The sequence below is a fragment of the Frigoribacterium sp. AC512 genome, assembly GCF_979258295.1.
This window is the reverse complement of the sequence record NZ_OZ409850.1, coordinates 3,180,202-3,359,566: the sequence shown is the minus strand read 5'-3', so window position 1 is coordinate 3,359,566 and position 179,365 is coordinate 3,180,202. Positions and strand designations below refer to the sequence as shown.

At 73.2% G+C, this 179,365-nt stretch carries 165 protein-coding genes and 1 pseudogene; 78 read left to right on the top strand and 88 right to left on the bottom strand.

Annotated elements, in window-relative coordinates; translation table 11 throughout:
- Positions 1–141 precede the first annotated feature (141 nt).
- From ACZZ97_RS15520 to ACZZ97_RS15500, 5 genes are all read right to left on the bottom strand, one after another.
- A complete protein-coding gene (locus ACZZ97_RS15520) occupies positions 142–1,161 on the bottom strand; it encodes a YeiH family protein (RefSeq protein WP_463473734.1) in 1,020 nt (339 codons plus the stop codon).
- Between the two features lie 9 nt (positions 1,162–1,170).
- Complete coding sequence (locus ACZZ97_RS15515) at positions 1,171–1,941, bottom strand: fumarylacetoacetate hydrolase family protein (protein ID WP_314104179.1); 771 nt, start codon at positions 1,939–1,941, stop codon at positions 1,171–1,173.
- Complete coding sequence (locus tag ACZZ97_RS15510; RefSeq protein ID WP_463473733.1) at positions 1,938–3,083, bottom strand: branched-chain amino acid aminotransferase; 1,146 nt, start codon at positions 3,081–3,083, stop codon at positions 1,938–1,940. The genes ACZZ97_RS15515 and ACZZ97_RS15510 overlap by 4 nt, the downstream gene beginning before the upstream one ends.
- The gene (locus ACZZ97_RS15505; protein ID WP_314104175.1) at positions 3,080–4,162 is read right to left on the bottom strand and encodes a 3-isopropylmalate dehydrogenase; all 1,083 of its coding nucleotides are present in this window, start codon (positions 4,160–4,162) and stop codon (positions 3,080–3,082) included. Before ACZZ97_RS15505 ends, ACZZ97_RS15510 begins: the two co-directional genes overlap by 4 nt.
- Positions 4,163–4,328: 166 nt before the next feature.
- A complete protein-coding gene (locus tag ACZZ97_RS15500; protein ID WP_463473732.1) occupies positions 4,329–5,918 on the bottom strand; it encodes an MFS transporter in 1,590 nt (529 codons plus the stop codon).
- Positions 5,919–6,006: 88 nt separating this feature from the next.
- On the opposite strand from ACZZ97_RS15500, the gene ACZZ97_RS15495 reads away from it, so the two are divergent.
- On the top strand, positions 6,007–6,591 hold the full coding sequence (locus tag ACZZ97_RS15495) for a TetR/AcrR family transcriptional regulator (protein WP_463473731.1): 585 nt from the start codon (positions 6,007–6,009) through the stop codon (positions 6,589–6,591).
- Positions 6,592–6,779: 188 nt separating this feature from the next.
- Here the strand turns inward: ACZZ97_RS15495 and ACZZ97_RS15490 are convergent, their stop codons facing one another.
- The 4 genes from ACZZ97_RS15490 to ACZZ97_RS15475 form a co-directional block, all read right to left on the bottom strand.
- Positions 6,780–7,910: a lactonase family protein gene (locus ACZZ97_RS15490; RefSeq protein WP_463473730.1), complete on the bottom strand. Its 1,131-nt coding sequence runs from the start codon at positions 7,908–7,910 to the stop codon at positions 6,780–6,782.
- The gene (locus tag ACZZ97_RS15485; RefSeq protein WP_314102812.1) at positions 7,907–8,272 is read right to left on the bottom strand and encodes a chorismate mutase; all 366 of its coding nucleotides are present in this window, start codon (positions 8,270–8,272) and stop codon (positions 7,907–7,909) included. The genes ACZZ97_RS15490 and ACZZ97_RS15485 overlap by 4 nt, the downstream gene beginning before the upstream one ends.
- Positions 8,273–8,416: 144 nt before the next feature.
- A complete protein-coding gene (locus ACZZ97_RS15480; protein WP_314102819.1) occupies positions 8,417–8,836 on the bottom strand; it encodes an organic hydroperoxide resistance protein in 420 nt (139 codons plus the stop codon).
- A gap of 25 nt (positions 8,837–8,861) precedes the next feature.
- Complete coding sequence (locus tag ACZZ97_RS15475; RefSeq protein WP_463473729.1) at positions 8,862–9,494, bottom strand: GNAT family N-acetyltransferase; 633 nt, start codon at positions 9,492–9,494, stop codon at positions 8,862–8,864.
- A gap of 36 nt (positions 9,495–9,530) precedes the next feature.
- Between ACZZ97_RS15475 and ACZZ97_RS15470 the strand changes: the two genes are divergently transcribed.
- Entirely contained in the window at positions 9,531–10,139 is a 609-nt protein-coding gene (locus tag ACZZ97_RS15470; protein ID WP_192043020.1) for a maleylpyruvate isomerase family mycothiol-dependent enzyme, read from the top strand.
- 237 nt (positions 10,140–10,376) lie between these two features.
- Here ACZZ97_RS15470 and ACZZ97_RS15465 read toward each other — a convergent pair whose 3' ends face one another.
- Positions 10,377–11,663 (bottom strand): adenylosuccinate synthase, encoded by a 1,287-nt coding sequence (locus ACZZ97_RS15465; RefSeq protein WP_314102806.1) that lies wholly within the window; start codon positions 11,661–11,663, stop codon positions 10,377–10,379.
- A 146-nt stretch (positions 11,664–11,809) separates the two neighbouring features.
- Here ACZZ97_RS15465 and ACZZ97_RS15460 point away from each other — a divergent pair, with 146 nt between their 5' ends.
- Together ACZZ97_RS15460 and ACZZ97_RS15455 are read left to right on the top strand one after the other, a co-directional pair.
- Positions 11,810–13,282: an FGGY family carbohydrate kinase gene (locus ACZZ97_RS15460; RefSeq protein WP_463473728.1), complete on the top strand. Its 1,473-nt coding sequence runs from the start codon at positions 11,810–11,812 to the stop codon at positions 13,280–13,282.
- 237 nt (positions 13,283–13,519) lie between these two features.
- Positions 13,520–14,239: a metal-dependent transcriptional regulator gene (locus ACZZ97_RS15455; protein ID WP_463473727.1), complete on the top strand. Its 720-nt coding sequence runs from the start codon at positions 13,520–13,522 to the stop codon at positions 14,237–14,239.
- 223 nt (positions 14,240–14,462) lie between these two features.
- Here the strand turns inward: ACZZ97_RS15455 and ACZZ97_RS15450 are convergent, their stop codons facing one another.
- The 6 genes from ACZZ97_RS15450 to ACZZ97_RS15425 all read right to left on the bottom strand — a co-directional run bounded on the left by ACZZ97_RS15450 (position 14,463) and on the right by ACZZ97_RS15425 (position 20,926).
- Positions 14,463–15,683, bottom strand: coding sequence for an ROK family transcriptional regulator (locus ACZZ97_RS15450; protein WP_463473726.1), 1,221 nt, complete (start codon positions 15,681–15,683; stop codon positions 14,463–14,465).
- 219 nt (positions 15,684–15,902) lie between these two features.
- Positions 15,903–16,988, bottom strand: coding sequence for a Gfo/Idh/MocA family protein (locus ACZZ97_RS15445; RefSeq protein ID WP_463473819.1), 1,086 nt, complete (start codon positions 16,986–16,988; stop codon positions 15,903–15,905).
- A 113-nt stretch (positions 16,989–17,101) separates the two neighbouring features.
- Entirely contained in the window at positions 17,102–17,794 is a 693-nt protein-coding gene (locus ACZZ97_RS15440; RefSeq protein WP_463473725.1) for a ThuA domain-containing protein, read from the bottom strand.
- Positions 17,791–18,981 (bottom strand): Gfo/Idh/MocA family protein, encoded by a 1,191-nt coding sequence (locus ACZZ97_RS15435; protein ID WP_463473724.1) that lies wholly within the window; start codon positions 18,979–18,981, stop codon positions 17,791–17,793. The genes ACZZ97_RS15440 and ACZZ97_RS15435 overlap by 4 nt, the downstream gene beginning before the upstream one ends.
- A complete protein-coding gene (locus tag ACZZ97_RS15430; RefSeq protein ID WP_463473723.1) occupies positions 18,978–19,751 on the bottom strand; it encodes a ThuA domain-containing protein in 774 nt (257 codons plus the stop codon). Before ACZZ97_RS15430 ends, ACZZ97_RS15435 begins: the two co-directional genes overlap by 4 nt.
- A 29-nt stretch (positions 19,752–19,780) precedes the next feature.
- The gene (locus ACZZ97_RS15425) at positions 19,781–20,926 is read right to left on the bottom strand and encodes a Gfo/Idh/MocA family protein (protein WP_463473818.1); all 1,146 of its coding nucleotides are present in this window, start codon (positions 20,924–20,926) and stop codon (positions 19,781–19,783) included.
- A 282-nt stretch (positions 20,927–21,208) separates the two neighbouring features.
- Here ACZZ97_RS15425 and xylA point away from each other — a divergent pair, with 282 nt between their 5' ends.
- Positions 21,209–22,402 carry a xylose isomerase gene (gene xylA, locus ACZZ97_RS15420; RefSeq protein ID WP_123548555.1) on the top strand — a complete coding sequence of 398 codons (1,194 nt, stop codon included), beginning with the start codon at positions 21,209–21,211 and terminating at the stop codon, positions 22,400–22,402.
- Between the two features lie 390 nt (positions 22,403–22,792).
- Here xylA and ACZZ97_RS15415 read toward each other — a convergent pair whose 3' ends face one another.
- On the bottom strand, positions 22,793–23,734 hold the full coding sequence (locus ACZZ97_RS15415) for a transposase (protein ID WP_463473722.1): 942 nt from the start codon (positions 23,732–23,734) through the stop codon (positions 22,793–22,795).
- A gap of 84 nt (positions 23,735–23,818) precedes the next feature.
- On the opposite strand from ACZZ97_RS15415, the gene ACZZ97_RS15410 reads away from it, so the two are divergent.
- The 3 genes from ACZZ97_RS15410 to ACZZ97_RS15400 are packed head-to-tail and all read left to right on the top strand — an operon-like array spanning position 23,819 to position 27,266.
- Positions 23,819–24,478: a TetR/AcrR family transcriptional regulator gene (locus tag ACZZ97_RS15410; RefSeq protein WP_463473721.1), complete on the top strand. Its 660-nt coding sequence runs from the start codon at positions 23,819–23,821 to the stop codon at positions 24,476–24,478.
- A complete protein-coding gene (locus ACZZ97_RS15405; protein ID WP_463473720.1) occupies positions 24,475–25,176 on the top strand; it encodes a hypothetical protein in 702 nt (233 codons plus the stop codon). The genes ACZZ97_RS15410 and ACZZ97_RS15405 overlap by 4 nt, the downstream gene beginning before the upstream one ends.
- Positions 25,177–25,178: 2 nt before the next feature.
- Positions 25,179–27,266: a YhgE/Pip family protein gene (locus tag ACZZ97_RS15400; RefSeq protein WP_463473719.1), complete on the top strand. Its 2,088-nt coding sequence runs from the start codon at positions 25,179–25,181 to the stop codon at positions 27,264–27,266.
- A 31-nt stretch (positions 27,267–27,297) separates the two neighbouring features.
- Here the strand turns inward: ACZZ97_RS15400 and ACZZ97_RS15395 are convergent, their stop codons facing one another.
- Positions 27,298–27,723: a DUF3151 domain-containing protein gene (locus tag ACZZ97_RS15395; RefSeq protein WP_463473718.1), complete on the bottom strand. Its 426-nt coding sequence runs from the start codon at positions 27,721–27,723 to the stop codon at positions 27,298–27,300.
- 110 nt (positions 27,724–27,833) lie between these two features.
- On the opposite strand from ACZZ97_RS15395, the gene ACZZ97_RS15390 reads away from it, so the two are divergent.
- Together ACZZ97_RS15390 and ACZZ97_RS15385 are read left to right on the top strand one after the other, a co-directional pair.
- The gene (locus ACZZ97_RS15390; protein ID WP_463473717.1) at positions 27,834–29,003 is read left to right on the top strand and encodes a glycosyltransferase; all 1,170 of its coding nucleotides are present in this window, start codon (positions 27,834–27,836) and stop codon (positions 29,001–29,003) included.
- Between the two features lie 160 nt (positions 29,004–29,163).
- Positions 29,164–29,778, top strand: a complete 615-nt coding sequence (locus ACZZ97_RS15385; protein WP_463473716.1) for an arsenate reductase/protein-tyrosine-phosphatase family protein — start codon at positions 29,164–29,166, stop codon at positions 29,776–29,778.
- 7 nt (positions 29,779–29,785) lie between these two features.
- On the opposite strand, the gene ACZZ97_RS15380 is transcribed toward ACZZ97_RS15385, so the two are convergent.
- Positions 29,786–30,430 carry a TrmH family RNA methyltransferase gene (locus tag ACZZ97_RS15380; protein ID WP_463473715.1) on the bottom strand — a complete coding sequence of 215 codons (645 nt, stop codon included), beginning with the start codon at positions 30,428–30,430 and terminating at the stop codon, positions 29,786–29,788.
- Between the two features lie 106 nt (positions 30,431–30,536).
- Between ACZZ97_RS15380 and ACZZ97_RS15375 the strand changes: the two genes are divergently transcribed.
- Complete coding sequence (locus ACZZ97_RS15375; protein ID WP_463473714.1) at positions 30,537–31,349, top strand: HAD-IIA family hydrolase; 813 nt, start codon at positions 30,537–30,539, stop codon at positions 31,347–31,349.
- On the opposite strand, the gene ACZZ97_RS15370 is transcribed toward ACZZ97_RS15375, so the two are convergent.
- Positions 31,346–34,168, bottom strand: coding sequence for a septum formation family protein (locus ACZZ97_RS15370; RefSeq protein ID WP_463473713.1), 2,823 nt, complete (start codon positions 34,166–34,168; stop codon positions 31,346–31,348). The genes ACZZ97_RS15375 and ACZZ97_RS15370 overlap by 4 nt on opposite strands.
- Positions 34,165–34,716, bottom strand: a complete 552-nt coding sequence (gene pyrE / locus ACZZ97_RS15365) for an orotate phosphoribosyltransferase (RefSeq protein ID WP_463473712.1) — start codon at positions 34,714–34,716, stop codon at positions 34,165–34,167. The genes ACZZ97_RS15370 and pyrE overlap by 4 nt, the downstream gene beginning before the upstream one ends.
- A 68-nt stretch (positions 34,717–34,784) precedes the next feature.
- On the opposite strand from pyrE, the gene ACZZ97_RS15360 reads away from it, so the two are divergent.
- Positions 34,785–35,621, top strand: a complete 837-nt coding sequence (locus ACZZ97_RS15360) for an exodeoxyribonuclease III (protein ID WP_123548606.1) — start codon at positions 34,785–34,787, stop codon at positions 35,619–35,621.
- A gap of 28 nt (positions 35,622–35,649) precedes the next feature.
- On the opposite strand, the gene ACZZ97_RS15355 is transcribed toward ACZZ97_RS15360, so the two are convergent.
- Positions 35,650–36,570: an AEC family transporter gene (locus ACZZ97_RS15355; protein ID WP_314103992.1), complete on the bottom strand. Its 921-nt coding sequence runs from the start codon at positions 36,568–36,570 to the stop codon at positions 35,650–35,652.
- Between the two features lie 62 nt (positions 36,571–36,632).
- Between ACZZ97_RS15355 and ACZZ97_RS15350 the strand changes: the two genes are divergently transcribed.
- On the top strand, positions 36,633–37,685 hold the full coding sequence (locus ACZZ97_RS15350) for a threonine aldolase family protein (protein ID WP_463473711.1): 1,053 nt from the start codon (positions 36,633–36,635) through the stop codon (positions 37,683–37,685).
- Between the two features lie 43 nt (positions 37,686–37,728).
- On the opposite strand, the gene ACZZ97_RS15345 is transcribed toward ACZZ97_RS15350, so the two are convergent.
- The 3 genes from ACZZ97_RS15345 to ACZZ97_RS15335 are packed head-to-tail and all read right to left on the bottom strand — an operon-like array spanning position 37,729 to position 40,990.
- Positions 37,729–38,358: a phosphoribosylanthranilate isomerase gene (locus tag ACZZ97_RS15345; protein WP_463473710.1), complete on the bottom strand. Its 630-nt coding sequence runs from the start codon at positions 38,356–38,358 to the stop codon at positions 37,729–37,731.
- The gene (locus ACZZ97_RS15340; protein WP_463473709.1) at positions 38,355–39,665 is read right to left on the bottom strand and encodes a lipopolysaccharide biosynthesis protein; all 1,311 of its coding nucleotides are present in this window, start codon (positions 39,663–39,665) and stop codon (positions 38,355–38,357) included. The genes ACZZ97_RS15345 and ACZZ97_RS15340 overlap by 4 nt, the downstream gene beginning before the upstream one ends.
- Positions 39,662–40,990, bottom strand: a complete 1,329-nt coding sequence (locus ACZZ97_RS15335; RefSeq protein WP_463473817.1) for a nucleotide sugar dehydrogenase — start codon at positions 40,988–40,990, stop codon at positions 39,662–39,664. The genes ACZZ97_RS15340 and ACZZ97_RS15335 overlap by 4 nt, the downstream gene beginning before the upstream one ends.
- Positions 40,991–41,312: 322 nt before the next feature.
- Here ACZZ97_RS15335 and ACZZ97_RS15330 point away from each other — a divergent pair, with 322 nt between their 5' ends.
- The 4 genes and pseudogenes from ACZZ97_RS15330 to ACZZ97_RS15315 form a co-directional block, all read left to right on the top strand.
- Positions 41,313–42,458: a DegT/DnrJ/EryC1/StrS family aminotransferase gene (locus tag ACZZ97_RS15330; RefSeq protein ID WP_314102295.1), complete on the top strand. Its 1,146-nt coding sequence runs from the start codon at positions 41,313–41,315 to the stop codon at positions 42,456–42,458.
- 10 nt (positions 42,459–42,468) lie between these two features.
- The gene (locus ACZZ97_RS15325; protein ID WP_463473708.1) at positions 42,469–43,155 is read left to right on the top strand and encodes a sugar transferase; all 687 of its coding nucleotides are present in this window, start codon (positions 42,469–42,471) and stop codon (positions 43,153–43,155) included.
- Positions 43,152–43,775 carry a NeuD/PglB/VioB family sugar acetyltransferase gene (locus ACZZ97_RS15320; protein WP_463473707.1) on the top strand — a complete coding sequence of 208 codons (624 nt, stop codon included), beginning with the start codon at positions 43,152–43,154 and terminating at the stop codon, positions 43,773–43,775. Before ACZZ97_RS15325 ends, ACZZ97_RS15320 begins: the two co-directional genes overlap by 4 nt.
- Positions 43,772–44,839, top strand: a pseudogene (locus ACZZ97_RS15315) (glycosyltransferase family 4 protein); the annotation flags it as partial. The gene ACZZ97_RS15320 and the pseudogene ACZZ97_RS15315, both read left to right, overlap by 4 nt.
- Here the strand turns inward: ACZZ97_RS15315 and ACZZ97_RS15310 are convergent.
- The gene (locus tag ACZZ97_RS15310; RefSeq protein ID WP_463473706.1) at positions 44,734–44,964 is read right to left on the bottom strand and encodes a hypothetical protein; all 231 of its coding nucleotides are present in this window, start codon (positions 44,962–44,964) and stop codon (positions 44,734–44,736) included. The pseudogene ACZZ97_RS15315 and the gene ACZZ97_RS15310 sit on opposite strands and share 106 nt — an antisense overlap.
- 104 nt (positions 44,965–45,068) lie before the next feature.
- Between ACZZ97_RS15310 and ACZZ97_RS15305 the strand changes: the two genes are divergently transcribed.
- Positions 45,069–46,562, top strand: a complete 1,494-nt coding sequence (locus ACZZ97_RS15305) for a hypothetical protein (protein ID WP_463473705.1) — start codon at positions 45,069–45,071, stop codon at positions 46,560–46,562.
- A 135-nt stretch (positions 46,563–46,697) separates the two neighbouring features.
- On the opposite strand, the gene ACZZ97_RS15300 is transcribed toward ACZZ97_RS15305, so the two are convergent.
- Positions 46,698–47,831 carry a glycosyltransferase gene (locus tag ACZZ97_RS15300; RefSeq protein WP_463473704.1) on the bottom strand — a complete coding sequence of 378 codons (1,134 nt, stop codon included), beginning with the start codon at positions 47,829–47,831 and terminating at the stop codon, positions 46,698–46,700.
- A gap of 191 nt (positions 47,832–48,022) precedes the next feature.
- Positions 48,023–50,215, bottom strand: coding sequence for an ATP-dependent Clp protease ATP-binding subunit (locus tag ACZZ97_RS15295; protein WP_314102289.1), 2,193 nt, complete (start codon positions 50,213–50,215; stop codon positions 48,023–48,025).
- Positions 50,216–50,378: 163 nt separating this feature from the next.
- On the opposite strand from ACZZ97_RS15295, the gene ACZZ97_RS15290 reads away from it, so the two are divergent.
- The 5 genes from ACZZ97_RS15290 (at position 50,379) to ACZZ97_RS15270 (ending at position 57,775) form a co-directional block, all read left to right on the top strand.
- Complete coding sequence (locus tag ACZZ97_RS15290) at positions 50,379–52,910, top strand: RHS repeat domain-containing protein (RefSeq protein WP_463473703.1); 2,532 nt, start codon at positions 50,379–50,381, stop codon at positions 52,908–52,910.
- A 141-nt stretch (positions 52,911–53,051) separates the two neighbouring features.
- On the top strand, positions 53,052–54,626 hold the full coding sequence (locus ACZZ97_RS15285; protein WP_463473702.1) for a hypothetical protein: 1,575 nt from the start codon (positions 53,052–53,054) through the stop codon (positions 54,624–54,626).
- Positions 54,627–54,776: 150 nt separating this feature from the next.
- Entirely contained in the window at positions 54,777–55,187 is a 411-nt protein-coding gene (locus tag ACZZ97_RS15280; RefSeq protein ID WP_463473701.1) for a DUF3060 domain-containing protein, read from the top strand.
- Positions 55,188–55,219: 32 nt separating this feature from the next.
- Positions 55,220–56,278, top strand: a complete 1,059-nt coding sequence (gene wecB / locus ACZZ97_RS15275) for a non-hydrolyzing UDP-N-acetylglucosamine 2-epimerase (RefSeq protein WP_314103421.1) — start codon at positions 55,220–55,222, stop codon at positions 56,276–56,278.
- A gap of 75 nt (positions 56,279–56,353) precedes the next feature.
- Positions 56,354–57,775 carry a tyrosine-protein kinase domain-containing protein gene (locus tag ACZZ97_RS15270; RefSeq protein WP_463473700.1) on the top strand — a complete coding sequence of 474 codons (1,422 nt, stop codon included), beginning with the start codon at positions 56,354–56,356 and terminating at the stop codon, positions 57,773–57,775.
- Positions 57,776–57,876: 101 nt separating this feature from the next.
- On the opposite strand, the gene ACZZ97_RS15265 is transcribed toward ACZZ97_RS15270, so the two are convergent.
- Positions 57,877–59,295 (bottom strand): right-handed parallel beta-helix repeat-containing protein, encoded by a 1,419-nt coding sequence (locus ACZZ97_RS15265; protein ID WP_463473699.1) that lies wholly within the window; start codon positions 59,293–59,295, stop codon positions 57,877–57,879.
- Positions 59,296–59,387: 92 nt separating this feature from the next.
- Here ACZZ97_RS15265 and ACZZ97_RS15260 point away from each other — a divergent pair, with 92 nt between their 5' ends.
- Positions 59,388–59,879 (top strand): pilus assembly protein CpaE, encoded by a 492-nt coding sequence (locus ACZZ97_RS15260; protein ID WP_314103413.1) that lies wholly within the window; start codon positions 59,388–59,390, stop codon positions 59,877–59,879.
- On the opposite strand, the gene ACZZ97_RS15255 is transcribed toward ACZZ97_RS15260, so the two are convergent.
- From ACZZ97_RS15255 to dnaK, 5 genes are all read right to left on the bottom strand, one after another.
- A complete protein-coding gene (locus tag ACZZ97_RS15255; protein ID WP_463473698.1) occupies positions 59,857–61,005 on the bottom strand; it encodes a class I SAM-dependent methyltransferase in 1,149 nt (382 codons plus the stop codon). The two genes, ACZZ97_RS15260 and ACZZ97_RS15255, sit on opposite strands and share 23 nt — an antisense overlap.
- 111 nt (positions 61,006–61,116) lie before the next feature.
- Positions 61,117–61,527 carry a heat shock protein transcriptional repressor HspR gene (locus ACZZ97_RS15250; protein ID WP_463473697.1) on the bottom strand — a complete coding sequence of 137 codons (411 nt, stop codon included), beginning with the start codon at positions 61,525–61,527 and terminating at the stop codon, positions 61,117–61,119.
- A gap of 5 nt (positions 61,528–61,532) precedes the next feature.
- Positions 61,533–62,549 carry a DnaJ C-terminal domain-containing protein gene (locus ACZZ97_RS15245; protein ID WP_463473696.1) on the bottom strand — a complete coding sequence of 339 codons (1,017 nt, stop codon included), beginning with the start codon at positions 62,547–62,549 and terminating at the stop codon, positions 61,533–61,535.
- Between the two features lie 121 nt (positions 62,550–62,670).
- Positions 62,671–63,387: a nucleotide exchange factor GrpE gene (locus ACZZ97_RS15240; protein ID WP_463473695.1), complete on the bottom strand. Its 717-nt coding sequence runs from the start codon at positions 63,385–63,387 to the stop codon at positions 62,671–62,673.
- Between the two features lie 12 nt (positions 63,388–63,399).
- Positions 63,400–65,280 carry a molecular chaperone DnaK gene (dnaK, locus tag ACZZ97_RS15235; RefSeq protein ID WP_192043057.1) on the bottom strand — a complete coding sequence of 627 codons (1,881 nt, stop codon included), beginning with the start codon at positions 65,278–65,280 and terminating at the stop codon, positions 63,400–63,402.
- A gap of 279 nt (positions 65,281–65,559) precedes the next feature.
- On the opposite strand from dnaK, the gene ACZZ97_RS15230 reads away from it, so the two are divergent.
- On the top strand, positions 65,560–66,942 hold the full coding sequence (locus ACZZ97_RS15230; RefSeq protein ID WP_314104005.1) for an MFS transporter: 1,383 nt from the start codon (positions 65,560–65,562) through the stop codon (positions 66,940–66,942).
- A 43-nt stretch (positions 66,943–66,985) separates the two neighbouring features.
- Positions 66,986–68,269: a GNAT family N-acetyltransferase gene (locus tag ACZZ97_RS15225; RefSeq protein ID WP_463473694.1), complete on the top strand. Its 1,284-nt coding sequence runs from the start codon at positions 66,986–66,988 to the stop codon at positions 68,267–68,269.
- Positions 68,270–68,359: 90 nt separating this feature from the next.
- On the opposite strand, the gene ACZZ97_RS15220 is transcribed toward ACZZ97_RS15225, so the two are convergent.
- The 7 genes from ACZZ97_RS15220 to ACZZ97_RS15190 form a co-directional block, all read right to left on the bottom strand.
- Positions 68,360–69,544, bottom strand: coding sequence for a glycoside hydrolase family 1 protein (locus ACZZ97_RS15220; protein ID WP_463473693.1), 1,185 nt, complete (start codon positions 69,542–69,544; stop codon positions 68,360–68,362).
- 35 nt (positions 69,545–69,579) lie between these two features.
- The gene (locus tag ACZZ97_RS15215; protein ID WP_314103446.1) at positions 69,580–71,349 is read right to left on the bottom strand and encodes an ABC transporter ATP-binding protein; all 1,770 of its coding nucleotides are present in this window, start codon (positions 71,347–71,349) and stop codon (positions 69,580–69,582) included.
- Positions 71,346–72,392 carry an ABC transporter permease gene (locus tag ACZZ97_RS15210; RefSeq protein ID WP_314103444.1) on the bottom strand — a complete coding sequence of 349 codons (1,047 nt, stop codon included), beginning with the start codon at positions 72,390–72,392 and terminating at the stop codon, positions 71,346–71,348. Before ACZZ97_RS15210 ends, ACZZ97_RS15215 begins: the two co-directional genes overlap by 4 nt.
- Positions 72,389–73,369 (bottom strand): ABC transporter permease, encoded by a 981-nt coding sequence (locus tag ACZZ97_RS15205; protein ID WP_314103442.1) that lies wholly within the window; start codon positions 73,367–73,369, stop codon positions 72,389–72,391. Before ACZZ97_RS15205 ends, ACZZ97_RS15210 begins: the two co-directional genes overlap by 4 nt.
- Positions 73,366–75,045: an ABC transporter substrate-binding protein gene (locus tag ACZZ97_RS15200; protein ID WP_463473692.1), complete on the bottom strand. Its 1,680-nt coding sequence runs from the start codon at positions 75,043–75,045 to the stop codon at positions 73,366–73,368. Before ACZZ97_RS15200 ends, ACZZ97_RS15205 begins: the two co-directional genes overlap by 4 nt.
- Before the next feature lie 175 nt (positions 75,046–75,220).
- Positions 75,221–76,504, bottom strand: a complete 1,284-nt coding sequence (locus ACZZ97_RS15195; RefSeq protein ID WP_463473691.1) for a LacI family DNA-binding transcriptional regulator — start codon at positions 76,502–76,504, stop codon at positions 75,221–75,223.
- A 142-nt stretch (positions 76,505–76,646) separates the two neighbouring features.
- A complete protein-coding gene (locus tag ACZZ97_RS15190) occupies positions 76,647–79,157 on the bottom strand; it encodes a S8 family peptidase (RefSeq protein WP_463473690.1) in 2,511 nt (836 codons plus the stop codon).
- 362 nt (positions 79,158–79,519) lie between these two features.
- On the opposite strand from ACZZ97_RS15190, the gene ACZZ97_RS15185 reads away from it, so the two are divergent.
- The 6 genes from ACZZ97_RS15185 to ACZZ97_RS15160 all read left to right on the top strand — a co-directional run bounded on the left by ACZZ97_RS15185 (position 79,520) and on the right by ACZZ97_RS15160 (position 85,919).
- Positions 79,520–80,464, top strand: coding sequence for a hypothetical protein (locus ACZZ97_RS15185; protein ID WP_463473689.1), 945 nt, complete (start codon positions 79,520–79,522; stop codon positions 80,462–80,464).
- Positions 80,465–80,545: 81 nt separating this feature from the next.
- Entirely contained in the window at positions 80,546–80,719 is a 174-nt protein-coding gene (locus ACZZ97_RS15180) for a hypothetical protein (protein ID WP_463473688.1), read from the top strand.
- Complete coding sequence (gene acs / locus ACZZ97_RS15175; protein WP_463473687.1) at positions 80,719–82,809, top strand: acetate--CoA ligase; 2,091 nt, start codon at positions 80,719–80,721, stop codon at positions 82,807–82,809. The genes ACZZ97_RS15180 and acs overlap by 1 nt, the downstream gene beginning before the upstream one ends.
- Before the next feature lie 211 nt (positions 82,810–83,020).
- Positions 83,021–83,629: a nitroreductase family protein gene (locus ACZZ97_RS15170; protein ID WP_463473686.1), complete on the top strand. Its 609-nt coding sequence runs from the start codon at positions 83,021–83,023 to the stop codon at positions 83,627–83,629.
- Positions 83,630–83,905: 276 nt separating this feature from the next.
- Positions 83,906–85,033, top strand: a complete 1,128-nt coding sequence (locus ACZZ97_RS15165; RefSeq protein ID WP_463473685.1) for a DUF4190 domain-containing protein — start codon at positions 83,906–83,908, stop codon at positions 85,031–85,033.
- Between the two features lie 88 nt (positions 85,034–85,121).
- A complete protein-coding gene (locus ACZZ97_RS15160; protein ID WP_463473684.1) occupies positions 85,122–85,919 on the top strand; it encodes an isocitrate lyase/PEP mutase family protein in 798 nt (265 codons plus the stop codon).
- Between the two features lie 167 nt (positions 85,920–86,086).
- On the opposite strand, the gene ACZZ97_RS15155 is transcribed toward ACZZ97_RS15160, so the two are convergent.
- From ACZZ97_RS15155 to ACZZ97_RS15135, 5 genes are all read right to left on the bottom strand, one after another.
- Positions 86,087–87,331 carry a YihY/virulence factor BrkB family protein gene (locus ACZZ97_RS15155; RefSeq protein ID WP_314104459.1) on the bottom strand — a complete coding sequence of 415 codons (1,245 nt, stop codon included), beginning with the start codon at positions 87,329–87,331 and terminating at the stop codon, positions 86,087–86,089.
- 172 nt (positions 87,332–87,503) lie between these two features.
- On the bottom strand, positions 87,504–87,779 hold the full coding sequence (locus tag ACZZ97_RS15150) for a DUF3618 domain-containing protein (protein ID WP_314104457.1): 276 nt from the start codon (positions 87,777–87,779) through the stop codon (positions 87,504–87,506).
- Positions 87,779–88,219: a phage holin family protein gene (locus ACZZ97_RS15145; RefSeq protein ID WP_314104456.1), complete on the bottom strand. Its 441-nt coding sequence runs from the start codon at positions 88,217–88,219 to the stop codon at positions 87,779–87,781. Before ACZZ97_RS15145 ends, ACZZ97_RS15150 begins: the two co-directional genes overlap by 1 nt.
- On the bottom strand, positions 88,212–88,553 hold the full coding sequence (locus tag ACZZ97_RS15140; RefSeq protein ID WP_314104454.1) for a YtxH domain-containing protein: 342 nt from the start codon (positions 88,551–88,553) through the stop codon (positions 88,212–88,214). The genes ACZZ97_RS15145 and ACZZ97_RS15140 overlap by 8 nt, the downstream gene beginning before the upstream one ends.
- Positions 88,554–88,678: 125 nt before the next feature.
- Positions 88,679–90,205, bottom strand: coding sequence for a glycosyltransferase 87 family protein (locus ACZZ97_RS15135; RefSeq protein ID WP_463473683.1), 1,527 nt, complete (start codon positions 90,203–90,205; stop codon positions 88,679–88,681).
- A gap of 61 nt (positions 90,206–90,266) precedes the next feature.
- Here ACZZ97_RS15135 and ACZZ97_RS15130 point away from each other — a divergent pair, with 61 nt between their 5' ends.
- Entirely contained in the window at positions 90,267–90,794 is a 528-nt protein-coding gene (locus tag ACZZ97_RS15130; RefSeq protein ID WP_463473682.1) for a MarR family winged helix-turn-helix transcriptional regulator, read from the top strand.
- Positions 90,795–90,806: 12 nt separating this feature from the next.
- Here the strand turns inward: ACZZ97_RS15130 and ACZZ97_RS15125 are convergent, their stop codons facing one another.
- From ACZZ97_RS15125 to ACZZ97_RS15100, 6 genes are read right to left on the bottom strand one after another with little or no spacing between them, the layout of a single operon-like run.
- Positions 90,807–91,802, bottom strand: coding sequence for a prenyltransferase (locus ACZZ97_RS15125; RefSeq protein WP_463473681.1), 996 nt, complete (start codon positions 91,800–91,802; stop codon positions 90,807–90,809).
- Positions 91,799–92,245: a lycopene cyclase gene (locus tag ACZZ97_RS15120; protein WP_463473680.1), complete on the bottom strand. Its 447-nt coding sequence runs from the start codon at positions 92,243–92,245 to the stop codon at positions 91,799–91,801. The genes ACZZ97_RS15125 and ACZZ97_RS15120 overlap by 4 nt, the downstream gene beginning before the upstream one ends.
- Positions 92,242–92,607: a lycopene cyclase domain-containing protein gene (locus ACZZ97_RS15115; protein WP_314103325.1), complete on the bottom strand. Its 366-nt coding sequence runs from the start codon at positions 92,605–92,607 to the stop codon at positions 92,242–92,244. The genes ACZZ97_RS15120 and ACZZ97_RS15115 overlap by 4 nt, the downstream gene beginning before the upstream one ends.
- Positions 92,607–94,301: a phytoene desaturase family protein gene (crtI, locus tag ACZZ97_RS15110; protein ID WP_463473679.1), complete on the bottom strand. Its 1,695-nt coding sequence runs from the start codon at positions 94,299–94,301 to the stop codon at positions 92,607–92,609. The genes ACZZ97_RS15115 and crtI overlap by 1 nt, the downstream gene beginning before the upstream one ends.
- Entirely contained in the window at positions 94,298–95,200 is a 903-nt protein-coding gene (locus tag ACZZ97_RS15105) for a phytoene/squalene synthase family protein (protein WP_314103329.1), read from the bottom strand. The genes crtI and ACZZ97_RS15105 overlap by 4 nt, the downstream gene beginning before the upstream one ends.
- On the bottom strand, positions 95,197–96,312 hold the full coding sequence (locus tag ACZZ97_RS15100; RefSeq protein WP_463473678.1) for a polyprenyl synthetase family protein: 1,116 nt from the start codon (positions 96,310–96,312) through the stop codon (positions 95,197–95,199). Before ACZZ97_RS15100 ends, ACZZ97_RS15105 begins: the two co-directional genes overlap by 4 nt.
- Positions 96,313–96,330: 18 nt before the next feature.
- On the opposite strand from ACZZ97_RS15100, the gene idi reads away from it, so the two are divergent.
- Positions 96,331–96,909, top strand: a complete 579-nt coding sequence (gene idi, locus ACZZ97_RS15095) for an isopentenyl-diphosphate Delta-isomerase (RefSeq protein ID WP_463473677.1) — start codon at positions 96,331–96,333, stop codon at positions 96,907–96,909.
- Between the two features lie 75 nt (positions 96,910–96,984).
- Here idi and ACZZ97_RS15090 read toward each other — a convergent pair whose 3' ends face one another.
- The gene (locus tag ACZZ97_RS15090; RefSeq protein WP_314104537.1) at positions 96,985–98,100 is read right to left on the bottom strand and encodes a fatty acid desaturase family protein; all 1,116 of its coding nucleotides are present in this window, start codon (positions 98,098–98,100) and stop codon (positions 96,985–96,987) included.
- A 283-nt stretch (positions 98,101–98,383) separates the two neighbouring features.
- Between ACZZ97_RS15090 and ACZZ97_RS15085 the strand changes: the two genes are divergently transcribed.
- Complete coding sequence (locus tag ACZZ97_RS15085) at positions 98,384–99,181, top strand: DUF308 domain-containing protein (RefSeq protein WP_463473676.1); 798 nt, start codon at positions 98,384–98,386, stop codon at positions 99,179–99,181.
- Entirely contained in the window at positions 99,178–99,423 is a 246-nt protein-coding gene (locus tag ACZZ97_RS15080) for a hypothetical protein (RefSeq protein ID WP_314104542.1), read from the top strand. The genes ACZZ97_RS15085 and ACZZ97_RS15080 overlap by 4 nt, the downstream gene beginning before the upstream one ends.
- Positions 99,424–99,852: 429 nt before the next feature.
- Here ACZZ97_RS15080 and purB read toward each other — a convergent pair whose 3' ends face one another.
- Genes purB through ACZZ97_RS15065 form a run of 3 tightly spaced genes read right to left on the bottom strand, consistent with a single transcriptional unit; the run spans position 99,853 to position 102,136 of the window.
- Positions 99,853–101,235 carry an adenylosuccinate lyase gene (gene purB / locus ACZZ97_RS15075; RefSeq protein ID WP_463473675.1) on the bottom strand — a complete coding sequence of 461 codons (1,383 nt, stop codon included), beginning with the start codon at positions 101,233–101,235 and terminating at the stop codon, positions 99,853–99,855.
- Complete coding sequence (locus ACZZ97_RS15070; RefSeq protein ID WP_146905901.1) at positions 101,232–101,681, bottom strand: low molecular weight protein-tyrosine-phosphatase; 450 nt, start codon at positions 101,679–101,681, stop codon at positions 101,232–101,234. Before ACZZ97_RS15070 ends, purB begins: the two co-directional genes overlap by 4 nt.
- A 50-nt stretch (positions 101,682–101,731) precedes the next feature.
- Positions 101,732–102,136, bottom strand: a complete 405-nt coding sequence (locus ACZZ97_RS15065; RefSeq protein ID WP_463473674.1) for a phage holin family protein — start codon at positions 102,134–102,136, stop codon at positions 101,732–101,734.
- Between the two features lie 30 nt (positions 102,137–102,166).
- Between ACZZ97_RS15065 and ACZZ97_RS15060 the strand changes: the two genes are divergently transcribed.
- The 14 genes from ACZZ97_RS15060 to ACZZ97_RS14995 all read left to right on the top strand — a co-directional run bounded on the left by ACZZ97_RS15060 (position 102,167) and on the right by ACZZ97_RS14995 (position 114,627).
- Entirely contained in the window at positions 102,167–103,237 is a 1,071-nt protein-coding gene (locus ACZZ97_RS15060; RefSeq protein ID WP_314103701.1) for a histidinol-phosphate transaminase, read from the top strand.
- A gap of 30 nt (positions 103,238–103,267) precedes the next feature.
- On the top strand, positions 103,268–104,425 hold the full coding sequence (locus ACZZ97_RS15055) for a thiamine pyrophosphate-dependent dehydrogenase E1 component subunit alpha (RefSeq protein WP_463473673.1): 1,158 nt from the start codon (positions 103,268–103,270) through the stop codon (positions 104,423–104,425).
- Positions 104,426–104,520: 95 nt separating this feature from the next.
- Positions 104,521–105,486, top strand: a complete 966-nt coding sequence (locus ACZZ97_RS15050; RefSeq protein ID WP_244638810.1) for an alpha-ketoacid dehydrogenase subunit beta — start codon at positions 104,521–104,523, stop codon at positions 105,484–105,486.
- Between the two features lie 13 nt (positions 105,487–105,499).
- On the top strand, positions 105,500–107,029 hold the full coding sequence (locus tag ACZZ97_RS15045) for a dihydrolipoamide acetyltransferase family protein (RefSeq protein ID WP_463473672.1): 1,530 nt from the start codon (positions 105,500–105,502) through the stop codon (positions 107,027–107,029).
- Between the two features lie 75 nt (positions 107,030–107,104).
- Entirely contained in the window at positions 107,105–108,109 is a 1,005-nt protein-coding gene (locus ACZZ97_RS15040) for a metal ABC transporter solute-binding protein, Zn/Mn family (protein ID WP_463473671.1), read from the top strand.
- A gap of 74 nt (positions 108,110–108,183) precedes the next feature.
- Positions 108,184–108,987, top strand: coding sequence for a metal ABC transporter ATP-binding protein (locus ACZZ97_RS15035; RefSeq protein ID WP_463473816.1), 804 nt, complete (start codon positions 108,184–108,186; stop codon positions 108,985–108,987).
- A complete protein-coding gene (locus tag ACZZ97_RS15030; RefSeq protein WP_314103719.1) occupies positions 108,984–109,925 on the top strand; it encodes a metal ABC transporter permease in 942 nt (313 codons plus the stop codon). Before ACZZ97_RS15035 ends, ACZZ97_RS15030 begins: the two co-directional genes overlap by 4 nt.
- A 39-nt stretch (positions 109,926–109,964) precedes the next feature.
- A complete protein-coding gene (locus tag ACZZ97_RS15025) occupies positions 109,965–110,402 on the top strand; it encodes a Fur family transcriptional regulator (protein ID WP_133738809.1) in 438 nt (145 codons plus the stop codon).
- A 288-nt stretch (positions 110,403–110,690) separates the two neighbouring features.
- Positions 110,691–110,927, top strand: a complete 237-nt coding sequence (gene rpmB, locus ACZZ97_RS15020; protein WP_123548488.1) for a 50S ribosomal protein L28 — start codon at positions 110,691–110,693, stop codon at positions 110,925–110,927.
- Positions 110,927–111,094, top strand: coding sequence for a 50S ribosomal protein L33 (gene rpmG, locus ACZZ97_RS15015; protein WP_043595944.1), 168 nt, complete (start codon positions 110,927–110,929; stop codon positions 111,092–111,094). The genes rpmB and rpmG overlap by 1 nt, the downstream gene beginning before the upstream one ends.
- Before the next feature lie 2 nt (positions 111,095–111,096).
- Positions 111,097–111,402, top strand: a complete 306-nt coding sequence (gene rpsN, locus ACZZ97_RS15010) for a 30S ribosomal protein S14 (RefSeq protein ID WP_056058637.1) — start codon at positions 111,097–111,099, stop codon at positions 111,400–111,402.
- A 172-nt stretch (positions 111,403–111,574) separates the two neighbouring features.
- On the top strand, positions 111,575–111,862 hold the full coding sequence (locus tag ACZZ97_RS15005) for an HU family DNA-binding protein (protein WP_043595940.1): 288 nt from the start codon (positions 111,575–111,577) through the stop codon (positions 111,860–111,862).
- Positions 111,863–112,148: 286 nt separating this feature from the next.
- Positions 112,149–114,128: a cytochrome c oxidase assembly protein gene (locus ACZZ97_RS15000; protein ID WP_463473670.1), complete on the top strand. Its 1,980-nt coding sequence runs from the start codon at positions 112,149–112,151 to the stop codon at positions 114,126–114,128.
- A gap of 322 nt (positions 114,129–114,450) precedes the next feature.
- A complete protein-coding gene (locus ACZZ97_RS14995) occupies positions 114,451–114,627 on the top strand; it encodes a hypothetical protein (RefSeq protein ID WP_463473669.1) in 177 nt (58 codons plus the stop codon).
- A 194-nt stretch (positions 114,628–114,821) separates the two neighbouring features.
- Here the strand turns inward: ACZZ97_RS14995 and ACZZ97_RS14990 are convergent, their stop codons facing one another.
- The gene (locus tag ACZZ97_RS14990) at positions 114,822–115,514 is read right to left on the bottom strand and encodes an SDR family NAD(P)-dependent oxidoreductase (protein WP_463473668.1); all 693 of its coding nucleotides are present in this window, start codon (positions 115,512–115,514) and stop codon (positions 114,822–114,824) included.
- A 101-nt stretch (positions 115,515–115,615) separates the two neighbouring features.
- Here ACZZ97_RS14990 and ACZZ97_RS14985 point away from each other — a divergent pair, with 101 nt between their 5' ends.
- Positions 115,616–116,596 carry a helix-turn-helix transcriptional regulator gene (locus tag ACZZ97_RS14985; protein WP_463473667.1) on the top strand — a complete coding sequence of 327 codons (981 nt, stop codon included), beginning with the start codon at positions 115,616–115,618 and terminating at the stop codon, positions 116,594–116,596.
- 210 nt (positions 116,597–116,806) lie between these two features.
- Here ACZZ97_RS14985 and ACZZ97_RS14980 read toward each other — a convergent pair whose 3' ends face one another.
- Positions 116,807–117,856: an LLM class flavin-dependent oxidoreductase gene (locus ACZZ97_RS14980; RefSeq protein WP_314103850.1), complete on the bottom strand. Its 1,050-nt coding sequence runs from the start codon at positions 117,854–117,856 to the stop codon at positions 116,807–116,809.
- 181 nt (positions 117,857–118,037) lie between these two features.
- Positions 118,038–118,787 carry an HD domain-containing protein gene (locus tag ACZZ97_RS14975; protein WP_463473666.1) on the bottom strand — a complete coding sequence of 250 codons (750 nt, stop codon included), beginning with the start codon at positions 118,785–118,787 and terminating at the stop codon, positions 118,038–118,040.
- 97 nt (positions 118,788–118,884) lie between these two features.
- Here ACZZ97_RS14975 and ACZZ97_RS14970 point away from each other — a divergent pair, with 97 nt between their 5' ends.
- Entirely contained in the window at positions 118,885–119,853 is a 969-nt protein-coding gene (locus tag ACZZ97_RS14970; RefSeq protein WP_314103846.1) for a GlxA family transcriptional regulator, read from the top strand.
- Between the two features lie 172 nt (positions 119,854–120,025).
- Here ACZZ97_RS14970 and ACZZ97_RS14965 read toward each other — a convergent pair whose 3' ends face one another.
- The 6 genes from ACZZ97_RS14965 to ACZZ97_RS14940 all read right to left on the bottom strand — a co-directional run bounded on the left by ACZZ97_RS14965 (position 120,026) and on the right by ACZZ97_RS14940 (position 124,708).
- Positions 120,026–120,265 (bottom strand): hypothetical protein, encoded by a 240-nt coding sequence (locus tag ACZZ97_RS14965; protein WP_463473665.1) that lies wholly within the window; start codon positions 120,263–120,265, stop codon positions 120,026–120,028.
- Positions 120,266–120,267: 2 nt separating this feature from the next.
- Positions 120,268–121,431 carry an anion permease gene (locus tag ACZZ97_RS14960; protein ID WP_463473664.1) on the bottom strand — a complete coding sequence of 388 codons (1,164 nt, stop codon included), beginning with the start codon at positions 121,429–121,431 and terminating at the stop codon, positions 120,268–120,270.
- Positions 121,432–121,751: 320 nt separating this feature from the next.
- A complete protein-coding gene (locus tag ACZZ97_RS14955) occupies positions 121,752–122,057 on the bottom strand; it encodes a hypothetical protein (RefSeq protein ID WP_463473663.1) in 306 nt (101 codons plus the stop codon).
- The gene (locus ACZZ97_RS14950; RefSeq protein ID WP_463473662.1) at positions 122,027–122,926 is read right to left on the bottom strand and encodes a hypothetical protein; all 900 of its coding nucleotides are present in this window, start codon (positions 122,924–122,926) and stop codon (positions 122,027–122,029) included. Before ACZZ97_RS14950 ends, ACZZ97_RS14955 begins: the two co-directional genes overlap by 31 nt.
- A 38-nt stretch (positions 122,927–122,964) precedes the next feature.
- Complete coding sequence (locus ACZZ97_RS14945) at positions 122,965–123,192, bottom strand: hypothetical protein (protein WP_314104011.1); 228 nt, start codon at positions 123,190–123,192, stop codon at positions 122,965–122,967.
- Between the two features lie 175 nt (positions 123,193–123,367).
- Positions 123,368–124,708 (bottom strand): acyl-CoA dehydrogenase family protein, encoded by a 1,341-nt coding sequence (locus ACZZ97_RS14940; RefSeq protein ID WP_463473661.1) that lies wholly within the window; start codon positions 124,706–124,708, stop codon positions 123,368–123,370.
- 206 nt (positions 124,709–124,914) lie between these two features.
- Between ACZZ97_RS14940 and ACZZ97_RS14935 the strand changes: the two genes are divergently transcribed.
- From ACZZ97_RS14935 to ACZZ97_RS14925, 3 genes are read left to right on the top strand one after another with little or no spacing between them, the layout of a single operon-like run.
- The gene (locus ACZZ97_RS14935) at positions 124,915–125,955 is read left to right on the top strand and encodes a MetQ/NlpA family ABC transporter substrate-binding protein (protein ID WP_463473660.1); all 1,041 of its coding nucleotides are present in this window, start codon (positions 124,915–124,917) and stop codon (positions 125,953–125,955) included.
- Positions 125,952–126,989, top strand: coding sequence for a methionine ABC transporter ATP-binding protein (locus ACZZ97_RS14930; protein WP_463473659.1), 1,038 nt, complete (start codon positions 125,952–125,954; stop codon positions 126,987–126,989). The genes ACZZ97_RS14935 and ACZZ97_RS14930 overlap by 4 nt, the downstream gene beginning before the upstream one ends.
- Entirely contained in the window at positions 126,982–127,659 is a 678-nt protein-coding gene (locus ACZZ97_RS14925) for a methionine ABC transporter permease (RefSeq protein ID WP_463473658.1), read from the top strand. Before ACZZ97_RS14930 ends, ACZZ97_RS14925 begins: the two co-directional genes overlap by 8 nt.
- A 22-nt stretch (positions 127,660–127,681) precedes the next feature.
- On the opposite strand, the gene ACZZ97_RS14920 is transcribed toward ACZZ97_RS14925, so the two are convergent.
- Positions 127,682–129,382 (bottom strand): ABC1 kinase family protein, encoded by a 1,701-nt coding sequence (locus tag ACZZ97_RS14920; protein WP_463473815.1) that lies wholly within the window; start codon positions 129,380–129,382, stop codon positions 127,682–127,684.
- 80 nt (positions 129,383–129,462) lie between these two features.
- Positions 129,463–129,996: a PadR family transcriptional regulator gene (locus ACZZ97_RS14915; protein ID WP_228506932.1), complete on the bottom strand. Its 534-nt coding sequence runs from the start codon at positions 129,994–129,996 to the stop codon at positions 129,463–129,465.
- A gap of 552 nt (positions 129,997–130,548) precedes the next feature.
- Here ACZZ97_RS14915 and ACZZ97_RS14910 point away from each other — a divergent pair.
- The 6 genes from ACZZ97_RS14910 to ACZZ97_RS14885 all read left to right on the top strand — a co-directional run bounded on the left by ACZZ97_RS14910 (position 130,549) and on the right by ACZZ97_RS14885 (position 141,722).
- Complete coding sequence (locus ACZZ97_RS14910; RefSeq protein ID WP_123548473.1) at positions 130,549–132,249, top strand: ribonuclease J; 1,701 nt, start codon at positions 130,549–130,551, stop codon at positions 132,247–132,249.
- A 192-nt stretch (positions 132,250–132,441) separates the two neighbouring features.
- Positions 132,442–132,801 carry a GntR family transcriptional regulator gene (locus tag ACZZ97_RS14905; protein WP_314102594.1) on the top strand — a complete coding sequence of 120 codons (360 nt, stop codon included), beginning with the start codon at positions 132,442–132,444 and terminating at the stop codon, positions 132,799–132,801.
- Positions 132,798–133,760, top strand: a complete 963-nt coding sequence (locus ACZZ97_RS14900; RefSeq protein ID WP_463473657.1) for an ABC transporter ATP-binding protein — start codon at positions 132,798–132,800, stop codon at positions 133,758–133,760. The genes ACZZ97_RS14905 and ACZZ97_RS14900 overlap by 4 nt, the downstream gene beginning before the upstream one ends.
- Positions 133,757–134,518 (top strand): hypothetical protein, encoded by a 762-nt coding sequence (locus tag ACZZ97_RS14895; protein WP_463473656.1) that lies wholly within the window; start codon positions 133,757–133,759, stop codon positions 134,516–134,518. The genes ACZZ97_RS14900 and ACZZ97_RS14895 overlap by 4 nt, the downstream gene beginning before the upstream one ends.
- Positions 134,519–134,598: 80 nt before the next feature.
- Positions 134,599–135,504, top strand: a complete 906-nt coding sequence (locus ACZZ97_RS14890) for an NmrA family NAD(P)-binding protein (RefSeq protein WP_463473654.1) — start codon at positions 134,599–134,601, stop codon at positions 135,502–135,504.
- 398 nt (positions 135,505–135,902) lie between these two features.
- Positions 135,903–141,722: a GH92 family glycosyl hydrolase gene (locus ACZZ97_RS14885; RefSeq protein ID WP_463473653.1), complete on the top strand. Its 5,820-nt coding sequence runs from the start codon at positions 135,903–135,905 to the stop codon at positions 141,720–141,722.
- A 204-nt stretch (positions 141,723–141,926) separates the two neighbouring features.
- On the opposite strand, the gene ACZZ97_RS14880 is transcribed toward ACZZ97_RS14885, so the two are convergent.
- Positions 141,927–142,925, bottom strand: a complete 999-nt coding sequence (locus tag ACZZ97_RS14880; protein ID WP_314104603.1) for a hypothetical protein — start codon at positions 142,923–142,925, stop codon at positions 141,927–141,929.
- A 148-nt stretch (positions 142,926–143,073) separates the two neighbouring features.
- Here ACZZ97_RS14880 and ACZZ97_RS14875 point away from each other — a divergent pair, with 148 nt between their 5' ends.
- The 3 genes from ACZZ97_RS14875 (at position 143,074) to ACZZ97_RS14865 (ending at position 146,459) form a co-directional block, all read left to right on the top strand.
- A complete protein-coding gene (locus ACZZ97_RS14875; protein WP_463473652.1) occupies positions 143,074–144,441 on the top strand; it encodes an ATP-dependent DNA helicase in 1,368 nt (455 codons plus the stop codon).
- A 198-nt stretch (positions 144,442–144,639) separates the two neighbouring features.
- The gene (locus tag ACZZ97_RS14870; protein WP_463473651.1) at positions 144,640–145,068 is read left to right on the top strand and encodes a DUF4383 domain-containing protein; all 429 of its coding nucleotides are present in this window, start codon (positions 144,640–144,642) and stop codon (positions 145,066–145,068) included.
- A 461-nt stretch (positions 145,069–145,529) separates the two neighbouring features.
- Positions 145,530–146,459 (top strand): diacylglycerol/lipid kinase family protein, encoded by a 930-nt coding sequence (locus tag ACZZ97_RS14865; protein WP_463473650.1) that lies wholly within the window; start codon positions 145,530–145,532, stop codon positions 146,457–146,459.
- Between the two features lie 274 nt (positions 146,460–146,733).
- Here the strand turns inward: ACZZ97_RS14865 and ACZZ97_RS14860 are convergent, their stop codons facing one another.
- From ACZZ97_RS14860 to ACZZ97_RS14850, 3 genes are all read right to left on the bottom strand, one after another.
- The gene (locus ACZZ97_RS14860; protein ID WP_463473649.1) at positions 146,734–148,893 is read right to left on the bottom strand and encodes a choice-of-anchor I family protein; all 2,160 of its coding nucleotides are present in this window, start codon (positions 148,891–148,893) and stop codon (positions 146,734–146,736) included.
- A gap of 116 nt (positions 148,894–149,009) precedes the next feature.
- Positions 149,010–149,456 (bottom strand): hypothetical protein, encoded by a 447-nt coding sequence (locus tag ACZZ97_RS14855; RefSeq protein ID WP_463473648.1) that lies wholly within the window; start codon positions 149,454–149,456, stop codon positions 149,010–149,012.
- Positions 149,457–149,584: 128 nt separating this feature from the next.
- Positions 149,585–150,547 carry an AraC family transcriptional regulator gene (locus tag ACZZ97_RS14850; RefSeq protein ID WP_314102789.1) on the bottom strand — a complete coding sequence of 321 codons (963 nt, stop codon included), beginning with the start codon at positions 150,545–150,547 and terminating at the stop codon, positions 149,585–149,587.
- 119 nt (positions 150,548–150,666) lie between these two features.
- Between ACZZ97_RS14850 and ACZZ97_RS14845 the strand changes: the two genes are divergently transcribed.
- Positions 150,667–151,158, top strand: coding sequence for a glutathione peroxidase (locus ACZZ97_RS14845; RefSeq protein ID WP_463473647.1), 492 nt, complete (start codon positions 150,667–150,669; stop codon positions 151,156–151,158).
- A gap of 71 nt (positions 151,159–151,229) precedes the next feature.
- On the opposite strand, the gene ACZZ97_RS14840 is transcribed toward ACZZ97_RS14845, so the two are convergent.
- Genes ACZZ97_RS14840 through ACZZ97_RS14825 form a run of 4 tightly spaced genes read right to left on the bottom strand, consistent with a single transcriptional unit; the run spans position 151,230 to position 154,745 of the window.
- On the bottom strand, positions 151,230–152,435 hold the full coding sequence (locus ACZZ97_RS14840) for an ABC transporter permease (protein WP_463473646.1): 1,206 nt from the start codon (positions 152,433–152,435) through the stop codon (positions 151,230–151,232).
- A complete protein-coding gene (locus ACZZ97_RS14835) occupies positions 152,432–153,163 on the bottom strand; it encodes an ABC transporter ATP-binding protein (protein WP_314102796.1) in 732 nt (243 codons plus the stop codon). Before ACZZ97_RS14835 ends, ACZZ97_RS14840 begins: the two co-directional genes overlap by 4 nt.
- A complete protein-coding gene (locus ACZZ97_RS14830) occupies positions 153,160–154,224 on the bottom strand; it encodes a peptidoglycan-binding protein (protein ID WP_463473645.1) in 1,065 nt (354 codons plus the stop codon). Before ACZZ97_RS14830 ends, ACZZ97_RS14835 begins: the two co-directional genes overlap by 4 nt.
- On the bottom strand, positions 154,221–154,745 hold the full coding sequence (locus ACZZ97_RS14825; protein ID WP_463473644.1) for a hypothetical protein: 525 nt from the start codon (positions 154,743–154,745) through the stop codon (positions 154,221–154,223). Before ACZZ97_RS14825 ends, ACZZ97_RS14830 begins: the two co-directional genes overlap by 4 nt.
- A 181-nt stretch (positions 154,746–154,926) precedes the next feature.
- Between ACZZ97_RS14825 and ACZZ97_RS14820 the strand changes: the two genes are divergently transcribed.
- Both ACZZ97_RS14820 and ACZZ97_RS14815 read left to right on the top strand, forming a co-directional pair.
- Positions 154,927–155,604 (top strand): response regulator transcription factor, encoded by a 678-nt coding sequence (locus ACZZ97_RS14820; RefSeq protein WP_314102802.1) that lies wholly within the window; start codon positions 154,927–154,929, stop codon positions 155,602–155,604.
- Entirely contained in the window at positions 155,601–156,917 is a 1,317-nt protein-coding gene (locus ACZZ97_RS14815) for a sensor histidine kinase (protein ID WP_463473643.1), read from the top strand. The genes ACZZ97_RS14820 and ACZZ97_RS14815 overlap by 4 nt, the downstream gene beginning before the upstream one ends.
- A 144-nt stretch (positions 156,918–157,061) precedes the next feature.
- On the opposite strand, the gene ACZZ97_RS14810 is transcribed toward ACZZ97_RS14815, so the two are convergent.
- From ACZZ97_RS14810 to ACZZ97_RS14790, 5 genes are all read right to left on the bottom strand, one after another.
- Positions 157,062–157,904 (bottom strand): glycosyltransferase, encoded by an 843-nt coding sequence (locus ACZZ97_RS14810; protein ID WP_463473642.1) that lies wholly within the window; start codon positions 157,902–157,904, stop codon positions 157,062–157,064.
- Positions 157,901–159,514, bottom strand: coding sequence for a PIG-L family deacetylase (locus ACZZ97_RS14805; RefSeq protein ID WP_463473814.1), 1,614 nt, complete (start codon positions 159,512–159,514; stop codon positions 157,901–157,903). Before ACZZ97_RS14805 ends, ACZZ97_RS14810 begins: the two co-directional genes overlap by 4 nt.
- Positions 159,511–160,791, bottom strand: a complete 1,281-nt coding sequence (locus ACZZ97_RS14800) for an acyl-CoA dehydrogenase (RefSeq protein ID WP_463473641.1) — start codon at positions 160,789–160,791, stop codon at positions 159,511–159,513. Before ACZZ97_RS14800 ends, ACZZ97_RS14805 begins: the two co-directional genes overlap by 4 nt.
- 91 nt (positions 160,792–160,882) lie before the next feature.
- Positions 160,883–161,596 carry a GAF and ANTAR domain-containing protein gene (locus tag ACZZ97_RS14795; RefSeq protein ID WP_463473640.1) on the bottom strand — a complete coding sequence of 238 codons (714 nt, stop codon included), beginning with the start codon at positions 161,594–161,596 and terminating at the stop codon, positions 160,883–160,885.
- Positions 161,593–162,294, bottom strand: a complete 702-nt coding sequence (locus tag ACZZ97_RS14790; protein ID WP_463473639.1) for an ANTAR domain-containing protein — start codon at positions 162,292–162,294, stop codon at positions 161,593–161,595. Before ACZZ97_RS14790 ends, ACZZ97_RS14795 begins: the two co-directional genes overlap by 4 nt.
- A gap of 140 nt (positions 162,295–162,434) precedes the next feature.
- Between ACZZ97_RS14790 and ACZZ97_RS14785 the strand changes: the two genes are divergently transcribed.
- Positions 162,435–162,701, top strand: a complete 267-nt coding sequence (locus ACZZ97_RS14785) for a hypothetical protein (protein ID WP_463473638.1) — start codon at positions 162,435–162,437, stop codon at positions 162,699–162,701.
- 51 nt (positions 162,702–162,752) lie between these two features.
- Here the strand turns inward: ACZZ97_RS14785 and ACZZ97_RS14780 are convergent, their stop codons facing one another.
- Both ACZZ97_RS14780 and ACZZ97_RS14775 read right to left on the bottom strand, forming a co-directional pair.
- Positions 162,753–163,694: a hypothetical protein gene (locus ACZZ97_RS14780; RefSeq protein WP_463473637.1), complete on the bottom strand. Its 942-nt coding sequence runs from the start codon at positions 163,692–163,694 to the stop codon at positions 162,753–162,755.
- A 104-nt stretch (positions 163,695–163,798) separates the two neighbouring features.
- A complete protein-coding gene (locus ACZZ97_RS14775; RefSeq protein WP_463473636.1) occupies positions 163,799–164,329 on the bottom strand; it encodes an Lrp/AsnC family transcriptional regulator in 531 nt (176 codons plus the stop codon).
- A gap of 122 nt (positions 164,330–164,451) precedes the next feature.
- Here ACZZ97_RS14775 and ald point away from each other — a divergent pair, with 122 nt between their 5' ends.
- Together ald and ACZZ97_RS14765 are read left to right on the top strand one after the other, a co-directional pair.
- A complete protein-coding gene (ald, locus tag ACZZ97_RS14770) occupies positions 164,452–165,564 on the top strand; it encodes an alanine dehydrogenase (RefSeq protein WP_463473635.1) in 1,113 nt (370 codons plus the stop codon).
- Between the two features lie 238 nt (positions 165,565–165,802).
- On the top strand, positions 165,803–166,075 hold the full coding sequence (locus tag ACZZ97_RS14765; protein WP_123548591.1) for a hypothetical protein: 273 nt from the start codon (positions 165,803–165,805) through the stop codon (positions 166,073–166,075).
- Between the two features lie 47 nt (positions 166,076–166,122).
- On the opposite strand, the gene ACZZ97_RS14760 is transcribed toward ACZZ97_RS14765, so the two are convergent.
- Complete coding sequence (locus tag ACZZ97_RS14760) at positions 166,123–166,554, bottom strand: PLDc N-terminal domain-containing protein (protein ID WP_463473634.1); 432 nt, start codon at positions 166,552–166,554, stop codon at positions 166,123–166,125.
- Positions 166,555–167,093: 539 nt separating this feature from the next.
- On the opposite strand from ACZZ97_RS14760, the gene ACZZ97_RS14755 reads away from it, so the two are divergent.
- Positions 167,094–167,726: a TetR/AcrR family transcriptional regulator gene (locus ACZZ97_RS14755; protein WP_314103631.1), complete on the top strand. Its 633-nt coding sequence runs from the start codon at positions 167,094–167,096 to the stop codon at positions 167,724–167,726.
- Positions 167,727–168,132: 406 nt separating this feature from the next.
- Here ACZZ97_RS14755 and ACZZ97_RS14750 read toward each other — a convergent pair whose 3' ends face one another.
- Positions 168,133–169,632 carry an SLC13 family permease gene (locus tag ACZZ97_RS14750; RefSeq protein ID WP_463473633.1) on the bottom strand — a complete coding sequence of 500 codons (1,500 nt, stop codon included), beginning with the start codon at positions 169,630–169,632 and terminating at the stop codon, positions 168,133–168,135.
- Between the two features lie 120 nt (positions 169,633–169,752).
- Entirely contained in the window at positions 169,753–171,129 is a 1,377-nt protein-coding gene (locus ACZZ97_RS14745) for a homoserine dehydrogenase (protein ID WP_463473632.1), read from the bottom strand.
- Positions 171,130–171,307: 178 nt separating this feature from the next.
- Between ACZZ97_RS14745 and otnK the strand changes: the two genes are divergently transcribed.
- The 6 genes from otnK to ACZZ97_RS14715 all read left to right on the top strand — a co-directional run bounded on the left by otnK (position 171,308) and on the right by ACZZ97_RS14715 (position 177,298).
- The gene (gene otnK / locus ACZZ97_RS14740; protein ID WP_463473631.1) at positions 171,308–172,594 is read left to right on the top strand and encodes a 3-oxo-tetronate kinase; all 1,287 of its coding nucleotides are present in this window, start codon (positions 171,308–171,310) and stop codon (positions 172,592–172,594) included.
- Positions 172,591–173,388, top strand: coding sequence for a class II aldolase/adducin family protein (locus tag ACZZ97_RS14735; protein WP_463473630.1), 798 nt, complete (start codon positions 172,591–172,593; stop codon positions 173,386–173,388). Before otnK ends, ACZZ97_RS14735 begins: the two co-directional genes overlap by 4 nt.
- A gap of 10 nt (positions 173,389–173,398) precedes the next feature.
- On the top strand, positions 173,399–174,178 hold the full coding sequence (locus tag ACZZ97_RS14730) for a DeoR/GlpR family DNA-binding transcription regulator (RefSeq protein ID WP_314104633.1): 780 nt from the start codon (positions 173,399–173,401) through the stop codon (positions 174,176–174,178).
- A 129-nt stretch (positions 174,179–174,307) separates the two neighbouring features.
- Positions 174,308–174,478: a hypothetical protein gene (locus tag ACZZ97_RS14725; RefSeq protein WP_191330470.1), complete on the top strand. Its 171-nt coding sequence runs from the start codon at positions 174,308–174,310 to the stop codon at positions 174,476–174,478.
- A gap of 73 nt (positions 174,479–174,551) precedes the next feature.
- On the top strand, positions 174,552–175,880 hold the full coding sequence (gene nhaA, locus ACZZ97_RS14720; RefSeq protein ID WP_463473629.1) for a Na+/H+ antiporter NhaA: 1,329 nt from the start codon (positions 174,552–174,554) through the stop codon (positions 175,878–175,880).
- A 212-nt stretch (positions 175,881–176,092) separates the two neighbouring features.
- Positions 176,093–177,298 carry a multidrug effflux MFS transporter gene (locus ACZZ97_RS14715; RefSeq protein WP_463473628.1) on the top strand — a complete coding sequence of 402 codons (1,206 nt, stop codon included), beginning with the start codon at positions 176,093–176,095 and terminating at the stop codon, positions 177,296–177,298.
- Positions 177,299–177,316: 18 nt separating this feature from the next.
- Here the strand turns inward: ACZZ97_RS14715 and ACZZ97_RS14710 are convergent, their stop codons facing one another.
- The gene (locus ACZZ97_RS14710; RefSeq protein ID WP_166644817.1) at positions 177,317–177,487 is read right to left on the bottom strand and encodes a hypothetical protein; all 171 of its coding nucleotides are present in this window, start codon (positions 177,485–177,487) and stop codon (positions 177,317–177,319) included.
- A gap of 221 nt (positions 177,488–177,708) precedes the next feature.
- On the opposite strand from ACZZ97_RS14710, the gene ACZZ97_RS14705 reads away from it, so the two are divergent.
- The gene (locus ACZZ97_RS14705; protein ID WP_314103751.1) at positions 177,709–178,524 is read left to right on the top strand and encodes a ZIP family metal transporter; all 816 of its coding nucleotides are present in this window, start codon (positions 177,709–177,711) and stop codon (positions 178,522–178,524) included.
- On the opposite strand, the gene ACZZ97_RS14700 is transcribed toward ACZZ97_RS14705, so the two are convergent.
- Together ACZZ97_RS14700 and ACZZ97_RS14695 are read right to left on the bottom strand one after the other, a co-directional pair.
- Entirely contained in the window at positions 178,521–178,874 is a 354-nt protein-coding gene (locus ACZZ97_RS14700; RefSeq protein WP_314103748.1) for a DUF7882 family protein, read from the bottom strand. The genes ACZZ97_RS14705 and ACZZ97_RS14700 overlap by 4 nt on opposite strands.
- Positions 178,875–179,048: 174 nt before the next feature.
- Complete coding sequence (locus ACZZ97_RS14695) at positions 179,049–179,297, bottom strand: hypothetical protein (protein WP_463473627.1); 249 nt, start codon at positions 179,295–179,297, stop codon at positions 179,049–179,051.
- Between the last annotated feature and the right edge of the window lie 68 nt (positions 179,298–179,365).

Sequence of the window (179,365 nt, the reverse complement as noted above, 5' to 3'; positions counted from 1 at the left end):
TGAGCCCTGATCGGCCGTCTGGGCCCGGCACAGGGCGTCCCAGGGCATGCTGACGATCGCGACCGACCGGCCCGATCGACCCGATCGCTCCCCCTCGCCGAGGGGCGAGGGGCGAGGGGCGAGGGCGAGGGGGCAGGGTCGTCAGCCGAGCGGCAACGCGAGGACGACGAGCAGCGAGAGCCCCGCGACGAAGACCCAGGAGCCGAGGCCGACGAGGACGGCCCGCCCCCCGGTGCGGGCGAGACGCTCGAGCCGGACGCTCGACCCGAGCCCGACGAGGGCCAGGCCGAGCAGGACGGTCTGGACGGTGTCGGCTCCCGTGACCGCCGCCTCCGGCAGGTCCACCAGGGTGCGCAGCACGACCGCGGCGAGGAACCCGACGACGAACAGGGGCACCAGGGGAGGTCGGGTGCCAGCGTCGCCTCCCCCGCGTCGGACCACCGCAGACGTGATCGCGACCACGGGGGCGAGCATGACCACCCGTGTGAGCTTGACCACCACGGCGATCGCGAGCGCCGAGGCGCCGGCGGTCTGCGCGGTCGCGACCACCTGGCCGACGTCGTGCACGCTGGCCCCGGTCCACGCGCCGAACTGCACCGGCGTCAGGCCGAGCGCCGTGCCGAGCGCGGGGAGGACCGCGATCGCCGCGGTGCCGCACAGGGTGACCAAGGCCACCGGGGTCGCGGCGTCCTTGCCGCGGTCGCGGGTCACCGCCGACATCGCGCCGATGGCCGACGCCCCGCAGATCGAGAAGCCGGCAGCCAGCAGGAGGGGCTGGTCACCGGGGAGGCGCGCCCACCTCCCGAGCAGCCAGGTCACGAAGAACGTGGCGACCAGGATCCCGACGACGCTGAGCACCGTGGCCCAGCCGAGCCCGGCCACGTCGACCAGGCTGAGCTTCAGCCCGAGCAGCACGACCCCGATGCGGAGGAGGCGCTTGGCCGAGAGCGTCAGCCCGGGTGCGAGCACGCCGTCAAGTGCCGGACGGAACGCCGGCACCTGGCCGAGGGCGATGCCGAGGAGGACGCAGCCGGTCAGGATCGGGACCGCCGGCACCACCAGGTGCACCAGCCAGGCGACCCCGAGCACCGCCGCCGCGAGGCCGACCCCGGGGACGACCCGTCGCCGCGGAGGCGCGGCGAACGGTGCCGGGGTCGTCACCGACGGTGCCTAGACGCGGTTCTTGGCGGGGTTGATCAGCGAGCCGATGCCCGAGATCGCGACCTCGACGGTCTCGCCGGCGGTGAACGGGCCGATGCCGGCCGGGGTGCCGGTGAGGATGACGTCGCCGGGCAGGAGCGTGAACACGTCGGTCACGTACTCGATCAGCTCGGGGATCTTGTGGATCATCTGCATCGTCGACTCGCGCTGCTTGACCTCGCCGTCGACGCGGGTCTCGATGGTCGCGTCGCTCCAGTCGAACTCGTTCTCGATGTACGGGCCGAGCGGCAGGAACGTGTCGTAGCCCTTGGCCCGGGTCCACTGGCCGTCGGCAGTCTGCACGTCGCGAGCGGTGACGTCGTTCGCGATCGTGTAGCCGAAGACCACGTCCTGGTAGTCCTCGGCCTTGACGCGCTTGGCGATCGAGCCGATCACGATGGCCAGCTCGCCCTCGAAGTCGACCTGCCCGACGTCGGGCGGCAGCTGGATCGAGTCGCCGAACCCGATGACCGTCGTGTTCGGCTTCAGGAACAGCAGGGGCGCCTCCGGTGGGGTCTGCCCCAGCTCGTCGGCGTGGTCGTGGTAGTTCAGGCCCACTCCCACGACCTTCGAGCGCGGGATCACCGGCGCGAGCAGCTTGGCCGAGCGGAGCGAGACGCGCTCGCCCGTGGTCTCGTAGCCGCTGTACATCGGGTCGCCGGCGAGCACGATCAGCTCGCGCTCGTCGACGATGCCGTAGCGGGGGTCTTCTCCGGGGGTCGCGAACCGTGCGATCTTCATGCGTCGAGCCTCGTCATCCATCCGTGGACGTCTTCTCGACGCCCGTACTGGATGTCGGTGAGCTCTTCGCGCAGCGACATCGTGAGGGGTCCGCCCTCGGCGGCGGGCGAGCCGATGTGGAGGCCCTCGCCCTTGAGCTCGGCGATCGGGACGACCACGGCGGCGGTGCCGCAGGCGAAGACCTCGACGATGTCGCCGTTCTCGACGCCGTCACGCCACTCGTCGAGCGACACCCGACGGCGCTCGACCCGGTGGCCGCGTGCCTCGGCGAGCTCGAGGATCGAGTCGCGGGTGATGCCCTCGAGGATCGAGTCGCTGTCGGGGGTGACCAGGGTGCCGTCGGCGTAGACCAGCACGACGTTCATGCCGCCGAGCTCTTCGATGTAGGTGCTCTCGGACGAGTCGAGGAACAGCACCTGCTGGCAGCCGTTCTCGTAGGCCTCCTGCTGCGGCAGCAGCGACGAGGCGTAGTTGCCGCCCGTCTTGGCGGCACCCGTGCCGCCCTTGCCCGCGCGGGCGTAGTTCGTGGTGAGCCAGATCGAGACCGGGGCCACGCCTCCGGTGAAGTAGGCACCTGCAGGGCTCGCGATGACGTGGTAGTCGACCTGCTGGGCCGCCCGCACGCCGAGGAAGCTCTCGCTCGCGATCATGAACGGCCGCAGGTAGAGGCTCGTCTCGGGCGCGCTCGGCACCCACGAGCTGTCGACCTGCACCAGCTGCTTGACGCTCTCGACGAAGTCGTCGGTCGAGAGCTCGGGCAGCGCGAGACGCCGCGCCGAGCGCTGGAGGCGCCTGCCGTTGGCGTCGGGGCGGAAGGACCAGATCGAGCCGTCCGCGTGGCGGTAGGCCTTCATCCCCTCGAAGATCTCTTGCGCGTAGTGCAGCACCGACGCCGCCGGGTCGAGCTGGAGCGGCCCGTACGGGTGGACGCGGGCGGCGTGCCAGCCCTCGTCGAGGGTCCAGCGGATGGAGACCATGTGGTCGGTGAAGTGCTTGCCGAAGCCCGGGTCGCTGAGGATCACCTCGCGCTCGGCGCTGTCGCGGACCGACTCGGACGGGGTCAGCTCGAAGCTGAGGCCGAACTCGGCGGTGTCGTCGGGCGTGGCGGCGTCGGCGGTCGTGGTGGCGTCGGTCTGGCTCATGATGCGGCCTCCTGGCTGGTGAGGGCGGCGACGCGGTCGGCGATCGCCGTGCCGATCTCGGACGTGCTGCGGCGGGTGCCCGCGGACTGCTGACGGGCGGCGATGTCGGCCTCGACGGCCTCGCGGACCCGCGCCGCCGCCTCCTGCAGGCCCAGGTGGTCGAGGAGGAGCGCGACGGACAGGACCGCGGCGGTCGGGTCGGCCAGCTGCTGGCCGGCGATGTCGGGCGCCGAGCCGTGCACGGGCTCGAACATGCTCGGGAACGCCCCGCTCGGGTTGAGGTTGCCCGACGCCGCGAGCCCGATGCCGCCGCTGATCGCCCCGGCGAGGTCGGTGAGGATGTCGCCGAACAGGTTGTCCGTGACGATCACGTCGAAGCGTGCCGGGTCGACGACCAGGTGGATGGTCGCCGCGTCGACGTGCTGGTACTCGACCTCGACGTCGGGGTACTCGGCCGCGACCGCGTCGACGATCCGCTGCCAGAGGCCGCCCGCGAAGACGAGCACGTTGGTCTTGTGCACGAGGGTCAGGCGGCCCCGACGGCTGCGCGCCTTCTCGAAGGCGAAGCGGACCACCCGCTCGACGCCGTGCGCGGTGTTGACGCTCACCTCGTTGGCGATCTCGTGCGGCGTGCCGGCACGGAGGACGCCGCCGTTGCCGACGTACGGCCCCTCGGTGCCTTCACGGACGACGACGAAGTCGACCTCGCCGGGATCGGCCAGCGGCGACGGGACCCCCGGGTAGACGGTGGTGGGGCGCAGGTTGACGTAGTGGTCGAAGGCGAAACGGAGCTTCAACAGCAGGCCCCGCTCGATGATGCCGCCCCTGAGGCGCGGGTCGCGCGGGTCGCCGCCGACCGCGCCGAGCAGGATCGCGTCGTGCGAGGCGAGCGCCGCCAGGTCGTCGTCGGTGAGGATGTCGCCCGTCTCGAGGTAGCGCGTCGCGCCGAGCTCGAACGGCGTCACCTCGAAGGAGGCGTCGTCGCCTGCCGCGACCTCGAGCACCTTGAGCGCCTCGGCGACGACCTCGGGGCCGATGCCGTCGCCGGGGACGGCGGCGAGGCGGACGGTGCGCGACATGGGACTCCTGGGGTCGGCGAAGCGGGTGACCCTTCACTGTACCTGCGCGGGGAGGGGCGCCGCGCCGCCCGAAGGGGGTCGCGGGCGGCCGTCGGGGACGGGTGCCGCGCCTCCTGGGGGACCGGTCGGGCGCCTCCTGCAGGACGGGCGCCGCGCCTCCTGCGGGTCAGTCGTGCGCGGAGGCCCGGCGGAGGGCCACGAGGGCGACCACGACGGCGAGCACCATCACGCCGGCGCCGACCGCGGCGGTCGCGACGAGCCCGGTGTCGAAGGCGTGCGTCGCGGCGTCGAGGAGCGCGGTGGCGAGCGACGGCTCGAGGGGCTCGGCCGCGGCCACGGCGCCGCCGAGGGTCTCGCGGGCGGCCGCCGCGGCGTCGGCGGGAACCGTGCCGGGCACCACGAGCGCCCCGCGGTAGATCGCCGTGAGCATGCTGCCGAGCACGGCCGTGCCCAGCACCGCCCCGACCTCGTAGGCGGTCTCGGAGACGGCGGAGGCGGCTCCTGCGCGGTCGGCGGGGACCGCGGCGATGATCAGGTCGTTCGAGATCGTCTCGGCCGCTCCCACCCCGAGGCCGACGAGGGCGAAGCTGACGACGAACACCCACACCGGGGCGTCGGCGCCGGACAGCCACACGGCTCCGTAGGCGACGGCCGCGGCGCCCAGGCCGACCGCGACGATGCTGCGCGGCGCGACCCGGCGGACGAGCGGCACGACCGCCAGCCCGGACAGCACCATGACGACGAGGCCGGGCAGCAGGGTGAGCGCCGCGTGCAGCGGGCGGAGGCCCACGACGAGCTGCAGGTGCTGCGTCGTGAAGAAGAGGAAGCCCACCAGGGAGGTGATGGCCAGCAGGTTCACGACGATCGAGCCCGCGAAGACCGGGTTCGTGAAGAGCCGCACGTCGAGCAGCGGGCGCGGACGCCGCAGCTGACGACGGACGAACAGCCAGCCCGCCGTGAGCCCGACGACGGCGAGGGCGAGCACGTCGAGGCCGGGGCCGTGCGTCGCGAGCTGCTTGATCGCCGCGACGACCGGCGCCATCGCGAGCAGGGAGAGCAGGACGGAGACGAGGTCGAAGGGGCCCGGGGCCGGGTCGCGGCTCTCGACGACGAGGATCGGCGCGGCCACGAGCAGGGGCAGCAGCACCGGGACGGCGATGAGGAAGATCGAGCCCCAGGCGAAGTGCTCGAGAAGCACTCCCCCGACGATCGGGCCGAGGGCGGAGCCGGCCGCGAAGCCGCTCGCCCAGATCGCGATGGCGAGGCGGCGCTGGTCGCGGTCGGTGAAGGTGCTGCGCAGCAGCGAGAGCGTGGCGGGCATGATCATCGCGCCGAAGAAGCCGAGCACGGCGCGGGCGGCGATCAGCGCCTCGGCGGTGGGGGCGAAGGCGGCGACGACCGAGACGGCGGCGAAGCCGCTGGCCCCGATCAGGAGGAGGCGCCTGCGGCCGAAGCGGTCGCCGAGCGAGCCCATCGCGACGAGCAGGCCGGCGAGGACGAGGGAGTAGACGTCGACGATCCAGAGCTGCGCGGCCGCAGAGGGCTGCAGCGCGGTCGAGATCTCGGGGAGCGCGAAGCTGAGCACCGTGTTGTCGACGGAGACGAGGAGGACCGGCAGCATCAGGACGACGAGGGCGGCCCACTGACGGGCGCCGGCCCGGGCGGGCGCGGGGGTGCGTGTCGTCGTGGGGGTCGTCGGGGCGTTCTTCGTCGGGGGCGTCGTGGCGGGGGTGCGGCGGTCGTCGCGGGTGCTCATGGGTCTCTCGATGGTCGTGGTGGGCGTACGGAGCGTGCTGTACCGTCCGGACGGTACAGCTTGACCGTCCAGACGGTACAGTAACAGGATGAGCCCGCGTCCGTCAGCCCGAGAGAAGATGCTCGACTCCTTCGAGCACCTCGTCGTCGAGACCGGCGAGCGGAGTGCCACCTTCGACGCCGTCGCCGCCGCCGCTGACGTCTCGAAGGGCGGGCTGCTCTACCACTTCCCCTCGCGCGAAGCGCTGGTCGACGGGCTCGTCGCCCGCCTCGAGGCGCTGCTCGACGACGACGTCGCCCGCATGACCTCGGCTTCCGACGGGGTCGTCGACTACTTCATCCGCACCTCCTCGCGGTCGGCCATCCCTGAGGACGATCCGCTCGACCGGTGCATCACCGCCGTCGCCGGCCTCGGCGCGAGCGGACGCTGGCCGCAGGCCGTCTCCGCGCTCACGGCCATGCAGGACCGCTGGTACCGCGTCGTGCTCGACGAGGTCGGCGACCCCGCCGTCGCCAGCCTCGTGTGCCTCGTCTCGGACGGGCTCTACTTCACGCCCGCACAGTTCGAGGAGGCGTCGGTCGCGTCGGGTGCGCCGGGCGCCTCGGACGCGTCACGTCGCGGGCGGGCCTCGGTCGACGAGGTCGTCGCGCTGCTGCGCAGCCTCGCGCGCTGAGGAGCGTCCGCGCAGCTGCACCCTGGCGCCCGCGGTGCGTGCGTGGCCGCACATGCCGACCGGCGGGGCTGCTGTAGCGGGATATCCGGGTACTGAGGGGGCCGAACTGCGCCGGCGGTCGGCATTTGCGGACGCGACGGGGCAGGCGCGGGCGAGCGGGGCGGGTCAGGCGGGGCGAGCGGGGCCGGTCAGGCGGGGAGGATGCAGGCGGGGCTGCCGAGCGTGAAGACGTCGAGGGGCTCGCCGGGGACGCCCGTCTCGGGGTCGAGCGGCAGCACGGCGACCGTGTCCGAGCCCTGGTTCGCGACGTACAGGACACCGGGCGTGATCGCGAAGTGCCGCGGCCAGGTGCCGCCGCAGGGAGCCTCGCCGACGAGCTCGAGGCGGCCGTCGCCGCCGGGCGCGAGGACGCTGATGCTGTCCCGCCCGCGGGTGGCGACGTAGACGCGGCCGCCGTCCACGTCGAGGTGCGAGGGGAAGACCCCGGACGCCGAGGACGAGCCCTCGAAGACCTCGACCGAGTGGTCGACGACCAGCTTCTCGCCGACGCGCCGGAGCACGTGCAGCCGGGCGTCCAGCTCACCGGCGACGACGAGGCGATCGCCCAGCCACGCGACGTGACGCGGGCCGGCCCCGGCGGGCAGCAGGTGCACGCCGACGATCTCGGGCACGAGGGTGACGGGGTCGACGACGACCTCGACCAGACGGTCGGTCCCGAGGTCGCTGACCAGCAGCGTGCCCCACGGGGTGGTCGAGGCCTGGTGGGCGTGCGGGCGCTCCTGGCGCTCCTGCACCGGGCCGTGCCCGACGGGCAGCGCGACGGTGTGCGCGACCCGGCTCGTGAGCGAGGGGTCGCCGGAGAGGACGGAGACCGTCCCGCCGACGTAGTTCGTGACGACCAGCGCACCGGACGCGGGGTCGAACAGCACGTGGCACGGTGCGGCCCCGCCCGAGGCGGCGCTCGACGCGGCCACCAGGCGACCGGCGGAGACCGTGTAGGACAGGACCCGCCCCTCCGTCGTCTCGGACACCGCGTGCAGCGCGCCCTCGGTCGCGACCAGGAACGAGGGGTCGTCGGCCTCGACGGTCTGCACCGACTGCCAGGGCTGACCCGGCGCGGTGCGCTCGAGCACGGTGATGCCGGCCCCGGAGCCGCCGCTGGAGGCGGTGTACGAGCCGACGTAGAGGCGCTGGGGCGAGCCCGCGTCGACGGTGGGGAACTCGGCCGCGGGCGCGGGGTCGTGCCCGGCTGGCCCGTCGTGCCCGGCGGGCGAATCGCAGGCGGCCGCCGCCTCGAGCCCGGCTGCCGCGTCGGTCACGCCCGACCCTCGGACGAGGACCCGGCGGCGTCGTTCGCGATGCGCTGGTGGTGCTGGATGACCTCGCCGACGATGAACCCGAGGAACTTCTCGGCGAAGGCCGGGTCGAGGCGCGACTCCTCTGCGAGCTGCCGGAGGCGCTGGATCTGCACGCGCTCGCGCTCGGGGTCGCTGGCGGGCATGCCCGCCGCCGCCTTGAGGTGCCCCACCGACTGCGTGAACTTGAAGCGCTCGGCGAGCAGGTGCACGAGCGCCGCGTCGATGTTGTCGATGCTCTGACGGATGCTCGAGAGCTCGTCGATCGCCTCGCGGTCGTCGGTCGTGAGGGGGCTGTCCGCGCCGAGGGGACTGTCGAGTGCCATGTCCCGACCCTATCGGGGCACCCCGGAGCCGGGCCGGGGCGGCGCGGCGGCGGGGAGGACGAAGGAGGCGCGTCCCGCGATCGCGGGACGCGCCTCCTTCGCTGCTGCTGTGCTGCTGTGCTGCTGTGCTGCTGTGCTGCTGCGTCAGTCGACGAGGGTCAGCGTGACCTCGACGTTGCCGCGGGTGGCGTTCGAGTACGGGCACACGTGGTGCGCGGCGTCGGCGAGCTCCTGGCGACGGTCGGCCGGGACGTTCGGCGTGTAGATGTCGAGCTCGACGGCGAGGCCGAAGCCGCCCTCGCCGTTGCCGCCGATGCCGACGCTCGCACTGACCGAGCTGTCGCTCGTGTCGACGTCGAGCTTCTTGGCGATGCTGTGCATCGCGCTGAGGAAGCAGGCCGCGTAGCCCGCGGCGAAGAGCTGCTCGGGGTTGGTGCCCTCGCCGGAGCCGCCGAGCTCCTTGGGCGGACGGGTGTCGAAGTCGAGACGGTCGTCCTCGCTGCGGACGTGGCCGTCACGGCCCCCGCCGGTGGCGTGGGCGATGGCGGTGTAAGCGATCTCCAAAGTCATGAGAGCAACAGTCGACCCCTCATCTGGACGGTTGCTGAACAGTCTCCAGACGCCGCATGAGACCATCCCGGACGCTCGGCCACTCGTCGGCGAGGACGGAGTAGACGGCCGTGTCGCGCCACGAGCCGTCGGCCCGCGGCTGCGTGCGGCGGTGGACGCCCTCGAAGGTCGCGCCGAGCCGCGTGATCGCCGCCCGAGACCGCTCGTTCAGGGCGTCGGCCTGGATCTGGACACGCCCGAGACCGTGGTCGAAGAGCGACCCCAGCACGAGCAGCTTCGTCTCGACGTTGACGCCGGTGCCCCACACCTCGGGGGCGTAGGCGGTCCAGCCGACGTGGGCGCTCTCGCAGCGGAGGTCGACGAGGCCGACGGTGGTGGTGCCGACGAGCTCGCCGGGCCCCTCGCCGGTCGGGACCGTGCGGCGGACGCCCCAGACGAGACCCTCGTCCCAGGGCAGGTAGCCGCGCAGGAACTCGGCCCACTCGTCGTAGTCGTCGCGGTAGGCCGCCGCGCCGCCGCCCCAGCCCCCGGCAAAGACCTCGGGCCTGCCGATCGCGCCGTGGAGCTCGGGCAGGTCGTCGTGACGGAGCGGGACGACCGTGACGAGACGGCCGACGAGGGGGGCGAAGGGCAACGGTCCGAGCACGGTCATGCGTCGATCCTCGCAGCGGCGGAGCAAGATGTCAGCGTGACCACACCCCGTACCTTCGGCCAGTCGGCCGAGTCGTTCGTCGACCTCCTGTCGCGAGTCCGCCCCGAGCAGTGGGACGCGCCCGGCCTCGGGCGCTGGACCGTCCGCGACCTGGCGGGCCACACCTCCCGGGCGGTGCTCACGGTGTCGACCTACCTCGGCCTGGACGAGCCGAGCGACGTGACCATCCCGTCGGCCGAGGCCTGGTACTCGGCGTACGCCTCGCAGTTCACCGACGCGGACGGCGTGCACGCCCGAGGCGTCGAGGCCGGCCGGTGGCTCGGCGACGACCCGGCCGCCCGGGTCGCCGAGGCGCTCGTCGAGTCGCGCGGCGCCCTCGACCGGGCCCCCTCGAACCGGATCGTGTCGCTCGGCGGCATGGGCATCCCGCTCGGCGAGTACCTGCGGACCCGCGTGTTCGAGCTCGTCGTGCACACGATCGACCTGTCACGGGCGACCGGGCTGGCCCACACGCTGCCGACTGCCGCGGTCGCCGACACCGCGGCGCTCGCCGCCCGGACCGCGACGATGCAGGGGCACGGCGAGGAGGTGCTGCTCGCGCTGACGGGACGCGGCCGCCTCGGGGACGGGTTCAGCGTCGTCTGAGGCGGGCGGCGCCTCCTCGGGTGCCTCCGGTCGAGTCGCGGGCCCGGCTGCGTGATCCAGGAACATGCGCGTGCGGGTTCCTGAAACGTGCACCGGGCAGGAGCGGGAGTCCTGAGTTGTGCGAACTCAGGACTCACGTTCCTGAATGAGGAGAGCGCGAGCCGGAACCGGGCCCGGAACCGGAGCCGGGGCCGGGGCCGGGGCGGATCAGGTGAGGAGGTCGTGCCGGACGGCGGGTCAGGCGAGGAGGTCGTGGCGGACGACGACGGCCTCGCGGCCGGGGCCGACCCCGATCGCCGAGATGCGGGCGCCGCTCATGGCCTCGACGGCGAGGACGTAGTCCTGTGCGGCCGCCGGGAGGTCGCCGAACTCGCGGGCCCCGGTGATGTCCTCGGTCCAGCCGGGGAACTCCTCGTAGATCGGCACGGCGTGGTGGAAGTCGCTCTGCGACACCGGCACCTCGTCGTGACGCACCCCGTCGACGTCGTAGGCGACGCAGACCGGGATCGTCTCGAGGCCCGTGAGCACGTCGAGCTTCGTGAGCACGAAGTCGGTCACGCCGTTGATGCGCGCCGAGTAGCGGGCGATCGGGGCGTCGTACCAGCCGCAGCGACGCGGACGGCCCGTGGTCGTGCCGAACTCGAAGCCGTTGGCGCGGAGGAACTCGCCGGAGGCGTCGAACAGCTCGGTCGGGAACGGACCTGCCCCGACACGGGTCGTGTACGCCTTGACGATGCCGATGACGCGCTGGATGCGGCCGGGGCCGATGCCGGAGCCGGTGGAGGCGCCTCCTGCGGTCGCGGACGACGACGTGACGAACGGGTACGTGCCGTGGTCGACGTCGAGCATGGTCGCCTGGCCGGCCTCGAAGAGGACGGTCTTGTCGGCCTCGAGGGCCTGGTGGATCTCGAGCGCCGTGTCGGCCACCATCGGCTTCAGCCGCTCGGCGTACGAGAGCAGCGACTCGACGATCTCGTCGGCCTCGATCGCGCGGCGGTTGTAGATCTTGACGAGCAGGTGGTTCTTCTGGTCGAGGGCCGCCTCGACCTTCTGGCGAAGGATGCCCTCGTCGAAGATGTCCTGCACGCGGATGCCGACGCGGTTGATCTTGTCGGCGTAGGTCGGGCCGATGCCGCGACCGGTCGTGCCGATCTGGCGCTTGCCGAGGAACCGCTCGGTCACCTTGTCGAGGGTGCGGTGGTAGTGCGTGATGACGTGCGCGTTGGCGCTGACCTTGAGCTTCGAGACGTCGACGCCGCGGGCGATCAGCGCGTCGAGCTCGTCGAAGAGCACCTCGATGTCGATGACGACGCCGTTGCCGATGACCGGCGTGACGCCGGGCGACAGGATGCCCGAGGGCAGCAGGTGCAGGGCGTACTTCTGGTCGCCGATGACGACCGTGTGGCCCGCGTTGTTGCCGCCGTTGAACTTGACGACGTAGTCGATGCGGCTGCCGAGCAGGTCGGTGGCCTTGCCCTTGCCTTCGTCGCCCCACTGGGCTCCGATGATGACTACTGCGGGCATGGTCGTCTCCTCGCGGTCGGCGATCGCACCTGGGTGAGGCACGCGTGCACCGTGTCAGGTGCACTTGAGTCTACCGACGAGGAGGCGCGGCACGCCCGTCACGCACCGCTCTAGGAATTCGTTGCGCGATACGACAAACTACGGCCATGAGTCTCGTCGCCGGGGTCGACTCCTCGACCCAGAGTTGCAAGGTCGTGATCCGCGACACCGTCACCGGAGAACTGGTGCGCCAGGGCACCGCCCGGCACCCGGAGGGCACCGAGGTGCCGCCCGACGCCTGGTGGGACGCCCTGGTCGAGGCGATCGACGCGGCCGGCGGCCTCGACGACGTCGCCGCGATCTCGGTCGCCGGGCAGCAGCACGGGATGGTCGTTCTCGACTCCGACGGCGCGGTCGTGCGCGACGCCCTGCTCTGGAACGACACCCGCAGCGCCGGGGCGGCTCGCGAGCTGACCGCCGAGCTCGGGGCCGAGGAGTGGGCGCGACGGACGGGCTCGGTGCCCGTCGCCTCCTTCACGGCCACCAAGCTGCGCTGGCTGCGCGACGCCGAGCCCGAGGCCGCGGCACGCGTCGCGGCGGTCGCGCTGCCGCACGACTGGCTGACCTGGCGCCTGCTCGGGTACGGGACCCACGCCTCCTCTCCCCTGGGACCCGACCTCGACGAGCTCGTCACCGACCGCAGCGACGCCAGCGGCACCTCGTACTGGAGCCCCGGCGACGAGGCGTACGACCTCGAGATCTTCGAGCGGGCGCTCGGCCGCCCGGGTCGCGTCGCCGGCGGCGACGGGGACGACGCCTCGGCCGTCGTGCTGCCGCGCGTGCTGGGGACCTCGGAGGCGGCAGGCACCACGGTCGCGCACGGTCCCGTCCCTGAGGGGATCGTCGTCGGGGCGGGTGCCGGCGACAACGCCGGGGCCGCCCTCGGGCTCGACGCCGGGGTCGGCGACCTCGTCATCAGCATCGGCACCAGCGGGACGGCCTTCGCGGTGACGGACGCCCCCACCGCCGACGGCAGCGGCACGGTCGCCGGCTTCGCCGACGCCGCCGGCGGGTTCCTGCCGCTCGTCGCCACCCTCAACGCGGCCCGCGTGCTGTCGTCGATCGGCACGCTGCTCGGCGTCGACCACGACGAGTTCGCGCGGCTGGCGCTCGCCGCGGAGCCGGGCTCCGGCGGGGTCTCGCTCGTACCGTACTTCGAGGGCGAGCGGACGCCCGACCAGCCCGACGCGACGGCCACGCTCTCGGGGCTGACGCTCGCCTCGACCACCCGCGAGAACCTCGCCCGCGCCGCCGTCGAGGGGATGCTGTCGGCGCTCGCCGACGGCGCCGCCGCCGTGCGCGACCAGGGGGTGGAGGTGCGGCGCGTGCTGCTGATCGGCGGCGCCGCGCTGAACCCGGCCGTGCAGGCCGTCGCGGCCCAGGTGCTCGACGTGCCGGTCACGGTGCCCGCGCCGGGCGAGTACGTCGCCGACGGGGCGGCACGGCAGGCGGCCTGGGCCCTCTCGGGGACACGACCGGGGTGGGCGGTGTCGACCCGCGCCTCCTCGGAGCCGGACCTCGTGCCCGCGATCGGCGAGCGGTACCGCGCGGCGCAGGCGCTGGGGTCGCTGCCGCGCTGAGTTGGCTGGCGCGCTGAGCTTGCTGGCGCGCTGAGCTTGCTGGCGCGCTGAGCGCTCAGCGCTGCGATCGGCCGAGGGCGGGTCGGCGTGGCTGAGGGCGGGTCAGCGTGGCCGAGGGCGGGTCGGCGTGGCCGACGGCGGGTCAGCGGCGACCCGCCCTCGAGCGCGATGACCCGCCCTCGACGGACGGGACGCGCACGAGAGGGGGCGCAGGAGGCGGGACCTAGGATCGGGGGCATGCCACCGGAACCGGGACCCACCCGCTCGACGATGACCGAGGACTACCTCAAGGTCATCTGGAAGGCCGAGGAATGGGCGGCCGAGGGCTCCCCCGGCATCACGACCAACGAGATCGCGGCGACGCTCGGGGTGGGCGCGTCGACGGTGTCGGGCAACCTCCGCAAGCTCGAGCGCGACGGGTTCATCGACTACACGCCGTACCGCAGCATCGCGCTGAGCGAGCTCGGCCGGAACGTGGCCGTCGGCATGGTGCGCCGCCACCGCCTGATCGAGACGTACCTCGTCGAGCGGCTCGGCTACGCGTGGGACGAGGTGCACGACGAGGCCGAGGTGCTCGAGCACGCCGTCAGCGAGCGTCTGCTCGAGGCGTTCGACGTCGAGCTGGGGCGGCCGACAGCCGACCCGCACGGCGACCCGATCCCCCGGGCCGACGGCACCGTCGTGCGGCCCGAGGCCCACACCCTGCAGGAGTTCGTCGAGGGCGAGTGCGGCCACGTCGTCCGCGTCTCGGACGACGAGCCCGAGCTGCTGCGGTACCTGGGGTCGCTGCAGCTGCGGGTCGGCGCGCACGTCCGGGTAGCCGAGCGCCGCGACTACGCGGGGTCGCTGAGGGTCGAGCTCGACGACGGCACGGTCGACCTCGCCGGGCCCGCCGCGGTCGCCGTGTGGGCGACGCGGGACGAGCACGGGCACGCGGCAGCCGCCACCGCCTCCTGAGTCCTCGGCGCACGTGCGCCATGTCGCCGCACCGTCGAGCACCGCCGGGTGAAGCGGACACCGCCCACCAGCGCGGTGTTCCGTTCACTCGGCGGTGTCGCGAGCCGGGTCAGGAGGCGCGGGCCGGGTCAGGACGCGCGGGCCGGGTCAGGACGCGCGGGCCGGGTCAGGAGGCGCGGGCCGGGTCAGGAGGCGCAGGCCGGGTCAGGAGGCGCGAGCCGGGTCAGGAGGCGCGGGCCGGGTCGGCGAGGAGGTCGGCGAACGCCAGCTCGGCGGCGCCGATCATCAGCCGGTCGGCGCCGAGCGCGGCCCGCCGCAGCTGCACGCCGTCGCGCGGCCCGGGAAGCGCCTGCGCGGTGACGCGGTCGAGCAGCCGGTCGGGCGCAGCGGCCTGCAGCGACCCGAGGAATCCGCCGAGCACGATCACCGACGGGTTGAAGGCGTTGAGCACGTTGCGGAGCGCCACCGCCACGTAGTCCACCTGGCGCTCGACCTCGCGGCGCACGTCGGCGTCGCCCTCGGCGAGCGCCGTCGCCAGCGCGGCGTCGAGCTCGTCCGCCTGGGCGCGGGACAGGCCGGTGACGGCCAGCAGCTCCGCCTGGCCGACCTCGGTCTCGAGGCAGCCGACGGCGCCGCAGTGGCAGAGCCGTCCGGCCGACTCGACGAGCGTGTGGCCGATCTCGCCCGCGAAGCCGTCGCGGCCGCGGAGGGGACGGCCGTCGACGACCACTCCCCCGCCGACGCCGCTCGCGCCGCCGTTGAGGAAGACGAGGTCGCTCGCCCCGGCGCCGGCGCCGAAGAGGCCCTCGGCGACGACGGCGGTGCTCGCGTCGTTGGCGGCCCGGGCGGGCAGGCCGGTGGCATCGGACAGGAGTCGGGCGAACGGCTCGTCGACCCAGCCGAGGTGCGGCGCGAGCCGGACGAGGCCGCCGTCCGCGTGCACGAGGCCCGGCACGGCGGCGCCCAGGCCGACGACCCGGGCGGCGGGCACCTCGTCGACGAGCTCCCGGACGAGGCGGGCCGCGATCTCCGCCGCCTCGACCGCGGTGGGGACGCCGTCCGTCTCGTGGCGGACGCGGCGCTGCACGACGCCGTCGAGGCCGACCCGGCCGACGGTCACGGCGTCGATCTCGGGGTTGACCGCGAAGGCGACGACGTCGGGCGAGGGGCTGACCACCGGGCTGGGGCGGCCGACGCGGTTGGCCGCGACGGGCTCCGACTCGACGACGAGGCCGCGCTCGACGAGCTCGCCGACGAGGGCGGCGATGGTGGAGCGGTTCAGGCCGGTCAGGCGCGTCAGCTCGCTGCGCGAGGTCGGGCCGTCGCCGTGCACGATGCCGAGCACGGAGGAGAGGTTCGAGCCGCGAGGGCGGTCGAGGAGGGGGCGGACGCGACCGGCGCGAGGGGCGCCTCCTGCGGAGTCCTGCTCTGCGTCGACAGGCACCGCAGCGGGCCCACCCGGCGTCGCCGAGGGCGTCGTCGGCAGCGTCGCCGGCTCGCCCTGGGCCTCACTCGTCTGGTCTCGCACCGCGGCCTCCCTGGTCCACGAGGGTACCGGTCGACCGGTCGGGTCCGTCGACGGCGAGAAGGGACACGGCGCCCGTGGGCCCACGCCTGCGGCGTCCCTTCTCGCTGCGATCGGCCGCGCCCGCGCGAGCGGCGGTCACGCCTGGTGCGGCTCGGCGCCGAGCGGCACCAGCGGCGGCACGTCCGGGCGGGTGACCAGCGTCACGACCGAGCCGGACGCGCTCGACGCGGCCACCGCCTCCGTGATCTCGAGCACGTGCAGGGCGACGTCGCCGGAGGCGCGGTGCGGCTTCCCCGCCGCGACCGCCCGGGCGAGGTCGGCCAGGCCGTACCCGCGACCGGCGGCGACGTAGCCCGCCGTCGCCGGGACCTCGCGCCAGGTGCGGTCGTCGGCGGTGAGCAGCTCGACGGGGTCGCCGAACATGTTCGCGTCGGGGACGGCGATCGTGCCGAGCGTGCCGAAGAACTCGGTGATCGGCGCCCGGGAACCCCACACCTCGAAGCTCACCGTCACGGTCGACGTCGCTCCCGAGGCGTGCCGCAGCAGCGCGCTCGCGTGCGTGTCGACGTCGACCTCGAGCTGCTCGCCGGCGCGGGGGCCGGTGCCGATCGTCCGCCGCCGGGCCGAGCGCGAGACCAGGCCGGACACCGAGACGACCGGCCCGAGCAGGTGCACGAGCGTCGTCAGGTAGTAGGGGCCCATGTCGAACAGCGGGCCGCCTCCTGCCCTGTAGTAGAAGTCGGGCGCGGGGTGCCAGGCCTCGTGCCCGGACGCCGTCCACGAGACGGCGGCGCCGACGGGGTCGCCGACCGCTCCCGAGGCGACGATCTGCGCCGCGGTCTGGATGCCGGTGCCGAGCACCGTGTCGGGTGCCGAGCCGACTCGCACGCCTGCCGCACGGGCCGCCTCGAGCACCGCGGCGCCGTCGGCGACCGTGAGCGCGAGCGGCTTCTCGCCGTAGACGTGCTTGCCGGCGGCGATCGCCCGGAGCGCGATCTCGGTGTGCGCCGCAGGGATCGTGAGGTTCAGCACCACGTCGACCCTGTCGTCGGCCAGCAGCTCGTCGACGGTCAGTGCCCGGACGCCGAGGCGCGCGGCCACGGAGGCGGCCCGCACCTGGTCGAGGTCGGCCACGGCCTCGAAGACGAGGCCGGGCAGCCGCTCGAACGAGGCGAAGTACTGCTCGCTGATGACCCCGACGCCGACGACGCCGACGCGCATCGGAGCCGTGGCCGTGCCGCCGGTCGTGTTCTCGCCGGTCGTGCCGTCGCCGCTCGTGCCCACGCCGGTCGTGCCGTCGCCGCTCGTGCCCGCGCCGACCGTGCCCGCGCCGCTCATCGCGAGGCCCACAGCAGGCCGCGCTCGACGAGCGTGCGGACGGTCGGGTGGTCGAGCACGGCCTGCGAGTGCCCCGGGGTGACCACGGCGATGCGGCCGAGGCCCCACTGGCGGGTCCAGACGGCGGGGGAGGTCACCGGGCGCGTCCAGGGGTCGCCGGCCCGCGCCTCCTGCGTGGTCGTCGCGAGCACGTCGAGGTAGTCGTCGTGCAGCAGCCAGTACTGCTCGCTCTCGACCTCGAAGTCGTCGAGGCCCTCGGTGACCGGGTGCGTCGCCGCCGCCTCGGTGAAGCGGATCACGTGCCTCACGAAGCCGTCCGTCTCGTCGCCCACCCGGTCGGCCGCGGCCTTGCCGGGGTGCGCGGCGAACTGCCCGCCGATCAGGTGCAGGTAGTCGGCGTCGCCGCGGAACGAGTCCGCGATGCCGCCGTGCCAGCCGGCCAGGCCCGTGCCCGCCTCGACGGCCGCGCGGAGCCCTGCCGTCTGCGGACCCTCGATCGTCGACATGGTCACGTTCTGCAGCACGAGGTCGGCGTCGCGCATCACGTCGGCGTCGGCGTAGACCGCCGGGCCGTCGTGCAGGCTGACCTCGAAGCCGGACTGCTCGAGGAACGGCACGAACGAGTCGGTCGTGCCGGTCGGGTCGTGGCCCTCCCAGCCGCCGCGGACGACGAGCGCGCGGCGGGTCACGAGGTCGCCCCTGCCTTGGCCGCCGCTGCCGCTGCCGTCGTCGCGGGCGTCGTCGGCACCGCCTGCAGCGCCGCTCTGACCGAGGTCCACGACTCGAGCCGGGCGCGCACGTCGTCGCGCGCCTCCCGCTCGATCGCCGTCGCGAGCGCCCGCTCGAGCAGGTCGTCGATCACGACCCGCTGCCCGGTGCGCGTCGACTCGATGGCCGCCTCGACCATGGCGAGGCTCATCACGTTCTCGTGCACCTCGCCGTGCGGCACGGCTCCGGTGCGCAGGGCGCCGACGAACGCGGCGAGCGAGCCCTCGATCCCGTCGCCGACGGTCGGCAGCTGCGGCAGCGAGGGCGACGAGGAGGCGCCCGTCTCGTCCGCGAGGGAGAGCACGGGAGCCTCGTCGCCGTCCCACAGCGCGGTGCCGGCCGAGCCGCTGACGCGCCACGACCCGTTCCACGAGGTCTCGGCCCCCGGGCTGCACCAGCTGCCCGAGTAGGCGTACCGGATGCCGCCCTCGAACTCGAAGACGGCGTTCGCGGCGGCGTCGCCGCGGTACCAGCTCCACGACGGGCTGAACGAGTCGCACCAGACCGACACCGGATCGGCGTCGAGCAGCCAGCGCACCGAGTCGAACGGGTGCACCGCCATGTCGAGCAGCAGGACGTCGTCCATCTGCTCGCGGAAGCCGCCGAAGTGCGGCGCCTTGAAGAACTCGGTCGTGACGACGCCGACCGTCTCGAGCTGCCCGATCTGCTGCCTGAGGGCCACCAGGTGGTCGTCGTAGCGGCGCGACTGGCTGACCATGAAGAGCTCGCCCGTCACCTCGGCGGCGGCCGCGAGCGAGAGGCCCTCGGCGACGTCGAGCGCGACCGGCTTCTCGCCGAGGACCGGCAGGCCGGCGAACAGCGACTGCGTCGTCACGGGGTGGTGCGCCACCGGCACCGTCACGTCGACCACCGCGTCGGGCGCGAGGTCGGCGATCAGCGCGCCGAGGTCGGTCGAGACGGGCAGCGACGCGTCTCCGTGGTGCTCGGCACCTGCCCGGGCGGCGTCGAGGTCGAGGTCGACGACGCCGACCAGCTCGACGTCGGCGCTGTCGGCGAGCGCGCGGAGCCAGGCCCGCCCCATGCCTCCCGCACCGACCTGGACGACGCGGAGGGCGCCTCCTCGGCTGTCGACCGTGCGGAACGTCATCGCTCCAGCGCCCCTTCGTACTCGGCGCCCTGGAAGTACTGGCCGGTCTCGTAGCGCAGCAGCGTCGGCGTCTCGCGCTCGCGCTCGGGGCGCGCCCACTCCACGCCGTTGGCGATCACGCGGCGGACGTCGCGGTGGTGGTAGACGGGGAAGTCCTGGTCGCCGGGGCTGAAGAAGAAGACTTTGCCGAAGCCGCGCCGGTAGGTCATGCCGCTGCGGAACACCTCGCCGCCCGTGAAGCCCGAGATGAAGACCAGCTCGTCGGGGGTCGGCACGTCGAAGTACTCGCCGTACATCTCTTGTTCGGGGATCACGATCGGGTTCGGCACGCCGCGCGTGATCGGGTGCTGCGGGTTGACGGTCCAGACGAGCTCCTGGTCGTGCTCGCTGCGCCAGCGGAGGGTGCAGGTCGTGCCCATCAGCTTCGTGAAGATCTTCGACCAGTGACCGGAGTGCAGCACGATCAGGCCCATGCCGGCGAGGACGTGGCGGTGCACCCGCTCGACGACCTCGTCGCTCACCTCGTCGTGCGCCGCGTGGCCCCACCAGGTGAGCACGTCGGTCTGCTCGAGCGCCTCCTCGCTGAGGCCGTGCTCGGGCAGGTCCATCGTCGCGACGGTGATCTGCGCGTCGGGCAAGTTCTCGCTGACGCCCTCGGCGATCGCGCCGTGCATGCCCGTCGGGTAGCGCTCGGCGACGTGCGCCTCGAGCTGCTCGTGGCGGTTCTCGCCCCAGACGGTGACGCGGAGCGGGGTGGTGGGGGTGGTCATGGGTCTTCTTCCTGGGTCGTCGGGTTCGGTCAGGGGGCGGTCGCGAGCCAGCGGCTGCCGTCGGCGGCGCTGCGCTCGACGGCGTCGAGCACCCGCTGCACCTGGAGCCCCTCGGCGAAGGAGGGGGTCGGCTGCTCCCCCGCCGCGATCGCCGTGACGAGATCGCGGGCCTGGTGGCTGAAGGCGTGCTCGTAGCCGAGGCCGTGGCCCGTCGGCCACCACGAGCCCGCGTAGGGGTGCTCCGGCTCGGTCACGAGCACGCGCCGGAAACCGAGCTGGTCGACAGGGGCGCCGGCGTCGTAGACCTCGAGCTCGTTCATCCGCTCGAGGTCGAAGGCGATCGCGCCGCCCGTGCCGCTGAACTCGAGCCGCAGCGCGTTCTTGCGGCCGGTCGCGACGCGGGTGGCCTCGAAGGTCGCGAGGGCGCCTCCTGCGATCTTCGCCGTGAAGAGGGCCGCGTCGTCGACCGTCACTTGCCCGCGCTCGGAGGAGGCGGTGCCGCCGAGGCCGCGGACCTCGCCGAGCAGGGGGCGCTCGGTCGTGAAGGTGTGCAGCAGGCCGCTGACGTCGGTGAGGGCCCGGCCCGTGACGAACTGCACGGCGTCGACGAGGTGGGCCCCGATGTCGCCGAGCGAGCCGGAGCCGGCGACGCCCTTGTCGAGGCGCCAGGTCATCGGGCCCTCGGGGTCGACCAGCCAGTCCTGCAGGTAGAGGGCACGCACCTGGCGCAGCTCGCCGATCGCGCCCCGGGCGACGAGGTCGCGGGCGAAGGTGATCGCGGGCACGCGGCGGTAGCTGAAGCCGACCATCGCGAGGACGCCCCGTGCGGCGGCCCGCTCGGCCGCCTCAGCCATCAGCTCGGCCTCGGCGACGGTGTTGGCGAGCGGCTTCTCGCAGAGGACGTGCTTACCTGCCTCGAGCGCGGCGACCGCGATCTCGACGTGCGTCGAGCCGGGCGAGCAGATGTCGACGAGCTGGACGTCGTCGCTCTCGACCACGCGCCTCCAGTCGGACTCGGCGCGCTGCCAGCCCCAACGGGCGGCAGCGGCGCGGGTCGCGTCGGCGTCGCGGCCGACGATCGCCGTCATCCGCGGCGCGAGCGGGAGGTCGAAGAACGCGGGCGCCGTGCGCCACGCCTGCGAGTGGGCGGCGCCCATGAAGCCGTGGCCGACCATGGCGACCCCGAGGTCGGGGCGGGCGTCGTCGGCGCTGGTCTCGTCGGCACTGGTGTCGTCGGGGGACATCTGACTCCTTCGTCGCGCGTCACCACGTTCGTTGTGGCCAACAACAAAGTACGGGCGACGTCGAGGGCACGCAACCTCCCCGCCCGACGACGGGGGACGCGCTGGCGCAGGGCCCGCCCTGGGGAGGAGCCGTGACGACGCCCTTGTGATCGATGCCTCGAGCGCATATGTTGGAGACGACAACAAACGCTCTCGACGACGAGGACCCCGGACATGACGACCACTCCCACCCGCGACGACAAGTTCTCCTTCGGACTCTGGACGATCGGCTACACCGGCGCCGACCCGTTCGGCGGACCGACCCGACCCGACCTCGACGTGGTCGAGGCCGTCGAGAACCTCGACCGCCTGGGCGCCTACGGCCTGACCTTCCACGACGACGACCTCTTCGCGTTCGGCTCGACCGACGCGGAGCGCCAGAAGCAGATCGACCGCCTCAAGGGCGCGCTCGACGCGACCGGCATCGTCGTGCCGATGGTGACGACCAACCTCTTCAGCGCGCCCGTCTTCAAGGACGGCGGCTTCACCTCCAACGACCGCGGCGTCCGCCGCTTCGCGCTCCGCAAGGTGCTCCGCAACATCGACCTCGCCGCCGAGCTGGGCGCCAAGACCTTCGTCATGTGGGGCGGCCGCGAGGGCGCCGAGTACGACTCCGCGAAGGACGTGCAGGCCGCGCTGTCGCGCTACAAGGAGGGCGTCGACATGCTCTCGCAGTACGTTCTCGACAAGGGCTACGACCTGCGCTTCGCGATCGAGCCCAAGCCCAACGAGCCCCGCGGCGACATCCTGCTGCCGACCCTCGGCCACGCGATCGCGTTCATCGAGACGCTCGAGCACCCCGAGATGGCGGGCGTGAACCCCGAGGTCGGCCACGAGCAGATGGCGGGCCTCAACTTCACGGCCGGCATCGCCCAGGCGCTCTACCAGGGCAAGCTCTTCCACATCGACCTCAACGGCCAGCGCGGCATCAAGTACGACCAGGACCTGGTCTTCGGCCACGGCGACCTGCAGAACGCGTTCTCGCTCGTCGACCTGCTCGAGCACGGCTCGCCCCAGGGCGGCCCGACCTACGACGGCCCGCGCCACTTCGACTACAAGCCGTCGCGCACCGAGGACATCTCGGGCGTCTGGGACTCCGCCGCCGCCAACATGCGCATGTACCTGCTGCTGAAGGAGCGCGCCCAGGCGTTCCGTGCCGACCCCGACGTGCAGGAGGCGCTGGCCGCCTCCCAGGTCGCGGAGCTGTCGACGCCGACGCTCGGCGAGGGCGAGGGCTACGAGCAGCTGCTCGCCGACCGCGCCTCGTACGAGGACTACGACGCGGGGCAGCACTTCGGCGGTCACGGGTACGGGTTCGTCCGCCTGCAGCAGCTCGCGCTCGAGCACCTGATGGGCGCAAGAAACTAAGGGCGGACGCGCCAGCGTTCGCGTTTCTTGCGCCGACGCGCTCTAGCGCGTCGGGGGAACTAGGGCGGACGCGCCAGCGTCCGCGCCGCGAGCGCCGACGCGCTCTGGCGCGTCGGGCGGCTAGGAGCGAACGCGCCAGCGTTCGAGCCGCGAGCCTGATCGGCACGGAACCTCGTTCCGTTCACAGAACCCCGTTGCACGGCGGTTCTCCGAACGGAACGAGGTTCTTCGTCGTCACGGGGAAATCGCCGGCGACGTGAACCGCGTTCCGAACCATGAACCGGGATACAACGCGGTTCATGGTTCGGAACGCGGTGCATCGCGAGCAGGACGGCAACGCGGCGACGGGCGGGCGGGCGAGCGAGCGGGGTCAGTCGCGGACAGGCGGGGTCAGCCGAGGGCGGCTCGGGCTCGATCGGCAGTCTGTCGGGCGGCGGCCGCGTCGGCGGCGGCCCGCCGGCGCTCGCGGGTGAGGAACTTCTCGCGGTCGTCGAGCTCGGCGCTGCGGCGCTCGGCGGCGGCGAACTCGTCCCGGAGTCGGCGCAGCTGCTCGAGGACGGCGTCCCGGTCGTGAGCCAGCCGGGTCGCGCGGTCGTCGACCTCGGCGAGCGCCGCCTCCGCGTCGTCGGCCTCGTGCTCGGCGTGCGCGGCCGCCTGCTCGGCTGCCCGTCGGGCAGCCTCGGCAGCTGCCTGCCGAGCCGCCTCCCGGTCACGTGTCCGTGATCCGCCGCCGGAGGCCGATCCCGGCGCTCCTCCGCCCTCTGCGTCGTGGTCGTCACCGGCGGGGGCAGCGGCGGCTCGCAGCCGCTCCGGGGCGACGCCCTCGGGGGCCGGGCCAGCGACGGCGTCCGTCAGGTCCGCCTCCTCGAGGCCGTCGGCGGCGAGAGCCCGCACGAGGCGGCCGCTGTGCGCGGCGGCCGCAGCGGTCGTGTCGGCCACGGCGGCGCGGAGGGTCTGGTCCACCTCGGCGAGCGCCGCGGCCGAAAGCGGGTGGCCCGCATCGGACGCGAGGAGGCGGGCGCGGGCGACGAGGCCGGCCAGCGCCTCCTTCCGCTCACGGGTCAGGGCGGAGAGGGCAGAGCGGTCGCCGTCGGCCTGGGCCGTGCGGAACCGGTCGCCGAGGGCCGCGAGGGCGACGAGGTCGTCCGGGGCGTCACGGGCGAGGAGGTCGACGGCCCAGGCGGACGCGGAGGCGCGGCGCAGCGAGCGCACGGAGGTCGCCAGGGCGGCGTCGCCGGCCGCCTTCGCCTCGGCGGCCAGGGCGTCGCGGGCGGCGGTGAACTGCTGCGGCGGCAGGACGTAGAGCTGCCGCGCCGCCTCCTCGAGGGTCATCGCCTGACCCTACCGACGCCTCCTCGTCCTCTCCCACGCCATACGATCTTGCACACCATTGTGCAAGATCGTATGATCGGGGACGTGCACTCCCCGTCTTCCCCCTCCTCCCCCACCCGGGCGCCGCGACGCGACGCCGCCGCGAACCGCGAGGCCCTGATGGCGGCCGCAGTGCGCCTCCTCAACGTCGACCCGGCCGTCCCGCTCGAGGCGATCGCCGCCGAGGCGGGGCTCTCCCGGCGCAGCGTCTACGGGCACTTCGCGACCCGCGACGACCTCGTGCGCGAGGTGACCCTTCGCGGTGCCGCCCGCATCGGCGCCGCCGCGGTGCCGGCGCCCTCCGACGACCCGGTCGTCCAGCTCGCCGAGCTCGGCGCGCGCCTGTGGGCCGAGGTCGAGCACGTCCGCGTCATGGCTCAGCTCACCGTGCGCGGGCCGCTGATGCACGACGTGGGCACGGCGCTCGCGCCGCTCCGCGCGTTCCTGCTCGAGACCGTCCGCCGCGGCGTCGCCGACGGCCGGATGCGCGCCGACGTCGACGTCGAGACCCTCGCGCACCTCGTGGAGGGGTCGGCGCTGGCCGTGCTCGACGAGGCGACGGTGCGCGACCTCGACCGCGCCGAGGGCCACCGCCTCGTGATGCTCGCCGTGCTCGGCATGGTCGGGCTCGGCTGGCAGGAGGCGGGCGAGCTCGTCCGCAGCACGCCGGCCCTCGCGCTGCGCACCCCGGAGGACCGCTCGTGAGGCTCGAGCTCGACCACGTCGCCGTCGGCGAGGGGCCCGGGGCGCCGCTGCCCGAGCTGACCGTCGTCGCCGACCGCGGCCTCCCTGGGTTCGTCGCCGTCGAGACGGTCGACGCCCCCGTGCTCGCGTCGCTGATCGCCGGCGGGCGCATGGCCCCGACGCAGGGGCAGGTGACCCTCGACGGGAGCGACGACGCGGCCGCGATCCGCGCCTCCTTCGCCCTGGTCGACACCCCGTCGGTGGCCGAGCCCTTCGCCTCGCTGACCGTCGCACAGGTCGCCCGGGAGGAGCTCGCGCTCGCCGGGCTCCGCAGCGACCGCGCCTCGACCGCGCTGCTGCTCGACGAGATCGGCCTCGCCGAGCACCGCCGCACCCGCCTGCAGGCGCTGCCGACGGAGCTGCGTGTGCGCCTGCTCTGCGAGCTCGCCGTGCTGCGCGAGGGCGTGCGGGGCCTCGTGCTCACCTCGCCCGAGCGGCACGGCGGCGACGTCGCCGCCTGGCTCGCCGTCGTGCACGACCTCGTCGCCCGCGGCGTCACCGTGCTGACGATCACCGGGGCCGCGGCGCTGGCCGCCGTCGAGGCGCTGCCGGTTCCCGACTTCGCGGACCTCGACGACACCAGCGACACCGACACCGACACCGAGACCGACACCCCACCCGACGACAGCGCGGTCGCCCCGACACGAGAGGACCGCTGACCGTGAAGATCATCGCCATCGTCCGAGCCGAGCTGCAGCGGCTGACCTCCACCGGGCTCGCACGCCTCGCCCTCGTCGCCCTGATGACCGTGCCGCTGCTCTACGGCGGCCTCTACCTCTGGGCCAACCAGGACCCGTACGCGAACCTCGACCAGGTGCCCGCGGCGCTCGTCAACGAGGACCAGGGCTCCGTCGTCGACGGCACCGCGACGAACTACGGCGACCAGGTGACCGACGAGGTCGTCGACGGCGGGGACTTCGACTGGCAGACGGTCTCGTCGGCCGACGCGGCGGCCGGGCTGCGCGACGGCACCTACGACTTCACCTTCACGATCCCCCGCGACTTCAGCGCCGACCTGACCTCGGCCAGCTCGGACGACCCGCGGCGCGCGCAGATCGTCCTCGCGACGAACGACACGAACAGCTACCTGGCGACGACGATCGCGGGGCAGGCCGGCAAGACGATCCGCGCGTCGGTGGCCGAGAAGGTCGGCAAGGAGGCGGCGTCCACCTTGCTCGTCGGCCTCGCCGACATCCGGACGGACCTCGGCAGCGCCGCCGACGGGGCGTCGCAGCTCGTCAGCGGCGCGGACTCCGCCGTGTCGGGCGCCGACCAGCTCGTGGCCGGGGCGGCCGACGCGTCGTCGGGAGCCGACCAGCTGTCGACGGGCGCGACCACCGCGGCGACGGGCGCGCGCTCGCTCGCGACCGGCACCTCCCAGCTGGCGACCGGCGCGTCGACCCTCTCGACCGGGCTCGACGAGCTGCGCGACCAGACGACCGGCCTGCCCGCCAGCACGCAGCAGCTCGCGGACGGCGCGGCGCAGGTCGCCGACGGCAACCGGCAGCTCGCGACGGCCGTCGGGCAGGCCGCGACGGCCAGCCAGACGGCCGCCGACGCCGCCCCCGAGACCCAGGCCGCGATCGGACGACAGCTGGTCGCGCTCTTCGTCTCCCAGGGCCAGACGCAGGAGGAGGCGGTCGCCTCGGCGACCGAGGTCGCCTCGTACTTCGCTCCCGTCACCGACGGGCTGGCCGACGCGAACACGCAGGTGCAGCAGCTTAACGGCCAGGTCGGGGCGCTCGCGACGGGCGCCGACCAGGTCTCCGCCGGCGCGGCGGCGCTGGCCGCGGCGACCCCGGCCCTGACGAGCGGCATCTCCGACGCGGCCGCCGGGGCCGACACGCTGGCGACGGGAGCGCAGGGCGCTGCCTCGGGCGCCTCCTCGTTGTCGTCGGGCCTCGGCACGCTCGAGACGGGGGCGGCCTCGCTGTCGACCGGGCTGGGCACGCTCAGCACCGGCACGGTCAGCCTGCGCGACGGGCTCGTGACGCTCGACGACGGCGCCGTGCAGCTGCGCGACGGGCTGCAGAGCGGCCTCGGCGAGATCCCCGCCAGCACCGAGCAGAGCCGCGACGACCAGGCCTCCGCGATCAGCGACCCCGTGAGGGTCGACGACCAGCCGCTCACGAGCGCCGGCACCTACGGCGCGGGGCTCGCCCCGTTCTTCATCAGCCTCGCGGCGTGGATCGGCATCTACGCGCTCTTCTTGATCGTGAAGCCCGTGTCGAAGCGGGCCATCACCGCGGTGAAGGCGCCCGTGCGGGTCGTCGCGGCCGGCTGGCTGACGCCCGCGCTGCTCGGCGTGCTGCAGATGGTCGCCCTGTTCGCGATCGTGCGCGGGGCGCTCGGCTTCGAGGTCGTGCACACCTGGGGGATGCTCGGCCTCATGGCGCTCGCGAGCGTCACCTTCGCGGCGATCATCATGATGCTCAACGTGCTGCTCGGCAGCGTCGGGCAGTTCCTGGGGCTGGTGCTCATGGTCGTGCAGCTCGTGACCGCCGGCGGGACGTTCCCGTGGCAGACGCTGCCCGGGCCGCTCGCCGCGCTGCACTTCGTGCTGCCGATGAGCTACGCGACCGACGGGCTGCGCCAGCTGATGTACGGCGGCAGCACGGCGACGGCGTGGACCGACGCGGGCGTGCTCGCGCTCTGGATGCTCGGCGCGCTGCTCGTGTCGCTGCTCGCGACGGCGCGGATGACGCGGCAGCGGACGCTGCGCGACCTGCGGCCGTCGCTGATCGGCTGAGGCGCGGGGCCGGGAGGCGCAGGGGGCGCCGTCAGCGCCGGCCCGCCTCCTCGGCCTCCATCGCCGGGGCAGCTGCGGGGTCGGCGTCGGCCAGGAACGTGCCGAGCCGCTCGACCTCGGCGGTCTCGCCGATCGCGGCGGCTCCGCGACGCAGGGCGAAGAGCGAGCGCAGCACCCCGCGGTTCGGCTCGTGCGACCACGGGACCGGCCCCTGTCCGCGCCAGCCTGCTCCGCGCAGCGCGTCGAGGCCGCGGTGGTAGCCGACCCGCGCGTAGGCGTAGGCCTCGAGGTCGGCGCCCCGCGCGGAGGCCTCGTCGCTGAGCAGGGCCCAGGCGAGCGACGACGTCGGGTGGGCGACCACGACGTCGGCGAGCGAGAGCGTCTCGAGGTCGGCCGTCACGGCGGGGTCGGCGGGCAGGAGGGTCTCGGGAACGCCGAGGAGGTTCGTGGAGGGCATGTCCCCATCCTCTCGCGCCCGGGCAGCGACGCGGGCAGCCTCGCGGACAGCCGGCGGGCGGCGCTGCGGTACCGTGGTGCGCCGCGCGCCCCCTCTCGGAACGGACGTCCATGTCGCCTCGCCCTCGCCCCTCCTCCGGTGCCCTCGACGGTGCGGCCCCCGACGGCCGCAGGCCCTCCGTGGCCGTGATCGGCACGCGCGGCTACCCGAGCTACTACGGCGGCTTCGAGACGGCCGTGCGGCGCATCGCGCCCGCCCTCGTCGACGCCGGCTGGGACGTCACGGTCTACGGCCGCCACGGCGCCCTGCGGGACGACGACCCGACGCGCGACCGGCGTGTGACGTCGCGGCTCACCCGCGGCGTCGAGAGCAAGTCGTTCAGCACCCTCAGCTACGGCCTCACCGCCGTGCTCGACGCCGTCCGCCGCCGGCCTGACGCCGCCCTCGTGATGAACGTCGCGAACGGCTTCTGGCTGCCGCTGCTCCGGCTGCGCGGCATCCCGGTGCTGATCAACGTCGACGGGATCGAGTGGGAGCGGGCCAAGTGGGGCACGGCGGCCAAGACCGTCTTCAAGCTCGGAGCCCGCGCCTCCGCACGGTTCGGCACGACGATCGTCTGCGACGCGGTCGAGATCGTGCGCCGCTGGCGCGAGGAGTTCCGCGTCGAGGGAACGTTCATCCCCTACGGCGGCGACCCCGTGCGCGAGCTGCCCGTCGAGCCCGGGCTGACGCACGGCAGCTACGCCCTCGTCGTCGCGCGGTTCGTGCCCGAGAACTCGATCGTCGAGTTCGTCGAGGCCGCCCGCCGCATCGCCGAGCGCCACGACGTCGTGATCGTCGGGTCGACGGGCTACGGCGGCGAGCTCGACGACCTCGTGCGGGACCTCGCGGCCGAGAACGACCGCGTGCGCTGGCTCGGCCACGTCAGCGACGACGACCGCCTGTTCGCGCTCTGGCAGCACGCCGGCGCGTACTTCCACGGCCACAGCGTGGGCGGCACGAACCCGGCCCTGGTGCAGGCGATGTTCACCGGGGCACCCGTCGTGGCGCGCGACACCGTCTACAACCGCGAGGTGCTCGCCGACTCGGGCCTCTTCGTGCCGCCGGAGTCCGACGCCATCGCCGACGCGATGGTCGCCCTGCTCGACGACCCGGCCGAGCAGCAGCGACTGCGGGAGGCGGCGCTGCGGCGCGCCGAGGAGTCGTACAGCTGGCAGTCGGTGTGCGACGCCTACGAGGAGGCGCTGCGCCGGTCCCTGCCCACGCACCGGGGGCGGTGAGGGCCGACGGACGTCGCGGCGGGCCCGGGGCGCGTACCGATCGAGTCCCCCCTCGGCTCGGACGTGACATGTTAGGTTCGAACGGCACCCGGTGGGCGGGCTCTCCGAGACCGTCGCACCGACTGTCGTGCCAGGCGCCAGCACCCCCGAGATGAGGACCATGCAGCTCTCCGACTCCGCCCAGGCCGATGTCATCGAGATCATCACGGTCTGCACCGGCAACATCTGCCGTTCGCCCCTCGCCGAGATCCTGCTGCGAGATCGGCTCGCCGATCTCCCGGTCGTCGTCTCCAGCGCCGGCACGCGGGCGGTCGTCGGAGCAGCGCTGCCGGCGCAGATGACCCTCGGCGCGACCGCGCGGGGGCTCGACCCGACGCACGCGGCGCGCCAGCTCGGCGGCGAGATGCTCCGCGCGCCCGACCTCGTGCTCGGTCTCGCGCGCGAGCACCGCGCCGCCGCCGCCGCCCTCGTGCCCCGCAGCGGCCGGAAGGCGATGACCCTGCTGCAGTTCGCGCGCGTCATCGAGCAGCGCGGCTCCGACCTGGCAGCCGAGGCGAACGCCGCAGCAGCCGACCCTGTCGGCCGCCTGCGGACGGCGATCGGGTTCGCCCTCGCCGAGCGCGGCTCCGTCGTTCCGCCCCGGTCCCCCGACGACGACGACGTCGCCGACCCCTACGGCCGCGACGACAAGGCGTACGCGACGGCGATCGCACAGATCACCGTCGCCGTCGACACGGTCGCCGGTTACCTGCACCGGGCCGCCGGTCCGCGCTGACCCCCGCTCAGAAGCGGTGCTGACGGATCCACTCGTGCATCACGATCGCCCCGGCAGCCGACGCGTTGATGCTGCGCGTCGAGCCGAACTGCGAGATCTCGACCACCACGTCGGCCGCCTCCAGCGACTCCGGGCTCAGCCCGGGCCCCTCCTGCCCGAACAGGAGCACGCACCGTTCCGGCAACGCGAGCGTCTCGAGCGGCACCGATCCCTCGACGTTGTCCACCGCGACCACGAGGAGGCGCTGTTCACGGGCCCACGCCACGAACGTCGCGACGTCGGGGTGGTGCAGCACGTGCTGGTAGCGATCGGTGACCATCGCGCCCCGCTTGTTCCACCGCCTCCTGCCGACGATGTGCACGGTGTCGGCGGCGAACGCGTTGGCGCTGCGCACGATCGACCCGATGTTCATGTCGTGCTGCCAGTTCTCGATGGCGACGTGGAACGGGTTCCGTTGCTGGTCGAGATCGGCGACGATCGCCTCGAGGGTCCAGTAGCGGTAGCGGTCGACGACGTTGCGGCGGTCGCCGTCGCGGAGCAGCTCGTGATCCCAGCGGTCGCCGTCGGGCCAGGAGGCCTCTCCGCCCGGCCACGGGCCGACCCCGTGGGTCGGGGGCTCGGCGGTCGCGTCGGGCTGGTCGTCGTGGGGCACGACCGCCAGCGTAGGGCGAAGGCGCTGCCCGACCGCGCCTCCTGGTGTCGGGTGGCCCGACGACCCGCACCTCCGGATGTCCGCGGACGCTCAGTAAGCTGCCCGCATGGGAACTCGCGACGACGTCGAATGCTGGTTGACCGACATGGACGGCGTGCTGGTGCACGAGAACCAGGCCCTGCCCGGCGCCGCGGCGCTGATCCAGCAGTGGCAGGACGAGGGCACCCCGTACCTCGTGCTCACGAACAACTCGATCTTCACGCCGCGTGACCTGAGCGCGCGGCTCCGCGCCTCGGGCCTGCACGTGCCCGAGGAGCGCATCTGGACGAGCGCACTCGCCACGGCCGACTTCTGCCGCTCGCAGATGCCGGGCGGCTCGGCGTTCGTGATCGGCGAGGCCGGGATGACGACGGCCCTGCACGAGGCCGGCTTCATCATGACCGAGACCGACCCCGACTACGTCGTCGTCGGCGAGACCCGCAACTACTCGTTCGACGCGATCACGAAGGCGGTACGGCTGATCCTCGGCGGAGCGCGCTTCATCGTCACCAACCCCGACACGACCGGGCCGAGCGCGGACGGCCCCATGCCGGCCACCGGCGCCATCGCCGCGATGATCACGGCGGCGACCAACAAGCAGCCCTACGTCGTCGGCAAGCCGAACCCGATGATGTTCCGCTCGGCGATGAACCGCATCGGCGCGCACAGCGAGAACACCGCGATGATCGGCGACCGGATGGACACCGACGTGGTCGCCGGCATCGAGGCGGGACTGCACACGATCTTGGTCATGACGGGGATCAGCGACCAGGCCGAGATCGACCGCTACCCGTTCCGCCCCAACGAGGTGCTCAGCGGCGTGCACGAGCTGGTCCGCGCCGAGCCGCTCGAGACCGACGTGGTGCCGAGCGAGCTCTAGGCCGCGGCCGGCGCGACGCTGGTCGTCATCGGCTCGCCGCTCGCGCGGTCGACGAAGCACCAGTACGAGCGGACCCCGGCGGCCCACTCCGCGTCGGTCGACGGCCAACTCGCGCTGAACTGCGCGTCGGCCCAGGTCGAGGCGGCGGCGAGGTCGAGCGCGCTCGCCCCGGTGCAGAGCACGGACATCTGCGACTGCAGCGCATCGCTGCCCGGGTACGCCGCGGCCGGGTCCGCGTCGAGCGCCCCGATCGAGGCCAGCTGGGCGACGTGCGGCTGCCCGCAGTCGACGACCTCGTAGTCCTGCTGCCACGCGTTCTCGAAGGCCGAGAAGCACTCGCCGCCCTGCAGGTCGCTCCACGGGTGCGTGCCCGTCGAGAGCGGGCCGGCCGCCGCCTCCTGCGGGAGCTCCGCGGGCGCGGCGGTCACGGTCCGGGCGGCCACGGCCGCGGCGGGGGCCTCGCTCGGCTGCGGCGCCCCGGAGAAGAGCGACCTGCTGAGCACGAACAACGCGACGAGCGCGAGCACGATCACGAGCGCCGCGGCGACGCCGAGCAGCACCTTGCGGCCACGGGACCACGACGCGATGCCGCCCCCGGGTCCTTCCGCGGACGACGCCGCCACAGCTCTGGACGGCGCCGACGGAGCGGACGGGCCACCGCGCGGGACGAGGGGCGAGGAGCCCGAGGAGGAGGAGGCCGGCGCGGACCGCGACCCTGCCTCGACGCTCAGCCCGGGCAGGTCGGCGTCGGTGTGCGGCACCGAGCGAGGGCGCTCCCCGGCGGCGGTCGGCGGGGTCACGGCCGCGGCGGCGGCCTCCGTCGCCCCGGCGCCCGCCAGGCCTGCGCCCGCGAGACCTGCGCCCGCGAGGGGCAGCGCCGCCGTGGCCGCGTCCGGGGCGTCCTCCTCGGCCTCGACCTGGAGCACGGCGAACGGGTCGTCGAGGTCGAGCGGCTCGTCGTCCCGGGCCGGGCCCACGAGCTCGTCGCCCTCGGCGGCGGTGGTCGAGGCGTCCTCGACGGGCAGCTCGTCGCTCAGCGCCCAGGACCCGCCCGACGGCAGCGGGCCCGGATCGACGAGGTCGCTGCGTCCCGCGTCGGCCGCGGGGTCACCGGGGGTGTCCTCCAGTGACTCGCTCGCGTCGCCCGACGGTCGCACGATGCCCAGCAGCTCGGTGAACGTGGGCTCCGGCTCGTCGGCCGACGGCGCTGACGCGGCTCCCGACGGCGCGGCGAAGGGCAGGCCGGCAGGAGGTGCGGCGGGGGCCCCGGCAGCGCTCTCGTCGTCAGCGGCGGCGGCCGCAGCCGCAGCATCCGGGGACGCCGCCACCGCGGGCGGCACGACGACGCCGGCAGCCTCGGCCTCGCGGCGCTCTCGCCGGGTCATCTCGTGGTGCTCGGCGATCCACCAGGGCTCCGCGGGCGCGGACTCGGCCGTGCCCGGCTCGGGCTCGGGCTCGGGCTCGGGCTCGAGCTCGAGCTCGAGCTCGGGCTCCGAGGCGAACTCGGTCGCGGGCTCGGTCTGCTCGATCGCGGACTCAGGCTCGCCCGTCAGCTCGGACCCGGGCTCTGCCTGCTCGATCGCGGACTCAGGCTCGCCCGTCAGCTCGGCGGCGGGCTCTGCCTGCTCGATCGCGGACTCAGGCTCGCCCGTCAGCTCGGCGGCGGGCTCGGTCTGCTCGATCGAGGGCTCGGACTCGGGCTGCTCGACTGAGGACTCGGAGTCGGGCTCGACCAGGTCGACTGCGGGCTCCGGCGCGGACGCGTCCGGGCCCGCAGACAGATCAGGCGCAGCAGCCGCAGCAGGGACCGCGGCAGCCGGGAGGTCGAACGCACGCGTCTGCGCGTCGTCGGCCGCGTCGGTCGACGGGACGGGCGCCTCCTCGGCGTCCTCGCCCGCGGCGGGCGGCAGGTCGACGTCGTCCCGGGACCCTCCGTCCGGGCTCGGGCCCTCGGCCCGGTCGTCGGACGCCGCCGGGGTGCTCCAGTCGAAGGACGACGGGAAGACGGGCTGCGGCGCGACGGCGGGCGTGATCAGGGCGGTGAAGGGGCCGGGCTCGTCCCGCGGCGCGGGGCCGGCCTCGGATTCCTCGACCGAGGCGCCGTCCGAGGTGTCGGGCTCGTCGCCGGCCCCCGCGGCCGACGGGTCGGCGGGCGGCACCGCGGCGGGCGGCACCGCGGCGGGCGGCACCGGCACAGGACGCGGCGCGACCGCCGGCGGGACCTCGTAGCGAGGAGGCGCGACGGCCTCCGACCGGACGGTCTCGTCCGCGTCGGGGACGCCCTCGTGCTCGACGGCCCCCTCGGCGGACGGCGTCGACTCAGCGGACGGCGTCTGCTCAGCGGACGGCGTCGGCTCACCGGACGGCGTCGGCTCACCGGACGGCGTCGGCTCGGACGGCGAGGGAGGCGGCACCGTCCCGGCGAGCGCCGAGAGGTCGAGCGCCATCGGGTGGCCCGAGCTCTTCACGACCTCGGACTCGGCGGTGGGGGCGGGCGGCACGGTGAACGGCGCGGAGCGGACGGTCTCGGCCGAGATCGGCGTCGCCGCCGTCCGGAGGCCGGGCTCGGCCACGCCGTCGTCGGCAGTGTCTGCCTCGACCGAGCGGTCCTCTGCCGACACGCCGTCGTCGCGCGGGCCGCCCTCGACCTGGCCGCCCTCCGCCAGGCCGTCGTCGTCGACCGGGCGGGCCTCGACCGCGTCGTCGTCGGCGAACTGCGCCGCGAGCCAGTCGCCCGCGTCGAGCCCCGACGTGTCGTCAGCCGGCTCCCGGCCCGTCTCCTCGTCGTCAGACCCGCGGCCGTCGCGCGCGTCGTTCACGGCTGCAGCCCGAGGTCGTCCAGCCCGATGGCCGCGTAGTAGGGGTAGCCGGCGGCCTCGATGACCTCGCGGGCGCCGGTGCTGCGGTCGACGACGACGGCGACGGCCGCGATCTCCGCGCCCACCGCCTCCAGCGCCTTCGCGGCGGCCAGGGGCGAGCCCCCGGTGGTGGAGGTGTCCTCGAGGACGACCACCCGCTTGCCCTCGAGGTCGGGGCCCTCGACCTGCTTGCCGCGACCGTGGTCCTTGGGCTCCTTGCGGACGACGAAGGCGTCGTAGTCGCGCCCCATCGCCACGCCCTGGTGCAGCACGGCGGAGGCGATCGGGTCGGCTCCCATCGTCAGGCCGCCCACGGCGAACACGTCGGGCACCTCGGCGATGAGGTCGACCATGACCTGTCCGATCAGGGGGGCGACGCGGTGGTCGAGGCTGACCTTCCGCAGGTCGATGTAGTAGCTCGCCTTCTTGCCGCTCGTGAGCGTGAAGTCGCCGTGGAAGACGGCCTCGGAGCGGATGTAGTCGATGAGCTGCGTGCGTGCGTCGGTCACGGTGACCAATGGTAGGGCAGGAGGCTCCGCCCAGGCCGGGTGCGCCTCCTGCCGGTAGCGTGGACGGCATGCGCGTCGCGACCTGGAACGTCAACTCCGTCCGTGCCCGAGTCGGCCGGGTCGTCGACTGGCTCGTCCGTGAGGACGTCGACGTCGTCGGCCTGCAGGAGATCAAGTGCAAGCCCGAGCAGTTCCCGTTCGACGCGTTCCGCGAGGCCGGCTACGAGGTCGAGCTGCACGGCCTCAGCCAGTGGAACGGCGTCGCCTTCGCGAGCCGCCTGCCGATGGACGACGTGACGATCACGTTCCCCACCCAGCCCGGCTTCGCCAAGGGGCAGGAGGGGCCCGACCAGCCGAAGGAGGCTCGCGCGATCGGCGTCACCGTCGAGGGCGTCCGCCTCTGGTCGCTCTACGTGCCGAACGGCCGTGAGCTGGGCGACCCCCACTACGACTACAAGCTCGACTGGCTCGCCGCCCTCGCCGCCGAGACGGAGGCCTGGATCGCCGAGCGGCCCGACCAGCCGCTCGCGCTGATGGGCGACTGGAACGTCGCCCCGCTCGACACCGACGTGTGGGACGTCTCGGTCTTCGAGGGCCACACCCACGTCAGCCAGCCCGAGCGCGACGCGTTCGCCGCCTTCGAGCGGGTCGGCCTGACCGACGTCGTGCGCCCGCGTCTGCCCGAGGGCTACACCTACTGGGACTACAAGCAGCTGCGTTTCCCCAAGAACGAGGGCATGCGCATCGACTTCATCATGGGGTCGCAGCCGTTCGCGGACCTCGTGACGGACGCGTCGATCCACCGCGACGAGCGCAAGGGCGACGCCCCGAGCGACCACGTCCCCGTCGTGGTCGACCTCGAGCTCGACACCGAGCTCGACGACGACCGCCCGATGATCTTCTGAGGCGACCTGCCTGCCGAGGAGGCGCCGCCTACTTGAGCAGCGCCGCGACCAGCACCAGCAGGGGCACCGACCCGATCGTCGTCACGAGCACCGTGTCGCGGGCGACCACGACGCCGGTCTGGTAGCGCTGCGCGTAGTTGAAGACGTTCTGCGCGCTCGGCAGCCCGGCCAGGACGACCGCGACGAAGAGCTGGTCGTGCCCGAGGTCGAAGACGAAGGCGCCGAGCGACCAGGCGACGACGGGCATGACGACGAGCTTGAGGGCCGTGGCTATCGCGATGTCGGCCCGGCCCTCGCGTGCTTGCAGCGGCTTCGAGCCCGAGAGCGACATCCCGAACGAGATCAGGACGACCGGAACGGCCGCGCCGCCGACGAGCAGGAGCGGCTGCATGACGGGGTCGGGGATCTCGATCTCGAGCACGGCGACCAGGACCCCGAGCGCCGAGCCGATCAACAGGGGGTTGAGCAGGGGCCGCGCGACGGCGCGCCCCACGCTGCTGCCCCGGTTCGTGACCGTGTCCATCACCGTCAGCACGATCGGTGTGATGACGAGCAGCTGGTAGAGCAGCACGGGGGCGACGAAGGTCGCGCTGCCGAGCACGTAGGTCGCGACCGGCAGGCCGATGTTGTTGGCGTTGACGTAGGCGCCGCCCATCGTGCCCATGGTCGTCTCCGCCGCCGAGCGACGCAGGACGAACCTCAGCAGCACCACCGAGATCACGGCGGCGGCGAGGGAGGCGAGGGCCGACACCACGAGGAGGTCCGAGAACAGCACGTGCACGTCGGCCCGCGAGATCGTGGAGAAGAGCAGGCAGGGCGTGAGGACGAAGAAGACGAGGCGCGAGAGCACCTGGTGACCGGTCGGGCCGAGCAGGTCGATGCGTCCGACCACCCAGCCGGCGGCGATGATCACCCCGATGATCCCGAACCCGATCAGCACTCCGCCCATGTGCCCATCCTGCCCGACGCCTGTCGCGGGGCCCACCGCCTCCGCTGGGGCAGGATGGTCGGGTGACCTCCCTGCACGACGCCTCGGCCCACACGTTCGCCTCCGACAACTACGCGGGGGCGCACCCCGAGGTCATCGCGGCCGTCGCCGACGCGAACGGCGGCCACGTCGCGTCGTACGGAGCTGACCCCTACACGGCCCGGCTCTCCGAGCTCGCCGTCGAGACGTTCGGCGAGGGTGCCACCATCCACCCCGTGCTGACCGGCACCGGGGCCAACGTGGCCGCCCTACAAGCTCTCACTCCGCGCTGGGGCGCCGTCATCTGCGCCGCGACGGCGCACATCTACACCGACGAGGGAGGCGCACCCGAGCGGATGGGCGGCCTCAAGCTCCTCACCGTGACCACGCCCGACGGCAAGCTCACTCCCGAGCTGATCGACCGGCAGGCCCACGGCTGGGGCGACCAGCAGCGACCGCAGCCGCTGGCCGTCTCGATCACGCAGAGCACCGAGCTCGGCACGGTCTACACACGGGACGAACTGCGCGCGATCAGCGACCACGCCCACGCGCTCGGCATGCGGGTGCACCTCGACGGCGCGCGCCTCGCGAACGCGGCTGCCTCGACCGGCGCGTCGCTGCGCGAGCTGACGCGGGACGCCGGCGTCGACAGCGTGTCGTTCGGCGGCACGAAGAACGGCCTCGTCCTCGGCGAGTCGATCGTCGCCTTCTCGCCGGAGGCCGAGGAGGGCATCACCTACCTGCGCAAGATGGACGCCCAGCTGCCGTCCAAGATGCGTTTCATCTCGGCGCAGTTCGTCGCCCTGCTCGAAGGCGACCTGTGGCTCCGTTCGGCTTCGCGGGCCAACGCCATGGCCAGGCGGCTGCGTGACGGACTCGCCGGGCTGGACGGCGTCACCGTGACGCAGCCGGTCGAGGCGAACGGCGTCTTCGTGGTGCTGCCGAGGGCGGTCGTCGAGCCGATCCGTGCGGTGCACCACTTCTACGACTGGGACCGGGCGTCGGGCGAGGTGCGTCTGATGTGCTCGTTCGACACCACCGAAGCCCACGTCGACGCGCTCGTCGACGACATCGCGGTGGCGATCGCCGCGCTCTGAGCGGCCGCGCCGTCGGCGTCCGCGTCAGCGCCGGGCGTCCGCGTCAGCGCCGGGCGGCCGCGACGAACGCGTCGATGAGCTCGACGCTCTTGACGCCCCGTGACGACTCCACGCCGGAGCTGACGTCGACGCCGACCACGCGGGCCCCGGCGGCCCGCAGCGCCGCGACGCGACCCGCGACGTTGGCGGGGGTCAGCCCGCCGGCGAGCAACCAGTCGCCGCGCGGGGGCGCGGCGAGCACGTGAGCGACGTCGAACGTGGCCCCGGCCCCGGGGACGGCGGCGTCGAGCAGCAAGGCGTCCTCTCGGAACGCCGCCCGGCGCTCGTCGCCCTCGTCGGCATGGGCGGCCGCGTCGACCGCACGGATCACGCGGAACCCCGCGGCTCGCACGGCGGCGACGTCGGCCGGCGACTCGCTGCCGTGCAGCTGCACGGTCGAGACGCCCGCAGTGCGGGCCAGCTCGAGCACCTCCTCCGTCGGCTGGTCGCGGAACACGCCGACCGTCTCGACGCGATCGCCCACGGAGGCGGCGAGGTCCCGAGCCGTCTCGGCGTCGACCGTGCGCGGACCGCCCGGTGCGAGGACGAACCCGACCGCATCGGCCCCGGCCCTGACAGCCGCCTCCACCGTCGTCGGCGTCGAGAGGCCGCAGATCTTCACCCAGATGCTCATGCAGGCCAGTCTGCCGTGTGCCGGGTCACGGCACGATCGACCAGGAGCAGCAACACGGCGTAGCTGAGCAGCGAGGCCCCGGACCAGGCGGCGAGCGACACGACCAGGTCGGTGCCCGCCAGGCCCGTGACGACGATCGCGCCGGCAGTCGCGGCGAACCGGCCCAGATCCCAGGCGAGCTGCGTGCCCTGCCGTTCGAGGAGCGGCAGGAGGCGGGAGAAGGGCGACACCACGACCTGCGCGGCGAAGGCGGGCACCATGATCGAGGCGACGGCACCCGAGCCTGCCCACGCTCCGCCGAACACGACCGGGAACACGGAGGGAGCGACGGCAGCCACGAGGACCGCCACCACGACGGCCACCACGGTGAGGCGCGCCACCGCTCGACGGACGCTGCCACGGAGGTCGCCCTGGCGGGCACGCACCAGCGCGCCGAGCTGCCCCTCGACCTGCAGCCCGACCGCGTCCGCGACCATGCCGACAGGAGCGCCGAGCACCCGCAGCGTCAGAGCGACCCCGCCCAGCGTGGCAGACCCGTGGGCCGCCGCCAGGAGCACGATCGGAGCTTGCTGTCCGGCCACGTTGACCAGGCTCGACCACGTGCTGACCAGGGGGAACCGGCGGTACCGGACGATGACGGCTCGCATCGCGCTGCGCCGCAGCACAGGCGCCGCGCGACGCGACCGCCCCCGCCCGGCCGCGGCGCCGCCGAGCGCGGCGAGGCGCCCGGCGGCGACCCCGAGCACGAGGCCCAGCGAGCCCCCGAGCGGGGCGAGGGAGAGGTTGCAGACGACCTGGCCGACGCCCTGGAGGACGTTGCGCCTGGCCAGACCTCGATAGTCGCGCCGCCGCGCGGCCCATGCGGTGACGACTCGTTGCGTCGCCACGAGCGCGACGGTGACGGGGCACACCCACCACGCGTCGGCGAGCACCTGCGTGCCGGTGAGGTCGGCGAGCTGCTCGCGGCACAGGAAGGCGACGACGGTCGCGGCCGTCGACAGGACGAGGACGGAGACGAGAGCACTGGCCACCAGGAGGCGTGCTGCTGTCTCCCCTCTCGGCACGACGATCGCGCGGTCCCACCCGAGGGGAGCGACGGCGCCCACGACGCTGGACAGGGCGGTCACCACCGCGAGGGCCCCCAGGTCGGCTGGACCGTAGAGACGCGTGATCACCGGCGAGGCCGCCACGACGAGCCCCTGGCCGACGATGCTCCCGGTGACGACCCGCGCGGCGGGCCGACCGGCGTGACGACGCAGGGCTGCTGCCGCCCGCCGTGCAGCCGAGCTCGCGAGCGTGGCGTTCACGGTCTCGGTGCCTGCCCCTCCGCCAGGGCCGACACGGTCCCGTCACCGATGGACGCGACGACACAGGACGGCCAGGCCGCCGGGTCGACGCACCGCCGCCCGTCGAGGACCGAACGCACGCCCGGCACGTCTGAGTCGCTCCACCCTCGGTACTCGGCATGGTCCGCCTGCACCACGACCGCAGTGGCAGGCTCGCCTCGTCGATGGGCGACGAACCCGAGCCCCTCGAGCTCGGCGTCGTCGTACAGGGGGTCGTGCACGACGACGCGCGCACCGGCGTCGGTCAACGCCCGCACCGTCTCGGAGACTCCCGAGAACGCCGTCTCCTTGACGCCGCCACGGTAGGCCGCTCCGAGCACGGCGACGGTCTCGCCCTCCAGGTCGCCGTGCACTCGGCGAAGCAGCTCGACGGAGTGCCTCGGCATGGCGGCGTTCCGGTCGCGTGCCGCGCGGACGATGTCCGCCTGCGGGTCGTTCCACAGGTACAGGCGGGGATAGACCGGGATGCAGTGCCCGCCCACGGCGATGCCGGGCTGGTGGATGTGGCTGTACGGCTGCGAGTTGCAGGCGTCGATGACGGCGCCGACGTCGACGCCGACGGTCTCGGCGTAGCGCGCGAACTCGTTGGCCAGACCGATGTTCACGTCTCGGTAGGTGGTCTCCGCCAGCTTCGCCATCTCGGCGGCCTCGGCCGAGCCGAGGTCCCAGACGCCGTTCGGCCGGGCGAGGTCGGGTCGTTCGTCGAACTGGAGCGCGCTCTCGTAGAAAGCGACAGCTCGGCGGGTGCCGTGTTCGGAGAGGCCGCCGACCAACTTGGGGTAACGCCGCAGATCGCTGAACACCCGTCCTGTGAGCACCCGTTCCGGAGAGAACACCACGTCGAAGTCGACGCCCTGCGTCAGGCCGCTGCCGGCTTCGAGCCGAGGCGCCCACCGCCCACGGGTCGTGCCGACGGGCAGAGTCGTCTCATAGGCGACGAGCGTTCCCCGCGTCAGCGAGGCGGCCAGCGAGTCGGTCGCCGCGTCCATCCAGCCGAAGTCGGGCCGAGCCTCGTCGTCGACGAACAGCGGCACGACGACGACCACGACATCGGCCCCCGGCACTGCGTCCGTGTAGTCGGTCGTCGCCCGGAGGGCGCCGGTCGGGACCAGCTCGCCGAGACGGCGTGCGAGATCGTGCTCTCCGGGGAACGGCTCGGCGCCGTCGTTGACGAGGTCGACGACGCGGCGTGACAGGTCGACCCCGGTGACCTCGTGGCCGGAGGAGGCGTACTGCACCGCTAGGGGGAGGCCGATCTTGCCTAGGCCGATGACGGTGATCCTCATGGGTTCCTGCCTGGTCGTCGACGAGTCGACGTCGGCGGAGGCCTCGGTCATGAAGTGTGGCTCCGGGTTCATCATGTCCTTTCAAGACCTTTCACGAATGTGACATTAGAATACGACACTGCATGCTGGAATACCAGTGAAGATCCACGTCAGACCGTCGCCCCCCCCCCCCCCCCCCGAGACCATCCACAGGGCTTCCCCTTTCTCAAATACAGGTGTAACATTTTACATCATCTGCACCAGACATCGTCTCGTCTGCCCGCCGACGTCCGTCGGCGTCGTCGCGAGCACCCCACCCGCCCGTCCCCGTGGAGACCCGCCAATGAGCCGCATCAACTTGTCCGTCCCCGACGTGGGACTCCTCGAGGAGACCGCCGTGCTCCGAGCCCTGCGCTCCGGCTGGGTCGCTCCCCTCGGACCCGAGGTCGACGCGTTCGAACGCGAGGTCGCCGACCGTGTCGGCGTCGCGCACGGTGTCGCCCTCGCCTCGGGCACTGCGGCCCTCCACCTGGCGCTGCTCGCCGTCGGAGTCCGCCCCGGAGACGTCGTCCCGACGTCGACCTTCACGTTCGCGGCAACCGTCAACGCCGTCCTCCACGCGGGGGCACGGCCAGTCCTCGTCGACGTCGATCCCCTGACGGGCAACCTGTGTCCCGTCCTGTTGTCCGAAGCCGTCGACGACCTCGTCCGTTCCGGCGAGCGCGTCGGCGCAGTCCTGCCCGTCGACATCTACGGCAAGGCGGCAGACCACGCGACCCTCAGGTCCGTCGCCGACCGGGTGGGCGCCCCCCTCGTGATCGACAGCGCCGAGGCTCTCGGCGCCTCGAGCGACGGACGACCCGTCGGCTCGCTCGGGGCGGCGTCCGCCTTCTCGTTCAACGGCAACAAGGTCATGACGACGTCAGGGGGCGGCATGCTCGTCACGGACGACGCCGAGATCGCCGAGACGGCGCGGCGCCTGTCCAACCAGGCTCGTCAACCCGTCGCCCACTACGAGCACCACGAGGTCGGCTTCAACTACAAGTTGAGCAACGTCGCTGCCGCACTCGGACGGGCACAGCTCACGCGCCTCGACACGATGAACGCACGCCGACGCGAGGTCCGAGGTCGCTACCGGCAGTTCTTCGCCGGCGTGGACGGCATCGAGGTCCTCGACGGCGGCGACGACAGCTCCGACAACTGCTGGCTGACCTGCATCACCGTCGACGAGGCACGCACCGGCTGCTCGGCCGCCGAGCTCGGCGCCGTTCTCGAGCTCGCCGACATCGAGTCTCGAGCCCTGTGGAAGCCCATGCACCGTCAACCGGCCTATGCCTCCTGCCGCTCCTTCGTCACGGGGGTCTCCGACCGCCTCTTCGAGACCGGGCTCGCCCTGCCGAGCGGCTCCACCCTCACCGATGCCGACCTGGACCGCGTCTGCGGCACCCTGGCCGCCCGACTGGAGAACTCCCTTGTCTCGAACTGGTGACACCGCACCCTTGCCGGCGACCGGCACCACGTCCCCCGCTCGCGTCCCTGCTCGGCCCACCGCTGATCGACAGCGGCGCACGTACGAGATCGTCGCTCGCCTCGTCGACGTCGTCGTGTCCGCCACCGCGCTGGTCCTCCTCGCGCCCGTCATCGGCATCGTGGCCGTGGCCGTGGCGGTGCGCCTCGGGCGGCCGGTGCTCTTCCGGCAGCAGCGCCCTGGCCTGCACGGCGTGCCGTTCACGCTGGTCAAGTTCCGGAGCATGTGCGACGTCGATCCCGATGCGGGCGTGGTGACGGACGCGCAGCGACTGACGCCCTTCGCGCGGTGGCTGAGGTCGACGAGCCTCGACGAGCTCCCGAGCCTCCTCACGGTGCTGCGTGGCAACATGACGCTGGTAGGGCCCCGGCCCCTCCTCGTCGAGTACCTGCCCCTCTACTCTGCCGAGCAGGCCCGCCGCCACGACGTCCGCCCCGGCCTCACGGGCCTGGCGCAGGTCAGCGGTCGCAATGCACTGACGTGGCCGGAGCGCTTCCGACTCGACGTGCACTACGTCGACCACCGGAGCCTCGTGCTCGATCTGCGGATCCTGCTGCAGACGGTCGTCTGCGTCGTCCGCCGCACCGGGATCACCGAGCCGGGCGAAGCGACGCGGAGCAAGTTCACCGGCGCCCCTCCGGCCGGGGCCCTCTCGTGACGCCGTCGCTCGTGGTCGTCGGCGCAGGCGGCATGGGGCGTGAAGCCCTCGACGTCGCCCTCGCGTCCGGCCACCGGGCCGTCGGCGTCGTCGCTGACGGCGCCAGCTCCCTCGATCTCGACCGGCTCGCCCGGCGAGGGATCCCCTTCTTGGGCAGCCCGTCGGACTGGTTCACCGCGAACCCCGGCCAGGCGTACGTGATCGGCATCGGAGCCCCGGAGGCGCGTCGGCGTCTCGACGCCCAGGTCACCGCCCTGGGGGCGACGCCGCTCACGATCGTCCACCCGGACGCGACGGTCGGCTCCGACTGCCGGCTCGGGCCCGGAACGGTCGTCTGCGCCGGCGCCCGGTTGTCCACGAACGTGCACACCGGCCGCCACGCGCACGTCGGGGCGAACGCCGCCGTCGGTCACGACACCGTGATCGACGACTGGACCTCCGTCAACCCGGGGGCTGTCGTCTCGGGCAACGTGTCGCTCGGACACACGAGCCTCGTCGGCGCCGGCGCCACCGTGCTGCCGCGTCTCACGCTCGGCCCCGAGAGCACCGTCGGCGCGGCGGCCTGCGTCGTCGGCGACGTCGACCGGGCCACGACCGTCAAGGGGGTCCCGGCACGATGAGCACACCGCAGAAGACGGTCTGGATCGTCAACCACTACGCCACAAACGCTCAGCGCGACGGGCGCAGCGGGCGCCACGACCAGCTCGCCAGCCACGTGGCGCAGCACGGCTGGCACTCCGTCGTCGTCGCCGCGTCGACAGATCACCCCTCGGGCCGGCAGACCTTCCGGCGGTTCCGCCTGCGCGAGCGCTGGTCGGGGCCGCACCACGAGTTCCTCTGGCTGCGAGGAGTCGGCTACGACGGGAACGGGGCACTCCGGGTGCTCGACATCCTCTCCTTCACCGTGCTGCTCCTCCTGCCCGGCTCGACCCGGCGGCTGCCTCGGCCCGACGTCGTCGTCGGCAGCTCCGTGCACCCTCTGGCTGCCTGGGCGGCAGGTGTCGTCGCACGGCGCCTCGGGGTCCCGTTCATCTACGAGCCTCGCGATCTGTGGCCTGAGAGCTTGATCCAGTACGGGGCGATCGCGGCCGAGTCCGTCGTGGCGCGCCTCCTGAGGCACATCGAACGGCGCACGGTCTCGATGGCCGGTCTCGTCGTGTCGCCGCTGCGCGGCGCGGGGCGGTACTACGCGGAGCGCGGCTTGCCGCGGCCTTTCCTCTGGGTCTCGAACGGCGTCACCCCTGCGCCGGCTCACGACGTCGTGGACACGGGCACGAGCGACGGCGCGCGCCGTGACGACGACCGTTTCGAGATCGCCTACCTCGGGTCGATGGGCCAGGCCAACGCCCTCGATCCCGTCCTCGAGGCGTTCGAGACCGCAGCAGGTCGTCCCGGGGGCGAGCGCCTCGTGCTGCGCATGGTCGGCACCGGCCCCGCGCGGGCCGAGCTGCAACGAAGGGCAGCAGGCGGTCGGCACGCTGATCGCGTCGTGTTCGACGGGCACGTCCCGCAGAGCCGTGCCCGTGAGATCGGACGCGCGGCCGACTGCCTGGTCGTGAACCTGCACCCGATCGACCTCTACCGGCACGGCACGTCGCTCAACAAGTTCTTCGAGTACCTCATGCTCGGCAAGCCGATCGTCGTCGGGACGAGCGTCGACGACGACGTGGTCACCGACGCGGGCGCCGGGATCAAGGTCGCCGGTAGCGACGTCGAGGGGCTCGCCGCGGCCATGCTGACGATGGCGGCGACGCCCGCCGCGCGGCTGGCCGAGATGGGGGACGCGGGCGGGCCCACGTGCTCCGTCACTACCGGTACGCGGTGCTCGCTGAGCGCCTGGCCGAGGGTCTCGATGCCGCCCGTCTCGGGCGGACGAGCGAGCTGGGTCGCGTCGAGACATCCGAGCTGCAGTCGTGAACGTCGCCGCCGAGACCGTCACCGCCGACCGCGTCCTGCCGGGTCCCGCCTCCGGGCTCGGGCACCCGTCGCCGCCTCGTCTCGCTGCAGGAAGTCCCGAGCTGCTCGCGATGCTCGGCCGGGCACTCCTCGCAGTGCTGTGCACCAGCGTCTACGCGTCGACCCTGCACTGGGTGTACGCGCACCTCGTCACCGAGCAGTTCGCCTACGCAGGCTTCACCTACGTGCCGGCGAGCACGCAGGCGACCGTCGTCACCGTCATCTCGGCGTGCGTCGTCGCGGTCACCCTTCCGACCCGGCTCACGAAGGTGTCCCATGTCGTGCTGTGCGTGCTGTTCGTGGTCTGCGTGGCGCCGGCCATGCTGATGGTCGCCTACACGGGATACGTCGAGGCCGGTGCGGCCGTCGCCGCGAGCCTCCTCATCGGGGCGTCTTTCTCGATCGCGACGACGGGCACGCGACTGCTCGACGGGCGGACCGCCCCGACGAGCGCCCCGCCGACGCTGCCTCCCGGCGCGTCGTCCCCGGCCGACCGGGCACGCCGGCGGCTCTCGCCCGAGAGCGTCATGTGGGCCGTCGTCGCGCTCCACAGCCTGGGGACGTACGGTCTCATGGCCGCGACCACGGGCATCACGCTGAGGTTCGTCGCCCTCGACGACGTCTACGACGTGCGCGCCGTCTACAAGGACGCCGTGCAGGGCGACAACGGACTGCTCGGGTACTTCCTCAGCGGCCAGGCGAACGTGATCAACACCCTGGTCATGGCCCGCGGGCTCACGCGACGGAACTGGGCGCTCGTCGCCCTGGGCGTCGCCGGCCAGTTCGTCCTCTACTCGGGAACCGGCTTCAAGACCATCCTGTTCTCGTTCCCGGCCGTGCTGCTGATCGCCCTGGCCACCCGCCGCCGGCCAGGACGACGAGTCGTGTCGTCCTGGCCCTTCCTCATCGGCCCCGTGGTGCTCATGGCCGTCGCCGCGACCGTGGACGAGGCGCAGGACGGATTCCTGTGGACCTCGCTCTTCGCGCGCCGCTTCCTCATCACCCCGGGCATGCTCACGAGCGTCTACGTCGACTTCTTCGAGCAGAACCCGCCCGCGATGCTCGGGCACTCCGTGCTGCGCTGGTGGTTCGACTACCCCTACGAGCGCTCGATCCCGCTCGAGGTCGGCCAGTTCCTGCAGCCCGGCGGCGCACTGGCCGCGAACGCCAACCTGTTCGCCGACGGCTTCGCGAACTTCGGAGCTGCCGGGGTGGTCGGCGCAGGCGCCCTGCTCCTCGCCTTCCTGAGGTTCGTCGACCGCACCTCCCGAGGCCTGCCCCTGGCCGTCGCGGCCATGGTGATGATCATGCCGAGCATCACGTTGTCGAACACGTCGCTGCTGACGGCGATGCTGTCCCACGGCCTGGCCATCGGAACGATCGTGCTCGCCGTCGCCCCGCGGACGGGATGGCACCCGCCGTCCCACGGCCCCGAGCGCCGGCGCACCTGAGCAGCAGTCAGAGCACCCCCGGGTCGACGAAGCGGCGGACCTCCACCACCGTGGAGGTCCGCCGCTTCGTGCTGCCTGCTGACACGCGCCGGGACGCCGTCCGGACGACGCCGCCAGGCTCCGCTCACCGCGCGCTCACCGGGTGCGGGCCGGTCCGATCAGCCCTCGGTAGAGCTCGACCAAGGTCTCTTCTTCGCCGTCCCAGCTGAAGTGCTCGCGAGCGGCTCGACGGCCGTTGCGACCGTGCCGCTCGAGCAGCTCGGGGTCGGCGGCGTAGCGTGCGACCGCAGCCGCGACGGCGTCGGCGTCCGCGCTGTCGACGAACGTGGCGCAGTCGTGGTCGCCGAGGAGGTGGCGCCACAACGGGAAGTCGCTGACCACGACGGCCAGACCCGCCGCCATGTACTCGAAGAGCTTGGTCGGCAACGAGTTGAGGTGCGCATCGGTGTCCCGGAAGGCGACGACCCCGATCCGTGCGTCCAGCAGCAGGTCCCGAGTCGCCTCCGGCGCCAGCCTGCCGTGGAACACGAGGGGCAGGCCGTCCGACCGCGGACGCATCGTCAGGTCTCGACGTTCGGGTGACGAGACGTGGCCGGCGAGGTCGAGGCGCCACCCGGCGGGGAACTCCGGCGACCGTGTGAGGGCAGAGAGGACGGCAGCTCCACGGTCGGCGTTGAGCGCGCCCACGTAAACCACGGACGGACTGCGATCACCGAGCGGTCGCGCCGCGTGCTCGGCGACGCGCAGGCGCGGGAAGTTGCGCACGACGACCGTGCGGTCGGCCGGGTAGCTCGAGGCGATCGTCTCGGTAGCGGCGACCACACGCGTCGCGGTCGCCTCGAGAGCGACGACGAGGCGAGCGACCCGACGGACGACGGGGACCGCGAGGGGATGGAGGTACGGCTTCGTGGTGACCTGATCGACCAAGTCCTCGTGCGCGTCGAACACCACGTCGCGCCCGAGCAGCTTCATCACCGGGACGGCCCAGGCCAGCTCCGGGTCGTGCAGGTGGACGACGCGAGCCCGAGACGCGACGGCGAGCCCTACGACCTGGACGCTGCTGAGGACCATGCGGGCGGCCCGCCGCCGGCAGGGGATCGTGACGACGTCGACCGCCGTCGGCTCCGTCGTCACGTCGCTCTCGGTCGCGATGAGCCGGACGCGGTAGCCGGCACCGGCGGCACCCGCCGCCTCGCGCAGGTGCACGCGGTTGTCCGTCCACGGATGCACGCTCGAGACGTGGACGATGTCGAAGGCCGGACGTGTCATGGCGGTTCCGTTCACTCGGGGTGCCGGGGACGGACGCGATCTCCGTCGACCAGGCGTCGAGCTTCCCCGTGCGGAGCGGCAGATGCGAGGGACATCTCCGATCCGTATATTCTATATATCCCTCTCGTCATCCGTCAAGGCGCGCGTGAGCGCCCCTCCGGCAGCGTCGACGCCACCCGCGGCGCCCAGCCTCACGAACCGAGGCCGTGCAGCACGTCCGGCGTCAGGTCGTCCAGGTCGGACGGCTGCACCGTCAGCCCCTGACCGTCGGCGGCGACGTCCACCCGGACGGTGTCGCCGTCCACGACGACTCCGCCGAGCAGCGCCATCGCGAGCTGGTCGTCGATCTGCCGTTGCATCAGGCGGCGCAGCGGACGTGCGCCGTAGATCGGGTCGTAGCCGCGATCTGCCAGCCAGGCTCGTGCGTCGGGCGTGACCGCGAGCGACAGCCGCCGGTCGGCCAGCCGACGGCCGAGGCGGTCGACGTAGAGCGACACGATCTGGCCGAGGTCGTCGGCGGTCAACGTCGAGAAGACGACGATGTCGTCGAGGCGGTTGACGAACTCCGGCTTGAAGGCCTGGCGGACCATGGCCTGGACCGCCTCCTCCTTCTGCTCGTCGGACAGCCCCGGCTCCGTGATCACCTGGCTGCCGAGGTTCGAGGTGAGCACCAGGATTGTGTTGCGGAAGTCGACCGTGCGCCCCTGCCCGTCGGTGAGCCGGCCGTCGTCGAGCACCTGCAGCAGCAGGTCGAAGACCTCGGGATGGGCCTTCTCGACCTCGTCCATCAGCACGACGCTGTAGGGACGCCGGCGCACCGCCTCCGTGAGCTGCCCACCGGCCTCGTAGCCGACGTACCCGGGAGGCGCGCCGACCAGGCGAGAGACGCTGTGCTTCTCGCCGTACTCGCTCATGTCGATGCGGACGAGGGCCTTCTCGTCGTCGAACAGGAAGTCCGCGAGGGCCTTCGCGAGCTCCGTCTTGCCGACGCCGGTCGGCCCGAGGAACAGGAACGACCCTGTCGGCCGATCGGGGTCGCTGATGCCCGCGCGCGTGCGGCGCACTGCCTCGCTCACCGCCTTCACGGCGCGACGCTGTCCGATGAGCCGCCGACCGAGCTCGCTCTCGAGGTGCAGCAGCTTCTCGGTCTCGCCGCTGAGGAGGCGCCCCACCGGGATGCCCGTCCAGGCCGCCACGACCTCGGCGATGTCCGAGTCGGTGACGCTGTCGCTGACGAGGCGCTCGTCGCTCTGCTCGAACGACTCGGCGTCGGCGAGCCGTTTCTCGATGTCCGGGATGCGCTCGTAGCTGATGCGCGCCGCGTCCTCGTAGCGCCCCTCGCGGAGGGCGCGGTCCGCGTCGATGCGGGCCTCGTTCAGGTCGCTGCGCAGCGTGCCGACCCCCTGCAGCGCCGCCTTCTCGGCCTGCCAGCGGGCGTCCAGGTCGTCGAACGCGGCCTGCTGCTCGGCGATGGTCTCGCGCAGGGTCGCGAGCCGCGCCAGCGAGGCGTCGTCCTTCTCCTTCTTGAGCGCGAGCTCTTCGATCTGCAGGCGGACGAGGCCGCGGTAGAGCTGGTCGAGCTCGACCGGCGACGAGTCGATCTCCATCTTGAGGCGGGAGCCCGCCTCGTCCACGAGGTCGATCGCCTTGTCGGGCAGCTGGCGGCTCGGGATGTACCGGTTCGACAAGGAGGCGGCAGCCACGAGGGCGCCGTCGGTGATCGTGACGCCGTGGTGCGCCTCGTACCTCTCCTTGAGGCCGCGGAGGATCGCGACCGTGTCCTCCACGGTCGGCTCCCCCACGTAGACCTGCTGGAACCGGCGCTCGAGGGCGGCGTCCTTCTCGATGTACTGGCGGTACTCGTCGAGCGTCGTGGCGCCGATCAGCCGCAGCTCGCCGCGGGCGAGCATCGGCTTGAGCATGTTGGAGGCGGCGACCGAGCCCTCACCGCCGCCTGCGCCCATGAGGGTGTGCAGCTCGTCGATGAAGGTGATGACCTGGCCGTCGCTCCGGGTGATCTCCTTGAGGACGTCCTTGAGGCGCTCCTCGAACTCGCCGCGGTACTTGGCGCCGGCGACGAGCGCCGCGAGGTCGAGGCTGATCAGCCGCTTGTCCTTGAGGGAGTCGGCGACGTCGCCCGCGACGATGCGCTGGGCGAGGCCCTCGACGACGGCGGTCTTGCCGACGCCCGGCTCGCCGATCAGCACGGGGTTGTTCTTGGTGCGCCGGGTGAGCACCTGGCTGATGCGACGGATCTCGGCGTCGCGCCCGATCACGGGGTCGAGCTTGCCGCTCCGGGCGATCGCCGTGAGGTCGACGCCGTACTTCTCGAGCGCGCTCTTCTGCTTCTCGTCAGAGGCGGGTGCGCCCTGCATGTTGGCCATGACTGTCTCCCAAGACTTGAGTCTGCGGACATCAAGTTTATGCCGCACGAGCACCTTTCGCCACCAATTTGTGAGACTGCCGTTCCAGATGTAATATTTACATAGCTTGTGACACCGACCAGCGATGTCGACTCCGAACGTTCCCCCGAGAGAGAGAAACCCCGTGAACTCATTCCAGAAGATGGCGGCGACGACATGCGTCGCCGTCACCTTGCTGGCCGGCGGCGTCCTGCCCGCCACGGCAGCGCCGTCCGCCTCACCGACCGAGACCGCAGCTGAGGGTGCCGTCGCCCCCGCGAGCTACACGCAGAAGGTCGTGATGACAGGAGGCGGCGAGTACTACGCCCTGACCGCCACTGGTTTCCAGCGATTCTCCACACAGGCTGCCGCTGAGGCAGCCGCGATGACCGCGACCTTCCCCGAACGGGGCACACCAGGACCGATCCAGAGCGGAGACCGCCACATCGGCGTAGTCCAGAACCTGGGCACCGGATCGAGCGCGTACTACTTGGTTGCCGCCCGAGACTCCAGGGTCCCTCAAGTGATCATCACCCCCACCGGCGAGATCACGCTCGGCATCTACAAGCTCAGCCACTGGGGACTCCTCCCGGGAGGCCGCGAAGAGGGCCTGCTCTTGAGCAAGTCCACGAGCACGAGGATCAAGCTCGTCGACCTGACTGCGCCCGCGCCCGCGCCCGCGCCCGCGCCCGCGATCTCCGTGCCCGAGGCGAGGCCCGGCGAGACCGTCCAGGCGACGATCTCGTTCCCCCAGCGCATGTACGGCAAGCTCGTCTTCGTCGCTCCTGCGCACACGACGATCGTCGGCCTGACCCCCAAGGCGTGCAAGATCACCGACGGCGGCAAGAAAGCCACGTGCGGCGTCGACGGCGACTACTGGCAGGCGGACCACCAGATCACGCTCAAGGTGGACTCCGCCGTCCGCCCCGACTCCAGCATCTCCTGGGGATCGACCCTCCCCGGCGGCACCATGACGATGGTCAAGTCCGGCTCCGCCGACATCACGACCACGCTGACCGCCAAGGTGGTCCGTGGCGGCTGGGCCGTCTCGAAGCCCACCATGCGGCCAGGGACGATCGGCACCTCCACCGTCGCCTTCGACGGCACCCACACGGGTCCGATGACCGTCACCGCGCCCACCGACACCACCCTCACCGGCATCGCCGGCGGCACCGAGAAGTGGACCATCTCCGCCGACGGCACCACCGCCACGGCACCGTCCAGCACCTGGACCGGGGCCCGCACCCTCAGCCTCCTCGCATCCGCCACCGCGGAGGCCGGCGAGAAGATCGGCGGCTCCGTCACCAGCGGCACAGGGCTGAACAGCATCACGGTGCCACTGAACGCGAACGTCCCGGAGGCGAAGAGCACCGTCCTCGGCACCTACGCGCTCGAGGCCAAGCCGATGACGGGCACACACTTCAGCCCCGGCGACGACGGCACCGTGAGCTTCACCTCGCGCCCCTCCCGCGGCCCGGACGGCATCGACATCACGCCCGGGGAGTCCATGTCCTGGACCACGACCCTGCCCAAGGGCCTCGAGATCCGCGGCAACACCTGCTCCGACGTCTACACCGGCTACACCGCCACCTGCGACTTCGGTGCCACCGCCCCCGACGGCACCCGGACGGTCGTCTACACGGTCACCCGCGACGCCGACCAGCCGGCGGTCACCGACGCCTTCCAGCACGTCCACACCACCACCTACGATGTCCGAGCGACCGCCGACCTGGCCCCCGACGCCGAGGTGGTCACCACGTTCACCCCGACAGCGGGCCACACGTCCGACAGCCCCCGCGCCGAGACCACCGTCCCCGTGACACAGGGGCCCGTGGTCACCGTGACGAACCCGGCTGACCCGGCCGACGGCTACACCCCCGACACCGCGTTCACCTTCACCGGCAAAGCCACCCCGGGCAAGACGATCACCGTGCAGAACGTGTACGGCACCGTCGTGGCCCAGAACGTGCCCGTGGCGGCCGACGGCACCTGGTCGTGGACCCGCGCCAACATGGGCACCTCCATCTGGATGCTCGAGTTCGTCCAGGACAAGGGCGCCGCGAACGAGCACAAGGCCACGGTCTACAACTTCAAGCCCAACGCCACCCCCGCACCGGTCGTGACCGTCACCAACCCGGCGAACCCGGCCGACGGCTACACCCCCGGCACCGCGTTCACCTTCACCGGCAAAGCCACCCCGGGCAAGACGATCACCGTGCAGAACGTGTACGGCACGGTCGTGGCCCAGAACGTGCCCGTGGCGGCCGACGGCACCTGGTCGTGGACCCGCGCCAACATGGGCACCTCGAACTGGATGCTCGAGTTCGTCCAGGACAAGGGAACCGCGAACGAGCACAAGGCGACCGTCTACAACTTCAAGCCCAACGCCACCCCCGCACCGGTCGTGACCGTCACCAACCCGGCGAACCCGGCCGACGGCTACACCCCCGGCACCGCGTTCACCTTCACCGGCAAGGCCACCCCGGGCAAGACGATCACCGTGCAGAACGTCTTCGGCACGGTCGTGACCCAGAACGTGCCCGTGGCGGCCGACGGCACCTGGTCATGGACCCGCGCCAACATGGGCACCTCGAACTGGATGCTCGAGTTCGTCCAGGACAAGGGAACCGCGAACGAGCACAAGGCCACGGTCTACAACTTCGCCCCCCGGGACTGACCCCCGAGCGACGACGAACACCAGAGGCCCTCGTGGCGGAGCATCCGCTCCACCACGAGGGCCTCCTCAATTCCACACTTTACTTTTACATCTGACATGATCGTCGAGGTTCACTGAGGAACCCCGATCGAAAGGTCCACGATGAAGAGAAGCCCCGTGATCACCGCCGTCGCCGCGGGAGGCTTGATCGTCCTCCTCGCAGGGGCGGCTGCCCCGCCCGGCCCGACCGGCCCCGTCAGCGGATCGCCGACAACCGCTCTGATCGACCCGTCCGACCACCACCCCCTCACGGGCGCCGTCGAGTCCGTCGACTCCGCCCGGCAGACGGCCGTGCTGGACGGGACAGCGAGCCCTGGCGCGCAGATCCGCGTCGGTGACACCACACTGACCACCGCCGCGGCCGACGGGGCGTGGCGTGGCGTGGCCACCGGCCTCTCGGTCGGCACGAACTCCCTCAGCATCCAGCAGCGCGTCGACGGCGCCCTCGTGGACACCATCGTCCGACAGGCCGACGTCACGCCGCCACAGGCTGCCCCGACCGTCGACGTCACGTACACGGACGATGTCGACACCCCGGCTCAGCTGCGCGGCACAGGACAGGACGAGGCGACCATCCGGGTGCTCGACGGCGACCGCCAGATCGTCCCCGACCGCACCGTCATGGGCGGCGCGTGGTCCGCCGAGGTGCCCACCTCCCTCGGCGCGGGCACCCACCTGCTCACCGTGCAGCAGCTCATCGGCGGACGGCTCGTCGGCTCGGTGGAGCAGCCCGTCGACCTGGGAGGGGCGCCATCGGCCGACTCGCCCGCCTCGGGCGTGGTCTCCCTCGGGACCGCCCCGGTCGAGGGGGCCGACGTCGAGCGCGCCCCCCACCCGCAGGTCGGCGTCACCGTGACCAACCCCGCCGACGTCTCGGCCGGGTACACGCCCGACGCCGCCTTCACGTTCCGCGGCACCGCCGCACCGGGCACCACGCTCACCGTGCAGAACATGTGGGGGACCCACATCGCGACCAGGAGAGTCGACCGCGACGGCGACTGGAGCTGGACCCGTGCCCACATGGGCACGAGCACATGGCAGCTCGAGTTCGTGCAGGACAAGGGCGGCCCACAGGAGGCGACGGCGACCGTGTACGACTTCCGGCCCCGCGTCGAGCAGCCTGCCGTCGGCATCACCGCTCCCGCCGACATCTCGGCCGGCTACACGCCCGACGCCCCCTACACGTTCCGCGGCACCGGGGCCGCCGGCCACACGATCAGCGTGCAGAACATCTGGGGCACCCCCGTGGGCCGCGCGATCGTCGACCCCGACGGCACCTGGCAATGGACCCGGGTCACCATGGGCACGAGCGTGTGGTACCTCGAGTTCGTGCAGGACGAGGGCCTCGCCAGCCAGTCCGTGGCGACGGTCTACGGCTTCCGACCTGAGATCGTCACCGGGCCGGCCGTCACCGTGACCCAGCCGGCCGACCCGGCTCTCGGCTACGAGGTCGGCAGGCCGTTCACGTTCACCGGCACCGCCACGCCGGGCAAGACGATCAGGGTGCGCAACGTGTTCGGCACCTCGATAGCCAGCACGCGCGTCGAGGACGACGGGACCTGGAGCTGGACGCGCCAGTACATGGGCACGTCCGTCTGGCACCTCGAGTTCGCCCAGGACGCGGGGACGCCTGCCGAGCAGTTCGCCCCGGTCTACCACTTCGGGCCGCGCCCCTGACGCGGGGCTGAGGGGGAGGCGACTCGCGGGGGCGCCTCCTCCTTGCGCATCTCACGTATGAGTGTAAAATATTTACTACGAGAACATCACTCCGTGCGATCGCGTGCGTTGCTGCCTCGAACACTCACCGTACCGACACGAAAGCGTGACATGACGAAGAAGACGCTCCTCCTCCCCCTCACCGTGACCGCCGCCCTCGGCTTCGCCCTGACCGGCTGCACGTCGTCCGTCGACCCCGTCGAGACACCGACGTCGACCCCGACGACGCAGGCCGCGGCACCCGACGACCAGTGCGTCGACGGCGTGGCCTTCATGGACCTCACCGACGGCGGCGAGAAGGAGCTCGCCGACGGGTGCGAGACGGTCGTCGTCATCGGCGAGGGCGGAACCCTCTCGCTCGGTCCCGTGACGACCCTCAGCCTGATGGGCAAGGGCACGACCGTCGAGGCCGACACGGTCACGCGCGTCGAGCTCGGGGGCAACGACAACACCGTGACCCACACAGGAGCCGCCCCCGAGCAGGTCGGCGACGGCACGGGCAACACCGTCACCGCCCGCTGACCCCGTCCGCCACGCCCGCCGAGGAGGATCCCGTGCGCATCACCAGCATCGTCGGAGCGCGACCGCAGTTCGTCAAGCTCGCCCCGGTCGCCCGGGCCCTCGCGGGCCTCTGCGACCACCGCATCATCCACACGGGTCAGCACTACGACATCGCGATGTCCGACGTGTTCTTCGCCGAGCTCGACATCCCGCGACCCGACCACCACTGCGGGGTCGGCTCGGAGTCGCACGGCGCGCAGACCGGCCGGATGCTCGAGAGCATCGAGCGCCTCCTGGTCGACGACCGGCCCGACGCGGTCATCGTCTACGGAGACACCAACTCCACGCTGGCGGCGGCTCTCGCGGCCACGAAGCTGCACGTGCCCGTCGTGCACCTCGAGGCCGGCCTGAGGTCGTTCGACCGCAGCATGCCCGAAGAGGTCAACCGCGTCATGACCGACCACACGGCCGATCTCTGCCTGGCGCCGACGCTCGGCGCGATGGCGAACCTGGCCACGGAGGGCCTCGGCGCGCGCAGCCTCCTCGTCGGCGACGTGATGACCGACATCCTCTTCGACGTGCGCGACGGCCTCGATGCCGCGACGGCTCCTCCACCGCCCTTCGACGGCGCACCCTTCACCCTCGCCACGCTGCACCGGCCCGCGAACACCGACAGCCCGGAGCGCCTCCGCGAGGTGATCCGGGGGCTCGCCGGCCAGGACCGACCTACCCTGCTGCTCGCGCACCCGCGCCTGGTCGCCAAGGCAGCGGAGGCCGGCGTGCAGCTCGATGTCGGGAACATCGCCGTCCGCGGGCCCGTCGGGTACCGCGACCTCGTCCGTCTCGTGCTGTCGTCGTCGGGGGTCGTCACGGATTCCGGCGGCCTGCAGAAAGAAGCGTTCCTCCTCCGGCGTCCGTGCGTGACCGTCCGTTCTGACACGGAGTGGACCGAGACCGTCGAGCTCGGCTGGAACGCGCTGGTCGGGGAGCGGCCGTCCGACATCGCGACCGCTCTCTCGTCGCTGCCGACGCCCGGCACCGACGAGACGCCGTACGGCGACGGTCGTGCCGCTCAGCGCACGGCCGAGGCGGTCCTCGAGTTCGTCGCCTGAGCCGTCGGCTCCCACCCGATCCGAGCTGCGCCGATCCCTCGGCCTGCTGCCTCCCCTCACCCGAAAGGCCCTGCCATGCCCGCCATCGACATCGCGCGCGCGATCGTCGCCCGCTGGTTCGTCGTCGTCCTGGGCGTCGTGCTGGGCGTCGGCGCCGCCGCGGCCCTGACCGCCACCATCACCCCGACCTACGCGAGCACGACCGAGGTGTTCGTCGCCGTCCGCAGCCAGTCCGAGTCGTCGGCGACCGAGATCGCCACCGGGTCGAACGCCGCGCAGCAGAAGCTCACCACCTACAAGGACCTGGTGACCACGCCCAGGGTGCTGGCCCCGGTGATCGAGGAGCTCGACCTGGACACCACGCCGGTCCGTCTCGCCGACCAGGTGGCTGCCTCCGCGACGACGTCGAGCGTCATCTTGACCATCACCGCGACGGCCACCGACAGGGCCACGGCAGCCGCGATCGCCGACGCCGTGACCGACAGCCTCGTCACCGTGGTCACGACGCAGCTCGAGCCCGAGGTCTCGCCCGGCGTGCCGTCGGTGACCCTCGAGCTCGTCACCCCCGCCGTCGAGGCGGCCTCCGCGAGCAGCCCCCACACTCGGGCGAACCTGGCACTCGGCGCTGCGTCGGGCGCATTCGCGGCCGCCGCTGCCGTCCTGCTCCTCAAAGCCCTCGACACCAAGGTGCGCGGACGAGACGACCTTCCCCAGGGCATCGAGCTCCCCGTGGTGGGTGAGATCGCGTTCGACGCGCAGATGCCCCGTCGACCCCTCATCGTGCGAGACGACGGGACGAGCCCCCACGCAGAGTCGTTCCGCACGCTGCGGACGAACATCCAGTACCTCGACACCGACCACGTGGCCGGCGCCCTCACCATCGGCGTCACGTCGTCCACCGCATCCGAGGGCAAGACGACGACGACGGCCAACCTCGCGATCGCCCTGGCCGACTCCGGCCTGCGAGTCGTCGTGGTCGACGCCGACCTCCGCCGCCCGGCCCTGGCGACGGTCCTCGGCCTCGAGGGCGCGGTCGGGCTGTCGGACCTGCTCATCGGCAAGGTCGAGCTCGACGACGTGGCGCAGCCCTGGGGCCGCGACGAGCTGACGGTGGTCCCGTCCGGCTTCATCCCGCCCAACCCGAGCGAGCTGCTCTCGTCGAAGGCCATGGAGACGCTGCTCTCGACGCTCGGCGACACGTACGACGTGATCGTGATCGACACCCCGCCGCTGCTCTCCGTGACGGACGCCGCCCTGATCGCTCGGCTCGTCGACACGATGCTCCTGGTGGTCGCCACCGGTCGCACCCGTCGCGAAGACGTGCGGCGGGCGGTCGACCGCCTCACGGCCGTCGGCACCCGGCCTCGGGGCGCCATCTTGACGATGACCCGCCATCGCCGCGGCACGGATCCGTACTACCGGTACGTGCCGAACGAACAGCGCCCCGCGGCCCCGGCACTCCGCCGGCTCTCGTTCCTGCCCGCGCGGTCGACCTGACGGTCGGCGACGAGAGCGCAGCCCCCGCCAGCGCTCCCCTCACCCACGGCACGACGACGGCGACGTCGGCACCGTGAGCGCGAGGGGAGCGGTCGCTGACGTCAGGCCCCGTCGCCGTACCTGTTGACGACGGACTTCGAGCCCCACACGGCCAGGTCGGTCTGCGACCAGTCGTTCCCCAACAGGTCGAGCTCGTTGCCCGCCAGGCCGACGGCGACGCCCCTGACCGGTCTCGCCGGCGCGTCGCCGCCCGCCTCGAAGCGCGTCGACGAGATGGTCCCCGTGTTCGCGCCGCTGCGCACGGTGACGACCGCCATCGCGCCTCCTGGAGACGCCGGTCGCAGCACCGTCGCCGAGTTCCGCAGCAGCATGACGGCGTCGTTCGAGTGGTACAGCACGAGGGCGCTGCCCACGCAGGACTCGAACGCGTTGCCGCTGACGATGACGTCACGCGTCAGATAGAGCACGATCCCCCCTTCGCTGCCCCCGCCGTGCCCCCGCACCACGTTGTCGACCACGACCCCCGTGGCCCGCTCGGCAGCTGAGCCGACGGTGTCGCCGGCACCCTTCACGACGATGCCGGCACCCGGCACGTCGAGGCCGACCCGTTCGACCGTGTTGCCCGAGACCACCACGTCGAGAGGTGCCCAGAGGGTCGAGCCGCGGTCGACCTCGTGCTTGCAGGGCACCATGGCGATGCCGACCCGGCAGTCGCGGACCGTGTTGCCGGTGACCACGATGCCCTCGCCGGCGTGGGTGTCGATGCCCTCCCACGAGGCGACGCCCGACACGGTGTTCGAGTCGATGAGGATCATCGACGATCGCGGGGCCTGCGCGAGGGGCACGGTGTCGTCCCGCGACACGATGACGCCGTAGCTGTTCACGTAGGGCGACGGCTGGTTGACGCCGTCGATCGTGCAGTCGCGGACGACCCCGTACGAGCACGAGAGCATCATCACCCCCGCGTAGGCGACGTCGCCGATGGCGCAGCCCGCGATGGTGAACGACCGGCAGAAGGAGGCGAAGATCCCGTCGTGCGTGAAGCCGGTGATGGTGGCGCCCTCGACACGGAGACCGTCGATGGGCGCCTCGACCGTGCCGGCCGCGTCGATGCCGCGCCCCAGACCCGTGCGGCTGCCCGAGGTGCCGGCGAGCACGACGTCTCGCAGGGTCACCCCGCCGGCGCGCACCTCGATCGCCGCCACGTCGGCGGTCATCGTGAGACGGCCGGCTCCGGAGAACACGATCGTGACGGGCCGGTCGACGACCAGCGGGGCCGCCCGGCTCCACGGACGCGTGACGGTGAGCGTGCCGCCCTCGGGCACGGCGGCCAGCGCCTCGTCGAGCGTCGCCGCGCCCGCGTCGTCGTGACGCGTCACCGCACAGTCCGCGGCGTCCGCCCAGGCCGCGCTCGGTGCTCCCCTCGTCGTCACCGCGGCCGCGGCCGCCCCTGCGCCGCCGATCAGGAGCGCTCGCCGCCCCACCGTGCCGGGACCGTGCCCTGCTGCTTCGTTCCTCATGCCGCCTCCTCTAGCGCTTGTATGCACTGATGGTATATGCCTCATGTGACGGCCTGCGGGTCGTGACGGCGCGTCGGGCGCAAGATGGACGCATGATCGACGTCGACCTCGCCCGCCGCCTCGCCGACAGCGGGCTGCGGTGGCGCCCCGCCACGGGAGACCGCTTCGTGATCGACACCGTCGGCTTCGCCGAGGACGTCTTCACGCTGAGCGAGATGACCATCGAGGCGCACGAGCACCCCACCGGCACCGTGCTCGGCTTCAACGGCACCACCGAGTGGGCGCTGGACTCGGTGGCGGCCGACGACTCGCTGTGGCTGCCTCGGGAAGACCAGCTGCGCCTCCTGCTGTCGCGTGCGTTCCGGTCGTTGACGCGTGTCGGCACCGGGGACAGCGAGGTGAGGGTCGTCATCGACGGCGACGAGCGGGTGTTCACCGCCGCAGACGCCGAGGACGCCTACGCCCAGGCCCTGCTCGCGTACATCGCGGCGTCGGTGGCCCTGGACGACCCGGACGTCGCGAGCGACCTCGACGGGGCGGGCGGGCCGGACGTCGCCGACGTCAGCGACGCGTCGACGCCGTGACCGTGAACTTCGGCGTGCGCAGCACCTGCCGGGTGGGCCCGACCGACGCCTCGAGCGCAGGTCGGTACGCGAGGTGCGAGTTGTAGACGGTCCAGAGCTCGCCCCCGGGACGCAGCAGCCGCGCGGCCGCGTCGAACAGCCGCGGTGCGAGCCCGGTGTTCACGGCCGCCCCGACGTGGAACGGCGGGTTGAGCAGCACCAGGTCGGCCGACCCCTCGGCCAGGGCGTCGCCCGCGTCGGCGCGGACCACGCGCACGCGGTCGCCGACGCCGTTGGCCCTCGCCGTCGCGCCCGCCGACGCCACCGCCGCGGCCGACTGGTCGGTGGCGACGACCTGCACGCCCGGCCGGGCGAGGGCGACGGAGGCGGCGAGCACCCCGGTGCCGCAGCCCAGGTCGACCACGTCGCGGGCCTCGGGCAGCGCGTCGGCGAGCACCCCGAGCAGCGCCCGGGTGCCGATGTCGACCGAGGTGCCCGCGAAGGCACGGCCGTGCGCGGCGACGGTGAGGCCGAGGTCGAGGTGCCGCTGCTCGCGGGGCCAGCCCGCGCCTCCTGCGCCCGCCTCGCCTGATGCGCCTCCCGGGCCTGGCAACGGCCGCGACGCGACCAGCACCCGCGACTTCTGCCGGGCGAGCGACGCGTGCACGTCGCCGAAGTGGCGGCGCAGCACGTCGTTCATGGCGAGGGTCATGTGCTTGACGCGCCCGCCGGCGAAGAGGACGACCCCCGGAGGCGCGGAGCGGGCCGCGAGCCCGGCCACCTCGTCGAGCGCGTCGAGCTCGCGAGGCAGCTGGAGCAGCACCACGCGAGCGCCCTCGACGAGCGACGCGTCGAGCGGGTGCTGCTGCCACGTCGGCGCGACCCCGAGCCGGGAGGCGTTCGCGGCCAGCGCACGTTCGCCCTGCAACGCGTCCTGGTGCACGCGCAGCCCGGTCGCCCCGCGGGCCGCCGCCCCGAGGGTGAGGGCGCCGTGGCGGTCGCCGATGACGGCGACCTCCGTCGGGGACGCGACCAACGCCTCCTGCGCCTCGTCCAGCAGGAGGCGGTCGGTCGCGTCCCACGCGACGAGGTCGTGGGCCTCGACGTCGGGCCAGCGGCGGAGCGCGGCGAAGTCGAGGTCAGGCACGACGACAGCCTAGGGCGGACGACGCCGACGCCCGGGCGTCGGCGAACGACGGGGACGGCGTCGCCCCGGACGAGACGGTCGGGACCTGCGAGGGAGTCGAGACCCGGCTGGTCAGTGCTGCTGGGGACGCCAGACGACGACCGACGTCTGGCGCTGCGGGCGCGACCCGTGCCGCAGGGGCACGACTCCGCTCTCGCCGGCGGCGAAGACCCGGGCACCTGGCCGGTTGACCAGCTCGTCGGCCAGCGCCCGCTCGAGTTCGCGCACCCGCGACTGCAGCGACGTGACCTGGTTCTCGAGCTCGAGGATGCGCTTGATGCCCTCGAGCGAGACGCCCTCGCCGCCCAGCCGGCCGATCTCGCGGAGCTGGACGACGTCGCGCATCGAGTAGCGGCGCGACTTGCCCGCCGTCCGCTGCGGCACGACGAGGCCGAGACGGTCGTACTGCCTGAGCGTCTGGGCGTGCATGCCCGCGAGCTCGGCGGCGGTCGCGATGGCGAAGAGCGGCGAGTTCTCGTCCATGGTCGTCACGCCTGCGCGCGGGCCCTGACGATGAGGTCGTCGCGGGGGTTCTCGGCCGGGAGGGCCGCGGCCAGGGCCTCGACCGCCTCCTTCGCCTTGTCGCTGAGGTGCGACGGCACGGCCACCTGGACGGTGGCGAGCAGGTCGCCGGTGCCCGACTTGGTGACGACGCCGCGGCCCTTGACGCGCAGCACCCGACCGGAGGGGGTGCCGGGTGCGACGCGCAGCCGCACGGGGTCGCCGCCGAGCGTCGGGACCTCGATGGTCGCGCCCAGCGCGGCCTCGGCGAACGTGACCGGCACGTCGAGGCGCAGGTTCTGGCCGTCGAGCTCGAACACCGGGTGCTTGCGCACGGCGATGGTGAGGACCATGTCGCCGCCCTCGCCGCCGTCGGGGCTGGGCTCGCCCTTGCCGCGCAGCCGGATCTTCTGGCCGTCGTGCACGCCCGCGGGGATGCGGACCTTCATCGGCCGGCCGTTGGCGCCCTGCAGCGAGATCGTCTCGCCGACGACGGCCGTCTGGAAGTCGAGCGTCGTCGTGGCCGTCATGTCGCGGCCCTTCTGCGGACCGCCGAAGCCGCGGTAGCCGCCGCTCGTCTGGCCGAAGCCGCCGCCTCCGCCGCCGAACATGCCGCCGAAGATGTCGTCGAAGCCGCCGCCGCCCTGCTGGCGGTACTGCGGGCGACCGCCGCCGGGCTGCCCGCCGCCGAACATGCCGCCGAAGACGTCCTCGAAGCCGCCCCCGCCGCCGCCGGGGCCGCCGCTGCCCGCGGTGAAGCGCGCGCCGGAGCCCATGGCCCGGATCTGGTCGTACTCACGGCGCTGCTCGGGGTCGGAGAGCACCGAGTTGGCCTCGCTCACCTCTTTGAACTTCGCCTCCGCGGCTGCGTCGCCGGGGTTGGAGTCGGGGTGGTACTTGCGGGCGAGCTTGCGGTAGACCTTCTTGAGCTCTGCCGCCGTGACGTCCTTGGAGACACCGAGAACGGCGTAGAAGTCCTTGTCGAACCAGTCCTGGCTGGCCATCCGGCACCTCCTCTCTTGTCTCTGTGCCGTCGCTCACGAGCGACAGGCCGGGGAATGTGGGAGGCGGCGGGCCCCTTCTCGAGGAGCCCACCGCCCGTCGCGACTCGCGTCGCGGATGCCGCTACTGCGGCGTGTGCACCGCGACCTTCGCGGCCCGGATGACCCGGTCGCCGATCTTGTAGCCCGGCTCGATCACGTCGGCCACGGTGTTGACCGTGACGTCGGCGCTCGGCAGCTGGACCAGGGCGTCGTGCATGGTGGGGTCGAAGACCTCGCCCTTCTCGCCGACCTGCACGAGCCCGAACTTGTCGAGCCCGCCGCGGATCTTCTGCGCCACGATCACCATCGGGCCCTCGGCCAGGTCGCCGTGCTTCTCGGCGAGGGCGAGGTCGTCCAGCGCGGGGAGGAGCGAGCGCACGACCTCGGCGACCACGGCCTCGCGGTTCGCCTCGCGGTCGCGCTCGACGCGCCGCCGGAAGTTCACCAGCTCGGCCTGCGCCCGGAGCATGTCCTGGCGCATGTCCGCGACGAGGTCGCGGCTGGCGGCGTCGAGGATGGCCTCGTCGTCGGCGCTGAGCGGCTCTGTGCCCTCGGCCTCGCCCTCGGCCGCCATCTCGGCGGCCGCCTCGGCGGCACCCGCCGGCGCCTCGGCGCCCGCGGGCACCTCGACGTCGGGGGCCTCGGCCTCGATCAGCTCGTCGGGGTCGGTGACCGCGGCGGTGCCGCCGTCCTCGGAGGGGGCGGCCGGCTCGGGACGCACCTCGCCCGTCTCGGGGTCGATGCGGCGCTTGTCGTTCACCACCGGCTCGTCAGGCGTGTTGCCGTTCTCGTCTGCCATGGGGAGACCGTCCTACTTCTTGTCGTTGTCGTCGTCGTCCACGACCTCGGCGTCGACGATGTCCTCGTCGTCGCCCTGGGCCTGGCCGTCGGCGGGGGCACCGTCGGCACCGGCCGCGCCCGCGGCGCCGGCCTGCTCGCCCTGGCTCTGCGAGTAGATCGCCTGGCCGAGCTTCGACTGGCTCTCGTTGAGCTTGTCGAAGGCGGGCTTGATCGCGGAGTCGTCGTCGCCGGCGAGCGCGGTCTTGAGGGCGTCGACGTCGGCCTGGACCTCGGACTTGACGTCGTCGGGCAGCTTGTCGTCGTTCTCCTTGATCAGCTTCTCGATCGAGTAGACGAGCTGCTCGGCGTTGTTGCGGGTCTCGTTGGCCTCGCGACGTGCCTTGTCCTCTGCAGCGTTCTCCTCGGCCTCGCGGACCATGCGCTCGATGTCGTCCTTCGAGAGCGACGAGCCGCCCGAGATGACCATCGACTGCTCCTTGCCGGTGCCCTTGTCCTTCGCGGACACGTGCACGATGCCGTTGGCGTCGATGTCGAAGGTGACCTCGACCTGCGGGACGCCGCGGGGGGCCGGCGCGATGCCGGTCAGCTCGAAGGTGCCGAGGTTCTTGTTGTCGCGGGTGAACTCGCGCTCGCCCTGGAAGACCTGGATGGCGACGGACGGCTGGTTGTCGTCGGCCGTCGTGAAGGTCTCGCTGCGCTTGGTCGGGATGGCCGTGTTGCGCTCGATGAGCTTGGTCATCGCGCCGCCCTTGGTCTCGATGCCGAGGCTCAGGGGGGTGACGTCGATCAGCAGGACGTCCTTGCGCTCGCCCTTCAGCACGCCGGCCTGCAGCGCGGCGCCGACGGCGACGACCTCGTCCGGGTTGACGCCCTTGTTGGGCTCCTGGCCGCCGGTCAGCGACTTGACGACCTCCGTCACGGCGGGCATGCGGGTCGAGCCGCCGACGAGCACGACGTGCGCGATGTCGGAGACCTTGACGCCCGCCTCCTTGATGACGTCGTTGAAGGGCTTCTTGGTGCGGTCGAGCAGGTCGCTCGTCCACTGCTCGAACTGCGAGCGCGAGATGGTCTCGTCGAGGTTGAGCGGGCCGTCGGCCGTCAGCGTCAGGTAGGGCAGCTGGATGGAGGTGGAGGTGCTCGACGAGAGCTCCTTCTTGGCCTGCTCGGCCGCCTCCTTCAGGCGCTGCTTCGCGATCTTGTCGGTCGACAGGTCGACGCCGTGGGCGTCCTTGAACTTCTTGATGAGGTGCTCGACGATGCGGTTGTCCCAGTCGTCGCCGCCGAGGCGGTTGTCGCCCGAGGTGCTGCGGACCTGGATCGTCGAGAAGTCGTCGTCCTTGCCCACCTCGAGGAGGGACACGTCGAACGTGCCGCCGCCGAGGTCGAAGACGAGGATGAGCTCGTCCTCCTTGCCCTTGTCGAGGCCGTAGGCGAGGGCGGCCGCGGTGGGCTCGTTGATGATGCGGAGCACGTTGAGGCCCGCGATCTCGCCGGCCTCCTTCGTGGCCTGGCGCTCGGAGTCGTTGAAGTACGCGGGCACGGTGACGACGGCGTCGGTCACGTCCTCGCCGAGGTACTGCTCGGCGTCGCGCTTCAGCTTGCCGAGGATGCGCGCGCTGATCTCTTGCGGGGTGTACTTCTTGTCGTCGATCTCGACCTTCCAGTCGGTGCCGACGTGGCGCTTGACGCTCGCGATGGTGCGGTCGACGTTGGTGACGGCCTGGCGCTTGGCGGTCTCGCCGACCAGCACCTCGCCGTCCTTCGTGAAGGCGACGACCGAGGGGGTCGTGCGGAGGCCCTCGGCGTTCGCAATGACGGTGGGCTCGCCGCCCTCGAGGACGCTGACGACCGAGTTGGTGGTTCCGAGGTCGATTCCTACTGCACGTGCCATGGGTGGCGCTCCTTCGTTCTGGTGCGGTGCTGTCTGGGGGTGCCCGGCTGGCCGGGCGAGTGTGCCCGGCGGACCGGGAAGACTGCCGCGGACCTTGAGTCCGCTGGCATCAACTTTACTCACGGTGTCGGCCGAGTCAAGCTGTGAACCTGAAAGTTGAGCCAGAACGACTCAAGGAGGCGCGGTGTGGGCCAGCGGGACCGGGCCGTGCCCGCGAGCGTGCCCCCAGAGGGAGGCAGCGCCTCCTCCGCGACACCGGCGCCGACTAGGTTGACCCCCATGACCGCAGCGCAGACGCTCGCCGACGCCACCCCGATCCCCCGCCGCCGGGTCGTCTCGTGGGCGCTGTGGGACTGGGGCTCGGCCGCGTTCAACGCCGTCGTCACCTCGTTCGTGTTCAGCACCTACCTCGCGAGCGGCGCCTTCGTCGACCCGGCGATCGTCGCGGCGGCGGGCGACGACACCCGCAACCCCGCTCTCGTGCTCGCCAAGGCCGAGAACGCGACCGTCATCTCGACGGCGCTGACGATCGCCGGCGTGCTGATCGCCCTGCTCGCGCCCGTGCTCGGCCAGCGCAGCGACGGCTCCGGGCGCCGCAAGCTCTGGCTCGCGATCAACACGGGCCTCGTCGTGCTGGCGATGCTCGCCATGGTGTTCGTGGCGCCCGCCCCCGGCTACCTCGTCTTCGGCGCCGCGCTGCTCGCCGTCGGCAACCTCTTCTTCGAGTTCGCGAGCGTCAGCTACAACGCGATGCTCGTGCAGGTCTCGACGCCGAAGACCATCGGCAAGGTGTCCGGCTTCGGCTGGGGGCTCGGCTATGTCGGCGGCATCGTTCTGCTCTTGCTGCTGCTCGTCGCTTTCTTGCAGAGCTTCGGCGAGGAGGGGAGGGGCGGCCTCTTCAGCGTCGCCACCGGCACCGAGGGCGGCGCGTGGGACGTCCGCCTGTCGATCGTCGTCGCGGCCGTGTGGTTCGCCGTCTTCGCGGTGCCGGTGCTGCTCAGCGTGCCCGAGCTGCCCGCCGCGGCGGGACGGCCTCGGGTCGGGATCGTGGGGTCGTACCGCCTCCTCGGCTCGACCATCGCGAAGCTCTGGCGCACCAACCGGCAGGTGCTGCTCTTCTTGCTCGCGAGCGCGGTGTTCCGCGACGGACTCGCGGCCGTCTTCACGTTCGGCGCGATCATCGCCGCCCAGGTGTTCGGCTTCACGCCCAGCATGGTGATCTACTTCGCGGTCGGTGCGAACCTCGTCGCCGGCATCGGCACCTTCGTCGGCGGCTGGCTCGACGACAAGGTCGGCGCGAAGACGATCATCGTCGGAGCCCTCGCCGGGCTCGTCGTCGCGGCCTTCGCGGTGCTCGCGATCGGCACGGCCACGAACCTGTTCTGGGTGTTCGGGCTCGCGCTCGCCCTCTTCGTCGGGCCGATCCAGTCGGCCAGCCGGTCGTTCCTGGCGCGGGTGACGCCTCCCGGACGCGAGGGCGAGATCTTCGGCCTCTACGCGACCACGGGGCGCGCGGTGAGCTTCCTGGCGCCGGGGCTCTTCACGCTGTTCGTCGGGCTGACGGGCGACACCCGGTTCGGGATCGTCGGCATCGCGCTGGTGCTGCTCGCCGGACTCGTGCTCATGCTGCCGGTCAAGACGGTGCAGCGCGCGATCGACTGACCCGGCACTGCACGGCGCGGGGCCAGGGCCCTAGCCTGGTCGGGTGACCTCCTTCGACGACGCCTACGAGCTCCGCACCTTCCCCGCCGCGATCGACGACGACGCGACCGCCGCCTGGTTCGCCGCGTGCCGTCTGGGGTTCCACGAGAGCATCGACACCCCGGAGGGCGTGGCCGGAGACGCCCGACGCACCGTCGCCGACGCCCGCGTGCTGACGGGCGCCTACCCCCGCGAGCCGCGGCCCGGCACCCTCGACGACGAGCAGTGGCCCGTCGCGACCTTCGAGTCGTTCGAGCGCACGCTGCACGTCGGAGGCGGCACGCTACTGCCCGCGCACCTCATCTCGGGAGTGACGGTGCAGCCCACCCACCGCCGCCGAGGCATCCTGCGCCGCATGATGACCGACGACCTCGCCCGCGCCGCCGAGGCGGGCCTCGCCGTCGCGGCGCTCACCGCCAGCGAGGCGAGCATCTACCGCCGGTTCGGCTTCGGCACGGCGACCCGCGAGCGCACCGTGACGATCGACCGACGTCGCCCCGTCCGGCTGCTCGGGCCGACCACGGGCACCGTCGAGCTCGTGCCGACCGCCCGCCTCGAGCCCGTCGCGCGAGAGGTGTTCGCGCGGTTCCACGCCCGCACGCCCGGCTCGATCGACCGGCCCGTCGGCAGCTGGGACCGGCGGCTCGGGCTCGCGACGGGCGAGGACCAGAAGCCCGACCGCAGCCTGCGGGGAGCCGTGCACCGCGCCTCCTCGGGTCGGGTCGACGGGTACGTCGTCTACCGCGTGACCGAGAAGCCGACCGAGACCGTGCTCGAGGTCACCGACCTCGTGACGGCGACCGACGAGGCGTACCTCGCGCTGTGGGAGCTGCTGCTCGCGATCGACCTCGTCACGTCGATCACGTGGGCGGCCGCACCGCTCGACGACCCCCTCGTCCACGCGCTGGAGGACGCGCGTGCCCTCAGCACGACGCACGAACAGGACCACGTCTGGCTGCGCCTGCTCGACGTGCCCGCCGCCTTCTCCGCACGGCCGTGGGCCGCCGACGGCGTCGTGACCGTCGCCGTCTCGGACGACCTCGGCCACGCCGCGGGCACCTGGCGGCTGACGAGCGCAGGAGGCGCGGGCACGGTCGAGCGCGCCGCCGTGCGTCGCGCGGACCTCGAGGTCGACGTCGCGACCCTCGGCAGCCTGTGGCTCGGCGGCGTCGACCCGGTGACGCTCGCGGCCGCGGGTCTCGTGCGGGAGCGCCGGGCCGGTGCCGTGCAGACGCTGCGCGCGATGCTCCGGCCCGAGCGGCCGCTGTACGGCGTCACGTCGTTCTGAGCTCCGCGGCCGGCCGACCGTCGCAGCGGCGCGACCGTCGCAGCGGCGCGACCGTCGCAGCGGCGCGACCGTCGCTGCGGCGCGGCCGCCCTACGACGCGGCGGGCAGGCCGTTCGCCCGCGCCACCTCGCCGTACCAGCGGGCGCTGGGCTTCGGCGTGCGCTCGAACGTGTCGCGGTCCCAGCCGATGAGCCCGAAGGTGGGACGGAAGCCGCTGGCCCACTCGTAGTTGTCGAGGGCGCTCCAGTGCTGGTAGCCGAGCACGTCGATGCCCTCCTCGATCGTGGCGTGGATGCCCTCGAGCGCGCCCTGCGTGTAGGCGATGCGACGGCTGTCGTCGGCGGTCGCGATGCCGTTCTCGGTGACCATCACGGGCACGTGGCCGCTGAGCTCCCAGGCGCTCCGGATGCCCTCGGCGGCCGCGGCCGGCCAGAACTCCCAGCCGGTCAGGGTCGTCTCGAGGCCCTCGGCGACGGGTCGCGGACCCTCGGGCCCGACGAAGGTCTGCGTGTAGGCCTGCACGCCGACGAAGTCGTCGCCCGCCGCCATCTCGCTGTACCAGTCGTCGCGGACGTAGCCGTACTCGCGCGTCATCTCGGCGGCGCCCGGCTCGTCGACGGCCTTGAAGGCCTGGGTGGCGACGGTCCAGCCCGACTTGAGCCCGTCGACCTGCGAGAGCACCTCGCGGCTGCGCCGGTGCGAGGCGAGCAGCGCGTCGGCGACCAGCAGGTCGGGGTTCGGCAGGCCGTACGCGACGAGGTTCGAGGCGTCTTCTCCCCCGGCCAGCATCGCGGCGATGTTCGGCTCGTTGATCGTGCAGACGTACCGGACGCCCTCGCTGACGACGGGCAGCGCGAGCTCGGTGTACCGCGCGAAGAGGTCGGCGGCGTCGGGCGCGCGCCAGAAGCCGTCGCGCTCGAACCAGCGCGGCACGGTGAAGTGCATCAGCGTCACGATCGGCTCGACGCCGAACTCGTGGCAGGTCTCGACCATGCGGCGGTAGTGCGCGATCTCGGCCGTCGAGACGACGCCTCGCTCGGGCTCGATGCGCGCCCACTCGATGCTGAAGCGGTAGCTGTTGAGGCCGAGCTCGGCGAGGATCCGGATGTCGTCGCGGAACCGGTGGTAGCTGTCGGCGGCGTCGCCGCTCGGCTCGACGATCGTCGTGCCGGGGGCGTGCTCGTGCACCCACCAGTTCGAGTTCACGTTGTTGCCCTCGATCTGGTGCGCGGCGGTCGCGGCGCCCCAGAGGAAGCCGTCGGGGAAGGTCAGCATCGGGTGTCCGTTCTGGTGGTGCGAGGTCGGGCGGGTCAGGAGGCGCGGTGCGTGCGCCGCGGGTTCGGCACGGCGTCGAGCAGGCGCACCGTGTACGGGTCGGTCGGCCGCTGCAGCACCTCGGCGGTGCGGCCTCGCTCGACCACGGCGCCGTCGTGCAGCACCATCACGTCGTCGGTGATGAGCCGCGCGCTGAGCAGGTCGTGCGTGATGTAGAGCATCGAGACCCCCCACTGTTCGCGCAGGTCCTCGAGCAGGGCGAGCACGCCGGCCCGCAGCGACACGTCGAGCATCGAGACGGGCTCGTCCGCGATGATCACCTGCGGGTCGCTGGCGAGCGCCCGCGCGATGACGACGCGCTGCCGCTGACCGCCGGAGAGCTGGTGCGGCAGCTTCGCCGCGAACTGCTCGACCGGCGTCAGACCGACGGTCTCGAGCAGTTCCAGGACACGGCGCCGCGCCTCCTGCCCTCGCAGCCCCGTGTAGTTCACGACCGGCCGCGTCAGCGTGTACTCGACGGTGTGCAGCGGGTTCAGGGCGGAGTACGGGTCCTGGAACACCATCTGCACGTCGCTGCGCAGGTCGCGGAGGCCGCGCCCGCGCACCTTCGTGACGTCGACGTCGCCGAACGTGATGGTGCCCTCGCTCGGCTTCTCGACGCCGGTGACCATGCGCGCGATCGTGCTCTTGCCCGACCCCGACTGTCCGACGAGCGCGAGCGACTGCCCCGGCTCGAGGGTGAACGACACGTCGCGGACGGCCCGCACGGGGTCCTCGCCCCGACGAGGAGGCGCGTAGGTCTTGCTGACGCCGGTCACGGTGATCGCGCTCTGGGCCACCTTCGTGCTGCGCGTCGCGACGCTCGGCGTGCTGGTGGTCGTGTCGACGCGGCGCTCGCCCCGCGCCCGACGCACCGCCCTGTCCTCGAAGCCGGGCAGCGAGACGACCTCGGCGCGGGGGTCGGCGTAGTGCGACAGCAGCATCTGCGTGTACTCGTGCTGCGGGTCGGCGAGCACGTCGGCGGAGCGGCCGTCCTCGACGATGCGGCCCTCGTGCATGACGAGCACGCGCTCGGTCGCCTCGAGCACGATGCCGAGGTCGTGGCTGATCAGCACGGCCGTGAAGCCCTCGCTCTGCTGCAGCGAGATGATCGTGTCCATCACGGCGTGCTGCACGAGCACGTCGAGCGCCGTGGTCGGCTCGTCGAAGACCATCAGCTGCGGCTCGAGCGAGAGGGCGAGGGCGATCGAGACGCGTTGGCGCATGCCGCCGCTCAGCTCGCCGGGGAACCGCGCCAGCACCTTCGGGTCGAGCTCGACCTTCTGCACGAGCTCGGCGGCGCGGGAGTCCCAGCGCTCGCGCGGCACGTGGCCGTGGGCCTTGAAGATGTCGACGAAGTGCTTGTGGATCGTGCGCACCGGGTTGAGCGCGTTCATGCCCGACTGCAGCACCATCGCGAAGCCGCCCTGGCGCTGCTGGCGCAGGGCCTCGGCGTCGAGGTCGCGGATGTCGGCGCCGTCGAAGACGATGCTGCCGCCGTTGGTGCGCGCCGGCGGCTTCTGCAGCCGCGTCAGCGCGTAGCCGAGCGTCGACTTGCCCGAGCCGGACTCGCCGACCAGGCCGACGAACTCGCCGCGGCGCAGCGAGAACGACACGTGGTCGACGGCCTGCACCGGCGTCGAGGCGGCTGACTCGTAGACGACGCTGAGGTCGCGCACGTCGAGCAGCGGGGCGTCACCGGCGGTCGTCGTCGTCGAGGAGGCGGTTGCGTTGCCGAGACCGGTAGCCGAATCTGACGAGCTCATCGTTCTTCCTTCGTTCCTGTTGCTCGCTGGCCCGACCCGGCAAGCCGGGTCGGCGCTGGCGTCGCAGTGACGCTGGCGCGTCCCTCTGAGCTCCAGCGCGCCTTCTTCTTGGACGTGCCCTCGCGCAGGCGCGGGTTGCTCACGGCGTCGACGCCGAAGTTGATCAGCGTGAGGCTCATCGCGAGCAGGGCGATGCAGAGGCCGGGGGCGAACAGGAGGATCCACTGCCCGGTGAGCAGGGCGTTCGAGTTCTGCGCCCAGTAGAGGATGGTGCCCCAGCTGACGATCGACGAGTCGCCGAGCCCCAGGAACTCGAGGCCCGCCTCCGCCAGGATCGCGCTGGTCGCGGCGCCGAAGAACGAGCCGACGATCAGCGACGTCATGTTCGGCAGGATCTCGCGGAACACGATGCGCGTCGCGCCCTCGCCCGAGAACCGGGCGGCCTCGACGAAGTCGCGCGACCGCAGCGACTGCGTCTGGCTGCGCAGCACGCGGGCGCCCCAGGCCCAGCCGGTCACGACGATCACCGCGATGATGACCGCGATGCCGCCGTTCTGCAGGTAGGCCGCGATGACGATCATCAGCGGCAGGCCGGGGATGACGAGGAACAGGTTGACGACGAAGCCGACCACCTCGGCCGCCGGGCCGCGCATGTAGCCCCAGCTGAGGCCGATCCCGACGGCGACGAGCGTCGCGGCGATGCCGGCCACGAAGCCGACGAACACGCTGATGCGGGCGCCCCAGATCAGCTGGCTGAGCACGTCCTCGCCGGCGGCGGTCGTGCCCATCCAGTGGGCCCAGGAGGCGTCCTGGTTGCGCTCGAACCCGTTCTCGCTGCCGCCGTAGGGCGCGATGAGCGGGGCGAGGACGGCCATCAGGACGAAGACGCCCAGGATGACGATGCCGATCTTGGCCTTCGGGTTCGACCAGACGACGCCGGCGGTGCGCAGCACGGTCTGCCAGGTGCTGGGCGCGGCCTGCTCGGCGGCGGGGCCGGCAGGGTCGCCGCCCTCGGGGAGGCGGACGGACACGGTGGAGGTCATCGGCGGGTCCTTGGGTCGAGCACGCCGTACAAGATGTCGACGAGGAAGTTGGCGACGAGCACGCTCACGGTGATCATCAGGAAGAGGGCCTGCATCAGCGGGTAGTCCTGGCCGATGACGGCGTTGAACAGCAGGTAGCCGATGCCGGGGTAGCCGAAGACCTGCTCGACGAGGATCGAGCCGCCGACCACCCCGCCGAGGGCGAGGCCGAAGCCGGTGAGGTTCGGCAGGATGGCGTTGCGGGCGGCGTAGCGCACGGCGACCGTCCGGCCCTTCAGGCCGTTCGCCTCCGCGAAGGTCACGTAGTCGTCGCCGAGCGTGTTGATCATGGCGTTCCGCATGCCGAGGATCCAGCCGCCGAGGCTCGTGACGAGGATCGTCACCGCCGGCAGCACCGCGTGCAGCAGGGCGTCGCCGACGAACGCCGGAGTGAAGCCCGGCGTGGTCGTCGCGCCGTAGGCCCCGGTGGTCGGGAACCAGTGCAGCACGTAGCCGAGGAAGAAGAGGAGGAGCAGGGCCGTCCAGAAGTACGGGAACGTGCTCATGAAGCTGCCCGAGAGCGTCGGCAGCGAGTCGAGCCAGGTGCCGCGCTTCCAGGCCGCGGCGACGCCGATCAGGGTGCCGACCACGAACGCGATCACGGTGCACGCGCCGACGAGGATCAGCGTGTACGGCAGCGCCTGCCCGACGAGGTGCCCGACCGTCTCGGGGAAGAACGTGTAGCTCGTCCCGAAGTCGAGCCGGACGACCTGGCCGAGGTAGGCGACGTACTGCTGCAGCACGTTGCCGTCGGGCACGCCGAGCTGCGCCTCGATGGCGGCGCGGGTGGCCTCGGTCACGGGGCCGTTCTGCGACAGCTTCGCGATCGCGGCGTCGGTGGGGTCGCCGGGCATCAGCCGCGGCAGGACGAAGTTGAGCGTCACCGCCGCCCACAGGGTGAGGACGAAGAGGCCGAGCTTCTGGGCTGCGTACTTCACTGGTCGTCACCGCCCTGGTCGACGCGCTTCAGCTTCGTGAAGATCAGCAGCGGTGCCTGGTCGTAGTTCTGCGGGGCCATGTACGGGTCCTTCTCGCTCGGCCAGCCGGTGAACTTGGAGTCGTTGAACAGGCCCCAGAGGCCGCCGTAGTAGAGGCCGATGACCGGCTTCTGCTCGTAGACGACGTTCTGCAGCGCGTACGACAGCCGCTGCTGCTCGGCCGGGTCGATCGCGGCCTTCCACTCGTCGAGCAGCTCGTCGACGGCAGGGTCGCTGAAGCGGCCGAAGTTCGAGGCCGTCGTCTCGCCGACCGGCGTCGCGAACCCGCTGTTGAGCAGCGTGTTGTAGGCCTGGTACGTGTTGCCGTTGCCCATGCCGCCGAGCGCCATGTCGAACTCGCCGTTCGCGATGGCCGACTGGTAGCCGGCAGGCTGGGGAGCCTGGATCTGCACGTCGATGCCGATCGCGCCCAGCTGGGCCCGCACCTCCTGCACGGCCCTCAGCCAGTCGGTGTAGCCGTTGGCCGTGAGGATCGTGATGCGCAGCTGCTGGCCGTCGGGGCCGACCAGCTGGTCGCCCTGCTGCGTGTAGCCGGCCTGCGCGAACGCGGCGAGGGCGCCGTCGACGTCCTGGCCGATCACTCCCTCGTTCGGGATCGAGGGGTCGAGGTCGTCCTGCTGGTTGGGCAGGATGAGCCCGGTCTGGCCGGCCGGCTCGAGGTAGCCCTCGGTCGCCGACTCGGCGATCTGGTCGCGGTCGAGCGCCAGCGCGATGCCGTTCCGCACGTCCACGTCGTCGAAGGGGGCCTTCGTGAGGTTCGGCATCAGGCCGATCACGCCGCCCGGTGGGAACCAGTACGAGTTCGTGTCGCTCGCCGCGCCCCAGGTGCCCTCGACGTCGCTGATGAACGAGTACGCCCAGTCGTAGCCGCGCGTGACGGTGTCGAGCTGGTTGTTCGTCGCGGGCAGGATCAGGTGCGCGATGTCGATCTTCTCGGCCTGCCAGTAGGACTCGTTCTTGTCCATCGAGTACTGCAGCGCCGAGTAGTTGCCGAGCGTGAACGGGCCGGTGCCGACCGGGTCGGGGTTGCGGTACGTCGCGGGGTCGTCGACCTGGCTCCAGAGGTGCTCGGGGACGATCGTCGTCTGGCCGATGATCTCCATGGCCGGCACGTCGTCGGTCTGCAGGTGGAAGACGACGTGGTCGCCCTGCTGCTCGATCGTGTCGATGTGCTGCCAGGCGCCCTTGAGGTCGAGCGCGGGGTTCGCCTTGATCAGGTCGAACGTGTAGACCACGTCGGCGGGCGTCATCGGCTCGCCGTCGGACCACTCGACGCCGTCGCGGATCGTCATGTCGACGGTGCGCGCGTCGGGCAGCGTCGTCTCGCTCGCGAGCCACGGCGTGATCTCGCCGTCGAGCGGGTTGATCTCGAGCAGGGGCTCGTAGATCCACGTCGAGGCGGTGCGCTTGTTCGTGAGGAACGGGTTGAAGTTCCGCTCGAACTGCGGGTTGCCCTTGTCGGCGTTGATGAGCATCGTGTCGGCGCCGATCGTCGGGTCGGGCTCGCTGCGGATCTGGATGCTGCAGCCGGTGGCCACGAGGACCACGGCGGTGGCGGCGGCCAGGGCCGCCACGGCGGTGCGCGCTCGGGCGCGGTGTCTGTTCGTGTGCGTCATCGCCACGGTTCTCTCATTCGTCGTCGAGGTGAGCATCGTCAGTGTAAGCGCATACATGGCTGCGCCGCAACGGTGGGCGGCGGCATGAACCGCGTTCCGAACCATGAACCACGTTCTATCTCGGTTCATGGTTCGGAACGCGGTTCGAGGCCGGACCAGGGTCGGGCCGGGCCGGTCAGCGGGCGGGGCAGCTCTCGCGCAGCAGGACCTCGACGGGCAGGGTCACCCGCTGAGGAGGCGCGGTGGGGTCGGTCAGCCGCGTCACGATCGTGCGCACCGCGACCCGGCCGAGGTCGTTCATCGGCTGGCGCACCGTCGTGAGGCGCGGCGTCGAGAAGCGGCCCGCCTCGATGCCGTCGAAGCCCGTCACGGCGACCCGGCCCGGCACGTCCACCCCGTGCGCGACGAACGCGTCGAGCACGCCGAGCGCCGACTGGTCGTTGGCGCAGACGACGGCCTGCGGGAGCGGGTCGGAGGAGGCGACCAGCGCCTCCCCGGCCCGCCTGCCGCCCTCGCGCGAGAAGTCGCCGCGCTCGACGCGCACGCGGACAGGGCCGCGGCCCTGCAGCGCTGCGGCCGCCGTGGCCGCGGCGACGGCCTGGTCGAAGCCTCGGTGCCGGTCGGCCTCGTCGGGAGAGTCGCCGGGGCCGGCGACGTAGACGAGGTCGGCGACCCGGCTGCGCGTCTCGGCCGGCTCGAGCCCGTCGCCCGGCTCGCCCGCCGCGCGCGGCTCGCTCGCCGCGCCCGGCCCGCCGGCCGCGCGCCCGAGGACGAACTCGGTCAGGGCGCGCATGCCCGCGGCGTTGTCGACGCTGACGTGGTCGAGCTCGTCGCCCGGGCGGGAGTCGGCGAGCACCACGACGGGGATGCGGCGCGACACGTGCGCGAGCAGGTCGGCGGGCACGGTCTGGGCGAGGACGGCGAGGCCGTCCACGCGGCCTGCGATGTCGTTGAGCATGACCTCCCGGCTGGAGCCCCGACCGGCGGCGACCATGAGGGCGAAGCCGCGCCTCCAGGACTCGACCTCCGCGCCGCGGAGCACCTCGTCGAAGTAGAGGTTCGCCGGGTTCGACGCGGTGCGGGGGGCGTCGGCGCCGGTGCCGGCGCCGGTTCCGGTGCCGGTGCCGGTGCCGGTGCCGGTCGGCGCAGGAGGCGTCGGTCGCCCCTCGCGATCGTCGATCAGCGGGATGCGGCTCGCGTCCGCGACGCGCTCCCAGTCGGGCTCGGGCAGGTCGATGCCGTCGTGGCCGGGGAGGAACAGGCCGAGCACCCCGTGACGACGACCCGCGAGGCCGCGCGCGGCGCCGCTCGGCACGTAGCCGAGCGAGCGGACCGAGTCGAGCACGCGGGCCCTCGTCTCGGGGCGGACGTCGTCGGGACGACGGAGCACGCGGGAGACGGTGGCGATCGAGACGCCCGCGTGGGCGGCCACGTCGTAGACGGTGGGGGCCTTGGTCACGGGGTCCGTCCGGCGCAGGGCATGGGCTCCATCCTAGGCACGGGGACGCGGCGGGCCGGGGCGGGGAGCGCGACGGAGCCGCCCGCCCCAGGAGGGACGAGCGGCTCCGTCGACTTCAGCGACCGCGGGGCGACCCTCCGGCCTAGCCCTCGATCCGCGCGTCGGCGCGACGGCGCAGGCGACGGGCCGCGACGAGCGCGCCGGCACCGGCGACGAGGAGGAGCAGAGCGGCCGACAGGGGCGCGCCCGGCTCCGAGCCGGTGTAGGCCAGGGCCCCGGCACGCGTCGAGGCGACCGGCACGACGCCGGTGCCCGCGGGCGTCGTGACGGGGACGACGCCGGCGCCCGGCACGGTGACCGGCGGCACGACGGCCGCCGCGGCGACGCTGAACAGCACCGGGTCGGTGAACGTCGACGAGGTGCCGTCGGCGAGGACCTGCAGGGCGGTGGTGCCGTAGTCGCCGGCCGGGACCCCGGTGAAGGAGGCGGTGAACGCGCCCGTCGCGTCGGTCTGGATCGTCGACGCCGAGAAGCCGAGGTCCGTGTCGAACGCGACCGGCTCCCCCGCCACGTCGAGCCTGGCGGAGGGCGACGTGGGCGTCACCAGCTGCTCGAAGCCCTCGAACTGGTCGGCCGTGGCGAGGACGACCGTGACGAGGGCGTTCGACTGCGCTGTGCCGGTCACCGTCACGGTGCCGGCCTCGACGGTGGACCCGGTGACGGGAGCGGTGATGGCAGGCCCGGCCACCGCCTCCTCGACCAGCAGGTCGAGCGTCGCGCGGCTGCCCGCGTCGCCGGTCAGCGCGAGCGTCGTCGCACCGGCCGGGAGGAAGGGGCTGAGCACCGCGGGGCCGACGAGGCGGCCCTGGGCGTCGGCGACGAACTCGCCCTCGAGGGGCTGCCCGTCGGCGTCCGTGACCGTCACGGTCTCACCGGGGACGAAGTTGGCCCCGCGGATGAGGAAGGGACGACCGGCCTGGACCGTGCCGTCGGCGACGGCCGCGACCGGGGCGAGGTCCTCGGTGACCGCCGCGAAGGCGTTCACGAGACCCGCGCCGAAGTAGCGCGAGCCGGTGAGCCCGCCCGCACCGGCGACGGGGGTGGCCTGCTGCTCCAGCAGCGCCTGCAGCTCGGCGGGCGACGCGTCAGGGTGGACGGACGCCAGCAGCGCAGCGACGCCGGCGACGTGCGGCGATGCCATCGAGGTGCCGCTCTTGACGCCGTAGCCGTTGTCGGCGACGACTGTCGAGAGGATGTCCGTACCGGGAGCCGCGATGTCGATGACGCCTTCGCCGTAGTTCGAGAACGACGACTTGGAGATGCTGCCGTCGGTGTTCTGCTGCACCGAGGCGACCGTCACGACACCGTCGACCTCGGTCGGGATGTCGAGGCACTCGTCGTCGAGGGGGCGGTCGACGATCGGCGTGCTGTCGTTCGGGCTCGTGCTCTCGGTCGTCTTGTTCGCGAGGTCGTAGTTCGAGTTGCCGGCCGCGGCGATGTTCAGCACGCCCTGCGTCTCGGAGTACTCGACGGCACGGCGAACGGCCTCGAGGGCAGGCGCCTGGTCGGCGTCGGTGCCGCACCAGAACTGGTACGGGTCGACGTAGTAGCTGTTGTTCGTCACGTCCATGCCCTGCTCGGCAGCCCACATGAATCCGCAGAGGGCGTACTCGGGGTAGATGAACCCGTCGTCGTTGACGACCTTGACGCTGGCCATCTTCGCGCCGGGTGCGATGCCGACGATGCCGACGCCGTTCTCTGCCGCGCCGATCGTGCCCGCGACGTGCGTGCCGTGGTCGCTCGTGGTCGGCACCCAGGCGGCCTGCGTCTGGTCGGGGACGCCGTTCACCGTGCAGCCGACCGACTTCGACGCGTCGATCTGCGTCGCGAGGTCGGGGTGGTCAGCGTCGATGCCGCTGTCGAGCACGCCGACGACGACCTCGGCGCTGCCGGGGTCGATCGCGCGTGCCTCGGGCGCCCCGATCACGTCCATGTCCCACTGCTCGCCTTCGCGGGGGTCGACCGTGACGGCCTGCTCGCCGAGCGGGGTGTGGATGGCCAGGGTGCCGCCGGCGGCGGGGGCGTCGGTGACCTCGGCGGTGCGCGTCGGCCCCGCCGAGTCGATGCCGACGGAGGCGCGGACGGCGGCGAGGAACTCGGTGTCGCTCGCCTGAGCCGTCACGACGCCGATCTCGGGGTACGACTGCAGCACGACACCGCCGGCCTGCACGACGGCGAGCTCGGCGCTCGTCGTCGCCGCGACCGTGGCCGCGGTGTTGACGGCGTAGTTCATGAGGGGGCCGGGCGCGGCGGCGGCGTCGACGTCGTCGGACGCGGAGGGGGCCTCCGTGACCGCGGCCTCGTCCGTCGTGGCGGCCTCGTCCGTCGTGGCGGCCCCGTCCGTCTCGGCGGGCCCGTCCGTCGTCTCGGGCCCGTCCGTCGTCTCGGCCGCGTCCGTCTCGGCGGGCACGACCGGCGCGCTCGTCGGTGCGGGTGCGTCGGTCGTCGCCGTCTCGGCCGGAGCGGCCGACTCGACGTCGAGCCCTTCGTCGCCGTCGGCGGCGAACGCGGCGGTGGGCGCGAGCACGAGGGCGCTCGCGAGCGCCAGGGCGGTCGCGTAGCGCGCTCCCCGGCCTCGGGTGGATCTGATCACGTGGTGACTCCTGATGTCGGGCGCACGGCGACGGGCGCGAGCGTCGGGGACCAGGTCGCTCGGCCCCCTGGTCGAGCGGCCCCCGAGGCCGGATGTACCCCAGAGTAGGGGCCCGCTGTTTCGGGCGCGTTACGTGTGCGCCAAGTGGCCTGCCCGCCCGTACCCCGCGTACTGCCCCTCGCGACGTCCGGTCCCGAGCATCCCGTCCCGTCTCGTTCCGAGCATCCCGTCCCGCCGCGACCGGACGGGATGCTCGGAACGAGACGGGACACTCGACCGACCGCGACGGGCAGCGCACACGCGGCGACCAGGCCTGTGGAGAGGATCCGACGCCGAGGAGCGCGTTCGGGCAGGGTCGTCGGGTGAGCGACGACGACCCCCTCCCCCTCCTGGTCCGGGTGCCGAGCCTCGGCTCGGACTCGCGCGAGGCGACCAGGCTGCGACGGGCCGCGTCTGCCGGACGCTGGCGCCGCCTCCATCCCGGCTCGTACGTCCGGGCCGACGAGTGGGAGGCGCTGACGCCCCGTCGACGCCACGTGCTGCTGGTCGAGTCCGCCCTCGGCCGCACCGGCGCCCGCCACGTGGTGTCGCACCTGTCGGCGGCCGCGCTGCTCCGCACGCCGGTGCTCGGAGACTGGCCCGACCGGGTGCACGTCACCGACCCGGACGCCCTCGGCCCGCAGTCGACGGTCGCCCTCGTGAAGCACCAGGGACCGCTCGACGGCGACGAGGTGTCGTCGCTCCGCGGGGCCCGGCTCACGACGCCCGCCCGCACCGCGGCCGATCTCGCCCTCGGCACGCGGTCGATCGAGGAGGTCACCGTGGTCCTCGACGACCTGCTGCACCGGGAGCTGACCACGAAGGAGGCGGTGCTCGCCTCCCTGGACCGCCGACCGCGGGCGCGCGGCCAGGCCGGGGCCCGCCGAGCCCTCGCCTTCGCGGACGGCCGCTCCGACTCGGCGGGCGAGTCGCGCACCCGGGTGCTGCTGCACCGGCTGGGCGCGCCCGTACCCGTGCTGCAACGACGCTTCGAGCTCGGACGCGGCCGCTGGGACCCGCACGTCGACTTCTGGTTCCCCGCCCAGGGCTGCGTCCTCGAGTTCGACGGCGTGAGCAAGTACACGCAGAGCCGGTGGCGCGGGTCGCTGACGCCCGAGCAGGTCGTGGTGAAGGAGAAGATCCGGGAGGACGCGATCCGTCGCCAGGCCGACGTGCGCGCGTTCGTGCGGTGCACCGCCTGGCACCTCGGCGACCCGCGGCGACTCCGGTCGCTGCTCGAGAGCGCAGGCGTGCCGTGCAGCCGGTGACCCCGGCGGCCGTGCGGGCCGGCTCGGTCGCATCGGGTCCCGTCTCGTTCCGAGCATCCCGTCCCGCCGCGACCGGACGGAATGCTCGGAACGAGACGGGACGCGGCGCGGCGCAGCGTCGGCGCGGCGTCGGCGCGGCGTCGGCGCGGCGTCCGCGAGCGCGGCGAGCGCGGCGAGCTCGGCGGCGAGCGCGGCCCGTTACGCGACGTGACGCTGCCCCGGTGGGCCGGCCCGCGCCTCCGTACGCTCGGGTGATGGCCCCGAGCGACACCACCACGACCGCCCGCGACACCATCTCGAACCTGCTCGACGAGCGGCGGACGTTCCCGGCGCCGAGCGCGCTCGCCGCGACCGCGAACGTCACGAGCTCCGAGCACGCGCGCGCCGCGGCCGACCCCGTCGCCTTCTGGGAGGAGCAGGCTCGCCGGCTCGACTGGGTGACGCCGTGGCACACGGCCCACACCTGGGCGCCCGTCACCGAGCGAGAGGACGGCAGCCTCACGGTGCCCGAGGCGACCTGGTTCACGGGCGGCCGCCTCAACGTCGCCGTCAACTGCGTCGACCGGCACGTCGCGGCAGGGAACGGCGAGAAGGTCGCGCTGCACGTCGAGGGCGAGCGCGGGGACCGGCGTGACGTCACGTACGCACAGCTGCAGCGCGAGGTCGTCAAGGCCGCGAACGGCCTCCGCAGCCTGGGGGTCGGCGAGGGCGACCGCGTCGTCGTCTACCTGCCCGTCATCGCCGAGACGATCGTCGTGACGCTCGCGATCGCGCGGATCGGCGCGATCCACTCGCTCGTCTTCGGCGGCTTCTCGGGCGAGGCGCTCAAGTTCCGGGTCGAGGACACGGGCGCGAAGCTGCTCGTCACCACCGACGGGCAGTTCCGGCGGGGCGCCGCGGTGCCGGTCAAGGCGAACGCCGACCACGCCGTGAGCGGCGAGAACCAGGTCGAGCACGTGCTCGTCGTGCGGCGCACCGGCGACGAGACGCCCGACGTGCCGTGGACCGAGGGCCGCGACCTCTGGTGGCACGACGTGGTCGACGCGCAGCCCGACACGGACGAACCGGAGGCGTTCGACGCCGAGACGCCCCTCTTCATCATGTACACGAGCGGCACGACCGGGAAGCCGAAGGGCCTCGTGCACACGAGCGGCGGCTACCTCACGGCCGCGAGCTGGACGCACTGGGCCGTCTTCGACGCGAGGCCCGACGATGTGCACTGGTGCACGGCCGACCTGGCCTGGGTGACGGCGCACACCTACGAGATCTACGGCCCGCTCTCGAACGGCCTCACACAGGTGATCTACGAGGGCACGCCCGACATCCCGCACCCTGCCCGGCACCTCGAGATCATCGAGCGCTACGGCGTGACGACGTACTACACGGCGCCGACCCTGGTGCGGACGCTGGCGTCGTGGTTCCCCGACGGCCTGCCGACCGACCACGACCTGAGCTCCCTGCGTCTCCTCGGCACGGTCGGCGAGGCCATCAACCCGGAGGCGTGGGTCTGGTTCCGCGAGCAATTCGGCCGGGGCGAGCTGCCGATCGTCGACACGTGGTGGCAGTCGGAGACGGGAGCGGCCGTGATGGCCCCGCTGCCGGGCGTCGACACCCTCAAGCCCGGCTCGTCGCTGCGGGCGCTGCCCGGCGTCTCGACCGCGATCGTCGACGAGGCCGGCGAGCGCGTCCCGAACGGCTCCGGCGGCTACCTCGTCGTGCAGCAGACGCCCCCGTCGCTCGCCCGCACGGTCTGGGGCGACCCCGAGCGCTACCGCGACAGCTACTGGGCGAAGTACTGGCGGCAGGGCTGGTTCTTCTCCGGCGACGGCGCCAAGTACGACGACGACGGCGACATCTGGCTGCTCGGCCGCGTCGACGACGTCATCAACGTGTCGGGCCACCGCCTGTCGACGATCGAGATCGAGTCGTCGCTGGTCGCGCACCCCCTCGTCGCCGAGGCGGCGGTCGTCGGCGTCTCGGACGCGCGCACCGGCCAGGCGATCGCCGCCTTCGTCGTGCCCGCGACCCGTCCCGCAGGAGGCGCGGTGCGCGACGCCGGCGACGCCTCCGAACCGCAGGTCTGGGCCGCACTCTCGGGGTCGGCGTCGGGCTCGCTGTCGCCCCTGCTGCGCGCCCACGTCGCCGACCAGATCGGCCCCGTGGCGAAGCCCGCGACCGTGCTCGTCGTCCCCGACCTGCCGAAGACCCGCTCGGGCAAGATCATGCGGCGCCTGCTGGGCGACGTCTCGGAGGGGCGCGAGCTCGGCGACACGACCAGCCTGCAGGACGCGTCGGTGCCGGAGCGGATCGCGGCCGTGCTCGCGAAGGTGCGCGGCGCCTCCTAGGGTCGCCCGCGTCTCCCGGACCACCGAGTGGTCAGGAGCTGTCCTCTCGGGGCCCGAGGGGGACACTTCTTGACCACTCGGTGCGGTCGCGGCGCCGCGGGGCGCCCCGGGGTGCGCCGGGAATCTTGCGCGAAGAGCAACGGTTCACCTCGATGGCCCGACGTCGCGCCGGCCCCTCCCCCACCCCCGTCACCACGAAAGCCGGTCCACCGTGTCGATCTCCGAGACCACCTCCACCGCCCCCTCCACCGTCCGCACCGCCGAGACGAGCGTGCCGATCGTCGACCTGCTCGACGAGCGCTGGAGCCCCCGCTCGTTCGACCCGACCGCGACGATCAGCGACGCACAGCTCGACGCCCTGCTCGAGGCCGCCCGCTGGGCCCCGTCGGCCCAGAACCACCAGCCCCGCCGCTTCGTCGTCGCGCGCCGCGGCACCGAGACCTTCGACACGATCGTCGGCGCCCTGCTGAGCTTCAACGCGATGTGGGCCGGGAACGCCTCGGCGCTGGTCGTCGCCCTGGCCGAGACCTCGACCGTCGAGGGCGACGACCGCCCGACCGCCGAGTACGACCTCGGCCAGGCAGTCGCGCACCTCAGCGTCCAGGCGCACGCCGAGGGCTTCCACACCCACCAGATGGCCGGCGTCGAGTGGGACAAGCTCGTGGCCGCCTTCGACCTGCCCGCGAACCTGAAGCCCGTCACCGTCACCGCCGTCGGCGTCGTCGACGAGGCCGACAAGCTGATCGAGGCGCTGGCCGAGCGCGAGACCGCGCCGCGTGTCCGCCTGTCGCTCGACGAGCTGGTGCTGCGCCGCGACTAGCCCTCCGCTGCGGCGGCTGGCACTGCCGCTGCCCGAGCGCTGCGCGTCCTGACCCCTCGGACCCGCGCGCACCCTTCTGCGCGAGCGAGGGCGTGCGCGGGTCCGAGGGGTCTCGTCGTGACGCGGCCGCCTCATCCGCTGGGGCGACGGCGCAGGAGGCGCGGGTCATCCTGCAGGACCGCCCCCGGGCCACCGACGGCGGACGTGCGGGGAGGCGCGGCTCCGTAGCGTCGAGGACGGGCCGGTGGACGCCGGCCGCGCACGCGAGGAGACACCATGACCGACGACCGCACGCCCCCCGAGGGCGTCGCCGACGACGCCGACCGACACGCGACCGAAGAGCTCGGCCGCTCCGTACCTGACGCGCCCCTCGCGCCACCGGCGCAGCCCGCAGGGCCCGCAGGGTCCGCAGGGTCCGCGCAGCCCTCGGGGTCCGCGCAACCCGCAGGACCCGCGCAGCCCGCAGGACCCGCGCTGCCGCCGGCCCGCAGCGGTGCGAGCGGCTGGGCGATCGCGGCCCTCGTCGTCGGCATCGGCGCGTTCCTCGTCGGGCTCGTCCCCGTGGTCGGCCTGCTGGTCGCACTGGTCGGCGTCGCCCTCGGGGTCGTCGCGCTGGTGCGCCGCCGTCGTGCGCAGTCGGGTCTCGGCCTGGGCGTCACGGGCCTGGCGCTGTCGGGTCTCGCAGCCGTGACGAACGTCGCCGTCGTGGCCGTGCTCGTCGTGGCCGTGCCCGTCGGGGCCCGCCTCGCGGACGAGGCCGCGAGCAGCTGGTACGGCGGGGACACAGGGCAGGGCCTCGACGGCGACCCGTACGGCCCCGGCCAGGGCCCCGGGTACGACGACGGCGCCGCCGACCCCGTCGTGGTGACGACCTCGTGCTGGTCGTTCTCGCTCCCCGACGACGCCTGGGTCTCCGGCGACGGCAGCGACGCCGACGCCTGCGCCACGTCCTTCGGCGTCGCCGACGACACCGCGGTCACGCCCGTGCGGGTCGTGACCGTGCCCGCCGCCGTCGCCGCGGGCCTCGTCCCCGCGACGAGCACCGACCGGGTCGCCGACGCCGTCGCCGCCCTGCGCCCGAGCTGGCTGCCCGGCGTCGGCACCGTCGTCGGCGCGCCCGAGCAGACCACGCTCGACGGCCAGCCCGCCGCCCTCGTCCGGGTCGCGACCGGGGACGACCTCGGCACGCCCGCCGCCGTGGTCGTCGCGTGGTCGCCCGCCGACGCGACCGGCACCTCCTCGCTCACCCTCGTGACCGTCGGATCGGACACGGACGCGGACCTCGGCTACGTCTACGGCTACGACGACGGCTCGACGGACGACGCCTCCGCCGCCGTCCGTGCCGCAGCGACCGAGCGCACACTCACGAGCCTCACCGGCACCTGGGACTGGGCAGGCCGCTGACCCGGGGGTCGTGCTGGTCCCGCGCACCGCACGCGCACCTCCTCGTCCCCTGATGGCGCAGGAGGCGCGGGTGCGGTTGGCTGGGACCATGTCGATCTCCTCCACGGCCGCGAAGGCCGACCTGCTCCGCTCCCTGCACGTGCCCGGCGACCCGCTCGTGGTCACCAACGTCTGGGACAGCATCACCGCCCGCGTCGTCGCGGGCGCCCCGGGGGTGAAGGCCCTCGCCACCGCGTCGCACTCGATCAGCGAGGCGCACGGCGTCGAGGACGGCGAGGGGCTCGACGTCGACCAGATGCTCGACGCCGTCCGGCTCGTGATCCGCGCGGTGGACCTGCCCGTCTCCGTCGACTTCGAGAAGGCCTACGCGACCGACGCGGCCGGCACGCTCGACAACGTGTGGCGCCTGATCGAGGAGGGCGCCGCCGGCCTCAACCTCGAGGACAGCACGGGCAAGTCCAAGACGGAGCTCTACGACATCGACACCCAGGTCTCCAAGGTCGCGGCCGCCCGTCAGGCCGGCGACCGCGCCGGGGTGCCGATCGTCATCAACGCCCGCGTGGACGCACTCGCCGGCGACCCCTCGCTCTTCGACGACGCCGTCCGTCGTGCGAACGCCTACCTCGACGCCGGAGCCGACTGCGCGTTCGTGCTCGGCCTCGGCACCGAGGACCTCGTCGCGCGGGCCCTCGACGAGATCCACGGCAAGGTCAGCGTCATCTCGGGGCCCGACTCCGTGCCGCTCGCGCGCCTCGCCGAGCTGGGCGTCTCGCGCGTCAGCTTCGGCCCGATGACGATGGGCCTGACGCTGTCGCACCTGCGCGACGCCGCCGAGCAGCTCACCGCCCGCGGCGACTACCCCCGCGAGCTCGGCTTCGGCTTCTAGAGGGCGGCGGGCGGCGCCGGCGGGCGGGTTCGTCGCCGCCGGTCCGTCGTGACGGACCGTGCACGACGGACTCGCCCGCTCTCGACCGTCGACAGGATGCGGCCCACGCACGCACGAGGCCCCGACGACTCGCGTCGTCGGGGCCTCGTGCGTGCGTGGAGCCGGACTCAGTCCTGGTGCTTCGCGGCGGCCTTCGCCTCGGCCTTGTCGGCCTTGCGCTTCGCCTTGGCCTTCGCCTTCGCGGTGTCGTCGGCGGCGTCGTCCTTCGCCTTGGCGCGGTCGAGGTCGTCGGAGTCGGCGTCCGCGTGGTCGTCGCCGCGACGGCCGTTCCCGTCGTGCGCCTCCTCGGCCTCCTGCCGCTCGATCGACTCGGCGGCGGCCTGGCGCAAGCGCATCCCGTCGAGCTCGTCCTGGGCGGCCTTGGCCTGCTTCTTCTCGCTCTGGGCGGTGTCGCGCGGCGGCAGCAGGATGTCCTTCTCCGCCTTCATGCCGGCCTGCAGCTCACGGCCGCGCTCGATCTCGGCGTCGAACTCGGCGCCGAACAGCAGAGCCAGGTTGGTGATCCAGAGCCACAGCAGGAACACGATGACGGCACCGAGCGAGCCGTAGGTCTTGTTGTAGTTCGAGAAGTTCGAGACGTAGAACCCGAAGCCCGCGCTCGCGAGGCCCCAGATGACGATCGCCAGGAGGGAGCCCATGCTCATCCACCGGAACTTCGGCTGGCGGACGTTCGGCGCGAAGTAGAAGAGCACGGCGACGACCACCACGACGATGATCAGCAGCACGGGCCACTTGACGATGCCCCAGACGAAGACCGCCGTCGACCCGAGTCCGATCACGTCGCCGACCGTCTTCGCGACGTCGCCGCTCAGCACGAGGATCAGCCCGGCGATCACGATCAGGACGACGGTGAAGGCCGTGATGGCGAGCATCGTCGGGCGGAGCTTCCAGATCGGCCGCCCCTCGTCGACGTTGTAGATGCGGTTCATCGCCCGGCCGAAGCCGCCCACGTAGCCCGAGGCCGACCAGAGGGCGCCGAGCACACCGACGACGAGGGCGATGCCGGCCGCCTGCGAGCCGATCAGCTCCTGGATGGGCCCGCGGAGGGTGTCGGCGACGGAGGCGCCGCCGAGCTGCGTCAGGAGCTCGAGGACCGCGTCGGTCGTCGGCCCGGCCTGGCCGAAGACGCCCAGCAGGGCGACGATGGCGAGCAGCCCGGGGAAGATCGCCAGCACGGCGTAGTACGTCAGCGACGCGGCCAGGTCGGTGCACTGGTCGGACCCGAACTCGCGCAGGGTCTTCTTGAGCACGTAGCCCCACGACCGCGCGTGCAGGTCGTCGGGGCTGTCGGGCTTGCGGGAGTCGTCCGGGTCGGGGGCGGTCTCGTCCCGACGCGTGCTGGTCTGTGCCATGGGTCTCGTGTTCCTGTCCTGTGAACGAGAGGTGGTTCGGAGAAGGGGTCTTGCCGGGTGGGGTGCGTTGCCGGGTGGATGATGCCGGCGCGGTGACGGAGGGACGGTGATCCAGTGCGGGTGATGCAGAAGACGGCAGGAGGCGCGCCCCCTGCCGTCCGTCAGCGTCGCCTCAGCGGCGGGCGATCTTGACGACGCCCGCGACGATCGCGGCGACGCCGGCCACGCCCGCGACCGCGGTCGCGATCACCGGTGCCGGGTCATCGTCGAGGCGGCGCTTGACGCTCGCCTTGAGGCGCCGGGCGTGCGCCGGCACGCTCAGCTTGTCCTCGATGGCGTCGAGGGTCTCTTTGAACTGCTCGCGGGTGCGGGCGATGTCCAGCTCGATCTCGGGGATGCTCGCACCCTCGCGCGGGCCGGGCTTCTGGTCGCTCTCGTCGTCGCTCATCAGTCGGTCGCGCCCTTCGTCGTCGTGCTCTTCGTGCTGGTCCCCTTCAGCGCGGCCACGTCGGCCTTCACGCTGTCGACGGCCTGCTGGGGCACGGGCGGCACGCCCTTCTTGAGCGCCTTGACGCCCAGCAGCGCGAGCACGCCGGTGATCACCAGCAGCACGGCCGCCACGATCAGGGCGGCGAGCCACGGCGCCACCACGGTGGCGAGCCCCAGCACGCCGGCGGTGATCAGCACGGCGAGCAGGAAGAAGCCGAAGAGCGCGGCGCCGACCAGCAGTCCTGCGCCGACCCCCGCCTCCTTCAGCTTGGTGACGAGCTCGGTCTTCGCGAGCTGGATCTCGCCCCTGACGAGACGGGAGATGAGCTCGGGCAAGCTGCCGAGCAGCGAGCCGAGCGACTTCTTGGTGCTCTGTTCCGGTGCCTTGAGGTCACTCACCGACGTTCACCCCGGGCAGCTTCGCGGCGCCCTCGCTGTCGGAGCCGGCGCCCGAGGCGGAGGCCTTCACGTCGTCGGCCTTGTCGGACGCCTTCGAGGCGACGGACTTCGCCTTCGAGGCCGCGTCGCCGGCGGCACCCTGCAGCTTCTTGCCCACGACGGGGGCGTTCTCCTTCACGAAGCCCTCGGCCTGGTGGACCGTCTTCTGCACGGAAGGGTTCTCCCACAGGCTCTCGGCCTGCGACTTGATCTTGACGTAGGCACCGCGTCCGGCACGTGCTCCCAGCACGTAGCCCACAGCTGCTCCGGCGACGAAGAGGATCTTGCCCTTCATGAGTGCTCCATTCAGTTCGAGGTCGACCGGGCCCCAGCGGCCCAGGACACCAACGCTGGCACAGACCCCCGGGCACAGACCAGATTCCCAGTACCGCGGCGCAGTCAGGGGTACAGCGACGCCGTTCAGGAGGAGCGGCGAGCGCCCCGGCTGTGGACGGCCGACAGCGACGACGCCGAGGAGGCGGAGGTCGCGGAGGTCGTGTCGGCCAGGACGGCCACGGGGACGCGGACGGACCTCACCCGTCTCGACCACCAGTGGGGCGGGAGCTCGCGGCCCCACGCGGCCAGCGCCTCCTCGACCAGGCGCAGCACGCACCAGCCGAAGAGGACGACGAGCAGCACGTTGCGCGCGCCGAGCACCGCGACCGCCACGGGGTGCAGGTCGGTCAACGGCAGGTAGAGCACCGGGAACACCAGCGTCGTCAGCCCGGCCGTCCACGCGACGATCCTCGCAGGGGCGCGGAACGCGGCGGCGTCCGCCCACAGGCCCGCCGCGACCACCGGCGCGATCCACAGGACGTACTGGGGCGACCCGACCTTGTTGAAGACGATCAGCGTGATCGTCAGGGTCAGGGCCCCGAGCAGGACGAGGCGGGACTCGTGCCCGGCGCGGGCGCCCCTGTCGGCACCCGTGGGCCCGGCATCCGCAGGCCCGGGACCCGCACGCCCGGACACGGCACGGCCGGCCCGGGCGCGGCCGGCCCGGGCGCGGCCGGCCGCTGCGACCGCCAGCAGCCCGACGAGCGCGACCATCACGACGCCCATCGCCTGCGTGCTGCCGTGCACCGCCCACGTGTCGCCGGGCCCCATCACCTCGCGGGTCGCGAGCCCGACGTTCTCGTACACGGAGGCGCCGGGCACCCCCAGCATCGCCATCCACAGCCACGGGGTCGCGAGCGGCGCCTCGAGCTGCAGCGCCCGGTCCGACTGCATCGTGACGAAGCTGTCGACCCACGACAGGCCCCCGCCGACGGCGACCACCGCGACGACGACGAGCGTCACCCAGAGGCACGCCCGCACGACCGTCGCGCGTCCCCGGCTGGCGACCACGACGGCCGCGACGACGGCCGCGGGCCAGACCTTGACCCACGTCGCCGCGGCGAGCAGCGCGCCGGCCACCCTGGGCCGGGTGCCGAGCAGGAGGAGGGCCGCGACCACGGCGGGCGCGCTGAACGCCTCGAGCCGGAGGAACGCCACCGGGCTCAGCAGGAACAGCACGAGCAGCCACCACCACGCCGCCGGGGCGTCGACCGTGCGGCGCCCTCGGTCGGTGAGCAGCCAGAGCGACGCGGCGTTCGCGGCCGTCACCAGGAGGAGCCAGACGAGCTGGTAGAGCGACTCCCCCAGGACGTTCGGCAGCACGACGGGCAGCAGCGCGCCGGCCGGGTAGACCCAGGCGAAGTCCATGACGGGCCAGCGGCCCTCGCTGAGGGCGCCGGTGGCCCAGGTGCGGTACAGGGGCAGGTCGCCCTCCGCGCCTCCTCGGAGCATCAGCGGCGTCAGGGCGACGAAGACGGCGGCGTGCAGGGCGACGAAGGTCCACCAGATCGCGCGGGGCTGCTGACGGAAGACCCCCCAGACCCGGCGCAGGTGGCCGACGCGGACACGCAGGGACGAGGAGGCGGTGGTCGAGGGCGCGCGCGAGCTCACCCTGCGGACGCTAGGGGGCACACCTTTCGGCGAGGTGAACGTCGGGCGTACGATGCGGCGCATGGACCGACGGAGCTCCGACGACGACCCGCGCACGGCTGCGCCCGGGTCCGAGGACGACACGCTGACGCGCGACGACGACAGGGACGACGACAGGCCGGTCGGCTGGTGGCTGACCCGGGTCGAGCGCCTGCTCGACCAGCGGTTCGCCGAGGCTCTCGACGAGCACGGCGTGACGCGCCGCCAGTGGCAGGTGCTCGAGGGCCTCGAGCGCGGCGTCGAGCCGGGCGACGAGGAGTCCTCGGCGGCGGCGAGCGGGTCGACCGCGTCGTCGGACGGGCCGGCCGACGACGACCAGTCGCTGGTCGACGACCTCGGCGAGCTCGTCGAGAGCGGCTGGGTGACGGTCGAGACCGACGGCCTCGGCGCGAGCCGGCACTCGCTCACGGAGCGGGGCGCGGTGGCGCACGCGAAGCTGCGCGACGTGGTGCTCGGCATCGGCGCGGACGCCTTCGCGGGCGTCAGCCCCGACGACCGCGAGACGGCGCTGCGCGTGCTGCGGAGGGCCGTCGGCAACCTGGGCGGCTGACCGACCGTCCGACTAGCGCAGCGCGACCCACCCGATCAGCAGCATCGTCGTGATGAACCCCGACACGAAGTTGAGCCAGAGGAACCTCTTCCAGCCCTTGTTCGCGCCCTCCGCCTCGGCGTCGGTGATGTTCCACCACGGAGCGCAGTTCAGGGCGTAGGCCACGGGGATGACCGCCGCGAACGGGCCCGGCGCGTCGGTGAACGTCAGCAGGATGCCGGCGAGCAAGTAGGCGACGACCGCGAGCCGGACCGTGGTGCGGGCGCCGATCACGGTCGCGATCGACGCGATGCCGCCCTCACGGTCGGCGATGACGTCCTGGACGGCACCGAAGGCGTGGCTCGCCGCGCCCCAGAGGAAGAACGCCCCGAGCAGCGCCCAGAGCTGCGGCGTGAAGGTGGCGCCTGCCAGCACGAGGCCGTAGACGGCCGGGCTGACGAAGTGCGTGCTGGACGTGACCGAGTCGACGAACGGGCGCTCCTTGAAGCGGAGGCCCTTCGCCGAGTAGGCGACGACCGCGAACAGGCTGGCGGCGAGCACCAACCAGCTGAGCGGGCTGCCCACCACGACCAGGAAGAGCACGAAGGGCACGCACGTGAGCACCGCTGCCCAGAGCGTCGTGCGGTGCATGCTCCGGTCGAGCAGGGCGCCCTCGACGCCGCCCTTGCGCGGGTTCCGCAGGTCGCTCTCGTAGTCGAAGACGTCGTTGATGCCGTACATCGCGAGGTTGTAGGGCACGAGGAAGAACAGGATGCCGACGACCGCGACGAGCCAGTTCACCTGGGCGAAGTCGAAGGCGGGGGTCGGTCCGGTGAAGACGACCACCGCGGCCGAGCCGTCGGCCACGGCGTCCGCGACCGACTGGGAGACGTAGGCCCCGCCCGCGTCGGCGTCGACCCGCGGCGCGCTGGCCGCGGTGAGGATGTACGCCGCGGCGAACGGGAACGCCGTGTTGATCCAGCTGAGGGGCCGGGACGACCAGAACAGGGCCCTCAGGGTCGCGGTCACCGCGCCTCCTCGGCGTCCGCGGCCGAGCCGGGACCGGCGCCGCTGCCGGCGCGACGGGACGCCCTCGCCGCCTTCGCGGCCTCCGTCTCGCGCCGCGACCCGAGCAGCGTCCAGATGCTCGGCAGCAGCACGAGCGCCGCGACCGCGTAGGCGAAGTCCTCGAGCGGGGCGATGCCGACGAAGGCGCCGCTGATGCGCGCCTCGTCGTAGCCGACGAGCCCGACGCCGATCATGACGTTGTCGAAGACGGCGGTCATCACCAGCAGCACCGCGGTCGAGAGCCCGGCCGCGCGCACGACGGCGGCGAGCGAGCCGCGGCCCGAGGAGGTGCTGCCCGAGGAGGCGCGGGTCGACCGGGTGCGCGCCCAGCGCAGCAGCAGCGCAGCCCCCGCCGTCACGGCCACGAGCCCGAGGAAGACCGCGTTGATCGCCCAGTACGTCACGCGCGGTCACCGCCCGTCGAGAGGGCGGCCGACGCGGCCCGACGGCGCTCCACCGCGTCGAGCACGAGGCGCGAGCCGGCGAGCAGGTTCATCGTGAGCCAGCAGAGCAGCACGAGGAAGAAGACCTCCTCGAGGGGCAGCTCGGGCGCGAGCTGCACGCCCGTCATGAACGACGTCTCGCCACGGAAGAAGACGCCGGCGTCGATGCCGACGATGTCCCAGATGAGGAAGAACACGACGCCGACGAGCAGCGTGACGAACGCCCGCCAGCCGTCCCGCCAGAAGAACAGGTCGAAGCGCCGGTCGAGCATCGCCATGCCGAAGATCGAGATCAGCAGGGCGACGAGGTACGCGAAGCCCATCAGGCGTCGCCGATCGCGCCGGACACGACCCCGGAGCCCGCCTCGGAGCCCGTGCCCGCGCCGACGGCCGGCTCGGCCACCGGCCCCGTGCTCGTGTCGCCGCGCATGTTCTTGAGCAGGATCTCGGCGCTGATCAGGCACATCGGCAGGCCGATGCCGGGGCGCACCGAGCCGCCGGCGTAGAAGAGGCCCTGCACGTGCTCGGAGGTGTTGCCGGCACGGAACATCGCGCTCTGCGAGAGCGTGTGCGCAGGGCCCAGCATGCTGCCGCTCCACGCGTTGACGTCGTCGACGAAGTCGCGCGGGCCGCGGGTGCGGCGCAGCACGACGCGGGACGCGAGGTCGGGGATCTCCGCCCAGTCGGCGATCTGCTCGATGACCTGGTCGGCGAGCCGCTCGATCAGCGGGTCGCCGTCGCCGCCGACGTCGCCGCGGCCGAGGGACGGGTCGGCGGGCAGCGGGACGAGCACGAAGAGGTTCGTGTGCCCGGCGGGCGCCGTGGACGGGTCGACGGTGCTCGGCTTGCAGACGTAGAGCGAGGGCGGGTCGGGGATCCGCTTGTCGTCGCCGAAGATGCGGTCGAAGTTCTCGTGCCAGTCGCGCGCGAAGAACAGCGTGTGGTGCTCGAGCTCGGGCACCTCGCCCTCGACGCCGAGGTACAGCAGCAGGGCGCTCGGCCCCGGGTCGCGGGTGGCCCAGTAGTCGGAGTCGTAGGTGCGCAGGCCCTCGGGCAGCAGCTGCGTCTCGAGGTGCTCGAGGTCGGCCGCGCCGACGACCACGTCGGCCTCGAGCACGTGGTGCCCGCCCTCGGCGTCGCCGTGCTCGACGCCGCGCACGACGGCGGAGCGTCCGGGCCCGGGTGACGTGAGGACCCGGGTGACGGGCGCCTCCGTGACGATCCGGACGCCCGCCTCCTCGGCCACCGCCGCGATCCGCCGGATCACGGTCGTCAGGCCGCCCTGCGGGTAGAGCACGCCGTCGTCGAGGTCGAGCGTGCTCATCAGGTGGTACATGCTCGGGGTCGCGAACGGCGACGAGCCGAGGAACACGGCCGGGTAGCCGAGGATCTGGCGCAGGCGCGGCTCCTTGACGGCCCGCGAGGCGAACGCGTCCAGGTCCTGCAGCAGCAGGCGACCGAGCTTCGGCAGCCGCACGACGACGTCGCCGCGCAGCAGCGGGCCCACGGTCTCGAAGCTCGTGTAGAGGAACCGCTGCTTGGCGAGCTCGTAGGTGTCGCGCGCCGACCGCAGGTAGCCGCGCATGCGGTCGCCGCTGCCCGGCTCGATCCCGTCGAACAGCGCGATGTTCTCCTCGAGGCCGCGCGGGACGACGATCGGCTCCTCACGCGTGCCGTCGGCACCCGGCTCGAACAGCACGCGGTAGCCGGGGTCGAGCGGCACGAGGTCGAGCTGCTCGTCGGCGGACGTGCCCATCAGCCGGAAGAAGTGGTCGAACACCTCGGGCATCAGGTACCAGCTCGGGCCGAGGTCGAAGCGGAAGCCGTCCTGCTCCCAGCTGCCGGCGCGACCGCCGACCTGGTCGTTCTTCTCGAGCACGGTGACGTCGTGGCCCTCGCGGGCGAGCAGCGCCGCGCTGGCGAGCCCGGAGATGCCGCCGCCGATCACGACGACCCGGCGGCCGTGCCGCTCGACGCTCGTGTCGCCGACGGCGCGCTTCAGCCAAGGGGTCGTCACAGGGAGGCTCCAGGAGGTGGGGGTCGGTGGTCGGGGACGGAGGCGACGCGGCCGGCCGAGGCCTGCAGCGCGATCCGCACCTTGACGGGGTCGGGCACGCGGACGCGCGCCCGGATGAGCGAGGAGGCGGGGGTCGCCTCGAGACGCCGGTTCAGCTCGGCGAACAGCCCGTGGGCGAGCGCCACCGCGCGGCGCGACGAGGCGGGCAGCACGGGGATGACCTCGCCCGAGACGCGCAGGTCGTCGTCGATGTCGGCGACGAGGCGCCGCTTCGTGGCCTCGTCGAAGGTCGTCACGTCGACGCCGGGGAAGTAGCTGCGGCCGAGGTGCTCGAAGTCGGCCGCGAGGTCGCGGAGGAAGTTCACCTTCTGGAACGCCGCGCCGAGTCGCGTGGCGCCCTCGTCGAGCAGCGCCCGCGTCGACTCCGGGTAGCTGTGGCCGGTGAGGAACGCACGCAGGCACATCAGCCCGACGACCTCGGCCGAGCCGTGCACGTAGCGGTCGAACGACTCCTGGTCGTGCTCGCTGGCGCTCAGGTCGGCGCGCATCGACTCGAAGAACGGGCGGGTCAGCTCGGGGCCGAAGCCGGTCGCCCGCGCGGTGCGCGCGAAGGCGTGGACGACGAGGTTGGCGCTGAAGCCCTGGGCCATCGCGCGCTCGGTCTCGGCCTCGAGCTCGTCGAGGCAGCGACGCGACTCGTCGGCCGTCAGGCCCGCCTCCGTGGCCGGCCCGTCGACGACCTCGTCGGCGACCCGCACGAGCGCGTAGACGTTCTCGACGTGCTGGCGCACGGCCGGGCCGAGCAGCCGCGAGGCGAGCCCGAACGAGGTCGAGTACCGGCGGATGACGCCGGACGCGGTGCCGTCGGCGGTCGCGTCGTAGAGCGAGAGACCGGTCACCGCACGCGCTCCAGCACGACCTGCACCAGCGGCGCCAGGGCGTCGCGCAGGGCCTCGCCGACGTCCGGGCCGTCGAGCACGGCGAGCGCTCGACGCGCGTGGTCCTCGACGAGCTGCTCGGCGAAGCGCCGCGCGCCGCAGGCCTCGAGGCGGCCGCGCACGACCTCGGCCTCGGCCTCGGACAGGTCGGCCTTGCCGATGAAGGGCCGGATGCCGAACCAGTCGTCGGTCGTGGCCGCGTGCGCCACGAGCACGGTGCGCTTGCCCTCGCGGAGGTCGCCGAGCACGGTCTTGCCGGTGTCGGACTGCGTGCCGAAGACGCCGAGCAGGTCGTCGACGACCTGGTACGCGACCCCGACCTCGCGGCCGAACTCGCCCAGGGCCCTGACCACCGCCTCCGGAGCCTCGGCCAGCACGGCGCCGGCCTGCAGCGGCGCCTCGAACGAGTACACCGCGGTCTTCGCGCGCTCCATGTCGAGGATCTCGTCGACGGTCGGCAGGTCGTCCGAGAGCGAGAGCTCGACGTCGATCATCTCGCCGCCGGCGCTGACGAACACGGCCTCGTCGAGCAGGTCGAGGAGGCGCGCCTGGACCGGGCCGTCGCAGGGCACCTGCAGCAGGAGGCGGCTCGCACCCGTCAGCGCGAGGTCGCCCGCGATGACCGCGGCCGACATGCCGCGGTGCTCGGCGGTCGGCGTGGGGATGCCCGCCGTGGTCGCCTCGTCGCGGTAGCTGCCCGAGACGTTGGGGATGCCACGGCGCGAGAAGTCGCGGTCGATCACGTCGTCGTGGACGATCAGCGCGGTGTGCAGCAGCTCGAAGGCGGCGCCGACGCGGGCCGCGGCCTCGTCGTCGCGGCCGCCGAGGGCCGTGTACGTGGTGAAGACCATGCGCGGGCGGAAGCGCTTGCCGCCGCTCGTGTTGCGCTCGAGGACCTTCCAGAGGTCGACGTAGCGGTAGCCGACCGACTCGGCCCGGCGCTTGGCCAGCCGGAAGAAGTCGTCGAGGACGGCGTCGACCCGGGACTGGTCTCGCGCCTCGCGCTGGGCGAGGTCGCCGTCGACGCGGCCCTGCCGGTCGTGCGTCCCCGCACGCTGGTGTTCACCGCTCACCAGGGCAGACTACCTCTCATGACACCCGAGACCTCCGTGCATCCCCAGGCGCTCCGCAGCCCCCTCGCGAGCGACGGCGACGAGCTCGTGGTACTGCTCGACGAGGCCGGCGAGCCCTGCGGCACGCACCTCAAGGCGACCGTGCACACGGCGACGACGCCGCTGCACCTCGCCTTCAGCTGCCACGTGCTCGACGACCGCGGCCGGGTGCTCGTCACCCGCCGCGCCCTGTCGAAGAAGACCTGGCCCGGCGTCTGGACCAACTCCTTCTGCGGCCATCCCGCACCGGGCGAGACCCCCGAGGAGGCGGTGGCCCGGCGCGCGTCACAGGAGCTCGGCATCGAGGTCACGGACGTGACCAGCGTGCTGCCGGACTTCCGGTACCTCGCGACCGACGCCTCCGGCGTGGTCGAGAACGAGATCTGCCCCGTGTTCACCGCCCGCGCGGTCGGCGTGCCCGACCCGTCGCCCGACGAGGTGGCCGAGTGGGCCTGGACCGACCCCGCGGCGCTGCGCGACGCGGTCGCCGCGACCCCGTTCGCGTTCAGCCCGTGGCTCGGCTGGCAGCTCGAGGCCTGGCCGACGCCGCAGGGGTGATCGCCCCGCCGAGGAAGCACGACGGCGCCTGTCCCCTCGGGGACAGGCGCCGTCGTGCTCAGGACCGGGTGCCGCTCAGCGGGGGCGGAGCTGTGCCGCCGCCGGGCAGTCGAACGGGTCGCCGCCCGCGGCGAGGCCGACGCGGTTCAGGTAGCGGATGACGATGCCGTACGACTTGACGGCCGTCGTCTCCTGGTAGGGGATCTCGTGCGCGGCGCAGTGCGCCTTGACCAACTTCGACGCGGCACGCAGGTGCGGCCTCGCCATGCTCGGGAAGAGGTGGTGCTCGATCTGGTAGTTCAGGCCGCCCATGAACGCGGTCGAGAAGCGACCCGTGATGTTGCGCGAGGTGAGCACCTGCTTGCTGAGGAAGTCGACCTTGGCGCCCTCGGGGATGATCGGCATGCCCTTGTGGTTCGGCGCGAACGACGAGCCCATGTAGAGGCCGAACACGGCCATCTGCACGCCGATGAAGGCGAAGGCCATGCCGACGGGCAGGAAGAAGAAGACGACGCCGAAGTAGAGCACCATCCGCGTGGCGATCAGCGAGATCTCGAGCGCGCGGCCCTCGATCTTCTCCTTCGTGAGCAGCACCTTGAACGAGTGGACGTGCAGGTTGACGCCCTCGCCGAGCAGCAGCGGGAAGAAGAAGTAGCCCTGGCGACGCGTCAGGTGCTTCATGAGGCCGGTCTGCTTCGCCGCGTCCTCCTCGAGGAACGAGACCGTGTCGAACGCGATGTCCGGGTCCTTGCCCTTGGTGTTCGGGTTGGCGTGGTGCCGGGTGTGCTTCGACATCCACCACGCGTAGCTCATGCCGACGACGCCGGCGGCGAGGACGCGGCCGACCTTGTCGTTGCGGGTGCCGGAGTCGAAGACCTGGCGGTGCGCGGCCTCGTGGGTGAGGAACGCGAACTGCGTGAGGATGACGCCGAGGGCCGCGGCGATGAGCAGCTGGAACCAGCTGGAGCCGAGCAGGACGAAGCCGGTCGCGGCGCCGCCGAGGCAGGCCACGAGGATCACAAAGACCGTGACGTAGAAGCCGGTGCGGCGGCGGAGCAGGCCCGCCTCGCGCACGCTGGCGAGCAGGGCCGAGTAGGTGCTGGTCGGCTTGCTGGCACGACCGGCGACGGTCGGCCGGAAGCCGGACGAGACCGGGCCGGAGGCGCCGGTGGGGGGTGCGATGACGGACATGGAGCTCCCGCGGGTGTGTCGACTTCCCAGCCGTGGAGGTGAGCGGTGCGCCCCTAGATGCCCCTGACGCTAGGGGCACGGTCGGGGTCAGCGCCAGCGCAGGCGCCGATGCACAGCGATGCCGGGCGGATGCACAGGTGGGCCGAACGGTCGCGCGGGCGCGCGCGAGCGCGCGTGCCGGCGGCTCCTCGCTCGACGGCGAGCGACCCTCGCCGTCCCGCGCGGGACCTGCCAGGAGGGGGCGGTAAACTCCTCGGGTCCGCCCCGCCCAGGAAGAAGTACCGTGCCGTCTGCCTCCGTGCCCCCCGTGCCGTCCGGCGGCGACACGGCCGACCGGGGCCGCGCCTCCTCGGCTGGCTCCTCGGCGTACTGGCCCGTGCCCCTGGTGCGTGCGGTGCCCCTCCTCGTGACGGCCGCCGCCGTGACGTTCTCGCGTGACCACTCGCCGTTCGTCGGGCTCGTGTCCTTCGGCGTCGCCGCCCTGGTGGGCGGGCTGCTGCTCACCGTCGGCGTGCTGCTGCGCCTCGACGACCGCAGCAGCCGCACGCTGCAGGTCGTCCAGGGCGTGACGACCGTCGTCGCCGGTGCCGTCGCCCTCGCCGCCTCCGCGGCCGGGCTCGCGTTCTTCGTCGCGCTCGTGTCGGGCTGGGCGCTCGTCGCCGGCGCCCTCGAGCTCGTCGCCGGCCTGCGTCGCCGCGGCCGCTCGCCGCTCGCCCGCGACTGGACCAGCGTCGGGGTGCTGACGCTGGCGCTGGGCGTCGTGTTCCTGGTCGTGCCGCTCGACTACGCGCAGCCGCTCGGCGGCGTCGAGCAGATCGAGGGCGAGCTCACCTCGTCCACGGTGCTGGTGGGGGTCCTCGGCGCCTGGGCCGCGGTCGTCGGCGTGTTCCTGGTGATCGCCGGGCTGTCGCTGCGGTGGCAGACGGACGCGGGGCACAGCGCGGGGGGACACGGCGCCGCGGGGCACGACGCCGCGGGACGGACCGACGCGGGGCCGGCCGGCCGCCGCACGAGCACGAGCACGAGCACGAGCACTGACAGCAGCATCGACCCGACATCGGACGAGGGACAGCACGCATGACCACACCCAGCTGGCGCGAGCGCGTCCGTCCCGCCGAGTTCCTGGGCCTCAGCGCCGTGTTCGCCGTGTTCGTCGGCGTCGTCGTGCTGATGACCACCCGTCAGCTCGAGCTCGCGCTGATCTTCCTCTGCATCGGCTTCATCGTCGCGCTCGTCGTGATCGCGATGCTGGCCCTCGCCGCGAAGCCCAACGAGGACGAGCGCCACGAGATCGACGAGTCGGACCGCCCCAAGGGCCACTGACTCGGGCCCGCTGCCCCGCCCGACCCGGCCCCTCACTGCCCTCACCTCGTAATTTGAGAGGGATTCGTCTCAGGGCCGCCAGGATTCCGCGTATCCGGCTGCCGTACGCGCGGAACACTCGCGCCTTGCTCGCCCGCACGCGGCGCGGTCCGAGGCCGCTGCGGGTAGTGATCTCAAAGCGCGAGCGATCCGCGCCACGGCTCGCGGGAACGGTGGGCACGCGGCCCGCCGGCTGCCGGATCACTCTCAAATTTGAGAGCGACAGGGAGCGGGTGGGTTAGCGAGGGACCATCGCGTCGCGACGGGCGGGGATCGCGGAGCTTCGCGCCCGGCCCGCCGCGTCCGGCGTTCTGCGTGCTGCCCGCGGCGCGGCGCGGCGCCGCGCGACCTGCACGCAGCACGCAGCCGGCAGCCCGCAGAGCGCCGCGGCTAGCTCAGGCGGGCGACGAGGTCCGAGGCGAGGCCCGTGTAGGTCGCGGGGGTGAGCGCCACGAGGCGGGCCTTCGCGTCGGCGCCGATGTCGAGCCCCTCGACGAAGGCGACGAGGTCGGCCTGTGAGACGCGCTTGCCCCGGGTGAGCTCCTTGAGCATCGCGTAGGGGTCGGCGATCGACGAGCGCCCGGCGACGACCTCGGCGCGGATCACCGTCTGGATCGCCTCGCCGAGCACCTCCCAGTTGCCGTCGAGGTCGGCCTCGAGGGCCGCGGTGCCGACGGCGATCTCGCCGAGACCGCGGCGCAGGTTGTCGAGCGCGAGCACCGAGTGGCCGAGGGCGACGCCGATGTTGCGCTGGGCCGACGAGTCGGTGAGGTCGCGCTGCTGGCGCGAGGTGACGAGGGTCGCCGCGAGCGAGTCGAGCAGGGCGCACGACAGCTCGAGGTTGGCCTCGGCGTTCTCGAACTTGATCGGGTTGATCTTGTGCGGCATCGTCGACGACCCGGTGGCGCCCGCCTGCGGGATCTGCGTGAAGTAGCCCATCGAGATGTACGACCAGATGTCGGTCGCGAGGTTGTGCAGCACGCGGTTGGCGTGGGCGATGCGCGAGTAGAGCTCGGCCTGCCAGTCGTGCGACTCGATCTGGGTCGTGAGGGGGTTCCAGCTGAGGCCCAGGGCGTCCTCGACGAAGGCCCGCGAGATCTCGGGCCAGTCGGCCGACGGGTCGGCGACGACGTGCGCCGAGAACGTGCCGGTGGCGCCGCTGAACTTGCCGAGGTACTCGGTGCCGGCCACCTGGGCGCGGAGGCGCTGGAGGCGGTGCACGAAGACCGCGAACTCCTTGCCGACGGTCGTGGGGGTCGCGGGCTGGCCGTGCGTGTGCGCGAGCATCGGCACGTCGCGCGCGTCCGTGGCCCAGGTCGACAGGGCGTCGACGACGGCGTCGAGCGCCGGCAGCCAGACCTCGGCGACGGCGGCCTTGACGGTCACCGCGTACGAGAGGTTGTTGATGTCCTCGCTCGTGCAGGCGAAGTGCGTGAGCTCGGCGATCGGGTCGAGGCCCAGCTCGGACAGGCGGGCGCGGACGTAGTACTCGACCGCCTTGACGTCGTGGCGGGTCGTGGCCTCGAGCCCGGCGAGCTCGTCGATCGCGGGCTGCCCGAAGTCGGTGACGACGGCTCGCAGCGCCTCCTTCTGGTCGGCCGTGAGCGCCTCGGCGCCGAACGCGCCGCGGTCGGTCTGGGCGATCAGCCACTCGACCTCGACGTGCACGCGGGCTCGGTTGAGGCCCGCCTCGCTGAGGTGGTCGCCGAGCTGCCCCACGGAGGCGCGGTAGCGGCCGTCAAGCGGGCTGAGGGGCTGAGGGGGCAACGTCATGAGGGTCCCTTGCGGAGTGCGGGTTCGATCTGGCGGAAGAGGGCGGTGCAGGCTCGCTCGACCATGGCGAGCACGTCGTCGAACATGGCCGGGTCCGAGTAGTAGGGGTCGGGCACGTCGGAGCCGCCCTGCGCCGCGCCCTGGGGGTCGAACGACATGAGCAGCTGCACCTTCGAGCGGTCCGACTCGTTCTCGGCCCACGACCGGAGCACCCGTTCGTGGCCCCGGTCGAGCGCGACCACGAGGTCGTGACGAGCGAAGTCGGCGGTCGAGAACTGGGAGGCGCGGTGCCGGGAGCCATCGTAGCCACGGGCCCGCAGGGCCTCGACGGTGCGCGGATCGGCCCCCTCGCCGACGTGCCAGTCACCCGTGCCCGACGACGACACGTCGAGCGAGTCGGCGTGGCCGGCCCGGCGGGCGACCTCGCGCAGGACCACCTCGGCCATCGGCGACCGGCAGATGTTGCCGGTGCAGACGAAGACGACGCTGAGGCGGCTCACCGCCGGCGGTCGCTCGGCTCGACGATCGGGCGGATCACGATCCCGATCAGCCAGGCGACGACCGCGAGGACGAGCGCGCCGAGCACGCCCCACCAGAACCCGTCGACGACGAGGCCGAAGCCGATCTGCCCCGAGATCCAGGCGACGATGCCGAGGAGCAGCCCGTTGACGATCAGCGAGAGCAGCCCGAGGGTCAGCACGTAGAGGGGGAACGCCACGATGCGGATGACCGTGCCGACGACCCCGTTGACGATGCCGAAGATGAGCGCGACGAGCAGGTAGGTCAGCACGGTCTCGGTGGTGCCGCCGTCGCCGTACGCGTCGACCCGCACTCCCCCGACGACGAACGTGGTCGCCCAGAGGGCGAGGGCGTTGATCAGCAGCCGCACGAGGAATCGCATGGGTCCATCATGCCGCCCTAAGGTGGCCGGGTGAACGCTCCCGTCAGGCTCCGTCCCGAGATCGCCGCCCTGCCCGCCTACCGCCAGGGGAAGCAGGCCGCGCCCGACGCGTTCAAGCTGTCGTCGAACGAGAACCCGTTCGAGCCGCTGCCCGCCGTCGTCGACGCGCTCCGCGACGCCGTCGCGGTCAACCGCTACCCCGACGCGACGGCCGCCGGCCTCCGCGCCGCCCTCGCCGACAAGTTCGGCGTCACGACCGACGAGGTGCACGTGGGCGCCGGCAGCGTCTCGCTGCTGCAGCAGCTCGTGCTCGCCGCCGCGGCCCCGGGCGACGAGGTCGTCTACGCCTGGCGCTCGTTCGAGGCATACCCCGGGCTGGTCACCGTCAGCGGCGCGACCAGCGTGCAGGTGCCCCTCCGCGAGGACGGCAGCCACGACCTCGTCGCGATGGCCGCGGCCGTCGGCGAGCGCACCCGCCTGGTGATCGTCTGCTCGCCCAACAACCCCACCGGCACGGTCGTCACGACGACCGAGTTCGAGGAGTTCATGTCGGCCGTCCCCGACGACCTGCTGGTCGTGCTCGACGAGGCCTACGCCGAGTTCGTCACCGACGAGCACGCCGTCGACGGCCCGTCGCTCACCGAGCGGCACCCGAACCTGGTGGTGCTGCGCACGTTCTCGAAGGCGCACGGCCTGGCGGCGCTCCGCGTCGGGTACGCGATCGGCGCCTCCTCGGTGCTCGACGCCGCGCGCTCGACGGCGATCCCGCTGGCCGTGACCGCGCAGGGCCAGGCCGCCGCCCTGGCGTCGCTGGCCCACGAGGAGGAGCTGCTCGCGCGGGTGGACCGGATCGCGGTGCTGCGCGACCAGGTCTGGCGATCCCTCGTCGACCAGGGCTGGGAGCCGCCGCTCGCGCAGGGCAACTTCGTCTGGCTGCCGACCGGCGAGCACACCGCCCACGCCGCCGAGGTGTTCGAGACCCACGGCCTCGTCGTGCGCGCCTTCGCTCCCGAGGGCATCCGCGTCACGATCGGAGAGCCCGCGTCCGTCGACCGCCTCCTGCAGGCCGCGCAGGAGGTGCTGGGCACTACATCCGTGTGAGGGCATGAGAGCGCCAGTAGATTGGTCCGCATGTCCCTGAGCGAAACGAGCCGGCACCCCGGCACGGTCCAGCTGCTGACGCCCGCCGGCGAGCTGGTCCGCACCGACGAGACGGCCGAGTTCCTGCCCCTGATCGACGCCCTGAGCGACGACCAGCTGCGCGCGATGCACCGTGACATGGTGCTGACGCGGCGCTTCGACCGCGAGGCCGCCGCCCTCGCCCGTCAGGGCCAGCTCGCCCTGTGGGTGCCGAGCCACGGCCAGGAAGGCGCGCAGGTCGGCCTGGCGCACGCCACCCGCCCGCAGGACCACCTGTTCCCGTCGTACCGCGAGCACGCGGTCGCCCTCGCCCGCGGCGTCGACCCGGTCGACATCCTGCGCCTGCTGCGCGGCCACACGCACGGCGGCTGGGTGCCCGCCGACCACCAGAACTTCCACGTGTACACGCTCGTGATCGGCTCGCAGACGCTGCACGCCACGGGCTACGCGATGGGCCTCGGCCTCGACGGCAAGAGCGGCACCGGCGACCCCGAGGTCGACCAGGCCGTCGTCACCTTCTTCGGCGACGGGGCGACCAGCCAGGGCGACGTCAACGAGGCGATGATCTTCGCGACGAGCTTCCAGACGCCCGAGCTGTTCTTCCTGCAGAACAACCAGTGGGCCATCAGCGTGCCGGTGTCGCGCCAGTCGCGCACGCCGCTCGTCGACCGTGCCGCCGGCTTCGGCCTGCCCGCGACCCAGATCGACGGCAACGACGTGCTCGCGAGCTACGCCGTGAGCCGCCGCGACCTCGAGGCCGCCCGCTCGGGCTCCGGTCCCCGGTTCATCGAGGCGATGACGTACCGCATCGGCGCGCACACCTCGTCCGACGACCCGAGCAAGTACCGCACCGACGACGAGCTGCAGGGCTGGATCGCCCGCGACCCGATCGACCGCTTCGCCGCGTTCCTCCGGTCGCGCGGCGAGGGCGACGCGTTCTTCGCCGGGCTCGAGGCCGAGGGCGACGACCTGGGCCACGACGTCCGCACCCGCACGACGTCGCTGCCCGCGCCCGACCCGTCGCTGATGTTCGAGCACGTCTACAGCGAGCCGCACCCCGTCATGCGCGAGCAGCACGAGTGGCTCACCCACTACGAACAGGGCCTCGGCGGCGACGCCGGCTCCGACTCTGCAGGAGGACGCGCATGAGCGACGTGACGACCACCCCCGCTGCCGCCGCGCCGGCCGCCGGTCCGCAGGGCGGCGTCGGCGTCGACGAGCCGACCCGCGCCTCCCTCGAGACCATGCCGCTCGGCAAGGCGATCAACGCCGGTCTCCGCCGCGCCATGGCCGACGACCCGCGCGTGCTGCTCATGGGCGAGGACATCGGCACGCTCGGCGGCGTGTTCCGCGTGACCGAGGGGCTGCAGGCCGAGTTCGGCGAGAACAGGGTCATCGACACTCCCCTCGCCGAGTCGGGCATCGTCGGCAGCGCCATCGGCCTCGCGATGGCCGGCTTCCGCCCCGTCGTCGAGATCCAGTTCGACGGGTTCATCTACCCCGGCTTCGACCAGATCGTCTCGCAGCTCGCCAAGATGACCAACCGCCACGAGGGCTCGGTCACGATGCCCGTGGTCATCCGGGTGCCCTACGGCGGGCACATCGGCGCCGTCGAGCACCACCAGGAGAGCCCGGAGGCCTACTTCGCGCACACGGCCGGCCTGCGGGTCGTCAGCCCGAGCACGCCGCACGACGCCTACTGGATGATCCAGGAGGCGATCGCGTCGAACGACCCGGTCATGTTCTTCGAGCCCAAGAGCCGCTACTGGCCCAAGGGCGAGGTCGACCTCGCCGAGCCGCACGCGCCCCTGCACGCCAGCCGCGTCGTCCGCACCGGCACGGAGGTCACCCTGCTCGGCCACGGCGCCATGGTCAGCGTGCTGCTGCAGGCCGCCGAGATCGCGGCCGCCGAGGGCATCTCGGCCGAGGTCGTCGACCTGCGGTCGCTGTCGCCGATCGACTACGCGCCGATCCTCGAGTCGGTCCGCAAGACCGGCCGCCTCGTCGTCGCCCAGGAGGCGCCCGGCTTCGTCAGCGTCGGCTCCGAGATCGCCGCGACGGTCGCCGAGAAGGCGTTCTACTCGCTCGAGGCCCCGGTGCTGCGCGTGAGCGGGTTCGACACGCCCTTCCCGCCCGCCAAGCTCGAGACCCTCTACCTGCCCGACGCCGACCGCGTGCTCGAGGCCGTCGACCGCGCTCTCGCGTACTGAGAGGAACACCTCCGTGACCAGTGAGTTCTCCCTTCCCGACGTCGGCGAGGGCCTGACCGAGGCCGAGATCGTCGAGTGGAAGGTCGCCCCGGGCGACACCGTCCAGATCAACCAGGTTCTGGTCGAGATCGAGACGGCCAAGTCGCTCGTCGAGCTGCCCTCGCCCTACGCGGGCGTCGTCGAGAGCGTGCTCGTCGCCAGCGGCGAGACCGTCGACGTCGGCACCCCGATCATCACCATCGCCGACGGCACCGGACCGGCGACGCCGTCCGACCGGGCCGCCGAGGCCGCGTCCGGCGAGTCGGGCGCGCTCGCCCGCACCGCCCAGATCATCGCGCAGGAGGAGGCGGCGCTCTCCGAGCAGCGCGCTCGCCAGTCCGCGCCCGCCCCTGCTGCCCCGCCCGCGCCTCCTGCGCCCTCGGCCGACGAGGTGGCCGCGTCCGGCAGCACCGGCACCGTGCCGTCCGCGGCGTCGACGGCTCCGTCGACCTCGGCGCCGTCGGCGTCGGGTTCATCGGCCGACTCGGGCTCGGGCGCCGTGCTCGTGGGCTACGGCGCCGCGGGCGGCCACGGCCAGACCCGGCGCCGCAAGCCGTCGCAGGGCGAGGTCGACGCGCGCCAGCTGCGCGTGGCCGAGCAGGCCCGCCGCCGGCCGACGACCTCGGTGCCCGCCGCGCTCGCGCTGCCGATCATCGCCAAGCCGCCGATCCGCAAGCTCGCGAAAGACCTGGAGGTCGACCTCGCGACCGTGCAGCCGACCGGCCTCGCGGGCGAGGTCACGCGCGACGACGTCATCCGCCACGCGCAGCAGGCGAGCGTGTTCCGCAACATCGAGACCCCCGAGTGGAGCGAGGAGCGCGTCGAGCGCATCCCCGTCAAGGGCGTCCGCAAGGCCATCGCCGCCGCGATGACCTCGTCCGCCTTCACCGCGCCGCACGTCAGCCTCTTCGTCGACGTCGACGCGACCCGCACGATGGAGTTCGTCAAGCGCCTCAAGGCCTCGCCGCAGTTCGCGGGCGTCAAGGTCTCGCCGCTGCTGATCATGGCCAAGGCGATCATCTGGGCCGTGCGGCGCAACCCGATGGTGAACTCGGCCTGGACCGACCGCGAGATCCTCGTGCACCACTTCGTCAACCTCGGCATCGCCGCGGCGACGCCCCGCGGCCTGATCGTCCCGAACGTCAAGGAGGCGCAGTCGATGAGCCTCCTCGAGCTCGCCCAGGCGCTCGAGCAGCTGACCCTCACGGCCCGCGACGGCAAGACGAGCCCGGCCGACATGCGCGACGGCACCATCACGATCACCAACATCGGGGTCTTCGGCATGGACACCGGCACGCCGATCCTCAACCCGGGCGAGGTGGCCATCGTCGCGCTCGGCACGATCAAGGCGAAGCCGTGGGTCGTCGACGGCGAGGTGCGGTCGCGCATGGTGACGACGATCGGCGCCAGCTTCGACCACCGCGTCGTCGACGGCGACGTGGCGAGCCGCTTCGTGGCCGACGTGGCGAGCGTGCTCGAGGAGCCGGCCCTCCTGCTCGACTGAGCGGGCGCCTCCTCGGCTCCGCCTGTCGCGGCAGCCTATTTTGACAATCATTATCAGTAGCAATAGCGTGGCGGCATGAAGACACCGCGCGCCCTGTCGCTGCTCGCCCTGCCCGCCGCCGTGCTCGTGCTGAGCGGCTGCGCCTCGGGCGACGGTGCCGGTGGCGCCGGCTCGTCGTCGGACGACGGAGGCGCCATAGCCGTGGTCGCGTCGACCAACGTCTACGGGAACATCGCGGAGACGGTCGGCGGCGACGCGGTCGACGTCACCAGCGTCATCAGCGACCCCTCGCAGGACCCGCACTCGTACGAGGCCGACGCCCGCACGCAGCTCGCCGTCTCGCGCGCCGACGTCGTCATCGAGAACGGCGGCGGCTACGACGAGTTCATGCACACGCTGCTCGACGCCAGCGGGTCGGACGCGGCCGTGATCGACGCCGTCGAGGTGAGCGGCCTCGACGCCGACGAGCACGGCGACGAGGCGCACGCCGACGAGTCCGGCGAGGCGCACGCCGACGAGTCGGGCGAGGCCGACGACCACGGGCACGACCACGGCGAGTTCAACGAGCACGTCTTCTACAGCCTGCCCTCGATGGCAGCCCTCGCCACGGCGATCGCCGACGAGCTCGGCTCGGTCGACCCTGCCCAGGCCGACACGTTCAGCGCGAACGCCGCGGCGTTCGGCGAGCAGATCGCCGACCTGGAGGCGCAGGCCGCCGAGGTGAAGACCGCGCACGACGGCGAGTCGGTCGCCTACACCGAGCCGGTGCCGGGGTACCTCTTCGACGCCATGGGGCTCGTGAACGTGACCCCCTCCGACTTCTCCGAGGCGATCGAGGAGGGCGACGACGTGTCGCCCGCCGCCCTGAACGAGACCCTGCAGCTGTTCTCGGCCGGCACCGTCGACCTGCTCGCCTACAACGAGCAGACCTCCAGCCCCGAGACCGAGCAGGTCGAGCAGGCGGCCACCGACGCGGGCGTCGCGATCGTCCCGGTGACGGAGCTGCTCCCGACAGGGGATGATTACGTCTCGTGGCAGCAGAGCAACATCGACGCGATCACGGCGGCGCTCGACAAGTGACCCCCGGCACGACCGACGCCTCCGTCGCCGCCGCCCACCGCGCCTCCTCGGCCGGGGGCGGCGGCGACGCCGTGCTGCGCCTGCGCGGCGCGGGCGTGTCGTTCGGCGACCGCACGCTCTGGTCGGGGCTCGACCTCGACGTGGCCCCGGGCGAGTTCCTCGCCGTGCTCGGGCCCAACGGCGCGGGCAAGACCACGCTGCTGCGCGCCGTGCTCGGCCAGCAGCAGCTCGCCGAGGGCACCCTCGAGTTCCTCGGCCGTCCGGTCGGCCGCGGCCACCGCCGCATCGGGTACGTGCCGCAGCAGCGGCTGATGGAGGCGGGCACCCCGCTGCGGACCCGCGACATGATCGCGCTCGGCGTCACCGGGCACCGCTGGGGCCTGCGCCGCGAGTCGGCCGCCGAGCGCGCGACGATCGACGCCCTCGTCGACGAGGTGGGCGCCTCCTCGTTCGCCTCGGCCCCCGTGGCCAGCCTGTCGGGCGGCGAGCAGCAGCGCGCCCGCGTGGGCCAGGCCCTCGCGGCCGAGCCAGCCCTGCTGCTCTGCGACGAGCCCCTGATCTCGCTCGACCTGCGGCACCAGCGCGGGGTCACGGAGCTGATCGACCGCCAGCGACGCGCGCGCGGGGCGGCCGTCGTGTTCGTGACCCACGACGTGAACCCGATCCTCGACGTCGTCGACCGGGTGCTCTACCTGGCCGGCGGCAAGTTCCGCGTCGGCACCCCCGACGAGGTGCTGCAGGCGCCCGTGCTCAGCGAGCTCTACGGCACGCCCGTCGACGTGGTGCGCACCATGGGGCGCATCGTGATCGTCGGCGGCCAGGGGCACGACGACCACCACGCCGACGAGCACGACGACGACGAAGGACTCGTGCGGTGACCGACCTCTGGACCCAGCTGTTCTCGTTCCAGGACTTCGGCGAGCTCGTCGTGCTGGTGCGCAACTCGATCATCGCGGGCGCCGTGCTGGGCCTCGTCGGCGGGCTCATCGGGCCGTTCGTCATCACCCGCAACCTGCCCTTCGCCGTGCACGGCATCAGCGAGCTCTCGTTCGCCGGGGCCTCGGCGGCCCTGCTGATCGGCGCGAACGTCGTGGGCGGCTCGGTCGTCGGCAGCGTCGTCGCCGCCCTGCTGATCGGCCTGCTCGGGTCGCGGGCGCGCGAGCGGAACTCGATCATCGCGGTGCTCATGCCCGCCGGGCTCGGCCTCGGCATCCTGTTCCTCGCCCTGTACCGGGGGCGGTCGGCGAACAAGTTCGGCCTGCTCACCGGTCAGATCGTGTCGGTCGACAACCCGCAGCTGGGCTGGCTCATCGCCATCTCGGCCGTCGTGATCGTGGTGCTGCTCGTGATCTGGCGACCGTTGACGTTCGCCAGCGTCGACCCCGACGTCGCGGCGGCGGCGGGCATCCCGGTGCGGGCGCTCGGCCTCGTCTTCATGCTCGTGCTCGGCCTCGCGGTGGCGGTCTCGGTGCAGATCGTGGGCGCCCTGCTCGTTCTCGCGCTGCTGGTCACCCCGGCGGCGGCGGCCCTGCGGCTCACCGTCGACCCGCGCCTCGTGCCCGTGCTCAGCGTCGTGTTCGCGGTCGTGTCCGTGGTGGGCGGCATCCTGCTGGCGCTCGGCGGCGGCCTGCCGATCAGCCCGTACGTCACGACCATCTCGTTCCTGATCTGGCTCGTCTGCCGCGTCGTCGGCGGGCGACGGGAGAGCCGAGGAGGCGGGCGGACAGGCCGAGGAGGCGGGCGGGAGGGCCGAGGAGGCGCCCCCGGTCGCCCCCAGGCCGCCCCGGTAGCCTCGACGACGACGAAGGAGGCCTGACGTGGTCGGACCTGCACGACCGAGGCACGGAGGTGCGCAGTGGTAGCCAAGCGGAACACGTGGCAGCGCGAGGCCGTGCGCGAGGCGCTCGGCCGCAGCGAGGGCTTCGTCAGCGCCCAGTCGCTGCACGGGCAGCTCCGCGAGACGGGGTCGCCGATCGGGCTCGCCACCGTCTATCGCGCGCTCGCGGACCTCGCCACCGACGGCGCCGCCGACTCGCTGCAGCAGGAGGGCGAGAGCCTCTACCGCGCCTGCACGCCGGGCACGCACCACCACCACCTCATCTGCCGCACCTGCGGCACCACGGTCGAGATCGAGGCCGACGCGGTCGAGACCTGGGCCCGCCAGGTCGCCGCCCAGCACGGCTTCACCGAGGCGCAGCACATCGTCGACGTGTTCGGCACCTGCGCGGCGTGCACGGCCGAGAAGGCCGCAGGACGCGACCCTGCCGTGACGCGCGGCGGCGCTGCCGGCTGAGCCGCGCCTCCCGGGCTCGGGGCGTCGCGGCTCCTGGGCCGTGGCTCGCTGCGCGTCGGGATCGCTGCGCCCTGGGCCCGCAGCCCTCGGGGCCCGCAGTTGACCCGGGTCGGGCGTGTCGCGTAAGCTCTTCCTTTGGTTGGGCGCTCTCTGCGCCCATGTGCACCGATCCCCGAGCACCACGGTCCGTCATGCGGGCCGAGCGGGGTGACGCGCGCCGACAAGTGACCTTGGGTAGGGGTCGCCGTCCTCGGACGGCGAGCTCCTACGGTACCTACGGAGGAAATCATGGCAGCAACCTGCCAGGTGACCGGAGCCATTCCTGGTTTCGGCCACAACATCTCGCACTCGCACCGACGCACCAAGCGCCGTTTCGACCCGAACATCCAGAAGAAGACGTACTACGTGCCGTCGCTGCGCCGGAAGGTGACCCTCCAGCTCAGCGCCAAGGGCATCAAGGTCATCGACGCTCGTGGCATCGAGTCGGTCGTCAAGGACCTGCTCGCTCGTGGGGAGAAGATCTAATGGCTCGTCAGCAGGACGTTCGTCCCATCATCAAGCTCCGCTCGACGGCGGGCACCGGTTTCACGTACGTGACCAAGAAGAACCGTCGCAACAACCCCGACCGCCTGGTTCTCAAGAAGTACGACCCGGTCATCCGCAAGCACGTCGAATTCCGCGAGGAGCGCTAAGCATGGCCAAGAAGAGCAAGATCGCCAAGAACGACCAGCGTGCCGTCATCGTCGCACGCTACGCCGAGAAGCGCCTCGAGCTGAAGAAGGCCCTGGTCGACCCGGCCGGCACCGACGAGAGCCGCGAGGCCGCTCGCCTCGGCCTGCAGAAGCTGCCGCGCGACGCGTCGCCGGTCCGCCTCCGCAACCGCGACGCGATCGACGGTCGCCCCCGCGGTCACCTCAAGGAGTACGGCATCAGCCGTGTGCGCTTCCGCGACATGGCTCACCGTGGTGAGCTTCCGGGCATCACGAAGTCTTCCTGGTAGGTTCGAGCCGTTTCCCGGGGCCTCGGCCCCGGGTCTGAGCTGGACAGCCCGGGGCCTCGGCCCCGGGGCTGAGCTACACGGGCGGAGGGCCCTCGGCCCTGCCGTCTGATCCGAACAGGCACGGTGAACGCCGTGCCATGTCTCACCGAACGAAGTCCGAGGAGGACACCACATGGCTGACAAGTCACTGAACCGCACCGAGCTCGTCGCAGCTGTCGCTTCCGAGTCCGGCCAGAGCCAGGCCGCCGTCAGCGGCGTCGTCGACGCTTTCTTCTCCGTCGTGTCGAAGTCGGTCGCCGACGGCACGAAGGTCACCATCCCCGGATGGATCGCCTTCGAGAAGACGCACCGCGCCGCCCGCACGGGTCGCAACCCGCAGACGGGCGAGGCCCTCGAGATCGCCGCGAGCGACTCGGTCAAGGTCAGCGCCGGCAGCAAGCTCAAGGCTGCGGTCAAGTAGTCCTCCGCTTCTCACGAAGCACCCGGGAGAGGGCGGCGACTTCGGTCGCCGCCCTCTCTCGCGTTCGCGGGGCCCGCATTGCCTTCTGCCCGCAGGATTCAGGAAACCGTCGTCTGCGCATCCTGGATCCTGCACGAATCAGGAGTCCGCCTCCCCCCGATGCGCAACGCAGGTCCGATCGTCCTGAATGAGGGAGGAGCGGGGGCGGCAGGGCAGGGCGGCGCAGGTCGCTCGGCGGCGAGCGGACCGCTCCCGCTCCCAGTCGGGGCGACCTACCATGGGTGCGATGCCCAGACTCTCCCGCACGGCCGGGCCCGCACTGCTCGTGGTCGTCGCGTTCGCGGCCCTCGTCGCCGCCCTGAAGTTCGGCGGCGCCGCCGACGCGCCGCTCGTCGTCGACCCCGGGCAGGTCGTGCGCTACGGGCTGCCGATGGCCAAGATGCTGGGCAACATCGGCGCGGCCGTCACGATCGGCACGCTGTTCCTCACCTGCTTCGCCCTCTCACGCGACCGGCCCGAGTTCGAGCGGGCCATGGACATCGCGGCGGGCGCTGCCGGGTTCTGGACCGTCGCCTCCGCGGCCACCAGCTTCTTCACGTTCCTCAGCGTCGCCAACGTGCCCGTCACCCTCGACGAGCAGTTCGGCCGCACGCTCGCGTTCTTCCTCACCGACACCGAGCTGGGCCGCGCCTGGCTCATCACGACCCTCATCGCGGCGGCGGTCACCGTGCTCAGCTTCGTGCTGCGGAACATCTGGGCGCTCGTCGCCCTCACCGTCCTCGCGGGCGGCGGGCTCATCCCCCTGGCCCAGCAGGGCCACGCCGCGGGCTCGAGCGGACACGACGCGGCCGTCACCGACCTCGCGCTGCACCTCGAGGGCGCGTCCGTGTGGCTGGGCGGGCTCGTCGCGCTCGTGCTGCTGCGGAGCACGCTCGAGAAAGGCCGGATCGGCGTCGTCCTCGCCCGCTACTCGACCATCGCGATCATCTGCTTCGTCGTCGTGGCCGTCTCGGGCGTCGGCAGCGCCGCGCTGCGCATCGGCGACTGGGCGGCACTGTCCACGGGCTACGGCGTGCTCGTGCTGGTGAAGACCTTCGCCCTGGTCGCGCTCGGGCTGTTCGGCGTCGTGCAGCGGCAGTACCTGGTCAGGCGGATGGAGACGCAGCCGGCCAGGACCGCCCGCTTCTTCTGGTGGTTCGTCGCGGCGGAGCTCGCCTTCATGGGCCTGGCCTCCGGCGTCGCGTCGGCGCTCGCCCGCACGGCGACCCCGGTCGAGGAGGTGGCGGCCAGCGACCTCGCCGCCCCGACCCCTGCCGAGATCCTCACGGAGGAGGCGCTGCCGCGCGAGCTCACGCCGATCCGCTACCTGACGGAGTGGAACGTCGACCTGCTGTGGGCCCTCGTCTGCGCCTTCGGCATCTTCTTCTACATCGCAGGCGTCGTGCGGCTGCGCCGTCGCGGCGACAGCTGGTCGCTCGGCCGCACGGCCTCGTGGGTCGCCGGGCTGCTCGTGCTCTTCTACGTGACGAGCGGCGCCCCCAACGTCTACGAGCCGTACCTGTTCAGCGCGCACATGCTGTCGCACATGGTGCTCGGCATGGTGATCCCGCTGCTGCTGGTGCCGGGAGCGCCGGCCACGCTCGCCCTGCGCGCCATCCGCAAGCGGACCGACGGCACCCGGGGGCCGCGCGAGTGGATCATGATCCTCGTGCACTCGGGCTACGCGCACGTCATCAGCAACCCGATCGTCGCCGCCGTGCTCTTCGCCGGCTCGCTCTTCGTCTTCTACTACACGTCGCTCTTCAGCTGGGCGACGACGACGCACCTCGGCCACTACTGGATGATCGTGCACTTCCTGATCGTCGGGTACCTCTTCGTGCAGTCGATGATCGGCATCGACCCCGTCAAGGGGCGCCTGCCGTACCCGATGCGGCTCGTCGTGCTGCTGGCGACCATGGGGTTCCACGCGTTCTTCGGCATCGGCATCATGACGGCGACGGGGTTGTTCCTGGCCGACTGGTACGGCGCGATGGGTCGCACCTGGGGGCCGACCCCGATGCAGGACCAGTACGCCGCCGGCGGCATCGCCTGGAGCGTCGGCGAGATCCCGACCGTCACGATGGCGATCATCGTCGCGATCATGTGGAGCCGCAGCGACGGCCGCGAGGCCAAGCGCAAGGACCGCCAGGCCGACCGCGACGGCGACGCCGAGCTGGCCGCCTACAACGAGCAGCTCGGGGCGCTGGCGCGGAGCGACCGGGGCTGAGGCCGCGCGCCACGCGCGCGTCGCGTGCCCCGCGTGCGTCGCGTGCCCCGCGTGCGTCGCGTGCCCCGCGTGCCCCGCGTGCGTCGCGTGCGTCGCGCGCCCCGCGTGCGTCGCGTGCCCCGCGTGCGTCGCGCTACACCCCGCATTCCGCACCACACCCGCAGTTCTGGGGGTGTGGTGCTGGTCCGGGGGTGTAGCTCGGCGCCACGGACGAGGCTGCGCCCCGTGCGAGGGGCGCTCGCTCTGGGGGTCGTGCAGGAGGCGCGCGGCGGCTTGGATCGGACCCGGACGTCACGAGGCGCCCCGACCGGGAGGACGCCCCATGGCCAGCACGATCGCACGCACTCAGCTCGGGGTCGTCGTGCTCGGCATCGCCGCCGCGACCCTCTTCGGCGGCACGCTGCCGGACCGCGCGGCGGACGATTCAGCCGCGCGGCAGCCGTCGCAGCAGCAGTCGGCCTCCGACGCGGCTCAGGCGACCGACGCGGGCTCGCGCTAGGCCCCGGGCCCTACGCCGACTCGACGGTCGTGCGGAGCTCGACAGGGCTCGCAGGCGGAGCCCACACGGTCGGACCGGACACGCAGAGCACGACCGGGTCGACCCCGGACACGTCGGCACACCGCCGGCCGTACGGGCCACCACGAGCGGGCCGCCTCGTGCGACAGCCTCGTGCGACGGCCTCGTGCGACGGCCTAGAAGGGCGCGACGCCGCTGCGGTCGACGAACGTGCCCGTGGGCCCGTCCGCCCCCTGCGTCGCCAGCTCGACGATCGCGTCGGTGCCCTCGGCGACCGTCTGGTGCCCGCTGTGGCCGTTGAGGTCGGTCGCCGTGTAGCCGGGGTCGGCAGCGTTGACCCGGATGCCCGGCAGAGCCTTGGCGTACTGGACGGTGAGCATCGTCACGGCCGACTTCGACGCCGTGTAGAGCGGCGCCACCACGGTCGACTCGATGCGGTCGGGGTCGTGCACCGCGGTGAACGAGCCGAGCCCGCTCGTCACGTTGACGATCGCGGGCGCCGAGGACGCGCGGAGCAGCGGGAGGAACGCGTGCGTCGTGCGGACGATGCCGGCGACGTTGGTGTCGAGGACGAGGAGCGCGTCGGCGCCCGTCAGGTCGGCGGGGTCGGCGTGCGACCCCGTGATGCCCGCGTTGTTGACGAGCACGTCGAGCCCGCCCTCGGCCCCGACGAGCTCGGCCGCCGCGGCGACAGAGGCGTCGTCGGTGACGTCGAGCTGCACGAAGCGCGCGCCGAGCTCGTCGGCGGCCTGCTGCCCGCGCGACGCGTCACGCGCCGCCATCCAGACGGTGTGGCCCTCGGCCAGCAGGCGGCGGGCGGTCTCGAGGCCGAGGCCCTTGTTGGATCCGGTGATGAGTGTCGTGGTCATGGGACGAGTCTGCGCGCCGCCGTCGACGCGCGCGTGGCCCGCCCCGGCAGGAGGACTGCCAGTACCAGGCAGCACCTCCCTGGGGAGGAGAGGATGAGCGCATGCCTGCACAGGACGACCAGCTCGGCTGGCTGCTCAAGACCTGGCGCGCCCGCCTCGCCCCCTCCGACGCCGGCCTGCCCTCCGGCGGCCGGCGCCGAGCGACCGGCCTCCGCCGGGAGGAGCTCGCCGCCCTCGCCGGGCTCTCGGTCGACTACGTCGTCCGGCTCGAGCAGGGCCGCGCCCGGCACCCGTCCGACCAGGTCGCCACCGCTCTCGCCCGCGCCCTGCAGCTCGACGACGCCGAGCGCGACCACCTGTTCCGCAGCGCGGGCCTGCTGCCCCCGACGTCGGCCGTCGTGTCGCGGCACATCCCGCCCGGCGTGCAGCGGCTGGTGGGTCGCCTGCGTGAGACACCCGTCGCGGTCTTCAGCGCCTCCTGGGACCTGCTCACCTGGAGCCCCCTCTGGGGACGCCTGCTCGGCGACCCCGAGGGCTGGCCGGCGGGCGAGCGGAACATCGTCGTCCGGGCGTTCCGCGACGCCCGTCGCGAGGCCGACCCGGCTGCCGCCGCGGCGGAGGACAGGACACGGACGACCGCAGGAGGCGCGGACACGGCGGTGCGGACCCGTCACCTCGACGGCTCGGGCGGCGCCCGCTTCCGGGCCGCCCTCGTCTCCGACCTGCGCCGGGCGCTCGTCGACCACCCGGCCGACCCTCGCCTCCGCGCGCTCGTCGACGGGCTGCTCGCGTCCGAGCCCGCGTTCGCCGAGCTCTGGGCCCGGGGCGCGGTCGGCGTGCACGAGTCCTCGCGCAAGGTGATGGACCACCCGCTGGTCGGCCCGCTCGAGCTCGACTGCGACGTGTTCACCGTGCCGGGCAGCGAGCTCGCCATCGTCGCGTACACCGCCGCCGAGGGCACCCCGGCGGCCGCGGCCCTCGACTTCCTGCGGGTCGGAGCCGTGGGCGCCGTGGGGGTCTCCGGCGACGTGTGCGAGACGCCCGACGCTGCCGCCGCCTCCTCGTCGTCCTGGGAGCGCTAGGCACCGCGCGGCCCGCAAATGCCGACCGGAGAGCCCGCACCAGTGGCATTTCCGGTCGCGGAACGTGTTCTCGGGGCCTGACGGTCGGCATGTGCGGCCATCGACATCGAGCCCGGCCGGCCCGGCCCGGCCCGGCCCAGGCAGCAGTGCGCCCGGCCGCGTGCGAGGAACGACGGGGCCGGGCGCAGGGACCGAGCAGGCGCGGGTCGGCTAGGCGAGCATCTCGCGGACCAGCGGCACCACCTTCGTGCCGTACAGCTCGATGCTCCGCATCATCTCCGCGTGCGGCAGACGGCCCATGCTGTAGCGCATGTCGAAGCGAGTGGCTCCGAGCAGCGCCATGTTCTGGGCGATCTTCGCGGCGACCGTCTCGGGCGAGCCGACGTAGAGGGCGCCCTGCGGGCCCGCGCTCTGCTCGTACTGTGCACGGGAGTAGGGCGGCCAGCCGCGCTCGCTGCCGAGCTGGTTCGTCTGCGCCTCCTGGTACGGGAACAGCACCTCCTTCGCTTCGGCGTCGGTCTCGAGCACGAAGCCGGGCGAGTGCATCGCGATGGGCTGCGACTCCTTGCCGAACTCGCCGAGGGCACGGCGGTAGAGGTCGGCGTAGGGCGCGAACTGGGCGGGCTGGCCGCCGATGATCGCGAGGAAGAGGGGCAGGCCGTAGTGCGCCGCACGGATGACCGACTGCGGGGATCCGCCGACGCCGACCCAGGTCTTCAGCGTCCCGCTCTCGGGACGCGGGTAGACCCACTGGTCGCTGAGGGAGCCGCGCTTGGTGCCCTGCCAGGTGACGGGCTCGTCCTTGAGCAGCTCGGCGAAGAGCTGGATCTTCTCCTCGAAGAGCACCTCGTAGTCCTGCAGGTCGAGTCCGAAGAGCGGGAACGACTCGGTGAAGGAGCCGCGCCCGAGGATGACCTCGGCCCGGCCGTTCGAGAGCGCGTCGACCGTCGCGAAGCGCTCGTAGACGCGGACGGGGTCGTCCGAGCTGAGCACGGTCACGGCCGAGCCCAGGCGGATCCTCTCGGTGCGGGCCGCGATCGCCGCGAGGACGACCTCGGGCGCGCTCACCGCGAAGTCGACGCGGTGGTGCTCGCCGACGCCGATGAAGTCGAGGCCGACCTGGTCGGCGAGCACGGCCTGCTCGACGAGGTCGCGGATCGACTGGGCGTGCGAGATGAGCTCGCCCGCGCCGTCGACGCCCGCCGGACGCTCGGTGACGTCGCCGAAGGTGTCGAGTCCGAACTCGAGGGGGTGTGCCATGGGGTGCGCTCCGATCCGCTGCGTTTCATGCGTGTGCATGATCTTACGGGGTGAACCGTGAGCGGCGGCTGGGCATTCCACGGCACGGCGGGGTGCGGGAAGTCGGCGGGAACCCGCCGAACCCTGCAGCGCGAGCGCGAGCGCGAACGGAGCGGTACGAGCCCACCACCGCGGCTGCCGCTCACGCCGAGGGGAGGCGATCGAGCATGTTCGCTGCGATGCGCCCGGGCATGCCGCTCCGCACCGTGCGACCCGCCTGGCTGTCCGGCTTGCGCTCGGCCTGGTCGCGGATCGCCGCGGCGAACTCGGCGGCGAAGCCGAGCCGCGGGACGGCCGCGACCAGGGAGGCGACGAACGCCGCGTCCCAGTCCGCACCTCCTGCGCCGCTCACGTCGAGGCTGGTCGCGCGCTCGAGCAGGTGCGCCTCGGGATCGAGCGCGACGTCGACCGACGTCCACATGTGCCGCTCGACCACCTCGGCCAGGCGCCGCTGACGTGCCTCCGGCCAGCCGGCTCCGGCGGCGAAGACGCGGGCGACGGCTCCCCCGGCGTGCTCGAAGTCGACGGCGTGCGCGTCGAACGACGGCACGAGGCCGAGGTCGTGCAGCAGCGAGGCGACGTAGAGCAGCTCGGCGTCGAACCGCACGGACTCGCGGCGCCCGAGCTCGGCGGCGAGCGCCCACGAGCGCACGCTGTGGCTCAGCAGGGCAGGGCTGGCGTGGGCGGCGGTGACCTCCCGGGCGCGGGCGGCGACGTCGGAGGGCGGCACGAGGAGGCGCGCGACGGCGGCCGAGGAGGCGGAAGGTGGCGAGGAGCAGGAGGCGGAAGGGGGCGAGGAGGCGGTCGCAGACGAGGAGGAGGCGGACGGAGGCGAGGAGGCGGAAGGAGTCGAGGAGGAGGCGGACGAGGGCGGGGGCGGGACGGACGACATGCCCCCGAACCTACGAGTGGACGGCGACCCCGACCAGTGGCAGGATCGCCAACGAACACGTCAGCACTGCCAGATGCCGGGAGGCACCGTGGACCGCATGAAGGTCGTCACCCTCGTCGCCGACGGCGTCGCCCCCTTCGAGTTCGGCGTGCTCTGCGAGGTCTTCGGCCTCGACCGCAGCGCCGACGGCGGCCCGTCGTTCGAGCACCGCGTCGTCACCGAGCACCCGGGCGTCGTCGCCACGAACCAGGGCTTCGGCATCACCGTCCCCGACGGCCTCGAGACGGCGGCCGACGCCGACGTGGTGTGCGTCCCGGCGCTCGGCAGCTACGGGGCCGACGGCACGCTCTCGGCTGCCGTGCGCGACCTGCTCGTCGCCGCCGAGGCGCGAGGCGCCTGGCTGATCAGCGTCTGCAGCGGCGCCTTCGTGCTCGCCGACGCCGGGATCCTCGAGGGCCGTCGCGCCACCACCCACTGGATGTACGCCGAGCGGCTGCAGCGCGAGCACCCCGGCACGACCGTCGACCCCGACGTGCTCTTCGTCGAGGACAGGAAGGTCATCACGAGCGCCGGCACCGCCGCCGGCATCGACGCGTGCCTGCACTTCGTCCGCCGGGTCGCCGGGGCCGCCGCCGCGAACGTCGTGGCCCGCCGCATGGTCGTGCCCGCGCACCGCGACGGCGGCCAGAGCCAGTTCATCGAGACGCCGCTGCCGAAGGAGGTCGACGCCTCGCTGACGCCCCTCACCGACTGGATGCTCGCCCACCTCGGCGAGGAGCAGACCGTCGAGGCCCTCGCCGCGCGGGCCCACATGTCGCCCCGCACCTTCGCCCGCCGGTTCAAGGCCGAGCTGGGCACGACGCCGGCCGCCTGGCTGACGAGGCAGCGCCTCCTGCGGGCACAGCACCTGCTCGAGGTGACCGGGCTCGGGCTCGACGCCGTCGCCGGGCAGGCCGGGTTCGGGTCGGCCGCCGTGCTGCGGCACCACTTCACGCGCGTGCTCGGGACGACGCCGCGCGCGTACCGGGCGACGTTCCGCGGGGCGGACGCGGCCGACGCCGCCTGACCGCCGCCCGCCCGCTGCCTGCCGCTGCCTGCCCGCCGCCTGCCCTGCGGGCCGAGCGCCCAGTGGTCGCGAACTGTCGTTGAGCGGCTCGGGAAGGACCAGATCCGACCACTCGACGCCGTCGCCCCGAGGCGAGAGCCGAGGAGGCGCGGGCCGGCCCCGCAGGACGGCGTCAGTGGAACTGCGGCACGATCAGCCACAGGCCGGCGAGCACGGCGGCGATGCCGACCGCGAAGCAGGCCGCACCCCCGACGGTGGCGGGGAGCGAGCGAGGGCCGCCGGCGACGGCCTCGGTCGCCCCTGCGGCGAACAGCCGGATGCCGAGCGCGAAGGACGTGACGATGACGGCGGTCGCGGCGAGCGCCACCACGAAGACGACCACGAAGGCGCCCCAGTCCACTCCGAGGAACACGGTCACTCTCCCTGTCCGCGGGAGGCGCCGGCCGGCTGGGTCGCGGCGGGCGCCTCCTCGCTGTCGTTGACGGTCTCGTGCGTCACCGGGTGGCGACGGGCGAGGAACACGAAGGCCGAGCCCCCGGCGAGCGCGAGGACTGCGACGAGGACGAGCCCGACGGTGCTGGTGCTGGCGAGCCAGGCGCTGACGCCGCCGACGAGCGCCGCGGCGGGCAGCGTGATCACCCAGGCCGAGGCGATCTTGCCGACGACCCCCCAGTGCACGGTCGCGAGCTTCTTGCCGAGGCCTGCCCCGACGATCGAGCCGGAGGTGACCTGGGTCGTCGAGAGCGCGAAGCCGAGGTGCGACGAGATGAGGATCGTCGCGGCCGAGCTCGTCTCCGCCGCGAAGCCCTGCGGCGCCTGGACGTCGGTGATGCGCTTGCCGACGGTGCGCATGATCCGCCAGCCGCCGAGGTAGGTGCCGAGCGCGATCGCGAGCCCGCAGGCGAGGACGACCCAGAGCTGCGGCGTCGTGCCCGCGCCCTGGTAGCCGGCTGCGATGAGAGTGAGCGTGATGACGCCCATGGTCTTCTGCGCGTCGTTCGTGCCGTGCGCGAGCGAGACCAGGGAGGCGCTGATCGTCTGGCCGTGCCGGAACCCGGCCGTCGAGCCGCGCAGCGTCGCCTGCTTCGTGATCCGGTAGGCCGCGTAGGTCGCGACGAGCGCCACCGTGCCGGCCACCAGGGGCGAGATGAGCGCCGGCAGCACCACCTTCGACAGGACGACGCCGAAGTCGACCGAGCCGACGCCGGCACCGATCACGGCGGCGCCGATCAGGCCGCCGAACAGCGCGTGCGACGAGCTCGACGGCAGGCCCAGGTACCAGGTCGCGAGGTTCCAGATCACGGCGCCGACGAGGCCGGCGAAGATCATCGTCGGGGTGACCTGCACTCCCCCGTCGCCCTCGCGGATGATGCCGTTCGAGACGGTGCTCGCGACCTCCGTCGACAGGAACGCCCCGACCAGGTTGAGCACGGCCGAGATCAGCACCGCCACCTTGGGCTTCAGGGCCCCGGTGGCGACGGAGGTGGCCATCGCGTTGGCCGTGTCGTGGAACCCGTTCGTGAAGTCGAACACGAGCGCCACGACGATCACCAGCGTGACCGTGACGAAGACGTCCATCGATGTCGCCCCTCTGTCGTCTGCTCCGAGGCAGGTGCCCGTCCGGAGGCAGGAGGTGCGCGGCCGTCGCGGTGACGTGCTGCTCCTGCACCGGCGACGCTAGGCCCGCGGGCGGGCCGCGTCGGTGAACAGCAGGAGAATCATGCACGGCATGCACATGTCGAGCCGACGGGTGCGGGTGCCCCTGTGCCCACCGGAGGCGCGGCGCAGCGTCGAGTGGTCAGGAACTGCCCCCTAGACGGGCCGGAAGGACAGTTGATGACCACTCGTCCGACGATCCAGCCAGAACGAGGTCCACGGCAGGATGGCCGACCGGGCTGTCAGCGCAGGCAGCGGGCGATCGCTCGCCGCGCCTCCTCGACCTCGCGGGCGAGCCGGTCCGGCCGCCGCTCGAGGGCCCAGCGGACCAGGTCGAGGTGGTGCAGCAGGGCGAGCCGTCGCAGGGTCGGCAGGGAGTCGTCGAGGTCGACCCCGAGTCCGTCGGCGAAGCGGCGCAGCTCGTCGGCGCCGACGATGCCGTCGAGGGCGCTCCAGCGGTGCACGCGGTCGAGCTCGAGCCACGGCACCGGGCCCGTCCGGGCCGAGCCCCAGTCGATCAGCACGGGGTCGTCGGCACCGCGGGGCACGAGGTTGCGGGGTGCGAGGTCGCCGTGGACGAGCCCGTGCCGCCAGTCGGCGCTCTCGACCGCGGCTCGAGGGCCGCTCGCAGCGGACCGCGCTGCCGCTCGGCGTAGACACCGAGGCCGAGGAGGCGGTCGCCCGGCACCAGGGAGTCGAGGCCGTACCGCAGGTGGCGGCGCCAGGCCTCCGGCAGGTCGCGGCCGAAGCGGGTGAGGAGCGCGTCGGGCACGGTGACCTCGGGCACGCTGAGGTCGGGCACGGTGACGTCGGGCCCGCTGAGGTCGGCATCGTCGCCGACAACGGCCGCAGCCCTCGCCCCGAGGGGCACCTCGGCGAGCGCGGCGGCCAAGCGGCCGAGGTCGCGCCACGGGTCGCGCTCGGAGGGCAGGGAGGTGACGTGCTCGACGATCATGAGCGGCGCCTCCCCGAACTCGGGTTCGTAGGCGAGCACCGGAGGGGTCGGCACTCCGTGGCGCGCAGCGTGCTCGGCGGCCCATCGCTCGGCCGGGTAGGTGTCGGGTGCCGACCCGGTGAGATCGCGAGGCGTGCGCACGACGACGTCCACGCCGTCTCCCCAGATCCGGACGACGTGGGTGTCGACGCCGGGCAGGAGGGCGCCCTGCCGGGTGCCGCGAGCGGCAGAGACGAGCTTCTCGACCGCGAGGGCGGCGAAGGAGACCAGCGATCCCTCGTCCCGATCGGGGTCAGGGTCCGGATCGGGGTCAGGGTCCGGATCGGGGTCAGGGTCCGGATCGGGGTCAGGGTCCGGATCGGGGTCAGGGTCCGGATCGGGGTCAGGGTCGGGGCAGCTGGCCGTCCCGGTGACGGCCGCCGTGTCGTGGTCGTCGCCGTGCGGGTGCGGGTGCGGGTGCACGTGTCGGTGCGGATGCACGGGGTCGGCCCGGCCCCGGCTCAGGCCGAGTTCCCGCCGGCGGCCGACCACGACGAACCGCCGGCCTCGCCCCGCGGGCCGGCCTGCTGCCGCTCGGCTTCGGCCTGGGCGCGGACGCCCGCCCCCGGGTCGGACTCGTCGAGCCTGGCGGCCAGCGCCCGGTCCCGCCGGTCGCGGAGCGTGATCGCGACGGTGGCGGCGACGATCACGAGCACGATCAGGGCGATGACGACTGTGGCGGTGTTCATGCGGTGTCCCTTCGACGGCGTCCGCCCACGCTACCGACGACCTCCGCCGTCGTCGAGGGCCGGCGGCTCGACCAGCACCTCGTCGGCGCCTGCTCGTCGACCGCGTCGCGCGCTGAACCGGCGGGAAGCGCTCTCACTGCCCACCGGATGAGCACTTCCTGCCGGTTCAGCGGGTCTACGGGGTGCGGACGAGGGCAGCGTGGGCGGCGGCGGGCGCCGCAGGCGTCGCAGGCGCAGCGGCAGCCGCCTGTGGCCCCGTGCGGAACGGCGTCCCGTTGAGGCGGCGGTCGCCCAGCGCCCGCTCGCGGTGGATCGCGGGGTTGTGCGACGCGATGGTGCGGGCGTTCCGCCAGTGCCGGTCGAGGGCCCGGTCGGCGTCCACCGCTGAGGCGCCGCCCACCTCGAACAGGGCGGTCGCGGCCTCGAGGACGAGCGGCAACACGACCTGCTGCGCCTCGAAGACCGTGGCCAGCGCCTCCTGGTAGTCGTCGTCGGCGGTCGAGGCACCGTCCGGAGCAGACGCGTCGACCGAGGCCGCCGCCGACGCGGACGCGGCTGCCGAGGCACGCCCGTCGGCCGCCTCCAGCGCCCGCACCGCGGACAGCGTCACCGCCTCCACCGCCGACGCGATGCTCGACAGCCGCCCGACGACGCCCTGCACGAGCGGGTCCTCGCGCGGCAGCGACACCCCCGCCACGCCGAAGGTGCGGGTGCGGGGCCGGACGAAGTCGACGGCGTCGTGCACCACCGCCCGCGCGATCCCCGTCTCGGCCGCGAGGAGCACGAGCTGGTACAGCGCCTGCGTGTAGGCGAGCGGGCGGCGCTCGGCGTTGTCGCTCCAAGGCAGCACCTGGGCCGGGTCGACCGTCACGTCGTCGAAGATCGTCGTGCCACTGCCGGTGAGGCGCTGGCCGAAGCCGCCCCAGTCGTCGAGGCGCGTGACGCCCGGCGCGTCGGCGCGCACGGCCAGCGCGACGGGCTCGTCGCCGCGGAGCGCCCCGACCCAGATCCAGTCGGCGTAGAGGGTGCCCGTGCTGTAGAACTTCTGTCCGTCGAGGCGGAGCCGGCCGTCGACCTCCGTCAGCCGGGTCGTCACGGCGGTCGCGTCGCCGCGCTCGGCCTGCGCGTTGCCGACGAGCACGTCGCCGGCCGCCAGCCGCTCGAGCCACTCGGTGCGCAGCGGCCCGTCCGGCTGCGCCCGCTGCGTCTCGACGAACGCGACGTGCCCGCGCAGCAGCTGCGGCAGGTTCGAGTCGGCCTCGCCGAGGCGCACGAGGAGGCGGAACTCCTGCTCCAGGGACGCTCCCCAGCCGCCGTGCTCGACCGGCACCCGCAGCGCGCCGAAGCCGGCCCGGCGCAGCAGGTCGACCTCGTCGACGGGGAGGCGGCGGTCGCGCTCCCGGGCGACCGCGCCCGCCGCGATCTCGTCGACCAAGGGGCCGAACACCGCCTCGATGCGGTCGTCGAGGTGGCGCGCGCCGGGGCCGGCCGTGGGGTCGCTCGTGCTGTCGGTCATGCGCTCCTTTGTGTCACGCCTGCGCCTCCTGCGACAGGGCCGACGACACATGACGAAACGTCACGACACATGTCGAAAGAGAGCTCGCGGCGGCCTCGGAGGCCGTGGCAGGGTCGGCAGCCATCACCCCGGCACAGTCCACCGTCCGGCTCGCCGCCCACAGCACACAGCCCACCACCCACCGCTCACCACCCCGAGGAGTCACCGTGTCCGATCACGACGCACCGCAGTCCACGCCCGCCGCCGACCCGCCCGCCGGCGCTCCCGCCGGGCTCCGCGCCTCCCTCGACGACTCGCGCCGCAAACGTCGCCGCGGCCTGCTCACCGGGCTCGGCGTGGTCGTCGCCGCGGCCCTCGTCGGCGGCGGCTTCTGGGCCGGCTCGGCCACCGCGGGAGCCGGCGACGGTGCCCAGGCGGCGACCGGCGGAGCCGCGGGAGGCGGCGGCGACCGGATCAGCGTGAAGATCGCCGGCAGTGGCGAGAGCGACCTGCAGGACGCCGTCAAGACGGTCGCCGCCGAGGAGGGCCTGGACGTCACCTGGGTCAACTTCGACGACTGGACCCTGCCCAACTCGGCCCTCGTGGCCGGCGAGGTCGACGCGAACGCGTTCCAGCACACGGCGTTCCTCAGCGCGTACAACGTCGCCAACGACACCGATCTGACGCCGGTCTTCTCGACCACCATCACGCAGTGGGGCGTCTTCTCCGCGACGGTCGACGACCTCGACAACCTCGGCCAGGGCGCGCGGATCGCGATCCCCGACGACGCCTCGAACGGCGCCCGCGCCCTCTTCATCCTGCAGGCCGCCGGGCTGATCGAGCTGGGCCCCGACGTCGGCGTCTACCCGACCGTCGACGACGTCGTGTCGAACGACCTCGGCCTCGAGTTCGTCCCGATCGGCGCGACGACGATCCCCACCCAGTTCGACGACCCGAGCCTCGACGCGGTCGTGGTCGGCACCTCGTACTTCGACCCGTCGCAGGAGATCGACGCCGAGGACGCGCTCTACCTCGACGACTCGCTCAGCGACGAGTCGCGGCCCTACGTCAACGCGGTCGTGACCCGGGCCGACAACGCCGACGACGAGGCCTGGACGAGGCTCGCCGACGCCTACGCCGACCCGCGCGTCGCCGCTGCCCTCGAGGAGGAGTCGTTCGGCAACACGGTGCTCGTCGACGTCTCGGCGGCCGACCTGCGCAGCACCCTCGCCGACCTCGAGACCGCCGCGCGCGAGCTGACCTCGTGACCGCGGACCCGGTCGTCTCGTTCGAGCACGTCTCGAAGTCGTACACGGTGCAGGGGCGCCGGTTCGACGCCCTCCGCGACGTCAGCCTGGAGGTGGCGCGCGGCGAGGTCTTCGGCATCGTCGGCTACTCCGGAGCCGGCAAGTCGACGCTGCTGCGCACCGTGAACGCCCTCGAGCGGCCGACGAGCGGCCGGGTCGTCGTCGACGGCCGCGAGGTCTCGGCGCTCCGCGGGAAGGAGCTCTACGCGGCCCGCCGCCGGATCGGCATGGTCTTCCAGCAGTTCAACCTGCTCTCGTCGCGCACCGTCTACGGCAACGTCGCCTACCCGCTGCGCCTCTCGGGCCTCTCCCGCGACGAGACGGTCGACCGGGTCGAGGAGCTGCTCGACTTCGTCGGGCTCAGCGAGAAGGCGCTCGAGTACCCGGCCAAGTTGTCGGGCGGCCAGAAGCAGCGCGTCGGCATCGCCCGCGCGCTGGCGAACCGCCCCGACGTGCTCATCTCGGACGAGGCGACGAGCGCCCTCGACCCGCAGACCACCGGCGAGGTGCTCGACCTGCTGCGCCGCGTCAACGACGAGTACGGCCTGTCGATCCTGCTCGTCACCCACGAGATGGACGTCATCCGCGAGCTCGCCGACAGCGTCGCCGTGATGCAGGGCGGCGAGGTCGTCGAGACCGGCTCCGTCTACGACCTGTTCGCCGATCCGCAGCACCCCACGTCGCGACGGTTCGTGTCGTCCGTGCTGCACCACGAGGCGACGTCCGGCGTGCTCGAGCGCATCCGCAGGGTGCACACGGGACGCATCGTGCGCCTCCACGTCGAGGACCGCGAGTCGAACGACCCGTTCCTCTCCCGCGTCGCGCGCACCCACGGCGTCGACTTCAACGTCGTCTACGGCGGCGTCAGCGAGCTGCAGTCCCGGCTGTTCGGCGACCTCACGGTCGAGCTGCTCGGCGACGACGCGGCGATCGACGCGGCCGTGGTCGACCTGCGCCGCACCACGAGCGTGACGGAGGTGGTCGCCGGTGCGTGACATCGAGCCGGCCGTGCTCTGGCCCAAGATCTGGACGGCGCTGCTCCAGACCCTGCAGATGGCGACGGTGTCGTTCGTGCTGGCGACCGTGCTCGGCGTCGTGCTCGGCCTGGTGCTCTACTCGACCCGGCGCGGCAACCTGCTGCAGAACGCGGCGGTCTTCACGACCCTGAACGCGGTCATCAACGTGATCCGGCCGATCCCGTTCATCATCCTGATCGTCGCCATCTCGCCGCTGACCCGCGTCGTGATCGGCACGAGCATCGGCACGGGCGCCGCGATCTTCGCCCTGACCATCGTCGCGACCTTCTCGATCGCGCGCATCGCCGAGACCAACCTCGTCGCGGTCGACCGCGGATCGGTGGAGGCGGGCGCCGCGATGGGCGCGTCGCCCCTGCGGGTGCTCGTCACCATCGTCGTGCCGGAGGCGCTCGGCCCCCTCGTGCTCGGCCTCACCTACATCTTCGTCGCCCTGGTCGACGCGACCGCGGTCGCCGGCCTCGTCGGGGGCGGCGGCCTCGGCAACCTCGCCATCACCTACGGCTACCAGCGCTTCGACACGTTCGTCATGGTGACGGTCATCGTGCTGATCATCGTGCTGGTGCAGGTGGCGCAGCTGCTCGGCAACGTGGTCGCGCGGAAGGTGCTGCACGAGACCGCGACGGCCTGAGCCCTGCAGGAGGCGCCGCCTCCTACCCGGGGAGGCGCCCGGCGAGCAGGGCGTACAGCAGCGGCACCGCGGAGGCGGCCATCAGCACCGTTCCGAGCGCGTCACCGTCGGCGCGCAGCACGGCCCCGGCGATGAGCAGCCCGCCGAACAGGACGGCGGCCAGCACGCGGCGGGCCGTCCGCTCGATGCGGCCGAGCTGCCGCTCGATGCGGGGGCTGCCCACCTCGAGCGTGCCGTCCTCGAGGCGGCCGACCAGGTGGTCCAGCCGGCCCGGCAGCCGAGCGGCCACGCCGACCGCGTCGGCCGCTCGTCGGGCGACGTCCTGCACGGCGTTGCCGCGCTCGTCGCGCACGAGCCGGGCCGCGTAGGGCTCGACCGAGTCCCAGAGGTTGAAGACGGGATCGAGGGCGCTGGCCACGCCGGAGGTGAGGGTCACCGCCCGCAGGACGAGCAGGAAGTCCTCGGGCAGCTGGAACGGCAGCGACCGGATCAGGTCGCCGAACTGCCCGGCGAACTCGCGGTACTCGCGCGGGTCGACCTCGCGCAGCTCGGCGAAGCCCATGCCGCCGAAGCGGGCGAACGTGGCGGTGACGGCGCGCTCGAGGCCGACCGTGTCGGCGGTGGGCAGCAGCACACCGAGGTCGCGCATGGCGTTCACCATGCCGCTGCCGTCGCGCGACGCGGCCGCGATGAGCAGCTGACGCAGGCCGTTCCGGGTGCCGGTGGGCACCTCCCCCATCATCCCGAAGTCGATGAATGTGAGCCGCCACGGGCGCTCACCCTCGGCGACCTCCACGGGCGTGACGAAGATGTTGCCGGGGTGCGGGTCGGCGTGGAAGAAGCCGTTGCCGAAGAGCTGGTCGAACATGACCGCGGCGAAGACCGGGGCGACCTCGGCCGGGTCGATGCCCGCGGCGCGCAGGCCCTCGGCGTCGGTGATCTTGATCGCCGAGACGTCCTCGAGCACGAGCACGCGGCGGGTGGAGCGCTCCCAGACGACGTCGGGCACGCCGACGCGGTCGTCGTCGGCGAAGTCGGCGGCGAAACGGGCCGAGTTCGCTGCCTCGTGCAGGTAGTCGATCTCCTCGAGGCTGGTGCGGGCGAACTCCTCGACGAGGGCCGGCGCGTCGACACGGTCGTACACGAGGCGGACGTGGCTGAGCCAACCGCCGACCTTGCGGAGCGCGGCGAGGTCGACGTCGACGATGCGGTCGATGCCGGGGCGCTGCACCTTGAGCACGACGTCGCGGAGACCGGTGTCGGCCGAGTCGGCCGGGCCGAGGACGGCGCGATGCGCCTGGCCCAGGGAGGCGGCGGCGATCGGCTCGGGCGACACGGAGGCGAACACCCGGTCGAGCGACATGCCCAGCTCGGCCTCGGCGAGCGCACGGATCTCGGGGAAGGGCACGGGCGTGACCTCGTCCTGCAGCCCCTCCAGTTCTTTCGTGATCTCGGGCGGCAGCACGTCGAGGCGCGACGACAAGTACTGGCCGACCTTGATCATCAAGCCGCCGAGGTCGAGCGCGAGCCCGTGGAAGCCGCGGGCGAAGCGCTGCATCCGCCGGGCGCGGGTGCGCTCGGCGACCCAGCGGAGCCCGAACCGGGGCAGCACGAGCTCGAACCACCACGTCACCGCGAGGTGGCGGGACGCGAACCGGAGGATGCGGCGGTACCGGGCACGGCCGGCGCGGTCGCGCACCGCGGGATCGCGGTCACGTGCCACGGAGCTGCGGTCGCGCTCCGCGGAGCCGCGGTCTCCTGCCGCGGAGCTGGCCTCGTCGGGACGGGGCGACGCCACCCGCGTCAGTCTCGAGCGAGGATCGAGTAGATGCGACGACGTGCCTCGTCGAGGACCGCCACCGCCTCGTCGACCTGTGCGGAGGTGCCGGTGCGGCCGATCTGGGCGGTCGCGCGGGCGAGCTCGACGCCGGCCTTGGGCAGGGCGGTGCGACGGTCGCCGGAGGAGCGCGGGGCGGCCCACGGGTCGGAGGGGTCGACGCCGGCGGCGGCGCGGCCCGAGTCGGTGAGCGACCAGACCTTGCGGCCGTCGGTCTCCTCGGCGACGATCAGGCCCTCGTCGGCGAGCAGCTGCAGCGTCGGGTAGACGGAGCCGGCGCTGGGCTTCCAGTCGCCGCCGCTGCGCTCGTCGATCTCGTGGATGATCTGGTAGCCGTGCATCGGCCGCTCGCCGAGCAGGGCGAGGATCGCCGCGCGGACCTCGCCGCGCGGGGCACGGGCGCCGTCACGACGGTCGAAGGTGGAGCGGAGCTGGTCCATGGCCTGCCACATCCCGTCGAGGTCCATGCCGAAGGTGCCGGGTGTGCGCGAGGTGCCCATGATGATCTCCTGTCGAGGGTCGAGCGATGCCCGAACGATATACCTCGGGCCTCGGCGGGAGCGGGGCTGGCGCCCAGGGTCGGCGAGCGTGCTGATCCAGGAAGTCGGGGGGCGCGGATCCTGAGTCGTGCACGGGTCAGGACTGCGAGTCCCCCGCCGCGCGGATCAGGACTGAGATCCATGAATGAGGAGAGCTGCGAACGCGAGGGCGGGCCGGCTCGAGGAGAGCGAGGACGCCAGGAGGCGGGCGTCGAGCCGGGTGGCCTAGACTGCGGTCCGACAGTTCGTCTGGCCACGCTCTCTGTGGTCGACGCGACCACGCCAGTGGATGCAACGGACGCCTCCGCCGAAACCCACACGGGCGGCGAGGCGGATCGCCACGTGGTCGATCTCGACGGCACTCGACAGCGAGTCGCCGACCGAGACCTGAGCCTCCTTCGCCGGTCCCGCCACAGCGGGCCGGGCAGCCCGCCGAGCGGGTCGACGCCGGCAGAACACCGACACCTCCGTGCGGGCACACCTCGCGCGACTCCCCACAGAAAGCGGCCAAGCATGCCGAACGTAGCGACCAAGCACTCCCTCGACCTCAAGAAGCCCCAGCCCCTGAAGCGCGGCGCCCTGCGCGTGACCCCGCTCGGCGGCCTCGGCGACGTCGGACGCAACATGACCCTCTTCGAGCACAAGGGCAAGCTCGTCGTCGTCGACTGCGGCGTGCTCTTCCCGGAAGAGACGCAGCCCGGCATCGACGTGATCCTGCCCGACTTCACGCCGCTGCGCGACCGCCTCAAGGACGTCGAGGCCATCGTGCTGACGCACGGCCACGAGGACCACATCGGAGGCGTGCCCTACCTCCTCAAGGAGCGCCCCGACATCCCCCTGGTCGGCTCGAAGCTCACCCTCGCCTTCATCACGGCGAAGCTGCAGGAGCACAAGATCACGCCGATCACCCACGAGGTCGCCGCGGGCGACCACCACCAGGCCGGCCCGTTCGACCTCGAGTTCGTGGCCGTGAACCACTCCATCCCCGACGGCCTCGCCGTCGCGCTCCGCACGAGCGCCGGCCTCGTGCTGCACACGGGCGACTTCAAGATGGACCAGTTCCCGATGGACAAGCGGATCACCGACCTCAACCACTTCGCCCGCCTGGGCGACGAGGGCGTCGACCTGTTCATGACCGACTCGACCAACGCCGAGGTCCCCGGCTTCACCACCGCCGAGAAGGACCTGGGCGCCGCGATCGACCGCGTCTTCCGCGAGGCGCCCAAGCGCATCGTCGTGTCGAGCTTCGCCAGCCACGTGCACCGCATCCAGCAGGTGCTCGACACCGCCCACAAGCACGGCCGCAAGGTCGCCTTCGTCGGCCGCTCGATGGTTCGCAACATGGGCATCGCCTCCGACCTGGGCTACCTGAACATCCCCAAGGGCCTGGTCGTCGACCTCAAGCAGCTCAGCAAGATGCAGGACAACAAGATCGTCCTGATCTGCACCGGCTCGCAGGGCGAGCCGATGGCGGCGCTGTCGCGCATGGCCAACCGCGAGCACATCATCAAGGTCGGCGAGGGCGACACGATCCTCCTCGCGAGCTCGCTCATCCCCGGCAACGAGAACGCGATCTACGGCGTCATCAACAGCCTGATCCGCTGGGGCGCGACCGTCGTCCACAAGGGCAACGCCAAGGTGCACGTCTCCGGCCACGCCAGCGCCGGCGAGCTGACCTACTGCTACAACATCGTCAAGCCGAAGAACGTCCTGCCCGTGCACGGCGAGTGGCGCCACCTCACGGCCAACGCCGACCTCGCGATCGCCACCGGCGTCGCGGAAGACAGGGTGCTCGTCGTCGAGGACGGCGTGGTCGTCGACCTCGACCGCGGCCGCGCCAGCATCGCCGGGCGCATCCCCGCGCCCTACGTGTTCGTCGACGGCGCCACGATCGGCGTCGCCACCGAGGACGCCCTCAAGGACCGCCTGTCGCTCGCCGAGGAGGGCCACATCACGGTGCTCGGCATCTTCGACCTCGCCACGCAGAAGCTGGTCGAGCCCGTCGAGTTCATCCCGCGCGGCTTCGTCGAGGCCGTCGGCTGGGAGGACCAGGCCGAGGACGTCGCGGCCAAGGCCCTCGAGCAGGCCACCGCCCGCGGCCACGTCGACGGCGAGGCCGCCGAGCGCGCCATCGAGGACGGCCTCAGCCGCTGGTTCTTCCGTCGCCACCGTCGCACGCCCGTCATCACGACGGTCGTCATCGACGCCGACTGACCCTGCCCCGGCCCGCGGCCGGTGAACCGACGAGAGATGCTCCCTGCACCTGTGCAGGGAGCATTTCTCGTCGGCTCGTCGACCCGAGGTGCGAGATGACGAGGCGGGCGGGCCTTGACAGCAAGAGCGGCGCCTCCTATGTTCATTACTGAACCAACTAACCAATGCACTGACCGGGACGAAGGAGGCGACGTGTTCGACGACGGGACGCCCATCTTCCAGCAGCTCGCGGACCGCATCGCGGGCGACGTGCTCTCGGGCACGTACGCCGAGGGAGACCAGGTCGCCTCGACGAACGAGTTCGCCGCGTTCTACCGGATCAACCCCGCCACCGCCGGCAAGGCGGTCAACCTGCTGGTCGACCGCGGCGTGCTCTACAAGCGCCGCGGGATCGGCATGTTCGTCGCCGAGGGCGCCCGCGAGCGCCTCGCCGAGCAGCGCCGCGCGGCGTTCGCGGCCGAGTACGTCCGACCCCTGGTGCTCGAGGCAGCCGCCCTCGGCATCGACGCCGCCCACCTGCGGCGCATGATCGATCAGGAGACCACCGCATGACGACCGCGATCGAGATCACCGCGCTCTCGCGCCGCTACGGATCGACCACCGCCCTCGACGACGTCGCCTTCGACGTCGAGCAGGACACGATCTGCGGCCTGCTGGGCCGCAACGGCGCCGGCAAGACCACCACCCTCAGCATCGTCGCCGGGCAGGAGCGCCCCTCCGGCGGCCGGGTCCGCGTCTTCGGGCACGACCCCGCCGACGACTCCCGCGTGGCCTCCCGCACCTCCTTCGTCAAGGACGACCAGCGCTGGCCCGACGACTTCCGGCTGCGCGAGGTGCTCTCCGTCGGGCCCGCGTTCCACCGCGGCTGGGACGCCGAGCTGGCGCGCTCCCTCGCCGCCGACCTGCGCGTGCCCGAGAAGACGCCGGTCAAGAAGATGTCGCGCGGCCAGGCCTCGGCCGTCGCGATCGTCATCGGCGTCGCGTCGCGTGCGCCGCTGACGATCTTCGACGAGCCGTACCTCGGCCTCGACGCGACCGCGCGTCAGCTCTTCTACGACCGCCTCCTCGCCGACTACTCCGAGCACCCGCGCACGATCCTGCTGTCGACGCACCTCATCGACGAGATGGAGTCGCTGCTCGAGCACGTCGTCGTGCTCGAAGGGGGCCGCGTCCGGCTCGACTGCGACGTCGACGCCGCCAGGGCCTCGGCGTACTCGGTGGCGGGCACGACCCGGGCCGTCACCGCGTTCCTCGCCGGCCGGGCCGTGCTCAGCACGCACGGCATCGGCGGCCTCACCACGGCGACGGTCGAGGGCGCCGCCGACGAGCGGGTCCGCGCCGACGCCGCGGCCGCGGGCGTCGAGCTCTCGCCCGTCGGGCTGCAGCAGGTCGTGGCCGCCCTCGGCGCCTCGGGCGCCACCTCCTCGTCGAGCCCTCTCCCCCATGACGGCGCCCACCCCGCCGACGACGCCGACACCACCGACACCGCCCTGGAAGGGGCCCGCTCATGACCGCCTCGACGCTCACCGCCCGCAGCCGGCCCGAGGAGGCGCGCACCGCCTCCCGCATCGTGCCCGTCGTGCGCCTGCACTTCGCCCGTCGCATGAACCTGCTGCTCGTGCCGCTGTTCGTGGTCGGCGTCACGTTCGTGGTGTCGGTCGTCGTCCAGCTGGCGATCCAGCGGGCCGGCGGCGACGCCGGCAGCCTCGAGTACGTCGCCGGGGCCCGGTCCAACCCGGGCGTCGCGTGGGCGCTCGCCGGCTACCTCGTCGCGACGGGCGTCGCCACGGTCGCGTCGACGTTCCCGCTGGCGGCCGCCCTCGGCACGACCCGCCGCGACTTCGCGCTCGGGACCGCGGCGACGCAGGCGCTGACGGCGCTGTTCGTCACGGCGTTCCTCGTCGGCCTGCTCGGGCTCGAGCGGCTCACCGACCACTGGTTCGGCGGCTTCTACGTCGTCGACGTCGCCGTCCTGGGGGCAGGCGACCCGCTCGTCCTCGGCCTGGCGGCGTTCCTGGGGTCGTGGCTGGCACTGTCGATCGGCGGGGTCTACGGCGCCTCGTGGCTGCGCTTCGGACCGCGCGGGCCGCTGGTGATCAGCGTCTCCGTGGTCGTCGTGCTCGCCGTCGTCGTGCTGGCAGCCGTGCCGTCGTTCGCCGCCGTCGCCGAGGCGTTCCGCCCTTGGTGGCTGGCCGTGGCGGCCGTGGCCCTGACCGCGCTGTCGATCGCGGGGACGTTCGCGTTCCTCCGTCGCGCCTCCGTGCGGTAGCCCGGGCCGCGGGCCGACGACGCACAGGCGCCGAAGGCGCGGGGCGCGTACTGATGGAGGACCCACGTCAGGAGCCCTCCATGCCCACAGTCCTCGTCGCCGGAGCGACCGGAGACCTCGGTCGCCGCGTCGTCCGCGAGCTGCTCGCCCGGGGCGCCGACGTCCGCGTGCTCACCCGCCCCGCGAGCAGCACGGCCGACCGCCTGTTCGGCGGGACCGACGGCGTGGTCGTGACCCGCGCCTCCTACGGGGACCCGGCGGCGCTGCGCGACGCGGTCCGCGGCGTCGACGTCGTCGTGTCGACCGTCAGCGGGGTGCGCGACGTGATCGTCGACGCGCAGACCGCGCTGCTCGAGGCCGCGGTCGCCGAGGGCGTGCCGCGCTTCGTGCCCTCCGACTACTCGGCCGACTACCGGTCCCTGCCGCCGCGGTCGAACCGGAACCTCGAGTTCCGGCGGGAGTTCGCGGGCGTGCTCGACGCCTCGCCGATCCGCGCCTCCTCGGTGCTCAACGGGGCGTTCGCCGACATGCTCACCGGGCAGGCGCCCATCGTGCTGGCCGACCGCAAGCTCGTGCTCTTCTGGTCGGACGCCGACCAGGTGCTCGACTTCACCTCGAAGGACGACACCGCGGCCGTCACGGCCGCCGTCGCGCTCGACGCCTCGGCTCCGCGGTACGTCGAGGTGGCCGGCGACCGCGTCACCGCCCGCGAGCTCGCCCGCACCATGTCGTCGCTGACGGGCGAGCCGTTCCGCGTGCAGTGGGCCGGCACGACGGGCCTGCTCTCGGCGATGAGCAAGGGCATGCGCCGGTTCTCGCGCGAGACCGACGAGGCGTTCCCCGCCTGGCAGGGCATGCAGTACCTCGTGAGCATGTACAGCGGCGACGGCCAGCTGCGCCGCGTCGACAACGACCGCTGGGGCGAGGGACGCGACTGGACGTCGACCCGCGACGTCCTCGCGGAGCACGTCACCTCGCGCTCCTGACCTGTCCCGTCCCGCCCGTCCTGCCTGCCCTGCATGCGGTGGACCGGCACGAACTGCTGCCCGCGACGCCGGGAGGAGCACATCGTGACGGTTCACCAGGACAGAAGGGCCGAGCCGAGGAGGCGTCGCCCAGCACCCGAGACTCGTCGCCTGTACCCCGGAACCAGTGGACACCCCTTGACCGGGGGCCACGGTGCCGATAGGAATGACGAGCTGACGGCGCTGTCATCGACGACAGGTGTACCCCGTCACGCGTGGCCGCTCCCGAGCGGCCTCACCCAGATCACGGGATCACCCGCAGGAGCACGACGATGGCGTCAGGCCGTTCACAGACCGATCAGCGACCGCAGCACCCCGGGGCGACCTGGCGCACGCGAGCACAGCGGGCGGGGGTGATCGTGACCGCGACGGCCCTGGCGGCGACCGGTGCCCTCGTCGGCGTGGACGCGGCAAGCGCCGCAGGCCGCGGCGGCAGCGGCGGTGCAGACAGCGGCGGTGCAGGAGGCAGCGGCGGCGACTCGCGTGCGGCCGCAGCCGTGCTCGGCAGCGACTGGCGCACCAGCTTCGAGGCTGCCGACGCGCAGCCCCTCGCGAGCACGCCCGCGACGCCCGACGACCTCGGCACCGTGAAGGCCTCGAACGGCCTGCCGCCCGGCAGCCTGCTCGGCCACGTCACCGAGGCCTCGGCGAGCGCTGACAACGCCCCGGGCGAGATCGCCGTGAACCTCACGGACGGCAACCCCGCCAGCAAGTGGCTCGCGTTCCAGCGCACCGCGACGATCACCTACCTGCTCGACTCGCCGCAGACCGCGACCGAGTGGTCGCTGACGAGCGGCAACGACGCCCCCGAGCGCGACCCGCGTGCGGTGACGCTGCAGGGCTCCGCCGACGGAGGCGCGAACTGGGTCGACCTCGACGCCCAGCCCGCCGTGGCGTTCACGGGCCGGGGCACGACGAACGAGTACGCGGTCGCCGCCCCGGGCGCCTACGACGCGTACCGGCTCGACATCACGCAGAACGCGGGTGCGGGCCTCACCCAGCTCGCCGACTGGTCGCTCGGCGACGGCACGGAGGCGGTGCCCGAGTCCGGCCCCATGGTGACCGTGGTCGGCGGCGGCCCGGTCAGCGGCCCGAACATGAAGCCCGGCGCGGGCTTCAGCGGCACCAAGTCGCTGCGCTACGCGGGCGAGCACACGGCGGCCGTGGGGCGGGCGACGAACGTCCTGTTCGAGGGCCTCGAGCTCGAGATCGGCGACGACACCGAGTTCTCGTACCGGATCTTCCCCGAGCTGGGCGGAGACCTGCAGTACCCCGCCACCTACGCGGCGATCGATCTCGAACTGGCCGACGGCCGCGTCGTGAGCGGCGTGCAGGGCGTCGTCGACGCCCACGGCGAGGGCACCTCGGCCGCCGCCCGCGGCTCGTCGAAGATCCTCTACGCCGACCAGTGGAACTCGGTGCGGGTGCCGCTCGGCGACCTCGCCGGCGAGATCGTGACGCGCGTCCTGTTCGACTACGACAACGCCGGCGGCGCCGTCGGCACGAGGTTCCAGGGCTGGGTCGACGACCTCGACCTCGACCCGGCCCCCGCCCGGGTCGACGGCTCGAGCCTCGTGAACCACGTCGACACCCGCCGCGGCACCAACTCGACCGGCGGCTTCAGCCGGGGCAACAACGTGCCCGCGGCGACGGTGCCGAACGGGTTCAACTTCTGGACCCCGATGACGAACGCGTCGAGCCAGACCTGGCTCTACGACTACCAGCGCGGCAACGACGACGCGAACCTGCCCCGCCTGCAGGGCATCGGCGTCTCGCACGAGCCGAGCCCGTGGATGGGCGACCGGAACCAGCTCGCGATCCTGCCCTCGACGACGGCCGTGACCGCCGCGGACGCAGCCGCGGGAGGCGGCACCGCGCCCGACGCCTCGCTCGCCGCCCGGGCCCTCCAGTTCGACCACGGCGCCGAGATCGCGCGCCCCGACCTGTACAGCGTCGAGACGACGAGCGGCCTCGAGGCCGCCGTCACGCCCACCGACCACGGCGCCGTGCTGAGGTTCGCCTTCCCGGAGAGCACAGCCCCCGAGGGCACGGGCACCGAGGGCGCGGCTGCGGGCGACCGCACCGGCAGCGTGCTCGTCGACCAGGTCGCCGGGAACTCGGGCCTCACCATCTCCGCCGACGGCCGGGTCTCCGGCTGGGTCGAGGGCGGCTCAGGCCTGTCGACCGGGGCGACCCGCATGTTCGTCAGCGGTCAGTTCGACCGCACGCCCACCTCCGTGGGCTCGGCCGCGGGCGACCGGACGGGCGCCCGGTACGCCTCGTTCGACGTCTCCGCCGCGGGGGCCGGCAGCGCTGCCGGCGTCGTCGAGCTCCGCCTCGCCACGTCGTTCATCTCGTCCGAGCAGGCCGCGCACAACCGCGACCTCGAGCTCACCGGACGCAGCTTCGACGAGGTGCGCACCGACGCCGAGCGACAGTGGAACGACCGCCTGGGCGTGATCACCGTCGAGGGCGCCCGCGACGACCAGCTCGCCACGCTCTACGGCAGCCTGTACCGCCTCAACATGTACCCGAACTCGCAGTTCGAGAACACGGGCACGGCCGCCGCGCCGACCTACCGCTACGCGAGCCCGGTCGCCCCGACCGTCGGCACCGCCACGGACACGACGCCGAACGCCGCCGTGAAGGACGGCAAGGTCTACGTCAACAACGGCTTCTGGGACACCTACCGCACCGTCTGGCCCGCCTACTCGCTGCTCTACCCCGAGGTCGCGGGCGAGCTGATGGACGGCTTCGTGCAGCAGTACCGCGACGCCGGCTGGATCGCCCGCTGGTCGAGCCCCGGCTACGCCGACCTGATGACCGGCACCAGCTCGGACGTCGCGTTCGCCGACGCCTACGTCAAGGGCGCGGTCGACGGCGACCTCGCGCTCGAGGCGTACGACGCGGCGCTGAAGAACGCCAGCGTGCAGCCGACCCAGAGCGGCGTCGGCCGCAAGGGCCTCGACCAGTCGCTGTTCCTCGGCTGGACGCCGTCGAGCACGGGCGAGAGCGTGTCGTGGGGGCTCGAGGGCCACATCAACGACTTCGGCCTCGGCCAGATGGCGGCGAAGCTCGCCGACGACCCGGCCACCCCGGAGGCGCGGCGCGCGCAGCTGAGGGAGGAGTCGGCCTGGCTGCTCGACCGAGCCCGCGACTACGGCACGCTCTTCGACCCGGCGACCGGGTTCTTCCAGGCCCGCGGCGCCGACGGCGCCTTCGCGGAGCCGGCCGAGACCTACGACCCCGAGTCGTGGGGCGGGGCCTACACCGAGACGAACGGCTGGAACTTCGCGTTCCACGCCCCGTTCGACGTGCCGGGCCTCGCCGCGCTGTACGGCGGCTCGGAGGGCCTCGACGCGAAGCTCGCCGAGTTCTACGCGACGCCCGAGGAGGCGGACAAGCCGGGCGGCTACGGCGGCGTCATCCACGAGATGGTCGAGGCTCGCGACGTGCGGATCGGCCAGCTCGGCATGAGCAACCAGGTCTCGCACCACATCCCCTACGTCTCAGCGGCGAACGGCGACCCCGCGACGACCCAGCGGGTCGTCCGCGAGATCACGCAGCGCCTCTTCGTGGGCAGCGACATCGGGCAGGGCTACCCCGGCGACGAGGACAACGGCGAGATGTCGTCGTGGTTCCTGTTCTCGGCGCTCGGCTTCTACCCGCTGGCGATGGGCACGGACTCGTACACGATCGGCTCGCCGCTCTTCGACGAGGCGACGATCCACCTCGAGAACGGGAAGGACTTCACGGTCCGCGCCGAGGGCAACTCGAACGAGGCGGTCTACGTGCAGTCGGCCACCCTCGACGGCGAGGCGATCGACACCGCCTCGCTGAGCCAGCAGAGCATCAGCCGAGGAGGCGTGCTCGAGTTCACCATGGGCACGCAGCCGAGCGGGTGGGCGGCCCACGCACCGGACCCCGCCGACCCGGCGGCGACGCTCGTCGACGCCACCACGGCGGGCCAGGGCGTGCTCAGCGCGAGCGACGGCACCGACGTCGCCCGCCTAGCCGACGACTCGGCGAGCACCGCGGCGACGTTCGACCTGCCCGACGTCGACGTCACCTGGCGCTCGGCCTCCGGGCCGGTCACCGTGTCGCGGTACACCCTGACGAACGGGCCAGACGGCTCTGCGGCCCCCACGGGCTGGACGCTCGAGGGCTCGACCGACGGCACCACCTGGCTGCCGCTGGACGAGCGCGCGGCGCAGACGTTCCCGTCGGCGCTGCAGACCCGGCCCTTCGCCGTCACCGACCCGCGGCCCTTCACCTGGTACCGGATCGCGACGACCGGCACCACCGACGGACGCGCGGCCACGCTCAGCGAGATCGAGCTCATGGCCGACCCGACGGCACCCGCCGGCGCGTTCACGGTCAGCGGCAAGCCGGGCCTGACGAGCGAGGCGGGCGCCTCGTTCGAGAGCGCGGTCGCCACCGTGACCCGCGCCTCCTCGACGGGGTCGCCCGAGGCCGGCGGCGGTGACGCCGGCGCCGTGCCCGACGGACTCGTCGCGACGGTCGACTGGCTCGACGGCGAGGGCCCGCAGCAGGCGACCCTGACCCCGACCGCCCTCGGCGGCTGGGACGTCACGGCGCCGGCGAAGGTCTTCGACGCCCCGGCGACCTACACGGCGATCGTGACCGCGACCGACGGGACCGACTCCGCGAGCACGACGACCTCGGTGGCCGTCTCGCGGACGGCTCCGGCGTTCGAGGACGCCTTCGACAGCGTCTGCCTCGGCCAGCCCGGACAGGCCGCGAACTGCGACTACCTGGGCAACGGGTTCTCGCGGCCGTCGCTGGCGGGCAAGGGCTTCGTACAGGGGACCGAGGTGGCCGTGCCCGGCACCGAGCTGACGTTCGACCTGCCGGCGGTCCCCGCCGGTGAGCCGGACAACGCGACGGGGCAGGGCCAGGTGCTGCCGCTCGACCTCGGCGACGACGTGACGCAGCTGTCGGTGATCGGCACCGCGACCGAGAAGCCGCAGCAGACGGTCGGCACGCTGACCTTCGACGACGGCACGACGCAGGAGCTGCCCATCGAGTTCGGCGACTGGACGGGCGGCGTGACCACGCCCTCGTTCGGGAACATCGTCGTCGCGACGTCGGACGGCCGCACGAACGGGGCGAACGGATCCGACACGGCCGTCGCCGGCGTCTACTCGACGGCGCCCGTGACGCTGCCCGAGGGCAGGCGCGCCGTGTCGCTCACGATGCCCACACAGACGGGCGACCCGCGGTCGGCCGGGCGGATCCACGTGTTCGCGATCGCCACGGACGGGACGCGCCTCGCACCGCCGGAGGCGCTGGTCGCCACGGGCGCGGAGGCCGGCCTGGCCGGGACCGCCGGCGTCGAGGTCTCGGGCGCGCTCGCGACCGTGACGGGCGGAGTCGGTGCTGGTGCTGGTGCGGAGGCTGGTGTCCGCGCGCTCGTGAACTGGCGCGACGGCACCGCCGTCACGTCGGGGACGATCGTCGACGGCGTGGTCTCGGGGGCGCACACCTACGCGCTGCCGGGGAGCTACACGGTGACGGTCACGGTCGACGACGGGCGTTCGAGCTCGGCCACGACCACGACCGCGGTGATCGCGGCCGCGCCGGTCGACCCGGGCCCGGTGGACCCGGGAACTCCCGGCGACCCCGGGAACCCCGGCACGCCCGGGAACCCGGGCACGCCGGGCACGCCCGGGAACCCCGGCACGCCGGGGGCGTGGACGCCCTCGCTGCAGGTCCTGGCCGACTCGGCGACACGGGGCACGGTCGTCCCCGTCGACGGCAGCGGCTTCGCACCGGGCGAACAGGTGTCGCTGACGCTGTTCAGCGACCCGATCGCGCTCGGCACGCTGACCGCCGACGCGGACGGCATCGTCCGCGGGTCGTTCACGGTGCCTGCCGCAGCGACGACCGGGGCGCACGAGGTCGAGGCCCTGGGCGCGACGTCGCAGGTGGCGGTGCGGGCGGCCTTCCGGGTCGTCGACACGGCGGCGGCCGACGCCGGACGCGCCCCGCTGCGGCCCGGCTCGAACGACGGCTCGCTCGCCTACACGGGCGGCGACCCCGAGGCCGCCGTCGACGCCGGGCTGGTCGCGGGCGTGCTGCTCGCCGCCGGCGGGCTGGTGCTCGCCCTCGAGGCGGCCCGCCGCCGACGCCGCCGGCACGAGGTCGCCGCGCGGTAGGGCGACCTCGCCTGCCCGACCGGCCCACCACCTGGCGGCCCCCTCCCCCACCGGGGCGGGGGCCGCCTCCTCGTGTCCGGTCCTGCTCGCTCCTCATTCAGGAAGATGCGTCCTGCCTGGTGCGACAGGGGGAGCCAGGGTCCTGAATCGTTCACGGATCAGGAGATCCGACCAGTCGGTTCCTGATCGTCGAGAGCGGCTGACCTACTGGAAGGTCAGGACGTCGTCCGTGCCGATGTTCATCGTGTAGCTGACGGTGAAGGGGACGTCCTCGTCGATCGCGTAGCGACGCCCGTCGAAGAGCGACTGCGCGTCGACGACGAGGTGCGCCGTGCCCGCGGCCTCGGTGACGAGCCACTGTCCCGACACCGTGCCGGGCTGGACGGCCACCTGCGGGTAGGCGACGATGCTCCACGCCGGCTCGCCCGTGACGCGGTCGTCGACCTGCCGCCCGAAGGGGCAGCCGGCGGGCAGCAGCACCGGCTGGGTCACGCAGTCGGTGTCGAGCATCGTGTCGAGCTGCTCCTGCAGCACCTGCGAGAAGGAGGCGCGGGCCACGGTCGCGACGCTGGCCGACGAGGTGGCCCCCGCGCTGATCACCGTCACGGGGACGGTCGGCGCCTCGAGGTACGCGCTCTCGTGCGAGAGGACGAAGCGCGAGGGGGCGAGCACCTGGAAGCGCGTCGCGACGTCGCCGCTCTCGGTCGTCACGAGGCGGCCGTCGACCGTGAAGCGCGGGTCGTTCATCGGCGTGACGTCGAGGGTCGCGGTCGGGGTCTGCGCGAAGCTCCAGGCACGGAAGAAGCCGAAGCGCGTGCCGGCCTGCTGCACGACGAACTGCGACTGGCCGGGCGTGCCGTCGAGCGTGTACGAGAGCGTCACGGTGCGGGTGCCGTCGCCGAGGTCGAGCTCGCTCTCCTCCTGCACGTCGGCGAGGCCGCCGAGCGAGGGCACGGTGAGCAGGGCGTCCTCGAGCTCGCCCGTCGGCTCGATGCCGGCGAGGGTGAGCGCGCTGGCGGTGTCGCCGCGGTCGATCGCGTCGAGGTAGCCGCGCGCGAAGCCGCCGGCGCTGTACACGGTCGCGTTCAGCGCCACGACGGTCACGGCGAACCCGATGACCACGAAGAGCGCGGCGCCGCCCCAGATGGCGACGAAGGGCCACCACGACGACGGGCGCCTTCTCTCCCCCACGGACGAAGACATGTCCACAGCATAGGTCGGCGGAGGTCACGATCCGCCGTGCAGCCGAGGAGGCGCGGGTAGGTTGGATCCCTGGGCGCGCCTCCCCGAGATCGCGACCCCGCCTCGTCCGTCCTCGCCGCCTCCCCTGCTCGAAAGGTCCCCGTCGCCCGTGTCCGTCGCCCTCTCCGCCGAGCAGCAGGCCGTGTTCGACGCCATCGAGGACACGAAGGAGCACATCTTCGTCACCGGCCGGGCCGGCACCGGCAAGTCGACCCTGCTGAACCACCTGTCGTGGAACACCTCGAAGCAGGTGGTCATCTGCGCCCCGACGGGCGTCGCGGCCCTCAACGTCGGCGGGCAGACGATCCACTCGCTGTTCCGCCTGTCGATCGGGCTGATCGCCGACCACGACATCGAGCAGAAGAGCGAGCTGCGGAAGCTGCTCAACACCATCGACACGCTCGTCATCGACGAGGTCTCGATGGTGAACGCCGACCTGATGGACGCGATCGACCGCTCGCTGCGCCAGGCCCGCCAGCGCCGGTCCGAGCCGTTCGGCGGCGTGCAGGTCGTCCTCTTCGGCGACCCGTACCAGCTGCCCCCGGTGCCCGGCGACGCCGAGGAGCGGGCGTACTTCCGCGACAACTACCGGTCGATGTGGTTCTTCGACGCGCACGTCTGGCAAGAGGCGTCGCTGCGCATCTACGAGCTGGCGTTCATCCACCGGCAGACCGAGGGCGACTTCAAGGAGATGCTCAACGCCGTCCGCCACGGTCGTGTCACCGCCGAGATCGCCGGTGCGCTGAACGGTGCCGGAGCGCGCCCCGCGCCCACCGACGGCACCGCCATCACGCTGGCCACCCGCAACGACACCGTCACCCGCATCAACAAGGTCGAGCTCGAGCGGCTGCCCGGGCGCGCGCTGACGGCCAAGGCCGAGGTCAGCGGCGAGTTCGGCGGACGCACGTTCCCCGCCGACGAGGCTCTCGAGCTGAAGCGCGGGGCCCGGGTGATGTTCCTCCGCAACGACCAGGACCAGCGCTGGGTGAACGGCACCACCGGCACCGTGACGAAGGTGCGCGACACCGTCTTCGTCGAGGTCGACGGCGAGGAGCACGAGGTGCAGCCGGCCGTGTGGGAGAAGTTCGCCTACTCGTGGTCGGCCTCGACCAAGCAGCTCCGCAAGGACGTGGTGGCCGAGTTCACCCAGTTCCCGCTGCGCCTCGCCTGGGCCGTGACGATCCACAAGTCGCAGGGCAAGACGTACGACAGCGCCATCGTCGACCTGGGCACGCGGGTCTTCAGCGCCGGTCAGACCTACGTCGCGCTCAGCCGCATCACCGCCCTCGACGGGCTCTACCTGACCCGCCCGCTGCGGCCGGCCGACATCATCGTCGACCTCGACGTGCGGCGGTTCATGAGCCAGGCGACGCGGGTGCCCGCGATCCGCGCGGCGGAGGACGCGGCGGCGGCGGACGCCGCGGCGGCGGGCGGCGCGGCGGCGGCGGGCGGCGCGGCGGCGGACGCCGTCAGCTAGGGGCTGCGGCGGCTGACGCCGTCAGCTAGGGGCTGCGGCGGCAGCCGCACCGCAGCGCACCACATCCCGTGCACTGCACCGCGGCGCAGTGCACGAGACGCGGTGCGGGCGCATTCGGGCAGGGCACCGCCGCCGGCCGAGGGCCGCGGCGTGCGCCGCTCCGCACCTCCCCCGGGGACGCTCTGGCATGATCGGGGGATGACCACGACGACTCCTGCCGCCTACGAGCCCACGATCCGCGAGTCGCCCAACCGCGCGGCCGCACTGACGATCGGCACGATCGTCCTGCTGGTCGGCGCCTGCGGGTTCTTCGCCGAGAACATGGGCTCGTTCTTCGACACGACCGGAGCGGCGCTGGGGTTCCTCAACGTCAACCCCGCGCTCGTCGTCGTCTGGGTGCTCTCGGGCGCGGCGCTGCTCATCGCGGGCGCCTCCGGCAGTGCCCCCGCCCGCACGATCAACGGGGCCGTCGGCCTGCTCTTCGTGGTGCTCGGCGTCGCCGGGTTCCTCGTGCGCGACACCGAGGTCAACGTCCTCGCGCTCAACCTGGGCGACGACGTGCTGCACCTGGTCGCCGGCGCCGTGCTGCTGCTCACCGCGATCGGTGCGGAGCGCCGCCGCCGCTGACGCTCGGCCACGCTGCCGCTCGGCCACGCTGCAGCGCACCGCGTTTCGTACACTGCACCGGGTCTAGACCTGGTGCAGTGTTCGTTCTCCGGTGCAGTGCACCGCCGCGCACCTCCCGCCTGGATCGGCGGGGAAAAGGGACGGGGACGGTGCGGGCCCACGCCTCCCTCGTCCCTTCTCGCCTACCGAGCCGGGGCCGGCGCCGGCGGCCGGGCGCGCCGCCGGGCGCGCCGGCCGCCAGGCCCGGGCCCGGCCCGGCCACGGCGCAGCCGCACGCCGCAGCCGCCGGCCCGGCCACGGGGCAGCCGCACGGCGCAGCCGCCAGGCCGGGCCGCCAGGCCGGGCCCAGCCGCCGCCGCCCCGCCGGCCGGGCGGGGCCGCCGCGCCGCCGGGCCCGGGCCGGGCCCGGCCACGGGGCAGCCGCCGGGGCGGCACGGCGCCCGCGCTGACATGATCGGGGGATGGAACCGACTCCCCGCCGCCGCGTCGTCGTCGCGATCAACCCGTCGGCGTCGTCCGGCCGTGGACGAGGTGTGGGCGACGCAGTCGTCGACGCCCTCCGCGCGGCGGGCCACGACGTCGTCCCGCTCCGCGAGCCCACGGTCGAGGCCCTCGCCGCAGCCGCGCGCGCGCAGGTGCTGACCCTCCCCCACGCCCTGGTCGTCGTGGGCGGCGACGGGGTCGTCAACCTCGGCGTGCAGCTCGTCGTCGGGGTGCCGGTCGCGCTGGGGATCGTGCCGACGGGCACCGGCAACGACATGGCCCGCACCCTCGGGATCCCGCACGACGACCCCGAGGCCGCGACGCGCCTCCTCGTCTCGCTCCTCGACCGCCCGCCGCTGGTGATCGACGCGGGCAGGGTCACGCACGACGGCGGGTCGACCTGGTTCGGCTGCATCGTCTCGGCCGGCTTCGACGCCGTGGTCAACGAACGGACGAACGCCCTGCGCTGGCCCAAGGGACGCCGCCGCTACGACCTCGCCCTGCTGATCGAGCTGCTGCGCCTGCGGCCGCTCTCGTACCGGCTCGAGCTCGACGGCGACTCCCGCGAGGTGCGGGGCACGCTGGTCACCGTCGGCAACGGGCGCTCGTTCGGCGGAGGCATGACGGTGCTGCCCGACGCGCGCCTCGACGACGGCCTGCTCGACGTGCTGATCGTGGAGCGGCTCGGGCGGCTGCAGTTCCTGCGGTTGTTCCTGAAGGTGGCGAAGGGCACGCACCTCGCCGACCCTCGGGTGCACGTGCACCGGGTGCGGAAGGTCGTCATCGAGTCGGGCGACGGCATCGTCGCCTACGCCGACGGCGAGCGGGTCGGGCCGCTGCCCGTCACGGTCGAGGTCGCGCCCGGCGTGCTGCACGTCATCGCGCCGGCCGCCTCGGCCTCCGCCTGAGGGCGCGCCTCGCGCCTGACGTCTCGCACCGCCCCTCCTCTTCCTCCCGTCCCGGCCGGCCGGCCGGTCCGTCGGGCTGTCCGGCCTGCCGGTCCATCCGTCCGCCCGTCGAGTGGTCCGATCTGGTCCTCCGGCCGGTCGGGAGGAACCAGATCGGTCCACTCGGCACCCACGACCCTGATCTCCTCGGCCGGGGACGGGCGAGAGGCCCCGGATCGGCCGTCGCCCGCGAGGGGAGGTCGATCCGGGGCCTCTCGTGAGGGCCGAGGAGGCGTCAGCCGCGCAGGCGGACCGCCCTGCGACGAGCGCGGACCAGCAGCACGGCGCCGAGGGCGACGAGTCCGCCGGCGAGGGGCAGGGCCCAGGCGGCCAGCTCCGAGCCGGTGTAGGCGAGGCCGTCCCGGGTCGTGCCGGCGGCGGTCGACGTGCCCGCGCCTCCTGCGCCTGCACCGTTCCCCGATCCCGGAGCGCCCGCGCCCGGCGCGCCCGCGCCGTCGCCCGGCGCGACGACCGGCGGGTCCACCACGACGGGCGGGTCGACCGGCGGCACGACGACGGGCGGCTCGACCGCCGCGGGCACCGTGATCGCGAAGAGCGTCGTCGTGCCCGACACCTCGTTGCCGACCGCGAGCACGGGCTCACCGGTCGCCGAGTCGGCGGCGGGGATGAACGCGAGCCCCTCGGGCCCCAGGTCGCCCGCGGCCGAGAGCGCGGCAGGAGAGGCCTCGGCCGGCGGCGCCGTGAAGTCCCTGTTGTTGACGTACGCGACGAAGGAGGCGGCGGTCGGCACGGTCACGTCGTAGACGGCGATCCCGCCCACGCGCTCGAAGCCGATGAAGGCGTAGGTGCGTCCGTCGATCTCGCCCAGGGCGACGCCCTCCGGCTCGGGCCCCTTGTCGTCGCTGCGGCCGTCGAGGTTGGACTCCGTGTGGTTCGAGTTGAAGAACTCCGGCGCGGCGGCCGCGGTGACCTCCTCGAAGTCGGAGCCCGAGTCGAAGACCTGCTGACCGCTCGCGTCGAGGATGCTGAACGACCGCGACCCGAACGTGTAGAGCGTCTCGTAGCAGGAGCCGTCGGCTCTGAGGCCGTTCGCCGTCGTCACGTTCAGCCGGCCGAGGGCGGCGGGCGCCAGCGAGCCGGCGGCGGGCGACGTGGCGCAGACCGGCGGGACGCCGCCCCGGCCGAGGGCGCTGACCCTGGACACCTCGCTGTAGCCGTCCCAGTCGCGCGAGTCGCCCTCGTTCGCGGTGACGACGTAGGTCGAGCCGCCGACCTCGTAGCTGGCGATCGTGTCGGGCATCAGGTAGCCCTCGACGCCGGCCCAGGTGCCGATCGCGATCGCCGGGCCGCCGCCGGCTCCGTCGCGGTCGGACGGGTCGAAGGGCACGACCGCGCGGTCGACGGTGCCGAGCGGCACGACCTCGGTGACGGTCGCCGAGGCGACGTCGACGATCGCGAGGGCGTTCGCCTCCTGCAGCGAGACCCACGCGGTCGCGCCGTCGGCCGAGAAGGTGGCGTACTCGGGCTCGAGGTTCTCGCTCACGGGGAACAGCAGGGGCGACTCGGGCGTGACGGTCCCGGCGTCCGCACGACCGCCGAAGATCCGCACCTCGGGGTCGAGCACCGAGCTGCCGCCGACCTCGAAGTCGTGGAAGTCGGCCGTGCTGACGGCCGACTGTGCGGGGGCGGAGACCGTCGCGGGCACGTCGACGACGCTGATCGTGCCCTCGGGGTCGACCGAGTAGTCCTCGGCGGGCTCGCCCTCGTTCGCGACGATCACCCGCGCGCCGTCGGGGCTGAAGGCGACCATGTCGGGCAGCGAGCCGACGCGGACGGCGCCCAGGGCGCCTCCGTCGCCCGCGGCGTCGAAGAAGACGACCCAGCCGAGGTCGGTCTTGTCGTCGCTCTCGACGGCGACGGCGCCGAGGCCGTCAGCCCGCACCGAGACCGAGTTGGCGACGGCGCCCGCGGGCACGACCGAGCCGTCGGCGGCCGTGACGCCGGTGGTCTGCACGGTGAAGCCGGCCGAGACCGGCGCCGAGGGCGTGCCGACGTCGAGGACCTCGACGACCGCCTCCGCCGCGTTGACGACGAGGAGGCGGTGCAGCGTCGTGACGGAGGCGTCCCGCGCCGGGCCGGTCCAGTGCTCGACGATCTCGGCGGCGCTGGCGTCGAAGGTGCCGGTCTCGTACGAGCCGACCGGCTGCAGGTCGAAGGCCTCCTGGTCGGCGAAGACCTCGATCGGGGCCGCGACGACGGCCGCGCTCGCGGGCGCCGAGAGGCCGATCAGGCCGGCGGCGGCGAGGGCCGCGGTGCCGGTGAGGGCGACGGCGCCGAGCGGGCGCCGGACGCGGGCGGCCCGCGAGGGGGTCGCGGCCGCCGCCGGTGTGGAGGACGGTGTCGTGGGGCGGGAGGCCGGGCGGCGTGCGCGCATGCGGGAGCTCTCTCTGGTGCGGTCGGGTCGACCGGGTCGGTCGTGCGTTCGGGGTGGTCGGGCGTCGGGACGCCACGACCATATGCACGACACGTGCCGCAGAGATGGCCGCCGGGTTAACGGCTGGGGCTGTCGCCCTCGTCGTCGCCGTCCGCGTCGTCGCCGTCCGCGTCGTCGCCGCCCTCGTCCGGCGCATCGCCGCCGAGGTCGGGGACGCCGAACTGCTCCGTCTCGAGGTCGACGGCGTCGGTGCCCTGCGGCACGGCGACGGGCGACGGGCCGGAGAGCGCCGCGGTGCGGGCCGCGAGGTCGGCCACGAGGCGCGCGTCCGTGATCTCGTCGCCGCGGGACTCGTCGACCGTGAGCACGTCGGAGGTGAGCATCTGGCTCGCCGGCCCGACGAGGATGCTGAAGAGCCGTGCGGAGCCGCCGGCGTCGACGGCCGGGACGTCGATCGAGTCCGACCGCCCCCTCATCGCCAGGGCCTGCGCGTAGGCCATGACCGCGTCGGCGATGTCGTCACCGGTGACCAGGTGGTCCTCGGCGTAGCTGATGCGCTTCATGCGGCTCTTCCGGTCGTCAGGGCGAGATTCCCACGCTACGCGCACGGCACCTCCGGCGGCCTGGCCGTGGTCGTGGTCGTCCCCCGGCCGGGCCGCGGCGCCCTCGGGACGCCCCCACGAGGGGACGGTCAGGCGCGGTGCAGCGTCTCGCGCGGGTACTCGCCGAAGCGGTGGACGTAGGAGGCGGAGAAGCGTCCCAGGTGCGCGAACGCCCACCGCTGGGCCACCTCGGCCACCGTCACGGTGTCCGCCGTGCCCTCGACGAGCTCGTCCCGCACGCGGTCGAGCCGCACGGCGCGCAGGTACTCGGACGGCGTCGTGTCGAGGTGCCGGCTGAACGCCTGCTGCAGCCCGCGCGGGGTCAGGCCGGCGTGCTTCGCGACGCCGCTCGGGGTGATCGGCTCGTGGGCGAGCGAGTGGACGTACTCCACCGCCTCGCGGAGCGACGCGTTGCGCGGCGCCAGCACCTCGTCGGGGAGGCGACGGGAGGTGTGCGGGAACGTGTCGAGCAGGACCTTCGCCGCGTAGCGCGCCGTCTCGGCCCGGACCGCGTCGTCGGACGCGTCGTCGAGGTAGGTCCGCGCGATGTGGCGCAGGGCGGCGTTGAAGCGGGTGCGCCCCTCGTCGTCGATGACGGCCGTGTGGTCGAAGCGCACGGAGCCGGGGTAGGCGTCCTCGCGCTCGGACGCGACCTCGTCGAGCACGCGGTCGGAGAGGTGCAGCAGGTTCTGCTCGACGTCGGTCACGCGGAACGAGAAGGGCCGGCCCCAGGGGAACGGCATCGGCTGTCCGAGCTCGGGCGTCACCTCGTCGCGGCCGATGTCCATCAGGGCCGAGCCCCGGCCGAGCCACTGGATGATCCGCTCGCCGCGGGGCTGGATCGTGCCCGTGACCTCGCCGGAGAAGTGGGTCGTGCGGAGCGTCAGCTCGCCGTCGCCGCGCGTCGTGTGCCGCCAGTGGAAGGGCCGGTCGGAGGCGACGAACCGGAGGCCGCCCACCTCGCCGTAGCCCGAGCCGAAGAACCGGGCCGCGCCGTCGACGTCGTCGCCCTGCGCCTCCACCAGGACACGGCGTCGGGGATCGGCGGACATCCCCCTGATCTTGGCGGGCCGCCCGGGCCGGGACAAGTCGTCGAGAGGGGGTTGACGAGAGGAGGGGAGTCGTGCTGCAGTGCAGGTCGCTCGGCAGGTGTGCGAGTAGCGTCGCGCGCATGAGCGACCTCGACGACATCGACCTGACCACCCTCCGCGGCGAGCACACCCGCTTCGGCGCCTTCACCGACAAGGTGGTGCTCGTCGTCAACGTCGCGTCGCGCTGCGGCCTCGCGCCGCAGTACGAGAAGCTCGAGCAGCTGCAGAAGACGTACGGCGAGCGCGGCTTCACCGTGGTCGGGTTCCCGAGCAACCAGTTCCTGCAGGAGCTCGGCTCGTCGGAGGCCATCGACGAGTACTGCTCGGCGACCTGGGGCGTGACGTTCCCGATGATGGAGAAGGTGCGCGTCAACGGCCGCTCGGAGCACCCGCTCTACACGGAGCTGAAGAAGACGTCCGACGCCTCCGGCAAGGCCGGCAAGGTGAAGTGGAACTTCGAGAAGTTCGTCGTCACGCCCGACGGCGGCGTGCACCGGTTCCGTCCGACCACCGAGCCCGACGACCCGGCGATCGTCTCGGTCATCGAGGCGGCGCTGCCGACGCCGGCCTGACCTGCCGCACCGCACCTCCTGCGCCGCTCCGCTCCTCACGCGGACCCGGCCACGAGGAGGCGCGGTGCCGGTCAGGACTGCAGCGCCTTGGTCGGCGGGATGCGTGCCGCCCGCACCGCGGGCCAGAGCCCGGCGAGGGCGCCGATCACCAGCGTGGCGGCGAGCCCCCCGGCGAGGACGACGGGCGGGATCGACACCGGCCAGCCCTTCGACACCGCGAACACCGCGGTCACGCCGGTGCCGAGCACGACGCCCGCGACCCCGCCCAGTGCCGAGAGGAACAGCGCCTCGGCGAGGAACTGCCGCCGGATGTGGGGCTTGGTCGCGCCGAGGGCCCGGCGCAGGCCGATCTCGCGTCGGCGCTCGAGCACCGAGATGACCATCGTGTTGGCGACCCCGATGCCCCCGACCAGCAGAGCCACCGAGCCGAGCCCGACGAGGAGGCCGGTGAAGGCCTGGTCCGCCGCTTGCTTGGCCGCGAGCGCGTCGGAGGGCCGGGTGACCTCGACGTCCGAGGGCGAGCGGGGCTGGATGGTCGGCGCGATCAGTTCGCGCACCTGCTCGACGCGCTCGGGGTCGACCCGCGTGTAGACGGTCGTGGGGGCGACGGGCTCTCCGGCCAACGACTCGCCGGCGACCTCGCCGACCAGAGCGGACGAGTCGATCTCCGCGGCGAGGGGCACGGGCTCGAGGATGCCCGCCACGACGTACTCCGAGTCGGCGATCACGACGTGGCGTCCGGCCTCGGCGACGCCGAGCAGCTCGGCCGCCTCGGCGCCCAGCACGACGACGGGGTACTGCGCCGTGCCGGCGGTGAGCCACGACCCCGTGGCGACCTCGGCCTCGAGCACCTCGAGCAGCCGAGGCGACGCCGTCCGCAGCGTGATGCCGTTCGTGTTGCCGTCGGGGACGCGGCTGTTGCGGTACACGCCCGTGTCGGGCACCGAGCCGGTCGTCGCGGCCGACTCGACGCCGTCGACGTGTCCGGCCGAGGCGCCCGCCGTGAGCGGCAGCGACGCCGACTCGCCGAAGAAGTCGGTCCCCTGCGACGCCGTGAGCAGGTTCGTGCCGAGCTGGTCGAGAGTCGCGGTGAGCTGCGCCCGGCTCGAGGTCGAGATGCCCACGACGGCGATCATCGCGGCGATGCCGATGGCGATGCCGAGCGCCGACAGCACCGCTCGGGTCGGTCGCGCGACGAGCCCGGACACGCCGAGCCGGGCGACGTCGGACGCGAGCAGCCGCGACCGGGCGTCGCCCACGCCGTCCTGCCCCGTCACGAGCCGGCACCGAGGTCGGGGCGGCCGACGGAGACCGTCGCGGTCTCGGACGCACGGGCGCTGTCGTCGGCCACCCGCCCGTCGCGGATCGTCACGCGCCGCGGCAGCCGCCGCGCGAGCTCGACGTCGTGGGTGATGACGACGATCGAGGTGCCCTCGGCGTGCAGCTCGTGCAGCAGCGCCACGATGCCCTCGCCGGCCCGCGAGTCGAGGTTGCCCGTCGGCTCGTCGGCCAGCAGCAGGGGCGGTCGGTGCACGACGGCGCGGGCGATGGCGACGCGCTGGCGTTCACCCCCGGACAGCTGGTTCGGCCGGTGCGTGAGGCGGTGGCCGAGGCCGACGCGGTGCAGGGCCTCCGTCGCGCGCCTCCTGCGCTCCCTGATCGGCGTGCCCGTGTAGAGCAGCCCGTCCGCGACGTTGTCGGTGGCGCAGACCCCGTCGCTGAGGTGGAACTGCTGGAACACGAAGCCGATGCGGTGCGCCCGCAGGGCCGAGAGCTGCGCGTCGCTCTGCGTGGCGACGTCGACTCCGTCGACGGCCACGGTGCCCGACGTCGGTCGGTCGAGAGTGCCGAGGACGTTGAGCAGCGTCGACTTGCCCGACCCCGACGGCCCGACGACGGCGACCATCTCGCCGTGGTCGACGCGCAGCGAGACGCCGTCGAGGGCGGTGGTGGGCGGTCGGCCGTACTCACGGGTCACGCCCGTGAGCTCGATGACGGCGCTCATGCCGGCACCACGACCTCGAGGCCCTCGGCGACGTCGCCCGTCACCTCGACGCGGTCGCCCGCGAAGAGGCCGGTCTCGACGGGCACGGCCTCGGTCGTGCCGTCCGGCTGGACGACCTCGAGCACGAAGCCCCCGCCGACCGCTGCGCCGAGGGCGAGCACGGGCACCGACAGCACGTCCTCCCGCACCTCGGACACGAAGTCGACGGTCACGGAGGCGTCGGTCAGGTCGCCCGGCGCGGCCGGGTCGTCGAACGAGAGGGTCGTCGGGACGGCCGTCTTCGCGGTGTCGTCGTCGACCTTCGCGGCCCCCACGGCCGTGACGTGCCCGGGAGCGGTCGTGCCCGAGGGCAGCTCCATCGAGACGACGTCGCCGATCGTGGCGAGCGGTGAGCCGACCGGCAGGTCGACCGTGACCACCTTCTCGGTCCGCTTGGTCGTGTAGAGCGGACCGCCGCCGGACGCGTCGCCGACGGCGGCCGACAGGCCCCCGACCACGAACGAGCCCGAGACGAACTGCAGGGCGTCGAGCTCGATCGTGCCGGTGCGCAGCTGGCCGCCGGCCTTCTGCCAGGCGCGGATCGCCGCGGTCGTGCGGGCGTCGAAGGTCTGGTCGGGCGTCCGGGTGAAGTACCCCCAGTCGTGCAGGTTCTGCTCGACCTGCTGCACGTCGGGCCCCGGGGACATCCCCGACTCGAAGGCACGCCACTGGGGCAGGGCGCCCTCGAACGCCGTGACGGGTCGGTCGTCGACCCGGTACAGCTCGTTCCGCGGCGCGAGGACGTCGCCGACCTGGGGCAGCCAGGTGATCGTGCCCTGGGCCGCGCCGCCGATCGTCGGCCCGTCGAGCCTGCTCAACGTGCCGGGCTTGGTCGTGGTGCCGGTGAGGGTCCCCCGGTCGACGGTCGACGTCGACCGGTCGTCGTCGCGAGGCTCGTCGTCGTCCGCGCCGGCCGAGGCGGCCCCGGGCAGCCCGGCCAGCATCAGCGCCGTCACGACGCAGCCGACCAGGGCGACCCCGGCCACGCCGGACCAGACGACGGCGCGGCGTCGGAGGGTCATTCCTGGCCCGTCGAGCCCGAGCCGGCGAACGCGCCGCAGGCCTCGAGGACGTCGTCGGGGATGTCCTGGTCGGGTGCCTCCGAGATCATCGCGCCTCCGTCGCCCTCCTTCGGATCGGGGGCGTCGTAGCCCTCGTCGCGCAGGCAGGCGTTCGACTCGCGCAGCTGCTCTTCGTACTCGCCCTGCGCCTTCTCCTCGGCGGCCGTCACGGGTCGCTCGCCGAGCTCAGCGCTGACCTCCTCCCTGCACGTCCGGGCAGCGGCCTGGAAGGCCTCGGGGTCGAAGTCGCCGCCGACCCCGACGGCGGTGCCCCCCGACTCCGACGGGTCGCCGACGTCGATGCCCGCGTCGCGCAGGCACTGCGCGTTGGCGACGTCCCAGGCCTTGGCGTCGGCGGCGAGCCGCGACTCGCTCCGCGGCGTGGACGAGTCCCCGCCGGCGTCGGAGCCCGCCGAGCAGCCGGCCAGTGCGACGGCGAACAGGGGCAGGGCGAGGAGCAGGGCGGCACGCTTCGTGGACATGTGGGTCTCCAGGTGTGAGCAGGGGAGGCGCGCTGAGTGCGCTCCTCCGTCGCCCGGGGAGGACGACAGGCCCCAGACCACCGCACCGGGCGTTGCCAGCCCGTAAGCAGCTGCCTTTATCTGGACATGATGTCTGGCATGTCACACTGCAGGACCATCACCCCCGAGGAAAGGAGCCGGCATGCGCGTGCTCATCGCCGAGGACGAGGTCTACCTGGCGGAGGCCGTCCAGTCCGTGCTCGAGCGGGAGGCCATGGCCGTCGACGTCGTGCACGACGGCGACTCCGCCCTCGAGCGCCTCGCCGTCAACGACTACGACGTCGTCGTGCTCGACCGCGACCTGCCGGGCACGCACGGCGACGACGTCTGCTCGACCCTCGCCCTCGCGCCCGCCGGCCCCAGGGTGCTCATGCTCACGGCCGCAGGGGGCCTGCGCGACAAGGTCGACGGCTTCGAGCTCGGTGCCGACGACTACCTCGCCAAGCCGTTCGAGTTCCCCGAGCTGATCGCCCGGCTCCGGTCGCTCGCACGCCGCGCGGGCGCCGTCCGGCCCCCGGTCACCGAGCGCGGCGACCTGCGCTTCGACCCTTTCCGGCACGAGGTGTTCCGAGCGGGGCGCTTCGTCAGGCTCACGCGCAAGGAGTTCGCGGTGCTGGGCGTGCTGCTCGACGCCGACGGGGGCGTCGTCAGCGCCGAGCGCCTCCTCGAGAAGGCCTGGGACGAGAACGTCGACCCGTTCACCAACTCGGTGCGCGTCACGATCTCGAACCTGCGGCGCCGCCTGGGCGAGCCGTGGCTGATCCAGACGGTCCCGGGGCGCGGCTACCGGGTGCCGGCGCCCGAGCTGGCCGGGACGTGACGGGCGGCGCCGGGGCGGGGCGCACGAGCCCCCCGAGGCCGACGTCCGGCTGGCCGCGGGGCAGTGCCCGCCTGCGGCTGACCGCGGCCTTCACGGGTGTGCTCGCCGCCGTCGGGCTGTCCATCGTCACGACCACCTTCCTGGTCATGGTGTACGTCCCCGAATACGACCTCGCCACCGTGAGCACCAGGGCCCTCCCCGCAGGGGGGAGCGCCGAGGGCGGCGACGGCCCCTCGGTCAGCATCGCACCCGAAGCGGCCCAGGCACTCGGCTCGCCCGTCGCGCCCGTCGCGCCCGGCTCGCCCGGCTCGCCCGGCTCGCCCGTCGCGAGCGTGGACGTGCCGTCGATGGTGACCATCGCCGGCGAGGGCGACCTGCTCCGGGTGCTGCTCACCACCTCCCTCGTCGTCTTCACCGCGGCGCTCGCCCTCGGCGTCTGGTGCAGCTGGATCGTGTCCGGGCGCCTGTTGCGACCCGTCGAGCACCTCGCCACCGCCGCCCGCGACGCCGAGCACGGTCGGCGAGGGCTCTTCCGCGAGCGGCTGGCCGACCGGGCGCCCGGACGACCCGACGACGAGTTCGGGCGACTCGCGACGGCCTTCGACGACATGCTCGCCCGTCTCGACCGCTCGTTCGAGGCCCAGCGTCGCTTCGCGGCCAACGCCTCGCACGAGCTGCTCACGCCGCTCGCGACCACCCAGGCGATGCTCGACGCGTCCGTGGACGCCCCTCGGGTCGACGAGCGCCTCACGGCACGGCTCCGCGAGATGAACACCCGCAGCATCGAGACGGTCGAGGCCCTGCTGGTCCTCGCGGACGCACAGGCGGGGCTCGGCGACGAGCGCGAGCTCGTCGACCTCGCCGCGGTCGTCGACGACTCCGTGGCGGCGGTCAGGGCGCAGGCCGACCGGAGGGGGGTCGACGTCCGCAGCGCGACCTGCCCGGCGCTCGTCCACGGCGATCCTGCCCTGCTCGGCGTGCTCGTCGGCAACCTGGTGCGGAACGGCGTCGTGCACAACGAGCCGGGAGGCTGGCTCGAGGTCGCGCTGGGCCAGGGCGACGACGGGGCTGCCGTGCTGCAGGTCGCCAACGGCGGCCCCGTGATCGACCCTGCCGTGGCGGAGCGCCTGGACGAGCCGTTCTTCCGGGCGGAGGGGCGGGTGGCCGGCTCGCACGGCCTCGGCCTCGCCCTGGTCCGCGCCGTCGCCGAGGGGCACGGTGCCGCCCTCACGCTCGAGGCGCCGCAGTCCGGCGGACTGACCGCGCGGCTCGCGTTCGCCCACGAGGACGGCGCGGGCCCGACCCGGTGCTGACCGGCCCGCGGCACGACCCGGCTCGTCCTCCTCCGACGGCCCGGGTCGCCCGGGTCGCCCGGGTCGCCTCGGGTCGCCCGGGCCGCCTCGGGTCGGCTCGGGTCGGCTCGGGTCGCCTCGGGTCGCCCAGGTGGCCCGGGTCGCCTACGCGAGCAGGTCGTTCGCGAGGTAGCCGGCGTAGCCTCCGCGGGTCCGTCCCACCTGGCGGCCCGAGGTGAGGACCTCACCTGCCTCCGACGCGACGACGGCAGCCCCCGCGCCCCGAGCCCGGGCGACGAGCTCGACGTCCTCGTGCAGGTCGAGCTCGCCGAACCCGCCCGCCGCGTCGTAGACCGTCGCCCGCAGGCCGAGGTTGGCACCGTGCACGTGCCCGTTGGGCCGACCGGGCGTGTGCCGCGACAGCCAGGCCGCGATCTGAGCGTCCGAGAGGTCGGCGAAGTCCGGGCGCACCGTGCCCACGACGACGTCGGCCCCCTCGCGGTCGGCGAGGTCGAGCTGGGACGTCAGCCACGCGGGCGGGACGGCCGAGTCGGCGTCCGTGGCGGCCAGCCAGACGGCGTCGCGCGCGACGCCGAGCTCCGCGAGCCGGGCGAAGGCGACCCGGGCTCCCTCGGAGCGGGCGGCCCCGACGGAGCGGAGGCGGGTCTCGACCACCGTCACGTCGGGCACGGCGGCCGCGATCGCGGCCGTGTCGTCCGAGCAGTCGTCGGCCACGACGACGGTGACGACCCGCACCTCCTCGTCTCGGCCCTGCCCTGCCGCCCCGGGACCACCGGCTGCGGCACGACCGGCCAGCAGGAGGCGCGCCTCGCGGATCGAGGCGAGGCACCGCGCGATCAGCTCGGCCTCGTCGCGTGCGGGGACGACGACCGCGACGCCGGAGATGCGCGGCGGGATCGCGGACGAGCGAGTCGCGGCCGGCGTCACGGGCTGCGCGGTCGGCCGCGGCGGGATCGCGGGCTGCGAGACGGCGGGCCGCGCGCTCATCGGAGGCCCGTCCTGCTCGCGACCGATCGGGGGTCGCGCGAGAAGACGTCGAGGAGGAAGTCCTCCTCGACGTGGCCGACGACGCGCGTCAGGCCCGCGTCGCGGGCCCAGGCGGCGAGCGCCTCGTGCACCTCGTCGCCGCGCTGCGCGAAGTCGTCGGCGCCGTGCCGCCAGTGGCAGGCGACGAGCGAGCCGCCCGGCGCGAGCACGCGGTCGACGTCGACGAGCAGCGCTCCGAGCGCCTCGGGAGCCAGGTAGTAGCCGACCTCGCCGAGCACGACGAGGTCGAGCCCGTGGTCGCCCTGGGGCAGTCCGGCCGAGACGTCGGCGACCTCCACGCGCACGTGCGGCTGGGCGGCCAGGCGCTCGCGGGCCCGCTCGACGGCGACCGACGAGACGTCGACGGCGAGCACGGAGTCCGCACGCAGGGCGAGCTGCTCGGTGACGACGCCGATCGAGCAGCCGATCTCGAGCACCCGGCCGAGGCGCTCGTCGGGCAGGGAGGCGAGCACGAGGGCGCGCTTGCGGCGCTCGTACCAGCGCGTCGTGACTCCCCAGGGGTCGTCGCGGCGCGCGTGCGTCGCGTCGAACGACGGCGCGAGCTCGGGCGCAGGGGCGTCGGCGGGCGCCTCGACGAAAACCTCCGCGCCGCCGACGAAGTGCTCGACGAAGTCGGGCCGCAGCACGGCCTCGTCGCCGGGCCGGTCGCTCAGCGGCAGCACCTGCGAGGAGTACCGGGCGAGCGCCCGCTGCTTCGCGAGGCCCGCCTCCTCGTCGCCGTCGACGCGCACGAGCGCGTCCCACGGCACGTCGGGGTGGTCGGGCCCGCCCCAGTGCCACATCCAGATCGGGTACTCGAGGAGGCGGGCGTCCGGCAGCGCGGACCCGTCGCCTCCCACGAGCTCCGCCGCGACCTCGCCGAGCACCCGGTGGTCACGGTGGCCGTCGCCCCGCCACGGGGCGAGGACGAGGACGGGCCGGCGCTCCGCGAGCAGGTCGGCCAGCTGGCGGCGGACGTCGTCGCGGGCCTCGCGCAGGGCGCCGTCGGCGACGCCGAGGGCGACCAGCTCGATCACGTCGATCGGCGTGCTCTGGGTGCTCTGGGCGTCCTGGGCGTCCTGGGCGTCCTGGGCGTCCTGGGCGTCCTGGGCGTCCTGGGCGCTCTGGGCGCTCTGGGCGCTCTGGGCGCTCTGGGCGCTCTGGGCGGCAGGGTCGCCGAGCTCGTCGGGATCGGCGAGCCCGCCGAGCTCGTCGAGGGCGGCGCGGGCCTCGGCCAGGCGCAGCTCGCGGAGCGACCCGGCCGGGGTCGACGTCGACCGCGGGTGCGACGCTGCCCCGTCGGTGACGACGACGACCGTGACGGCGCGTCCGTGCCGCACGAGCTGCGCGATCAGCGAGCCGGCGCCGAGCGTCTCGTCGTCAGGGTGCGCGGCGAGGACCACCACCGGGCCGGAGGCGCCGACCAGGTCGAACGCGCCGGGCGCGTCCGGCTCGGCGACGGCGGGCACGATCGCGGGGTCGAGGGGACGCGGAGCAGGCAGCGTCGCCCAGCGCGGGTCGGAGCGCCAGGTCCCCACGGAGGTGCCGGGCTCCCGGGCGTCGAAGCTCACCAAGGGGCGATCCCCGCGGTGCTCGTGCTGCCCGTGCTGCCGGCGGCCGGTCGAGTTGCCGTTCCGGGGGCGTCTGGCGTCGCGAGACCCCCGCGAAGTGGCAACTCGCTCGTCGTGGGCGCAGCAGTGGTCGCGGGCGCAGCAGCGGCAGCGGCGGCGCCAGCAGCCGCGACGGCCGCGTCGCGCACGGCGCCGCCGAGCGACGCGTCGTCCTTCGACGCGTGCCGCTGCCGCAGGTACAGCTCGAGGTCGGCCACGCGCTTGGCGTGCTCCGGGTCGGAGGCGAGCGGCGCCGGGCCGAGCGCTCCGCCGACGGCGGCGAGCACGTCCTCGGCCGCGTGGGCGACGGTCGCGCGCGTCCTCTTCGCGAGGAGCCGCGCCTCCTGCCCGACCGCTCGGCCGGAGTCGACGGCGACGGCCGCCTCCTCCAGTGCGCGACGCGCGTCGCCGAGGCGTTCGTCGACGACGCCGAGCGCCCGGAGCAGCCACGGGTCGGGGTCGCGGGCGACCGCGGACCTCAGCAGGGCGCCGGCCACGCCGACCGCGCCGCCGTACCAGCAGGCGGCGACGGCGATGCCGCCCCACTCGAAGCCGGGGCGACGGAGGTACCAGCCAGGCTCACCGACGGGTGTCGCCGGCACGGACGAGAACGTCACGGGCCCCGAGGGGATCTCGACCAGGCCGCGCGCGTGCCAGGCGCCGGGCACGACCTCGACGCCGGGCTGGCGGAGGTCGACGGCGAACAAGCGGCGCTCGTCGCCGACCCAGGCGGTGACGAGCGCGCCGTCGAGCACGCCCGCGAGCGAGCACCACGGCTTGGTGCCGGTGAGCGTCCAGGAGGTGCGGGCGTCGTCTCCCGCACCTGCGGCGGTCGCCGAGCCGGCGGGCTCCGCGGGCTCCGCGGGCTCCGCGGGCTCGGCGGACTCCGCGACGAGCTTCGCGCCCGGGCCCTCGGCCGCGAAGACGCCCCAGGTGAACCGGTCCGCCGAGGAGGCGCGGGTCGGCAACACGACCGTGCCCGCCTCCCGCGCCTGGTCGAGGATCGCGGTCGCGTCGAGGTGCGGCTCGACCGCCCGGGCCGCTCCGACGTCGTGGGCAGCGAGGGTCGCGAGGGCCAGCCACAGGTCGGCGGTCGAGCCGGCCCCGGGAACGGGTGCCGCGCCTCCTCGGCGGGTCAGGTCGGCGGCGAGCTCGAGGGAGCCGGCCACCGAGCGCGGCAGGCGAGAACGGACCACAGCCGTGGCCGACCGGGGGTCGACCTCGTGGGAGAGGAACATCCGTCGAATCTACGGCGCTGACGCCGTGCTCGTTCACGGAGGAGGGGCCCGCGGCTGCTCCGTTCGCCCTGCGACCGAGTTCCGGGCAGCGCTAGAGCGTCAGGCGGCGCTCGACGAGCTGCACGGCGACGTCGGCCAGCTTGAGCCGCCGACTGCGGGCGTGCTGACGGATGAGCACGAACGCCTCGTCCGTGCTCACGCCGCGCACGTGCGCGACGACGCCCTTGGCCTGCTCGATCACGACGCGGGTGTCGAGCGCGCCCTGCAGCTGCTCCTGCACGACCACGCTCTCGCGCAGCGTGCGTTCCTGCAGGATCCCGATCGTCGCGACGTCGGCGAGCGCCTGCCCGACCCTCACGTCGCGCTCGTTGAGGGCGCCCACGGAGGTGCGCAGCAGGTTGAGGGTGCCGATGACCGTCCCTCTGAGGCGGAGCGGCACGGCGTGCACCGATCGGAAGCCCTGCTCACGGGCGACGGCGGCGAACTCCGGCCAGCGCCCCTGGTCGACGGCGACGTTCGGCAGCGAGACGGGCTCCGCCGTGGTGAAGCACGTCCAGCACGGGCCGGAGCGAGCGTCCAGCTGCATCGTCTCGACGAGGGTGCTCGCCTCGCTCGTCGACGCGACCACGTCGAGGTCGCCGTCCTCGTCGGCGAGCAGGATGCCCGCCTCCTGGACGTCCAGGACGGACCGGCAGGTCTCGACGAGCGTCTGCAGCAGCTCGATGACGTCGAACCCGGCGACGAGGCTGTCGGCCAGGGTGGCGAAGGCATCGACGAGGACGGCCTCACGGCCCGCCTCGCTCACCACTCCTGCTCCGGCTCGTCGGGGCGGGGGCCGTCCGGGGCGGCGGCGAAGCTCACGCGTCCCTCGAGGACGGCGTCGGCGATGTCGGTCATCGACACGCCCTCGGCGAACGCGCGGCCCTGCAGCAGCAGCTCGGCGTCCTCCGCGGAGACGTCGGCCTGGGCGAGCACCATGCCGGTCGCCTGGTGGACGCGACGTCGGGAGTACTTGTCGACCCGCACCTCCTCGGCCTGGTCGTCGGCCACGTCGCGCACGGCACGGCGCAGGAGGTGGCGGCTGAGGTCGTCGGCCAGCGCGGAGGCGCGGCGCGCGCTCGCGTCGGGGAGCTCGCCCGGACGGTCGCACCACAGGTCCATCGCGCCGAGGGCGAGCGGGCCGAGCAGGAGCGGGAACGCGAAGAGGGCCTCGACGCCCTCGTGGTCGAGCAGGGCACGCGAGAAGGCCGGCCAGGTGCGCCGCGGGGCGAGCCGGAGGCTGCCCTCGAGCACGGGACGCCGCTCGGCGACGGCGTCCCAGCAGGGCCCCTCGCCGAGGTCGAACTGGAGCTCGTCCAGCCGCGCCGCGGTCGCGTCGCTCGCCGACACCGTCTCGGTGCGGAGCAGCTCGCCCATCGTCGACACGGAGACGCCGGTCACGGGCAGGGACGCGAGCACGCTGCCGGCCAGGTCCGTGTCGTCCACGCGAGTGAGGTCGTCCATGGATGTGAGGTTACCCGGCCCCCTGGCGTGGGAGCGCACGTCGTGCGACGCTTGTCGCAGACGTGAGAGACCCCTGGACCTCGGGCCCGACGCGATCGTGCCGCCACTCCCTCGGCGGCCAGCGACGAGACGAGAGAACCATGGCATCCACCTTCCTGACCCTCGACCGCCACGAGTACCGCCTGGCGGCGGACGCCGACGTGTCCGCCCTCAAGGGGCGGGTGCTCGACGCCGTCGTCACGGGCGCCTCGTTCGTCGACGTCCCGACCGCTGACCGAGGCGTCCTCGCGGTGCTCGTGCGCCCGGGCGACCACGTGACCATCGGGACGACCGACGTCGTCGAGCTCGACCCCGACGCGTGGTCCGACCTCGTCATCGCGGTCGACCTGGAGGACTGGGCGCGCTAGCCGGCCTGGCGGGCCGGCTGCGAGCTGCCCGGGTGCACGACCGCCCGTCGCTCAGAGCAGGACGGTGCTGCTGCGGAATGACGACGGCGACGTCGTCCCGACCTGCCAGACGACCGTCAGGCCGCGCGGCGCGCCGTCGCTCGAGGCCGAGCCCACGGGGATCGTGAACTCGCGGCCCGAGCCGGCGGAGACGGGCTCGTCCGTGGGGGTCTCCACCCCGTCGACGAACGCGAAGACCCCGTTCGGGTAGCCGACCGTCGAGGGGCCGGTCGCGTCGGCAGAGGCCGGCGACGCGAACGTCAGGGAGGCGGGCGCCGAGTCGTCGAAGGGGGCGGCACCCGCGTCCGCGGTCGCGGCGACGTCCTCGGCGCCGACGGCCGGGTTCGTCCACTCGTAGACCGAGTCACCGGTCGAGGGGACGCCGGCGTCGTCGATGCGGAGGCCCGCCGACGACTCGCGGACGATCCACGCGTCGGCCTCGGCCTCGGTCGTCGCGCTGACCACGGTGACGACGTCCTCAAAGGCCTTCGTCTCCTCGAAGGTCGCCGCGGCGAGCTGCCCGGCCGCCTCCGGAGTGACGGTTCCGTCCCGTCCGAACAGCGAGGCGAACTGCTGCTCGGACGGGTAGAAGGCCTGCGCCTCGGGCGTGAGCAGGGCCCAGGCGGCGGCCGCGTCGCCGGCCGCGGCGGCGTCGAGGTACTCGCGGACGAGCTCGACCGCGGGCGAGGCGGCAGAGGTCGCCGACGCGGAGGGGACGGGGTCGGGGGCGGAGGTGACGGTCACCGTCGGTGTCGTCCCCTCGGCCTCCGCGGAGGTGCAGCCGGCCGTGACCCCGAGCACCGCGACGGCGAGTGCGGCGCCGGTCAGGGTCGCGCGGGCCGACGGCGTGCGGGACTGGCGCGTGCGGGGTGACGGGGTGCTGCGTGACGGGGTGCTGGCGAGGGTCGCGCGGGCTGGGGTCCGGTTCGTGAGAGCTGCTCGTGTCGATCGCATGAGGCGGACGGTAGGCGAGGCGGGCGGAGGCTGACCGCGACTCCCAGGGGACCGTGACCCGCGCCTCCTGCCGGATCGTGACCCGCGCCTCCTCGTGCCCGACCTCAGCGGAAGGACGCCGCGACCCCGTTGCGGTGGTAGTCGAACACGATGCTCGTGCGGGTCGAGGCGACCGACGGCTGGGCGGAGAGGTGGTCGACCACGAAGGTGCGGATCTCGCTCGAGTCGGCCACGGCGATGTGCACGATGAAGTCGTCGTGCCCGCCGAGGAAGAACACCTGCAGCACCTGCGGCAGGCTCCGCACGGCCTCCGAGAAGGCGGTGATGGCGGCCTGCCGCGACCCCGGCCGCAGGGTCACGCCGACGATCGCCTGCAGGGGCAGCCCGAGGCTCCGCTGGTCGATGCTCGTCAGGAACCCCGTCACCACCCCGCGGTCGATCAGCGAGCGCAGCCTCACGTGCGCCGTAGAGGGCGCGACGCCCACCGCCGCCGCGAGCGCGGCGTTCGAGATGCGCGCGTCCGTCCCGAGCACGTCGAGGAGGCGCAGGTCGAGCTCGTCGAGCGGGCCGGAGGCGCGAAGATCGTTCGGCCCTGCACTCGCGGGGACGCCTTCTCTCGGGTCTGATGCAGCCATGGGGGCATCTTCGCAGAAGATGCTTCGGTCGAAACAGGTCCGAAACGAACGATCGCCACGATCGGGTCACACTGGATGAGCAGGGTCGCGACGAGGCGCTCCTGACGAAGATCGGAGCAGCCGTGCGCGTCGGAGTCCCCACCGAGATCAAGAACAACGAGAACCGGGTGGCCCTCACGCCCGCCGGGGCCGACGCCCTGGTGCGTCGCGGCCACGAGGTGCTCGTGCAGGCGGGCGCGGGGCTGGGCTCGCGCATCCACGACGACGACTTCGCCGCGGTCGGCGCGACGATCGTCGAGACCGCCGACGAGGTCTGGGCCGCCGCCGACCTGCTGCTCAAGGTCAAGGAGCCGATCGCGTCCGAGCACCGCCACCTGCGCGCCGACCAGGTCGTCTTCACCTACCTGCACCTCGCCGCCGACCGGCCCCTGACGGAGGCGCTGGTCGCCTCGGGCACGACCGCGATCGCCTACGAGACGGTGCAGCTGCCCGATCGCTCGTTGCCGCTGCTGCAGCCGATGAGCGAGGTGGCAGGGCGCCTGTCGATCACGGTCGGGGCGTACCACCTGATGCGCGCCTCCGGCGGTCGCGGCACCCTGCTCGGCGGCGTGCCCGGCACGCCGTCCGCGAAGGTCGTCGTGATCGGCGGCGGGGTCGCCGGCGAGCACGCGGCCGCGAACGCCCTCGGCCTGGGCGCGGACGTGACCGTGGTCGACCTGTCGCTGCCGCGCCTCCGTGCGCTCGAGTCGCGCTTCGACGGCCGGGTCGCCACGCGGCACTCGTCGCCCTTCGAGATCGCCGCGCAGGTGCGCGAGGCCGACCTCGTGATCGGGTCGGTGCTGATCCCGGGGGCGGCGGCGCCGAAGCTCGTCACCGACGAGATGGTCGCGACGATGAAGCCGGGCGCCGTGCTCGTCGACATCGCGATCGACCAGGGCGGCTGCTTCGAGGGGTCTCGGCCGACCACCCACGACGACCCCACCTTCGCCGTGCACGACACGGTCTACTACTGCGTCGCGAACATGCCGGGCGCCGTGCCCGAGACCTCGACGCGCGCGCTGACCAACGCGACGCTGCCGTACGTGGTGGCGGTGGCCGACCAGGGCTGGGAGGCGGCCACGGCGGCGGACCCGGCCCTCGCCGCCGGGCTCAACGTCGTCGCGGGAGCGGTCGTCGCGCCGGGCGTCGCCGCCGCGCTCGGGATGCCGCTCGGAGCGGCGCCCGCGCGGGCCTGACTCTGCCGCCCCGAGTGTGAGCCACGCCTCGAACCGCGTTCCGAACCATGAACCGCGAAATAACTCGGTTCATGGTTCGGAACGCGGTTCCTCAGGGGCTGAGGCTGGCGTCGAGGCGCGCAGGGGCGAGCGTCCAGGAGGCGGGACCGACGACACGCCGGAGCGGTTGCGCGAGCCGATCCGGCCTGCCTACACTCGCCTCCTGTTCGAACACGTGTTCGAGAGAGAGGCGGCCCCGATGAACATCTCCACGACCCGATCGGCCGTCGCGCTCTGGTTCGTCGACGGCACGCCCGACCGGCTCGTGCACGACGGCACCCGGTGGCGCGTGACGGACACCCCGACCGAGATGTGGCACGAGCCGGCCTTCGTGCCCGCGCTCATCACGCACCCGCCGCAGCAGTTCGTGGGGTGGCGGTTCCAGGCCACCGACGGCGTCGGCACGACGCACATGTTCGAGGTGCTCCGCGACGGCGCGGGGCAGTGGGTGCTCGGCCGCGTGTACGACTGAGGCCCGGTCAAGGTCGAGCCCGTCGACGGGTCAGGCCGCGTCCGGGGTCACTCGGGGCGCTTGCGCTTCTCCACCTCGACCTCGAGGGCACGCAGGCGGGCCTGCTGCTCGTGGAACTCGATCTCGCGGTCGAGGTCGGCGAGCTGCTCCTCGGTCGTCTTCTGGCGGGGGGCGGCCGGCTGCGACGACCACGAGGAGGCGCGACGCGATCCCCCGAAGCCGACCCGCTCCGATCGGCGCGGGTCCCCGAACGAGACGTTCTCGGACGACCTCCCCCCGAACGACCCCGCCGCGCGGGCGGCGCTCCAGTCGTGGCCGACGATGAACCACAGGGCGCTACCGAGCAGCGGCACGAACACGACGAGCAGCACCCAGACGAGCTTGGGCAGCCCGCGCACCTGCGAGTCGTCGCGCGACACGATGTCGACGAGGGCGATCAGGCTGACGGCGAACAGCGCCACGGTGAAGAGGACGTACACGGTCGGGAGCCTAGCGAGCGCCCCGACCTCGACGCGAGGGGCAGGTGCACCCAGCCCGGGGGTGACCGTCGGGGCGCGGCAGCCTCCCCACAGCATGTGGATAAGCGTGTGGAAAATGTGTGTCGGGAGCGACTCTTTCGGGGGATAACTGAGGAAAGCTGTGGACTACTGTGTGGAAATTACACGGCTGTAACTCAGCTACTTGCCTCTGATCAGGCCTTTAGCGACGCTGTCGCTTGTGGATAAATGAACAGGTGCAGCGCCTCCTTCATCCACAGCAGGGCCGTGCGCGCGCAACGGGCAGGCGAGACGGCCTCGCCACGGGCCGTGCACCCGGCAGCCCGCGCGAGGGACGGGACCGAGCGCGCGGGGCGGCGGCTCGTTCGGGCGGGCCTCGCTCGACGCGCACTCGGTCGTTCCTGGTGTCTCGGGTCCACCAGGCAGGACGATCCTAGCGCCTGGATACCCGTGAGTATGCAAGGGATCCCGGCCCTGCGCGCCGCAGACGACAGCCGTCGCCCCGACGTTAGGGTGACGACATGTCCACGACCGGGAGCGCCCCCACCAAGCGCCCGCCGCGCGCCGAGGTGCGCGAGCGCCTGATCGAGGCGGCGAGCCGGCTGTTCGCACGTCACGGCGTCCACACGACGACCCTCGACGACGTGGCCAAGGCGGCCGGGTTCAGCAAGGGCGCGGTCTACTCGAACTTCGACTCGAAGGCCGACCTCGTCGTGACCCTGCTGCGCCGCGAGACGGACGGCGCGCTCCGGGCCCTGCACGAGATGCGCGTGCCCGGCACCGACCTGCCCGACCTGCCCGCCGCGATCCGTGCGGCGTTCGCCCCCTACGGCGCGGGCACGGCCGACGACTTCAGCCTGATGTCCGAGCTCCGCTCGCAGGCGCTCGCCGAGCCGCGCGTCATGGAGGTCTTCGTCGAGCAGCGACGGGCCGTGCTCGACACGCTGCGCGGCCTCGTCGACCAGGTGTTCCAGGGACGCACGCCCGACGCGACCGGGCTCTCCTCCGACCAGCTGGCGCGCCTCCTCATCACGATCTCGGTCGGCTCCGCCTTCGACGCGCCCGCCACCGGCGACGTCGCGCCCGGCGACCTGATGGGCGACGTCGTCGCGGCGCTGCTGCGTCCCGTGACGGGCGGCTCCCCCGAGGCCTGACCCGCGCCTCCTCGCCTCGCGCATCGCGCATCGCGCATCGCGCCTCGCAGCGACCTCGCGCGCCCGCCACCGGGTCGAGGGCGGGTCATCGGCGTCGAGGGCGGGTCCGTGGCGACCCGCCCTCGGCCCGGAATGCCCGCCCTCGAGAACGACGGCCGGACGCAGGAGGTGCGGGTGGGCGAGGAGGCCGCTCACGAGCGCGAGTGGTCAGGTCCAGTCCTCGCGGGAGCCGTCCGGGACCGTTGCTGACCACTCGACGCCCATGCGCCGGCCGGCCGGCCGGCAACGGGAGCCGGAGCAAGGCGAGGAGGCGCGGGTGCCGACGTGAAAGCGACGAACCTCCGTGGAAGATCACGGAGGTTCGTCGCTTCTGCGTCGGGTCGTGCCCGACAGGCGCCGCGGCCGGCTAGGCCCAGAGGAAGGGCACCACGAACAGCGCCAACGTCACGACCGGCCCGATGACCACCATCGAGAGCCCCCAGAACATGAGGTGGCGGTAGAGGCGCGGCCGCTCCTCCTCGACGCCCGAGGCGACGATCGTCGCTCCCGTCGTGCCGAACGGCGCGCAGTCGACCAGGGACGCCGAGATGGCCAGCGCGTAGATGAAGCCGGTCATCTCGAGGCCTCCGCCGGGGATCAGCAGGGGCACGGCGAGCGGGATGAGCGCGCCGAGGATGCCGATCGTCGACGCGAAGGCCGACACGAGCCCGGCGATCACGCAGATCACGAGGGCGGCGAGCAGCGGGGAGTCGACCGAGCGAGCCGCCTCGCCGAGCTGGTCGATGGCGCCGAGGCGGGTCAGGACGCCGACGTAGGTGATGATCCCGCCGAGCAGCAGGATGGTGCCCCAGTCGATGCGGCCGAGCGCCTGGCGGCCCACGTCGGGGTTGACGAAGGCGAGCAGCACGGCGATCGTCAGCGCCACGGCGCCGAGGTTCAGGTCGACGTCGAGCAACGTGATCGTGAAGAAGCCGACGATCAGCACCGGGATCGAGACGAGCACGAGCAGCTGGTAGCCGCTGAGCTTCTCCGAGGGCGCAGCGTCGACCGAGACCGCGGCGGTCGAGGAGGCGGCGGTCGCGGTGGCCGTCGACGTCGCGGAGGAGGAGGACGAGACAGCTGAGCCGGCCTGTGCGCGCTCGGCGCTGGTGGCGGGTGCGCCCACGGCGCCCTCGCTCGTGGCGACGGTCGTCGCGAGACCGGATCCGCCGATGCCCGCCCCGCCGGCACGACGACGCGACGAGCCGGAAGAGCCCGAGCGCCCGGAACCGCCCGCAGCAGCGGCGGCACCGGCGGCGCGCGTCCTGGCGATCAGCTCGCGTCCGCCGAACAGGAAGAACGCGACCAGCACGACGAGCGTGTTGATGCCGATCGACAGCCCGAACATCAGCGCGGGGTTGTAGGGGATCCCCGCGGTGCGGGCCACGGTCATCACGGTGATGCCGTTGATGCTCGTCGGGGCGAGCGCGCCGCCGACGATGGCCGAGCTCATGACGATGCCCATCATCGTCGAGTGGATCTTGTGCTTGTGCGCGAGGCTCATCGCGATCGGGACGATCGTGAACGCGGCGTGCGACGTGCCGAGGCAGGCCACGAGCGTGCCGATGACGAACATCGCCCACGGGATGAGCGCGACGCGGTCGCCGATCAGGCGCACCGAGCGGTCGACCAGCCAGTCGATGGTGCCGGTGACCCGGGCGATGCCGAACAGGTACGTGATGCCGAGCAGGATCAGCAGGGCGTCGACGGGGAAGCCGCCGAGCACGTCGTCGAGGCTCTCGCCGACGACGAGCACGCCGACCACGAGGGCGGCGACGAGCGCGAGCGCGCCCATGTGGACGTTGCGCACGGCCGAGATCGTGAAGACGGCGACCAGCACGATCAGCGCGATGATCTCGACGCTCACGAGGTCACCTCGATCGGGGCGGGGGCGGGCGGTGTCGGGCTGAGGGGCATCGTCGTCGATCTCCTGTGCGGTGGGGGCGGTGGGTGCTGCAGGGGCGGGAAGAGGGGAAGGAGGGGCGGCTCAGGCCCCGAGGGCCAGGCCCGTCCGGTACGCGGCCAGCGCGGCGGCGGGCACGTCGACGAGGTCGTCGAGGCGCACGAGCTCGCCCGGGGCGACGTCGGCCACGAGCCGCGCGCCGCTGAGCAGGTAGTACGGCGCGACGCCGTGGTCGTCGGGATCGACGATGACGGGTGCGACGCCGGCGATCTCGTGGTGGTGCCCCTCGACGCGGAACGTCGTGCCCGCGGCGAGCGCCGTGCTCGACCGTGCGGCCAGCACCGTGTGCTGCCGGGGCTCGGCGACGGACGACCCGCCGTCGACGGCTGCCGCGATGGTCAGCGGCGTCTCGACGCCCATGAAGTGGTACGGCCAGTAGATGCAGGCGTACCGGCCGTCGCGGCTGACGACGTGGCCCTTGCCGCGCAGGGTCTCCCAGGTGACGGGGTCGCCGGTGCGGACGACGACGAAGACGCCGCCGGCGAAGCTGGCCTCGCCGGGCAGGCGGAGCATCGAGAACACGTCGACACTGCCGGTGCGGCCGATCAGGCCGCCGTCCTCACGCGTGGCGTAGAGGTCGGCGAGCTCGTGCGGCCGGGCCACGGGGTAGTGCATGCCCTCGACGTCGGCGTGCGCGCCGGTGTAGAGCGACACCACGGTCATCTCGCAGTGGTCGGCCGCGGCGCTGCGCTTGAGCGAGGCGACCTGGGCGGCCCGCGCCTCCACCGTCTCGAGGGGGCGGTCGCCGAGCTCGAGCAGGTCGACGAGCCCGGGGGCGTCGATCGTCGTGCCGGCCTGGTCGACGACGCCGGTGGCCGGGTCGAACGCGAGGTCGTACTCGCTCGACTTGCCGAGGGCGACGATGTCGAAGCCGCAGTCGAGCACCCACGCGACGAGGCGCAGCAGGTTCGCGGGCTGGTCGCCGTCGCCGGGCAGGTAGCGGAGGCCGGCGGCGCGGGCCTTGGCGCTGAGGGCGACGCCGGCGACGGACTCGATCTCCTTGCTGACCATGACGACGTGCACGCCGTGGTCGAGGGCCGTGTCGGCGTACCGGTGGCCGGCCTCGATGCGCCCGGTGGCCTCGACGAGCACGTCGGCGGCGCTCCAGTCGACGGCGGCGCCGTCGGCGATCACGGCGACCTGGCCGACGGCGAGCGCCGCGGTCGTCTGGGCGACGGTGGAGGGGGTCGCGACGCGGTCGGCGGGGACGCCGAGCTCGTCGAGCATCCGGGTGGTGCCGGCGACGTCGGGGTCGACGAGCTGGGTCGCGACCATGTCGTCGAGACGGCGCAGCTGGTCGAGCAGGGTGCGGCCGTACCCGCCGTTCGCTCCGGTGAGGAGGACGCGGACCGGGGTCTCGCGGGCCTGGGTCGCGCGGCGCGACGTCGAGTGGAGGATCACCGTTGTTCCCGTTCGTTCGAGGTGGCCTGTCGCCCGAGAGGGGTCGGTCGGCCGGGGCTTCGTGGGCAACCGTAGCCTGACTTCACAGATTGTCAAAGATCGCACCAAATAGTCACATATGCTTAGATGGCTCCGTCGCGTCCGACGACGGACGACATGTCTCCACCGGAAGGTCCCCATGCTCACAGGTGCCGTCGCCGACGACTTCACAGGAGCCACCGATCTCGCCGCCGCCCTGCACTCGCGCGGGCTGCGGACCGCCGTCGTCATCGGCGACCGGCCCGTCCCCGACGAGGAGGTGGCCGGGCTCGACGCCGTCGTCGTCGCCCTCAAGTCGCGCACCGCCCCCGTCGAGGAGGCGGTGGGCGCGTCCCTGGGGGCCGCCGACCGCCTCCTCGGCTGGGGTGCCGACCGCTTCTACCTCAAGTACTGCTCGACCTTCGACTCGACCGACGAGGGCAACATCGGGCCGGTGCTCGACGCGCTCCGCGAGCGCCTCGGCACCGACCGCAGCGTCGTCGTGCCCGCGTTCCCGGGCACAGGCCGCACCGTGCGCGACGGCTCGCTGTGGGTCGGCGACGAGCTGCTCGAGGACTCGTCCATGCGGCACCACCCGCTCACGCCCATGACGCGGTCGCGGCTGCGCGACCTGCTCGCGCCGCAGACGCCCGCCACGGTCACCGAGATCGGGCTCGACGTGGTGCGCCGCGGGGCCGACGCGCTGCGGCTGGCGCTCGACGCCGCCCCCGCGGGCTACCTCGTCGTCGACGCCGTCGAGGACGACGACCTGAGGGCCATCGCGCAGGCGACGGCCGGGCACCGGCTCGTGAGCGGCGGGGCCGGCCTCGCGCTCGGGCTCGACCCGGTCGCGATGGCGTCGGCCTCGGCGTCGACCTCGGCTGAGGCCGTCCCGTTCCCCTCCTTCTCCCGTCGTCGTCTCGTCGTGTGCGGCTCGGCCTCGACCACCACGCAGGCGCAGGTGGCGGCCGCGGTCGCCGCCGGGCACCCGACCCGCAAGGTCGACGTCGCGCAGGCGCTCGCCGATCCCGAGGCCGAGACCGCCTCGCTCGCCGAGTGGGTGCGCGGACTCGACGACGCCTCCGTGCCGGTCGTCTACTCGGTCGGCCAGCCGTCGGACGTCGTGCCCGCGGGGGCACTGCCCGCAGGAGGCGCGGGCGCCGTCGTCAGCGCCTCGGAGGTCGTCGAGACGGTCCTGTCGGGCCTCGTGCTCGACCTCGTCGCCGACGGCACGGTCGACCAGGTCGTCGTCGCGGGCGGCGAGACCAGCGGCGCCGTCGTCGGCTCCCTCGGCGTCGGCCTGCTCACGATCGGGCCCCTGCTCGCCCCCGGCGTCTGCTGGAGCGCGGCCACCACCGACGACGGCCGGGAGGTGGCGCTCGTCCTCAAGAGCGGCAACTTCGGCGCGGTCGACCTCTTCTCGAGCGCCTGGGAGGCGCTGGCATGAGCGGCGCCGACGCACGGACCACGACGCGGGCTGCGGAGCCCGGGCGCCTCGAGAGCGCGGCGGAGCACGCGTCTGCGAGCCGCCTCCTCGTGGCCGCCGGTCGCGCCCTCGTCGCAGCCGGGCTGAGCCCCGGCAGCTCGGGCAACGTCAGCGTCCGCGACGGCGACCGCCTGCTGATGACCGGCACCGGCACGCAGCTCGGCGACCTCGCGCCCGACGACCTGTCGGTGCTCGACCTGGCGGGCGCGCACCTCGGCGGCCCGGCGCCGTCGAAGGAGGTGGCGCTGCACCTGGCCATGTACGCCAAGGACCCTGCCCACACCGCCGTCGTCCACGTGCACTCTCCGTCGGCGGTCGCCCTGTCGTGCCTCGAGCCGTGGTCGGCCCACAGCGCCGTCCCGCCCCTGACGCCGTACGCGCTGATGCGGGCCGGCCAGGTGCCGCTGCTGCCGTTCGTCGCCCCCGGCGACCCGGCGATGGGCGCGCTCGTCGGCGACAGCCCGCTGCCGTTCCGGGCGGCGCTGCTGTCCAACCACGGCGCCGTCGTCAGCGGCGAGGACCTCGACCGGGCCGTGCAGAGCACGATCGAGCTCGAGGAGGCGTGCCGCATCGCCCTGCTCACCCAGGGAGCGGCGCGCCGCCTGATCGCGCCGGACCAGGTGCGGGCGATCACGGCCGCGTGGGGGATGCCCTGGACCGGTCCCGCGGACGAGGCCGGCGCCTCCTCGGCTGCGGTCTCGCCTGCCTCCTCGTCCCCGGTCCCCTCGGCCGCCGGCGAGGGCCGCGACAACTAGGCTGACGCGCGTGTCGACCCCCCTCATCCCCGAGCAGCGCCGAGAGTCGATCGTCGAGCACCTGCAGCGCGAGCGGGTGCTGAGCTACCGACAGCTGACCGAGCTGCTCGGTGTCAGCCAGATGACGGTGCGCCGCGACGTCGCCGCCCTCGAGGACGCCGGCCGCGTCAGCGCGACCGCCGGCGGCGCCAAGCTCGCGTCGCGCCTGGTCGAGGAGCCGAGCCGGGCCGTCAAGCAGGAGGCGGACGTCGCCGAGAAGGAGGCGATCGCCCGCGAGGCGGCCGCCCTCGTCCACGACCACATGACCGTGTACCTCGACGCGGGCACCACGGTGCAGGCGATGCGCCGGCACCTCGACGACGTCTCCGACCTGACCGTCGTGACGAACGACCTCGCGACGGTGCAGGCGTTCCTCGACCACCCGACGGCCGACCTGATCTGCGTCGGGGGACGCGTCGACCGGGCCAACCAGTCGACGATGGGGCGCCTCACCGGCGTCGCCCTCGCCGAGCTGTCGCTCGACCTCGCGTTCGTCTCGTCGAGCTCGTGGGACCTCGCCCACGGCGTCACCACCCCCGTCGAGGCGAAGATCGAGGCCAAGCGGGCTGCCCTCGCGGTCGCGGAGCGGACCGTGCTCGTCGCCGCCAGCTCGAAGTACGGGCGCTTCGGCCGGTACCGCGCGCTGCGGCTCGACGAGCTCGACGGCGTGATCACGGACGACGCCCTCGGCGACGAGGCCGCCGCCGCGCTGCGCGACGCCGGCGTCGACCTGCGCCTCGCCGCCCGCTGACACCGCCCCCGCCCAGTGCCCGTGCCCGCAAATGCCGACCAAAGGCCCACGTGGAGCACCACAATGATGGGAAATCCCTGTTCTGCAGCCTCCCCGGTCGGCATCTGCAGGCACGGGTACCATCGGGGCGTGACCAGCCACCCGATCGCCCGCAGCACGCGCCGCCAGCGCGCGGCACGGCAGGCGTTCCCGAAGCGACTCGTGCTGACCAAGCGCACGTGCGGCACCAACGGCTGGATGAGCCTCTGGGGCAGCAACGCCCACGGCGAGATCGCGGGCTGCCCGCCGCCGACGGCGTGACCGCGCCCGGGGTCGTCGACGACCCGGGCGCACACCTGCGCCCGCCGTCCCGCCACCCCCTCTGAGAGCCACCGTGTCCCCTGACGTCCCCGACGCCTCCTCGTCCTCCCCCGTCCCGACGGGCAAGGCCCCCTCCACGCCCGCGCCGCCCGCCCACGCCCCGGGCGCGCTCGGCCGCGGCGCCCGCCTCGCCCACTTCGTGAGCCGCGACACGACGGGCGGCCTGCTGCTGCTCGGCGCGACCGTGCTCGCGCTCGTGCTCGCCAACAGCCCCGCCGCCGACTGGTACGGCGCCGTCCGCGACACGACGTTCGGGCCCGCGGCCCTGCACCTCGACCTCAGCGTCGGGGCCTGGGCCGCCGACGGGCTGCTCGCGATCTTCTTCTTCGTCGTCGGCCTCGAGCTCAAGCAGGAGTTCGTCGCGGGCTCGCTCCGAGACCCGCGCGCGGCGGCCCTGCCGATCGCCGCGGCGGTCGGCGGCGTCGCCCTGCCCGCCGTGATCTACACGCTGGTCAACCTCGACGCGGGCGGCGACGCGCTGCAGGGCTGGGCCATCCCGGCGGCGACGGACATCGCGTTCGCCGTCGCGGTCATCGCCGTCGTGGGCAAGCGTCTGCCGCCGGCGCTCCGCACGTTCCTGCTGACGCTGGCCGTGGTCGACGACCTGCTCGCCATCACGATCATCGCCGTCTTCTACACCTCCGGCATCCTGTTCCTGCCGTTGCTCGCCGCGCTCGTCCCGCTCGCGGCGTTCGCGCTGCTCGTCCGTCGCGGAGTCCGCTCGTGGTGGCTGCTGATCCCCCTCGGCGTCGTCGCGTGGGCCCTGGTGCACGCCTCGGGCATCCACGCGACCATCGCCGGGGTCGTGCTCGGCCTGCTCGTGCCGGCGATCGCGACCCGACGGGCCGGCGTCGACCACACCGGCCCCGACGGCCACGTCGAGCGGCACCCGCTCACGCACCACTTCGCCGAGCGCTGGAGTCCCGTCTCGTCCGGCGTCGCCGTGCCGCTCTTCGCGTTCTTCTCGGCGGGCGTGACGGTCGGCGGCGTCGCCGGCCTCCGCGACGCGCTGACGGACAGCGTCGCCCTCGGCATCGTCCTGGCCCTCGTGCTCGGCAAGTCGATCGGCATCACCGTGTCGTCGCTGCTCGTGACGCGCCTCCCCGGCATCCGGCTCGACCCGAGCCTCCGCTGGCCCGACGTCGTCGGCCTGTCGTTCGTCGCGGGCATCGGCTTCACCGTGTCGCTGCTCGTCGGCGAGCTCGCGTTCGGCAGCGGCAGCGAGCGCGACGACGTGGTCAAGGTCGGCGTGCTCGTCGGGTCGCTCGTGTCGGCCCTCATCGGCGCCGCCGTCCTGATGGTGCGGGCCCGCCAGCGCGCCCGCACCGACGCCGAGCGCTAGCCGCCCGGCCAGCGCGCGCCGATGTCGGCTCCGTGCCCGCTCCTCGTTCAGGAAGTCCGGTCCTGATCCTCGCCGCGGGGGGAGCCGGAGTCCTGAACCGTGCACCGTGCAGGATCGGCGCGGGCAGAGTTCCTCAGTGCTGCGCGACGTCCCCGCGACGAGCACCCCGCAGGAGGCGCGGGCCGGGACGATGAACGACTAGCGTCGGTCAGGTGGACGACGACGACGCGACCCCCGCCTCCTCGTGGACCCGTCGACGGTCGTCGATCACCCTGCTCGCCCTCGTGGTCGGCATCTCGCCGTTCGCGACCGACATGTACGTCCCGGCGCTGCCGGCCATCGCCCGCGACCTCGGCACCACGACGGCCGTCGCGCAGCTCAGCCTGACCGCGTTCCTCGTCAGCTTCGCGCTGGGCCAGTTCGTGATCGGCCCGCTCAGCGACGGCATCGGCCGACGCCGAGTGCTGCTGATCGGCACGGCGGTCTTCACCGTCGCCTCCCTCGGCTGCGCCCTGGCGCCCGACGCGACGACGCTGATCGTCGCGCGGGTGCTGCAGGGACTCGGCGGCGCGGCGGGCAGCATCGCGGGGCGGGCGATGGTCGGCGACTCCACGACGGGCACGCGCCGCAGCCGGCTCTTCGCCTCCCTGGCGGTCGTGAACTCGCTCGGACCGGTCGTCGCGCCCCTGGTCGGCGGCGTCGTGCTGACGGTCGCCGCCTGGCGCTCGCTCTTCGTGGTGCTCGCGGTCTTCGGCCTGGCGCTCACGGTGCTCTCGGCCGTGCGGTTCCCCGAGACGCTGCCCGCCGCCTCCCGGTCCGGTGCCTCGCTCGGCGCGGCCGGCCGACGGATGGGCGAGCTGCTGCGCATCCCGCGCTTCCGCTGGTACCTCGTCACGGGCTGTGCCGCGACGATCGGCTTCTTCTCGTACATCTCGACGTCGTCGTTCGTGTTCCAGGAGCAGTACGGCTTCAGCGAGCTCGGCTACACCCTCGTCTTCGCCTCGAACGCGTCGTGCATGATCCTGTCGACGCTGCTCTTCCGGCGGCTGGTGGGGCGCTTCGCCGAGGACTCCCTCTACACGGCAGGCCTCGTCACCTGCACCGCCGGGTCGGCGCTCGTGCTGGTGGGCGCGGCGACCGGCGTCGGTCCCCTGCTGGTCTGGCCGGCGCTCGCGCTCGTCACGGCGGGCTGGGGCTTCGTCATCCCCGGGTCGATCACGCTGACGCAGGCGCTCGGGCACCGCTGGCCCGGCTCCGCAGCCGCGCTGCAGGGCGGGCTGCAGTTCGGGCTCGGCGGGCTCGCGACGCCGCTCGCCGGCGCCCTCGGCGGGACCGCACTCGTGATGGGCGGGCTCATGACGGCCTTCGTCGGCGTCGGGCTCGCGGTGCAGCTCGCAGTGCGGACGCCCCGGGGCTGACCACCCCGGGCCGAGCGCTCAGACGGCGGCGGCCCTCGCGATGCGACCGGCGTCGAAGAAGTCCGCGTAGGTGGGCTCCGGCGGCCGGGCCGACCGCATGGGCGGCAGCACCGTGACCGGGCGACGGCGCTTGGGGTACGCGCCGATCGAGGCAGGGTGCACGCGGGGATCCGAGATGTAGAGGCTCATCGTGTCGTCCTTCCTGTGAGGCGGAGGGGGGACGGGCGGCCGAGGCCGTGTCGAGCACGACGACCGCCCTGTCTTGTCCTCCTGAATCTAGGGAGGGCGACGCGTGACCGTCAGGGGCTTGCGCCCCGAACGAGGGGTGCGCTAGGGCCGCGACAGGAAGCGCGAACGGGGTACAGGCGGCTGGCGACCCACCATGCCCGAGGCGGAGTACACCGGATCCCGTGACCTCACCGCTCCTCCTCGCCGGCCTCGCCGGCCTGCTGTCCGGCCTCTCGCTCGTCGTGGGCTCGCTCGTCGCCTGGTTCGTGAAGGTGCCCCGCGAGCTGGTCGCCCTCGTGATGGCGTTCGGCGCCGGCGTCCTCATCTCGGCCCTCGCCTTCGACCTCGTCGACGAGGCGACCAGCAGCGGCGGCTTCGTGCCGACGATCTCCGGCTTCGTCGTCGGGGCGGTCGTCTACGTCGTGCTCGACCAGCTGCTCGAGCACGGCGGTTTCCGTCTGAAGCGGCACCGTCGTCGCCACGACCGGAGCGAGCCCGCGGACGACGCCGCGAGCGACGACCGCGGAGGTGGTGGCCACGGCGGGAAGGCCGCAGCAGCGAGCGGCGGCACGGGTCTCGGCATCGCGCTCGGCGCCCTGCTCGACGGCGTCCCCGAGACTGCCGTGCAGGGCGTCAGCCTCACGGGCGGCGGATCGCTGAGCGTCGCGGTGCTCGTCGCCGTCGTCATCTCGAACTTCCCGGAGGGGATGTCGAGCACCGCCGACCTCAAGGGGTCAGGACGCGGCGCAGGGTACGTGTTCGGGCTCTGGTCGGGCATCGCCGTGGTCTGCGCGCTGTCGGCGGTCGGCGGGTACGCGCTCCTGGGCGGCGTGCCGGAGGGGGCCCAGTCGTTCGTGATGGCGTTCGCGGCAGGGGCGATCCTCGCGATGATCTGCGACACGATGATCCCGGAGGCGTTCCGGAAGGCGCAGACGCTGACCGGGCTGGTGACCGTGCTCGGCTTCGTCGCCAGCTACGCGGTGCACCAGGTCGGCTAGGCGCCCCTGGCCGTCCGTTCGTGCTGCCCGCCGACGTGCACGGCACCACGGTCGAGCGGCTCGGGCAGCATCTGCAGGCCGGTGCCGCTGTTCGCGGCGTTCGAGAGGACCGTCAGCCAGGCCTGGTTGACGACGGGAGGGCGGCTCCCCTCGAACTTGAAGCGGAGGCTGACCGTGGGGTAGATCCAGATCGTGCTGCGACCGTCCCCCGCCGAGGCGGGCTCCTTCCACGAGAAGGCGAAGCTCTCCTGGCGCCGGAGCTTGTTGATGACCACGATCTGCAGGTGCGCGAGGGTGCGGTCGTCCATGTGGATCTCAGCGGTGTTGCCGTCGTAGATCAGGTAGCCCACGGGGTGTCCTCTCGGTGGCGGTGGTTCCCTGCCGAGGCGACGTCCCAGAAGCGTCGACCATGGAGCACCAGTCGGGTCGGCCGCGCAGGGATCAGGACCCCCACGGCAGTCGGCTGGGGGCCATGCTGCCACGACGGGACCGGTGCCGTACAGCCTCGGCCAGGGCTGGTCGGATCAGCCCTGGGCTGCTAGGCCGGGCGCCGACTCGCTCGGCGCGGGCGCGGCACGCTCGAGGATCCGCACGGCCTCGGCCGAGCTGACCACCCAGCTGAGCGTGGCCGTGACGGTCGCCGTCGACTGCTCGCTGATCTCGTTGTCCAGGAAGTTGACGGACACCTTGCTGATCGTCTCGCTCTGCACGGGCACGGTCTTGAGCGCGTCGACGATCGCGCGGTCGTCGTAGGGGAGGTTGGAGATCGCCATGATGTCGGGTCCGATCGGTCTGGTCGCTCGTGGTCGTGGTCGTGGTCGCGTCGCTGCTCGTCCTCGTC

Excerpts from the sequence above, each read along its gene's own strand:
- ACZZ97_RS15165 (WP_463473685.1), top strand. The coding sequence starts at position 83,906 with ATGACCGACGACCGCACGCCCCCCGAGGGCGTCGCCGACGACGCCGAC.
- ACZZ97_RS14775 (WP_463473636.1), bottom strand. The coding sequence starts at position 164,329 with ATGGCTGCATCAGACCCGAGAGAAGGCGTCCCCGCGAGTGCAGGGCCG.
- xylA (WP_123548555.1), top strand. The coding sequence starts at position 21,209 with ATGACGACCACTCCCACCCGCGACGACAAGTTCTCCTTCGGACTCTGG.
- ACZZ97_RS14990 (WP_463473668.1), bottom strand. The coding sequence starts at position 115,514 with ATGACCACGACACTCATCACCGGATCCAACAAGGGCCTCGGCCTCGAG.
- ACZZ97_RS15240 (WP_463473695.1), bottom strand. The coding sequence starts at position 63,387 with ATGGCAGACGAGAACGGCAACACGCCTGACGAGCCGGTGGTGAACGAC.
- ACZZ97_RS15510 (WP_463473733.1), bottom strand. The coding sequence starts at position 3,083 with ATGAGCCAGACCGACGCCACCACGACCGCCGACGCCGCCACGCCCGAC.
- ACZZ97_RS14895 (WP_463473656.1), top strand. The coding sequence starts at position 133,757 with ATGACCGCCTCGACGCTCACCGCCCGCAGCCGGCCCGAGGAGGCGCGC.
- ACZZ97_RS14800 (WP_463473641.1), bottom strand. The coding sequence starts at position 160,791 with ATGTTCCTCTCCCACGAGGTCGACCCCCGGTCGGCCACGGCTGTGGTC.
- ACZZ97_RS15245 (WP_463473696.1), bottom strand. The coding sequence starts at position 62,549 with ATGGCCAGCCAGGACTGGTTCGACAAGGACTTCTACGCCGTTCTCGGT.
- ACZZ97_RS15495 (WP_463473731.1), top strand. The coding sequence starts at position 6,007 with ATGAGCCCGCGTCCGTCAGCCCGAGAGAAGATGCTCGACTCCTTCGAG.
- ACZZ97_RS15230 (WP_314104005.1), top strand. The coding sequence starts at position 65,560 with ATGACCGCAGCGCAGACGCTCGCCGACGCCACCCCGATCCCCCGCCGC.
- ACZZ97_RS15415 (WP_463473722.1), bottom strand. The coding sequence starts at position 23,734 with ATGACCCTCGAGGAGGCGGCGCGGCAGCTCTACGTCCTGCCGCCGCAG.
- ACZZ97_RS15435 (WP_463473724.1), bottom strand. The coding sequence starts at position 18,981 with ATGACGTTCCGCACGGTCGACAGCCGAGGAGGCGCCCTCCGCGTCGTC.
- ACZZ97_RS14910 (WP_123548473.1), top strand. The coding sequence starts at position 130,549 with ATGCCGAACGTAGCGACCAAGCACTCCCTCGACCTCAAGAAGCCCCAG.
- rpmB (WP_123548488.1), top strand. The coding sequence starts at position 110,691 with ATGGCAGCAACCTGCCAGGTGACCGGAGCCATTCCTGGTTTCGGCCAC.
- ACZZ97_RS15445 (WP_463473819.1), bottom strand. The coding sequence starts at position 16,988 with ATGCGCGTCGGCGTCGTCGGCGTCGGGGTCATCAGCGAGCAGTACTTC.
- ACZZ97_RS14900 (WP_463473657.1), top strand. The coding sequence starts at position 132,798 with ATGACGACCGCGATCGAGATCACCGCGCTCTCGCGCCGCTACGGATCG.
- ACZZ97_RS15270 (WP_463473700.1), top strand. The coding sequence starts at position 56,354 with ATGCCCGCCATCGACATCGCGCGCGCGATCGTCGCCCGCTGGTTCGTC.
- ACZZ97_RS14820 (WP_314102802.1), top strand. The coding sequence starts at position 154,927 with ATGCGCGTGCTCATCGCCGAGGACGAGGTCTACCTGGCGGAGGCCGTC.
- ACZZ97_RS15065 (WP_463473674.1), bottom strand. The coding sequence starts at position 102,136 with ATGCGATTCCTCGTGCGGCTGCTGATCAACGCCCTCGCCCTCTGGGCG.
- ACZZ97_RS15005 (WP_043595940.1), top strand. The coding sequence starts at position 111,575 with ATGGCTGACAAGTCACTGAACCGCACCGAGCTCGTCGCAGCTGTCGCT.
- ACZZ97_RS15130 (WP_463473682.1), top strand. The coding sequence starts at position 90,267 with ATGGACCGACGGAGCTCCGACGACGACCCGCGCACGGCTGCGCCCGGG.
- ACZZ97_RS14890 (WP_463473654.1), top strand. The coding sequence starts at position 134,599 with ATGCCCACAGTCCTCGTCGCCGGAGCGACCGGAGACCTCGGTCGCCGC.
- ACZZ97_RS14710 (WP_166644817.1), bottom strand. The coding sequence starts at position 177,487 with ATGAGCCTCTACATCTCGGATCCCCGCGTGCACCCTGCCTCGATCGGC.
- ACZZ97_RS15260 (WP_314103413.1), top strand. The coding sequence starts at position 59,388 with ATGATCGACGTCGACCTCGCCCGCCGCCTCGCCGACAGCGGGCTGCGG.
- ACZZ97_RS14860 (WP_463473649.1), bottom strand. The coding sequence starts at position 148,893 with ATGCGCGCACGCCGCCCGGCCTCCCGCCCCACGACACCGTCCTCCACA.
- ACZZ97_RS14995 (WP_463473669.1), top strand. The coding sequence starts at position 114,451 with ATGGCCAGCACGATCGCACGCACTCAGCTCGGGGTCGTCGTGCTCGGC.
- ACZZ97_RS14880 (WP_314104603.1), bottom strand. The coding sequence starts at position 142,925 with ATGTCTTCGTCCGTGGGGGAGAGAAGGCGCCCGTCGTCGTGGTGGCCC.
- ACZZ97_RS14970 (WP_314103846.1), top strand. The coding sequence starts at position 118,885 with ATGAAGGTCGTCACCCTCGTCGCCGACGGCGTCGCCCCCTTCGAGTTC.
- rpsN (WP_056058637.1), top strand. The coding sequence starts at position 111,097 with ATGGCCAAGAAGAGCAAGATCGCCAAGAACGACCAGCGTGCCGTCATC.
- ACZZ97_RS14985 (WP_463473667.1), top strand. The coding sequence starts at position 115,616 with ATGCCTGCACAGGACGACCAGCTCGGCTGGCTGCTCAAGACCTGGCGC.
- ACZZ97_RS15040 (WP_463473671.1), top strand. The coding sequence starts at position 107,105 with ATGAAGACACCGCGCGCCCTGTCGCTGCTCGCCCTGCCCGCCGCCGTG.
- ACZZ97_RS14790 (WP_463473639.1), bottom strand. The coding sequence starts at position 162,294 with ATGGACGACCTCACTCGCGTGGACGACACGGACCTGGCCGGCAGCGTG.
- ACZZ97_RS15425 (WP_463473818.1), bottom strand. The coding sequence starts at position 20,926 with ATGGTCGGCCACGGCTTCATGGGCGCCGCCCACTCGCAGGCGTGGCGC.
- acs (WP_463473687.1), top strand. The coding sequence starts at position 80,719 with ATGGCCCCGAGCGACACCACCACGACCGCCCGCGACACCATCTCGAAC.
- ACZZ97_RS15140 (WP_314104454.1), bottom strand. The coding sequence starts at position 88,553 with ATGAAGGGCAAGATCCTCTTCGTCGCCGGAGCAGCTGTGGGCTACGTG.
- ACZZ97_RS14755 (WP_314103631.1), top strand. The coding sequence starts at position 167,094 with ATGTCCACGACCGGGAGCGCCCCCACCAAGCGCCCGCCGCGCGCCGAG.
- ACZZ97_RS14785 (WP_463473638.1), top strand. The coding sequence starts at position 162,435 with ATGGCATCCACCTTCCTGACCCTCGACCGCCACGAGTACCGCCTGGCG.
- ACZZ97_RS15285 (WP_463473702.1), top strand. The coding sequence starts at position 53,052 with ATGAAGAGAAGCCCCGTGATCACCGCCGTCGCCGCGGGAGGCTTGATC.
- ACZZ97_RS15355 (WP_314103992.1), bottom strand. The coding sequence starts at position 36,570 with ATGGGCGGAGTGCTGATCGGGTTCGGGATCATCGGGGTGATCATCGCC.
- ACZZ97_RS15330 (WP_314102295.1), top strand. The coding sequence starts at position 41,313 with ATGAGCCGCATCAACTTGTCCGTCCCCGACGTGGGACTCCTCGAGGAG.
- ACZZ97_RS14810 (WP_463473642.1), bottom strand. The coding sequence starts at position 157,904 with ATGAGCGCGCGGCCCGCCGTCTCGCAGCCCGCGATCCCGCCGCGGCCG.
- ACZZ97_RS14695 (WP_463473627.1), bottom strand. The coding sequence starts at position 179,297 with ATGGCGATCTCCAACCTCCCCTACGACGACCGCGCGATCGTCGACGCG.
- ACZZ97_RS14845 (WP_463473647.1), top strand. The coding sequence starts at position 150,667 with ATGAGCGACCTCGACGACATCGACCTGACCACCCTCCGCGGCGAGCAC.
- idi (WP_463473677.1), top strand. The coding sequence starts at position 96,331 with ATGACACCCGAGACCTCCGTGCATCCCCAGGCGCTCCGCAGCCCCCTC.
- ACZZ97_RS14835 (WP_314102796.1), bottom strand. The coding sequence starts at position 153,163 with ATGAGCGCCGTCATCGAGCTCACGGGCGTGACCCGTGAGTACGGCCGA.
- rpmG (WP_043595944.1), top strand. The coding sequence starts at position 110,927 with ATGGCTCGTCAGCAGGACGTTCGTCCCATCATCAAGCTCCGCTCGACG.
- ACZZ97_RS15000 (WP_463473670.1), top strand. The coding sequence starts at position 112,149 with ATGCCCAGACTCTCCCGCACGGCCGGGCCCGCACTGCTCGTGGTCGTC.
- ACZZ97_RS15465 (WP_314102806.1), bottom strand. The coding sequence starts at position 11,663 with ATGCCCGCAGTAGTCATCATCGGAGCCCAGTGGGGCGACGAAGGCAAG.
- ACZZ97_RS15150 (WP_314104457.1), bottom strand. The coding sequence starts at position 87,779 with ATGAGCGACGACGAGAGCGACCAGAAGCCCGGCCCGCGCGAGGGTGCG.
- ACZZ97_RS15160 (WP_463473684.1), top strand. The coding sequence starts at position 85,122 with ATGTCGATCTCCTCCACGGCCGCGAAGGCCGACCTGCTCCGCTCCCTG.
- ACZZ97_RS14830 (WP_463473645.1), bottom strand. The coding sequence starts at position 154,224 with ATGACCCTCCGACGCCGCGCCGTCGTCTGGTCCGGCGTGGCCGGGGTC.
- ACZZ97_RS14735 (WP_463473630.1), top strand. The coding sequence starts at position 172,591 with ATGAGCGGCGCCGACGCACGGACCACGACGCGGGCTGCGGAGCCCGGG.
- ACZZ97_RS15455 (WP_463473727.1), top strand. The coding sequence starts at position 13,520 with ATGCCACCGGAACCGGGACCCACCCGCTCGACGATGACCGAGGACTAC.
- ACZZ97_RS15265 (WP_463473699.1), bottom strand. The coding sequence starts at position 59,295 with ATGAGGAACGAAGCAGCAGGGCACGGTCCCGGCACGGTGGGGCGGCGA.
- ACZZ97_RS15180 (WP_463473688.1), top strand. The coding sequence starts at position 80,546 with ATGCTCGGAACGAGACGGGACGCGGCGCGGCGCAGCGTCGGCGCGGCG.
- ACZZ97_RS15295 (WP_314102289.1), bottom strand. The coding sequence starts at position 50,215 with ATGGCCAACATGCAGGGCGCACCCGCCTCTGACGAGAAGCAGAAGAGC.
- ACZZ97_RS14865 (WP_463473650.1), top strand. The coding sequence starts at position 145,530 with ATGGAACCGACTCCCCGCCGCCGCGTCGTCGTCGCGATCAACCCGTCG.
- ACZZ97_RS15475 (WP_463473729.1), bottom strand. The coding sequence starts at position 9,494 with ATGACCGTGCTCGGACCGTTGCCCTTCGCCCCCCTCGTCGGCCGTCTC.
- ACZZ97_RS15390 (WP_463473717.1), top strand. The coding sequence starts at position 27,834 with ATGTCGCCTCGCCCTCGCCCCTCCTCCGGTGCCCTCGACGGTGCGGCC.
- ACZZ97_RS14855 (WP_463473648.1), bottom strand. The coding sequence starts at position 149,456 with ATGAAGCGCATCAGCTACGCCGAGGACCACCTGGTCACCGGTGACGAC.
- ACZZ97_RS15220 (WP_463473693.1), bottom strand. The coding sequence starts at position 69,544 with ATGCTGACCTTCCCCGACGGCTTCCTCTGGGGCGCCGCGACCGCCGCG.
- ACZZ97_RS14825 (WP_463473644.1), bottom strand. The coding sequence starts at position 154,745 with ATGTCCACGAAGCGTGCCGCCCTGCTCCTCGCCCTGCCCCTGTTCGCC.
- ACZZ97_RS15210 (WP_314103444.1), bottom strand. The coding sequence starts at position 72,392 with ATGACCTCCACCGTGTCCGTCCGCCTCCCCGAGGGCGGCGACCCTGCC.
- ACZZ97_RS15505 (WP_314104175.1), bottom strand. The coding sequence starts at position 4,162 with ATGTCGCGCACCGTCCGCCTCGCCGCCGTCCCCGGCGACGGCATCGGC.
- ACZZ97_RS15360 (WP_123548606.1), top strand. The coding sequence starts at position 34,785 with ATGCGCGTCGCGACCTGGAACGTCAACTCCGTCCGTGCCCGAGTCGGC.
- ACZZ97_RS14980 (WP_314103850.1), bottom strand. The coding sequence starts at position 117,856 with ATGGCACACCCCCTCGAGTTCGGACTCGACACCTTCGGCGACGTCACC.
- ACZZ97_RS15430 (WP_463473723.1), bottom strand. The coding sequence starts at position 19,751 with ATGACCACCCCCACCACCCCGCTCCGCGTCACCGTCTGGGGCGAGAAC.
- ACZZ97_RS14960 (WP_463473664.1), bottom strand. The coding sequence starts at position 121,431 with ATGGACGTCTTCGTCACGGTCACGCTGGTGATCGTCGTGGCGCTCGTG.
- ACZZ97_RS15335 (WP_463473817.1), bottom strand. The coding sequence starts at position 40,990 with ATGAGGATCACCGTCATCGGCCTAGGCAAGATCGGCCTCCCCCTAGCG.
- otnK (WP_463473631.1), top strand. The coding sequence starts at position 171,308 with ATGCTCACAGGTGCCGTCGCCGACGACTTCACAGGAGCCACCGATCTC.
- purB (WP_463473675.1), bottom strand. The coding sequence starts at position 101,235 with ATGACGTTGCCCCCTCAGCCCCTCAGCCCGCTTGACGGCCGCTACCGC.
- ACZZ97_RS14780 (WP_463473637.1), bottom strand. The coding sequence starts at position 163,694 with ATGCGATCGACACGAGCAGCTCTCACGAACCGGACCCCAGCCCGCGCG.
- ACZZ97_RS15080 (WP_314104542.1), top strand. The coding sequence starts at position 99,178 with ATGACCACACCCAGCTGGCGCGAGCGCGTCCGTCCCGCCGAGTTCCTG.
- ACZZ97_RS14915 (WP_228506932.1), bottom strand. The coding sequence starts at position 129,996 with ATGGGCACCTCGCGCACACCCGGCACCTTCGGCATGGACCTCGACGGG.
- ACZZ97_RS14940 (WP_463473661.1), bottom strand. The coding sequence starts at position 124,708 with ATGACCGACAGCACGAGCGACCCCACGGCCGGCCCCGGCGCGCGCCAC.
- ACZZ97_RS15250 (WP_463473697.1), bottom strand. The coding sequence starts at position 61,527 with ATGGACGAGAACTCGCCGCTCTTCGCCATCGCGACCGCCGCCGAGCTC.
- ACZZ97_RS15155 (WP_314104459.1), bottom strand. The coding sequence starts at position 87,331 with ATGGCACAGACCAGCACGCGTCGGGACGAGACCGCCCCCGACCCGGAC.
- ACZZ97_RS15485 (WP_314102812.1), bottom strand. The coding sequence starts at position 8,272 with ATGGCACTCGACAGTCCCCTCGGCGCGGACAGCCCCCTCACGACCGAC.
- ACZZ97_RS15385 (WP_463473716.1), top strand. The coding sequence starts at position 29,164 with ATGCAGCTCTCCGACTCCGCCCAGGCCGATGTCATCGAGATCATCACG.
- ACZZ97_RS15515 (WP_314104179.1), bottom strand. The coding sequence starts at position 1,941 with ATGAAGATCGCACGGTTCGCGACCCCCGGAGAAGACCCCCGCTACGGC.
- ACZZ97_RS15345 (WP_463473710.1), bottom strand. The coding sequence starts at position 38,358 with ATGAGCATCTGGGTGAAGATCTGCGGCCTCTCGACGCCGACGACGGTG.
- ACZZ97_RS15050 (WP_244638810.1), top strand. The coding sequence starts at position 104,521 with ATGCCGCTCGGCAAGGCGATCAACGCCGGTCTCCGCCGCGCCATGGCC.
- ACZZ97_RS14945 (WP_314104011.1), bottom strand. The coding sequence starts at position 123,192 with ATGAACACCGCCACAGTCGTCATCGCCCTGATCGTGCTCGTGATCGTC.
- ACZZ97_RS15070 (WP_146905901.1), bottom strand. The coding sequence starts at position 101,681 with ATGGCCGAGGTGGTCCTGCGCGAGGTCGCCCGCCGGGCCGGCCACGCC.
- ACZZ97_RS15500 (WP_463473732.1), bottom strand. The coding sequence starts at position 5,918 with ATGAGCACCCGCGACGACCGCCGCACCCCCGCCACGACGCCCCCGACG.
- ACZZ97_RS14765 (WP_123548591.1), top strand. The coding sequence starts at position 165,803 with ATGAACATCTCCACGACCCGATCGGCCGTCGCGCTCTGGTTCGTCGAC.
- ACZZ97_RS15090 (WP_314104537.1), bottom strand. The coding sequence starts at position 98,100 with ATGTCCGTCATCGCACCCCCCACCGGCGCCTCCGGCCCGGTCTCGTCC.
- ACZZ97_RS15215 (WP_314103446.1), bottom strand. The coding sequence starts at position 71,349 with ATGAGCTCGTCAGATTCGGCTACCGGTCTCGGCAACGCAACCGCCTCC.
- ACZZ97_RS15200 (WP_463473692.1), bottom strand. The coding sequence starts at position 75,045 with ATGACGCACACGAACAGACACCGCGCCCGAGCGCGCACCGCCGTGGCG.
- ACZZ97_RS15395 (WP_463473718.1), bottom strand. The coding sequence starts at position 27,723 with ATGCCCTCCACGAACCTCCTCGGCGTTCCCGAGACCCTCCTGCCCGCC.
- ACZZ97_RS15055 (WP_463473673.1), top strand. The coding sequence starts at position 103,268 with ATGTCCCTGAGCGAAACGAGCCGGCACCCCGGCACGGTCCAGCTGCTG.
- ACZZ97_RS14975 (WP_463473666.1), bottom strand. The coding sequence starts at position 118,787 with ATGTCGTCCGTCCCGCCCCCGCCCTCGTCCGCCTCCTCCTCGACTCCT.
- ACZZ97_RS15460 (WP_463473728.1), top strand. The coding sequence starts at position 11,810 with ATGAGTCTCGTCGCCGGGGTCGACTCCTCGACCCAGAGTTGCAAGGTC.
- ACZZ97_RS15300 (WP_463473704.1), bottom strand. The coding sequence starts at position 47,831 with ATGACACGTCCGGCCTTCGACATCGTCCACGTCTCGAGCGTGCATCCG.
- ACZZ97_RS15115 (WP_314103325.1), bottom strand. The coding sequence starts at position 92,607 with ATGGGCTTCGCGTACCTCGTCGCCCTGCTGATCTCGATCTTCGGCATG.
- ACZZ97_RS14850 (WP_314102789.1), bottom strand. The coding sequence starts at position 150,547 with ATGTCCGCCGATCCCCGACGCCGTGTCCTGGTGGAGGCGCAGGGCGAC.
- ACZZ97_RS14870 (WP_463473651.1), top strand. The coding sequence starts at position 144,640 with ATGACCACGACGACTCCTGCCGCCTACGAGCCCACGATCCGCGAGTCG.
- dnaK (WP_192043057.1), bottom strand. The coding sequence starts at position 65,280 with ATGGCACGTGCAGTAGGAATCGACCTCGGAACCACCAACTCGGTCGTC.
- ACZZ97_RS15280 (WP_463473701.1), top strand. The coding sequence starts at position 54,777 with ATGACGAAGAAGACGCTCCTCCTCCCCCTCACCGTGACCGCCGCCCTC.
- ACZZ97_RS15375 (WP_463473714.1), top strand. The coding sequence starts at position 30,537 with ATGGGAACTCGCGACGACGTCGAATGCTGGTTGACCGACATGGACGGC.